Origin of the sequence: Pseudomonas sp. B21-012 (genome assembly GCF_024749305.1) — a bacterium.
GTDB lineage: Bacteria > Pseudomonadota > Gammaproteobacteria > Pseudomonadales > Pseudomonadaceae > Aquipseudomonas.
In genome coordinates this window covers 2929188-3151784 of record NZ_CP087197.1, presented here as the reverse complement: position 1 = coordinate 3151784, position 222597 = coordinate 2929188, and the positions used below count along the sequence as shown (strand labels likewise).

Genomic DNA, 222597 nt, shown 5'->3' with positions numbered 1-222597 from the left:
CAAGGGCGCCAAGTTCTACTTTCTGCGGCGCATTCCCCAGGACCCGCTGCTGGCCGCGCGCAAGGACGACGAGCAGGGCGGGTGGGGCCTGCGCGCCTACGACAGCCCGGCGCAGAGCCCGCGTGATGGTGAAGACGTTTTTGATGTGTACTCCCGGGCCCGCGGCAAGGGCCTCAACGGCATCGCCTACGGGCAGTGGTGAGCAGCATGAAATGCAACCAGGGCTTTACCTTGATCGAATTGCTGGTGGTGATGGCGATCATCGCCACGCTGATGACCATCGCCATGCCGCGCTACTTCAACAGCCTCGAGACCTCGCGCGAGGCCACCCTGCGCCAGAGCCTGGCGGTGATGCGCGAGGCGCTGGACCACTACTACGGCGACACCGGCCGCTACCCCGAGTCGCTGGAACAGTTGGTCGAGCAGCGCTACCTGCGCGGCGCGCCGCTGGACCCGATCACCGAACGCCGTGACGGCTGGCTGCTGGTGGCACCGCCTGAAGGCGTCGCCGGCGCCGTTGCCGACATCAAAAGCGGTTCAACCGGGAGGGCCCGTGATGGCAGCCTTTATGCCGAGTGGTAATGCCGGGCAGGCAGGCTTCACCTACCTGGGCGTGCTGTTGCTGATTGCCGTCACCGGCATGGCCCTGGCGGCCACCGTCACGCTGTGGTCGACCGTCGCCCAGCGCGAGCGCGAACGCGAGCTGCTGTGGGTCGGCGGCCAGTATGCCCAGGCCCTGCGCAGCTACTTTCGCGCCTCACCTGGCCTGGCCCAATACCCGCAGAGCCTTGAGGAGCTGCTGGAGGATAGCCGTTACCCCAACCCCAAGCGGCACCTGCGCAAGTTGTACCCGGACCCGATCACCGCCAGCGATGACTGGGGCCTGCTGCGCTCGATCGACGGGCGCATCACCGGCGTCTACAGCCGCTCCCAGGCCCTGCCGTTCAAACGCACCGGCTTTGCCGGGCAATGGTCGGAGTTCGACGGCCTTGAGCACTACAGCGACTGGCAGTTCGTCGCCGAAAAGGCCTTCAACGAAAGCGCCGCCGGCGCACGCAAGGGCCTGGCCCAGGGAGCCGGGCAATGAACCGCCGCCTCAGTGCCCTGGCCCTGGCCCTGGTGCTGCTGGCCGGCACCGCCCGGGGCGGCGCCGAGGACGAGATGATGGGCTTTATCGTCGACAACACCATCTCGCACATCGGCCACGACTTCTATTACAGCTTTGCCGAGCGGCTGCGTGCCACCAGCCGCCTGGATTTCAACCTGGTGGTACGTGAACGACCCGACCCGCGCTGGGGCAGCCTGGTGACGGTCGAGTACGAGCAACGCGTGCTGTACCGGCGTTTTCTGCCACCCAACACCACTGAGCTTAAGGACGCCGCCTACGAGGCTGCGGACCTGGTCAAGGCGCAGATCATCCAGCGCAAGCTGCAGATGCTGCTGCAGGACACCACTGATCTGGAGAGGGACGAGCTATGAACAACAACAAAACCTGCAGCCTGGCCTCGCTGGTATTGCTGGCGAGCCTCGCCAGTGCAGCCAGCGCCACGGAACTGGTCTACACCCCGGTCAACCCGGCGTTTGGCGGCAACCCGCTGAACGGCACCTGGCTGCTCAACAACGCCCAGGCGCAGAACGATCACGAAGACCCGGCCATCAAGGACCGCACCTCGGCCTTTGCCAGCACCTCGGCACTGGAGCGCTTCACCAGCCAGCTGGAGTCGCGCCTGCTCTCGCAACTGCTGACCAACATCAACAACGGCAACACCGGCAGCCTGCAGACCGACGCCTTCATCATCAACGTCATCGACGACTCGGGGGCCCTGAGCATTCAGGTGACCGACCGGGTGACCGGGGAAATCTCGGAAATTCAGGTCAACGGCCTGAACCCTTGAAGGGCCAGGACACGGGGAGAAACAGCGATGAAACGAATTCTGAGCACACTGCTGATCCTGGCCGCCTTGCAAGGCTGCAGCCTGCGCGAACCGATGCCGGCCGAACAGGACAGCGAAAGCCCGACCCTGACGCCACGGGCCTCGACCTACTACGACCTGCTCAACATGCCGCGGCCCAAGGGCCGGCTGATGGCGGTGGTGTATGGTTTTCGCGACCAGACCGGGCAATACAAGCCGACCCCGGCCAGCTCGTTTTCCACCAGCGTCACCCAGGGCGCGGCGAGCATGCTGATGGATGCCCTGCAGGCCAGCGGCTGGTTCGTGGTGCTTGAGCGCGAAGGGCTGCAAAACCTGCTGACCGAACGCAAGATCATTCGCGCCTCGCAGAAAAAGCCCGACACCCCGGTGAATATCCAGGGCGAGCTGCCGCCGCTGCAGGCGGCCAACCTGATGCTCGAAGGCGGCATCATCGCCTACGACACCAACGTGCGCAGCGGCGGCGAGGGCGCGCGCTACCTGGGTATCGACCTGTCGCGCGAGTACCGGGTCGACCAGGTCTCGGTCAACCTGCGGGCGGTGGACGTGCGCAGCGGCCAGGTGCTGGCCAACGTCATGACCAGCAAGACCATCTACTCGGTCGGGCGCAGCGCCGGGGTGTTCAAGTTCATCGAATTCAAGAAGCTCCTGGAAGCCGAGGTCGGCTACACCACCAACGAGCCGGCGCAGCTGTGCGTGCTGTCGGCGATCGAGGCGGCGGTGGGGCACTTGCTGGCCCAGGGCATTGAACGGCGCCTGTGGCAGGTGGCGGGGGATGGCAGTGGCGACAAGGCGGTACTGGACAAATACCTGAGCCAGTACCAGAGCCCTGAGTGAGTGTGTCAGTGGCTGGGGCAGCCCTGTTCCTTGACGATCCGCTGGGTCGAGGCCGGGTTGTTGACCAGCTTGGCCGCCGAGCGCGCCGGGCGTTTGACCAGCTCACCGCCGCAATTGGGGCACTGGCCCTTGAGCTGACGTTCGTTGCAGTCACGGCAAAAGGTGCATTCGAACGAGCAGATCAACGCATCCGCGCTATCGCCGGGCAGGTCGCTGCCACAGCATTCACAGTTGGGGCGCAATTCGAGCATGGTCAGGTCCTCACAGGCGGAACGGAATCGTCAGTGTATACGCTCAGGGCCGATACAGGTGGGCGTGGCCAGCGCGGTACAGCGCCGACTCGCTGAAGCTGTCGTTGCCCAGCACCCGGCCTACCAGAATCAGCGCGGTACGGCGAAAATCCTTGGCTGCCGCCAGCTCGACAATCGTATCCAGGGTGCCCAGCACCCAGTCCTGGTCCGGCCAGGTTGCGCGGTGCACCACGGCAATCGGGCAGTCGCCGCCATAGTGCGGGCGCAGCTCTTCGACGATTTTAGCCAGGTGCTTGACCCCCAGGTGCACTGCCAGGGTGGACTGGTGGCGGGCCAGGTCGGCCAGTTGCTCGCCAGCCGGCATGGGTGATTTGTCGGCGTAGCGGGTGAGGATCACACTTTGGGCGATGTCCGGCAGGGTCAGCTCGCAGCCGAGCAGGGCGGCGCTGGCGGCCACGGCGGTGACGCCGGGGACAATCTCGTAGGGGATGCCCAGCTCGCGCAGGTAGCGGATCTGCTCACCGATGGCGCCATACAGGCTGGGGTCGCCACTGTGCACCCGGGCGACGTCCTGGCCATTGTCGTGGGCGCTCTTGATGGCTTCGATAATCTGCGCCAGGTGCAGTTCGGCGCTGTTGATCAGGGTCTCGGCGCGGTGACCTTCCAGCACTGCGGCGGGCACCAGGGAGCCGGCGTAGATGATCACCGGGCAGCGCTGGATCAGGCGCTGGCCCTTGACGGTGATCAGCTGCGGATCGCCGGGGCCGGCGCCGATGAAATAGACGGTCATGGGGTGTCCTTGCGGGTAAAGGGCTGATTATCAGCGAAAACCGCTGGTGCAGGCCAATGCCAGGCTGGCGTCGGCCTGCAAGGTGCGAGTGACCAGCAGCCGGGCCGGGCCGCCAAGCTGCTCGGCCAGGGCCAGGGCGGCGCTCTCGGCCACGCCATAACAGCCGCTGTGCTGGAAGGCTACCGCAGAGCGATGGCTCAGCTGTGATTCGAAAGCGGCCAGCTGCGCCGCACTGTAGAACCGCAGCGGCACGCCCAGGCGCCGGGCCAGTTCATGCAGGCCGGGTTCGTCGTGCTTGAGGTCGATGCTGGCAAGGCCCATGACCGCGCCGGGCGGCAGGTCATGGGCGAGCAGGGTGCGGGTGAGCAGCTCGCTCAGGGCATCGGCCGGGCAGCCGCGACGGCAACCCAGGCCGAGGTACAACTGCATCCTCAGGCCTGACTCGAACGGCGGTACAGCCAGGCGCTGATCAGCCCCAGGGCCAGCCAGAACGCGGCGTTGGTCAGCAGCGAGGCGACCTTGAACTCGGCTTCCAGGGCTTCTGGGGCGAGCATCTGGTGCACTTCCGGCTGTGGCGCGCCAATCACATGCGGCACTACCAGCAAGACTGCGCCGACTATCTTCAGCAGCCAGTTGTGGGCAAACACGATCAAGGCCAGGCCCACGGCGGTGGCGGCAGCGGTGCCAACCCACCAGGTCTGGCGCTGGGCCAGATCGGCGGCAGCGGTGCCCGGCAGTTCCGGTGGCAGGCCCAGGGTCGGCGCCAGGCAGAACACGGCAAAGCCGCCCAGGCCCCAGAGCGCGCCGCTGATCACGGTTTTCGGTGCGCGCAGGGTGTAGAGCGCGGCGAGGATCAGGGCGAAACCGACCGCCACCACCAGATTGCCACCGGTGGTCGACAGCACACGCTGCCAGCCGTCTTGCGGCGACCAGGCTTCGCTGTCGTGATGATGCTCGGCGGTGCCGGCGGCATGTTCATGGGGCGCTTCGAGCGCAGGGGCGGCGCTTTCATAGGTTTCCGCCTGGAGAATCAGCGGCGCGACCCAGAAGCTTTGCAGCAGGGTCAGCAGCAGGGCGGCCAGCAGGCCGGTAAAGCCTGCGGTACTGGCAATACGCTTGATCATCGGGGCAGCACTCAGTGGCAAGGGAAGGCGGCGCTGTGGCGGGTATCGTGGGCAGCGTTGTGCACCGCTTCGATGTGCGAGAAACCGGCGAAGTACACCAGGCACAGGCCCAGCAGCGAGGCGCCGACAGCAACCAGTAGGCGCTGGCTGAGGCTTGACGGGGTAACGGCTTGGTTAATGGCGGTACTGGTACGCATGGCGCTTTCCTCTTGGTGTTGTCGGCAACAGGCAAGCGCAGCAAACCCCTGCGCGGCGTTCGCCCAGGGGTTGTAACAGCGCCCGCCCACCGCGGGTTTGTTCGGTCAAGCGTTGGGCCGGTCTCCGGGCTGGTGAGGGTTGGCCGCAGGCCACACCACAGGCGTCACCTTCCCATGCCAGACAGCGGGCACAGTGGCTCTGACGCTTTTCTCACTTACCGTTGCGGGGGCAGCACCGGACTTGCCATACACCCTATAAAGAGCGTACGACGCACCGGTTTCCCAGTTTCACCCTCAAGGGGCACCCAAACGAATGGCGTTAGCAAATCACGGGCGCGGGCAGGCGTCAATCGTGACAGCAGTTGACCGCTCACCGGGCACTGCGTAGCCTAGCCGCTTCGAGGTTCTTCGGCGCTGGCCGAAGCTAAGACGGGAACGCGGTTCAAGCCGCGGCTGCCCCCGCAACTGTAAGCATTGAAGGGTTCGACACAGCCACTGCAGCACGTGCGGGAAGGCGTCGTTCGACTGGCCACGGCGCCGGTGCAATGCAAGCCAGGAGACCTGCCTCGAACAGTTTCCGACATTCAACCGGGCGGGGTGATCCGGTGGCGAACAGGCCAGGTGCACAACACCTTTGGCGCTCGTCCCGCATGCCCGCCATCCTGCCAAGGGCATCGAAATGAAAACACTGGCCAAACTCCCCGTCACCATCGTTACCGGCTTCCTCGGCTCGGGCAAGACCACGCTGCTGCGGCACATGCTCGACAACGCCCAGGGGCGGCGCATCGCGGTGATCGTCAACGAGTTTGGCGAGCTGGGCATCGACGGCGAAATCCTCAAGCAATGCAGCATCGGCTGCACTGAAGAAGAGGCCAGCGGCCGCGTCTATGAGCTGGCCAACGGCTGCCTGTGCTGCACCGTGCAGGAAGAGTTCTTCCCGGTGATGCGCGAGCTGGTGGCGCGTCGCGGCGACCTCGACCATATCCTCATCGAAACCAGCGGCCTGGCCCTGCCCAAGCCCCTGGTACAAGCCTTCCAGTGGCCAGAAATCCGTAACGCCTGCACCGTTGATGCGGTGATCACCGTGGTCGACAGCCCGGCTGTTGCTGCCGGCACCTTTGCCGCCTACCCGGAGCAGGTCGATGCGCAGCGCAAGCTCGACCCCAACCTGGACCACGAATCGCCGCTGCACGAGCTGTTCGCCGACCAGCTGGCCAGCGCCGACCTGGTGGTGCTGAACAAGGCCGACCTGATCGCCGCCGACGACCTGGCCAAGGTTCGCGCTGAAGTCGAAGAAGAGCTGCCGCCGGCGGTCAAGGTGATCGAAGCCAGCAGCGGCCGCCTGCCGCTGGAGGTGTTGCTGGGCCTGGGCGCCGAATCCGAGGCGCACATCGATGGCCGCCGCACCCACCACGACTCGCACCACGACGGTGACGATCACGACGACCATGACCACGACGCCTTCGACTCGATCTCCATCGAGCTGCCGCAAGCCGACGAAAGCCTGCTGCTCGACGCCCTGACCCAACTGGTGGTGCAACACGGCATCCTGCGGGTCAAAGGTTTTGCGGCGATCCCGGGCAAGCCGATGCGCCTGCTGATCCAGGGCGTAGGCACCCGTTTCGACAAGCACTTCGACCGCGCCTGGCGCAGCGAAGAGCCGCGCACCACGCGCCTGGTGCTGATCGGCCAGGAGCTGGATGCGCCGCAGCTGCAAGCGAGCCTGCGCGCCGCCCTGGGCGCCTGACCCATGCACCTGCTGCGGACCCAGCCCGGTGGTTTTGTACCGGACGACAGCATTGCCGACCTCGGCCAGACCCCGGCCGAGCTGGTAATCCTCTGCAGCGGTGACTCGCACCTGGCGCTGCTGGCCGAAACCGCCCAGCAGCTGCCCGAGGATTTCCCCAGCCTGCGTCTGGCCAACCCGATGCAGGTACAGAATCATGCCTCGGTCGACCTGTATGTCGACCAGGTGCTGCGCCATGCCAAGGTCATCCTGGTGTCGCTGCACGGCGGTGTCGGCTACTGGCGCTATGGCGTGGAGCAACTGCTGGAACTGGCCGCCCGTGGCGTGCAGCTGATCCTGGTGCCCGGCGACGACCGCCCCGACCCGGAACTGACCGGCCTGAGCACGGTGCCGGCCGAGCAGGCCGAACGGCTCTGGCACTTTTTGCGCCAGGGCGGCAAGGCCAATGCCCTGAACCTGTTCAACTGCCTGGCCAGCCAGTACCTGCAGCGCGACTACCCGTGGAGCGCGCCGCAGCAACTGCCGCGCACCGCGGTGTACCACCCGCGCAAGGCCGCTGCGGTGCTGGAGGACTGGTTCGGCGAGTGGCAGGTCGAGCAGCCGGTGGTGCCGATCCTGTTCTACCGCTCGCACCTGCAGGCGGCCAACACGGCCTTTATCGACACCTTTTGCGAGCGTTTGCAGCTGGCCGGGCTCAACCCCTTGCCGATTGCCGTGGCCAGCCTCAAGGAGGCTGCATGCCTGCAGCAGGTCGAAGACTGGCTGGACCAGGTCGACGCTGCGCTGATCATCAACACCACAGGCTTTGCCCAGTCCAGCCCCGAGCAGCCGCACCTGCGCCCGTTTCGCCGCGACATCCCGGTGTTGCAGGCGATCTGCGCCCAGGACAACGAACCGGCCTGGCAGGCCAGCGAGCAGGGCCTGGGTGCCCGTGACCTGGCCATGCACATCGCCTTGCCGGAGCTGGACGGGCGCATCATCACCCGCCCGGTCAGCTTCAAGGACCTGGCCTGGCGCAGCGAGCGCAGCCAGTCCGACGTGGTCTGCTACCGCGCCCAGCCCGAGCGCATGGACTTTGTCGCCGAGCTGGCGCGGCGCTGGTGTGCGCTGGCGCAGATACCCAACGGCCAGAAGCGCGTAGCGCTGATTCTCGCCAACTACCCGACCCGCGATGGTCGCATCGGCAATGGCGTGGGCCTCGATACCCCGGCGGCGGCGCTGAACATCCTGCGCGCCTTGCAGGCCCAGGGCTATCCGCTGGCGCCCTTGCCCGACAGCGGCACGGCGCTGATCCAGGCCTTGCTCGGTGGCGTCAGCAATGACCTGGACAGCCTTGACCTGCGCCCGTGCATGCAGAGCATGGCCCTGGAGGACTACCTGGCGGCCTTTGCTACCTTGCCCGAGGCCAACCAGATCGCTGTGCGCGAGCGCTGGGGCGAACCGAGCCAGGACCCGATGTGGCGCAGCGGGCGGATGATGATCGCCGGCCTGCGCTACGGCCTGACTTTTGTCGGCATCCAGCCGGCCCGTGGCTACCAGTTGGACCAGAGCGCGGTCTATCACGACCCGGACCTGGTGCCGCCGCATGGCTACCTGGCGTTCTATTTCTGGCTGCGCCATGGCTTTGCCGCCGATGCGCTGATCCATGTCGGCAAGCATGGCAACCTGGAATGGCTGCCAGGCAAGGGCGTCGGGCTGTCCGATAGCTGCTGGCCGGACGCCTTGCTCGGGCCGCTGCCGAACATTTACCCGTTTATCGTCAACGATCCGGGCGAGGGCGCCCAGGCCAAGCGCCGCACCCAGGCGGTGATCATCGACCACCTGATGCCGCCGCTGACCCGCGCCGAAACCTACGGGCCGTTGCGCCACCTGGAGCTGCTGGCCGACGAGTACTACGAGGCGCAGCTGCTCGACCCGCGCCGGGCCCGCGAGCTGCAGCGCGACATCCTCGCCCTGGTGCGCGACAACCATATCGACCGCGAACTGCAGATCGAAGGCGCCCTGGACGATGCCGCGATCTGGCTGCCGCGCCTGGACACCTACCTGTGCGACCTCAAGGAATCGCAGATCCGCGATGGCCTGCACGTGTTCGGCGAGTCGCCGAGCGGGCGCCTGCGCATCGACACCTTGCTGGCCTTGTTGCGGGTGGAACGCGGCGATGGGCGCGGGGCCAATGGCAGTTTGTTGCGGGCCCTGGCCAAGGCGCTGAACCTGGGCTTCGACCCGCTCGATTGCGACCTCGGCCAGCCCTGGCAGGGCCCTCGGCCTACGCAGTTGGCGACGCTGGACGACGCATGGCGCACTGCCGGCGATACCCGCGAGCGCCTTGAGCTGTACGCCAGCCAACTGATCGAGCAGACCCTCGATGGCAGCGTGCAGCTGGTCGGCAGCCCTGAATGGGCGCAGGTGCAGGCGATTCTCGACGCGCTGGCGCAGCAGGTCGCGCCGCAACTGGACAGCTGCGGCCCGGCCGAAATGCACGGCTTGCTGGCCGCCCTCGACGGCCGCTTCGTGCCCGCCGGCCCCAGTGGCGCGCCAAGCCGCGGGCGCCTGGACGTACTGCCGACCGGGCGCAACTTCTATACCGTCGATGTGCGCAACCTGCCGACCACCACCGCCTGGCGCATCGGTTTTGCTTCGGCCAACCTGATCCTCGAACGCCATTTGCAAGACCATGGCGATCACCTGCGCCAGCTCGGCCTTTCAGTGTGGGGCACGGCGACCATGCGCACTGGCGGCGACGATATCGCCCAGGCCATGGCCCTGCTTGGCGTGCGGCCGGTGTGGGCCAGCGGCAGCCAGCGCGTCGACGACTTCGAAATCCTGCCCTTGAGCCTGCTCGACCGGCCACGGGTGGATGTCACCTTGCGCGTCTCGGGGTTCTTCCGCGATGCTTTTGGCAACCTGATCAAGCTGTTCGATGCGGCGGTGCAAGCGGTGGCGGCGCTGGATGAGCCGGATGAGCTCAATCCGCTGGCGGCCAAGGTCCGTAGCGAGCGCGCAGAACTGCTGGCCCAGGGCCTGGACGCCGAACAGGCCGCTCGCCAGGCCGGCTGGCGGGTGTTCGGGGCCAAACCGGGCGCTTATGGCGCCGGCGTGCAGAATGCCATCGACGGACGGCTGTGGAATGACCGTCAGGACCTCGCCGAGGTCTACTTGAATCACGGTGGCTATGCCTATGGCACCGCCGATGATGGCACGCCGGCGCGCGCCGATTTTGCCCGGCGCCTGAGCCAGGTGCAGGCGGTGGTGCAAAATCAGGACAACCACGAGCACGACCTGCTCGATTCCAATGACTACTACCAGTTCCAGGGCGGCATGCTTGCCGCCGTGGAGAGCCTGGGCGGCAGCAGTGTGGCCAGTTACCACGGCGACCACAGCCAGCCGGACCGGCCGCGCATCCGCACCCTGAAAGAAGAGCTGAACCGGGTGATTCGCGCCCGGGCGCTGAACCCCAAGTGGATCGACGGGGTCAAGCGTCACGGCTATAAAGGTGCCTTCGAGCTGGCCGCCACCGTCGATAACCTGTTCGCTTTCGATGCCACCACGCAGCTGATCGACGACCACCATTACCAGTCGCTGGCCGACGCCTATGTGCTCGACGATGCGACCCGCGACTTTATCCGCCAGCACAACCCCGAGGCCTTGCGCGACATCACCGAGCGCCTGCTCGAAGCCCAGCAGCGCGGGCTCTGGCAGGAGCCGGGCGACTACCGTGAAGCCCTGGAAGAACAGCTGCTGGACGGCGAAGAAGAGAATTGAGATGAGCGAACCTGCACATTTTCCCCTGGCTGCCGTGGTCGGCGCCGATGAGCTGAAACTAGCGCTGTGCCTGACCGCCATCGACCCGAAGATCGGCGGCGTGCTGATCGAAGGTCCGCGCGGCATGGCCAAGAGCACCCTGGCCCGGGGCCTGGCTGATTTGCTCGGCGAAGGGCCGTTCGTGACCCTGCCGCTGGGTGCCAGTGAAGAGCGCCTGGTCGGCACCCTCGACCTGGATGCGGCGCTGGGCCAGGGCAAGGCGCAGTTTTCCCCCGGGGTGCTGGCCAAGGCCGATGGCGGCGTGCTCTATGTGGATGAAGTCAATCTTCTGGCGGATCATCTGGTCGACCTGTTGCTGGACGTGGCTGCCAGTGGCACCAACCGGGTCGAGCGCGACGGAATTTCCCACCGCCATAGCGCCCGTTTCGTGTTGATTGGCACCATGAACCCGGAGGAAGGCGAGTTGCGCCCGCAGTTGCTCGATCGCTTCGGCCTCAATGTGGTGCTCGAAGGCCAGCCGCTACCTGAAGCCCGTGGCCAGATCATTCGCCGCCGGCTGGATTTCGACAGTGATCCCGAGGCCTTTTGCGCCCAATGGGCGCCTGCTCAGGCGGCCCTGCGCGAGCGTTGCCATGGTGCTCGCGAGCGCTTGGCGCAGATTGCCCTGGACGACCAGGCCCTGGCGCAGATTACCCAGCGCTGTTTTGCTGCGGGCGTTGATGGCTTGCGCGCCGACCTGGTCTGGCTGCGCGCCGCCCGCGCCCATGCAGCCTGGCGCGGTGCTCAGGTAATCGAGGCCGAGGATATCGATGCGGTGGCCGAGTTCGCCTTGCGCCATCGGCGTCGCGAAGTGCCAGCGCCACAACCACAAGCGCCAGATAACGGTGCCGCGTTGCCGCCTGCGGCCGGGCAGCAAGGCCAGGGCCAATGGGGCGAATTACCGCCGCAAGCCACACCGAGCGGCGCCCGGCGCGAGGTGCCGAGCTGGGCAAAAAAGCCCTGAGCATCCGCCGGCGCAGCAGCGCGGATGCCAGCCCCCGGCCCGGAGCACTTGCCGCAGGCCCGCGTGGGCGCAGCAAACAGGCGGCATCTGGCGCGGTGGCCTGGCCGGCCACCTTGCTCAAGGGCCGGCCGCGCACGCGTAACGCGCTGTGCTGGCAACAGCGCACGGCCAGCGCCCACGAGCTTTGGCTGGTGATTGTCGATGCGTCGGCGTCGACCCGCCGACACCAGGCGCTGGGCCGGGCCAAGGGCATGCTGGCGAGTTTCTTCGACCAGGCCTACCGCAACCGCGCGCGCTTGACCCTGCTCACCGCCAGCGGCAATGCACCACACTGGCAGCGACACGGGCTCAAGGCTTCGGCGAGCTTGCAGCCATGGCTTGAGGCGTTGGGGGCGGGGGGCGGAACGCCATTGCTGGCGGCACTGGCGCAGGCACGGGACTGGCTGCAGGAGCGTCAGCGGCGTTATCCGGCAGAACTGCAACGTTGCCTGATTGTCACCGATGGCCGGCTCAAGGCCTGGGAGGCGCTGCAGCCGCTGCCGTGCCAAGCGTTGCTGGTAGATATCGAAAGTTCGCCGGTAAAGCTCGGCAGGGCGCAGTTACTTGCACAACAACTGCACGCCGATTACCAGCATCTGGAAACGCTGGCAGTACTCGGCAAATAAACAGGCATCAATAAATACAACTGCGGCCAAGTGTCGCAGTTTATCCGGCGAATTATAACAACGTTACCAAAGACGGGCGCCTGGGCCGCGCCTTTGGTAATTAACCGGTCGTTACTTGGGCATCGACCAAGGCTGCAAGTCATAACCTTTTTCGCTCAGCTCGGCGCGCACTTGCTCGATCAGATCAGCCCACTGGGCGGGGTCGGAGTAGGTGCTGCTCGGCACCTGCTTGCTGCCAATGCGGGTACTGGTCCGGTCGATAACTGCCAGGCTTAGTTCACCGGTGCCATTGGGCGCATCCCAGGCAACACACTGGAAAGGTTCGAAGGCGTGGTCGGCAATCAGCAGTGCTTCGTTGACACGGAGCGGGGCGTTCATGGGTTCGGTCTCTCTGTGGGCCCAAACATCGAATATAACCGCATGCGTGTTTGCATAGCGGTAAGTTACTTGTACTGATGCCCCCGACCGGGGGACAAGTCACACTTCTTTTAAAAATAGTTGAATACCGTTCATCGGTTGATGCCGGGGTACCTGGCATTTTTGTCAGTAGCGGCCAGGTCAGGAGCGGCGTTGAATAGGGCCAGCCACAGCGCTTATGCGCCAATGACTGGAGGATGGAATGCGCCAAGGTGTATTAACCCAGCAACTTTTGCCGGCGCCTGTCGTACTTGAAGCCGTTGGCAACAACCTCGTCGATACCCTTGAGCGTGCGACGGTACAAATCCCGGTGTATGCGCAAATGGCCGCCAACCAGCTGGTGCGAATGATCTGGGATGGGCGGCGGGAAAACAATCAGCACTATTTGCATACCGAGGATCGGATCGTTGACGCCGACAGGGTGGGAGAGCCTATCGATTTCCTCGTGCTGGCCGAACATATCGCCCCGCTCAACAAGGGCCTATTGATGGTGCGGTATCGTGTATTTGATTTTGAAACCGACTGGCACGAATCTGACCAGCTGGTTCTGGAAGTCGGGCGCACAGACCTGGTGCTGCCTCCTCCTTTGGTAGACGAAGCCAAGGAGGGCAGGCTGGATCCAATCGGTCTGACAACCGCTACCGTGCGCGTGGTTGTCTACGATGGCATGTTAGTTGGACAAAGGGTTTATCTGGAGTGCCTTCGAACAGGTGGCGGGGGCAGCTATCTGAGGGACAAGGAGGTGACCGCCTTAACGGACCTGACCTTTGACCTGCCTGTCGAATTCATTATTCCGACCATCGGCCAAAATATCTTGTTCCGATACTGGGTGGTGGAGCCAGGTGTACGGACCCGGCACTCGCAGTTACTGTCGTTATGGATCAGGCTTGAGACCCTGGAACTACAGCAGCCCTGCGTTACTCAGGCCACGGCGGGACAGCTTGATCCTTTGCAAGCGTTATCCGGGGTAAACATCAAGGTTGGTTACCCGCACATGACCGTGCAGGAAAACATTACCTTGAACTGGACCGGCTCGGCCATTGGATCGACCATTAGCGAACCGCTCAGGGGAGATCCTCGCGGTGAAGTCGAATTTACCCTTGCCCCTGAGCTTGTGGGCGCAAACATAGGGCCCAGCTTGCGCACGGTACAGGTCCGCTATGACGTCGAGCGCGTGGGCGGCGGGGCACAGCGGTCGCCGCTGTTGAGTCTGGGCATACGGCCCCTGGCAGGGCTGGCGCAGCCCGCCGTCGCCGGTGTGATTGGAACGACACTGGACCTTGATCGAGTAACCGACAATCCCCTGGTATCGATAATGCGGTGGAATTTCGCCCACGCAGGGCAACGCGTGTGGCTGCGTTGTCATGGCACCAAGCTCAACGGTGATGCCGATGTCATCGAGTTGGGCAGCGCCGCCGAGGTGAATGAAGGCGAAGCCGCAAATGGCCTGAGCAGGGCGATCGCGCGCAACCGTCTGGTGCTTCTGCGGGATAACTCCGAACTACGGGTGGAATTCAAAGTCAGCTTCGCGCGCACGCAGCAAGAAGCCGACGCGGTTACCTTCCCCTTGCTCCGCCTGACGCTGCGTACGGGTCTTAGCATTGCCCCAGAGCTCCTGGTGTTGAACGGTCCGGCAGTCCGGGTGACGAAAAACTGGCAACAGACCAGGGACTTTTCTGGCAACACTTCGCAGCGCCAGCCTACGGGTGGCCAACCGCCGTATACCTATGTCGCCGGTAACCCCGAGATAGCCGCTGTGGATCAACAGGGGAAAGTCACCGGCATGGGCAACGGGACAACCACCATCACGGTTCGCGATGCTAACCAGCGCAGCGTTGCCTACACGGTGCAGGTGTCGAACATACGCTGGCTCAATGTCGACGAGCTCTCCACGTCCTATGCGACCGGCTTGCAATTGATGCAGAGTCGGGGCGGCAGCCCGGTGCAGGCGGGTGATGAAGCGTTGTTGCTGGGCCACTATGCGCAGCCGTTTCCATCGCTGATGCGGCGCTACTTCTTCATGTTTACCAACGGTCAATGCCCCGGAACCGAGCGCGTCTATGAAGTGGGCTCGGCTAATACCTTTCGCTGTAATTCCCGCTCTACCAATGCGGGCGGTTGGTTTCTGACAAGCACAAGGCCCGCTAACTGAATCGGGTATGGGACATTAAAACGATTCTCCACCAAGCAAAGAGGTGCATCATGTCATACCGTTCACGTTTTACCGCAAGTCGTACCTTGGGGCGTCTGGTAGTCGCATCAGCATTCACCTTGTTAGCAGGCTGCAGCTCATCCGGAGGCGTCAGCAACGAAGAGGTTCAGGTTAACTGTGCGGCGGTCGGGGCGGGTTATCATCCAGACCCCAGCGATTGCACGAGCTATTTCAAGTGTCAGCTAATAGGTGGGCAGTGGTATCGCTTTGCCTACAGCTGCCCGGCCGGCAGCTTCTATTCCCCGTCGGCCCAGCGATGTGTGACGGCCAGCAGTTGCCCGAGTGCCGCTCAACCCGCCACCGGCCAGCTCGATCCGGGCTTGCCCGAACGCCGCCAGCTGGTACGCTGAATACTGAGGATCCAGGCGTTCTAGCGTCAGCAAAATTTCAAGGTTGCCGCAGTGGTACCGACCCGGTATCCAGCTCGTTGCGGCGCCGCCTTTGACCGCAATTGCTCGACAAATACTCCCTTCCAGCAGACAGACGGTAGTGGGCGATTGACGCATCGTTGCTACTGTTAAAACGGGCCTGCCAACACACTGTTTCTATTTAAAATTCCAACTATTGGCGCCAAGGAATAGGTCATGCTAGAGCCTGCATCCAACCGCCGCCTGCTGATCGTCGATCCTTGCGATGACTGCCATCGTCTATTGCCTGGCTTGCGCAGTGTTGGCTGGGATGTGCACAGCTGCACCTTGAACTCGGCCCTGGAACATCCCTGCGACGTCGGGCTACTGCGTTTGCAGGCTTCGCACCTGCAGCACCCGGATGCGGTCAAGGATTTGATCAGCCGCAGCAATACCGAATGGATCGCCGTACTCAGTCCGCAGGAGCTGCGGGCGCAGAATGTCGGCGATTTTGTCTGCGAATGGTTTTTTGACTTTCATACCTTGCCCTTTGATGTCTCGCGGGTACAGGTCACCCTTGGCCGCGCGTTCGGCATGGCGCGCCTGCGCGGCAAGGGCTATGTGCATGTCGATGAACCGGAGCACGAACTGCTCGGTGACAGCCGGCCGATTCGCGAACTGCGCAAGCTGCTGAGCAAGCTGGCGCCCACCGAGTCGCCGGTGCTGATTCGCGGCGAGAGCGGCACCGGCAAGGAGCTGGTGGCGCGCACCTTGCATCGCCAGTCTCAGCGCCGTGACAAACCCTTCGTGCCGATCAACTGCGGCGCCATCCCCGAGCACCTGATCCAGTCCGAGCTGTTCGGCCACGAGAAAGGCGCCTTCACCGGCGCCCATCAACGCAAGATCGGCCGTATCGAAGCCGCCCACGGTGGCACGCTGTTTCTCGATGAAATTGGTGACCTGCCGCTGGAGCTGCAGGCCAATCTGCTGCGCTTTTTGCAGGAAAAACACATCGAGCGGGTCGGCGGCAGCCAGCCGATAGCCGTCGATGTGCGGGTACTGGCAGCGACCCACGTCGACCTGGAAAAAGCCATCGACAGCGGGCGCTTTCGCGAAGACCTGTATTACCGCCTGAATGTCCTGCAGGTGGTCACCGCGCCGCTGCGCGACCGCCATGGCGACCTGTCGATGCTGGCCAGTCATTTCTCGCACTTCTACAGCCTGGAAACCGGCCGCCGGCCCCGCTCCTTCAGTGAAGACGCCCTGGTGGCCATGGGCAAGCACGACTGGCCCGGCAACGTCCGTGAGCTGGCCAACCGCGTGCGCCGCGGCCTGGTTCTGGCCGAAGGCCGGCAGATCGAGGCACAAGATCTGGGCTTGCTGGGCCAGCACGAGTTCGCCCCGAGCATGGGCACCCTTGAAGACTACAAGCACCGGGCCGAGCGCCAGGCGTTGTGCGACGTGCTCAACCGCCACAGCGACAACCTGAGCATCGCAGCCAAGGTGCTGGGGGTTTCCCGGCCGACCTTTTACCGGCTGCTGCACAAGCACCAGATTCGTTGAGTCGTGACCAATGCGCACGAAAAAGCCCGCTGAAGCGGGCTTTTTCATGGCTGTGAACCTTAGAAGTAGTAAGGGAATTTCAGACTGAAGGAGAAATCCGGCGAGTCGTCGGTCAGGCCAATGGACAGGTTGGGGACGATGGTCAGGTTGTCGGTGGCGGCCAGGGTCATGCCGATGTTGAAGTTGGCCGCGTTGTAGTCGCTGCTGGGCACCGATTGCCAGTCACCGCCATCGGGTTTGATCTTGCTCTTGCTGGCAAACTGGTCAGTGAACGAGAACGACATACTCATCTTCTCGTTCAGGGCAAAGGCGATACCGGCGCCAATCTGCCAGGAGTCGCCCAGTTTCACGTCACCTGCGACCTTGGTGTTGATCGTCGGGCTGATGTCGCTGAACGAATCCTGCATGTTGTAGGTATACGACAGGCTGCCGAACAGCACCGCCGGGTCGAAGGTCTTGACCAGCGAGATACCCGGTGTAATCGCCCAGACGCCGTTGCCGGTGGGCAGGCTCTCAGGCACCGAGAGGTTGTCGTTGGTCGGGTCGTTGACCAGCTTGATGCCGTAGGGGTCTTTGCCGGTGGGGGCCTTGACCCGCAGGGTGGCGACCGCGTCGGGCCAGTTTTCCGACTCATCGAGGAACTTGTAGGCAATGCCGACGTTGACATCGCCAATGGTTGGATCGCGCCTGACGGTCGCATCGGAAGTAACCGGGCCGGCACCGCCGGCACCGCCGGAGGAATAGGTGGATTCACGGTAGATCACCGGGACGTTGATATCGAACTGCCAACGCTGATCGAGGTTGTAGCGGGCGGTCAGGTCCAGGGTCCAGTTGTCGGCCTTGATGCGGTCGAGGTTGATGTTGCCGAGGAAGATCGAGTCCAGCGCCAGAAAACCGTTGAGGACCAGGGCGCGGGTGTCGTAGTGGGTGTAGGTCAGGCCGGTTTCGACGCTGAACCTGCCGCCACCAAAAAAGCCACTGGCTTCGTCATACAGGTTGGAAACGCTTTGCGCCGGTTCCGAGTCGTCTTTGAGCGACTGCCCATAAGAGCTGCCGGTGGTTCCCGGCGCACCGGTGGCCACGGTCTGGCCGCCCTTGACGGTTTCGGCGGGGGATTTGGTCAGGCGTCTGGGCGCGGGTGCTGGCGGTGCTGTTTCGACCTGGCGAACGCGCTGTTCAAGGACCATCAACGCGTTCTGCTGGGCTTCGTAGCGTTGTTTCAACTCCATGAGTTCTTGTTTTAGTGCTTCGACCTGGGGGTCGGCTGCTGCGTAGAGCAATGTGGCCGGGGTCAGGCTACTCAAACAGACAATAGCTCTGAAGGTTAACGATCGGTGCATGGGTTAGCCGTCCCTTCTGACTACAAGTGATGAGACAGAGCGTAGATCAGAAACCGAGAGTGCGAAGGCCTTTGAGCTGGTCCAGGTTACCGTTCAGCGCCCCGGCGCTCGGCACGTTGTCACGCAGCACGACGTTCAGGGAGGTGAGGTTGCTGACCTTGTTGCCAGCGCCGAGCAAGGTGGTGTTCTGCATCAGCCCACCCTGGGCCAGGCGCTGCACGGTGCTGCCCTGGTTGTTGTTGGCGATGATGTTGAATTGCACGCCGCTGCCGGTCGAGGACACGCTCAACGACCCTGCGCCATTGGCGCCGACCAGGGTCGTGCCTGCGGCGAGGGCTTCGCCTTGTGGCTGCTGGGCTGCTGCGGGCGCCTGGTTGGCCTTGGTGACGTTGATATCGACGTTGTTGTAGGCGCTGTTGTTGTCGCCGGCGGCGCGCACCACCTGGGTCACGCCCTCGGTGCTGTTGAGGCCACTGCCACCGGTGACGCTACCGCTGCCGACACTCTGCGAGCGCGCCGCGCCGCTGCCTTTTTCGTCGATCATCGACACGTAGAACTGCGGCTTGATCGTCGTTTGCTGGATTTGCATCGAAGACCTGGCGCCAATCACTTCGCCATTGGCGTTTTGCCAGGTGCTGCTCATGACAATGCCAAAGCTGATGATCCGCCCGGGCATGACAAAGCGGCCGCGCAGGTTGGCCAGCTCCTGATCCTTCAGTTCAATGGGCTTGAGCGTCTGGGCCTGGGTTGGCAGGCTGGCGGCCAGGCAAAGCACGGCGAGCCAGATAGAAGTCTTCATGGGATGCTCCCGGAGCCTCATGCTCCCTTGTCATTAGAAGAAGTCGCTTTGGATGAAGCCGAAATCCATCAACTCAGCGTCTTGCACCGGGGTGAAGGTATTGATGCGGTTCTTGGCCGTGAGCGGCAGTGGTGGGTCGAGCAAGGCGTTGGCCTTGTCGTAGCCCCGGCCGATGACGGCGAAGAGAATGCCGTTCCAGCCTTTGACGAAGTCTTCGATCTTGTAGCGTTTATGGCCGAGCACCGGGTCGCCGATGTACACCCAGCCGTTGTGGACTTTCTGCATGACCACGAAGTGCTTGTAGCCGCGCACGTCCATCAGCACCACCACCGGAATGCGCACGCTCTGCAAGGCGTCCAGTTGTACCCGGTAACCGCGGGCGCGCATCCCGAGGCTTTCGACGTAGCGCTTCATGTCGAGCATGGAAAAGCCCTGGACCCGCACCACATCATGGTCGGAGTGGGCGAGCATGCCTTCGATGATCTGATCTTCGCTGACGTCCAGCCAGTAGGCCTGGCGCAAGATGGTCGCCAATGCCGCGGCGCCACAGCTGAAATCGGTTTTCTGTTGCACCAGGTCGGCGAATTTGCGTTCACGCACGCTCTGGATGGGCTTGAACACCACCGCACCACCCGGTAATACCGAAAGCGGCAATTGCGCCGCTTCGCTGATGCTGCTCAGGCAGAGCAAAAATGCCAAGGCGATAACGCGCATGTCCGACGCCCCCCTGATGGTGTTGAAAAAGGCCCCCCGAAGGGGGCCTCCAGATCACAGCATTTACATCGAGGTGTTGGAGATGGCCAGCGAGTTGCTTTGCTGGTTGCCCACACCGGCTGCTACGTTGACGCCCAGGTTGCCGCTGCCGCCGTTCACCGAACCGCTCAGGGTTGCAGTGTTGGTTACAGGGTTGGCCCAGCCGGTTGGAGTCAGCACTTGATAAGAGAAAGTATTGCTCAAATCATAAGAGCTGCTTTCACTGTAGCTTTTCGCTTTGTTGTACTCAGACTCGGAGGATTTGCTGCCCGATTTTTCGAACGAAGAATCGAAGGCTTTTTCGAACGAAGAGCTCTTGGACTTATCGTACGAAGAGCTGGACTCTTTGTTCCACGACTTGTCGATATCAACATCCAGCGAGGCAGTCAGCGAAGCATCGGCCGACTGCGAGCTGCTGCCGCTGTGATGACGGCCATAGTCATAGGACGAGTTTCTGCTGGCTTCAACCGATGCATCCAGCGAAGCGGTCAGAGAAGCACTGCTCGAGCCGCTGGCTTCATGGTTTTTAGAACCGCTAGCTTCGGAGTTGTGCGAGCCGCTGGCATTGAAGCTGTTGGCGCCGGCGAGCTCGAAGCTCGAAGAGTTGCTCTTGCTGCCGCTGGCTTCCATGGATTTATCGTAATTGGCGCTACCACTGGCGGTTTTGGTCACCGTCAGGGTATCGACACGATAGGTACGGTCAGCGTTGTTGTTGACGGTCAGGCCAGGGCCGCTTTGATCGGCAGAGGCGGTGGCGGTTGCGTTACCCAGTGCAGCGTTGGTATTGGCAATTGCCATGGTGTTTTTCTGTTGGTTCAGGTCGCCACCGGCAATGTTGATGCCCATGTTGCCGCTGCCGTTGTTGCCCGAACCGCCCATGACCGCCGAGTTGGTGCTGCCGTAGTTGTCGACCCGGTTGTTGTTGCTGTATTGCGAGACCTTGGCGGTCGCCGTTGCGTTGCCGAACACGAAGGTGTTGTCGATTTCCGAGTTGTCGGTGGCGGCGTTGGCGATGGCGGCGGCGTTGTCTTGCTGGTTGCCGGCACCGGCAGCCACGTTGACGCCGACGTTACCGCTGGTGCCGGTGGCCGAGCTGCTCATTTCGGCTTCGTTCACAGTGCCTTCGTTGCGGATGCGGTTGTTGGTGCTGCTTTGCTTGTCCCACGCGTTGGCGGTCGCGTTGATCGAGATTTTGGTGGGAGGAGGAGGGGTGTGGTGGCCATTGTTGTGATGACCGTTATGGCCATGGCCACGTGGTTCGTTCTGCCCAGCTTGTACAGCAACAGCCATGACCGCAGCAATTGCGAAAACCAGAGGCTTGAGTGCCATCGAAGGTTTCATGGTGATTCTCCGTACTTTATTTTAGGTTAAGTGTTGTTCCTAGCTGTTTGGGTCAGTCCGCGACCCGGATGCTCAGGGTGTTGGCCGTTCGGTTTCCCACCCCGGCACTCTGATTCAGCTGAATCACCCCACGGCTACCGGTGAAGGCCTGGTCACTGGTAGTGACCTGGCGAAAGCCGGGTGCGGAGTCAGCTGAGTCGGAGTTGTTGAGCAGCGCCACGTTCTGTTGCATGAGGACGCTGTCGTCGATACTTTGCGGACCGGAACTGATGCTGATCCGCATGGCGTTGGCTTGCTGGTTGCTGGCCCCGGCACTCTGGTTGACGCCCAGGGCGCCGCTGCCGTGGCTGAAAGAGTTGCCCTGGATGTTCGACTGGGCATCGATGCTTGGGTCTACCGTTGTGCGCAGGCGCTGGCGGAGCTGGGTGCTGGCGCTGGCGCCATGGCCCACCGCGATGGCCCGGGCGTTGGCCTGTTGCTGCTGATCGCCGGCAGCCTGGTTGACCGTGAGGTTGCCCTGGTACTGGGCACCGGAATTGTCGATGTTGGCGTTATTGACGACGGGGGGCTGGGCGAAGGCCGGTACACTGCAGAACATGGCCAGAATCAGCAACGAGTGCTTCATCTCACTTGCCTCCGGTGAGGATCTGCAGGGGCGCGAGGCCTTTCTGCACGCTGGAATTGACCATGTTGGAGATGCCGTTGCCGGAGTTGCCGGAACGTCCACCGGCCAGGTTCGGCAGTTGCGTCTGGTTATTGATGTTGCTGCCCAGGTTATTGGTCTGCTGGGTGACCATGGCGCCGATTCCCGAGCCGCTGGTGATCGAGGCAAAATCGCCGTCGCTCAGCTCGTTGGTTTGCTTGAGGATCTGCGCCGACGGGTTGGTGTTGACCGTGGTCGGGTAAGGGTCGGGCGCCAGCGGTGGGCGCATGGCGTTGCGCGGTTGTACATCGCGGGTGATGACGACGATGCCGTTTTCGGCCTGGGCCGGCAGGCTCAAGCTCAGGCTTGAACTCACTGCACAGGCAAGCAGCAGGAGGCGGTAGATGCCTTTATCAATCTTTCCCACGATGGCAATTCCTTCTTATGGTGCGCTGGCCCTGTTCAGCGTTGCGAAGAAGAGAGCAGAAGGTGTGCCGGTTTTTATTTATCAAGCGAAAACAATGGCTTGGTTTTATGCTTGGCCAGGGTCAAAAAAATGTTGTAATGCCGCTGAGACACCGGCGCTGTTCAGCGCCTGATACTGCGGGCGCCACGGCCCGGCAACAGGCGTGCGCGGGGATTGTTTCAGCGGCTTAACACTTTTCTCCGGGCACGGGCTGGCCGCTTTAGCTCGCGGCTTTGCGCAGGTGAGAGTGTTTCAGGAATGGACACTGTGCAGCGCGCAGTCGCTCAGGTCTTGAGCAACTGCGCAACTGCGGCAAAGGCTGCGCGCCGACGCTGCGTCCAGTCGCCTTGCACGACCTGGGACGCTTGCTGGTGCTGCGCCAGCCACTCGCCCGTGGCATTGAAAAACGCCATACGTTCGGCCAGCAGCGGCTGGCAACGCTGGCCATCGTCGTGCCAGGCAACGGCCTCGGGGCTGAGCAGCAAGTGCAGGTCGTAGTGACGGGCCAGCAGCGCCTGTTCCAGCCACGCCGGGCAATCGCCGAACAGCGTGCGGCTCCAGAGCATGTTGCTCAGCAGGTGGGTGTCGAGGATCAGCAGCGCCGGTTGCCGCGCTCGTGCGGCGTCTTCCCAGGCCAACTGCCCGCGGGCAATGGCCGGGATGTCGGCATAGCAGGTGTCACGCACCTGCTCGTCAATGAAGTGGCGCACGTACTCGCCCACCCGTTCGCCACCGAAGTGCGCCTGGATTTCGGAGCTGAGCCAGCTTTTACCGCTGGATTCAGGGCCGGTGAGGACCACTACCTTCATGCGTAGGTCAACGCCGGATCGCGTCGCCAATCGCGCCAGCCTTGTACCGCGATCAAGGTGAACAGGGCATAGAGCGCGGCGGTCAGGTACATAGCCTTGGACAGGAACAGGCCGACGAAAATAACATCAAGTACCACCCACAGCGGCCAGCACTGCAGGCGCTTTTGCGCCATCCACCATTGCGCCACCAGGCTGAAACCGGTCAGCGCAGCGTCCAGCCAGGGGTGGGCGGCGTCTGTCCAGGTGGCCATGGCCGCGCCCAGGCCGAGGCTGCCGAGCAAGCCAATGCCCAGGCCAAAGGCAACCGAATGCGCCGGCAACAGGCTGACCTGGCGAGCTTCGCGCGTGCTGCCCGGCCGTGTCCATTGCCACCAGCCATAAAGCTGCAGCACGGCATACACCAGTTGCAGGAGCATGTCCGAATACAACTTCACGTCATAGAAGACCCAGGTGTACAGCAACACCATCACCAGGCCGATCGGCCAGCACCAGGGGTTCTGTTTGGTCGTGAGCCACACGGCGATAACGCCGAGCACGGCGGCGAACAGTTCGAGGCCGGACATCGGCGTTCCTTGGTAGTTTGCGCAAGGGCGCGATTGTACCTGCTGGCGCTACTTCTGGCATACGCACAGGCATGAGGTTTGGACTGCCACCTAGCATTTTTGTCAGTTGTTGGCCTCGATAACGAGGTATTGAATAAGGGTCGACTTTACCCAGGTCGGCCCTTTTTCATGGCGGTATGCACGCAGGGCCGCAACGCGTTTCCCCTGCACCGAGGCATGTCTGCCATGAATGATTTGCAAAGCGATACCGTCGACGCAACCACCACCAGCGAACTGCCCGTCTTGTCCCTGTTCGCTGCGGTAGCACCGGTCAGCGGCCATGACGCGGGTGTCAACCTGCATACTCTGAGCATCGATCCGCGTGGCGTGCTGGCGACCGTGCCGCCGTTCGTTGATGTGGTCGCCGGTGATGAGTTGCGGGTGTACATGGATGCCGACAGCACGCCGGTCGTTGCGCCGCTGGTGCTTGAGGGATACGACCTCGGCCGGCCGTTGACCCTGTTCCTGCCGAGCGAGCGGTTTACCCCGGGTGCACATACAGTGCGCTATGCCTTCAGCCGCAACAATGTGGAGTATGGGCCCTCCCGCGATCTCGCGATCCTGGTCAAGCTGGACCGCCCGGGCGGTTCCGAGCCTGGGCACCAGGGCCTGGTGGCGGCGGATGTCGGTGTCAACCCGGTGACCGCCGAACACCTGGAAAACGGCGTTCAGGTGCAGGTCTACTTCTATGAGAACCGTGCGGTCGACGACGTGATCCGCCTGAGCTGGGGCGGGGTCATGCTGAGCTATACCCTGGTCGAGGCCGACCTCAACCAGCCGGTGGTGTTCACCGTGCCCGGCAGCGTCATCCTCCAGGCCGGTGATAGCCCCAACCTGGTGGTGACCTGGGAAGTGCACGATATTGTCCACAACACCAGCCAGACCTGGGCACCGCATGTCTCGGTGGTGGTCGACACCGGCCATGCGCAGTTGCCGGGCGTTTCGGTCACGGGGCTGGATCACGAGGGTTATCTCAACCTTGAGGTTCTGGGCAGCAATGATTTGCTGATTCATGTGCAGGCCAGCGCGCCGGCATTCGCCACCGGTGACACGGTCAAGCTGCGCTTTACCGGCTACATCGATTCGGGCGTGCCGACCGTAACCGAGCTGGACCAGACCATCCGCGGGACTTTGCCGCAGACGCTGACGTTCACCATCCCCAATGACAAAGTCTGGGCGCTGGCCAGTGGTTTGGCGGTGGTGGGCTACACGCTGGTGAATGCTGGGGGCCAGCAGCAGTCGCAGCGCCTGAGCATCGGTTTCAAAGGCCAGCCCAAGGCGCTGACTGTGCCTCGGGTCCATCAGGCGCCGGAGGGTGTGCTGCCCTATGATGTTGCCCGGGCCGCGGTAATGATCCCCAAGTACCAGGGGCGTACGCAAGGCCACCAGGTGACCGTGGTATGGCAGGGGACTCAAAGTGATGGCCGGCCGACGTTGTACCAGGTCAGCCGGGCAGTCTCCCATAACGAGGCGGCAGGTGACGATGAGATGGCGTTCAGTGTCGACAAGGCGCACATCAACCTGCTGGAGTCGGGCTCGGTCAGGGTGTTCTACCAGGTGCGCATGCTGAGCACGCGCAGCGTCGGTTTTCGCCAATCGGCGGTGCTGGAGCTGCGCATCAGTGCTGCCGGCTTGCTGCCGGCGCCGGAGCTGGACGACCCGGTCAATGAGCTCGACCCGTATTTTTACCCGTTCGGGGTGCAGGTGAACATCAACTACCCGAACAAGCGCGCCGGGGACAAGGTCACCTTTACCTGGCAAGGTGAGGATCCGGAGCATAGCTACAGCGAAGCCAAGCTTGTCGACAGCAGTGGCGCCGCACCCAGCTTTCGCGTGCCCCAGGCCATCGCCCAGGCCGGGGTGGGCAGCACGGTGATGATGAGCTACGTGGTCGAGCCGGCGCTGGGCGGGCGGCCGCTACCGTCCCAGGCGCGGGCGCTGGCGTTGCGCTCGGTGGCGCCGGTGCCTGAGCGTGCGCTGCTGATTGGCGCCCAGGACGGCAGTTACGACCCGATGCTCGGCCTGCATGGCGCCCAGGTGCTGGTCAGCTACCCGGGCATGCGTGAAAGCGATCGCATTCTCCTGCACTGGAAAGGATCGGCGGGCGCCGGCACTCCCACCCTCCCGGAGCGTGCGGGCAGTGACAGCGGCAGCATCACTATCAGCGTGCCAGCGGCGGCGGTGGCGGCGAATTTCAACGGCCCGGTGCAGTTCTATTATGAAGTGCTGCGCAACGAGCTGGCGGCGATCGAATCGCCCAGGCAGGCGGTGCAAATCGGCGTGCCGAATGATCACGACTTGCCGCACCCGAGGATCGATGAGGCGATCGGCAACGAGCTGGACCTGGACCTGTTCGAAGGCGATGCCCAGGTCAGCGTCAGAGCCTGGCCTTTTATGGCCGTGGGCCAGCGGGTGTGGCTGGAAGTGCGCAGCGCCACCGCCACGCTCGCGCTGTGGGAGGACAGCCCGGTCGAGCAGGTGGCGGAATTGAGCGTGGCGTTGCCGCGCGATTTTCTCGAACCGCTGGAGGATGGCAGCCCGTTGTCGCTGCACCTGAGCGTCAGCTACGGCGGCGCTGCGGCGCTAGAGTGTCCGGTGCGCAGCTACACCGTGCGCCAGGGGCAATTGCACATAGGCATCTCCGATGCCGGCCTGGCCAGCTCGGTCTTGCCGGCGGACTGGACGCTGCCAACCCAGACCTGCGCGGTGACCCTGGCCGGCCGGCCCGGCGCGCAAGGCAGTCTCAGCGTCAATGGCTCGGCGCAGTTCGACAACGACAGCCAGCAACTGGACTTCACTCTCGATGCCCAGGGCGAGTTTATCGCCTGGCTGGGTGATCCGTACGCCGAGACGGTGCTGGTCAGCGCGCAGATCGGCGGCGCACAAGCCCAGCACGTGCCGGTGAAATTCGTTGATGTGTTCCCGTACGCCCAGCAGCAAGATGAGCAGCGTGTGCGCGCCCGTGCGGCGAGCGGCGCGCTGGCCAACGGCCGGTCGGCCAATCGGGTGTGCTTCGATGCCGACGGCTTTGCCAGCGCCACCTATGTGCAGGTTGAGCTCAGCGGCAGTGCACGGATTGTCGGCCACCCTGGCCAGGTGGTTAGCCTGCCGCTGACGGCGCTGAGCGGTGATTGCCAGTTCGACGTGGTCGACAGCGTCGCCGAAGAAGTGACAGTGACGTTTCAACTGCCCCAGGGTGGTAGCTGGACCCGCTTCAGCCAGACCCTGTACTTCACCCGCCTGGCCTCGCGCTATGCGACCCGTGGCGTCGCCGCCGACGGTAGCCCCTGGTTCATGCGTGTCAACCAGATCACCAGCGTCGAAACCAGCCATGTGCGCATCCCGCAATGGAAAGAGTTCATCGATCATCCCGCAGGCCTTGATGGCGGCATTGGTGTACGGGCCCTGGAAGCTCATGCCGATGGGCTGCTGGTTCTGGTCGAGCCGTACCTGCAAATGGCCGCTGGCGATAAGGTTCATGTGCATTTTGGCGACGAACAGGTGCCGGCCACGCCGATTGCGGTGGTGATACTGCCTGAAGAGGTGAACGATCTAGTCACCCTATACGTTCCCGCTGCCCGCATTCCCAAAGGCGTCAGCGAGGTATGGTTCACGGTCGAGCCGCTGAGCGGCAATAAGCGCGCGTCGGCGCGTTTGCGGGTCAAGGTCAAGGTCACCTTGCCCGGCGGCCCCAATCCCATCCCCGGCAGCCCTCATAATGCCGCCCTGATGTCGCCAGATGTGCCCTTCGGCCTGATCGACTGGGAAATGGCCCAGGACGGCATCACGGTGTACGTCAACCGCTGGCACATCATGGAGGCGGGTGATGTCCTCAATTTGAGCTGGGGCGGGGCCAAGGTCACCCATGTTGTCCAGCAAGGCGAAGTGGGCAGGACCATACCGGTGTTCGTCGACTTTGCCACCATCGAGGCCGGGGGCGATGATGAACGCCTGCTGGTGCTGTACTGGCTCGAAGACGAGGTGGGCAACGAATCCGATGGCGCCTCGTTGCCCAGTTACGCCTTTGTCGAGGTCAGCCTGGTGTTGCTGCCACGGCCGGCGGTGGCCGGGCTCGACGAGGAAGGCTTCCTCGACCTGGGGGAACTGCAAGGGGCCGATGTGGGGGTCTCGGTGATTGCCGTCCGGCCCGACTTCCGGGTCGGCGACCAGGTGGTGTTCATCTTCCGTGGATTCACCGAAGAGGTGGTGGCGATCCCGCCGCATGAATCCCTCCCGTACCCGGTGGGGGTTATCCCGCCTCCGCGGCTCATTGTCCACGAGGTGCCCAACAGCATCGCCGAGTCGATCTCGGGGGGGCTGGCCTATGTCTCCTATAAGGTCACCCGCGAAGGCCAGGAGTTTGCTTCGCGAACCACTGCCGTAGGTGTGCGGGGCAAGGCGGCCGAGTTGCTGCCGCCGAGGGTGAACGATAGCCAGGAGGATTACCTCCCTGACACCCTGTCGCAGGCCGTGGTGATCGTTCCGCCGTGGGTGGGCATGTACCGCAACCAGCTGGCACGCCTGGTCTGGCAAGGCAAGCAGGCCAACGGTCACGCCTATTCTTATTTTCGCGATTGGCAGGTGACTGAACTTGGGGTGGGCAAAGAGGTGGCGCTTATCGTGCCGCCCGAGCATATCGTCGCGTTGTCGGGCGGGCACCTGGAGTTGTCCTACCGGGTGTTCTACGGCAGCAGCGAGCCGCGGGAGTCGCAAGTCCTGAAACTATGGGTCGGTGAAACCGCTCCCGATCTGGTCACCCCGAACGTGCCTGAGGCGGAGAACGATACCCTCGACCCGGTCGGCCTTGTGGTGGCTAACGTCGAGGCTCCGGTGTACGACGGCATGCTGAAAGACCAAAGGGTGACCATGGAGTGGTTGAGCCCGGTGGCCGGGGCGAACATCATCGATTTTTATGATGTGCAGTTTATTGGTGACATCGGCTTTCCCGTGTATGAGCGAGACATGGTACGCAGCCTGGGGCATGAGGTACGCATCCGCTACCACGTCAGCGAGGTGGGCCAACGTCGGCGCTATTCGGACTACCTGCGCCTGGGAATCGGCCCGGTGTTGAGCAACCCGCCGCGGCCGCGGATCGAGGAGGCCAGTGGCGATGTGCTCGATCTGCTGAGTTTTCCGGGCAATGCGCTGGCGACGGTGGCGAAATGGAACGGAATCAACGAGCGTCAGCGTTACTGGTTTCGCTGCCGTGGAGAGGATGCACAAGGTAATGCCAAATCCATCGTTCTAGGCGAAGGGCGACAGGTCTCGGCTGGCGAAGTCAACCTGGGTGTACGCGCTACGCTGACCAGGGCGGACTTACTGGAATTCGCCCATCAGAGCCGGATCACCCTGGAGATGGCGGTGGCGCTGCGTGAGGATGCCGAAGAGTCGCAGGCCATCAGGTTTCCGGTGCGTGAGTACCAGATTCTGCAGGTACCGGTCAGTTTATCCGCGCCGTACATACTTGAGGCGCGAGGTAATATATTGGAACTGGCAACCTTTGTCGGCAACGCCACGTTGCGTATTGAGCCTTGGCAGGGGATTGTTCGTGGTCAGGTGTTCTGGATCGACCTGCGTGGCATGCGCCCAGGAGGCGTGCCTTGGGAACTGCGGTTGGTTGATGCCGAGGCGGTAATCGCCGAGGAGGAGAGAAATGGAATTACTCGCCACATTCTACGAACAGCACTCGAGGCTTTGTCTGACGGGACAAGCTTGAGCCTTCACCTGCGGGTGGACGTAAGCGGGGCAGGTAATGAGAACGGTGCTATCGTGGCACCGCAAATCTCATATCAGATTTTGCACCAGTCGCAAATTTCGCTCACGGTAACGCAGAATGGACCTTCATTAGACTTTATTCCAAGCGATTGGGTGCACCGCAAAGACACCAACACTGTTACCGTACACGGTCGAATGGGAACAGTCGCTGAGCTTCGAGTGACGGGTGGGCAATTTCTTGACGGTAGGACAGTCAAGCCCATAGTGCTGGATCAATTCGGCGAATACCAAGATTTTGTTTTAGCTAGAAATTTAGCTGTTGTAACGGCTAGAGTTTCGACGCTGCCGAGCGTGACAGCCAGTATGTCATTTTTGCGCAGTTGGCATCCCGCAAAGAGTAGTGGGTATCAAAGTGTTTATGGGTTTGTGGCTACAGGAGCACCTGCTAATGGCAGAAGTGTCAATGTGGTTTGTTATGACACCTCAGTATTGAGGGCGGATTATGTGCGAGTATCAGTTACAGGTAGTGCCCGCATTGTTGGGTACTCAGGCCAAGTGGTTGATATACCATTGACCACCGGTAACTATCCTTATGGATATGATGCGATTTTCTATGTGACGAATACTGTTAGAGAGACAGTGACAGTCACCTTCTTCCTTCCTCAGCGAGGAAGTTGGTCTCAATTCTCAAGGCTCATGAACTTTACTTGATTTAAGCCATCGCTCGCCCGTGAAGGCCGTCCATTGGGGCGGCCTTTTTTGCCTGTAGCGAGTTGTCCGAAGTTGTAATAAGAACGCGACGAGGGGCATAACCCTTCACAGCAATACTGGTCGCACTTTGCCCCCTTCTCGGGTTGAACATATGTTTAGTATGGCTTCGATACAGCGCTTGCACAGCCTCGACTAACCGACCATCGCCGCACAGCCCAACTTTAGGGGAGCCCGTTAGGGCGCGCGCTGCAGGGCATTGCATTGGCCGCTGGACAGATTCTTAACGCTAACAGCATTCGTCGCACTGATTTCAAACTAGTATTTTGCTCAGTTTCGCAGGACGCCGTACTGGGCAAATTGACGTTTGCAACGGCTCGCCGTGGCTGGCAGTGCGGCTTCAACATGCGCAACCTGATGAGCAGCAAGGAGCGGGTGGACGCGTTTAAAAGATTCATGGGCGCCCGGCAGGTCATCAATACCCGCGAGTTCCAGACCCAGACGGAGTTCGGCCTGGGTAACCCGAAAGAGGATGAGCTGCCGATACTGGCCTTTTTCTACAGTGTGTCCCGTCCTAAATAAGGTATACACCTGTTCAGGACTAGACAATTGGCAAAAGTCTTACCTGATTTGCGCTAAACCCGGAACTGCCGCAGCAGTTGTTCAAGCTGCGTGCTCAGCCGCGCAAGTGCTTTGCCCGAGTCGCTGGAGTGCTGTGCTGCCAGGGCGGTTTGCTGCGACAGGTCTGCCGTTTCGGTCACGTTGCGGTTGATCTCTTCGACCACGTGCGCCTGCTGCAAGGTGGCACTGGCAATCGAGGCGTTGAGCGCCGTCAGGTTGTGCAGCGCCTGGCTGATGGCGTCCAGGCTGACTCCGGCTTCGCTGGCTTGTTCGACGGTCTGGCGCGAGGCTTCGCTGCTGGCGTCGATGGCCTTCACGGCCGCCTCGGACTGGCCTTGCAGGTGTTCGATCATGCTCTGAATTTCGGCGGTGGACTGTTGGGTGCGCTGGGCCAGCAGGCGCACTTCGTCGGCCACCACGGCAAAGCCGCGGCCCTGCTCGCCGGCACGCGCCGCTTCGATCGCGGCATTGAGGGCCAGCAGGTTGGTCTGTTCGGCAATCGAGCGGATCACTTCCAGTACGCTGCCGATGCGCGTGCTCTGACCGGCCAGGGCGCGGATTACCTGCACCGCTTCATCGATGGTCGTCGATAGTTGGTCGATGCGCTGCAGGCTGCCGTGGATGCTGTGTTGCCCCTGTTCGGCGCGCAACTGGGCGTCATGCATTTCGCTGGACGCCTGTTCGGCATTCTTCGCCACATCCTGCACGGCGTAGGTCACTTCGTTGATGGCCGTGGCCACCTGCTCCATTTGCTGGGACTGCTGTTCGCTGCGTTGCTGGGCCTGGCCGGCGTTGTTGCCCACATCGCTGGCCGATTGCGCCAGGGCATGCACCGCGCCCTGCAACTGGCTGATCACGCCCTGCAACTTACCGGTAAAGCTGTTGAAGTGGATACCCAGCTGGGTGACTTCATCGTTGCCGTGGGTATCCAGGCGCCGGGTCAGGTCGCTCTCGCCACTGGCAATGGTGGCCATGGCATCGACCGCTTCCTGCAGCGGCCGGGCGATACTGCGGGCAATCAGCACCACCAGCAGGGTCATGACCAGGGCGATGCCCAGGCCGAGGATCGAGGCATCGCGCAACTGGCGCAAAAACTCGTCCTGCATGTCATCGATGTAAACGCCCGAACCGATCACCCAGCCCCAGGGCTTGAACAGCTGCACGTAGGAGGTCTTTTTCACCGGCTCGCTGGCGCCGGGCTTGGGCCAGCGGTAGTCGATGCTGCCGGCGCCCTTGGCCTTGGCCAGGGCGGCCATTTCGTTGAACAGGGCAAAGCCGTCCGGGTCGCGGATTGCCGAAAGGTCCTGGCCGTCGAGCTTGGGGTTGGTCGGATGCATGATCATCTTCGGCCCCAGGTCGTTGATCCAGAAATAGTCATTCTGATCGTAACGCAGGCCGCGCACCGCGCTCAGGGCCTGTTGCTGGGCCGCGTCGCGGCTCAATGTGCCGGCTGCTTCCAGCCCTTGGTAATACGCCAGCACGCCAGCGGCGGTTTCTACCACATGGCGGGTTTTTTCCGCCTTGGCCTGGTACAGGTCGCCATGAATCTGGCGCAGCATCAGCAAACCGAGGGTTACCAGCATCACCACTGCCACTACCAGGATCAGCCACAAACGCCGGCTGATCGACATACTGCGAAGAGTCTTCATGGAATGCTTACCTCGAGTTCTTTTTTATTGTTGCCCACATCCAAGCATGCTTTGCCTCCCGCCACCTACTCGACCAAGGACTAAGTGCTTGATTCGTTGAGGTCTGTTGCGTCGTCCCAGCAGCGTTTATCCGAGAGGTCTGATAGGATTTCGGCCTCGACGGGATAAACCTGAAGGCCGCGTGAACTTTTCTGCTGGCTTTGCGACCAACTGTCGCTGTAAAACGGCCAGGCGCTGAACAGCCATTGGCAACTAAAAGACTATAAAGGGGCATGCCACAGGCATTGCCCCACGGGGGAAGCATGGATCTTTGGACCGGCCTGCAGGCTGTCATTCTAGGTATTGTCGAAGGCTTGACGGAGTTCTTGCCGATCTCCAGTACCGGCCACCAGATTGTCGTGGCCGACCTGATCAATTTCGGTGGTGAGCGGGCCATGGCCTTCAACATCATCATCCAGCTGGGCGCGATCCTGGCGGTGGTCTGGGAATTTCGCCGCAAGATCTTCGAGGTGGTGGTGGGGCTGCCGCGTCAGCGTGAGGCCCAGCGCTTTACCGTCAATCTGCTGATCGCCTTCATGCCGGCGGTGGTGCTGGGGGTGCTGTTTGCTGACCTGATCCATGAGTACCTGTTCAACCCCATCACCGTGGCCGCCGCCCTGGTGGTTGGTGGCGTGATCATGCTCTGGGCCGAGCGCCGCGAGCATGTGATCCGCGTTGACCAGGTCGACGACATGCGCTGGTCCGACGCCCTGAAGATTGGTTGCGCTCAGTGCCTGGCGATGATTCCGGGTACTTCGCGCTCCGGCTCGACCATCATTGGCGGCCTGCTGTTCGGCCTGTCGCGCAAAGCAGCCACCGAGTTCTCGTTCTTCCTGGCCATGCCGACCATGGTCGGTGCGGCGGTGTATTCGGGCTACAAGTACCGCGATCTGTTCCAGCCGGACGACTTCCCGGTGTTTGCCATCGGCTTTGTGGTCTCGTTCATCTTCGCCATGATCGCGGTACGCGGCCTGCTCAAGTTCATCGCCAACCACAGTTACGCGGCCTTTGCCTGGTACCGTATCGTGTTCGGTTTGATCATCCTCGGCACCTGGCTGTTCGGCTGGGTCGACTGGACCACGGCGCACGGTTGAGATGAGCCGTAGCCCAAGCCAGCCGCGCCGCGCAGCCCAAACCAGCGGCGCCCTGCAAAACCCCCGCAGCAAGTTGCTGGCCTTTGTCGGCTTGTGCCTGCTGCCGGTGGGCGGCGCTTTGCAGATGCTTTTGAGCGGGCAATCCTGGCTACCGGCCGTGGCCTACCCGTTGGCCAGCCTGGTGAGTTTCGTGCTGTATTGGCGCGACAAGCAGCAGGCCCGCAACCAGGCCTGGCGCACGCCAGAGAAAGTCCTTCACGCCAGTGAGCTGTGCGGCGGCTGGCCGGGCGCCTTGCTGGCCCAGCAACGCTTTCGGCACAAGACCCGCAAACTGTCGTTTCAGCTCAGTTTCTGGGCCATTGTCGGCGTGCATCAGTTGTTCTGGATCGACCACCTGCTGCTCGGCGGCCGCTGGCTTGGCGCTGCCCTGGGGCCAATCCTCAGATAAGCAAGCCTGGCTGCAGGCGCTTGGGCAGGCGCCGGACCACCAGTTGATGGGAGCGTTGCAGCAGTTCGGTCAGCTCGGTGCGGCCCATGGGGTAGGGCGGTGCCATGCTGACCCAGTGCGCCCGCGCAAGGTAAGGCGCCGGGCGCACGCCGGGGCGGTCGACGTAGCCGAGAAACAGCTCGCTATCGACCTTGAACGACAACCCGGCGCCGCCCAGGTCAAGCACGGCAAACATCTTGTTGCCGGCCACCGAGAACACCCGGATGCCGCCCCATTTGTAGTCTTCGCGCGCACCCGGTAGGTTCAGGCAGAAGGCTGCGACCTGTTCTTCGCTGATTTTCTTGTCAGACATAACGCTCCCCGCATTGGGCAAATTCCGCGACCAGGTGATCGATCCATACCCGCACCGCCGGCAGCAGCCCGCGCCGATGGGGGTAGACCGCCTGCAGATAACCGCCGGGCAGCGACCAGTCTGGCAGCAGGCGCACCAGCTCGCCACGTTCGAGTTCTTCTTCGCAGTGCATGAACGGCAGCGTGGTAAAGCCAAGGCCGGCGACAGCGGCGGCTTTGCGCACGACAAAGTCGTCGATCGCCAGGCGTGCCTCCAGGGCCAGTTCGTGCTTGTGGCCCTGGCCATCGAGCAGGCGCAGATGCACCAGGCGGTCGGCATCCACCGCACCGAGTACCGGCAGGCTGGCCAGGTCTTGCGGGTGGTCGAGCGCCTGCGCGGCGGCAAACTGCGGGGCGGCCACCAGCAGCATTTGCGCCTGACGCAGGCGCCGGGTGACCAGCGCCGGGTCTTCATCGCCCAGGTCGCGCACTCGCAGGGCTACGTCGACACCTTCGGTGATCAGGTCGACGCGGCGGTTGAGGAGGATCATGTCCAGTTGCACCTGCGGGTATTGCTGCAGGAAGCGGCTGATCACGTTCGGTAAAAATTCGTGGGCCAGGCCCACCGGGCACGACACCCGCAAGCGCCCGCGCGGTTCGCTGGTCATGCTCGCCACCGCTTCGTCGGCCATTTCCGCCTCCAGCAGCATGGCCTGGCAGTGGCGCAAATAACGTTCACCCACGGCCGTCAGCTTCAACTGGCGTGTGGTGCGTTGCAGCAGGCGTGTGCCCAGGCGCTCTTCGAGTTCGGCGATACGTCGCGACAGGCGTGACTTGGGAATCCCGAGCACACGGCCAGCGGCGGCAAAACCACCGGCTTCGACCACCCGGGCGAAGTAGAACAGATCATTGAGGTCTTGCATGTGCGTCACCATTGTCCTGCCAGTAGGACAAACTAACGCATTTTTACTGACTTATCAGCTATTCGCCACCCAAGTAGGATTCTCCCCATCGTGATCGCCCACTCGCGGTCTTCATTCAGGAGAGTCCCATGAAACTGTTGCATATCGATTCGAGCATCCTGGGCGATAATTCCGCCTCCCGTCAGCTGAGCCGCAGCGTGGTTGAAGCCTGGAAAGCCGCCGAGCCGTCGCTGCAAGTGACTTACCGTGACCTGGCCGGCGACGCCATCAGCCACTTCTCGGCCGCGACCCTGGTCGCCGCCGGCACCCCGGAAGAACTGCGCGACGCCGCCCAGCAGCATGAAGCCAAACTCAGCGCCGAAACCCTGCAGGAGTTTCTCGACGCCGACGCCGTGGTACTGGCCGCGCCGATGTACAACTTCACCGTGCCGACCCAGCTCAAGGCCTGGATTGACCGCGTCGCAGTGGCCGGCAAGACCTTTCGCTACACCGAAGCCGGCCCTGAAGGCCTGTGCGGTAACAAGAAGGTGATCCTGGTATCGACCGCAGGCGGCCTGCACGCCGGCCAGCCTACCGCGGTCGGCCATGAAGAGTTCCTCAAGGTGTTCCTTGGCTTTATCGGCATCACCGACCTGGAAATCGTCCGTGCCCACGGCCTGGCCTATGGCGATGAGCACCGGGCCAAGGCCCTGAACGCCGCGCAAGTGCAGATCAGCACCGACCTGTTCGTCGCCGCCTGATCTCTGGGCCAGTAATCAAACCGACTGCCGGCAGCGCCTGCAGTCGGTTTTTTCATTGAGGTTTCATCTGCGCCGGGCTGGCCCGTTCTATGCTGCGCACTATCAGCATTGATCGATCGCGTTGCTTAAGGTGCAAAACGATGCGGCGTCTTGGCGCATTACTCCTGTTAGTCCTGTTGGGCAGCCCGCTGATGGTGCAGGCCGAGCCGGCTGCGCACTGGAGTGTCGGCGTGCATCGCCTCAGTTTCGCCGACCCGCTCGATGCGCAGCCGGTGCAGGCCCTGGCGTTCTATCCTTCCAGTGCAGTTGAGCGCAGCAGCCGCATCGACGGCTACCGGGTCCAGGCTTGGGAAGGTGCGCCGATGGTTATCGGCCGTTATCCGCTGTTGATGTTGTCCCACGGCAATACCGGTACGCCGCTGGCCTTGCACGACCTGGCCACCGCCCTGGCGCGGCGCGGCTTTATCGTCGTCGCCGTCACCCACCCGGGCGATAATGCCCGCGACCACAGCCGCCTGGGCACCTTGAGCAACCTTTACGGGCGGCCGTTGCAGATCAGTGCAGCGATCACCGCCAGCCTCGGCGATAGCTTTCTGGCCCCGTACATCAATGGCCCGCAGGTGGGCGTGATCGGCTATTCGGCTGGCGGTGAGACCGCCTTGATTCTGTCCGGGGCGCAACCGGACCTGGAGCGTTTGCAGCGCTACTGCCAGGAGCGGCCGCTGGATGCCGACGCCTGCAAGACCAAGGGCGTGCTGATCGCCGACCGCGCCGACCTGCGTGCCGCGCCCGATCCGCGGGTCAAGGCGCTGATGTTGATGGCGCCGCTGAGCCTGATGTTCGGCCGTCACGCGTTGGCCGAGGTCAAGGTCCCGGCGTTGATCTACAGCGGCGACAAGGACCAGCTGCTGGCCATCGACAAGAATGCCCAGGCCCTGGCGCGCAAGCTGCCGGTCACGCCCAACTACAAGCTGTTGGCCGGTGCCGGGCACTTCGTGTTCATGGCGCCGTGCGACGACGAGCAGCGCCAGAAAATGGCCGCCTTGTGCAACGACCCGGACGGCGTCGACCGTGAGGACATTCACCTGACGCTACAGGCTGAGGCTGCGCGGTTTTTCAACCACACCCTGGCTGACCGCCATCAGGGCGGCCTGCACATGGCCGATCAGTAGTTGCCGGCGCGCCGTGACAGCAGGAGGGTGAGGCCGACGCCAAGCAGCGAAAGCAAAGCAGCCAGGCAAAAAATCCAGGCATAGCCCAGGTGCAGGGCCACCGCACCCATCAATGGCCCGGCAATCGCCAGGGCCAGGTCGAAGAACACTGCATAGGCGCCCAGGCCTGCACCGCGGCTGGAACTGGGCACCTGTTTGATCGCCTCGACACCCAACGCCGGATACACCAGCGACAGGCCGAAACCGGCAAAGCCTGCGCCAATCAATGCCAGCACCGGGCTGGGTGCCAGCCACAATAAGGCCAGGCCCAGGGCTTCGGTGGCCATGCAGGCCATCGCCACGGGATAGCCGCCAAAGCGGTTGACTGCGTTGACGAACAAGAGCCGTGAAAGGATGAAACACACGCCGAATGCGCTGAGGCACCAGGCTGCGCCGCTCCAGCCCTGCTCGAGGTAGAACAGGGTGACGAAAGTGGTCAGGGTGCCGTAGCCGATCGACGCCAGAGTCAGGCTGACCCCGCACGGCGCAACCCGGCCGAATGCGGCCCAGAACGGCAGGCGCTCGCCACGTACCACCGGCGTCGACGGTTTGTTGCGGATTACCAGCAGGGCCAGCACTGCCAGGACGCTCAAGGCCAGGCCCAGGGTGGCGAAATTGACTCGGTCGACCAGTGCCACGCCCAGCGGCGCACCGATGGCGATGGCCCCGTAGGAGGCAATGCCGTTCCAGGAAATCACCCGCGCGGTATGCTCGGCGCCCACCGCACCGATGCCCCAGCTCAAGGTGCCGACGCCGATCAGACCCTGGGCGATGCCCAGCAGCACGCGCCCGCCCAGCAGCGCCAGCAGGCTCAGCAACGGCACATCGACTGTCAGTGCTGAAGCAAAGGTCAGCACACCGCTGGCGGCAATACCGATCAAGCCGTAAATGATTGCCCGCTTGGTACCCAGGCTGTCTGCCGCGCGTCCGGCCAGGGGCCGGCTGAGCAGGGTGGCCAGGTATTGCAGGCCGATGGTGATACCGGCGATCACCGCACTGAAGCCCAACTGGTCATGCACATAGCTGGGCAACACCGCGATCGGCAAACCGATGCAGAGGAAGGCGATAAAGGTATAGAAGACAATCGAAAGGATTTGCCGGGTGATCGACCCGGTATCGACGGCGGCGGGTGCTTGCGCGGACATGAGCTCGTTCGCTGGCGGGCGGTGGGAGAGGGCCCATGATCGCCGGGTGCGAAGAGAAAAGGAAGCAGGCTAACGGATTTTCCAGCATCGCGGGGCAAGCCCGCTCCTACAGGATTATAGGAGCGGGCTTGCCCCGCGATCAGATCTGGATCAGATCACCACACCCTGGCTACGCAGGTAGTCATCGTAGGTGCCGCTGAAGTCCACCACACCGCTCGGGCTCAGCTCGATGATGCGGGTGGCCAGCGACGATACGAACTCACGGTCGTGGCTGACGAAGATCAGCGTGCCCGGGTAGTTCTCCAGCGCCAGGTTGAGCGCCTCGATCGATTCCATGTCCAGGTGGTTGGTCGGTTCGTCCATCACCAGTACGTTGGGCTTTTGCAGGATCAGCTTGCCGAACAGCATGCGGCCTTGCTCACCACCGGAGATCACCTTGACCGACTTGAGGATCTCGTCGTTGGAGAACAGCATGCGCCCCAGGGTGCCACGGATTACCTGCTCGCCTTGAGTCCACTGGCCCATCCAGTCGAACAGGCTCAGGTCCTCTTCGAAGTCGTGGGCGTGGTCCTGGGCGTAGTAGCCCAGTTCCGCGCTTTCGGTCCACTTTACCGCGCCGGCATCCGGGCTCAGTTCACCGACCAGGGTACGCAGCAGGGTAGTCTTGCCGATACCGTTGGGGCCGATGATCGCTACGCGCTCGCCGGCTTCGACGGTGAAGCTGAAGTTTTCGAACAGGGTCTTGCCGTCGAAGCCCTTGGACATCTTCTCGATGGTCACGGCCTGGCGGTGCAGCTTTTTGGTCTGCTCGAAGCGGATGAACGGGCTGACCCGGCTCGATGGCTTGACCTCGGCCAGCTGGATCTTGTCGATCTGCTTGGCGCGCGAGGTGGCCTGCTTGGCTTTCGAGGCGTTGGCCGAGAAGCGGCTGACGAAGGTCTGCAGTTCGGCGATCTGGGCCTTCTTCTTGGCGTTGTCCGACAGCAGCTGCTCGCGCGACTGGGTCGCGGCGGTCATGTACTCGTCGTAGTTGCCCGGGAACAGGCGCAGTTCGCCGTAGTCCAGGTCGGCCATGTGGGTGCAGACGCTGTTGAGGAAGTGGCGGTCGTGGGAAATGATGATCATGGTGCTGTTACGCGCCGTGAGAATGTTTTCCAGCCAGCGGATGGTGTTGATGTCCAGGTGGTTGGTTGGCTCGTCGAGCAGCAACACTTCCGGGTCCGAGAACAGCGCCTGGGCCAGCAATACACGCAGTTTCCAGCCTGGCGCGACTTCGGTCATCGGGCCGAAATGCTGTTCCAGCGGGATACCCAGGCCCAGCAGCAGCTCACCGGCGCGGGATTCGGCGGTGTAGCCGTCCATCTCGGCGAACTCGGTTTCCAGCTCGGCGACGGCCATGCCGTCTTCTTCGGTCATTTCCGGCAGCGAATAGATGCGATCGCGCTCGGCCTTGACCTTCCACAGCTCTTCATGGCCCATGATCACGGTGTCGATCACGGTGAACTCTTCGTAGGCGAACTGATCCTGGCGCAATTTACCCAGGCGCACGTTCGGCTCGAGCATGACCTGGCCGGCGGACGGCTCCAGATCGTTGCCGAGGATTTTCATGAAGGTCGACTTGCCGCAGCCGTTGGCGCCGATCAGGCCGTAGCGGTTGCCGTTGTTGAACTTGACCGAGACGTTCTCGAACAAGGGCTTGGCGCCGAACTGCATGGTGATGTTAGCGGTGGAGATCAAAGGGCTTACCTATCAATAGCTTACGTCGCTGGCATTGCGGCTGATACCGATTTGATACCAATTTGCAGCTTTTCCAGCTCGCTCCAGTCGGAGCTTGAGTTAATCCAACGCGCATACGTCGACAGCAGCATTTGCACGCTGTGGCCGAGCTGTTGGGAGATAAATGCGGGGTTGAGGCCAGACATTAAGCATATTGTCGCATAGGTGTGACGACAGTTGTATGGCGGACGGTAACGAATCCCCAGTTCTTTAAGCACCGGCCGCCACTGATGATGCAGATCGGAGGTCTGCCGGACGTACTCTGCGTTCTTCGATGGCGGGAAAATGAACGGTGACTCCGTGACCCGCCCCTTTCCTTTCCTGCGTCGCTCGGCGTACTCCCTGGCGAACTCGAGCGCATGCAAGGCCCTCTCGTTGAGTAGCACGAACCGATCTTTGCCGGTTTTGGTGCGCTCCACTACCTCGCCCAGCGCTACAGTGCGCTTCACATGGGCAACCTTCTTCTCCAGGTCGACAGCATCCCAGCGCAGCGCCAGGCCCTCCGACAGGCGTACGCCGCTGAAGAACACGAACTCGAAGAACGCCGCGTAGATCTGGCTTGGCCAGTGCGGGTGCTCGTAGAGCCTGGCGGTGATCTGGTTCGCCTCCTCTAAAGTGAACGGGTCGATCTCTTTCTTGGTGCGCTTGGGCAGTTGCAGAGCCTCGGCAGGGTTTCTGCTGATCAATCCGTCGATCACCGCTGAGCGCAGAATCGTTGACAGCTTCACCAGGGCGTTGCGCTTTACCCCCGGCGATCTCCAGGTGATTGAACTCACCACCTTGCGAACCAGGGTGGTGGTGATCAGGTCCACACGAGCCATCGCGAAGTGGAGCATCCAGTAATTGTTCAGCGCGCTTTTGTAGTTGTTGTAAGTGCCGGGCGTAATCTCCCGGCTGTCGAGCCAGAGCTGGGCGTACTCACCAAATGTCGGCTTGCTGCCCGCGACAGTTTGCGAGCCCGGGAAAAGCTCGGCGTACTTGTCCTGGTCCAGAAGGCCAAGCTTGTTAAAGCTAACTACCTGATCGCGAAGCTGGGATGCAGCCTTGATGCCTTTTTGTGTCGGGGGGTAAGGGAGCGTTTCGCATCGACGGATACCGTCCCATGTGAAACGAATCCGGAGGGAGTTGCGGAAGACTTCGACCCCTCGGGGTAAATCCATTGGCTTTCCAGCCATTCGTCATACCTCTTCTTGCTATAGATGATTCGGCCCTGGTGCTTAATCCAGACGCCCTCGGGGAATACTCCCCGCAGGCGCCGACCCTCCAGGGTTCGCTTTGTGCATCCCAATAGATCGGCCATGCGCTGTTCGGTGACCTTGTCGAAGTCACCATCTGTTTCGGTGGTCATGATTGTCTCCACGCCGCGCATGGCGGCAGAGGTGGGGATGGGTTAAGCGGTGGCTTTCTCGATTGCTGTTGCGAGGCGCACCTGGGTTCCGTTTCCATTTCCTGCGGGTTTGATTCGATCGATCACCCTCAAGGCTTCTTGCGCCGCGCTGAGCAAGGCATCCCGCTGTTCGCGTGCTTGGGCCAGCGCTTCCAACAGCTCTTCCTGCCGAGCGCCCTCGGCCCGGCCTATATCCCAAAACTCCTTGCACCAGTGGTCGGCAGGCGGTGGATTGTTGTTCTGTTTACCGAATGCCATGGCACCAATGATTGCGTCGCACAGATCGCGCTTGTAGGCGTTTTCGCCGTCAATGCTCAGGCCAGACCGGCGTAGGGTGCTGACCACTTCACCAAGGACAATGCCTTGGTCCTTCAGGACGATGTCCTTGCCGGGCTCGCCAGGCGTGTAGATGACCAGGGCGAGCCTGGCCTCGGGCCACAGGTTGTTGCTGATCTGCACCAGAGCGTCGTTGGCGGCTTCGTGAAAACGGGTTGTTGCGGACATAGCTCATCCTCGCCCGCCTACCGGCAGGCTTGAGTTGTTGTAGGGGGAGGGGTTACTCGCTGTACTGCTTGCGGATGCGGCGGGCGATGGCGCGGAGCTCGAAGTCCATCTCGAACATCTCGTTGTTGTCCTTGCGCGAGACGATTGGCGACCTTGCAACGTTGCGGCCACCCAGTATCCAGGCGGCCAGCAGGATCAACGCAGATTCCAGTTGGCGTCGGAGAAAACCCTTGCGTGGGATCATGGCTCCCAACTCTTGCCAACGCGGAACACCATCATCATGTTGTGATGGAGGGGCACCTTGAGGACGTTGTCGAAAAACTCGCCCTTTCCAGAGATGAATCCAGTAGGCACCTTGCTTCCTGCGATTCCGAATTCTCGCCAGCATTCTTCGCCGCCGTTCTTGTCCCAATAGGCGCGTCGCGTTTTGGAATCTCATCGTAGGTTTTCGTGAACACGGAGGAGTCCGGGATATCGCAGATCCGGCGCCATGCGGGATGGCGTTTGCACCAGTCGGCGGCATGCTGAGAAGCTTGCTCGACAGAGTAAAATTCTTTTGCGTCTTTCACAGCTCATACCTCTCTTCATTCCAGCGCACTGGCGCCTTTGCAGGGGTAGGGGTGTCTTGTTCGTGCGGGGAGAGCTGGCGCTCGTTGCCGGCCTGCAGCTGGCCTTGCAGCATCCAATCTGGAAGGCACGAAAGAGATACGTAGTTTCTGCTGCTCTGCCAGCAGGTCACGCCACGGGCATCATCGTGCAGCACGTCCAAGGCCTGCGGAGGCGTTTCCGGTCGCGTGTCGCAGCCGGCCAGGGTGGCCAGCAGCAGGAGGCAGAGGGCGAAGCGGGTCATGACTCGATCCTCTTGAACTCGACGACCCAGACCCAGGGGTTTGCATCCCAATTGCCACCGGTGGATTGCCAAAGACCCGCGAACCCGTGAATTGCCGCAGCCTTGCACTCAAAACGTGAAGGTGAAGTTTCCAGGTATTGGCGGCACATGTCGGCATCGACCCCTTCCGCGATCGCCTGCTCCAGGGTGATGTCCTGCAGTCGCTCGACGCGCACGGCGGTGATCTCCAGCAGGATGCGGCTGGCCCAGCGCGGCATATGGATGCTTGGCTTCCAAGTCGGCTGGTCTGCTTCGTATGGCTCAAGGCCGTCTGCAGCGTAAACCAGCGTTCCGTCGTCGCGAGCCTGCACTACATCGAGATCGTCCGGCTTGAGGTAAGGCCCGCGCATCACCTCGTAATGGTCGCAGAACCATGTTTCGCGCACCCAGAGGCGATCGCCTGGCTCGCCGAACGGGCAAGCGCCCAACTCACCCAGCTTGGCGGCGCATTCGTCCTCGGTTTTGCCTTGCACGACGAACCCGTAACGCGGGTGATGCTGGCCTACGGCAGCCCAAGGCTCCGGACTGTCCGGATAATCCAGGCGAGGGATCTGGCCGTCTTTTACCGGCCGGCGGGTGACCGTCTTACGTCCTTCCAGGATGGCTCGGACCATCGGTCCGCTGAATAAGATCGGGCGTTCCTTTGCTTGAGACATAGCTTCGCCTTGGCCGCCATATCGCGGCTGCTCAATAGAGGGGAGAGGGGTTAAGTGGGGTGGAGTACAAATGTACTCCAAACAGAAACCCTCACTGAAACAGAGGAAATAGTTTCTCTGGACTTACTCGGGAGGCCTCTAGATGGAAGAATTAGTCCAACTAACCAAATTGGCGGATGCGATTGTTCAACTCATCCTGCACATAGTTTCATTGGTGCAGGTGATCAAGCTGTTGCTGAATGCGCCGACCAATCCAGCGGACGACGAAGACGGCCTTGCTGTTGCCGATCGCCTTGTAGCGTGGGCCGTCTGGGCATTCGTCGGCGGGTTTGCCGCGATAGGGGATGCGGGTGTGGTCGCCGGGGAAGCCTTGGAGCCATTCGCACTCGCGCGGGGTCAGGCGGCGAACACCGCCCCCCCCCTGAACCATCGGCTGGCCACGGCCAGTGCCGTCCTCACTGGCGTCGAAGCCCTCAGCCTTCAGCGTGTGCGTGATCTCGCCAGTGATGCATACCGCGACCTGGCCGCCGGCGTTGGGGTGGCTGCCGCCATACCCCATGGCTCTAAGGGTTGGGGCGACTTGGCCAGCGTCTGCGCCATGGTCCTTGCAACCGAAGGCGATAGGCGCTTTGCTCGCCGCCGGCAGGGTATGGCAAAGACCAGGCTCAGGATTGCTGCGGTTTGCGGGGCTGGTGATCTGACTCGGATCGAAAACCGCGTTCTCTTGTCCGTTGTTCCGGCCCAAGGCGCGAGCCTGGTCCTTAAGGATGCAAGGGTCTTGGGTGCCGTGCACCACGAAACTCTCAACTTCGAAATCGCACTTCTGACCCTTTGCCACCAAGCACGCAGCTACATCAATCGCCCCGGCGCTCCGTCCGCCGCCATACGTCGTTAGCGGCACATCATCAGTTGAGTAGCCGCCGTTCTTTCTAGCGCCGCCTGCAATGGTCCCGGCAACGTTTTGCCTCTCACCTCGGCGCGGCGGAGTATCCCGGCGCACGCCTTCGCGCTCAAAAAGTACTTCGAGGGGATCGAACCCTGCTCGAGCACTTGCGACAACGAACACACGGCGGCGTCGTTGGGCCAAGCCGAAATATTGGGCATCCAGAATCCGCCATGCGACTGTTCGCGTGGGTCCATACACACAACCAGCGTCCTTCCATTTACCCCCTGGCGGTTGGAGCTCTTCGGATTCGCCCACCAGGGCGCCGAGGAAGCAGCCAAACGCGTTACCTTTGTCGGAGAGGACGCCTGGGACGTTTTCCCAGACGCAGACGGCCTCTGGCTCACCTCGCAGGGTTCGAACATGGTCAATTGCATCGAGGAGCTCCACGTATCTGATGGTGAGGGCGCCGCGGGGATCGGCAAGGCCTTCGCGCATGCCGGCCACACTGAAGGCCTGGCATGGGGTTCCGCCCACCAGAACGTCAGGCGCTGGGATCTTGCCGGACAGCACCATAGCGGCCAGGCGGGTCATGTCGCCGTGGTTTGGCGTGTCGGGGTAGTGGTGAGCCAGTACCGCGCAGGGGAATGGCTCGATCTCGGCGTACCAAGCGGCACGCCAGCCCAGCGGGTGCCAGGCCACGGTCGCAGCTTCAATGCCGCTGCAGACGCTTCCGTATGTAACGGTCATAGGTGGTCCTCGGCTACGCGACTTTCGGCGTCATCTCTGGCTGGTAGTCCACCCAGCCAACTCGAGGAGCCTTCGTTTTCTTGTTGATGATTGGTTGCCCCTCGGCGTCGGTGAGGGTGCATTTCGCCCTGACCCGAAGGTCTCGGCAGTTGCCAGTCTTGCGGGCCAGCTCGGCGAACTGCTCGGCGAACTGCGGCGCATCGAACGCCGGGCTGAGCTGGCGCATCTTCTTGCCGCGCATGATCTTGTCCACCTGCTTGTCGACGGCTTCATTCCATTCGGTGATCGTCATTTCCAAGGGGGGGCAGCCAGCTTTCCCGCTCGGCCTGGTCGTCTTGGTGATCTTCCTGGCCTCAGCCAGCGCTACGTCGGCGGTCATGCCGAAGACTGCGAATGTGCTCATGGTGTTCTCCAGGCGCTAGCTTCTGTGCCTGCGCTGCGTGGTTTATCGGGTTAAGCTACGAAAATGGAGCAAATCAAAGGAGGCTTTCCGTGGGGGACGTAACTAAGAAATTCAATCTCACCTGCTCAGAGAGTGAGCAGGATAAATTTCCTTGCAAGAAGTGTTGCCTGGAAACAAATCACAGAGTAATCGCCGACTATTCCGAAAGAGGATCGGAAGACTGTGGCGGTGGGAACTCTGTTGATTGGAAGGTTAGTAACCAACTGATTCAGTGTATGGGTTGTGAAGATGTTTCATTTCGTGTTGCCTCGTCTAACTCCGAGGACTACGACCATGACTATGCAACTGGAGAGATGATCTACAACGAAACCGTTACCTATTATCCTGGCAGAGTCTTGGGCTCAAGGGTGATTGATCACTGGATGTTGCCTGTGGGGATCGGCCAGATATACAAGGAGGCTCGCACCGCAGTAGAAAATGAACTATTTATCGTAGGCGGAATATCGATCCGTGCGCTAGTTGAGTCGATATGCTCTGACGTGAAGGCGAAAGGTAAAAATTTAGCCCTCAAGATCGATGATCTCCACGCAAGATCTTTGGTTACCAAAGAGGGCGTGGATACATTGCATAAAATTCGGGTTCTCGGTAATCGAGCAGCTCATGATGCGAAACATCACTCAAAGGACCAGCTTCTCTTAGCCCTTGAGGTTATTGAACATATTCTCATTGGGACCTACATAATTCCCGCCAGAGCTGAAATCGCTTTTAAAAATATTAAGATGCCAATACTTCCCGCTCCAGCCAAAGAGACTGTCGCCGATTCGAACGCAGAGGATTGATTGTGTGTAAGATTCGCCTCCCCTCACGGGGAAGGCATTCCAGTAACAACGGTCGTTCTGGCGGGTAGCGCGGGAAGGTCAGGCGGTCGACTGCTCGGCGATGAAGCGGTCCCAGGCGGCTTTATCTCCCTGTGCCACGTACCATTTCAGCTCCGTGCCATCCTCGGCTTCGCTGACCGAGCCTCCGTATTGTGCGCCGGGGAACATGAACTTCGCCCTGTTGCCGCACCACGGGTATCCGCCGGTGAATTCGGTGAAGGTGACACCAGGGCGGACAGCTACGACCCGCTCCTTGAATGCTTCAAACTTGGCATTGCGAGCCGCGACTTCGGCTTCATGCCCTTCCTTACAGCCCGCAGAGCAGTAGACGACGCGGCCGTCGAATACCAAGTCCAGCGAGATGTCGGAATCTGTCTCTTCGTCCCAGTAGCTGGCATCGCTGTCGCACCTGATGCCGCAGTGGTTGCAGCCGAACCACCAGCCGGCATCGATGTAGGCCTTGGCCGGAATGAACCGCTGATTGACGTACTGGTCGGCCCACCGAGCGCGGCGGCATGACACCGCCCCGAAGTCAGTGCCGATCTCATCCGCGCCCTGGCGCCGGGCTGCCGCGTTCGACGTGGCGAACTGAATCGTGGATTCTTCGGGATCGTTAGTTTCCACGGAGTAGGCCAGCACCTTTCGGGGCGCGGGGTCTGCGTTTGGATTTTTGCTCATGGCTTTCTCCATGCATGCGCCGCCCTCGCCGGGGTGGCTTATTTAAAAAAAAGAGTGGGGCCGCTAGTCAGCATCCACCGACTAGTGTTTTATGTGCTGGCAATCTAATGCCCAGGAGAAAAGCAGATGACGGATACCATTGATCACAAGTCAGGCCGAACAATCGACGCCGACGTTGTAGCGGCAGGCGCCGGTACCGCTACGCTGATAACTCTGGCGATTCAGAACAAAGAAGCAATTGCAGCAGCGGGCTCTGCCGTGATTGGAGTGGCTGTTGCCAACCCGAAGATCACAGCTTCTGTCGCTGCGGCCGCGACCGTGGGCTATGGGATTTACCGACTCACTCAGCCCGGTACCAAAATTGAGCTTGGCAAGTTCAAGTACGAGCGGAAGTAATTGAGGAGTTGAACTGACCTGTGGCGCTGGCGGGCAGCGCTGAGTGGTCTTTGCGACGCGGGCCGAGGTTTGCTATAAATCCCGGCCACTTCAACGGAATGAGCTCATGTCTCTGAAATCCCTCCTCTTTATTTCCCTCGTAGCAGCCTCTGCAGCCATTTCGGCTGGCTGCAAAGAAGACGCCGTCGACACCGCCGCCTACGAGCCGACTACCGAACACTGTCAGCCTGACTACCTGAAAACGCTCCCAGACAATAAGGCTCGCGAAGACCTGGTTGAGAAGTGCATGACCGGTGGCTCGTACAAGAAGTCAGAGCCGAAGACCTGGTAACGTCCGTTTCAGTCAGCGCCGCCTCATCAGGCGGCGTTTTCGTTTAAGGGCTGGCGGGCAGCGCGGGAGGGTCAGGCCAAATCAGTGAGACGCAGCAGCACCTGAGCTTGATCGACCGCGCCGGCAGGGCGAACGGAGTTGAAACCGGTCTCTACCGCCGCCAGGGCCGCTATCCAGTGGCTTTCCCGTTGAGTGATGTAGGCTGCCCGGTTTGTGCAATCATCCGGGTAAGCGATCACCTCGATAACGGAAAACTCCCAGTCGGTAATGTCGGAGCCGCCCAGGGCTGCGTGGAACTTGCAGCTGGTTGGTTTGCTCAGGTGCTGCCACCACCGCAGCGTGAATGGCTGTGTGGTCTGGCCGACGTAGACCCGACCGCTGGACTTCTGCCGCACCTGGTAAATCACTGGCGGCGACCGGCCTTCGGTGGCCAGGCGGAACTCCGAAAGGTCACGAAACTTAGCGGCCGCCTGGCACTTCTCGGTGCAGTAGGCATGGCTTTTCGTTTCGGTGTGCGGGTCGTTGTACTTGTCGATCAACTTGAAAACGGTACCGCACTCCTTGCACGGCCTGTTCTCGAAGCGCCCCATCAGGTAGCTGTCGTTCTCGTCGATCGGCTGGATGTGCAGCAAATACTCGTGCGCGTCCATGTCCTTGCGCAGCACGCGCGATGGGAACTGGCGTTCGTACTGATCCTCGACCACTGCCTTAGCCGACTTTCGGTCGGGCGCCTCGACCATTCCGCTGAACACTGGTGGCCAGGCCCACTCAGCCTCGCCGTATGCGCTTGTTGCCGGGCGGCGTCCCTTGATCTGGTAGTAGAACTTCGCCATGACTTTCTCCATGCATGCGCCACCCTCCGTGGCCGGATGCGGCATGGTTGTAAAAAGGCTTAGGACGAGCTATGAAAAGGTCGGCAGGTACAGCGAATGAGGGTTTAGCTATGACATTCGATAAAAAGTACGAAGGAGTTCATTACCGACTTTCAGCGACATCTCTTGGAAATGGGCCATGGCAGGGAGAAGCCCACATCCGGATCAAAAATGGCCAGGATTACGGTTCTCACTCCATACATACAGCGGAGGATTTCAATTCCGACGGGGAAGCCATGCAGGCGGCCGAGAGGCTACTCATAGCGCTTTGTTCAAGCGGCGACCTTCGTCGAGACGTTCCGGCAGCATATGAAACTACCGACTCGCAGGGAGCGAAAGATCAGTGATCCGCGCAGATGCGTAGCGATTCACGCTCTCGGAAACGCTCCAGCTTCCGCGCCACAGTCGGTGACACCGTGATTTCGTGGCGCGGAGGTGTCAGCAGTGGTAGGGCGACGTTCGGGCCCAGCCCATGCAGGTGATGAATCATCAGCGTCATCGCCTCGCCCTGTTCCTCGATACCGGCCCACTCCATCAGCTCCAGCAGGGCCTGCTTAGTCCCTGGTCGAACCTTCAAGCGCAGATCTTCTTCCTGCACCTTCGCGGACTTCTCGCGCCTGCGCCGGTCGCGCTCGGCCTGGTCCATCGCCATATGACGCCTCCTTTAATCCGCTGGGCGGCAAGTGAACATGCAGCTGCCGGCGGCGCTGCTGGGTGATCTTCTGGATGCGTCTCATGGGTGGCACACCTCGATTGGCTTCTTGTTCGTAGAGCCAGAGGGCATGACCACTAGTAGACGCTTGTTTCCGCGATACACGCCCCAGGGCCGACCAGTGGACGCGGCCATGGCCGCCGCGTACTTCACAGCGGGGATTGGCTGGGCGATTGTGGCGATCATGGCTACGCCCCGGCCAGGTGATGCAGCGGGGCGAAGGGGATGTCGTCGTCGAAGCTGTCGTAGTCGGGGCCCGGGGCGCCTTGCTGGTTCTGCGGCTGGGCCTGCGGGCGGCTCTGCTGGCGCTGCTGCTGGGGCCGAGGCTGTTGCTGCTGGCTTCCTTGCTGCGCCTGCTGCGGCGGGCTGCCGGCGAACTTGATGATGATCACGCGGCCGGTGAGCTTCACTCCCTGGGAGTGATCGGCCTTGGTGTAGGTCTCGACGTGGGCGTCGTCGATGGTGAAGTGCAGTTGCTGGCCCTTGAGCAGGTAGGGCGCCATGGCTTCGGCCTGCTTGCCCCAGAGCGTAGCGTCGACCCACTGAGTAGGGCGCTTGCCATCTTGGCCTTTGCGGCCATATTCGCAGGCCAGGGCCAGGTTGCAGACGGCATTCCCGTCAGGCGTGTAGCGCAGTTCAGCGTCGCGGCCCAGGCGGCCGATATCGGTAAGAGTAGGCATCGTGATTCCTTGGTTATGCGGCCAGGCCGAGCACCTTGTTCATGCGCTCGTCGAGGATTTCGTAGAAGGTCTTCACCCGTTCGGTGAGCTTGCGGATCATGGCTTCGTCGCGGTACACGCGCTTGACGAAGAGCGGCATGCCGGGCCAGTAGCTGATGAAGTCGATCCACTCGCGCTCCGACACCCATAGGCCGCCCTGGCACTGGGCTACGTGCTCTTTTGGAACATCGCCGGCCAAGATCACGCCAACCTGAAACTTTGGCAGCTTGGTCTTGATCTCGGTGAGGCCATCGTCGCCGACCAGGGCGTCAGGCGAGTAGCCGATGCCGTGGTTCAGGATGATCCCGACTGAGCGAGTCTTGAGGCTTTCGCGGTCCTCGTAGAGCCCGCGTGCGACACCCTCAAGCTCGTGGCCCCGGATTGTTGCCTTTGTCTGGAAAGGAATCTCGGCGGCCTCTTCAGTGATGCGCTCTCCGATCAGCTGGTCCATGTAGGTGAAAGCGGCCACGCCGAAGCCTGCTTCGCCCTTACCGCTTACCAGCAGGCAATCCAGCTCCGAGCAGGTGATGATGCCCAAGCGCAGGGCCAGCCACTCCGGCGTGCCTTGCTCGATGTCAGTGATGATCTGCATTTGAGGTCTCCTGGTCTGCGGCTGCATTCTGGTTGGCTGACTTGGTGAGCATGCCCAGCACCTGGTCGAACGCGGCTTTCTCAACCGCAGATGGGGTGCCATGGATGCTGGCGAACGCGGCCTTGGCTTTGTCGCTGCAGCGCTCCAGCAGCATGGCCAGCTGGCTGGCTTGCACCGAAGTTACCCGCGGCGTCACGACTGCACCGTTGCCGTCGTCGTCCTCGCCGGTGGTGGTGAAGTTGAGCAGGGCGCCGGCGGTGTACCGTTTGCCGTAGCTCACGCTGGAGGCCACGGCCTGTACGCCGTTCTTGCTGCCTGTGGTATCAGCCGGCAAAACCAGGGAGGTGGTTTCTCGATGCCCAGCGCGGTGGCTCAGTACACCCTCGACCTCGATTCCGCGCTCGTTGCGCGGTGTGCGGAAGGAGAGGGCAAAGCCGTGGCGGGCCAGCACCGGCTTGATCATCTCGTTGATGTCCTCCCAGAGCGCATAGGTGCTCTGGATGCGGCCGCTCTTGTCTTTGATCCCGCCGCGCTCGCCGATCACTGGCAGCTCTTCCTGCATGGCGGCCAGGGCCTCGTCGAACTGCTGCTTGGCCTGCAGGGCCTGGATGTTCTGGTGCATGACCATCAGGCGCTCCATCTTGTCGATGTCGGCGTTCGGGGACATGGCAACCTGCTGAATAATCTGCAGAACGGTGACCGACTCGGTGGCGATCACTGGGCTGTTGGTCTGTTCGACCCGGGCTACTTGGCTCATGGCGACCTCAGTAGGAAATGGAGACGTTGGGGATCTTGCGCTGCGCGATCAAGGTGACCGCTTGCTTGGCGCAGGCCTCAGGCATGCCACCAGCAATGAAGGCTTCCAGCGCTGCCCGGTTGATGCTCCGGCGATGGGCTTCGTCGCGTTCGCGGGCTTGCTGCTGGCGGAGTATCTCGGCGGCAGCGTCGTCTGCCCGGCGGCGTTCATCAATGCGAGCATGTTCAGCCGCCTGTTCGGCACGTTGTGCTGCGGCCTGGCGCTCCTGCTCGGCGCGCTGCTCTGTGGCGACTCGTTCGGCTTCGGCCTGGGCCCTTGCGCGCTCGGCTTGCTCGGCCTGCAGCTTCAGCTCCAGCTCGCGGCGGTCGGCGTTGGCTTTGGCTTCAAGTTCGCGGCGCTGGGTGGCTTCGCGCTCGGCCTGGGCCTTCTGTTCGGCTTCGACCCGGGCGCGCTCGGCGGCCTCTCGGGCGATGCGCTCTTCGCGCTCTTTCTGCTCGCGGGCTTCAGCCTCGGCGCGCAGGCGGGCCAGTTCAGCCTGCTCAGCTTCGTACTGCTGGCGGGCGGCGAGGGCGGCGCGCAGCACCTTCAGCGAATCGTCCTTGGCCCTGGCGGCTTCGGCTTCGAACTCTTCCCACTGTTCGCCCAGGGCGACGGCCTCAACCTTGGCGATGCGATCGGCCAGGTCTTCGGCAGTGATGCCTTCGAGCGTTTCGGCATACAGCTTCAGGTGGGCGATGGTGTTGTTGTGTCCATCTACCCGCGCATCTTCGGCTGCCTGCCACTCGTTCAGCGGCTTGCGCACCTGGTCGCGGAGGTTGTCCATCGCAGTCACGAACTCGCGCAGTTCGGCTTCGACGACCTTCGGCATTTCCTTCAGGCGGCGCAGGTAGTCGCGACCTGGCTTCTCGGCGGCGATCTTCGACTTGCTGACCTTGGCGGCCAGGCTGGCGATGCGCTCGCGGCCTTTGCGGGTGGTCAGGTCGGGCACTTCACCTTCGACCTCCAACTTTGCAATTTCGATGAACTGCCTCAGGCCGCCGGCGACGTAGATGGCCGGGGCGTTCTCTTCGCTGATGTCGTCGACGGTTGTCAGCTGCTGTTGTGCGGACATATGAGTCTCCCGCGCCATCCCTGCGGTGGGCGCTAATGAAAGGGTCACTGAGTGATGGCGCCGGCCAGCGAGCTGGCGAGCATGAAGGCGGTGCAGGCGAGAAGGGTGAGGGCAGACCCACGCCAGAAGGCGACGCGCTTGGCGCGCTGGTAGCAGGTCACGCCTTCACCTCATAGGCGACCGTCCACTCACCGCACAGGCAAGCGCGGCCGCTCCAGGCGTGCACGTTCGGGATGCCAGCGTCGTGGGCCAGGGAGAGAGCGCCCAGCCATTTCGGGTGGGTAAACGCCAGGATCATGCGGTCACTCGGCAGTTCTTCGATCTGCTCATCGATGAGCGATTTAACCGGTGCAGTGCTCATGCAACCTCCTTGCGCCGCTCGGCAACCCGGCGAACGCGCTCGCAGTAGTGTTTGAACTCGTCGGCGTCGATGCCGCCAGCAGAGAAGTGGCGGACGATCAGGGCTTCGGTGAGGGTTTCTTGCAGCCTCGACCCTGATTGCTCAAGGTCGTCCAGGGCGCGGTCTATGGCGATATGCGGGCTCATAACTCTGCGTCCTCTGCCTGGGCGATAAGCGCGTCGTCAGCCAGCGGCTCAAGGAACTCTACGGCCAGGTCAATCAGGTGCTGATCCGGCTTGTCGTCGCCCAGCAGGCTCGCTGCTGTGGTCCTGCAGGGTTCGCCAAAGGCCGCCTGAATGACGATCTCTGCCAGCCAGTCGCCTTTATCCTCGCCATCCTCCCAGCGCTTCAGCAAGAGCAGCTGAATGTGGGTCTTGAACTCGGCGAAGGTGACGATGCGCGGCGCGCGCAGGCGGCGCTGCACCTTGATGTCGCTGCCCCGGGCCAGTTGCTCGCCGGCTTCTTCAAGCCATGTTTGGCGGGCAGAGTCGCGGGCATCAACCACTGGAGGCGCCTGCCGGTTGTCGTACTCAAACTGTGCTGCTCGAAGTGCGCCCATGGTCGCCTCCAGGTGGTGGGTTACTCGTTGTCGCCCGCTTGGTAGGCGTACTCGGACGGATTGGGATGGTCGTGCTTCTCCTCGCCGCAAACCCGGCACTCGAGATAGCTGCAGTCGAAGGTGCCGCCGATCACTGCCAGATCGCCGCCCCAGTCGCTGATGTACTTCCAGTCGTGGTCTGACTCACCGTTGTCTCCCTTGCATTCCCAGCCGCTCATGGCTTCACCCGGGCGGCGAGCATGGCGTCGGCGTACTCGTAGGCCATGCTGGCGGTATGAGCCGGGTCACTGTTCGAGTGGTAGCTCCCACTGGAATCGTCACCAGCCCAGGACAACAAGCCCTGCAAAGCCTTGGTAGCGAAGTAGTCGCGGAGATCCATGCCGGACATCAGCCGCTTGGCCTCATCAACGCGGGATGGCTGAAAGGTGTCGTGGTCATACGAGACCGGGAATGCCGGTCCGCCTGTGTCTTTGTTCATCGCGTGAACCTCGGTAGGACCGCATTGGTCAGGAGCCAGGCGCGGGCCACCAAACCCAGCCGTGAGACTGGCCTGGCACCTGCCGATGCGGTCGATATGAAGGGAAGGGGATGCAGGCGCCCGGCGCTGCCCGGGAAGCATCTGGTCTGGCCGGGAAGGCCCCGGATTCGCCTGCGGTGATGCGATCTGCATCGGGGTGTGATCTGGCCGGTACTGATCTCCGGCTTGCGAACCATGCCGAGGTGAACGGCTTGCGCCTACCTCAATGCCAGTTATTACGAGCCGGTACCGCGCGGGCATATGAAACTACTTAGCCGGTATCGATCGTTCGCGGGAACTGTTTGCTTTCAAACCTGCGCATCAGCCTGCGCGTTCAGATCACACTCCGATACAGCCTGCGATGGGGAGCAGGGCATCGGGCAGTTAACGTCAGGCTGACGTGGCGCTGGTTGATCAGATAACCGCGGTCAGGATCTTGCTGCCGTCAGGCTTGGTTGTAGTCATGTGCATAACTGAGCCCAAACTGCCGGGGAGAGGGAGGCCGTTGCGGATGGTGTTCGCCGACTTGCTGAAGCGTGCGTCGAACTCATCGTCGCCATCAGGCAAGTGGGTGGTCACGGTCAGGCTGGTGGCATCCTCGCCGTTGGGGCCGCCGTCTTCATGGCCAATGGCAAAGCTCGCGATCATGGCGATACCGTTATCCCTCGCGATCTGAATCACTTGCTGCATCAGTGGGCTGACCTGGCCGTCGTAGATTTCTTCTTTGTTCACGTGAGTGCCCTCGGGTTGATTTCCCGGCAGCCACTCATGGGAATGGCTGCGAGTGAAATCACCAGGAGCGAGGTCGGTGCATCAGCTCAAGGATCAGAGCCTTCTCGTAGCCAGGTACGTCGCAGGTGGCGGTGTTGTTGATACGGTCGAGCTTCACGGCAACACGGGCCTTTCGGAATTGCTTGCGGTTCATGTCGTGTTCCTCCAGTGGCATTCCCAATGCCGCCTCATAGAAGCGGCATTAGTGAATCTCGTGGTGCGCCGCGACCCGCTACTGGCGTCGGTCGCTGGCTCATGTGCGCCTTGGTTACCACCTGGCCCTAGTCCAGTTCGCACTCGTGTTGTTCCTCCAGCCGCGGGCCTTTCGGCTTGTTCTCCCGCTGGATAACTGGTCTTGGCGATTTACGCTGCACGCCCGGGGCAGTTGCCACCCCTCTGGACTGTTGAGGCCTGTCCATCGCTGCCTTTGAATCTGGGCCGGTGTCGATCCGGCAAGGTGTGTCGCTAAAGAGCTGGGCCCTTTTGAGGGCCGGCCGGGATAAGCGGCGTTGATGCAAATATAAGCGTGCTTATCTTGATCGTCAATAAGCGTGCTTATATTTTTTCATGAAGACGTAAAAAAGCCCGCAGACGGCGGGCGCTTTACTTATTTCAGAAGGGTTTGGAGGGGAAGGTGCCTACATCAGCGCTTTGGTGCCCGGCGAACGGTGGACCACCAAAATACCCTGCCGAGCATCTTCACTTCGTCGTGAAACTGTTCGGCACTCATGATCTCGTCAGGGTACTCGTCGTCATTCTCGCTTCGAATACGTACGGCTCCAGCCGGGAGGCGATAGAGGTACTTTACGCGCAGCATCCCGCCATGGTTGAAGGCATAGATCTCGCCATCAATGATGTTTGTATCGTGTGTGTCAAAACCGATAGCTGCGCCATCCAGGATGAGGCGCTCCATGCTTTTACCTTTCAACCTGGCGCATGCAGCTCCACGACTATCAACACCAGCAGCGCGAAGGGTGGCGGTACTGAAGCGCAACCGCCGGTTCGCAACCTCTACTACTTCGGTCATTCCATTGCCGCCAGCGAACTCAACCTCGGCGTAGTAGGGCACTTCAATATCGTCATCTTCCAGCGGGTCTCCATCGTCCCAAGGTGCAAGCTCTCCGAGCAATTCGGCGTTTGACTCAACAGCAGTGGAACGGCCCGACTGGGTCTTGAGCATTTCGCCAGTGCCTTTGGCCAGCCACATAGGGTCGACCCCGCAGGTGCTGGCGATACCAAGAAGATGGTTACTCGTCTGGTTTTTCCCGGTCTCCAATTGAGAGATCACGGGCTGTTCAACACCGACCCGGCTGGCGAGCTCTCGTTGCGTCAGCTTGGCGTGTTTGCGTGCGGCTTTGATTCGTTCGGCAAGGGTCGTCATAGCAGTGAATTTATAAGTTGCCTTATGCGCTTGCAAATAAGCCTCCTTCTACATACGATATAAGCACGCTTATCAGGAGTTCTCGCCATGAGCCCGATTGAAAAGCTCGTCGAATTCTTTGGCGGGCAAGCAAAAACCGCCGCAGCCCTGAGTGTTACCCAGCCAGCAGTTTCCTATTGGCTTTCTGGGACCCACTCGATGAGTGCGGCAAAAGCATTCCTGGCTGAAGAGTTGACCAGCGGGCAAGTCACCGCTCGCGAGCTCTGCGCCACAACAACCCGTAAATCAGCTGCGTAAGGAGCAATCCCGATGTACATGGACCCCAGCCAAAAACGTGCGATCCCTGTGAAGGTTCGTTTCGAGCCGGTTCTTGACCGGATCTTGCGGAAAGCTGCGAGCAAGACGCGCATGCAGCATGCCACGTACCTCTACGAAATCATCGAGTGGGCAGTTGCCAACGGCGTTATCGAAGAGCTGATGCAGGACAAGCAAGAAGATATCGCGGGCTGAAGGCCCTTTGGAGGCCCAAATGACCGTACAGCTTGATCAGCTGCCGCCTGATACGCGGCAGCGAGTAGAGGGGCTGATGAGGGCCAATGGCTGGGATTTCAGCAAGGCAATGAACGAAATGTTCGAAGCAGCTGTAGCCGGTGGCGCTCTTTCAGTGGTTGGCCGAAGGAAGGCCAAAGTCCTGCAGTTGGTGACCCCAAAAAGGGCCTCTGCGGGGGACTCTTCAGGGTAGGGCGGAGGCCCTCTCTGATTTCCAGGCACAAAAAAGCCGACGGACGAGGTCGGCTCTTTCAACAGCGGTAAAGCAAGTGGAGCAAATCATGCACCATCAAACCGAAATCAGCAATACCTCACCCAGGGCCGCGCCACAAAACGCGAACTACGAAAACGTGGCGCGCACCATGTCCAGCGTTGAGCTGCGTGATTTGATCAACGAAGCACGATTAGCCGCCGGCGAGCCAAAGGTTCGCAACGACCAGTTCGTCGCTCGTGTTCGAGACGAGCTTGGCGATGAACTGGGGGTATGCAAAAAAATTGCACACCCCCAGAGCAGCGTTCGAATGGATAGTTACGACCTCACCCTCGACCAGTGCATGCTGGTGGGGATGCGTGAGTCGAAGGCGGTACGCCGTAGCGTCCTAGAAAAGCTGAAGACTCTCGAAGCTCCTCGCGTCATCGCAACCCTGCCAGACTTCTCCAGTCCAGCCGCCGCCGCCCGCGCCTGGGCTGAACAGTACGAGCTGCAGCAGGCCGCAAACCAGGCCCTGGCCATTGCTGCACCAAAGGTTGAGTTCGTCGACCGCTATGTCGAAGCCACAGGCCTGAAGGGCTTCCGCCAGACCGCCAAGCTCCTACGGGCTAATGAGGCCCGCTTCCGCGAGTTCCTGCTCGACAAGAAGATCATGTACCGCATGGGCGGGGAATGGCAGGCGTACCAGCAGCACATTGACGCCGGCCGGTTCGATATCAAGACCGGCACCACCGATGGCGGCCACGCATTCAACCAAACCAAATTTACCCCGAAGGGCGTCACCTGGGTGGCCGGCCTGTGGGCTCAGTACAACCTGGAGGCCCAATGATGGCCAGATCGAGAAACATTAAACCGGGCTTCTTCTCCAACGAAGACCTGGCAGACCTGGACTTCGCCGCGCGCCTCCTGTTCATCGGTATGTGGACCGAAGCCGACCGAGAAGGGCGCCTGGAAGATCGTCCAAAGCGCCTGAAGATGGCCCTCTTTCCGGCAGACAATGTCGATATCGATGGCATGCTTGATGCGCTGGAGCTTAAGGGCTTCATTCGCCGCTACGAAGCCTCAGGCGTCAAGGCAATCCAGGTGGTGAACTGGTCCAAGCACCAGAACCCCCACGTAAAAGAGGCGGCAAGCACCATTCCAGCAGAAGGCCAGCATCATCCTGTTCAGGGTGAGCATGGTGAAAGCACCGGACAAGCACCGGGCGAGAACAGTTCTTTCCCTGCTGATTCCCTCTCTCTTGATTCCCTTAACCTGATTCCTGATTCCCTCACTCCGTCGAGCGAATCGCCGGAGGACCTGTTCGATCGGTTCTGGAAGCTCTACCCGCGGAAGGTGGGTAAGGCGAATGCGCAGAAGGCCTGGGCCAAGCTGAAGGTCCACTCGGCGCTGTTCGACCGCATGGCCGCTGCGTTGGCTGCTTGGAGTGTGTCTGCTGATTGGACAAAGGATGGCGGCCAGTTCATTCCGCACCCGGCTACCTGGCTAAACGGCAAGCGCTGGGAGGATGAGTTGCCGGTGCCAGCGAATGTCCACCACCTGCCAACCAGTCGTCACCACGGTTTCGCTGAGCGTGACTACACCGCCGGGCTGATCCAGCGGGAGGATGGCACCTATGCGTTCTGAGAAGGTCGTTCACTTGGCTAGCATGGCCAGGCCCCAAGTCACCTCGATGGCCGTCTGCGAAGAGCATGGCGAGTACTCCGCCACCGTCACCCAAGTGCTGAGCCATACGTTCCGTACGCCATGCCCGCACTGCAAGGCTGCCCAGGTCGCGAAGGAGAAGGCGGAGGCTGTCGAGCGTCAGCGCCATGAACTGGCCTGGAAGCTCGGTGATGCGCTGGTGCCTAAGCGCTTCAAGGGTAAGACCTTCGACAGCTATCAGGCTGTGAACCCGGGCCAGGCCAAGGCCTTGATGAAGTGTCGACAGTACGTCGAGCAGTTCGAGCAGAACCTTGCGGCTGGGCGCTGCATGATTCTGGTCGGTCACCCCGGTACCGGGAAGACTCACCTCGGCGTTTCCATGGCCCAGGCCGTCATGTCCGCCACCGAGCACACCGCTGCCTACCGCACACTGGGCGGAATTCTGCACTCCATCCGCGCAACATTCGACGGCAGCTCAAGCCAGACCGAAGGCAGCATCCTCGACGCGCTTGTACGCCCGACTCTGCTGGTGCTGGACGAGGTCGGTGCAAGCAAGGAAGCCCCGAGCGACTTCGAGCTGAGCCGCCTGTTCTCGATCATCAACGGCCGCTACGAGCGGATGCTGCCGACCATCGTGATTTCCAACCTGGATGTTCGCGAGCTCCCAGCGGCGATGGGCGAGCGATCTGCCGACCGCCTCCGTGAGGGTGGTGTGATTGTGCTCCCGTTCAACTGGGAGTCTCAGCGCGGCAAGGAGGGGTTCTGATGAGCGTCGACAAAGCAAAGCTGCAGCCCCTGCTGTGGGCAGTGGTAGGCGCCTGGAAGGCCGGTGATCAGGATCTGCACCTGCACACCGACGCCCTGGACGAATTCCTCGGTGAGCGGACGATAGAGGAGGTCGCTTTGGGACTGCTTGAAGAGATCAGTCAGTTAACTGCCCGGGCGCGCGATGCCGAGAAGCAATTACAGGAGGTGGCCAATGCCTGACCTCAACTCGATGTCACAGGCTGCCCGTTCCGCTGCAATGCGTGGCGGCATGGATGGCTGGGGCCAGGTCGGCGGACAGCCGGGTCACATCCGCTACATGGAGGTCCGAAAGAGGCGCCCAGGCCGCCAGCCAAAATGCTGGTGCGGCTGCGGGGCCAACAAGACTCATCGCGGTCTGGCGAACGGCGTCTGCCTCATCTCAGGTTGCGAGATGGCGATCCGCCGCTGGGTGAAGGAGGCGAATCGTGGCTGACCTGATGCTCCGCACGGAGCAAGACCGCGCTCGGCTGATCGGCTACCTCACTGGCCTGGATCTGGCCAAGCCGCGCCGCCTGACCATAGTCGAGGTACGGAACAAGCGCAGCGACGCCCAGAACCGCCTGCTGTGGATGTGGAACGGCTTGATTCAGGAGCATCTCCGCGACTCCTACGGCCAGGTGGCCAGCAGCGAGGAGTGGCACGAGATCCTGGTCGCCAAACTGTGGCCGGCAGAGGTACACCCGGTGGAGCTGCCCGACGGCACCCGGTACCGCGTTGGCCGGGCCAAGACCCGAAAGTTCAATACCCAGCAGATGACTCAGTACCTGGAGCTGCTGGACGCCTACTGCGCCGAGATCCTGCAGTTGCTCCTCCCGCACCCAGAGGACCTGATGATGGCGATCTACGGTGAGCGCCGGGGGAGGGCTGCATGAAGACTGCGTACGGAGCGATCACCGCCTTGCTTGGTGGAGTGCTGGCGGCAGAGCTGGCCTCGATCGGGGTGTACATGAACAGCCCTGGTTTTTGGATGATCTTTGGCACAGCGCTCGCCATGGGCGGTGTGTTTTACAAGTGGGGCGACGAGATATGAGGACAGCTCTCAAGGAAGTGAAGCAGAAGACCTGCAAGGCCTGCGGCGGGAAGTTCCGGCCATCGTTGTCGACGCAGACGGCCTGCAGCGTGAAGTGCGCCCTGGCCATGGCGCCGGCGAATCACGACAAAGCCCGAAAGGCCATTGACCAGCGCAAGCGCCGCGAGATCAAGGTCCGCAAGGAGAAGCTCAAGAGCCGCGGCGACTACATGCGCGAGGCCCAGGCCGAGTTCAACACCTACATCCGCCTGCGCGACCAGCACCTGCCGTGCATCAGCTGCGACTCGCTGCCCAGCGATCACGACCTGATCACCGGCAGCCGCTGGGACGCCGGCCACTACCGCTCTGTTGGCGCTTGCCCTGAGCTGCGCTTCGAGCCGCTCAACGTCCATCGCCAGTGCGTGAAGTGCAATCGCAACCTTTCGGGCAATGCGGTCGAGTACCGCATCCGGTTGGTACAGCGCATCGGTGCTGACCGGGTGGCCTGGCTGGAAGGGCCTCATCAGGCCTGCAAGCACACCATCGAAGACCTTAAGGCCATCAGGGCCGAGTACCGGGCAAGGATCAAACAGCTGAAGGAGGCTGCAGCATGACCACAGCATGGGCGTTTTTCATTCTGGCCGCGATGCTTGTGGCATCCGGCGCTGTGCTTGCCTGGGGTGCCGCAGTCGCCCGCAAGCGCAGCTACGAAGAATTCATTTTGAGGAAATCCAAGTGGGCAGGGGGTGGGCAATGATCTATCGCGACGTTATCTCCGCAGTAATTCGTGCGCTGGCATCCGAGACGATCAATAGCGCCGGCGGCTGCGATTACACGCCAAAAATCCAGGCCAGCAAGCTCAAAGGCGAGATCGTGGGTAAAGAGGCGGCTTTTCTCACCGATTGTTGGGTGTTTGGCAGGCTTCACTCTTGCCTGGAGCCTAAGCACTGGATGGCCTTGAACGCTTGCTACTCAACGCACATGGCATCGAAGGTCGGCGCTATCGGGCGGATCGTCTCGCATGTGTCTTCGCCTGCCCCGCGCCTGTTCCTGACCAAGGCAGTTACAGCGTGGGCGTATCCGCAGCTGGGAGGCGCTGAGCGGGCGCCTGCGGAGAAAGTGACGCTTGAGGTGGATGATGATGCTCCGGCCTGGAGAAAGGCGGCTGTGGCGAAATCCCAGAAGGCTATCAACGCCAAGCTCAAGCAGCGCCAGGAGGCGCCATGTGAAGGCGTCATCATCCTGCCAGCCCATAACTACGACATGAACACCTGGGACGTCGACGGCACGCCGGAGCGCACCAGGCGTGACTGGCGCAGGAAGATATTCAGGGGGTTGGATACGCTGGTGAATCAGGCGCTACTTGAAGCTGGGGAGATCCTGACCAATGAGGGAGTTTTCTTCGATGAGCAGGATGTTGCATAGAGGGCCTTGACAGGGCCTGCCGGTTCGCCGAATATTCACCCATCCTGTCATTCCTGCGCGTTTAGGAGTGACCACAAAGAACCCGGCCAAGTGCCGGGTTTTTTGTTGCCCAAAGAGGGCCTCAAGAGGCCCGGCTACAACGTCGGGTTTTTGTGTCTGCTTACCTGCCAAGCTTTTCCATTGCCGCATCGGCGAGGAAAGACGAACGGCTTTTGACATTGTGATCGCGCACGTACCGATCGATCCGCTGGATGACAAAGCCAGGCAGGGTCACGTTGACCTTCTCGGTCTTGCCCAGGTACGGCGTAATGTCGATCTCAATCATGCCCCAGCCCATATCCGCGAAGTCTGGATTGCTCCGGTGCGTTGCGGCAGTGGTCGGCATGGGAATGGCCTGGCCATTCGAAGCGATCTCCTCGAGCATGATGTGCGCGACCTCGACTGCGGCGGTATAAGCCTCCTCGAAGGTGTCGCCTGCGGTTACAGCGCCTGGAATGTCCGGCACCTGGATGCCGATAGCGGTGTTCTCGTCGCCCCACTCGATACAGATTGGATATTGCATTGTCGTCTCCTGCGAAGGTGCAAAGGGTGAAGCCGGGTTACTTCAACCCGGCTCGTTCCTTGATGCTCTTTACCGTGCCTATCGGTAGATCTTTCTTTGGGTGAGGCACTGGTATCGAGTTTGGGTTGTTGGGGTGCTTGAAGATGTGGTGGCTTCCAGTGACTCGCTTTAGAACCCATCCAGCCGCTTCAAGCTCCTTTATCAACTGCCTGCTTTGCACCTCCGTCTCCTTGTGTGGTTGATGGGGTAATTATACCTCTAGGCGCATAACGTGTAAATGGTTTTGTGTGTCTGGGGTTATCTTTTTCTCGGCATTCGCCGGGGCTCTAATTCTGGAGTTCACTCATGACCGCTGAATCACGCTACCTGACTGCAGGCGAGCTCTCGAGCACCTCGGGGCAAGTAGATATCGACCTGAAGACGGGCTCGCTCATCCTCAAGGGGCCGGCCGGCGGCACGGTCATCGGCGATTTGGAGAAGGGTGACATTGTTGCCCGAATCGACGCCGAGCCTGCCGTCGAGCCACTGCGCCTTGGCGGCGTCACGCTGTACGGTGAGTTGGCCCGCAACCTACGCGAAGTGCAGTCGATGCTGGAAGCCCACGGCGCTGGTGAGTTGAAGGTGGTCAAATCCGGCGGCGAGTCCGGCAAGCACTTCTTCATCATCGACGGCCAGATGTTTATCAGCCAGGCCGAAGTCGACGCCGGCAAGCTCACGGCTGGGTACACCATCAGGACTGAAACCTTGAGCAACAGCCTTGAGGTTATGGCTGGCCTGATCAGTAAGTCCCAGCTGTACGAAGAGATGCGCAAGAACATCGAGAGCATCAGCGCGGATGACGGCCTGGCTCGCACCGTCCGCCAAGTCATCCGAGAAGAGCTGCGACCAGGCGGCATGCTGCACTCCCGCTAACCCTGCGCCACCTTGCCCGCCTCGAGCGGGCTTTCTTTTTACAGCTCCCCGTGAGGGAGGAATCGAGTATGTCCAACATGCCAGACAAACCAGACACCTGGGCGATTGCTCTTGCGTGGTTGAGCCAGCATTCGCCCCTCCTGTACGCGGCCGGTCTGTCCTGCGCCATGGCAGTCCTTCGGATCACCTATGGAGGTGGCACCCGTCGCCAGATGCTGGTTGAGGGTGCTATCTGCGGAGGGCTGACCCTAACGATGATCAGCGGCTTCGAGTTCTTCGGACTGCCTCAAAGCATGGCTGCCTTCGTCGGCGGCTGGGTTGGCCTGCTTGGGGTAGATAAGGTTCGGGCCATCGCTGACCGTGTGACCGACTTCAAGCTGCCGGCCCGTAAGGCGGACTGATCCGCGCCACAAATTCAAGGTGCGCCATTTCGTGGCGCGATACTGGAGCCTTCATGAGCATCAAGAAGACGCTGATTCACTTCAACGACATTACGCTGACGTTGTCTGCGGATGACCTGAAGGCTGCATTGGTCGCCAAGTATGGCAGTGCTGCGGTGGAGGTACTGGGTGAGGGGGTGATCCTCCAAGACGCCAGTTACTCCACCTATTACCCGGAAGAAGGTGTGAAGTTCACCTTTGCTCAGCCGCTGGAAGGGCACAACACATGACCACCATTGCCTACAAGGACGGCGTGATCGCCTACGACTCTCGCCAAACCCGGGGCGGAGTAATCGTCTCTGATGATTCCCCGAAGTGCCAGATCGTCGACGGCGCCAGCTTCTTCCTGTCGGGTGCTGTATGTGATGAGAAGGCATTGATCGCCGCCTACTTTGGTACGCCATCGGCAGCTCCTGTGGAGTGCTCAGGCTATGTTGTCGATGGCGGCAAGCTGTTGATGGTCGGCCATGACGACAAGACAGGCATCTGGCGGCAAGAGCTGGACCCGTCCAACCCGGACGCTATCGGAAGCGGCTCGGCCTATGCCTTGGCTGCAATGGACATGGGCGCAAGCGCAGAAGATGCGGTGCGCGCTGCCATGAAGCGAGACATCTACACCGGCGGGAAGATTAGAACGCTGAGGTTTTGAGTAAATAGGCGCACCTCAACTGAATGAGGCGCGCTATGCCTTTAAGGCTCCTACAGGTCTTCGATTCCACTCCAGGTGCGCTTGTGCTTCCGATTCAGGTCAATGAATCTGTCACATACCACGGGGCCGTGGAGCGATACATATTCTTCGGATTCCTGGCGGGTGAGCCCAGCAAAGATCTCCCTGCCAGACTCAATGATTATTCTTCCATTTTCCTCCAGTAGCAGCCTATTGAAGCCTGGAAGGTAGAGGATATCGACTCCGGAATTCAGGCGAGCGCAGGCGAAGCTTGCCTCGCGCTCATCTGAGTAAGGCCCGCCTACGTAGTCGTCTTCGAGCGAGTCTTCAATTTGATAACAGAATTGCTCCATTGGAGTGGCTGGTGCTTGGGTGCCAATTTCTATAGCGATGAGATCTACACGAGGCAAGTGTACGACGCTGTATCTATCGGGCATTAGGTTCATCCTTGTGATTTGACCCTTACCAATAACGGTATCCCGACACCATTTCAAGTCTCAGGAATTCTTCATGACAACCAAGCAACCCGACTGGGAGGCGATCGAACGAGCCTACCGGGCCGGGGCGCTCTCCATCAGAACCATCGCTGAGCGCCAGGGCGTGAGCGACACCGCAATCAGGAAAAAGGCCAAGGCCCTGAACTGGGCGCGGGACCTTTCCGACCAGGTGCGTAAAGAGGTTCGCAGCAAGCTGGTTCGCGGCGAGGTTCGCAACGATCAAGGCGCGAACCGCGAACTCGATACCGAAATCATCGAAGAGGCCGCAGAGGAGGGCGCGCAGGTAGTTCGCAGCCATCGCCGCGACATCCGCAAGGCCACCAACCTTGCGAACCTGCTGATGGATGATCTGCTGACCACCATCCAGCGCCGGGAGGAAATTGAGGAGGCAATCGACGAAGAGACCGCCGAGGACAGCAACGGCATGCGCCGCGCCTCGATGCTTGCCGCCGTCGCCCTCCCCAGTAACTCCAAGACCCTGTTCCAGCTGTCAGCTGCAATGAAGAACCTCCAGGTGCTCGAGCGCCAGGCATTCGGCCTGGACGAGAAGGAGAAGACAGACGAAGCGGACGAACTGTCCAAGCTGATGGATGAACTATCGAAGGAAGCCTGACCCATGAAGCCCGAGCACCTGAAGTTGCTCCGGGACCGGTTCTGGCGGCTGAACAACCTCTACTTCATCACCGACAAGCAGGGGAAGAAGGTCCGCTTCCGCATGACGCAGGAGCAGGTCGATTACTTCCAGGGGATGCACACCCGCAACATCATCCTCAAGGCGCGGCAACTCGGGTTCACTACCCTGGTGTGCATCGTCCAGCTGGATGCCGCGCTGTTCGAAGCGGCGAAGTGCGCCCTGATTGCCCACACGTTGAATGACGCCAAGCGGCTGTTCAGGGAGAAGGTGAAGTACGCCTACGACAGCCTGCCCAAGGAGATCAAGGCGGCAAACCCGGCACGCAACGACGCTGCGGGCGAGTTGGTGTTCAGCAAGGGCGGATCGCTCTATGTGTCCACATCCTTTCGGGGCGGGACTTTACGGTATCTGCACGTATCTGAGTTCGGGAAGATCTGTGCCAAGTTTCCTCACAAAGCCCGAGAGATCGTGACCGGTGCCTTTGAGGCTGTCGCCGCAGAGTGTTTCGTTACGATCGAGTCGACGGCGGAGGGGAGGGCGGGTTATTTCTTCGATTACTCGCAGAGCGCAGAGAAGCAGCAGCTCGCCGGCGTGCCCCTGGGCCTGTTGGACTGGAAGTTCTTCTTCTTCAGCTGGTGGCGGAACCCGCTGTACTGGCTTGACCCGACCGATGTCACCATCCCGGATCGGCTGACAAAGTATTTCGACGACCTGGCCGCCAAGCACGGCATCGTCACAAACCCGGGCCAGCGTGCCTGGTACAGCGCCAAGGAAAAGACCCTCGGCGATGACATGAAGCGTGAGTACCCGTCGATCCCTGCCGAAGCATTCCAGCAGACGATCGAGGGCGCCTATTACGCCAAGCAGTTCACCAAGCTCTACGCCGCCCAGCGCATCGGCAAGCTGCCCGACAATAGCCACCTGCCGGTGCACACATTTTGGGATATCGGCGTGGGCGACTCGACCGCAATCTGGTTTGTCCGGATCGTCGGCGAGGAATACCACGTCATCGACTTCTACCAGAACAGCGGCGAAGGCCTGCGGCACTACATGAAGGTGCTGAAGGATCGCGGCTACACCTACGGTGAGCATTGGGGCCCACACGACATCGACAACCGCGAGTTCGGCAGCGATGGCAAGACCCGCCGAGAGCTGGCCCGCGAGGGTTATGAGATCGACGGAGAAAAGTACCGGATGACATTCCTGGTCGTGCCCAAGCTCGGCATCGATGAAGGCATCGAGCAGGCCCGGGAGGTGTTGCCGAACTGCGCCTTCGACGAAGCCAAATGCGGCGAGGGCATTACCGCCCTTGAGAGCTACCGCAAAGAGTGGGACGACAAGCGTGGGTGCTGGAAGGATAAGCCGCTTCATGACTGGTCATCCCACCCGGCCGACGGCTTCCGCTATTTCGCCGTTGCCATGGCGCGACGTAAACGCACAGGCGGTGTCCGCCGCATCGGAGGTTTGGCGTAATGCCTGTTCAATCAACCAACCCAGACTACGACGCTCACATTGCTGAGTGGCGGATGATGGACGACGCCCTTGAGGGCGAGGGCGCTATCAAGCGCAGCCCGCGCAATCTGCCGAAGCCGAGCGGCATGGTGGAGGCCGAGAAGCTGGACGGCGCGGGTAACGCATACCTCTACCGTAATTACACCGACCGCGCCCAGTATGAGCACTGGGTGCGAGACTCGCTGCGCTCAATGATGGGCCTGGTCTCGCGACTGATCCCTGAGGTGAAACTGCCTGCCGGCCTGAAGAACCTCGAAGAGAATGCCACCGCCGACGGGTTTGGCTTGATTCAGTTGTTCCTGCGCATCGTGCGCCAGGCCATATCCCATGGCCGGGTACCGCTGGTGGTCAACGTCGACGACACGGGGCAGCCGTATTTCTCCACCTACGCAGTACGCAACGCCATCAACTGGGACACTGCCGATCAGGGTGGTCGCCAGGACCTGGTCCTATCGGTGTTTCGTGAGTTCCGGAAGAAGGATGCAGAGGACCGCTACAGCCATGAGTGCGTGACTGTTTTCCGAGAGTTCTACATGGAGGGTGAGGTCTGTTACACCGCTGTGCGCAACGAGGCCGGAGAGCTAATCGAGGTTGCGCACCCTTTGGGTACTGTCGGCGCCGACAACCAACTGGTGCGCGGTTTGGAGTACATCCCGGTCATCTATTGCGGATCGACTGACAACTCCCCTGACGTGGACGAGATCCCGCTCCTGACTATGGCACGGGCCGCACTGAAGTCCTACCAGCTCAGCGCCGACTACTTCACCGCGCTACACCAGACCAGCCACCCGCAACCGTGGGTATCTGGCCTGGATGAGAGCGTGGAGCTCAGCGTCACTGGGCCGTCCGCTGCTTGGGACCTCGGCCCAAGTGGCCAATGCGGCTACTTGGAGTTCCAGGGCGCCGGCATTCAGGCCGTTCGTACTGCCATGGAAGACCAGAAGAATGCCGCCCTAGAAGCTGGTGCCAAGGTGATGGATGTATCCGGCACCGAGTCGGGCGAGGCCCGCAAGACCCGCCAGAACGACCAGCACGCCACGCTGCACAGTATCGTCATTACTGCTGCAGCCGGCATCGAGCAGGCCCTGCGCTACGCCGCAGAGTGGACCGGCTACAACCCGGACGAAGTCGTCTTCACAGTTAAACCGGAGTTCGTAATTCCCGAGGTCGATGCCCAGGTGCTGGCCGAACTGCAGAAGAGCGTCATGGCCGGGACCATCAGCGCCGAAACCTACTGGCAGTACCTCACCACCGGCAAGCTGCCGGAGCGCCCCTACGACGAAGAGGCCGAGATGATCAGCGACGAGCGCGAATCGGCCGGCATCAACCTGGATAAAGACGATGGCGACGAAACCGGAGCAAACGGCGGACGAGAAGCTGCTGGAGCAGGTAAGCCGCCACTCGGTTCTGCTTGAGCGACTCAAGGCCGGCGAGGTCAAGAAGTTCGAGACCTACCTGCGCAGGGCTGATACCCACGTCCGCGACCAGCTCACCCGCAAGGAGCTGACGACCTACAGCCGCAGCAGGCTCGAGGAGTTTCTGGGGCGGGTCGGCGGAAAGCTGCTGGAGATCTACAAAGCCTTCAGCGACCGGATGCAATCCGACCTGGTGGACATCGCGCAGTACGAGGCTGCATTTGAGGGCCGCAGCCTGGCAAAGGCGTTGCTGATCGACGCGGTCATGCCGGCTGACTCTCTGATCCGGGCGGCGATCAACACGCAGCCGCTACAGGTGACAGGGATCGACGGCGGCACGCTGCTGAAGTCATTACTGAACGGCTGGACGCGCACCGAGTCAACCCGGGTGACGAACGCCATCCGACTTGGCGTCGTGCAGGGACACTCCAACGCCGAGATCACTCAAGCAGTTCGTGGCACCGCGGCACAGAACTTCACTGACGGCATCCTGGCTGTGAGTAATCGCAACGCCCGCTCCATCGTCCAGACCGCAGTCCAGCATGTGGCCACCACGGCGCGCATGGAGACGCTCAAGGCGAACTCCGATGTCATCCCAGGTTATCGCTGGGTGTCGACGCTCGATCGCAAGACCAGCACCCTGTGCAAGAGCCTGGACGGTAGAGTGTTCGAGGTAGGTAGGGGCCCGCTGCCGCCGGCGCATATCAACTGCCGGTCGACCACGGTACCGATAACCAGGCTATCGGCATTGTTCGCCGAAGGTGCATCACGGGCATCTGTGGGCGCAGGCGGTGGCGCGCAGGTGTCGGCAGGGCTCAGCTACTACCAGTGGCTGAAAACACAGCCAGCGGCGTTTCAGGATGCCGCCCTGGGGCCGGTCCGAGCAAAGCTTTTCCGCGATGGCGGCCTGACGGCCGAGCGGTTCGCCGCGCTACAGTTGGACAAGAACTTCAAGCCGCTGACGCTGGATCAGCTCAAAGAGATAGAGCCCCTAGCGTTCATGGCTGCTGGCTTGTAAGGTTGAAGTTTCGAGATCGCTCAGGGAGAGCAATTTGCTTACTAGTATGAGCTCGACGGAAAGAGGCATCGTAATGCAGCAACTTATGCTGATGTTCAATGGTGCGCTCACACCCAGGGTATCAAGGTCTATTCGAATGCAAGGGTTTCGTGGTCTGAGGCGTCACGCTAAAGCTACAAACTCTCCCCATTCGGCCGACGTAGCTTTCGTCCTCAAACACCTCCTGAAAGTTCGCTGGATTAAGCTGTTAGCAAGACGCCATGCAACTGCAGTCATGACTAATGGACGCCAATCTCAAGAAGGTAATGCTGGTTACCAAGCGTTGTTTGATCTTGTGGAGAATGTCCATGCATATGCCGGTACGAGCAGCGGCATGACCCTTTTAGAGATAATTTATTTTTAGCTTCTAACCATTAATCAACCCGCTTCGGCGGGTTTTTTTATGCCCGCAAGGCGGGTCAATCAATCCCAAGGGGATAGCCACATGCCTTTTGACTTCGACCCGGCCGCCCACGGCCTCACCCTCGACGAGAACCAAACCGCAGCCCTCAAGGCGGCGCTGGGCGGCGAGGTGCAGAAATTTCTGGACGGCGAGGTCTCGGGCCTCAAGTCCAAGAACCAGGAGCTGATCGGCTCTAACAAGACCATCAAGACCGAGCTGGATAAGTTGAAAGGCCAGTTCGACGGCCTGGATATCGAAGCGGTCAAGGGCCTGCTGGCCAAAGTTGGCCAGGACGAAGAGACCAAGCTGATCGCCGAGGGCAAGCTGGACGAGGTTATTAACCGTCGTACCGAGCGCCTACGCGGCGACTTGGACAAGCAGGTCAAGGCCGCCAACGAGCGTGCCGACAAGGCCGAAGCTTTCGCTGCCAAGTACAGCGACAAAGTGCTGGCCGACTCCATTCGCGCGGCCGCCATCAAAGCCGGCGCGCTGCCTGAGGCTGCCGAGGACATCATTCTTCGTGCCCGAGGCACCTTCAAACTGAGCGAAGACGGCGAACCAATCGCCACTGACCGTGCCGGCGAAGTCGTGTACGGGAAGGACGGCAAGACCCCGCTGTCTCCCCTCGAATGGGCGGAATCGCTGCGCGAAACCGCTACCCACCTGTGGCCAAGGGCTCAGGGTGCCGGGCAGACCGGTGACAACGGTGGCAAGGCCACGAAGAAGTGGGGCGAGTACACCGAGGCAGAGCGCGCTGCGATCGCCCGGGACAACCCTGAAGCATACAAAAAACTCCAAGCCACCCGAGGAACTTAAACCATGGCATCTACCCAACTGTCGGATATCTTCGTTTCCGACTACTACGGCACCCTGGAGCCGGTGAACTCCCCCGAGAAGACTGCCGTCTTCGAGTCGGGCATCGTGACCCGCTCGGCGACTCTCGACGACATCGCCAAGAACGGCCAGGGCACTTCCGAAATCAGCTACTGGCAGGACCTGGACGCCGACGAGGCGCCGAACATTTCCAACGACAACCCCGACGACCTGGGCGAGGTTGGCAAGGCGAAACAGGGCAGCATGCGGGCTCGGACCTTGTACCTCAACAAAGGGTACGGCGTTTCCGACCTCACCGCTGAACTTGCCAACTCCGAGCCACAGCAACACATCCGCAACCGCTTTGGCACCTACTGGACCCGCCAGTGGCAGCGTTACCTGCTGGGCTCTGCGCGTGGCGTGATCGCCTCCAACATCGCCAACAACGGCGGTGACATGGTCAAGGACTCCGGCGCATCGATCAGCGCCAATGCCTTCCAGGACGCCGCCTTTACCGCCGGCGACGCCGCCGATATGTTCGCTGCAATCGGCGTGCACTCGGTGGTGATGAACCAGATGGTCAAGCAGGACATGATCGAGTACCTGCGCGACTCCCAGGGCAAGATCATCCTGGCCACCTATCTGGGAAAACCAGTGTTCATGGATGACAGCCTGACCTACGCGCCAGGTCAGTTTCTGTCCGTCTTCTTCGGCCAGGGGGCATTCGGCTACGGTGAGGGCTCGCCGACTGTGCCGGTCGAGCTGGAGCGCAAGCCCGGCGGTGGTAACGGTGGTGGTGCCGAGGTCCTGTGGGAGCGCAAGACTTTCATTCTGCAGCCAGCCGGATTCAGCTGGAAGGGCAGCGAGAACTTGAACCTCAGTCCTTCTGCTGTCCAATACGCCAGTGCCGCCAACTGGCAGCGCGTGTTCGACCGCAAGCAGGTCCCGTTCGCCGCGGTAATCAGCGGCACTGCCACCCCTTGATCCCATGATGCGGGGCGCCGACCTGGTGCCCTGCGCAGGAGCTCACCATGAAAGTCATCTACACCAACTCCCCGGGCAGCGAGCTCGGCACCTGCTATCGCCGCCTGGATCAGTTCTTTGGCGTCATCGACGGCGCCACCTCGGTTTCTGTGCAGGGCGATGCCCCTCATATCAGCGAGGCGTACCAGCGCCAGGGAATCAGCGTCAGCGAGATCGAGGAAGGCCTGCGCCTGGATGGCCCGACCATCGCCCAGTGGGTAGCGGAGGGCTACAAGGCTTCTGCTTACCCGCCGGCTGGCTATGCCTCTGTGAGCAGCCAGGCCGAGATCGACAAAGCGATTGAGGTAGAGGGCGGCGACGACGAGACCGATCCGCACAAAATGAAGGTCCCGCAGCTGAAGGAGTGGCTGACGGCCCAGGGCATCACCTTCGACGCCGCCCTCAATAAGCCCGACCTGCAGGCCCTGATCCCGAAGGAATAAGCCATGACCGACTTCGTCACCGTCGCTGACGTCGACCAGAAGCTTGGGCCGGGTTGGGCGGGCTCCGGTGATGCGGTTCTTGCCGTAGCCATGGGCAATGCCTGGCTCACGGCCAAGATCAGGCGGACGGTGCCAGACCCGGTGCCAGACGCGATTGTGTCCGCTGGCGCGCAGGTGGCCAAGTTGGCTGCCGAGAAAAAGCTCTACAAGGACACTGGCAAGGAGGTGCTCAGCAAGACCGTGTCAGCTCAGGCTGGCACCTCAACCAGCAAGACCTACGCCGAGGGCTCAGTCGAGTTGTCCGCGGCTGAGAACTTCGCATTGGACCTGATTGCACCCTGGATGCGTCGTTCCGGGACCCTCATGCTCAAGAGGATTTGACCATGGGCATGCGCGAAGAGATTCAGGCGGAGCTGGCCGAGGCGTTTAGCGACCCCGACGGCCTGGCCGACGCAGTGAAGCCTGTAGCTGGCAGCCGCACCATTAAGGGTGGTTATGACCCGGCGATCGGCGGCACAGCGCCTGCCACGACCATTCGCTACACCGGTCGCGGGATGTTCGGCAGCTACTTGGCCAAGGAAATTGATGGATCACGTATCCAGACTGAGGACGTGAAGCTGCTGGTGCTCCAGAACGAGCTGTTTGAGGGGCAGGCTGTTGCCGTTACCGATGTCCCGGTGGCGCCCAAGATCGGCGACCAGGTTAGCGGATACCGGGTGCTAAACGTGTCTGAAGACCCCGCTCAAGCTACCTGGACCATTCAGTTGAGGAAGTGATCATGCCACGCGGTTCACACATGACGCAGCGATATGGCGGGCTGCAGGGCGGATTCGCTGAAGCCATTAGGGCTTTCGCAGAGCAGGCCGAGCAGGCGCTTGATGCCACGTTTCGAGAGATCGTTATTGAGATTGGTAGCAGTGTCATCCGCATGTCGCCAGTGGGCGATCCCGAGATTTGGAAGGCCAACGTAGCTCATCGAGCGGCTAACACTAGGGCTGCTGACAGCTACGACTTCAAGGTTGCGGTACGCAACACCCTTATCAACCTGAACCAGGACAACTTCACCAAGGCCGGCAAGCTGCGCAAGGGCGTCAGATACGCCAAGCCGCTCACCAAGGCAGAGCGCGATCAGAACTTCGCTGTGAACGGTCTTGTGGCGGGCCAGGGGTATGTCGGCGGGCGCTTTCGTGGCAACTGGCAATTCTCCATCGATGCGCCGGCAACTGGCGAGCTGGACCGGATCGATCGATCTGGTAACGAGACCATCGCCGAGCTGAAGGCGCAGGTCGCTGCGCTGACGATCGGCCAGACCGCCTACATCGTGAACAATCTGCCGTACGCGATCCCTCTCGAGTATGGCCATTCGACTCAAGCTCCCGGCGGAATGGTTCGCGTGACGCTGGCGCGCTTTAAGGCCATCGTCGACGAAGCCATCAGGAACAACCAAGTATGAGCCACGCACGCGCCCGTCAGGCAATTGAGATCAAGCTGGCGGCCTGGGCAGCTGCGCGCCCGATCCGGGTTGCGCACATGGAGGAGGACTTCGAGGCCTCTCCGGGCGAAACCTACCTCCGGGCCTTCTTACTGCCGGCCAGCACCACCACCCGCTACTTGGCTGCAGAAGCCTATGAGTACCGAGGTATCTACCAGATCAGCATCGTCTGCCCGGCAGGCCAGGCCCTGGCTACTGCTGAGACCCTTATCGACGAGCTGAGCACATTGTTCCGCGTCGACACCGAGCTCAGTCGGAACGGCTTCGAAGGCCTGATCGTCGAGCCGCTGGAGCAGGGGCCCACCATCACCGAGCCGGCGACCTACACGGTCCCGACCAGCTTCACCTACCAGGGTGTCGCAGACCAACCGCCCGCTGGGGCATAACCAACCGCCGCCCGGCGGGCATCAATGAGGAAATACACCATGGCCGCACGCTTCCCGCTGCCGAACGGAGCTACGCTCGAGATCGCCAGAGTCATTGGCGCCGCCGTAGCGTTCACGGCACTCACCAACGCAAAGCCGCCGGTGGCGACCGCTGCCGGTCACACTGTCCAGAACGGCGACGTTCTGCTGGTCAACTCCGGCTGGGCACTCATCAGCGACCGCGCCGTTAAGGCCTCAAACGTCGCCGATGACGCGTTCTCTCTGGCTGGTCTCGATACCAGCGACGCAGAAAAATTCACCGCAGGCGCGGGCGTGGGTTCCGTGTACCCGGTTTCCGACTGGGTTCAGATCTCGAAGGTCACGTCGTTCAACTCGGCCGGTGGTGAGCAGCAGTATGCGACCGTCGGCTATCTGGAAGATGACGACGACAAGCAGTTCCCTACCAACCGCAACCCGACCACCTTGTCGATCGTGGTGGAAGACCAGCCTACCGCGCCTTACGTGCAGGCTGTTGAGGGTTACGACACCTCCAAAGAGCTAGCGGTGATCCGTATGAAGCTGCGAAACGGTGACCAGATTCTGTACCCAGGCTACGTCAGCATCACCCCTGACCCGACCATGGAACGGAACAACGTCATGACCCGAACCATCAGCGTGGGTCTGTCTGCTCGTTCGCTTCGTTACCTGGCTGGCGCGTAAGGAGTTCCCATGGCAAAGATTAAAATCGCGCAGAACCCAACGTTCGGCGCAGCGGTGCAGCTTCCACGGGTGGGCTCCGATCCCGTGGAGGTTGGGTTCGAGTTTCGTTACTTGGACCGTATCGCGCTATCCGAAATGTTCGATCGCTGGAACAATGCGCGTGACGCCTGGGCGGAGAAGGCGAAGGAAGAGGGTATCAGCTGGAAGGACGCCACCACCGCCGAGATTGAGCTTCAGGCTGAGCAGCTGAAGGACATCGTGGTTGGCTGGGATCTCGACGACAAGTTCAGCGACGACGCCATCCTCGACCTGGTGCGAACCTGCACCGGTGCGCCAAAAGCTGTCATCGATGCCTTCCAGAACGCCTATAACCCGGCACGCCTGGGAAACTGAGGGCGGCGGCCCGCGCCTGCTATGAGCGTGGCCCATCCGCCGAGCAGCTAGCGGCCTTGGGGCTTACGCCAGACGACATCGATGAGGAAGAGGTAGAGGTCTGGCCGGACGCCTGGCCAGCCTTCCGCCTGCTCGAGGCAATGTCCACTCAGTGGCGGACGGGCATAGGCGGTGCTTCAGGCCTGGACTACTCGATCATTCCGCTCACCGCCTCGATGCTCGGCATCAAACGCCGCGACCTTCCCGACATTTTTCCCGATCTCCGTGTAATGGAGGCCGAGGCCTTGGCCGTCATGGCCGAATCCGTGGAGTAGATCATGACCACCATTGCCGAACTGGGCATCCGGGTTGATTCCGGCGATGCCGCGCACGCCGCGACGGACCTGGACAAACTGGTTGAGGCTGGTGGTCGTGCCGAGAAGGCTGCTGCTGGGGTCGAGCAGAGTGCGAAGAAGGCTGGCCAGGCCCTTCGAGGGCAGGCTGATGACCTTGGCCAACTGCTCGGCGAGATCGACCCGACGGTTAAAGCGCTGGGCCGCCTGGACGAACTGGAAAGTCGCCTGGCCAAGCAGAAGAAGTTCCTCGACCCCGAGATCTTCAGCGAATACCAGGGCAAGATTCATCAGTCCCGTGAGGCGCTGACCCGCTTCGATGACTCGCTGACTCGAACGGGAAACACCGCCAAGCAGAACGCCGCAGCGCTCCGTGGGGTGCCAGCGCAGTTCACTGACATCTTCGTTTCTCTGCAGGGCGGCCAGGCACCGCTGACTGTGCTGCTGCAGCAGGGCGGCCAGCTCAAGGATATGTTCGGCGGTATCGCGCCGGCGGCGAAGGCCGTGGGCGGCTATGTGCTTGGCCTGGTCAACCCGTTCACCGTGGCTGCAGCTGCAGCCGGTGCGCTGGCCTTGGCCTACTACAAGGGCAGCCAGGAGGCCGACGAGTACAACGAGGCGATCATCTTCACCGGCAACGCCGCGGGCACCAGCGCCGGGCAGTTGGCGGCTATGGCCCAGCAGGTGAGTGCCACTGTCGGCACAACTGGTGCAGCAGCTGAAGTGCTGGCCAAGCTCGCCGGTAACGGCAAGATCGCCAGTGGCAGCTTCGAAACGATCTCTGAAGCCGCATTGAACATGGAAAAGGCCGCAGACCGTTCCATTGATGCGACTGTTGCCGAGTTCGCCAAGATCGCCAAAGACCCGGTCGCTGCCGCCAAGGAGCTGAACGACCAGTACAACTTCCTGACGGCATCGGTCTATTCGCAGATCGTGGCCCTGAAGGAGCAGGGCGACACCATCGGCGCGGCTAAGCTGCTGACCGATACCTACGCCGACACCATCAGAACCAGGGCTGGCGAGGTCACGGAAAACCTCGGCCTGATCGAAAGCGCCTGGAAAGGAATCAAGAGTGCGGCTGCTGAGGCTCTCGATGCCACACTGAGTGTTGGCCGGGCTCAGACCTTGGAGCAGCAGGCGGAGGTGATTCGCCTGCGGCTGCAGACCAATCAGGGGCGCGGAGGGCGCGCCGCTGCCATGGGGATTGAGACCCGAGACACCGAGAACGACAAAAGGGAGCTTGCCTACCTCGAGATGCAGATTGAGGCAGAGCGGAGTCGTACCAAGTTTGTAGCAGATCGGGTACGGGTAGAGCGAGATGGTATCGATGCAGCCGCACGCCTCAAACAAATCAGCGATACCAACCTCACCAATGAAGAGAAGCGCAACAAGCTGATCAAAGAGTATCGGCGGGATGTCGAGGCGCTGAGGAAGGCCAACCCGAACGACCCGTTGGTGCAGGCTGATGTTGTCGCCAAGACCATCCAGAACATCAAGGACAAGAACAAGGACCCGGCGGTCCGAGCCACAGCGGTAAACCTGACTGGCTTCAATGACTCAAAGAACTCGCTCGCGGCGATTCTCGCTGAGTACAAGAACGCCGAGAAAGAGCTGGATGCTGCCCAGAAGGCCGGCATCATCTCCCAGGAGTCGTACGCGGCCCAGCGCGCGGCCATCATCGAGCAGCAGAAAGGCGAAGTGACCAACGCCTACCAGGCGGAGATCGCGGCGCTTGAAGCTGCCAAGGGCAAGGCCGGCACCTCGGCTGCTCAGCGGGTCCAGCTGGACCAGAAGATCGCCGATGCCCGGACCAACATGGTCAAGGCGCAGAAGGACGCTGATTCGGAGCTGGCCGTACTGGCCACGAACGAGGAGGGGCGGCTGCGCAAGCAGGCCCAGGCGGTGCAGACCTACACCAGCGCGCTGGATCAGCAGGTGAAGGCTCTGCGCTTGCAGGGCCAGCGATCTGCCGAAGGCCTCGGCCTGGGCGACCGGCAGCGCGGCCTGCAGGAACAGCAGAACGGAATCACCGACCGGATCAACCAGCAGAAGCTGGACCTGGCCAACCAGTACGGTGACGGCTCCCGCGGCATGAGCCTCGATGAGTACAACCAGAAGCTGGCGGCACTCGACAAGACCCAGCGCGACCTGCAGGAAACTGCGATCGCCAACTACAACGACATGACCACTGCCCAGGGCAGCTGGAGCGCCGGCGCCTCGTCGGCCTTCCAGAACTACCTGGAGTCGGCCCGGGATGTCACCGGGCAGACCAAAAGCCTGTTCACCAACGCCTTCAGCTCGATGGAAGACTCAGTCGTTAACTTCACCATCACTGGGAAAGGCTCGTTCGCCGACTTCACCAAGTCGATCCTGGCGGACATGGCACGGATTGCCACCCGGCAGGCTGCCTCAGGGCTGCTGTCGAGCATTGCCGGCAGTGCGCTGGGCGCCTGGTTCAGTGGCGGCAGCGCACCTTCCTCTGCAGGCTCAACCCAGGCCGGCTACAGCCCGGAGATCATGGACAACTTCGTCTCTGGTCGACGTGCCGCCGGCGGCCCGGTAGCGGCGAACTCGCTCTACCAGGTCAACGAACTGGGCCCGGAGTTGCTGAATCAGGGAGGGAAGACCTACCTGATGATGGGGGCCGAGGGCGGTACGATCACGCCGCTGGGGACTGGGCCGGTATCCGCTGCGGCAGCCGGAGGCGGGGGAGGATCCGTGATGCACGTAACGATCAACATCGATGGCGACGGTAACACCAGTTCAACCAGCGACACCGCTGGGCTTGAGCAGTTTGCCGCTGAAATTGGCCCTCTTATCGAGCAGAGGTACCACCAGATGATGGCCAAGGATCTTAGGCAGGGCGGCCGTATCAACAACGCATTGAAGGGGCGCTGATGGCTATCGAGACTTTTACCTGGCCTGTGCAAAACGGCGAGCAGGGCGAGGTGACGTTTGCCGTACGCACAAAGAAGTTCGGCGATGGCTACGAGCAATCGGTCGGCGAAAGCCTGAACAACCGCTCGCAGTCCTGGCCGATCACGTACACCGGCACCAAGGAGCGTGTGAAGGCCGTCCAGGCCTTCCTCGATCGCCACAAGGGCACCAAAGCCTTCTTGTGGACGCCTCCGCTTGGAGGGCTTGGCCTGTACAAGTGCGCCGGCTATCAACCGATTAACCGCGGCGGGCGGATCTACGCCCTGACTGCAACGTTTACGCAGACATTCCACCCATAAGGCCAACCCATGCCCCTGATCAGAGACATCCAAAGGCTGGAGCCAGGCGATGAGGTCATCCTTTTCGAGATCGACGGCTCCGAATACGGCGCTGATGTACTTCGATTTCACGGCCATGCCATTCCACACTCGCCGGAAGAGCTGGCTGCAGCCGGGGCTGATGCAGATCAGCTGCCGGCCAAGTCGATCTTCTGGCAGGGCAACGAGTATGCGGCCTGGCCCGTGCAGATCGAAGGTTTTGGGGCGGACAGCAACGGCTCTGCAACCCGGCCGACATTGTCAGCCGGCAACGTCAACGGCCGTATCACTGCGCTGTGCCTGGCGTTCGACGACCTGCTGAAGTTCCAGCTGACCGTGCGCGAGACCCTGGCCCAGTACCTGGATGCTGAGAACTTCCCGGGCGGCAATCCCGAAGCGGACCCGACCCAGGAAGCGCTCGAAATCTGGTACATCGACCAGAAGACCGGCGAAGACGGCGAGATGGTCGTGTGGGAGCTCTCTTCACCGGGCGAAATCGACGGCTTTGGTCTGCCGGGCCGGCAGATGACCACCTTCTGCCACTGGGCCATGACCAATGGCTATCGGGGCCCTGACTGCAACTACACCGGCGCCGCAATGTTCGACGACGAGGACAACCCCACGGACGACCCTTCGAAGGACCAGTGCAAGGGCTGCCTCAGCTCCTGCAAGTTGCGCTTCGGCGAAACCAACGAGCTCTCCTTCGGTGGCTTCCCGGCCGTATCCCTGATCGCACGGAGCTGACCATGCGCAAACACATCCTGGCCGCCGTGCAAGCGCACGCCGCGGCTGAGTACCCGCGCGAGTGTTGCGGACTGATCCTGGCCGTGGGCCGAAAGCAGATCTACGTGCCGTGCACCAACACTGCGAGTGATCCAGGCGAAGAGTTCCGGATCGCGCCGGAGGAATACGCTGCAGCGGAAGACCGGGGCGATGTGATCGGCATCGTGCACTCGCACCCCGACGCCACCAGCAGGCCGTCACCGCGTGACCTGGCCATGTGCGAAGCCACGGCACTGCCCTGGCACATCCTGTCCTGGCCTGAAGGCGATCTACGCACCATCACCCCAAGCGGCAGCACGCCGCTGCTGGGCCGACCATTCGTGCATGGCGCCTGGGACTGCTGGCAGGCCTGCGCGGACTGGTATCAGCGGGAGTGGGGGTTGGAGTTTCCGGCCTACGCCCGCGAGGACGGTTGGTGGGAGCAGGCCTCCGGGCCAAGCCTGTACGAGCAGGCCTACGAGGCGGCGGGCTTCTACCAGGTCGACCGACCACAGCGCGGCGACATGATCGTCATGGAAGTGGGGCGCACGGCGCACCCGAACCATGCCGGGATCTACTTGGGCGCAGACCCGCAATTGCCGGACGAGCAGGTCCAGGTGTTCGGGCAGGGGCCGTTCCTGCTGCACCACCTGTACGGCAGACCATCAGAAATCATCGTGTTCGGCGGGCCTTGGCTTGCCCGGACACGCCTTGTGTTGCGTCATCGAGACGCGAGCAGAAAAGTGAGGGTTGAAAATGATTCAACTGAGGATCGTTAAACTAGAAAGTGGCAAACGCGTCTTGGCGGGCTTGATATTTTGGCCCGGCAGCGGCTCAGGCGCTGCCGGTGAAAATGCTAAGAAAGTCGTTCTTGGACCATCGAAATAGTGTCCTCGTAATGCTGCTGCGAACCCCCTTCAATTTGAACGGCTTTAACGAGGTCCAGCTCGCGCAAGAGTGCATTCTTGTCGAAGCCTGGCTGGTCGTTTAATGCAGTTGCAATAGATAGGATGCTGTTTAAAAGCGCTGATGTCGTGGAAACTAGCACTCTCTCCAAGTCGGCGACACGCTGATCTAATGTTTGCATAACTAATCCTTTTGCTTAGCCCCAGTCCATGGGCTTTCCGGCAACGGACTGGGGCAGTTCGTTGGAGGCATAAAGCTACTACGCTGCCGAGCAGGAAAGGTACTGGCTTTCCATCCACACTGGATGCCCGGCCAGGAAGACGGTAGATTCAGCCTCTAAAGGATGACTCTCTTCCATGGAGTGGACTTTTGCGCAAACTGATTGTTGTGCTTATGCTTGGTTTTTCGTGCAGTTTTCCCGTGATCGCTGGTGATGGCAGGGCGGTCGACGTCTCGACTTTTGGAGCGATTGTTTCATCAAGTCTTGCTGTGACACTTTTCCCCGTTACGCTTACCGAAGACAGTCAAGAAAGTAGCCGGAATAGCTGTAAGAGAGGCGACCAAAAGATGCTCGCCGCTCGCAATGATGCTGCAGCTTTCGTTGCGAGTGATGGATTAATTCGAGGCGTGGGCCTGGAGGCAGCATTCGAGGTGTTGCGTTCTCAGAATGAAGTGGGCACAGTCAGCGACATTGAGCTAGCTCAAGCAGTTTTGATTTACGAAATTCGCTAGCATAAAAGCGTTTCGACCACTGGTAACGAGCCCAGCCCCGCGCTGGGCTTTTTGCATTTGGCTGCCCGGCCAGGTCCGCGCTACAGTCAGCCTTTTCTGGACCGCTCACATGCGAACTCTGATTGGGCTGGTGGTGTTCTTGGTACTGGCAGGATGCTCCAACACCGGGGCAATGAAAGTCGGCCCTGACACCTACATGATTTCGACCCGCGTAGCTTTCGGTGGCCCTGCTTCGGCTAAAGGTGAGGCACTGAGAGACGCGAGTATCTACTGCAGCTCTCTTCAGCGCGAAATCCTGGTCAATCGTATTCAGGCGAGCGAGTGCGCCTTACGGGGTGGCTGTGGCGAGGCGGAGGTTTTCTTCTACTGCTTGCCGGCTGGCGACCCACAACTGGCGCGCCCAAAGTACGTACCGGATCCTGACCTGAAGATTGAGATAAACAACCGGTGATCCGACGCTCGTCGCTAATGGCTGACTGGGGTTTGAGACTTGGGGAATGCAACAGTCACCCATTTCAACGGAGGGATCACATGCGAATTCTGATTGGGGCGGTGGCGGTGGCGTTGCCGTCATTCCGGAAATACCCGTTCGAATGGTAGAGTTTCCCGAATCTGAACAGGGATGCTCTCGATGTGAACCTCCTAGATGCCATTCAGCCGTACCTCTACGGCCCCGATGACACCATTAGTCACCAGTACGATCCGCTAGCGTATCGCCTCACTGTTGAGGATAAGCTCAGCCTAGAAAAGGCCATCTTGGTCCGTGGCGCAAAAGCAATTGAGAACGTAACCAAGGGCGGGGCAGTGCTCTACCAGCGTACGCCTCAACGCTTCTCTGGCGAGGATGAGGCCTATCTTCGAGGTTTGTTCGCTCCGGGAACCGAGACTGCGGCGCCGTGGAACGGACCTGATCACATCGTTGTCAGTCAACATGATTCAGACCCCAGTGGCGTCATCATGGTGGAAAGCTACTCACCTTTTGAGGATCGCTTCCTGTGCTTGCCGTACACGAAGAAGCTGGAAGGCGCTGACGGTATTGCTGCTTATCAGTTTTTCGCGACGATGCAGGCTCGAAACTCTCTTCGCGTGCTGCAACAGCACGGCCGCCTGGAGTCCCTGCCGCCTGGGAAACTACCCAAAATAGCTAGGCATGAATGGCAGGGGATATGGGTGCCAACAACCAAGCATAGGAGAGTTTTTGCACAGGGAGGGCAGATGGCGTCAGAGATTGGTCCTATCGCGGCAGACGGAGGCGACTACCTGAGGTTTCTCCTCATAGTGAAAACGGTCGGCAAGTTGAAGGTCCCCATATCAGAAAAGCGCAGGCTGCTATCTGAGGTTGAGCGCATGAGAGGGCAGGCAGGAACTGACTTCAGCGTCTTTATCAACAAGGCTTATATGAGCCTTGAAGATATGATGAAGCTTTGAAGAAATAGACGAGTTACTCCAAGAGGGGATGAGATGCGAATTCTGATAAGTATGTTGGGGCTGGTGCTGCTGGCGGGGTGTGTGTCCCCGAGCGAATTGAAGAAGAGCGGCCCTAGCCTCGAAGCCAAAACTGCAAAGTCCCCGCGTGACTATTCACGGTGCCTAACCCCGAAATGGCAAGACCTCAATTCGAGTGTAGCGGCAACCGAGACCGAGGACGGCTACAGCATCAAGCTCAACATTGATATGGTTGGAACGCCAGCCATGGCGGTTGTTGATGAGGCTGCAGGTGGCGCCTCAGTGCGAGTCTACGTTCGCAATGGCACCTGGAATAAGTGGGTAGATGTAGCGCGTACCTGTCTTTAGAGATGTCGAATTTTCGAAGCCGCCTTAGGGCGGTTTTTTTATGCCCGGAGAAAATGTATGTCTGCTATTTGCTACGAACCGATGACCATTGTCAGGCTGTACGGTTTGCTCAGAAAGTTCGGCCGAGAGTTTCGGCTTTCAGTGAAAACCCCGGCCGAGGCGATCAAGGCGCTCTGTGTCCAGATCCCAGGGTTCGAGAAATTTATTTCCAATGCAAGGTCGCGAGGGCTTGAATTCGCCATTTTCAGAGGGTCAAAGAATCTCCAGGAAAAGGAGTTGGGCTTCAGCGGAACTGGCGAAGTTCGAATTGCCCCTGTGGTGGTTGGTAGTAAGCGCGGAGGCAGTCTGCACACCATCATCGGAGCTGTCTTGGTCGCCGCAGCGTATGTCGTTTCCTTCACGCCATTTGCCGCTGCTTCGCCGTTCCTCTACCAGGCAGGCGCGGCTTTGATGATCGGCGGCGTCATCCAGATGCTCAGCCCCCAAGCCAAAGGCCTTAAGACCAGCGCTGCCCCTGAGAACACTCCGGGCTACGCCTTCGGCAGCGCCAAGAACACCACGGCCAGCGGCAACCCCGTACCGCTCTGCCTGGGGCGCCGGCGATGGGGTGGCGCGATCATCAGCGCCGCGATCTATGCCGAAGACCAGATGTAACCCGCACACAGAACACCGACCGCCGCCTGGCGGTTTTTTTACGCCTGGAGGAAAGCATGGGCACAGCACAGAAACTGGTTATCGTTGGCGCCAAGGGCGGCTCGGATAAGCCGAAACAGCCTACAGAGGCGCCGGACAGCCTGCGCTCGGTTGCCGTGGCAAAAATGCTGATCGCCGTGGGCGAGGGTGAGTTCGAAGGCACGCCAACCGCCCGCGACATCTATCTGGACAGCACGCCTCTAGCCGATCCGACCGGCAATCTGAACTTCCCGAACGTGAAGTGGGAATGGCGCACCGGCTCGGTGGAGCAGGGCCATATCCCAGGCATCCCGTCCATCGAGAACGAGATCAGCGAAAGCGTTGAGCTGCGTAGCGACAACGCCTACATCCGCGCTATCGACAGGTTGGAGCTGTCTGCGATCCGCCTGCGCTTTGCCTGGCCAATGCTCCAGTCGATTGACGAAGGCGGCAACGTCAACGGCTACCGGATCGAGTATGCCGTGGACCTGGCCACCGACGGCAGCGCCTATCAGCAGGTGCTGCTGGAGGCAGTCGACGGCAAGACCACCAGCACTTACGAGCGTACCCGGCGTATCGACCTGCCGAAGGCCACCAGTGGCTGGCTGCTGCGCGTCCGCCGCCTGACGCCCAACCAAAACAACAACAAGATTGCCGACACCATGCAGATCGTCGGGCGCACTGAGGTGATCGACGCCAAGGTCCGCTACCCGAACACCGCGCTGCTGTACATCGAGTTCTCGGCCGAGCAGTTCCGCAACATTCCGGCTGTCACCGTGGACTGTGACGCCCGCAGATTTCAGGTGCCCAGCAACTACGACCCGCGCACCAGGGTTTACACCGGGGTATGGGACGGCACCTTCAAAGAGGCCTGGACCGATAACCCGGCCTGGCACACCTACGGCATCACCGTGAACGACCGCTTTGGCCTGGGCCGGCGCATCAAGTCCTGGCAGGTCGACAAGTGGGAGCTTTACCGGATCGCCCAGTACTGCGACCAGTCGGTACCGAACGGGAAGGGCGGCCAGGAGCCGCGCTTCATCTGCAACCTGAACCTGCAGAGCAAAGCCGACGCCTGGAGCCTGCTGCGCGACATTTCGGCGATCTACCGGGGTATGACTTACTGGGCGCAGGGGCAGGTGTACAGCTTGGCTGACATGCCGCGCGACACCGACTTCGACTTCGCCTACACCCGGGCGAACGTCATCGACGGCAAGTTCACCTATTCGAGCGCCTCGGAGCGCACGCGCTACAGCCGCGCCTTGATCAGCTACGACAACCCGGCGAACAGCTACGACACTGATGTCACCTCGGTGACCGACCAGAAGCTGCAGCGCCGCTATGGCGATAATGTGCTGGAGATCAGCGCAATCGGCTGCACCCGCGAGTCGGAGGCCCAGCGCCGCGGCAAATGGGCGTTGCTGACGAACTCACGAGATCGAGGCATCACCTTCAAGGTCGGGCTCGATGGGCGCATCCCATTGCCGGGCTATGTGATCCCGGTCGCGGACGAGCTGCTGGCGGGCCGGCCAATTGGCGGGCGTATTGCTGCTGTGTCTGGCCGTACCATCGGCTTGGACCGCGATACCCAGGCCAAGGCCGGTGACCGCTTGATCCTCAACCTACCGGATGGCACCTGCCAGGCGCGCACCGTTCAATCGGTGAGTGGCCGGGCTGTAACGGTCACCACCGCCTACTCGGTGGCGCCTGAGCCCGAGCTGGTATGGGCGCTCGACGCCGACGACCTGGCGGTACCGCTGTACCGTGTGACCAGCGTGACCCGCCCAGAGCCGGGCGTGTTCGAGATCAGCGCGGTGCAGTACGACCCAAGCAAATTCGCGCACATCGACACCGGCGCCCGCCTGGAAGAGCGGCCGATCAGCGTGATCCCGATCACCGTCGTTCCGCCGCCGGCGAGCGTAGCCCTAACCTCGAGCTATGCCGTGGACCAGGGTATCGCGGTCAGCACCATGACCATCGCCTGGCCAGCCGTGAATGGCGCTGTGGCCTATGACGTGGAGTGGCGCAAGGACAACGGCAACTGGATCAAGCTGCAGCGCACTGGCGCGACCTCGGTCGACGTGACGGGCATCTACGCCGGCGCCTACCTGGCCCGGGTGCGGGCGGTGAGCGCCTTCGATATCTCGTCGATCTGGAAGAGCTCCAGCCTCACGCAGCTGACGGGTAAGGCCGGCCTGCCGCCGGCGGTGTCGTTCCTGAACACCACGCCGCTGGTCTACGGCATCAAGCTGGCCTGGGGCTTCCCTGTTGGCGCCGAGGACACCCAGCGGACGGAGATCTGGTACAGCAAGACCACCTCGCGGGACGACGCGATCAAGCTGGGCGACTTCGCTTATCCGCAGGCCGAGCACGAAATGCACGGCCTGGCTGCTGGCGTGTCGTTCTTCTTCTGGGCGCGCCTGATCGACCGCACCGGCAACATCGGCCCGTGGTTTCCGGCTGGCGTGGGCGTCAATGGCCAGTCCAGTTCCGACCAGAGCGAGTACGAGGAGTACTTCAAGGACAAGATCGGCAACGGCGCGCTGTACCCGGAGCTGCGCGAGGAGATCGCGCTGATCTCTGGCCCACCGACCCTGCCGGGATCGGTGAACAATCGCCTCAAGGAAATCAACGACCAACTGCAGGAGCAGATCGACGCCATAGGCGACGTGGTCGACGCGCTTGAGTACGACCCGGCCAAGGCCTACGCCCTGGGCGACAACGTGCGCCAGGGCCAGCGCTTGTATGTTGCGATCCAAGCTGTGCCGGCTGCCGCCGGCGGTAGCAACGCGCCTCCGAATCCAGCCTACTGGCTCGACATCGGCCAGGTGGCCAGGACGGAAAACGGCACCGCGGCGCGCGTGACCGTGGTGGAGACCAAGGTAACCGAACAGGACGGCAAGCTGACCGCCCAGGCCCAGCGCATCGATGGTGTTCAGTCGAGCCTTGACGGCAAGGCAGACGCCTCTACGGTGAATACGCTGGCCAACCGCGTGACCCAGACAGAGCAGGGGCTGACAAGCCAAGGCTCGGCCATCACCGGGCTCACCAATAGCTTGCAGACCACCAACAGCAACGTCACCGCTGCGCAGCAGGCCGCCCAGGCAGCCTCAGACAAGGCGGGGGCGAAGGGGGAGGTGATCTACGGCACGGCGGCGCCGGCGGCTGATAAGCGCCTGGCCCAGAACCTGTGGATCGACACCACCGGAAATGCCAACACACCGAAGCGTTGGAATGGCGCAGCCTGGGTGGCGGTTACGGACAAAGTGGCCACGGATGCAGCGGCAGCAGCCGCCAGTGCACTGACCCAGGTGGCCACTAAGGCCGAGGCCTCGACGGTCCAGGCGCTGAGCAATACAGTCAGCCAGCAGGGCAGCACCTTGACCAGTCAGGGGGCGGCGATCACACAAATCAAGTCGTCTATCGGCCAGCAGCCGGACAACCTGGTGCTCAAGGGCAACTTTGAGGACGGGATTGCCGCGCCGTGGGGTGCCGCGACAACGACAGTGGTTGCCACAACGGCGCACCCGTCAGCCGGAAAGGCTATTGCGTTCTACGAGGCCAGCTTCTGCGGCCAGGACCAGAACATCCTTACCGCAGCTGGCGAGCAGTTCGACCTGTCTGCCGACGTTTACCGCGCTGAGATGACTGCAGGGCAAACCGGTAGTTTCCAGCTGCGCTTCGCCGACAAGAATGGCGTGAACCTCGGCTATTTCGACGCCTTCACGTTCTCCGCGGGCGGTGGGTTCCAGACCTTCAAGGGACGGATCACCGCGCCTGCCGGGGCGGCGTCGGCTCGGTTTGTGTCTCGCCTGCAGCCAGCAGGGGGCAGGGCGCTGTGGTGCAACATCGTTGGCCGCCGGGTAACCGCGGCGGATTCAGCGAATGCGGAAGCGGTCTCGAGCCTGAGCTCGACGGTGACCCAGCAGGGCACAACGATCACCAGCCAGGGCCAGGCGATCACCAACCTCACCAGCAGGGTAACCAGTGCCGAAGGCGTCAACAGCGCCCAAGCCCAGGCAATCAGCCAGCTCGATACCAATGTCACTCAACAGGGCGACCAGATTACCGCGCAGGCTACTCGCCTGGACGGCCTGTATGTCCAAGTGAACCCAGAGCAAGCGGGGACCACCGAGGGTTTTGCTGGCAGCAGTTCCAGCTCGGTCGGGGTCTGGTCCGAGCAGTCGGCCCGGATCGAGGACGGCATAGCTACGGGGCAACGGATTGACACCGTGCAGGCGCAAGCCGGTGAGGCAAACGCCTCGGTCCAGATGCTGAGCGAGGTAGTGGCGGGTGTCGATGGAAAGGTTTCCGCTCAATCCACATGGAAGACCGAGACGAACTCAAACGGCAAAAAGGTTGCAACCGGTATCGTTCAGGGAAGCAATGGCGAGGTTGGGGAGATCCTGCTTTCTGCCCAACGTGTAGCCATCATCGATGGCATCAACGGCGTGGAAGGGAACCTGTTCGTTTTCCAGAACGGCCAGCTCTTCGTCAACCAGGCATTTATCAGCCAGGCGTTCATCAAGGAGATCGTGCTCGGCATGACATTGCGCTCTGCTGCGGTCAACTCGCAAGGGTTGCCGCTGTTGGAGATCAACGTGCCAGCTGGGACGCTGACATTGCGCGGACAGACGGCAGATGGTTCGGTGTTGCTCAACAACTACGGCCTGTATGTCTACGACCTGAACTACATCGAGCGCACAGGCGTGGGGAGGATGACCTGATGGCGTTGTACGGATTCAGGACCAGGGAGGCAGCGGGGGTGGTCACTTTCGACACTTCTGTTACACCTATCCGATCCCTGAAGATGATGACAGTCACCGGGGATGGCAGCTTCGACCAGTACATCTCGATTCCGGAGATTCAGGCGCAGTCATTCGTTGTCGTCGATACCTTGGCGGACCAAGGGGAATACACCTATTCCCCTGCAGCCTGGTACTCGGCCGGCACTCTGCAGCTGCGACAGCCGCTCACCAATACCTGGCAAGTGATGATCCTGTCTCAGGGCGGGGAGCCGTTCACCGCGACCGGCTCGTACGGTATCAGGAGCAGGAACGACAACATCCGCATGCAGATCGATGCGGTGAATCGAGTGCTCAGTGTTCGTCACAGTGGCAGCTTCCAGTTTGGCCAGCAGGTGATTCCGGGCCAGCAGGCGCAGTTTATCCAGTGGGCGGACATCAACTTCCCGGCGCCGATCACCACGTCCGAGAGGCCGTTGGTATTTTTGAATGCGGTCGACTACATGATGGTCGGCAACTTTTCGATCAAGGGCAGCCCTGGGAACTGGACCGGGTTTAGGTTGAAGGCCTGGCCACACCCATTGCATGGGAGCGCCTGGCAGCAGTTCATGACAATCAAGTGGTTCTGCTCGAGCTACATGGCTGACAGTTCGCCCGTCGGCCAGTACGGGATTTCAGTGCGGGACGCCAATGGCGTCCGCCTGTTTTCCACATCAACAAACATCACCTCCCTCAACAGTCAGCCGGCGAACAACTCGTTCGTTCAGGCAGGCGACCCGATCAGCGGCTCCGGCAGTTACTCGCCGAGCCAGCAGATGCCATGGACCGGCAGCTATGACGACTACGTGCTGGCCAATGCCCTGTTTACTTGCACGAACGTCGTGCAAACGACCCAGCCAATACGGGCGAACTTCGGGGGCTTCTGGCCTGGCAATAGGGGAATGCTCCAGATGTATGTCGATAACGGCTCAGGCATCAACCCACTTACCGCCAATGGCCGGACGCTGTTTGCAGCGCGGCCTATGAAACCGATTTGAGGAGTCTTTAATGGCCAAACAAGCAATCAACCTTGGAGCTGTTTCCTCTGGAGTCGGTGGTGATACGCCGCGTGCAGCCTGGACCAAAGCCATTGCGAACTTCGATGAGCTGTACACGCAGTTGGGAGGCAACACTCTCCCGGCGGCTATTCCAGTGGCCAAGGGCGGCACCGGCGGCACCACTCAGGCGACTGCCCGGACGGGTCTTGGTCTTGGGACTGCCGCCACGTCGAACAAGCAGGCCAGCGCGACCGATGCAACTGCTGGCGCCTTGCTAGCCGTCGGAGGCTTTGGCCTCGGCGCATCAGGTGGCGGGCCTGCAGCAACCCCGAACTCGGCCTACCTGGTAGGGTTCTACAAGTTCGGCGCTGGCGCTGCTGGAAGTCCATTCGGCGACACTGGCGGTTCGCTCCTGGTCAACAGTCTCGGCGGAAACTACATCCAGCAGATCGCGATGACGGCGACCGCGGGCAACCTTCCTTTCATCACCGCGCGCCATTTTTCCAGCGAGGGTAATCCAGGGGCCTGGGTAACGCTCTACCACACGGGCAACACAATCCGTGCCGCTGACGGCACTTTGAAGGCGATCTGAACATGAGCAGAGCGGCAATCAACATCCTTGGCAGTACCGGGGAAATTATCGATATCGCCTCATTGGGCAAGGCTGAAATCACCTGCGAGCACGCTGGCCCTGGCCATTACCTGGTGCACGGAACGCAGGGTTTGGTCCCTGCACCTGAAGGCTGGGGCTATGCCCTCAACACTGTCGACAGGGATGCGTCGATTGCGATCGCATTTGATGACGATGTCCTGGCCGTGACTGCAATGGTGGGCGGGCAGCCTGCGGATCTGCAGCACAGCATCACTCTGCATGTCGCGGTCGAGGCTCTGCCTGCGATTCAACCGCCGCCCCCTGCAAAGCCCGAGCCTAGCGACCCGCTGCTCCTGGCCCAGCAAGCCCAGGCACGGCTGCGAGAGATTGCCGACTATCACATTGCCCCACTGCAGGATGCGGTAGATCTGGAGGAGGCGACAGAGGAGGAGGCGGCAGCGCTCAAGGCCTGGAAGAAGTACCGCATAGCGCTGAGCCGCGTTCACGACCAAGAGAGTTATCCAACTTCCATCGATTGGCCTCAGCAGCCCGCCTGACATCAAGCTGTCCCCATCGCACCCGCCATCGAGCGGGTTTATTTTTGCCTGGAGAAACACATGCCTTTCATCGTCATCAACACCAGTAACCATTTCGATCCAGCCAATCAGGTTGAGCACGCGACTGAGGAAGCTGCGGACCAAGCCGCGCGCGAACTGCTGGCGGCTCAGCCAACGGCAGTTGTCCGTACAGCCAAGGTGCTTCAGCGCTACAGCTCCACGGTCACGGTAGCCGCCGAGGCAGCCGATAGCGAAGGAGGCGCCTGATGCCCCCGTTGACCGAGCAGCAGTTGCTGCAGATCCTCCCGAACGCCCGCCCAGTCGCGGGCATTTTTTTGCCTGCGCTGAACCGGGCCATGGCGCGCTACAAGATCGACAGCCCGGTGCGCGTTGCGGCGTTTCTGGCTCAGGTCGGCCATGAGTCGGGCCAGCTGCGCAACCTGGTGGAGAACCTGAACTACAGCGCCGAGGCGCTGGTGCGCACTTGGCCCAGCCGCTTTACCGCGGCCTCAGCGGCCGCCTGTGCGCGGCAGCCGGAGAAGATCGCCAACAACGTCTACAGCGGTCGCATGGGCAACACTCGCCCCGGGGACGGCTGGCGGTACCGTGGGCGTGGCCTGATCCAGCTCACGGGCCGGTCGAACTATGTCGCTGCCGGCGCCGGCTTGGCCCTGCCGCTGGAGGACAACCCCGAGCTGCTCGAGCAGCCTGAGCACGCCGCCATGTCCGCCGCCTGGTGGTGGTCGACCCACGGCCTGAATGAGCTGGCCGACGCCGGCCGCTTCCAGGATATCGGCAGCGTGATCAACACCGGCAAGCCCGGCCGGGTGCCGCATGGCGCCGCTGAGCGGAAAGCGCTGTATGACCGCGCGCTGAAGGTGCTGGCGTGAGCGCCTGGGCGCTGCGGGTTGCCGGCGCCGGCCTGCTGATCCTGTTGGGTATTGCAGTCGGCACCTGGGCAACCACCAGTCACTTCCGTCCGCTGCTCGATGCGGAGCAGGATCAAGCAACTCAGTGCAAGACTGGCCTCGACAACCTTGCTGGGCTGGCGCAGGAGCAGGGCAAGGCCCTGGGAGACCTGGTGCTGGCGGCGAGTGCTCGGGAGTCCGCTGCTGAGCAGGCCGTGAGCGAAGCCAAGGCCAGTGCCGATCTCGACTACGCCGCGGCGATCCGGCTGCAGCAGGAGCGCACCGGCGGCGACCAGTGCGCTGCCGCGACCTCGATTATCGATAAGGAGCTTGGTCTATGAGCCTGCTGATCCACGACACCCTCTGTGGGGGCGGAAATGGCCTTGTGCGAACCTCAGCTCCCCTGTTTACTGGCTTTTTTCGTAGGCGCGGACTGCTGATCTTGCTGGCCTTGGGCGGCTGTGTTGGGCAGCCACAACCGGAGGCCCGCTTCGTGCGCGTCGAAGTGCCGGTTCAGGTGCCTTGCCGCACGCCAGATGTCGCGGCGCCGGCGTGGGCGGCTGCAGGCCTGCATAAGTCGGACAGCCTGGAGGTAAAGGTGCGCGCACTGTTGGCGGAGCGTCGACAGCGAGTTGGTTATGAGACACAATTGCTAGCTTCGATAAATAGTTGCCAATAGAGTAGTTGTGATGCAAAAAATTGATATTTATCTCTCTAGGATTTCGCAGCTTGTCCAAGTTGGGCTGTTTATCACGACCCTGCTTACAATTTATTACACTGTGATACCTCTGTATAAGAGTGCTCAGCTTGAAGAGTCATTGGCTCGAAAGGAGGCTGAGTACGAGTCACTGAGTGTGAAAGCAAAGGATATTCTTTACAAGGTTAATGGCTGGGAGTACCAGCAGTTTGTGCGTATAGCATCTGAGTGCAGTGGTGTACCGGAAGTTTTCCTTAAAGATGAAAAACCCAGCATTGGTAATCGTCCAGCAGTCGAAGTTGATGCATGTTTGCATACAGTGCTTGCTAAATTTAAATTTACCGATTTGAGCAGTGAAAAAAATACGGAAATTCATGCTCGGGTCGCAAGTGTCCGGCCGGTGCTTTTTTCTATTTATAAAGATTACTCGAATCGGTTTGATGAGTATCCTTCAAAAATTGATCAGGATATGAAGAATGGGAAAACGCCTAGGTCGAGTATTGATCAACTAGATCAGCTAGTAGGTGATCTAGGGTACAGGATAAGCGATAATCAAAAGCGGGATAGTTATGTTAACTCAGGCAGACTTGAAATTACGTACGGATATTTCAGCGCGGTTAGTGACGCTATAAGGGCTACTCTTGGTGAGAAGTTATAAATTCTTACCCTGCTCAGGTCCGTATAGGCGCAGACCCAAAAGGTGGAACAGTAGAGTGAAGAAAACCCTGACGGGAGTGATTGAGGCTGGCGAGCCGCTGATTCAGCAGGCCATCGATGCGCAGCGGCGGTACCAAGCTGCCCAGGACGCCGGTGGGCCAGCGGCAGAAATCGAACGCCTGCACCTGGAGGCCGAATCACTCTATCAAGCTGTCACCGAGTATCAGTTGCGCGCATTGGGCGGCGAAGGCGCGACACGTCACTGAACAGGCCTGATCAGTTCGGGCCCCTGGTGGCGTACATTCCCAACTGCTGTGCTTACTCGAAACCATTCGAACATATCTGGCGGCTCGCCCAGGTTCAGAGCCATTTGCTCCGCTTGCTCTTTCGGCGTTGCCGGGTCGAGCCACTCCGGAGCAAGCTCCGGCGCCAGGACTACCGGCCGCCGATCGTGCACATCGACCATGCCGCCCGCGCTGTCGGCAGTGATGATGACGAACCCGTCATGCTCGTTCGTCTCTTCGCCAGGTTGTCCGGTACTTTGGCTGAACTGTCCAATGCTGGCGCAAAAGGACGGGCGGCCATCTCTACGCCGGATCAGGTAGGGCTGCTTTTTCGGCCCGCCCTCATCGACCCACTCGAACCAGTTGTCGATCGGCACAATGGCTCGATGCGGCCAGATCGCGCGGAAAAAGGGGCCGTGGGCCACCTTCTCGACCCGGGCATTGATCGGCGCGGCGCGGTCCTTGGCCCAGTGCGGCCGCCAACCCCAGCGCACCAGGTCCGCATGCAACACTTCATCCTGAATTCGTAGCAGAGCGACCCTAGTGGTTGGGGCGACGTTGAACCGCTCAAGCGGATGATCACCGACACTGTTGGCAAGCGGGTAGGGCATGCTCAGGGCGTCGACGAAGTCGTGGATGCCGTGGTACTGGCTCAATCTTCCGCACATCGAGATTCCCGCCTGTCAGAAAATTCTCACGTAGAAATTGACCGCAAGGCTTTCTGAAAGTTAACTGTATATTCGTACAGTATCGGAAGTCGTGCGTCATGAGCTACTCAATCATAGGCCCCATTGCTGAAGGCGGCCTGGAACTCCCGTTGTGCTCCTCTCAGGTTCCTGCCGGATTTCCCTCGCCGGCGGCAGACCATATCGAGGCGCACATCTCCCTGGATGAGGTATTGAACATCAGGGCTCCGCACGTCTATCTGGTGTCGATCACCGGCGAGAGCATGCAGGGGGCCGGGATCTTCGAGGGTGATCTGGCGATCGTCGACCGCTCGCTGGAGCCGGCTCACGGCCACATCGTCGTAGCGCTGCTGAACAACGACCCCGTATGCAAGCGGCTGTGCATCCGCGGCAAGGACGTGATCCTGCTGTCCGAGAACCCGAAGTACCCGCCGCGTTACGTGCTGGAGGGCGATGAGCTGTCGATTTGGGGTGTGGTCACCAGCAGCGTGCGCAGCCATGTCTAACCCACCGGTCTTCGCGCTGATCGATTGCAACTCGTTTTACGCATCCTGCGAGCGGGTCTTCCGCCCGGACCTGGCCAAGGTGCCGATTGTGGTGCTGTCGAACAACGATGGTTGCGTCATCGCTCGAAGCTACGACGCCAAGCCATTTGTGAAAATGGGCGAACCGTATTTCCAGATCAAGCAGAAGCTGAAGCAGCACGGCATTGTGGCGTTCTCCTCAAACTACGCCCTTTACGGCGACATGAGCGAGCGGGTAATGAGCCTGATTGAATCCATGGTCCCCGGCGTCGAGGTCTACAGCATCGACGAAGCCTTCGCCGATCTGACCGGCATAACCGGCATAACCGGCTTGGACGCGCTGGGGCGCCGAATTCGGGGGCAGGTGCTGCGCTGTACAGGCATCCCGGTCGGCGTCGGCATAGCCGGTACCAAGACCCTGGCCAAGCTGGCGAACCATACCGCGAAGCGACTGCAGGCGCAGACTGGCGGCGTGGTAAACATCTGCGACCCTTTCAAGCGCGACTGGGTGCTGCGCAACACTGCGGTATCCGAGGTGTGGGGCGTTGGCCGGCGCATGAGCGCGCACTTTGAAGGCATGGGCATCAAGACGGCAATGGACCTGGCCAGAGCTGACCCCTGGACGCTTCGGAAGAAGTTCAGCGTGGTGGTCGAGAAGACCGCCCGGGAGCTGGCCGGCACGCCCTGCCTGGAACTGGATGAGCCGAACCCGCCGAAGCAGGAGATCTGCTGTAGCCGGATGTTTGGCAAGCGGCTCAAGGAACTACCCCCGATTAAGGAAGCGGTAGCCACCTACATGATGCGGGCGTCGGAAAAGCTGCGGGCCCAGGGTTCTGTCTGCAAGAAGCTGCGCGTCAGCATCCGCACCGGTATGTTCAATCCCGATGAGGCCAAGTACGCCAATGGCGTGGTCGTCGATTTGCCATATCCCACCGATGACGTGCGACTGCTCACAAAGGCTGCGGTCGACGCGCTTGATCGAGTGTTCCGACCAGGCTTCAACTACAGCAAGGCCGAGGTGATGCTCCTGAATCTCTGCCAGCGCGGTGAGTACACCGACGACTTGTTCGCGGCGGCGCAGCCGGCCGAGGCGACCAGGGTGATGGCGGTGCTCGACCAGATCAATGAGCGATGGGGCAGGGGAACACTGAGGGCGGCGAGCGTACCAGTGAACCCCGATTGGGGGATGCGCCGGGACATGATGAGCGCCAGTTACACCACAAGGCTCGATCAACTATGGAAAGTATCGTGCAGTTGAGGTGCAATTCCAGCCACTTTCACCACCGGCTTGGTTTACGGAGTCGCGCGAGGTGAACTTGACCCAGCAGCGGCTCAACGAATTGTTGCCATTACAGATGCCGGCGACCAATGATCGGTTGCCCTGAAGGCCTGTCAGGATTACGTGCAATCAATAAACCCTTTAGAGAATAGGTAACGACACGCGGAAAACTGTACCTTGCTCAAGCGTCGACCCTACTTCTATTTGTCCGTCGTGCCCCGCAACAATCTCCGCAGCGATAAATAATCCTAGGCCCAGGCCAACAGTTTCACCCCGATTGTCGTTTGAGTATCTCGAACAACGTCCTTCGGGGCTGAAAAGAATGGGTATCGCGTCGGGGGGAATAGGTTCGCCGAAATTTAAAACATCAAAGAAAGCTGAATTTTCATTAGCTTTTAAAGTTATTTTAATTGGTTGTTTTAAGTCCCCATGACGTACGGCATTGCCGATCAAGTTAGAGAAGACCTGCGCAATACGCGCTGGATCGAACTGACCAACGACTCTCTCAATGTCGTTGAATATTAGCTGCGCTTGGGGATGACCTGCCCGGAGTTCATTTACGATGGATTGGCATATGGGATGCAAGTCAGTGACTTCTCGCTTAATCGGCAGTCCCACCCCTAGGTTGCAACGAGCAAGATCAAGGAGGTCGCTGACCAGCTGATTGGCGTTGCGAACACTAATAGCAATCTGGGCAGCGATTGTCTTTTCCCGGTCAGGGATTTTTTTCGATCTGCGTAATAGATCAGCCCCCATAGTCACTGCGCTCAGAGGTGTTCGGAGGTCATGACCCAGTACACCCAAGACCATTTTTCTATTTGTCTCTACCGCTTTTCCATAGGACCCGATCGACTCGACCAATGCTTGGTCGATTGCTTCGTTGAAACGAACCATGTCTTCGACGTCCTGGGCTTCCCCAGTGTACTTCTGGGCCAACCATAATCGCAGAACACTCGATCTAAGGGCGCGATACTCCGAAACCATTTGATCTAAAGTGAAACCAGCCATCAAGCGGGTTATTGCATGGGTTTGCGCAGCTGTCTCATCTACGCTGATAGGCCCGTGACCTTGGGACTTGGCGATCTGCTGCTGCTGGGATTGGGAGCTACGCATGTCGAGTACTACCGTTTTCAAAATGTACTCGGCATGGTTTCTGAGGCCTCGATCGTCCAGATGAGGCATCTGGGTATCCACCGACCTGGCGAATTCTTCCCACGCTTTGAGAATTTCCTCCATGTTGGCGATGATGAAATCTGACAATTGCATGTCTGTCTCAGCGTGCGTCTGCTTTCTACTAATATTATCAGCCTAACGGGAGGCGGGCGGGCAGTGTGTTGAGCGGAGCGCACCGTTCGTCATTTCGTCTCAAGCGGCCACAATGCGCTTTTTTACATGCAGAGGGAGCAGTAGCGTGAAGAAGACCTTGGCAGGTGTTGTGGAGGCCGGCGAGCCGCTTATTAGGCAGGCTATCGATGCGCAGCGACGCTACCACGCAGCCCAGGACGCTGGTCAGACAGCAGAGGAAGTCGAGCGCCTGCGCCTCGAGGCCGAATCACTCTACCAGGCTGTCACTGAGTATCAGCTGCGGTCGCTTGGCGGACCTGCACGCACGCTGCACTAAGCGCTAACCCTGCGGCGGCATTGCACCCCAGGTGGCAGGGCAGCGTGGGTGATACAGGAACCTTCGAACTCAGTCGAGAAACTGGACAAGCTGTTCTCGATTTACGCAGAGACCTCATCGTCGACAAAGCAGCCTTGAGGGCGGCGCAGACGTATATCAGGGAGTTTGCCAGCGACCCTAGGAAGCTCGGGTTTCGCTTTGTCTTTTTGCGGCCAGCTCTTTTTGACGGTTCCTCTTATCCAATCGGTAACCCCACCAGAGTGTGGCAATACCGAAAACGACCAGCAGTGCTATTTGATATATAGGCACTATTTTCTCCTTTAAAAATTAGACACGCAGAAGGATTTGGCAGCGTCGTACAGAATTTTTCCGAAGCGCTCAAGTGCGTGACGAGTGGGCGGCGATTTGATGGGGCTATCGAAAAGAGCTGCGAGCAGGCCTGTGGTGGCCTGCTGCAATATCGCTCAGGAGTGGCGAGAGTAATAGTGGTTTTCCTGGTTGTTCTTATAGGTTTTTAGGTTACTACTCTCTTGGGGTCGCTGTATTATTATTCAGATGCGTCTCGGCAGCTCCCGCAGCGCCATCCTTTATAAAGCTCTGACCTCTCAAGGGCTGTAACCAATTCACGACCGCCTATAGTATTTTGGCAGTTGTTATGTTTTTCATTTGGTTTTTTCGTCCCCTCGCATTTTTTTTGCAGGAAGGGGCTTACCACTGCCTGTTGCTTTGACGAAAGCGCTCTAAACCCCTTGTCGACGGCTAGCTGGGCGTAGCTTTGTACGCTTGGCTTTTCACCTTGTAATGCGTTCTGCGCGATAAGGGCCGAGAAAATCTCTCGCTCGATAGTCATTCGTTAATCCTTTATTCAACCAACAAGTTTGCTCGTGCTACTTCTTGTTCTGAGCAATGCGAAAGCATACGTTACCATTGGGTGGGGTTTTAATGAACTGGGTTTCCATCCAGCTATAGAAGGCAAGGCTTCTCATTCTTCGTCAATAAATGTTGGTTTCTTGGTGTTTAGAGTATTTCAAGAGGTCTTTGTTACAATTTATTTCTTGTTCGCTAAAAGGGAGAAATTTTAATTTCTGCTTTAATGGGGATAGTGTGGCGAGCGAAATCGCCTGTGTTTCTCGATAGATTTAAGGGTGACGATATTTTTTATGAGCTTCTATTTTTTATAAGAGATGCACTGTGGTAATAGTAAGGGCCGCTATTTTTCTCTTGCGGGCTGGCAACCAAATTCGCACGAAGGAGCTTAGTCTATAGCCCCTGGTCTACGACACTTCTTGTGGGGGCGGGAATGGCCTTGTCCGAACCGCAGCCCCGTATTTACTGGCGCTTTTCGTAGGTGCGGACTGCTGATCTTGCTGGCTCTGGGCGGCTGTGTTGCGCAGGCTCAACCGGAGGCCCGCCTCGTGCGCGTCGAAGTGCCGGTTCAGGTGCCTTGCCACGCGCCAGATGACGGGGTGCCGACGTGGGCAGTTGCAGGGCTGCGCAAGAACGCCAGAGGAGGGGTGATGCTGATACCAATTTTGATACCAATGGGTGCGCTTGGGTGGGTGCTGATGGGGGATTTCGCCCAATGAAATCAACGCATTGGCACCCGCTAACACCCATGCAGGACTGCATGGTGATGTTAGCGGTGGAGATCAAAGGGCTTACCTATCAATAGCTTATGTGACGTCTTCGCAGCTGCGGACCCATTTCGGACCAATCTGGAGCTTTTCCAGCGCCTGCCAGTCATTGGACGAGTTTATCCAGCGTGCATACGTCGATAAGAGCATCTGCACGCTATGCCCGAGCTGTTGGGCGATAAATGCGGGGTTGAGGCCAGACATTAAGCATATTGTCGCATAGGTGTGACGGCAGTTGTATGGCCGCCGGTAGCCGATCCCCAATTCCTTGAGGATTGGCCGCCATGGGTGATGCAGATCGGAGGTTTGCTGCACACATTCTGCGTTTTTTGACGGCGCAAAGATGTACAGCGGCTCCTGTCAGATTTTCGGTTTTACGTTCTTCGCTTGCTCATCAGACAGTTTCTTGCTTCGATCGGCTTCGGCGTTAGCATCACGCGCAGCCAGCTCGTCAAACATCGATTTGACGTCGATGATGGACACTGTGTAGTGAGGCACCATTTCGTCTGGTTGTTCCGAAGCGCCAACCTGGATGATTTTCCCGCAGGTCGGGCTAAACGATTGCGGCGCCGGAAACGACACACCGGGAATGTTGCTGCTGGCGCTGCGCACGCCCTTGCATGGACCCTCTGAGCTGGGGCCAAAGTACTGTTTCCCGTCGCGGTCGTACTGCCAGACAAGGCCGAGCGACATCATCTGGGTAATGTTCGACGGTTTACCGAACTTTTCAGTCAAGGCAGCTTTAAGTGCCTCTGTCTTGATGCGCGACCCGTCTTCGAAGCGTTGAACACGCGCAATGAACCAGACTTTCCCAGCATCATTCTGAAGCGCTGCAAACTCGTCAGAAGGCCCCCCCGCATTGCTGAGGCCGGTTCCTTTGAGTCGGTCTGCTGTAACTGCTGTAACGCCGGCTTCCTTGCCGTCACGCAGCATCAATGGCGAAAGCTTGAAGTTTGGGTTTGCCTCTGCAATGGCTTCTTTGGCGACAGCCAACGAGGATCCAAGGGCGACGCCGGAAATGTCATCTGCGGCCAGAACAGCCGTGCAGGTTAACGTGGCGAGAAGGGCGGCGATGCCCGAACGTTGAAAACGCATGAGAAATAGTCCTTATCAAAAATCAGCATACCTACAAGGTATGCATGCTGCTCCTGTTGCGCAGTGCGGCGTGGCCGCGCCGAATATTAACATCAACCTGCCGTAACAGTGTCAATGCTGGCGCGCATGCAGGGGGCAAGACATCGGCTTCGATGCGTATCAGGTGAAGGCGATTCGGGCGAATCGATCTGGCGGGATAAATCCGAAATTCAAAGCACGCCAGGGCGGGGCCAGGAACAGGAATAAAGGCAAAGGGTGAGGCTAGCGTTGGTCACCGCGCACAGTGACCCTGATGCCCGTGGCCACAATCTCGTACTCCGTCTCGGAAATCTTCTTCACCTCACCGCCGAATTGCATCTCGAAATGCTTGCGGCCCTCATGGCGAACCATGCCGTGAGATGAGCGTTCAACGGTCTCGTCCTGATAAATGTTGATCACGTACTGCACGTTGTCCGTGCCAACACCCATGAGCTTTCCAACATATTTATCGGCCATGTTCGAACTCCTTGCGTGAAGCCTCAAGGTAGCGGGTACTAGCAGATCTATCCACTGCCTTGAACGGTGCGGGTCACCCTGCTGGTGTTTTGTGGCCTGGGCAGTGCTAGGCTTTGGGCGAACCATACCATCCAGGGAACAGGAAATGAGCTTCGACTGGCACGCAGGGCCGATTACCCGCAGCACGCCGCTGGACAAGAATTATCGCAATACCCAGGAGGTCCGGCGGTTTCTGATTGGCCAGTGTGGGGCAGCATTCAAGTTCGATCGGGCCTTCATGGCCTGGGTTAAAACGGCAGAACCCCTGACGATGGGCGACGTGGCGGATGAGTGGATGCGGACTCACCGTTGATCTGATGCTGGCGTTTGCCGATACGGGCCACGGTATGGACAATGGCGCGGCGCATCAACTCACACTCGTCGTCCGAGTCGATATCCGAGCCTTCAGTCCAGTCGTCCGGGTTCTTTCCGTAAAGGTCTCTGGGCATCGCGCAGAGAAATGCGCAATCGATGTGAATACCCAGCTGCACCGCCAGGCGCAGGGCGTCGCCATCATCCAGTAGCGGGTTCCACAGCATGTGCCGTGCGTCGACGCGCAGCAGAAAACCCGCTTCGCCGTCCCTCGGGTGCCCCGTATGGCCTTGCCATGCATCCGTCCATTCGATGAGTTCATAGCCGGCAGCCTGGGCTGCCAGTTCCAGTAATTCCCGGTCAGTCATGCCGTATACCCATCTTCAAGTGCCCGGCTTAGCCGTGCTATCCGTATTTTCGCGTCCCTGCGTTTACGCATGACGAAGCGCCTCATCATAACGGCCTTCACAGGTCATTTCCAAAAGGGCGGGACGCTGGCGAAGGGGAAACTACACCTCCATTTCCAGTGCCATGAGCTCCTGTATGGTCTGTCGGCGCCTGATCATCCGCAAAGCACCGTCTTCGATCAGCAACTCAGGTAGCAACGGGCGGCTGTTGTAATTCGAAGACATGGATGCACCGTAGGCGCCTGTGTCGTGGATCACCAGAAGATCACCGACTTGAGCCTGTGGCAGGTGCTGAGGGGCCAGCGCCAGTTCGTCCTGGGTAAACACATCACCTGACTCGCACAGCGGCCCGGCCACCAGGCTGGGCTGCAGCGGGCGATCTACCGGCATCCCCTGGGCGTCGAGCAGGGTCATGCGGTGATAGGCGCCGTACAGCGCCGGGCGCATCAAGTCGTTGAAGCCGGCATCGACCAGGATGAAGAGATTACGGCCCACCTGTTTCACTGCACGGACTTCGGTCACCAGGCAGCCTGCTTGCGCCACCAGAAACCGCCCTGGCTCGATTTCCATGCGCACCCCATGACCGAGTATTGCCTCAATCTCCAGCCGGGCCGCTGCCCAGGTGCGGGCGTAACACTCAAGGTCGACCGGCTTGTCGCCGCGTTGGTAGGGCGTGGACAGCCCTCCACCGATCGAAAAGGCTTCGATGTCCATACCCAGCCGGCCAACCAGATCGACCATCGAGCGGGCAACCTGCTGCAGATGCTGGTAGTCCACGCCCGAGCCGATATGCATGTGCACGCCTACCAGGTGCAGGCCATGGGACCTCACGCAGTCGAGCGCTTCGAGCAATTGCGCGTGCCAGATGCCGTGCTTGCTGTGCTCACCGCCAGTGTTGGTCTTGCGACTGTGACCGTGGCCGAACCCCGGGTTGATCCGGATCCACACGCGGTGCCCGGGGGAGTGCTGGCCCAGTTGGCGAAGCATGTCGATCGAGCCGGCATTCACTTCGATCTTCGATTCGATGACCCGCGCCAGGGTGGGCTGATCCAGCACGTCGCAGGTCAGTACCACCCCGGCAGGATCTCCCGCCACCGACGCACCCGCCGCGAAGGCCCGTTCCATTTCACCCAGCGATACGGCGTCGAGCACCAGGCCGCGCTCGCGCATCAGGCGCAGAATATGCAGGTTCGGATTGGCTTTCTGCGCGTAGCGGACCGTGTCGAAGCCTTGCAGTTGCTCGATCCGCTCACCGATGGTGTTGGCATCGTAGATCCACAGCGGCGAACCGTGGCGGCGCACGGCGTCGGCCAGTAATGTTAAGGGAGCGGTCATGATGGCGTTACTCATAGGCAGGGAAGCCCCGAGGATGAGTCATTCAGGTGATCCAGAAAAATAGCTAGTTTTCTCAAGGCTATTCATATCTGATATGTCAATCACCTCCCGTTGAGTGTTGTCGTGAAGCTGACCGTTCGCCATATCGAAGTATTTCGCGCCATCATGAACGCGGGCAGCGTTACCGGTGCGGCTCGCCTGCTGTTTACCTCGCAGCCGACCGTCAGCCGGGAACTGGCGCGCCTGGAGCACCTTAGCGGTTTGCGCCTGTTCGAGCGTGAAGGTGGGCGCCTGGTGGCGACGGCCCAGGCGCTGCTGCTGATAGAGGAGGTCGAGCGTGCCTATGTCGGGCTTGAGCGTATCGATCGCTTTGCTCAGGCCATACGCAACTTCGAGCAGGGCCGATTGGCCATCACCTGCCTGCCGCTGTTCTCCCAGACCTTGCTGCCCAAGGCCTGCCAGCGATTCCACCAGCAGCACCGCGGCGTCAGCGTGAGCATCACGGCGCAAGAATCGCCGTTACTGGAAGAGTCGCTGGTCGCCCAGCAACACGATCTCGGCCTGACCGAAGTCGAGCAGATTCCGCGAGGTGCCTACGGGGAGTTGATTTTCAGTGCCAGCATGGTCTGCGTATTGCCCGACCAGCATCCGTTACTGGCGAAGTCCGAACTTGCGCTGAGCGATTTTCATGAGGTGGACTTTATCAACCTGGCAAGTCTGGATACCTACCGGCAGCAGTTGGACCAGCATTTCAGAGCGATTGCAGTCAATCGGCGCACGATCATCGAGACCACCAGTGCAGCATCGGTGTGCGCCATGGTCAGGCAAGGCCTGGGGGTGGCGATCATCAACCCGTTGAGTGGGCTGGAGGCGGCGCAAAGTGGGCTGCCGATTCGCCGCCTGAGTGTTTCTGTGCCGTATAAGGTGATGTTGATACGCCCGGATTATCGGCCGGCCTCAACCGTGGTGGAGCGATTTTGCGAGGTACTGAGGCTGCAGGCGCAGGACATGGCTGCAGTATTGGCAAGGGGCTTCTGACACGACGCCAGGGCGCTGCCACTCTGCCGTGAGTATCAGCCTTTCAGAATCGTCTGATACAGGCCGGGCCTGGGCCACGCCATCATCGGCGGATGAAATTCGAACGCAGCGTCTCGCCAGTACCCCGCAGGTTTATCGCCTCAATTGGTTTCCTCCTGGCCTTGGCCTGCGCCTGCGCACGGGCCGACATTACCTTCGACGGCTTTACCCGGTTCGTTTTCGAGGGCACGCAGAAGCAGTTGCCGCTGATTATCGTCAATCAGGGCAATGAGCCGGCGCTGGTGCAGGTCAAGCTCGGCTGGGGCGACAAGCAGGACAGCCGCGAGTTGCCCATGGCCGTGTCGAAACCCTTGTTGCTGATACCCGCCAACAGCAAGGCATCGACCGACATTCTCTATCAAGGGCAGGGCCTGCCTGATGACCGCGAGTCGTTGCTGATGCTGAAAGTGCTGCAGATTCCGAAAAAGACTGCCGACAGCAACGCCATGGCGATTGCCCTGCAGCACAACCTCAAGCTGTTCTACCGGCCGCGATTGCCTGGCTCGGTCAAGGAGGCTGTGGAGCAGCTGCGCTGGTCTGCAAGCGCAGCCGGCAGCTATGAAGCGCGCAACGATTCGCCCTATTACCTGACCCTGACCGAAGTCGGTTTGCTTGACCATTCAGGCGCCGCCTGCGGCAAGGTCATTGATCATCTGATGATTGCGCCGTTTTCGACCTATTCATTGCCCGTAAGCGACTGCGACCGGCCCGTCGACCAGGTGGCCTACGCCTATATCAGCGACGCCGGGCTGGCCCATGCGCGTCGCAGCGAGCTGCAGTTGTGATTACTCCGGAAGGCGTTGCCATGTTGAGCAGACAGTTACTTTTTATTGGTGTTTTGTTTTTTCTGAGCATTCCTGACAGCTATGCGTTGAAATGCCAGAAGAGCGCTTCGGCGCTAATCAATGATACGACCACCATTACCGATACCACCGCCATTCCCAACTCGTTGCCTGCCGGCACCATTCTCTGGCGACAACCCACGCAATCCATCAGGGTTGAGTGTTGGGTGGACTTTGCGGGCAGCCCTAGTGAAAATATTTACTTTTACATGAACCCGAACAGGGTCGATCTTGGCAAGGACATAGAAATCGGCGTCACTTACCAAGGCAAAGACTATTTGTATTCATCCTTAACCGGTGGAAAGCTGGACATCGGTTGGACTGTGGCCGGCTGTCCAAAAGGCGATACGTGCGGCTGGCAAAAAGAAAGCAAAGCCATGACCTACTCGTTGTTCTTCGTCAAGAAGTCGCCAGCAGGCGATAACAAGGAAGGACCGATCACTTCACTTGCCAACTACCGGGCGTTCCAGTTCGACGGGGTTGGCGGTGTGCGGCCCGGCGAGAGCTACAACGTCACCGTCAACGGCTTGAACAAATTTCGCTACCTGCCTTGCGAGTCGTCGATCAACATTCAGCCGAGTGTCATCAATTTCGGTGCGATCCGTACCTCAGGGGCCAAGGTCGGAGCAACGATCAAGGAGGTGCCGTTCACCATCACCGAACAGCGCACCTGCAATGCCGCCTATGGCCTGGGCGGATATCTGGAGCCGTTGACCGCGACGTTGAACACGGCCCAGGACACGCTGGTCCCGACCGACAACAAATCGGTGGGCATCAGCCTGATCAACGAAGACGATCAACGCGCGTTGTTTTTCAAGAAAGAGTTCTTGCTCACCCCCAAGACCACTTCGACCACCAACACCCATAACTTCCTGGCACGCCTTAAATGGATGACCGCAACGCCGACTTTTGGTGAGTTCAATGCCGGCGCGACCCTGGATATTTTCTACAAGTAGGCCGCAGCGCTGTTGTAGACTCGGCGCTTTGCCAGGGAGGCGCAGCGGTGTTTCGCTATCTTAGCTGGAGTGCACTTGCACTAATGACCGGCTGCAGCACGCAGCAGGCGCCGGTCATCGACGCGTCGTTGCTACCGGTGTATAGCCCGCAATTGCACACCAATACCTACGCACGCTGGGGTGAAGAGGGCGTGCAACGCATCAGCCGCGCCCAGCGCCAGGCGCTATACGCTATCGCCCGCCAGCCGGCCTGTGACCAGGTCACGTTTCTGGCCCTCACCGAGACCATGAGCCAGCCACCGGCAACCATCGTGACCTTCGTTGAATGCCGCAACCGCTGGCGCTTTTATATCGACCAGGATGCCCGTGTGCTCAGCAGCGAGCACCGTGGTTAGCTTTTCTTCCCTTTATGGATATGCCGATGTTCAAGATGAACGCACTGGTGCCGGAACTGATTGTCAGCGACCTGCAGCGCAGCCTTGGGTTTTACTGCGAGGTTGGCGGCTTTGCGCTGGAGTACCAACGCCCCGAGGACAAGTTCGCCTTCCTGTCGCTGGGCAACAGCCAGATCATGCTCGAGCAGGACTGGCACAGCGAATCGCCCTGGCGCGTCGGCCCGCTTGAGGCGCCTTTTGGCCGAGGCCTGAACCTGCAGATCCGCTGTGAAGATGCCACGGTACTGGCCGGCGCATTCGAGGCCGGCGGTTACCCGCTGCGGCGGGCGGTGGAAGATCATTGGTACCGCAGTGATGAGCGTGAGGCCGGCCAGCGCAATTTCCTTATTCAGGACCCGGATGGCTATTTGCTGCGCTTCTTCCAGGACCTCGGCTTTCGCCCCTGCCCATAAGGAAACACGCCGATGAACAAGCCCATCAAAGCCTGTGCGGTTCCGGGTAATGCACGCATCCACCTGCAACTGGCCGGCGCCGATTTCGTCGATGCGCAGCGGGCGCAGGTGGCAAACGCCGAGCGCACGGCGCTGGGCCATTTCTTGCGGTTGATGAGCAGCATGCCGGGCTGGATCGACAACCTGATGGTGCTGCGCAATCGCCTGGTTCGCCTGTGTGGCCTGAAAGACCTGGGGCGCTTGTCGAGGATCGACCTTGATCGCGAAGAAGGGTCTTACCGGGTCGATGAGCGCATTGGTATCTTCACCCTGGTCAGCAATAGCCCGGATGAAGTGCTGCTGGTCGATCGCGACAAGCACCTGGACGTTTACATCTCGTTGCTGCGCCTGCCCCTGGGCGCCGACAAGCGCCGCGAGATCGTGGTGTCCACCGTGGTGCACACGCACAATCGTCTCGGCCGCCTGTACATGTTGCCGGTCGCGCCGTTTCACCGCTTTATCGCACCCATTGCCCTCAGGCGCCTGGTCAACGCCAGCTAAGCGCTTGCGCTCAGACAAAACCCTGATCGGCAAAGCCGCGGGGCAAGCGCTGGCGACCGGGCAGGGCGCTCAGGCGCTCGACCCAGGCACTGCGCCAGTCGCTGGCGGCGTGCTGGGTGCTGGCCCTGCGTGCGCGTCGGGCGGCATTGCGCTGGTCTTTGCGTGCGGTCTTGAACGCATCGGTGTTGCGGCAGCTACGGCATTTGACCTGATTGAGTTCGCTGCTGGCGACCAGGTTTTTACCGTGGTGTCCGCAGGCCAGGTGGCCGGCGGTCTTGAAGTGAGTGACCATGGGGATCCTCCTCGGCACTGTTGCTCAACAACAGGCTCTAAGGGTTGGACCGCTTGGTCAGGGTCAGGTTCGGCGCCGCTAGAGGGTGACGATGGCCAGGGCCAGTTGCATGTCGCTCATCGGCCGTGGGCCGCTGCCGGCCCGGTATTCCTGCACCGCCCGTTCGAAGGCGACGCCACGTATGGCGCCGTCGGAGCCGACGAACGCGGTGGCGTCATCCTTGGCCGACTTGAACAGCGCCGGCGCACCGGTGGTGGTGATAAACGGGCTGGCCACGACGACGCTGACGCCAATTGCCACCACCATGGTGCTGCGTTCGATCGGGTTCTCGATCGGTTCACCGGCCCAGGCCGGCGTTGCCAGCCCCAGCACCACCAGCAGTGCTGCAATCTTGCCCACGTCCATGTTAATGCCGCTCCGTTACTTGAGAGGGGTGTTGCGTGAAACTGTGTGACGGTTGTATGACGGATAGCGGCGCATTTTCGTCACCGCCCAGCCCAGCAGCAGGCCGGCGATCAGCAAGGCGCCGGCAAACCACAGGTTGAACAACAGGGCCCGGTGGAATTCTTCTGGCTGCAGGTCGGCGTAGTAGGTGATGTAGCCGGAGCCCGTGCGACCACCCCGGGGCATGCGGACCCAGCCGCGTTCCTGGTCTATCCAGTACGACAGGGTCAGCCATAAGGCGCCAGTCAGCGCGGCGATGGCCAGGGCCAGCACTCCCAGGTCGTTGCTATCCCACGGGCGAGAGCGTTTGCGCATAAGCGTCCTTGCTTGCGGGCCGTCCTCTGACGGCTGGAAAACCGCCAGCATAACAGCTGATGGCTAAAAGCCCGAGGTCTGGTGCTGCACGCTGAACTGCTTGCGAAACCACTCCTGGAGCATGGCCTTTTCGGCATACAGGCGGTCGCTGTCGGCGCGCCGGCCCGGGCGCTGCAGGTAGAACTTGTCGCTCACATGGGCATCGGCCTGGCTGACAACCTGGCCGGGTTGCGACAGGGCATAGTGCAGGTCGATACTGGGCCAGGTGACGTCACGCATGATCCGCACTGAATAGGCATTGGCCCGCCACGGTTCGTACTGGCCCGCCAGGTCGATATCGCGGATGTCGATGCGCAGGCTCTGGCCGGGCGCCAGGTAACGCTGGCCGAGCTTGACCAGGTAGGCGCTCAGTTCCTTCATCACATAGGCATCGGCGCCGCGTGGGTAGCCGTTGCTGTCGAGGCTGGCGTCGCGAAAGTGTTCGGGTTTGTCGAAGGTGACTTCGACGTTGGGCGCGGCCGCCGGTTGCGCCAGGCTGTTGCAGGCCAAAAGGCTCAAGGTGGCCAGGGTCAGGGCAGGGCGCATGATTCACCTCCAGGTGCAGCCTTGCACAGTGTGCTGCACAGGCTTCATTGTACGCCTGTACGGATTGAAAACAGAGGAGTCGGCAGTGCGCAGGATCGAGCGGTTTACAGCCAACAGGCGCGGGCGGGACGTGGCCGTGGGCGATATCCATGGGCATTTTTCACGCCTGCAGGAGCGGCTGGCAGCTATTGGCTTCGATCCGGCGGTAGACCGCCTGTTCAGCGTTGGCGACCTGGTCGACCGCGGCCCGGAGTGCCCGCAGGCCCTGGAGTGGCTGGCCAAGCCGTGGTTCCACGCGGTGCAGGGCAACCATGAAGCCTTGGCGATCACCCACGTTGATGGCGGCACCCTCGACTACAGCCAGTACCGCGCCGCCGGCGGCGGCTGGTTCCTGGCCCTGGACAGCGATGAACAGGCGCGCTTTGCCGAGCGCTTTCGGCGCCTGCCGCTGGCCCTTGAGGTGGAAACCGCAGACGGGCTGATCGCCCTGCTGCATGCCGATTGCCCGTTCCGCCACTGGTCGCAATTACGCGAGCTGCTGGTGAGCACGCCACCGAGCGAGGTCCAGGAAGTTTGCCAATGGTCGCGCAAGCGCCTGGCTGCTGGCGATGAGACGCCCGTTGAGGGGCTGCGGGCGCTGGTGGTCGGGCACACCCCGCAGCGTGAGGTGCGGGTGCTGGGTAATATCTGGCATATCGACACCGGCGGCTGGGCCAGCGGCCAGTTCAGCCTGCTCGACCTCGCCAGCCTTACGGTGCTCACCGCCAGGCCAGGTGAATGATCACCCCCAGCGCCATCAGCATCAGCACCACCCCCGACACCCGCTCAAGCCAGGGCAGCAGCCGGGCAAAGCGCCGGCGTACCCGCAGGTTGCCAATGGCCGCGGCCACCAGCACATCCCACAGCAACACCGCGCTGAACATCCACAGGCCATACAGCCATTTCCAGCCAGCACTGGCCTGGCTGGCCGCGACCATGCTGGCCAGGCTGACATAGAACAGCGCGTTCTTCGGGTTGAGAATCCCCGACACCAAGCCCATCACCAGGCCCTGGAACCACGGGTTCTTTAGCCGTACAAGGTCATCGCCCACCGGGGTCAGGGCGCTGGCACCGGCATGGCGCAGGAACAGCACGCCCAGGTACAGCAAATAGGCGCAACCGGCCAACTGGACGAGGACAAACAGCGTGCTGTCCGGGCGCAGCGCCGACACTCCGGCAAAGGCTGCGACAATAAACACGCCATTGGCCATGGCAATGCCCAGGCAGGCGCCGGTTGCCTTCAGCCAGCCGGCGCTCATGGAGGTGCGCGCGACCAGGAAAAAATCCGGGCCGGGTGACAGCAAGGCAAGAAAGTGCGCGGCGGCAATGAGTAAAAACTGCTCCATCGGTTTCGGACTTCTTCAGCAAGAGGGTTGCTGATTGTCCGTAGCGGCTGCAGCGCCTGTATTGAAGAAAATTGCGCGCTCAGCTGCGGTACAGGCCGGGCGTCACCCCGGTATGGGCCTTGAACACCCGCTGGAAGTGGCTCTGGTCGGCAAAACCCAGGCGGTAGGCAATGTCGGCCATGTCCTGGCCCTTGCGCAGCCACTGGCGGGCACGGTTGATGCGCAGGTTCAACTGCCAGGCATGGGGAGTGAGGCCGGTGGCGGCGCGAAACGCCCGGATCAGTTGGTAACGGCCCATGCCGGCGCTGCTCGCCAGTTCGCCCAGCGACAGGTTGCTGGCGTCTTCCTGGGCAAGGCGCTCGAGCAAGGGTTGCAGGCGGTGTTCAAGCGCCTGAGCTGTGGTGGCTGGCGCCTGGTCATCATGATCACCGATGAACTCGATCAGCGCGGCCTCTTTCACACCGGCGCAGGCCTCGGAGAACAGCAAGTCGTTGAGCCGGGTAAAGCGCTCATAGGTAGAAGGGTTGCGGGTGATCCGCGCAGGCCTTGCCTGAACCTGCGGGGCCAGGGCCGACTCCAGGCGCAGGGCTTGCAGCCAGCCGGCGTCGAGGTGGAGCATCTGGTAGCTCCAGCTCAGCCCGGGCTCGGGGTTGCAGGCATGCACGCAGTGCGCCGGGACGAACACCAGGGTGCCGGGCAACAGGCGCATTTGCGCTTTACCCGCGCCGGTGAACACACTGCAGCCCTGATCGACCGCGCCAATCGAGAACGTGGGGTGGCTGTGCGCCTTGTAGCAGGCACGGCTGTCGCAGGCGCGGCGGCTCTCGACAAAGGGCAGGGCCGGGTCACGCCAGAACAGGGTAGGGTTTTTGCCGGTGGCCCGCAGCATCACGACAGCCTCAAGGGGGCGAAGCCTGCAGCTTATCCGCAATCCACCGGCTAAAACAAACGCCCCTCACGTTGCCGGGAGGGGCGTTTGCGCAAGCTCAGGCGAAATTACATGGACTGCAAGGCGATGCTGGCCGATTGCGAATCTTGCGCACTATCGGCATCCATCCACACCCATTGGCTGCCATCGCCCTGCAGGGTATTGGTGATGCTCTGCAAGCTGGTTGGCAGGATGGTCACCACGCCAGCGGTCTTGGCGGTTGGCCCGATGGAAGTGATCTGGCCCGACAACAAGCCGTTCGAGGTTTCATTGATCACGTAGACGACGGCCTTTTCCTCGCGGAACTGACAGGAGACGAACTGGGTGATCTTGCTGGCAATCGTCAGGCTCATCCATTTTGAAGGTGGCACTGCGTAGTAGCGGCTGTACTTGCTGAACGGGTAGAGCTCGCCATTGGCCTGCAACGCCTGGTTGTTCAAGCCGGCGGTGTTGATCGGCATGCTGACGCTACCGAGCCAGATATCCACCTGGGCCAGGCCGCTGTTGGGGGCAATCGACACCGAGACTGTCTGGGTATCCGTACCCGAGACAAACCCTATTGAGGCAAGGCCGGCATTGGCGGTGGTGCCAGGCACGGTGATCGGGCAAGGCGGCTGGCTGTTGCTCCAGTTCACATTGACCGTGGCGCTGGTCTGGTTCTGCGCCGAGTTGTAGATGAAGATCCCGTACAACTGCCCCGGGCTCAGGGTAGTGCAGGTGGCGGTATCGCCGGCATTGAGGGTAAGACGTTGGCCACCGTTCCAGTTGGTCTGGGTGGCGAGTACACCGATGCTTTCCATGGAAATGTCCTTTTCCTAGCGTTGACAGGGCAGGTGACGGTGCGCTGCTTTCCTGTGTGCAGCCTCCGTGCACCCGGGCACGTATGTGCCAGAGGGAGGTATAGCCAAGCCCAAGGTGAGCGCTGATATTGTTTTGCTATCACTGGTGCGGCACGTTCAAGCGAATCGCTTTAGCCGCAAGCCAAGTGCTTGTTGGCAAAGGGGCAGGGTGTATTGCCAGGCACACAGTTTTTTCCCTCAGCTGTACCTTGACCCGGCAACGCTGCGCGCAGGAACCTTGTCGCTCCTGTCACCGGAGAGCCCCCAATGGACCTGTCCACCCTCGCGCTGTTCATCCCGGCCTGCTTTGCCCTGAACATGGCCCCTGGCCCTAACAACCTGTTGTCGCTGAACAATGCCAGCCGCTACGGCCTGCGCATTGCCTGTGTGGCAGGTATTGGCCGGCTGCTGGCCTTTGCCGGGATGATCGTGCTGGCGGCCATGGGCCTGGCAGTGGTGCTGCACACCAGCGAATACCTGTTCCTGGTGGTCAAGGTGCTGGGCGCAGCCTATCTGTTCTACATCGCCTGGCAGCTGTGGCGGGCGCCGGTGGGCGAGGCGCTGGCGGCTGACGGGCAACGCCGCGGTGCCTTGCGCCTGGCGCGCCAGGAGTTCTGGGTGGCGGCGGGCAACCCCAAGGCGATTCTGATTTTCACCGCCTTCCTGCCGCAGTTTGTCAGCGTCGCCAGCCCGGTGCCGGTGGCCGAACAGTTCGCCTGGCTGGGCGGGCTGTTCCTGCTGCTGGAGTGGCTGGCCATCGCGATTTATGCCTGGCTGGGCGCCTACCTGCAGCGCTGGTTCAGCCAGCCCGGGCCACGCCGATTATTCAACCGGGTCAGCGCTACGCTGCTCGGCTGCGCCGGGGTCGGCTTGCTGGCAGCGCGGCGCGCCTAGTAGCTAAGGCGTAAACCGAGGTTGGCGCCGACTCGCTCCTGTTGGTTGGCGTCGAGGTTGGTGGCGTAGTCGATGCCGACATGCACGCTGAAGTTCTGGTTGACCTGAGCGACCAGGCCGGTACCGATGTCCATGGAGGTGTAACGGTAGTCGGTCTTGACCTTGTCGAGGTTGTCGAAGGTCAGGGTGTCGCGGCCACCATCGCCGTGCCAGATATTGGCCTGCAAGTAGGGTTGCAAGGGCATGGCAGCGGGTTTGAAGTTGCCTTCCAGGCGCACGCCCAGGCGCCCGGTGAGCTCGGTCTGGGCGTCGAAACTGACGTGGGCGACACTGTCGTTGGCGCTGTCGAGCGAGACTTTCTGGGCGATGAGCTGCGCTTGTGGCTCGATAGTCCAGCGGGGCGACAGGGGGAACGGGTAGCCGGCCTCCAATGAAGCTGTCCAGGCGTGGCCGTTGAGGTCGAGCTTGTCGCCGCGATCGGATTTGGCCCGGCCGTCGAGGTCGGAATACTGCACCACGGCATCGACATACCATGGCTGCGCGCCGATCAGGGTCCAGTAGGCGCCAACGCTGTCGCTGTCGAGTTTCAGGTCGCCAACCTTGTTGTCTTCAAAGCCCAGGGCGAAGCCCTTTACATCGCCGCTCAGGCGACTGTGACCGACATACATGCCGACGTGCTGGCGCATGCCATCGTCGTTGAGCCAGGCATAGAGGTCCTGGCCAACCTTGAAGCCGTACAGGCTACCATCCAGGCTTGGGCTGACAGTGCCCGACCAGCTCTGGTGGAAATTGTCGCCATAAGCCTGGCCCCAGCTGGCCGATAACGCGCCATCCTGGTTCAGCAGGCTCTGGTCGCCCTGACGTTGGTGAAAGGTGCCCAGCGCCGAGCGTGCAATCAATGCCGCAGCCCGGGGCGCAGCGGCATAGACGGCAACTTCCGGGCGGTACAGCGGGATGCTCACGCCGGGCGCCGGCGGTGGCGGCAAGTCAGGCTGGCCGGGAGCAGGGCCAGGGATTGGCGGCGGCACCACCACAACCGGTGTGCCGGGTTCGACTGGCGTACCAGGATCAACCGGTGTTCCGGGGTCAACCGGCGTACCGGGTTCAACAGGTGTAACTGGCTCCGGCAACGGGGTGGGCACGACGACGGTGGAACGCAGGTACCAGCTGTTCACGCTATCAGCAGTCACCCCGCCTTTGAACAGGCGATAGTCAAACGCCCCGGCCGACAACACCTGTGTCTGGACGAAGGCGGTGTTGCTGCTGGTGGCGCCGTTGATGGCTTCGACCACCTGGATACCGTTCTGGCTGGTTACCGCACCGGCGCCGCGCAAGTTGCTGATCTGCAGGTTGGTGCTACCGGAGATCCTCCCGCCGCTGACCACCAGCCGATCAGATGGCGCGCCATCGCCGGCCAGTACGCTGTTGAGCTTGAGGGTGCCGCCGTTGCCGGTGTAGTTGCCATTGATGGTCAACCGCCCTTGGGCATCGCCGCCGCTGCTCAGGTCGATAAGCCCGCTGTTGTTGACCGTCAGTTGCTGGCCGGCGGTGAAGGGGCTGATCACCCCGGTACGCGAGACCAGCGAACTGCTGGCGTCGATGTCAAGGCGGGTGGGCGCGGCAACGGCACTGGCATCGCCCAGGGTCAGGGTGTTATCCAGTTTGAACAGGCTGGCGTTGATCAGGCTGACTGACTCCCAATTGATATAACGGTCGCCCCCCACCGGCTGGCTGTTGTTGAAGGTCAGGCTGTCGATGCCGGCCCCACCGTTGACGGTGATGTTCAGCAGCGTGCTGCCCAGGCCTTCGAGGGCTGCCACATCATCGTTGCCGCCCATGTCGACGCTGCCGCGAATGATGCCGCCTTGCCATTTGAGCGAGTCATTGCCAAAGCTCGCCAGCAGGTTGCCCTGCAGCGTGCCGCCGGTAATCACGAAGACATCGGTGCCGCCACTGGTGCTGATGTTGCCGCCGATGAACCCGGCGTTGAGGAAGATCTGGTCATTGCCAAAGCCGGTGACCAGGTTGCCGACGATGGTGCCGCCGGACATGCTGAAAATGTTGTTGTCCAGCTTCATGTCGACCCGGCCGATGCGGCCGCCAGAGAAGAATGCGATGTCGCCGTCTTCGAAGGCACCGATGATCTGCCCCAGTGACATGTTGAAGGTATCGCGGCCATCGCCCTGGGCAAGGGATTGCAGGGTGCCACCGGTCATCAGGAAGTCATCGACCAAGGGTGTCTGCACGACCACACCGAGGGTATCGCCGGGCCTGACCACCAGGTTCTGGGCCAGGGCCGCAAGGGGTAGGGCGCTGAGTACCGCGATAAGCGAAATTCGCATCAGGCAGGCTCCATATCTTCCAGGCATTGGCCCACTGGCTGTCCAGCCACCTTGTTAGTACCGGACGGGTCTTGCTTTGCAGGTATAGAGCAATCCGCAATATCGGCAACTGACAAAAATGCTAGGTGGCGAATGGCCGCTACCGTCCGCCGGTCGGTAAAAGCGCCAGGTGCTTATAGTGAAAGGGTCTGATTCGCCTGGGAAATATGGCCTAGTCTTGGGGCTGGACCGGGCAACACGGAACCGCTGTCCGCCACCTGCCAAGGAGATGTACCGATGCTCTCGACCCTGGAGTTGCGCAACATCATAGAAAGCAGTTTTTTACCCACCCGCTGCCAATGCACCCTGGCTGCCGACCGCTCGCTGACCGTGCGGGTGTTCGACCGCAGCTGTGAGCGGGTCGACTTGCTGGTGACCGGCATCAGTGCCGAGCAACTGACCAGCAGCCGGGCGATTTCCAACCTGATCGTCGGCCTGCGCAATGACCTTGAAGACCAGCGCAGTCAACGCTTGCAACGGCGTCGCGACAGCCTTTAATCGCGGTAGAACACCTGCACCAGGTGATAGCCGAACTTGCTCTTGATCGGGCCGTGCACGGTGCGCAGTGGCTTTTTGAAAATCACCTGGTCGATGGCGCCGACCATCTGCCCGGGGCGCACTTCGCCCAGGTCGCCACCGCGCTTGCCGGACGGGCAGGTGGAGTACTTCTTGGCCAGCACATCGAACGCCTCGCCCTTGGCGATGCGTTGCTTGAGCTGTTCGGCCTCTTCAGCGGTCTTGACCAGAATGTGCCGGGCCTGTGCTTTCATCTGAACCTACCTTCGCAACGGGTAAAAACCGCGCATTATGCCTGATCGCGAAGCGCTTGGCGGTCACGAAATTGCTCAAGGGCTTCGGGGTTGGCCAGGGCGTCGGTGCCGGCGAAAGGCATACAGTACCTGTTTGCACCGCACCGCCGCTCCCACAGGGCTGTTATTCAAGCAGCAGCGCTTTATTCCACTGTCGCTTTTTTCACTTTGCTCGAAGCCGACCACACGCGGTAGCGCACTTCAACACCTTCCGGCACATACACCACCACCGGCAGCTTGCTGTTGTAGCGCAGCAGGAAACCGTCGCCAACCACCGGCACGAACGCCTGTTTCTTCTTGCCGTCCGGGCAGGCCATCAGGGTCGAGGCCGGGCCCGAGACTTTTTCCAGGCGGTAGTAGTTGTAGCCCCAGCCTTGCAGGGTTTGTTCTTCGAGGTTGCCGCCCAGGTGCTGGCGGTTGCAGTCGACTTCCAGCTGTTTGCCAGCCAGCACTTCGAGTTTGTAGGCCGACTCGTCAGCCTGTTTTGGCAGGTGGATCACCTGGCGGCTAAAGCCTTTTTCGGCCTCGGGGTAGGGCGCTACATCCTTGAGGCTGGCAGCTTGTACCGAAGTAGCGGCCGCCAGGGTCAGGGTGAACAACGCGGTGAGGGAGCGTGGGCGCATAAGGCCTCCTTGCAGATAAAAAAACACGATGCCGCAGCCAGGGTGCAAGGCTGCCCGTCATTGGGCCAGCCAGCCGCCATCGATGTTCCAGGCAGCGCCACGAACCTGACTGCCAGCCTCGCTACAGAGGAACAATACCAGCTCACCCAGGTGTTCGGGAGTGACAAAGGCCAACGACGGCTGCTTCTCGGCCAGCAAGTCGTGCTGGGCCTGCTGAGGATCGACTCCGCTGGCGGTGCGATCATCGATCTGTTTCTGCACCAGCGGCGTCAGTACCCAGCCGGGGCAAATGGCGTTGCAGGTGATGTTGCTGGTGGCGGTTTCCAGCCCGACCACCTTGGTCAGGCCGACCACCCCGTGCTTGGCGGCGACATAAGCGGCCTTGCCGGTGGAGCCGACCTGGCCGTGCACCGAGGCGATGTTGACGATCCGTCCCCAGTTGCGCGCACGCATGCCCGGCAGCACCAGGCGGGTGCCATGGAACACTGCCGAGAGGTTGACGGCGATGATCGAATCCCAGCGCCCCACCGGGAAGTCTTCGACCGCTGCCACATGCTGGATGCCGGCATTGTTGACGAGGATATCGACGCCGCCGAACTCGCGTTCCGCATAGGCGAACAGGTCTTCGATCTGCGCCACATCGCTAAGGTCGGCCGGGTGATGGCCGACCCGGGTGCCGTGGCGGGCGACTTCGGCAATCGCCGCGCGGGCATCGCCAAAGCCATTGAGGATCAAATTGGCCCCGGCCTTGGCCAGTACCTGGGCGATGCCCAGGCCGATGCCGCTGGTGGAGCCGGTGACGACTGCTGTCTTGCCATTGAGACTCATGAGGTGCTCCTTAGACGATACCGGTGGCATAGAACGTAGCAATCACCACGAACACTGCCAGGGTCTTGATCAGGGTAATGCCGAAAATATCCTTGTAGGCCTCGCGGTGGGTCAGGCCGGTGACCGCCAGCAGGGTAATCACCGCGCCGTTGTGCGGCAGGGTGTCCATGCCGCCGCTGGCCATGGCCGCGACCCGGTGCAGCACTTCAAGGGGGATGTTGGCCGCATTGGCGGCGGCGATGAAGCTGTCGGACATCGCTGCCAGGGCGATGCTCATACCACCGGACGCGGAGCCGGTGATACCGGCCAGCAAGGTCACGGTAATCGCTTCATTGACCAGCGGATTGGGGATCGCCTTGAGCGCGTCGGCCAGCACCAGAAAGCCCGGCAGCGAGGCAATCACCGCACCAAAGCCATATTCGGACGCGGTGTTCATCGCCGCCAGCAAGGCGCCGCTGACCGCGCTTTTGCTGCCCTCGGCCAGGCGGCTCTTGATCGCGCCAAAGCCTGCCACCAGCACCAGCAGGATGCCCAGCAGCAAGGCCGCTTCCACCGCCCAGATCGCCGTGAGTTTGGCGATGTCGGTCTGTACCGGCGCGCTCATGCCTGGCAAATTGAGGCTATGGGTCTTGCCGTACCAGGCCGGAATCCAGTGGGTGAACAGCAGGTTCATCACCCCTACCAGCAGCAGTGGCGACAGTGCCAGCAGCGGGTTGGGCAGCTTGAGGTCGGCGGCGGTTTCCGGCTCGTTGCGCAGCTCGCTGCCGTAGCCTTCGCCGGCGCGCTGGGCCTTGTTGCGCTGGCGCTGCAGGTAAAGCATGCCGGTGCAGAACACGAACAGCGTACCGATCAGGCCCAGCCAGGGCGCGGCCCAGGCGGTGGTGTTGAAGAAGGTACTGGGGATGATGTTCTGGATCTGCGGGGTGCCGGGCAGCGCATCCATGGTGAACGAAAACGCGCCCAGGGCAATGGTTGCCGGGATCAGGCGCTTGGGGATGTTGCTCTGGCGGAACATCTCGGCGGCAAACGGGTACACCGCAAACACCACCACAAACAGCGACACGCCGCCGTAGGTGAGCAGGGCGCAGACCAGCACGATCACCAGCATGGCCTGGCGGGTGCCAAGCAGGCGGATGGCGGCGGCGACGATCGAGCGCGAAAAACCCGACAGCTCGATCAGCTTGCCGAACACCGCGCCGAGCAAGAACACCGGAAAGTACAGCTTGATAAAGCCGACCATTTTTTCCATGAACACCCCGGTAAAGGCCGGGGCGACTGCCGAAGGGTCGGTCAACAGCACCGCGCCGAGGGCGGCGATGGGGGCGAAGAGGATAACGCTATAACCACGGTAGGCAGCCAGCATCAGCAGCGCCAGGGCTGCCAGGGCGATGATCACACTCATCGAGTGTCTCCTTGGGTGCATCTTGTTTTTGTTGGTCAGGAGGCGATAGCGGGAATCGTGCCAACTCTTTAAGCTGTTGATTTATATAGATATAGTTTGTTTTTTTGAGATGAAAGTCTCTGAATTGAGATTGAACGGTTCGCGGGGCAAGCCCGCTCCTGCCGTCGGACATCTTCCCGGTGGGAGCGGGCTTGCCCCGCGATAACAATCTCAAAAAAGAAACACATATCTCTTTATTGAGACTTGATCCCCAGCGCCACCAGTTTCTTGTACAGCGTCGAGCGTCCCAACCCCAGCTGCCGCGCCGCTTGCGGTACATTCCCGGCACAGCGCGCCAGGGTGTTTTCGAGTAACTGCCGCTCAAAATCGGCACAGGCCTGTTTATAGCTCAACGTGGCGGCTTCAACCGGCAGCGGCGCCAGGTCGCCCAGCGCCGCCTGAACATCGCCCAGCCCCAGGCGCGCTTGATCGGCCAGCAAGGTCGCCCGTTCCAGTACATTGCGCAGCTCGCGGATATTGCCCGGCCAGGCATGCCGGGCCAGCAGCGCCTGGGCGCCATCGTCCAGCTCGTGCTGGCTGCCCAGCTCTTCAAGAATCGCCTCGCTCAACGCTGGCAAATCCTCCAGGCGTTCACGCAGCGGCGGCACCTGGATCGGCAGCACGTTCAAGCGGTAGTACAGGTCGGCACGAAACTCGCCACGGGCCATGGCCGCCTGCAGGTCGGTGGAGGTGGCGGCAATGATCCGCACATCGCTGTGGATCATCTGGTTGGAGCCGACCGGCTCGTATTCCTTCTCCTGCAAGACGCGCAGCAGCTTGCTTTGCAGCGGCAAGGGCATGTCACCGATTTCATCGAGAAACAGCGTGCCACCCTCGGCAATCTGCAGTTTGCCCGGGCGGCCCTTGCGCTCGGCGCCGGTAAAGGCGCCCGGGGCGGTGCCGAAGAACTCGGCTTCGAGCAGCGTCTCCGGGATTGCGGCGCTGTTGATGCTGACAAACGCCTTGTGCGCCCGCGGCGAAGCGGCATGAATGGCATGGGCCAGTAGCTCTTTGCCGGTGCCGGTTTCACCCAGCAGCAACACCGGTGAGTCACTGCTGGCGCCACGCCGGGCGCGGCGCTTGACTTCAAGGCTGGCGGCGCTGGTGCCGATGAACTGAGCGAAGCTGTACTTGGCCTGGCGGGCGCGCAGCAACGAACGGGTCGAGGCCAGTTCCTGCTGCATGCTGGCGTAGCGCTTGAGCAGCGGCGAGAGGCTGCGCAGCTCGTCGAACAGGGCAAAACCGATAGCGCCGATCAGCGTGCCGGCGGCGTCGTGCACCGGCAGGCGCATGACCACCAGCGGCTCCTTGGGGGTGTCGAGCATGTCAAGCAGGATCGGCCGGCCATTGCTCAGCACCTCGCGCATCAGGCTGCCGGGGATGACACTTTCGCACGGCTGGCCGATGGCGCTGCTGGCGTCTTCAAGGCCAAAGCGCCGGGCATAGCGCTGGTTCATCCAGACAATGCGCGCATCGCGGTCGACGATGATCGTGCCTTCGCTGGACTGCTCGATGATCTCGAACAGCGAACGAATCGCCAGCAGGCGCACCTGCTGATAGTCCTTGAGGCTGTCACTGTCCTGCATGGGCCGCTCCGCCGGGGTAAAGGCTGCGATTATGCCCGTGGATCGAAGGCTTCGCGCAAGGCATCGCCAATGAACACCAACAGCGACAATATCAATGCCAGGGCAAAGAACGCGGTAAAGCCCAGCCACGGTGCCTGCAAATGCTGCTTGCCCTGGGTCACCAACTCGCCCAGCGAAGCGCTGCCGGCGGGCATGCCGAAGCCGAGAAAATCCAGGGCGGTGAGGGTGGTGATGGCGCCGGTGAGAATAAACGGCAGGTAGGTCAGGGTGGCGTTCATGGCATTGGGCAAAATGTGCCGCAGGATCACCCAACGGTCAGGCAGGCCCAGGGCACGGGCGGCCAGCACGTACTCGAGGTTGCGCCCACGCAGGAACTCGGCGCGCACCACGTCCACCAGCGCCAGCCAGGAAAACAGCGCCATGATCCCCAGCAGCCACCAGAAGTTTGGCTCGACAAAGCCGCTGAGGATGATCAGCAGGTACAACACCGGCAGCCCCGACCAGACCTCCAGCAAGCGCTGGCCGATCAGGTCGACCCAACCACCGTGGTAGCCCTGCAAGGCGCCGGCGGCGATGCCGATCAGGGTGCTGATCAGGGTCAGCGCCAGGGCAAACAGAATCGACACCCGAGTGCCATACAGCACCCGCGCCAGTACATCGCGGGCCTGGTCGTCGGTACCCAGCCAGTTGACCGCCGACGGCGGGCTGGGGGCGGGCACCAGCAAATCGTAGTTCGGTGTATCGGCGCTGAACGGCACCGGTGCAAACAGCATCCAGCCGCCCTGGCCTTCGATCAGCTGGCGTACGTACTGGCTGCGGTAGTCCGGCTGGAATGGCAGCTGGCCGCCGAACTGCTGCTCGCTGTAACGTTTGAACGCCGGGTAATACAGCTGGTCTTGATAGCTCAACAGCAATGGCTTGTCGTTGGCCACCAGCTCCGCCCCCAGGCTCACCAGCAGCAACAAGGCAAACAGCCACAGCGACACCCAGCCACGACGGTTGCGCCGAAAGCGCTGCAGGCGCCTGCGCGATACCGGCGACAGGCTGAACATCAGTGCGCCCTCGTGGCAAAGTCGATGCGCGGGTCGACCAGGGTGTAGCACAGGTCGCCGATCAGGCGCACCAGCAGGCCGAACAGGGTAAAGATGAACAGCGAGCCGAACACCACCGGATAATCCCGCGCCACCGCCGCCTCGTAGCTCATGCGCCCCAGGCCGTCGAGGGAGAAGATCACCTCGATCAGCAGGGAACCTGCAAAGAACACGCTGATCAACGCCTGGGGAATGCCGGCCACCACCAGCAGGATGGCGTTGCGAAACACATGCCCGTACAGCACCCGTTGCTCGCTCAGGCCTTTGGCCCGGGCGGTGATCACGTACTGGCGGGTGATCTCGTTGAGAAAGGCGTTCTTGGTCAGCAGGGTCAGGGTGGCAAAGCCGCCAATTACCAGCGCGCCCACCGGCAGCACCAGGTGCCAGAAGTAATCAGCGATCTTGCCCAACAGGCTGAGCTGGTCGAAATCTTCCGACACCAGCCCGCGCACCGGAAACCAGTTCAGCGAGGTGCCGCCGGCAAACAGCACGATCAGCAGCAGGGCGAACAGGAACGAGGGCAGGGCGTAGCCAATGACGATCAGGCTGCTGCTCCAGGCATCGAACGCGGTGCCGTGGCGCACCGCCTTGCGGATCCCCAACGGGATCGACACCAGGTAGGTGATCAGTGTGGCCCAGAAACCCAGCGACAGGGTCACCGGCATCTTCTCAAGGATCAGGTCGGTGACCTTGGCGCCGCGAAAAAAGCTTGAGCCGAAGTCCAGCCGGGCGTACTGGCTGAGCATCAGCCACAGGCGCTCGGGCGCCGACTTGTCGAAACCGTACTGGCGCTTGATGTCTTCCAGCAGCTTGGGGTCCAGGCCACGGCTGGCCCTGGAGCTTGCGTGCAGGGTTTCGCTGCTGGCACCCGGCGCACCGCCGCCGATCCCCTGCAGGCGCGCTACCGCTTGTTCCACCGGGCCGCCGGGGGCAGCCTGGACGATGACGAAATTGACCAGCAGGATAATCAGCAAGGTCGGGATGATCAGCAGCAGACGGCGCAGGATGTAGCCGATCATGGCCGGCTCCCCAGGCGCTCGGCCATCTGCACGTTGGTCAGCGGCGTCGGGCTGACTTGCCACCAGCTGTCCAGGCCTTCGTCGTTGCTCGGCTGCACCTTGGGCAGGCCGAAGCGGTTCCACCAGACAGTGGATGAGCCGGGTGGGTAATAGTTGGGAATCCAGTAGTAGTTCCAGCTCAGCACACGGTCCAGGGCATGGGCATGACGGAGCATGTCGGCCTTGGTTTCGGCCTTGACCAGGCCGTCGAGCAAGCGGTCCACGGCCGGGTCCTGGAGCACCATGTAGTTGTTCGAGCCGGGGTCGCTGGCCGCCGCCGAACCAAAATAGTTGTACAGCTCAAGCCCGGGCGACGGCGACACCGGGTAGCCGGTGACGATCAGGTCGTAGTCGCGGGCCATCAGCCGGTTGACGTATTGCGAGGCGTCGATGCGGCGGATCTCCAGGGTGATGCCGATCTGCGCCAGGTTGCGCTTCCACGGCAGCAGCAAGCGTTCGAAACCGGCCTGGCCGTTGAGGAAGGTAAAGCTCAGCGGTTCACCCTGGGCATTGACCAGTTGATCACCGCGCGGCTGCCAGCCTGCCGCTTCGAGCAGTTCGAGGGCTTGTAGCTGCTGGTCGCGGATCAGCCCCGAGCCGTCGCTGCGCGGCGCTTCGAACACCTGGCTGAAGACCTCGTCGGGTATCTGCCCGCGCAACGGCTCCAGCAGCTTGAGCTCCTGGGCGTCGGGCAGGTTGCGCGCGGCCAGTTCGGTATTGGCGAAAAAGCTCTGCTGGCGAATGTACAGGTTGCGCATCATCTGCCGGTTGCTCCACTCGAAGTCCCACAGCAGGCCCAGCGCCTGGCGCACCCGGCGGTCCTTGAACACCGGGCGTTGCAGGTTGAAGACAAAGCCCTGGGCGGTTTGCGGGGCGTCCTTGGCCAGGTGCGCGCGCTGCAGGCGGCCATCGTCCAGCGCCGGGCTGGCGTAGCCGAGGGTATAGGCGGTGGCCGAGAACTCGCGGTTGTAGTCGAAGCCGCCGCCGCGCAGCACCTGGCGCGCCACTTCGGTGTCGCCAAAGTACTCGATGCGCACCTGGTCGAAGTTGTAACGGCCACGGTTGACCGGCAGGTCGCGCGCCCACCAGCTCTTGTTACGCTCGAAGGTGATGCTGCGGCCGTTGTCGACCCGCCCGACGCTGTACGGGCCGCTGCCCAGCGGCGCCTCGAAGCCTGCGCCATTGGCGAAATCGCGGTCTTTCCACCAGTGTTCGGGCAGCACCGGCAGGGTCGCCAGGTCCAGAGGCAAGGTGCGGTTCTGGTTGTTCTTGAAGTAAAAGATGATCTGGCGCGGGTTCTCGACCTTTACCTCAGAGACATCGGCGAACTGGGTGCGGTACTTGAGACTGCCGGCGCGCATCAACAGCGAGAAGGTGTAGCGCACATCCTCGGCGCGGATCGGCTGGCCATCGGCAAAGCGCGCACGCGGGTCAAGATAGAAGCGCAGCCACAGCCCTTGCGGATCACGCTCAAGCTTTTGCGCCACCAGCCCGTACACGGTGTAGGGCTCATCCTGGGAGCGCACCGCCAGCGGCGAATACAGCCAGCCATCGACCTCGGCAACGCCGATGCCCTTGTCGATGTAGGGAATGATGTGGTCGAACTGGCCGATTTCGATGGCCGAGCGGCGCAGGCTGCCGCCTTTGGGCGCATCGGGGTTGGCGTAGCGCAAGTGCTGGAAGCTGGACGGATAGCGCGGTGCTTCGCCGTATACCGTCAGGGCGTGGACCGGCGCTGGCGTGGCAGCGCATGACCAGGTAAGGGCCAGGCCGAAGACGAACAACAAGAAGGGGAAGGGAGCAATTCGCAAGCGCCTGACCACCTGAACCACGACTGTGGCTGAAGCTTAGCAGGTCACTTGCGCGAGCAAACCGGCCCTGGAGGCCGGTTTGCAGAGTAGTGATCAGTCCTGACGGCTGGTCACTTCCAGCAGGTGATAACCGAACTGGGTCTTCACCGGGCCTTGCACGGTGTTGACCGGCGCGCTGAACACCACGGTGTCGAACTCCTTGACCATCTGGCCCGGGCCGAACGAGCCCAGGTCGCCGCCCTGGCGGCTCGATGGGCAGGTGGAGTTGGCTTTGGCGATTTCGGCGAAATCGGCGCCGGCTTCGATCTGGGCTTTGAGTTCGTTGCACTTGTCTTCGGTGGCAACCAGGATGTGACGGGCAGTGGCTTTGGCCATGGGAGTGGCTCCTTGGGGTAAAACGTAAAGCCTAACGTAAATGCGGGTTGGCTGATAGTTGTCGCGGGGCAAGTGGGAGCTTCGCTGCGGCGCCCGGCTTGCCCCGTGATACGGCTCACAAGCGCGCAGCCGCCTCACGCAGCAAGCGCTCGGTCGAATCCCAGCCCAGGCAACCGTCGGTGATCGACACGCCGTATTTGAGCGGCTGCGTGCCCAGTGTCTGGCAACCGTCGAACAGGTGGCCCTCGATCATCATGCCGATCAGCGAGGTATCGCCCTGCAGGCGCTGTTCGAGCACCTCGTTGAACACCGCCGGCTGGCGCAGGGGGTCCTTGGCGCTGTTGGCGTGGCTGCAATCGACCATGATCCGTGCCGCGACGCCGGCTTTGGCCAGGCCCTGGCGGGCCAGGGCGATGCTCTGGCGGTCGTAGTTCGGGCCCTTGCTGCCGCCGCGCAGCACCAGGTGGGTGTCGGCGTTGCCCAGGGTCTCGACAATCGCCGGGTAGCCTTGCACGTCCATGCCGAAGTGCCGGTGGCCGTGGGCGGCGCTGCGGATCGCGTCGCAGGCAATGCCAACACCGCCGTCGGTGCCGTTCTTGAAGCCTACCGGCAAACCCAGGCCGCTGACCATTTCACGGTGAATCTGCGACTCGGTGGTGCGCGCGCCAATCGCCGCCCAGCTCAGCAGGTCATCGAAGTAGCCGGCCGCCATCGGTTGCAGCAGCTCGGTGGCCACCGGCAGGCCGCATTCGAGCATGGCCAGCATCAGCCCGCGCGACAGCGCGATGCCGCCGTGCATGTCGTCGCTGCCATCCAGGTGCGGATCGTAGGCCAGGCCTTTCCAGCCGACGGTGGTGCGCGGCTTTTCGACGTAGGCGCGCATCACCAGGAGCATCTTGTCGCTGACCTCCGAGGCCAGGCGGGCCAGGCGTTGGGCGTATTCGCGGGCCGAGCGCGGGTCGTGCAGCGAGCACGGGCCGACGATCAGCAGCAGGCGCTGGTCGTGGCCATCGAGGATGGCGCGTACGGCCTGGCGATGGGCTTCGACCTGGGCGGCGAGGGTGGGGGAAAGCGGCATTTGCTGCTTGAGCAACATCGGGCTCGGCAGGCGTTGGCTGACGGCGCTGTTGGCAGCGCTGGGTTCGGACAGTGGCAGAGCGAGGGTGGACGATTGCATGGTGTGAATTCCCTGGGCGGCTGGCGGGGTCTGGCCCGCGCGCTCGGCCCTATCGAGGTGTTCGACAGTTGGCCGGATTGGCGTCATGTGTATGTGTGCCACCAACAAGTGACCGATCGGAGGCGGCAGGCTGGCCCGAACGGGATTGGCTAAATCGCCAGAAGTTGAAGCTTTGGTAACGGTAAGTGGCGTAGTTCATGTTCTGTTCCTCAATGTGATTCGTTGATTGCCGGGGCCTTGAAACGCAAAACCCCCGGTCGGGGGGCCGACCGGGGGTTGAGTATTCTCGTGTTCGGCGGCCCCTTGAAAGTGGGCGCCGGTGAGGGTATCAGCGGCGCCTGTGGCTAAACCAATACCCAAAATAAAACGCTGCCGGGGAGACAGTCGCGCACTCGGCAGCGGCCACGGGGCGCGACAGGCGACCAGTGCTGCAAGCGTGAGTGAGGGTGGTGTGCGACATGTGACTCTCCAGTTGATGTGCCCGAGCTTACTTCAGGCCTTGCCCAGGTTTCAATGGCTAATTTGCATGATTGTCATGGAGCGTGACTATCGCCGCAGGTAAGCGGTGAAGTCGATGTCGCCGGCACTGAGGATCGCCTGCACGCGGTTGTGCACGTTGAGCTTGCGCAAAATCGCCGAGACGTGAGCCTTGACCGTGGTTTCGGCGATGTCGAGGTTGTAGGCGATCTGCTTGTTCGATTCGCCCTTGGTCATGCGTTCGAGCACCAGCAACTGCTTGCGGGTCAGGGCTTGCAGCAGCTCGGGGGCAAAGCCCTGATGGTCACCCTGGTTGCGCCGGCTGCTGCTCTTTTGCGTGCGGATGATGTCCGGCGGCAAGTAGACATTGCCGTTGAGAATCTGCTCGATGGCCTCGGTCATCTGTGAGCGTGGCGAGGATTTGGTGATAAAGCCGACGGCGCCGTAGGTAATGGCCTGCAGCACCACCTGCTTGTCCTGTTCGGCCGAGACGATCACCACCGGGATGGTCGGCGCCTCGTTGCGCAGGTTGATCAAACCGCCCAGGCCGTGCATACCGGGCATGTTCAGGTCGAGCAGGATCAGGTCGAGGTCGTCATGATCGCCAGTGATCGCCAGGGCGCTGTCGAGGTCGGCGGTTTCCATCACCTCGCTGCCGGGAAAGCCGTCGCTGATGACATTGTGGATGGCCTCGCGAAACAACGGATGGTCGTCGGCGATCAGAATCTTGTACATGGCTTTGCACCTTATTGTTGTGGTTGTGCTGCACCCCTTCATTACAGGCCAGGTGCAACGCTTTGGGAATGCGACCATCGACAAGCAAAACAGTACCAAAGTAGTAGGCGGGCGCCCAGGCGTGCGTTCTAGCATGGGGCAAACCTGCGGGAGCTGCGAAGATGGCGATATTGCTGGTGGATGATCACCCGATGCTGCGCCTGGGCCTGGTCGCGGCGCTGCAACAGGGCCTGGAGGGCATGGCGGTGATCGAGGCGGCCAGTGGCGAAGAGGCGCTGGCCAAGGTCGGCGAGCAGTTGCCGGGGCTGGTGATCATGGACGTTGACTTGCCGGGTATCAGCGGCGTGGAAACCACCCGACGCCTGCGCCAGCGCCTGCCGCAACTGCGCGTGCTGTTTTTCAGCGAGCACACCGACCTTGGCCTGGTGCGCCAGGCCATGGCGGCCGGCGCCTGTGGTTACCTGTCCAAGGCGGCGGAGCCTGCCGTGCTGCTTGAAGCGGTGCGCCGGGTGCTTTGCGGGCATGCCTACATCGAACAGGCACTGGCCACCGAGCTTGTCTGTCAGCCAGGCGATACTGGCATTCACGGCCTGACCCAACGTGAAACGGAAATCTTTCTGATGCTGGCCAAGGGCACGCCGACCCGGCTGATCGCCGAGCAGTTGTGCATCAGCAGCAAGACCGTGAGCAACTACTTGACCCTGCTCAAAAGCAAATTGCAGGTGGCCTCCCAGGCGCAGATGGTGCGCCTGGCGATCGAGGCCGGCTTGCTGCGGGTGGTTACCTAGTCCCAGGAGGTCGGGCAGCCCTGGCAGCCTTGCATGTTGCTGTCCTGGAAGTTGGCGTAATGCTGGCGGCTGCCGCGCAGGTCGGCCTGCTCCAGGTTGCTTTCGCCGAACTTGGCTTCTTGCAGATTGGCATCGGCAAGGTTGGCGCCCTTGAGGTCGGCCTTGCTCAACCAGGTCATTTCCAGGTCGGCGGCCTGCAGTTTGCTGTTGTGCAGTTTGGCCCCGGACAGGCGGGCGAACTCCAGGTAGGCGGCGCTCAAATCGGCGTTCTCGAAGTTGGCGCCCTGGGCGAACATGCCCCAGGCCTGTACCGCAATCAGCCTGGCATCGCGCAGGTCGGCCAGGCGCAGGTTGCTTTGCTGCAGGCTGGCGCGGGTGAGGTTGGCGCCTTGCAGTCGGGCTTTTTCCAGGTTGGCCAGGTCCAGGCGCGCGTGGCGCAAATTCGCCCCGCGCAGGTCGGCACCGGCCAGGTTCATTTTGCGCAGGTCCTGGTTGCTGAGGTCGGCGTTGCGCAGGTTGGCGTTGGGGCACTGGCTCTCCTGGGCGATGGTGCAGCCGTTGATGGTCAATGGCGCGTCGTCGTCGGCGAGGGCGGCGGTGCAGGCGAGGGTAAGCAAGAGCGGGAGGTATTTCATGGGGATCTCCTGGGCTGTGAGAGGGCTATCGCGGGGCAAGCCCGCTCCAACACGGAGCGGGCTTGGCCGGCGATGGGCTTAGCGCTGGGCCGTTTTGGTATCCCAGGCCGGGATCTTGAACACCCAGAACGAGCCACCCTGGGCCACCGGCTTGGTCAGCTCGGCCATGTCGCCGCCCCACAGCGGCACCGCGCCGCCGTAGCCGACGGTCACGCCGATGTACTGCTCACCGTCCTGTTCCCAAGTGATCGGCGGCGAGACGATGCCGCTGCCAGTCTGGAATTTCCACAGCTCCTCGCCGGTCTTGGCGTTGAAGGCCTTGAAGTAGCCATCACCGGTACCGGTGAACACCAGGTTGCCCTTGGTCGCCAGCACCCCGGCCCACAGCGGCAGGCGCTCCTTGTGCTCCCAGACCATCTTGCCGGTGGTCGGGTCCATGGCCCGCAGCGAACCGACGTGGTCCTCGTACATGCGCTTGATCCTGAAACCCATGCCCAGGTAGGCCGAGCCTTTCTTGTAGTTGACTTCCTCGGTCCAGTACTCCTCTTTCCACTGGTTAGACGGCACATAGAACAGGCCGGTGTCCTGGCTGTAGGCCATCGGGTTCCAGTTCTTGCCGCCCAAAAACGGTGGCGAGACTTCTACCGGCTTGCCCTTGGTTTGCCCAGGTTCGGGCTTGGCCGGACGCTGGCCGGGGTTTTCCACCGGGCGGCCGGTCTTGAGGTCGATGTGGCTGGCCCAGGTGATGTTGTCGGCGAACGGGAAGGCGTTCTTGAGTTTGCCGTTGGTGCGGTCGACCACGTAGAAGAAGCCGTTGCGGTCGGCATGGGCGGTGGCCTTGTACTGCTTGCCGTCCTTGTCCTTGTAGTCGAACAGCACCAGTTCGTTGTTGCCGGAAAAGTCCCAGGCGTCGTTAGGCGTGTGCTGGTAGAACCACTTCACTTCGCCGGTCGAGGGGTCGACACCGACCTGGCCCGAGGTGTAGAGGCTGTCGAAGTCGTGCGGGTTGCCATCCTTGGAGGTACGCGCCCAGGTGTTCCACGGCCCCGGGTTGCCGGCGCCGACGATGATGGTATTGGTCTGGGCATCGAAGCTTGCGCTCTGCCACGGCGCGCCGCCGCCATGGCTCCAGGCTTCGACTTTGCCGGTCTCGGTGTTCGGATCATCCGGCCAGGACGGCGCCTTGACGTCACCGGTGGGGGTGCTGTCCTTGCCGTTCAGGCGGCCCATGTGGCCCTCGACGAAGGGCCGCATCCACACCTCGTCGCCGGTTTCCGGGTCGCGGGCATACAGCTGGCCGACCACGCCGAATTCATCGCCGGAGCTGCCGTGAATCAGCAACACCTTGCCGCTCTTCTGGTCCTTGATCAGGGTCGGGGCGCCGGTCATGGTGTAGCCGGCGCTGTGGTCGCCGAACTTTTTCTTCCACACCACCTTGCCGGTGTCCTTGTTCAGGGCGATGACCTGGGCGTCGAGGGTGCCGAAGTAGATCTTGTCGCCATAGATGGCGGCGCCGCGGTTGACCACGTCGCAGCACGGGCGAATGTTGTCCGGCAGGCGATGGTTGTAGGTCCACAGGCGCTTGCCGGTCTTGGCATCGAGGGCAAACACCCGCGAGTACGAGCCGGTGACGTAGATCACGCCGTCGTTGACGATGGCCTGGGACTCCTGGCCGCGCTGCTTCTCGTCACCAAAAGAGTACGACCAGGCCGGGGTCAGCTTGAACACGTTGTGGTCGTTGACCTGGGCCAGCGGGCTCCAGCGCTGAGCATTGGTGCCCATGCCGTACTGCAGCACGTTGCCGGTGCTCTTGTGGTCGTCGGCGATGTCTTCCCAGCTCACAGGTTTCGCCAGGGCATGCGGGGCCAGGGCCAGGCTGCCCAGCAGGAGGACGGTATGCACGGCAGCAGTCAGCGGGGAAAGTGCGGCGGGTAACGATCTTATTGTCATGGTTGGAGTTCCCAATGAAGGTTTTGGCCTGCATAGCCTGGAACGCCAAGGGCGCGATCGATACGGAAAATCTCCCGGTCTTTGCGGGAAAATTTCCCAGGCCGGGCATGATTTGGCACTGCCCCACAAGCGCTACTACCAAGGGAGGAGGTTGCGGCCACCAAAGCAGCATGGGGCCCTCGCCAGCACGTTTCTAAGATGCCGGCACAACCTTTCAGCCGAGAGGTTTTTGCGTGCAAACAGCAGTCGAGGGCAGAACAATGAAAACAGCAAAAAACGCCTGGTTGAGCCTGATCGTCAGCGCCAGCCTGATGAGCAGCGCCGGGGCTTTTGCCCATGGCAACGTGACGCCGACCGCGGTCAACACCGGCAACCTGGAAAAGCTCGGCGAGCAGTGGCGCGCAGAAAACCCCTACCGCAACAGCAAGGACCACGACGAGGCGGTGTCCATCGGTGCTTCGGCCTACAACCAGAACTGCGCTGCTTGCCACGGCCTTGAAGCCAAGTCCGGCGGCATCGCCCCGGACCTGCGCTTGCTCGACGAAGGCGCTGCCGGTGATGAATGGTTTGTCGAGCGGGTGCGCAATGGCGCGGTACGCGATGGCCGGGTGTACATGCCGAAGATGGCTGACTACCTCAGCCAGGAAGCCTTATGGGCGGTGCGCAGTTACCTCGACAGCGTGCATGTCGAGGAGTGACTGTAGGAGCGGGCTTGCCCCGCGATAGCGATTCAACAGTGAAATCGCATCGCGGGGCAAGCCCGCTCCTACAGTAGGCCGTGTTTACAAGGTGTAGTGCTTCAACTCCCGGGCAATCAGCATGCGCTGGATTTCGCTGGAGCCTTCGTAGATCTGGGTAATGCGCGCATCGCGGTAGTAACGCTCGACCGGGTAATCTTCCAGATAGCCATACCCGCCATGCACCTGGATCGCCTTGGAGCACACCCGCTCGGCCATTTCCGAGGCGAACAGCTTGGCCTGTGAGGCTTCGCTCAGGCACGGCTTGCCGGCGCTGCGCAGGCGTGCGGCGTGGAGAATCAACAGCCGTGCGGCGTTGATCTGCACCTGCATGTCGGCCAGCAGGTTGGCGATGCTCTGGTGCTCGTTGATCGGCTTGCCGAACTGAATACGGTCACGCGAATACACCAGCGCCGCCTCGAATGCCGCGCGGGCAATGCCCAGGGCCTGGGCGGCGATGCCGATACGCCCGCCTTCGAGGTTGGACAGGGCAATGGCCAGGCCCTTGCCGCGCTCGCCGAGCATGTTGGCTGCCGGGATACGGCAGTTGTTGAGGGTTACCGCGCAGGTGTCGGAGGCGCGGATGCCCATCTTGTGCTCGCTGCGATCGACCACGAAGCCTTCGTTGTCGGTGGGCACCAGGAACGCCGAAATACCTTTTTTGCCCAGCTCCGGGTCAGTGACCGCGAAGACGATCGCCAGCCCTGCACGGCGGGCATTGCTGACGAACTGCTTGGCGCCATTGATCACCCAGTGATCGCCCTTAAGCTCGGCGCGGGTGCGCAGGTTGTGGGCCTCGGAGCCCGCTTGCGGCTCGGTCAGGCAGAAGCAGCCGATCACCTGGCCGCTGGCCAGGCGCTCAAGCCAGGTCTGTTGCTGTTCGGCGCTGCCGTAGGCGAGCAGCGGGCCGCAGCCCACCGAATTGTGAATGCTCATCAGCGCACCGGTGGCACCATCGCCGGCGGCGATCTCTTCGACCGCCAGGGCGTAGGCGACATAGTCGGTGTAACTGCCGCCCCATTGCTCGGGCACGACCATGCCCAGCAGGCCCAGCTCGCCCATCTTCTGCACCACGCCATCGTCGATCCAGCCGGCCTTTTCCCAGGCCTGGGCATGGGGGGCGATCTCGCCACGGGCGAAGTCCCGGGCCATGTCGCGGATCATGATCTGTTCTTCAGTCAGTTCCAGGTCTTGCATCTGCGTACTCCAGGCCTCAGAGGCCTTCGAAGAATTGATCCACGCGCTGGCGGTCGAGGCCGGCGAGGGTGGCGGGGTTCCAGCGTGGCTGCTTGTCCTTGTCGATGATCAGTGCGCGTACGCCTTCGATCAGGTCGCCATGCTCGAACCACTGGCGGTCCAGGTGCAGCTCCATCTTGAAGCAGTCTTCAAGACTCAGGTGACGGCCGCGACGAAGCATCTCCAGGGTCACGGCCATGGCCAGCGGCGAGCGGCTGTCGAGCAGATCGGCGGTTTTCAGTGCCCATTCATGGCTGTCGGCCACGGTCACGGCGCGCAGTTGCTCGACGATACTGGCAACGTCGGGCAGGGCGAAGAAGTGATCGATGGCCGGGCGCAACCTGGCCAGCGGTGCGTCTTCAAGCACCTGGGTGCCGAGTTTGGCCAGCACCCCTTGCAGGTCCTTGAGCGGGTGTTCGCCAAAGCTCAGGGTGTCGAGGCGCTCATCGAGGCTGGCCAGTTTGCTGCTGTCCAGGTACCAGTCGGCCAGGCCGCAGTACAGCGCATCGGCCGCCTGCACTTGCACGCCGCTGACCCCCAGGTAGATGCCCAGCTCGCCGGGAATGCGCGAGAGGAAGTAGCTGCCGCCAACATCCGGGAAATAACCGATGGCGGTTTCCGGCATGGCCAGGCGGCTGCGCTCGGTGACCACCCGCAGGTCGGCGCCCTGGGCCAGGCCCATGCCGCCGCCGAGGGTGAAGCCGTCCATCAGTGCCAGCACCGGCTTGGGGTAATGGTGGATGCACAGGTCGAGGGCGTACTCCTCGACGAAAAAATCCCGGTGCAGGCTGTCACCGGCCTTGTAGCTGTCGTACAGCGAGCGGATGTCGCCGCCGGCGCAGAAACCTTTCGGGCCTTCGCCGCGCAGGGTCACGGCATGCACCTGTGAGTCCGTGGCCCAGGCGTCAAGTTGGCGCTGCAGGCGGCGGACCATGTCCAGGGTCAGGGCGTTGAGGCCGGTGGGGCGGTTGAGGGTCAAGTGACCGATATGGTTGCGAACCTCGGCCAGTACATGGACGTCGGTTGGCGCTTGAGCGTGCGCGGTCATCGCTTTCTCCCTGCTTTGTTATTGATTTTCCACGTGTTTTAACACGGTCTGGATAGGCGCTAGAGGATCGAAGGATCGTATCAGTGCAAATTTGCCCAATACAATCCGTAAATCTGCAGGCTCAGTCTGCATTTTTGCATGGGTGGGCGCGCCTAACGCACCGGGTCTTGCCACTTTAGCCTTGTGACACTGACGGGCAAGGGATTAGTTCCGCCTGCGGGCAGCCGGGCCGGTTGCGCCAAAGCAGCACGGGAGCGCCGCCAAGGCAGGGTATGGCCGCTTGCCTGGCCTTTCGATAATCGCCTCCGACATCTGTCCCCCCGTTTTGCGGAGAGCGCCATGCACAACAATAACAATGCCAATCGCCGTTTCCTGCCGTTGCTGACCAGCCTTGCCGCCCTGGGCCTGAGCCCGCTGGCCGGCGCCGAGATCATGCTCTACGACAAGGAGCAGACGACCTTTTCCACCGACGGCTACATCAACGCCTTCTACGTCAACAGCGACGTCGACCGCGCCGGGGAGCAATACGACCGTCGCCAGTCGCGGGTGAAGATGGGCTTTCTGCCCAATTACCTGGGCTTCAACATGACCCGCCAGGTCGATGACCTCAAGCTCGGCGGCCGGGCCTCGTTCTGGGTGACCATCAACGACAGCGAAACCAACGGCACCGACACCGCCATCGACGTGCGCCAGTTCTACGGCACCGTGGCCAACCCCGAATGGGGCGAGGTGTTGATCGGCAAGGACTTCGGCCTGTTCGCCCGCTCCAACATCCTCCTCGACGAGTTGCTCGCCGGCTACGGCCAGGTCAGCGACACCCTGGGCCTGGTCGATGGCGGCGGGGTGTCGTTCGGCAACATCGGCAGCGGCTACCCGTACCCGTTCCCGACCTCGCAGATCACCTACCGCACGCCGGTGTTGGACGGCTTGCGCATTGCCGTGGGGATCCTCGACCCGGTGGACACCAACGACGACAGCGCAGTGGGCAAGGCCTACCAGGAAAACCCGCGCACCGAGAGCGAGATCACCTACCAGTTCGACCTCGGCGGCGCGCAGATTTATAGCTGGCTCAACGGCACCTACCAGACCTCGGACAACACCGACAGCAGCGTCGATTCGGTGACTTCCAAGGGCCTGGGCTATGGCGTGCAGGCGAAGATCGGCGGGTTGTCGCTGACCGGCTCAGGTTTTACCGCCAAGGGCATCAACCCGTTCTTCACCAACAACGCCGGCGAGGCGACCTTGCGTGAGGTCGACAGCAAGGGTTATCTGTTTCAGGGCTCGTACAAGCTCGGCAAAAACCGCCTGGCGCTGTCGTATGGCAAGACCAGGGATGACGGCAATGGCGCGGTGAACACCGGCGCCGACTATGAAACCCGTGGCATAGCGCTGTTTCATGACATCAACGACAACCTCAAGCTGGTCGCCGAGTACAACCAGTTCGAGATCGACGGCCATGAAGGCGATGCGCAGAACGAAGACACCGATACCTTTGCTGTGGGCGCGGTGCTGACCTGGTAAACGCGTTGACCGGTAGGAGCGGGCTTGCCCCGCGATGAGGCCACCCGCTCTACAACCAATGCCACCCATACCCAGTACCCAAGTAGCATTCGGCACGCTACCGCGCCTGCCTAAACTGCCTGCATCGATCAATGCCCACCCAGGAGGCACCCATGCAGCAGTTCCCGGCCGAGGGCGTGATCAGTGCCGTGTCGCGGGCCAGCGCCGCTGAGCTTGCCGCCCAGGAACTGGCCAGCCAGCTGCTGCACCCGCACCTGGGTTTCGTGTTGTTCTTCTGCTCCGCCGAGTACGACCTGCCGGCCCTGGCCCAGGCCCTGCAACAGAGTTTCGGCGGCATTCGCCTGGCCGGTTGCACCAGTGCCGGCGAACTGACCCCCGACGGTTACGGCCGTGGCTGCATCACCGCCCTGGGTTTTGATCACCGGCAGTTTTCCATCGCCGCCGAACTGATCGACGCCATGCCGGCGTTCAGCCTGATCCAGGCCCAGGCCACGGTCGAGCGCCTGGTGGGCGAGTGTCGTAGCAATACCCTGGCGCCGATCAAGGGCCACAGCTTTGCCCTGACCCTGCTCGACGGCCTGTCCAGCCGTGAAGAAACCGTGCTGGCGGCACTCAGTGCGGCGTTGGGCGATATCCCGCATTTCGGTGGCTCGGCCGGTGACGACAATCACCTGCACCACACCCATGTGTACTTCGACGGCGCCTTTCGCAGTGGCGCTGCGGTGGTGCTGCTGGTCAACACCGGGCTTGAGTTCGAGGTGTTCACCACCCATCACATCGAGCCGCGCAGTGAAAAACTGGTCATCACCCGCGCCGATCGCCAGTTGCGCCGGGTCTACGAGCTCAACGCCGAACCGGCAGCGCTTGAATACGCGCAGTTGATCGGCGTGCCGGTCAGCCAGATCAATCACCGCACCTTCGCCGCCAACCCGCTGGCGGTGCGCATCAACGAGCGTTATTACGTGCGCGCCATCCAGCAGGTGCACGAGGACCTGAGCCTGAGTTTCTACTGCGCGGTGGAGAACGGCATCGTCCTCACCGCCATGCGTCCGGGGCCGCTGTTGCCGAATCTGCAGCACCTGTTTAGCGGCCTGCAACAACGCCTCGGGCCCTTGCTGCTGACCATCGGTTGCGATTGCTTCCTGCGCCGCCTGGAGCTCGAAGGCAGCGACAGCCTGGCCGAGGTCGGCCGTTTTCTGCGCAGCCAACGGGTGCTGGGTTTCAACTCCTACGGGGAACAGTTCAATGGCATGCACATCAACCAGACCTTCACCGGCGTTGCCATCGGCCGGCCCCGAGGCCAGCGTGAACAGTGACCCGCGCCTGGCCGAGCTGCAACGGGCCAACCACAAGCTGCTGCGCATCAACGCTGCGCTGATCGAGCGCCTGGAGTCGGGGGCGGCGCGCCCGGACGATTCCTATGCGGCGTTCCAGCATTCGGTGGTGCTGGCCGAACAGGTGCGCGAGCGCACCGATGCCCTGAACCAGACCCTGGTCGAGCTCAAGGCCAGCAACCACCTGCTCAGCGAGGCCCGGCTGCGCGCGGAAACCGCCCACCAGCACCTGGTCGATGCCATCGAAAGCATCTCCGACGCCTTTGTGCTGTTCGACCCGGACTTGCGCATCGTCCTCTTCAACAGCCGTTTCAAAGCCTTCTGGGCCGGCAGCCGCTTGCGCATCATCAGCGGCATGCGCCTGGCCGAGGTCAAGCGCCTGATGCACAGCAGCGGCCTGTTGCGCGAAGAACTGCGCGGTGTCAGCGACGAACACCTGCTGTACCGTCTGCACAACGGGCGCTGGCTGCAGGTCAGCGAGCGGCCAACCCAGGACGGCGGGCGGGTGATGCTGTTCACCGACATCACCGAGGTCAAGCACAGCGAAACCCGGCGCCGCGAGCAGGCGGTGGCGCAAAAGTCCTACTTGCTGCAACGGGCGGTCGACAACCTGTCCCAGGGCGTGGCCATGGTCAATGCCGACGGCGTGCTGGAACTGTGGAACCGGCGTTTTCTCGAACTCAGCGGCCTGGCGCCGATCGCCGCCCACCGATCCTTTACCGAAGTGATCGCCGACAGCGAACTGGCCTTGCTGACCCCGGCCAGCCGCGACGGCAATGGCCGCTGTGTGCATGAACTGGAACAGCGCCTGTTCGACGGACGCATGCTGGAAATCCGTACCCATCCGTTGCCCACCGGCGGTTTCGTCAACACTTTCACCGACATCACCGAACGCTACCAGCACGCGCAAGCCCTGAGCGAAAGCGAGCGCTGGATTCGGCTGATCACCGACCATGTGCCGGCGCTGATTGCCTACCTCAATGCCGAGCTGGTCTACGAGTTCACCAACAAGGTCTACGAGCAGTGGTACTGCTGGCCGCCGGGGGTGATGCTCGGGCAGAACCTGCGCGAGGTACACAGCCCCGGCCACTACCAGCGCCTGGAGGGCTACATCGAGCGGGCGCTGGCCGGCGAGAGCGTGACGTTCGAATGCGCCGAGACCCACGTCAACGGCCAGGAACGCTACATGCTGCGTTCCTACGTGCCCAACCGCCTGGCCAGTGGCGAGGTGGTTGGGATTTTCGTGCTGATTCGCGACATCACCGAACGCCGGCGCAGCGCCGAGGCCCTGCACCAGGCCTACCAGAACCTCGAAGTGCGGGTACGTGAACGCACCGCCGAACTGAGCAAGGCCAAGCAGCAAGCCGAGCAGGCCAACCTGTCGAAGACCAAGTTCCTCGCCGCCGTCAGCCATGACCTGCTGCAACCCTTGAACGCGGCGCGGCTGTTCACCAGTGCCTTGCTCGAACAGAGCAGCGCTAACCCGGCGCTGGTGCGCAATGTCAGCAACTCGCTGGATGACGTCGAGAACCTGCTCGGCACCCTGGTGGATATCTCCAAGCTCGACGCCGGGGTGATCAAGGCCGACCTTGCCAGCTTCGCCGTCAGCGACCTGCTCGACAACCTCGCCGCCGAATTTGCTCATGCCGCCGCCAGCGCGGGCTTGCGCATGGCCTATGTACCCTGTGGGATGAGCGTGCACAGCGATATCCAGTTGCTGGCGCGGATACTGCGCAACCTGCTCAGCAATGCCATCCGCTACACCCCGCGCGGCCGCGTGCTGCTCGGCTGCCGGCGGCGCGCCAAGGCGTTGTCGATCGAGGTCTGGGACACCGGCATCGGCATTGCCCAAGAGCGCCGCGAAGAGGTGTTTGAGGAGTTTCGTCGTGGTGATGCGCAGCGCCCGGACCAGGATCGCGGCCTGGGCCTGGGCTTGGCCATCGTCGACAAGATCGCCGGGATTCTCGGCCACCGCCTGCAATTGCGTTCAGTGCCGGGCAAGGGCTCGGTGTTTACCGTCGAAGTACCCTGCAGCCTCCAGGCACCCAGGCGGCTGGCCGAACCCGACCTCAGCGAGCCGCTGCGCGAACGCCTGGAAGGCGCGCGTATCTGGGTGCTGGATAACGACGCGGCGATCTGCGCCGGCATGCGCACCTTGCTCGAGCAGTGGGGCTGCGAGGTGGTGACGGCCTTGAGCGAGCAGGACCTGGCGCGCCAGGTGGCCTGCAACCGCGCCGAAGCCGACCTGCTGATCGCCGATTACCACCTGGACAACGGCCGCAACGGCGTCGATGCGGTGGCGGCGATCAATGCCCAGCGGCCTGTACCGCTGGCGGCCTTGATGATCACCGCCAATTACAGCAACGAGCTAAAACAACAGGTGCGCGAGCGCGGCCATACGTTGATGCACAAGCCGGTGCGGCCGATGAAGCTCAAGGCCGCCATCAGCCACCTGCTCGGCGCCGAACTCAGCGCGCCACGCGACCGCTGACGTAGTGCGCGCTGTCGTTGTAGCCGTGAGTCGAGGCGTGGCCCGGGGTTACCAGTGAATCGATGAAGGCTTCGTCTTCAGCGCTGATCTGCACCTCCAGCGCGCCGCTGTAGGTGTCCCACTGGGCTTCGGTGCGCGGGCCGACGATCGCCGAGCTGACCGCGCGGTTGTTGAGCACCCAGGCGATGGCGAACTCGACCATGCCGATGCCCCTGGGCTGCAGGTAGGCGTGGATCTGCTGGGCGATCTGCAGCGATTCTGGGCGCCATTCGGTTTCCAGGATGCGCTTGTCCTGGCGTCCGGCGCGGCTGTTGGCGTCGGGGCTGGCATTGGGCGCGTACTTGCCGCTGAGCACGCCGCGCGCCAGCGGGCTGTAGGGCACGATGCCCAGGCCGTGATGGGCGGCGGCGCTGAACTGCTCGGGTTCGGCCTGGCGGTTGACGATGTTGTACAGCGGCTGGCTGGCCACCGGCTTGGGCACGCCCAGGCGCTCGGCCAGGTTGCACAGCTCGGCGATGCGCCAGCCGCGGAAGTTGGACACCCCCCAGTGGCGAATCTTGCCCTGGCGCAGCAGGTCGCCGATGGCGCTGACGGTGACCTCAAGCGGGGTGTTGTGGTCTTCGCGGTGCAGGTAGTAGATGTCCAGGTAATCGGTGCCCAGGCGGGTCAGGCTGGCTTCGATGGCATTGAAGATGTGCTTGCGGCTTAAGCCGCTACGGTTGGGCAGGCCCTCGGCAGGGCCGAAGCCGACCTTGGAGGCGAGGATCCAGTCGTGGCGGTGGCGGGCGATGGCCTCGCCGACGATTTCCTCGCTGCGCCCGGCGTTGTAGACGTCGGCGGTGTCGATGAAATTGATGCCCTGGTCCCAGGCCTTGGCGATGATGCGCAGCGAGTCTTCGGTGCTGGTCGGCTCGCCGAACATCATGCTGCCCAGGGTCAGTGCCGACACCTGCAGGCCGCTTTGGCCCAGTGGACGGTAAATCATGATCGAAAGGCCTTTGGCGATTGGAGTTCGATCTGTTTTACACAGTTCCATCTCTGATTTAAAGCATCGCGGGGCACGCCCGCTCCTACATTATGTAGGAGCGGGCTTGCCTCAGTTCGCCGGTTCGGCGGCCGCCCCGGCAGCCCGCACCCGCGAAACCCGCAACGCCACCAGGCTGCCAAACACAATCAAGCCCGCCAGCGAATACAGCGCGGCATCGGTCGAGCCGGTCTGGTCCTTGATGAAACCGACCAGGTAGGGGCTGAGAAAGCCGGCCATCTGCCCGACCGAGTTGATGATCGCCAGGCCCGCCACTGCCGTACCGGCGCTGAGCAACGCGGTGGGCATTGGCCAGAACATCGGCAGGCCGGTGAGGGCGCCCATGGTGGCAATGCTCAAACCGATAATCGCGATCACCGGGCTGTGGCCGAAGTTCACCGCGATCAGCAGGCCCAGGGCACCCATCAGCATCGGCACCACCAGATGCCAGCGGCGCTCGTTGCGCAGGTCTGCCGAGCGCCCGACCAGCAGCATGAACACCCCGGCCAGCAGGTAGGGGATGGCGCTCAGCCAACCGATCAGCAGGGCGTCGCTGAAACCCAGGTTCTTGATGATCGACGGCAGCCAGAAGTTGATCGCATAGACCCCGCTCTGGATGCAGAAGTAGACGAAACCGAAGGTCCAGATCAGCGGGTTGGCAAACACCGACAGCAGGCTGTCGCTGCTGGTCACCGGCTTGCTGGCGGCATCGGCCTTGAGGTCGGTTTCGATGATCTGGCGTTCGGCCGGGCTTAGCCATTTGGCCTTGGCGTAACCGTCACTGAGCAGGAAGATCGCCAGAAAGCCCAGCAGCACGGTCGGCAGGCCCTGGATCAGGAACATCCACTGCCAGCCGGCCAGGCCATGCTGGCCGGCGGCGAAATGATTGAGAATCCAGCCCGAGAACGGCCCGCCGAGCAAGCCCGACACCGGGATCGCCGACATGAACAGGGCCATGATCCGCCCGCGACGGGTGGCCGGGAACCAGCGCGAAAGGTACAGCACGATGCCGGGGAAGAAGCCCGCTTCGGCGGCGCCGGTGAACAGGCGCAGGACGTAGAACTCCATGGGCGTGGTGACGAACAGCAGGCAGGTCGACAGCGTGCCCCAGGCGATCATCATCAGCGCGATCCAGCGTCGCGGGCCGAAGCGGTTGAGTGCCAGGTTGCTGGGCAGCCCGCACAGCACATAGCCGATGAAGAAAATCCCGGCACCCAGGCCGTAGATGGTTTCGCTGAACTTGAGCGCATCGAGCATCTGCAACTTGGCAAAGCCGACGTTGACCCGGTCCAGGTAGTTGAACAGGTAGCAGATGAAGATGAACGGAATCAGCCGCAAGGTTATGCGCCGATACAGCGCATTGCGGGTGACGTCTTGGCCTTGGTCAGGGGCAGGGCTGTATGACATGATTCTCTCTCTGTTGTTATGTTTATCGCCGCAGCCTGCATCGAGGCGGCTGCTGCGACGAGTCTCGGTGAGCGGGCCGTGGCTGTCTTTGTGCTTTTGCACAGCAATTCGTGCGGCCTGCTGTGCCCCGGACCAATCATTGCGACAACAAGGATCCTCCCATGTTCGAACTGGACCATGACCTGGCGCAAGACATCGTCGAGCGGGCGATGGCGATTCTGCCGTGCAACGTCAACGTCATGGACAGCCAGGGCCTGATCCTCGGCAGTGGCGAGCCCGAGCGCATCAACACCCGTCACGAAGGTGCGCAGCTGGTGCTGGCCAACGGTCGAATCGTCGAGCTCGACGTCGAAGCGGCCAAGTGCCTCAAGGGTGTGCAGCCCGGGGTCAACCTGCCGCTGCTGCTCGACGGGCGCTTGATCGGCGTGCTGGGCCTGACCGGCGATCCGCAGCAGTTGCGTACCTATGGCGAGCTGGTACGGATGACCGCCGAAATGCTTTTGGCCCAGCGTCACCTGCAGGTCGAGCAGCAGTGGCGGCGCCAGCGCTGCGACGACCTGCTGGCATTGCTGCTGGGCGGCTCTGGCGATTCGCCGCGGCTGGTCGATGAGGCTCGCCAGCTGGGCCTCAAGCCGCAACTGCCGCGCATTCCCTGCCTGTTTGAGCTGGATGCCGGGCCTGCGGCCGAGGCGTTGGCCAGCTGGTTGATGAGCCGCTACCCGGACAGCTGGTGCGTAAGCCCCGCGCGTCAATCGCTGCTCTGGTGCCGGCCCGCCACCGTGGTGCTGGATGAGCCGAAACTGCTGGAGCGTTTGCAACGCCATGGCTGGCAGGTGCAGCGCCTGGCCGCAGGTTCGCCGGCGCAAAGCCTGGAGCAACTGCGCCGGGGTTATCGGCGGGTGCGCGACTTGCTGGCCTATGGCCGCGAAGTGCTGCCGGCCGAGCGCCTGCTGACCTTGAGCCGCTACCGGCTGCCAGCGTTGCTGTGGCGCCATCGCAATGATGACGCCCTCGACGAGCTGCTCGAACCGCTGCAGCGCATTCGTGCCAAGGACAACAGCGGCCAGCTGCTGGCGACCCTGCGCGCCTGGTGTGCCCACGATGGCCAGAGCCAGGCCTGCGCCGATGCCCTGGGCATTCACCGCAACAGCCTGCGCTATCGCCTGGAGCGCATCGCCGAACTGAGCGAAGTCGACCCGTTGCGCCTGGAAGGGATGCTCAGCCTGTACCTGGGCTTACAGTTGCTGCCAGCCGCCAACTGAGGCGGTTTTGGCCAAGTGCCAAACAAGCGCGGGCGGTTTTTGTGCATCCGACCGACGCACTCTTGCAGCCCAACTGTCAGCATGCAGGCATCTGGATCAGGAGAATCCCCATGAAAATCGTCATCGCCCCCGACTCGTTCAAGGACAGCCTCAGCGCCGAAGGCGTCGCCGACGCCATTGCTGCCGGTATTGCCCTGGTGTTGCCGCAGGCGCAACGGGTCAAGTGCCCGATGGCCGACGGCGGCGAAGGTACCATGGCGGCCATCGTCGCTGCCTGTGCCGGCGAGCTGCGCAGCCTGCGCGTGCGCGGACCGCTGGGTGAGCCGGTCGACGCCGGTTGGGGCTGGCTGGCCGACAGCCACACGGCGATCATCGAAATGGCCACCGCCAGTGGCCTGCAACTGCTCACCCTGGCGCAGCGCGATGCCTGTCGCAGCAGCACCTTTGGCACCGGCCAACTGATTGCTGCGGCGCTGGATGCCGGCGCCCGGCGGATTATCCTGGCCATCGGCGGCAGTGCCACCAATGATGCCGGCAGCGGCATGTTGCGGGCGCTGGGCCTGCAATTGTTCGACGCCGACAATCAGCCGCTGGCTGAAGGCGGCCTGGCCCTGGCCCAGCTTGCCCGCATCGATGCCAGCGCGTTGGACCGGCGTTTGCGCGAGGTGCAGCTGGAAGTTGCCGCGGATGTCGACAACCCGCTGTGCGGCAGCAATGGCGCTTCAGCGATCTTTGGCCCGCAAAAGGGCGCAAGCCCCGAGCAGGTCCGGGCCCTGGACCAGGCCTTGGGACACTTTGCCGACCACTGCGGGCAACTGCTGGGCACTGATGTGCGTGACTTTCCTGGCAGCGGCGCCGCTGGCGGCATGGGCTTTGCCGCCAAGGCCTTCATGCAGGCGGCCTTTCGCCCGGGGATCGAAGTGGTGGCCGAGCTTGCCGGGCTTGAAGCGGCGGTGCAGGGGGCAGACCTGGTGATTACCGGCGAGGGCCGTTTTGATGCGCAGACCCTGCGCGGCAAGACGCCGTTCGGCGTGGCCCGGGTAGCACAGCGCCATGGGGTGCCGGTGGTGGTGATTGCTGGCACCTTGGGCGAGGGTTACCAACAGCTGTATGCCCATGGCATCGACGCCGCGTTTGCCCTGACCAGCGGGCCGATGACCCTGGAGGCGGCCTGTGCCAATGCGCCAGCCTTGCTCCAGGCCCGCGCCGGCGACATCGCCCGCCTGTGGTGCCGCGCCCGGGCGTTGCCCGCCGGCTGACGGGCCGGCGTCATCGCCGCTAGCCCCCCGTCATGTTCATGAAACGCAAAATCTGCACCTCGCCATTGATATCGAAAGTATGGCTGTAGGGCTTGAGGGTCATGGCCTGGCGGATGGCCTTGTCCAGGCGTTCGCTGTCACCCGGGTGGGCACGCAGCACCTGCTTGAGATCGGCGGCGTGCTCATTGCCCAGGCACAGCAGCAGACGGCCTTCGACGGTCAGCCGCACGCGGTTGCAGCTGGCGCAAAAGTTGTGGCTGTGCGGCGAGATGAAGCCGATGCGGATATCCGGCGCCTCAGCCAGACGCCAGTAACGCGAGGGGCCCTGGGTTGATTCGGCCGACTCGATCAGGCTGAAGTGCTCGGCGATACGCGCGCGCACTTCGTCACTTGAACAATAGGACTCGCTGCGCTGGTGCTCGCTGATCACCCCCAGGGGCATTTCTTCAATAAAGGAAATATCCAGCTGGCGATCGATGGCAAAGCGCACCAGATCGACCACTTCATCATCGTTGCGGCCCTTGAGCACCACGCAGTTGAGCTTGGTGCGGCGAAAGCCGGCGGCTTGGGCGGCGTCGATGCCGGCAACCACCTGGGCCAGGTCGCCGGTGCGGGTCAAAGCCTTGAAACGCTCGGCATCGAGGCTGTCGAGGCTGATGTTCAGGCGCGAAAGGCCGGCATCGAACAGCGGCTGGGCCAGGCGGGTGAGTTGCGAGCCGTTGCTGGTCATGCACAGTTCGCGCAGGCCGGGCAGGGCGGCGATGCGTGCGCACAGCTCGACGATGCCGGCGCGCACCAGCGGCTCGCCACCGGTCAGGCGGATCTTGCGGGTGCCCATGGCGACGAAACGCTCGGCCAGCTGGTACAGCTCCTCGAGGGTGAGGATGCGCTGGCGCGGCAGGAACTGCATGTCTTCGGCCATGCAATAGACGCAGCGAAAGTCGCAGCGATCGGTGACCGACATGCGCAGGTAATCGATTTTACGACTGTAGCCGTCGACCAGTTGTTTGCCGTTTGCACTCATGCTGGGCAGGGCCTCTTATCGCGCGTCTGGGATGCGTTTGCGCACTAGTTCTTTGATGATGGTCGAGGCTATTTAAATCGTCCATGTCGGTCAAATCACTAATAATGACCAACTGATAAGGCTCATCTATCGGTAGCTTGCAGCCCCCGTATTACGAGGGTTTCAGCGGCGTGATAGAGGGTCTTGATCGGTTCGCCATTTGTTTTGATTAGACGCCTGAGTCCACGCTCAATAGCCTGAAAGGGTAGAAAACGAAGTTCGCCATTAATCAACCTGTCAATAACAAGTTGTTAATCGGTGAAACGTTAAAGATGCCCTGCGAGCCAAGCGAGGAAGCCGCGATGAGCCAAGATGAACATATAAAAAACTATGACGCCCCCGCCGCCGGTTGGGGTGCGCTGAAAAGCGTGACCAAGAGCTGGCTGGGCAGCGAAAACGCCTTCAAGAACCTGCGCGTTATGCTCAAGACCAACCAGAACGGCGGTTTCGACTGCCCCGGTTGCGCCTGGGGCGAGTCGCCGGAAAGCGGCATGGTCAAGTTCTGCGAGAACGGCGCCAAGGCGGTCAACTGGGAGTCCACCGGGCGCCTGGTCGATGCGGATTTCTTCGCCCGCTACAGCGTCACCGAGCTAGCCCGCCAGAGCGACTACTGGCTTGAATATCAGGGCCGCCTGACCCATCCGATGCGCTATGACGCCGCCACCGACCACTACGTCGAAACCAGCTGGGAGGACGCCTTTGCGCTGATCGCCCAGCACCTCAACAGCCTCGAGTCTCCTGACCAGGCCGAGTTCTACACCTCCGGCCGGGCCAGCAACGAGGCGGCGTTCCTTTACCAGCTGTTCGTGCGCGCCTACGGCACCAACAACTTCCCTGATTGCTCGAACATGTGCCATGAGGCCAGCGGTGTCGGCATGTCGGAAACCCTAGGGGTCGGCAAGGGCACGGTGGTGTTCGACGACCTGGAGCACGCCGACGCAATCTTCGTTATCGGCCAGAACCCCGGCACCAACCACCCGCGCATGCTCGAACCGCTGCGCGAGGCAGTCAAGCGCGGGGCTCAGGTGATCTGCCTGAACCCGCTCAAGGAGCGTGGCCTGGAGCGTTTCCAGCATCCGCAGCACCCGTTCGAGATGCTCAGCAACGGCTCCGAGCCGACCAACACCGCGTACTTTCGTCCGGCCCTGGGCGGCGACATGGCGGTGATGCGCGGCATTGCCAAGTTTTTGCTGCAATGGGAACGCGAGGCCCAGGCCAAGGGCGAGCCGGCAGTGTTCGACCACGTCTTTATCGCCGAGCACACCTCGGGGCTCGACGCTTATCTGGCCGAAGTCGATGCCACCCGCTGGGCGCATATTGTCGAGCAGTCGGGCCTGAGCCTGGCCGAGCTTGAGCTGGCTGCCCGCATGTACCGGCGCGCCGAGCGGGTGATCATGTGCTGGGCCATGGGCGTGACCCAGCACCGCCACTCGGTGCCGACCGTGCAGGAAATCATCAACCTGCAGCTGCTGCGCGGCAACGTCGGCAAGCCTGGCGCCGGGCTGTCGCCGGTACGCGGCCACAGTAACGTGCAAGGCGACCGCACCATGGGCATCGACGAGCAGCCACCGGCGCGCCTGCTCGATGCCCTGGAAGCGCGCTTCGCCTTCAAGGCCCCGCGCCTGCACGGGCACAACGCGGTGCTGGCGATCCAGGCCATGGAAGAGCAGCGCGCCAAGGTGTTCATCGCCCTGGGCGGCAACTTCGCCCAGGCCACCCCCGATACCCCGCGCACCCACGATGCCTTGCGCAACTGCGCGCTGACCGCGCACATCGCCACCAAGCTCAACCGCTCGCACCTGGTCACCGGCCGTGACGCCCTGATCCTGCCGTGCCTGGGCCGTACCGAAATCGACCTGCAGGCCGAAGGGCCGCAAGGCATCACCGTCGAAGACACCTTCAGCATGGTGCATATCTCCCACGGCCAGCTCAAACCCTGCTCGCCGCTGCTGCGCTCGGAGCCTGCGATCGTCGCCGGCATCGCCAAGGCCACCCTCGGTGACCGGCCGATCGACTGGCAGTGGACGGTTGCCCACTACAGCCGCATTCGCGACCTGATTGCCGACGTCATCCCGGGTTTCGAGGACTTCAATGCGCGCCTGCAGCACCCAGGCGGCTTCCACCTGGGCAATACCGCGGCGCAGCGCGATTGGCACACCGAAAGCGGCAAGGCGCAGTTCACTGCCAGCGTGCTGCCGGCGCAGCTGGTCAACGAAGAAGTTCTGGCCCGTGGCGACACCCCGGACCTGATCCTGCAGACCCTGCGCTCCCACGACCAGTACAACACCACCCTGTACGGCCTCGACGATCGCTACCGCGGCGTATTCGGCCTGCGTGAGGTGGTCTTCGCCAACGAGCAGGACATCCGCCGCCTGGGTTTCAAGCCCAACGACAAGGTCGATATGGTTTCGCTGTGGGAAGACGGCCGCGAGCGCCGGGTCAGCGGCTTTACCCTGGTCGCCTACGACATTCCGCCAGGACAGGCCGCAGCCTACTACCCGGAGACCAACCCGCTGGTGCCGCTGGAAAGCTACGGCGAGCGCACCTTCACACCGACCTCGAAATTCATCGCCATCAAGCTCGAGAAAGCCAGCGCCGACAACCTGATTCCATCAGCGCACCTCTGACGCTGTACTCGAGTCGCCGAGGCAATCGCGCCCACCATCGCACTTTTTCCGATTTGTCGGCTCTATTCATGGCCAGGCGACGCTGACTCCCAGCGTCGCCGCTGATTACCGACCGGTGCCGATGGTTGATCCGTTTCTCGTTTTCCTGCGACACCTGCGCCTGCCGGTGATGGCGGGCGCCTTGCTTGCCAGCCTCAGCGCCTGCAGCCAGCAACAAGGCCGCGACATCGTCAGCCAGTTCAGCCAAGGCCGCCCTCAGGAGCTGTTGCAGACCAGCGTCGACCGCATGGCCACGCTGTCGATGCGCGACAACCTGCGCAGCCTTTACCTGCTGATGAACAAGCTGTACCAGCGCAACCCCAACCAGTGGCGCCAGTCCGGCTATGTCGATGCCAGCACCGCCGAGCGGCAGATCCGCCAGGCCATCGAGCAACGCCAGCCGTTGGCGCAACTGGGCGAGCGCCGCGACCTGGCTGCGCTCAGCTATGCGCTTAGCCCGGAGTTTCGCGGCGATCGGGTCGGCGCCTTCATCTATGCCATCGGCAGCATGCTGGTCACCGCCCATGGCGGGCGCACGGAATTTTTCATGACCGACACCATCGACCCGCAGTTCGTCAGCAATGCCGCGCGCAACATCGAAAAGGCCACCTGGCTGCTCAGCCAGCGCCAGGACGCCAATGGCGTGCTGCTGCTGTTTTCCAATGAAATATCGGAGGAGGGCAGCAACCTGAGCTTTGCCGTGGAGTTCGGCAAGATCGTCGCGCGCCTGGACCTGCTGGCGCAGATGCTCGACGAGCGCTATCGGCGTATTGGCCTTAACTACGCGCAAAGCCTGCTGCTGATGAACTTTCTGCCGGTGCAATAGGCCGGGGAACTCAAGGTACTTACGGCAATCCTAGTTGATGTAGGTACTCTTTATCCGGAGGCATCACCATGCGCCGTTTACTGCTCGTTTCCTCGCTTGTGCTCTGTCTGCCCTTCGGCTCGGCCCTGGCCAAAGTCGACGCCGGTGATGTTGCCACCTCGGCCGGGGTATCCGCTTCGCTGTACTCGACCTTCAAGGACGACAAACGCATCATCCCCGCCCGTGACGACGCCTCGTCGTTCATCGCCAGTGACGGTGCGATCCGCGGCGTGTACCTGGAGTCGATGCTTCAGAGCATCCGCGCGCAGAACCCCGACCTCAAAGCCAGTGATGAAGAACTGGCGCGGGCGATCCTGCTGAAAGATCAATTCGGCGCCGGGCAATAATCACCAGCGGGAGCCGGCCAGGTCGGCGATGAGGCCGCTACAGGTCCACCTCAAAGCGCCTCGATCGCCTGCCGGTAACGCTGCCCCGCCAGGCTCATGCTGTTGTTATGGGTAGCCCCCGGCACCAGCAGCAGGTTTTTCGGCGGCTGCGCCGCAGCGAACAGTTGCTCGCTGAAACGCGGCGGCACAAAGCGGTCGTCCAGGCCGTGAACCACCAGCAGCGGCATGCCGATGGCGGCAATCTTGTCGATTGAATCGAACTTCTGCGACAGCAGCCAGCGCACTGGCAGCGAGGTCTTGGCCACTGCCGTGGCGGCATCGCCCAGGGAGGTGAAGGTCGATTCGATGATCAAGCCGCGCGCCGGCACCGGACGCTGGTCCTTGTGCGCTTGCTGGCCCAACTGCGCGGCCAGCTCGACCGCCACCGCACCGCCCAGCGAGTGCCCGTAGATCAGCCGTTTGCGCGGGTCGGGCTGCAACGCCTGCAAGCGTTCCCAGGCCACCTGCGCGTCCTCGTAGACGCTCGCCTCGGAGGGCAGGCCGCCACGGCTCTGGCCAAAACCGCGGTAGTCGATCGCCAGCACCGAATAGCCAAGGTTATGCAGTTGCTGGATGCGAAACAGCTGGCCGGTGAGGTTCCAGCGCACCCCATGCAGGTAGAGGATGGCCGGTGCATCCGGCCTTTTTGCCGGCCACCACCAGGCATGGATGTTCTGCCCGGCCTTGAAGGTCTCGGGCCGCAACTCAAGCTCCTGCACGCCTGCAGGCATGCCCCGGTACCAGCTGGCATTGCCCGGCTCGATGCGAAACAGCAACTCGCGCTCCTTGTGCTCAAGCACCGCGCAGCCCACCGGCAGGCCGACCACTACGCAGGTCAGGGCCAGCCCGTAGAGCCAGCGGCGCGGGCGATTGAGCGAGAAAAAGGCCATGGCAATTCGTTCGTCTGAATACAAAGACGCGTTTTAACAGAAGCGCCGCCCAAGCTGTAGGGGAACTTGCCAGGCGACGAACTGCACCTCGCGAAATGCAACGCATTACTAGACTATCTGCAGCCCGTTCATGGCGCGCCCGCAGGGCTTGGACGCAGCGCCGGACCGAGTTGATCGATCGATCACATTGCACACCCGTACCAGAGGCGCACCGGGTTCCAGCAAGGCAGTCGGCATCTCGTGCACGTGGCGTGGCAAACGCCGGTAACGTGAGACGGAGCAAGGCCTTATGAAGCGCAACAACAAGTGGCTGTCGACGCTGGCGCTTGCCGCGTCGGCGACCTTCGGCGCGGCGGCTGCCGCTGCCGCAGACAAACCGAACATCCTGGTAATCTTCGGCGACGATATCGGCCAGACCAACATCAGCGCCTACGCCATGGGTGTGGTCGGCTATGAGACGCCGAACATCGACCGCATCGCCAAGGAGGGCATGATCTTCACCGACTACTATGCCGAAAACAGCTGCACCGCCGGCCGCTCATCATTCATTACCGGCCAGTCGCCGCTGCGCACCGGTTTGTCCAAAGTCGGCATGCCGGGGGTGGCGGTGGGCCTGCAGGCCCGCGATGTAACCATAGCTCAGGCGCTCAAGGCCCAGGGCTACGCCACCGGCCAGTTCGGCAAGAACCACCTGGGCGACCGCGACGAATACCTGCCGACCAACCACGGTTTCGACGAGTTCTTCGGCAACCTTTATCACCTCAACGCCGAAGAAGAGCCCGAGCGCCCGTACTGGCCCAAGGATGACCAGGAGTTCCTCAAGGCTGCTTCGCCTCGCGGGGTGATCAAGGCCAGCGCCGACGGCAAGATCGAGGACACTGGGGCGCTGACCAGCAAGCGTATGGAAACCATCGACGACGAAACCACCCAGGCGGCCATCAGCTTCATCGAGAAACAGGCCAAGGCCGACAAGCCATTTTTCGTCTGGATGAACACCACCCGCATGCACGCCTTCACCCACGTGCGTGACGCCATGAAGGGTCAGAGCGGCATGCCCGGCAATGACTACGCAGACGGCATGCTCGAGCACGACGGCGATGTCGGCAAGCTGCTCAAATCGCTGGATGACCTGAAGATCACCGATAACACCATCGTCATCTACACCACGGACAACGGCCCCAACCAGTGGTCCTGGCCGGATGCGGCGACCACGCCGTTCCGTAACGAGAAAAACTCCAACTGGGAAGGCGCCTACCGGGTACCGGCGATGATCCGCTGGCCGGGCAAGGTCGAGGCCGGCAAGGTCTCGCGGCAGATGTTCTCGGGCCTGGACTGGTTCCCGACCTTGCTCGCGGCAGCCGGCGACAGCGGTATCAAGGACCGCCTGCTCAAGGGCGCCGATGTCGATGGCAAGAACTTCAAGGTGCACCTGGATGGCTTCAACCAGCTCGACTACCTGACCGGCAAGGCGGCGAAAAGCGCGCGCGACGAGTTCTACTATTTCAACGACGACGGTGAACTGGTGTCGATGCGCTTCGGCGACTGGAAGCTGATGTTTTGCGAGCAGCGCGCCCCGGGCGGACTGACGGTGTGGAGCGAGCCCTTCACCTGCCTGCGGGTGCCGAAGCTGTTCAACCTGCGCATGGACCCCTATGAGCGCGCCGACGTGGTCTCTGACCAGTATTACGACTGGCTGACCAAGAACGACTACCTGTTGTTCCAGGGCACGCGCAAGGCTGCGGCATTCCTCAAGACCTTCGTCGAATACCCGCCCAGCCAGCGCCCGGCGAGCTTCAGCATCGATCAGATTCGCGAAGAGGTCGACAAGGAAATCGAAGCGAAGATGAAGTAACGCCGCACCTTGTGAGCGGGACGTACTGTCGCACTCAGTCGGCCAGGGTCAATTCGCCAAACCAGCGCTGCCGGGCGAGTTCGAGCCTGGCTTGAGTGACGCTGGCAAGCCGCGCCTGATCACTGACGGCCATGCCTTCGAGGTAGACGAAGTGCACATTCTGCAGGCCCAACGTGCCGAGCACGTGGCGCAGGTAAGCGCTGAGAAAGTCCGGCTGGCGGGCCCGTGCCCCGCGGTGGTAGCCGCCTGAACTGACGATCAGGTACACCGGCCGGTCTTTGAGCAGGCCGACCTTGCCTTCAGGGCCGGCAATGAAGGTGCGGTGGATGCGCAACACATGGTCGATCCAGAGCTTGAGCGCTGCCGGCACGGTGAAGTTGTGCATGGGCGTGGCAATCAGCAGCAGGTCACAGCCTTCGAGCTCGCTGATCAGTGCCTCGGAGCTTGCAAATACCGGGTCGTGCGGCGGTACAAAGCCGGTCAGCGCTGTCGCGTAGCCGGCACTCAACGGCGCCAGTGGCGTGGCCGCCAGGTCCCGCAGGGTCACCTTGAGGTGTGGGTACTGGTGGCGGATGCAAGCGACCATTTCGTCGGCCAGGCGCAAGCCGATCGAGGCGCTGCCGCGCATGCTGGCATTGACCAGGAGCAGGTTATCCATGGCGCTGTGCCTCGGCGGCGGGCAGTGCCTGAACAAAATGCATGCCTTTGGCCAAAAGTCCTTCGCGGTAATAGAAGCGCTGGGCCAATGGCATATGCAGCCCGGTATCGAGCACCAGGTAGGCATGGCCGTTGCGCAGGCCATCGGCGCGCGCGGCATCGAGCAATGCGGCGCCGACCCGCAGGCCGCGCATGGCCGGGGACACCACCAGGTCGTCGACGTAGGTAAAGCGTCCATAGAGCAAGTTTTCGCTGCTCCTTACCCCTGCCAGCCCCAGCAGTTGCTTGCCGTAGAAAGCCCCGAGCAAGCGGTAGCCCTGCAGCGCCTGGCGCCTGACTTGCTGCGCGAACGCGTCGGCATCCACCAGGTGCGGCCGAAGTTCGCGCATTAGCTCGAAGGCGTCGCGTTGCTCGGTGCCTTCTTGCAGGTAGCGGATGGTTGCCTGTTCGCCCACGGGTTTCTCCCAGATCAATTTGAGCCGTTACTTTACGGCGGCAACGGACTACCTTATAGGTCCAAAAAATGCACAAATGACTAGGACATGCCAGCCTCCAGCCCACCGACGATGACGCCCCTCTATCGACAGATCTACCTGCGTTTTCGCGACGCCATCAGTACCGGGCGCCTGCAGCCGGGTGAGCGCCTGCCTTCGGTGCGGGCCCTGGCGGCGGAACTCAACCTGGCGCGCGGCACGGTCGAGGCGGCTTACCAGATGCTCGGCGGTGAAGGCTATGTGCAGTCCAGGGGCCCGGCAGGCACGGTGGTCGCCCCGTCGCTCAGTACCAGGGCAGTAGATGTCGATGTGCCGGGGCCCGCGCTGGCCCCGGGGCCGCAGACGTATTTGCCAATGCCCTTGCAGATCGGCTTGCCGGCGCTGGACGCCTTTCCGCGCAAGCTGTGGACGCGCCTGGTGGGGCGTACCTTGCGCCAAAGCGGGGTGGAGGGCCTGGCGTACCCGGACCCTCAAGGGCAGCTTGCCCTGCGCCATGCATTGGCGGGTTACCTGGCGGTGTCGCGGGGCATCAGCTGTACTGCGCAACAGGTTTTCATCTGCGCAGGCTACCGTGCCTGTCTCGACCTGATCTGCTCCAGCCTGCTGGAGGGCGGTGACCGCTGCTGGTTCGAAGACCCAGGCTACTTCCAGGCCAGGCGTTTTCTTGAGCGAGCCCGGGTGCAGTTGGTGCCGGTGCCGGTGGATGGCGACGGCCTTGATGTCGACGCCGCTATCGCTCGGGCTGCTGATGCGCGCTTTGCCCTGGTCACGCCCCATCACCAGAGCCCTCTTGGCGTCACGCTGTCGCTGCCGCGGCGCCAGCGCCTGCTGGACTGGGCCAGTAGCCAGGGCAGCTGGATCATCGAGGACGACTACGACAGCGAGTACCGTTACCGCGGCCGGCCGGTGCCGGCACTCAAGAGCCTCGACAGCGAGGGGCGGGTGCTGTACTGCGCGACCTTCAGCAAAGTACTGGCGCCGGGCATACGCCTGGCCTATCTGGTGGTTCCCCAGGCCCAGGTAGAGCGCTTCGCCAGCGTGGCCCGGGACATGCACAACCACTGCCCGCAGTTGTTGCAGGCGACGGTGAGCGCATTTATCGAAGAAGGCCATTTTGCCCGGCACTTGCGCAAGATGCGCAGCCTCTATGCCCAGCGGCGCCAGCAACTGGTCGAGGCCTTGCAGGCCGAACTCGGTGAGTATCTGCAACTGGACAATCAGGCAGGCGGCATGCACCTGGTGGTAGATGTGCGCGGCGGCCTCGACGATTGTGCGATTGCCCGCCGCGCGCGGGCGCTTGGCCTGGCGATCGAGCCGCTTTCAGGCTGGTACCGACAACCCGGGCAACGGCGCGGGTTGTTGATCGGCTTTACCAATGTCACCAGCCGCGAACAAGCCGTTGCGCTGGCCAGGCAGTTACGCCTGGCGATGGGCCGTTAGCCGTGGCGGCTGTCAGTTGCGGTCAACCCACACGGTCTGCGCATTGCAGAACTCGCGTACGCCGAAGTGCGACAATTCACGGCCAAAGCCGCTTTTCTTGACGCCGCCGAAGGTCACCCGCGGGTCGCTGGCGCAGTAGCCGTTGATGAACACGCCGCCGGTGTCCAGTTCGTCGGCCAGTTGCTCGGCCAGTGCAGCATTGGCGGTGTAGATGGTCGAGGCCAGGCCAAACTCGCTGTCGTTGGCCAGTTGCAGGGCATGGCGGGCATCGCGCACGGTGATGATCGAGGCCACCGGGCCGAACAACTCCTGCTTGAACGAAGTCATCTGGTCGGTGACGTCGGCCAGCACGGTGGGCGGGTAGTAGTTGCCGTTGCCTTGCACCTTGCCACCGCCAAGCAGCAGGGTCGCGCCCTCGGCCAGGGTTGCCTGGACTTGCTGGTCGAGCTCATCGCGCAGGTCGAAGCGGGCCATCGGGCCGATGTAGGTGTCGCTGGCATGCGGATCGCCCATGACCAGGGCCTGGGTGGCCTCGACGAATTTGCGGGTGAAGGCCTCGACCACGCCTTGCTCGACGATCAGGCGCTTGGCTGCGGCGCAGACCTGGCCGGTGTTCTGGTAACGGCCGATGACGGCGGCTTTGACCGCTTCATCAAGGTCGGCATCGTTGAGGACGATGAACGGGTCGGAGCCGCCCAGCTCCAGCACGCACTTTTTCAGCGCGGCGCCGGCCTGGGCGCCGATGGCGGTACCGGCACGTACGCTGCCGGTCAAGGTCACGGCGGCGATGCGCGGGTCGGCGATGGCCTTGGACACGCCCTCTGGGGTGACGTTGATCACCTCGAACACGCCCTCGGGGAAACCTGCGCGCTGGAACGCCTCGAGCAGCAGGTAGGCGCTGCCCATCACGTTCGGCGCGTGCTTGAGTACATAGGTATTGCCGGCCAGCAACGCCGGCACCGCGCCGCGCAGCACCTGCCAGATCGGGAAGTTCCACGGCATCACTGCCAGCAGCGGGCCGAGTGGACGGTATTCGATGCGCGCCTTGCCGACGGGCACCGGGGCCGCTTCAGCCTCGAGCATGGCCGGGCCGTTGGCCGCGTACCACTCGCAGAGCTGCGCGCATTTCTCGATTTCGCCCCTGGCCTGGGCCACCGGCTTGCCCATTTCGTCGGTGATCATCCGCGCCATGGCCTCGGCGTTGTTGCGCAGGGCGCCGGCCAGGGCCAGCAGCAATGCGGTGCGTGCCGCTACCGGCGTGCGGCGCCAGGCAGCATAGCCCTTGGCGGCGCGACTCAGGGCGGCGTCGAGGACAGCGTCGCTTTCGTAGGCATAGTGGCCGATCTGCTCGCCATTGGCGGGGTTGATCGACAAGGCGTGGGTGTGCAAGTTGATCGCGGTCATCACGGCGGTCCTGAGGGGAGGGGAACGGTTTCAGACTACTGCGTTGTGCCTTTGCCTTAAACTGAATAATACTGAGCAAAACATTCACGCAGAGAGAATGACTATGGATCTGGTGCAACTGGAGATGTTCAAGGCGGTGGCCGAGCAGGGCAGCATCAGTGCCGCGGCCCAGCACATCCATCGGGTGCCGTCGAACCTGACCACGCGGATCAAGCAGCTGGAGCAGGAGCTGGGTGCCGAGCTGTTCATCCGCGAAAAAAGCCGTTTGCGCCTGTCGCCGGCGGGCTGGAATTTTCTCGACTATGCCCGGCGTATTCTCGACCTGGTGGCCGAGGCGCGGCTGACCGTGGCCGGTGACGAGCCGCAAGGCGCCTTCGCCCTCGGCTCGCTGGAAAGCACCGCCGCGGTGCGCATTCCGACGCTGCTGGCGGCTTACAACCAGGCCTATGCCAAGGTCGAACTGGACCTCACCACCGGGCCGTCCGGGGCGATGATCGACGGCGTGCTGGCCGGGCGCCTGAGCGCCGCCTTCGTCGACGGCCCGGTGTTGCACCCGGCGCTCGAGGGGGTGCCGGTGTTCGTCGAAGAGATGGTGCTGATCGCACCGCTCAACCACACGCCGATCACCCGCGCTGGCGAGGTCAACGGCATGACCATCTACGCCTTTCGCGCCAACTGCTCATACCGTCATCACTTCGAGAACTGGTTTGCCCAGGACCAGGCGGTGCCGGGCAAGATCATTGAGATGGAGTCGTACCACGGCATGCTTGCCTGCGTCAGCGCCGGCGCCGGCCTGGCGCTGATGCCGCGCAGCATGCTCGAAAGCATGCCCGGCTGCAGCACGGTCAGTGTCTGGCCGCTGTCCCAGCGCTTTCGCTACCTGCGCACCTGGCTGGTGTGGCGGCGCGGCACGGTATCGCGCAGCTTGAGGACCTTCGTGCAACTGCTGGAAGAGCGCGGCGAGGTACTCAAGGTCGAGGAACCGGTGTGACCTGATGTGCTGGCCTCATCGCTGGCAAGCCAGCGTCTACTGGCCAGCTACACTGTTGCTACTGTCCGATCCCGGAGTCCATCATGAACAGGTTGTCCTCCATTGGCCTGTGCTTGGCGTTATCGACTGTATGTGCGCAGGGCTGGGCCGAAACCGTGGTGCCGCTCAAGGGCCAGAGCGCCCAGCAGGTGCAGGTCGATATCAACGATTGCCATAACGTCGCCGCGAGTTCCGCCAGCAGCGATGCCCATGTCGGTGGCCGGGTACGCGGAGCTGCCGTGGGTGCGGCCGCCGGCGCCGCGGGCGCCGAGGTACGGGGACGCCAGCATGATGAGGTGTATGAGCGCGTCGATGATGACGTCAAACAGCAATACCGGCAGAACCGTGCCGGTGAAACCGCCGCTGCCGGCGCGGTTGTCGGTGGTGCCCGCCAGCGCCAGGAGCGTCGGCAGGACCGGCGCAGCAATGAGGCTACCAGCGCTTCGGCCTATACCAGCTGCCTGCAGAACAAGGGTTACCAGGTCACGCCATAGCCGCTGCCGATCTGCTAGGCTGCAGGCTTTGACCCGTGTGCAGGCAGCCATGAACAACGATATTCCCGAACCCCAGGCGGTGGGCAGTCCGATCACCAGCAGCGCGATTTTCATGGTCGCCACCCTGGCCCCAGGCAGTGAGGCACTGCAAACCGTGCGTGAGTGGTGCGCCGATATCGCCGGCCTGACCCGCTCAGTGGGCAAGCGCGTGCCGGCTGGCAACCTGTCGTGCGTCTGCGGCTTTGCCTCCAGTGCCTGGGACCAGCTGTTCGGCGGGCCACGGCCACAGGCCTTGCACCCGTTCCGCGAGTTTGGCGTCGAAGGGCGCCGCGCGCCGGCAACCCCCGGCGATATCCTCTTGCACATCCGCGCCGAGCAGATGGACCTGTGCTTCGAACTGGCCACCCAACTGATCACGGCCCTGGGCGATGCAGTCAAGGTGGTGGACGAAGTGCAGGGTTTTCGGTACTTCGACATGCGCAGCATCATCGGCTTCGTCGATGGTACCGAGAACCCGGTCGGCCGCCAGGTGCCCAAATTCACCCTGGTCGGCGACGAAGACCCGGGCTTCAGCGGCGGCAGCTACGTGCTGGTGCAAAAGTACCTGCACAACATGAGCGCCTGGAACGCGCTGCCGGTCGAGGCGCAGGAGCGGGTGATCGGCCGCACCAAGCTGTCGGACATCGAGCTGGGTGACGAAGCCAAACCCAGCAACTCCCACAGCGCACTGACCACCATCACCGACGCGAACGGCGAAGAGCTGAAGATCCTGCGCGACAACATGCCGTTCGGCCGCCCCGGCGCCGGTGAGTTCGGCACTTACTTCATTGGTTATGCGCGCTCGCCGGCGCCGATCGAGCAGATGCTCGAGAACATGTTCGTCGGTCGCCCGGCAGGCAATTACGACCGCTTGCTGGACTTCAGCAACGCGGTCACCGGCGGCCTGTTCTTCGTGCCGTCGGCCGAGCTGCTCGAAGACCTGGCCGAGCGCACCCCGGGCTAGTGCTCATGCCGGTTTCAATTCACTGTCGAGCAGTGATCGAACTTCGGCAAAACACTTCTCGGCGATGGCCGAACGCGGCTCGGTACGCCGCAGCAGCAAGCCGATCGGTGCATGCACGCTGGCAGCACTGATCGGCACGATACGCAGGTGCTCGCTGAGGCCTTCGAGGCCGTAATCGAGCGGCATGATCGCGCAGCACATCCCGGCGCAAACGGCCTGGATCAACTGGTAGCTGGAGTCGCTTTCGAGCACCGCATGGGGCTGCAGGCCGCGGCTGCGAAAGCTCAGGTCGACCGACTGGCGATAGTGCATGCCCTTGCTCAACAGCCCCAGCGGCACGGCGCTGACCGCTTCCCAGGGCAGTTCAGCCTGCTCGAACTGAAAATGGCGCACGTCATACAGCAGGCCCATGCGCGTGGTGCCCAGTTCGATCACTTCGAAATAGGCGCTGTTGATCTGGTCCAGGTAGCAGATACCCAGGTCCAGCTGGTTACGGCTCAGGCCATCGGTGATCTGTTCGGAGCTCAAGGACGACAGCTGGAACTGCAGCTCCGGATAGCGCTGGGCCAGGGGCTGGAGAAACTGCATGGGGTTGAAGCTCGACAGCGGCACCATGCCCAGGCGCAGGCTGCCGACGATCTGCCCGCGGCAACTGGCGGCTTCAGCCTGCAGGCCGTCATAGGCGGCCAGCAGGGTGCGAGCCCAGGCCAGGATGCGCTCGCCGGCCTCGGTAAAGCCTTCGAAACGCTGGCCACGGGTTACCAGCACCAGGTTCAGTTCGTCCTCAAGGTTACGCAGGCGCATCGACAGGGTCGGCTGGGTGATATGGCACAGCGCGGCGGCCTGGCCGAAGTGGCGGGTCTGGTCCAGGGCGAGCAGAAACTTCAGTTGTTTGATATCCATGGCGCAGCCTGGCAAGTCAGTAGGGCGGGTGGCAAAACGGTAAAGCAATGCCCCCGGGCCGTCCAATGGGCATTAGTGACCGGCTGATAGAGGCGCTTGATCAATAGACGATAGACCACCTCGATAAGCCGGTCGGATCTATCGATTGGACGCTAATGGTGTTTGCCTCTAGCGTTGGCCGCAACTTCCTGACTGCTGCCAAGGGGCTGTGCATGAGTATCAAACTGGACGCGGTGTTCGTGCCGCTGAACATCGCCGTGCTGACTGTCAGCGACACCCGCAGCTTCGACACCGACACCTCCGGCGAGCTGCTGGCCAGCCGCGCGGTGGAGATGGGCCACCGCCTGGTCGAGCGGGTGCTGCTCAAGGATGACCTGTACAAGATTCGCGCCCAGGTCGCCGGCTGGATTGCCGAGGACGACGTGCAGGTGGTGCTGATCACCGGCGGCACCGGCTTTACCGGGCGCGACAGCACCCCGGAAGCTGTGGCCTGCCTGTTCGACAAGCACATCGATGGCTTTGGCGAGTTGTTCCGCGCCTTGTCGATCCTCGATATCGGCACTTCCACCGTGCAGACCCGTGCCCTGGCCGGCCTTGCCAATGGCACCCTGGTCTGCTGCCTGCCGGGCTCTACCGGCGCCTGCCGCACTGCCTGGGAAGGTATCCTCGCCGAGCAACTGGATGCCCGCCATCGCCCGTGCAACTTCGTTGCCCACCTCAAGCCTGGCACACTGTGCAAGACGCGTAACTGATACGCCAGGCAGTCCACATAAAAGCAGGGAGCGGGTAGATGAGCGCGATTGTACTTCGCCAGGCCAGGGCCGCCGATGCGCAGGCCATTTTCAACGTGCACAAGGACTCGGTCGAGTCCCAGTGTGGTGAGCATTACAGCGTCGAGCAGATCCACATGTGGCTGGATGGCCGCTCACCGGCGACTTATCTGCCGGCCATCGAGCAGGGCAACCTGTGGGTCGCGCAAGCCGAAAGCATTCTCGGCTTCGTCGAGATCGACGGCTTTGAACTCAGCAAGCTGTTTGTCTGCGGTGCGGGTGCCGGGCAGGGCATTGGTGGGCGGCTGCTGAACCTGGCGATCGAGCGTATCCGCGCGACGAAGGCCAGCAGCGTTTACCTGGAAGCCACGCGCAACGCTCAGGGCTTTTATCAAGCCAACGGCTTTGTGCCTATCGGCAACGGCACCTTCAGCCGCGGCAACAGTCGCGCAGTGATCGAGATCGTCAAGATGCAGCGCCCGCTTCAGGACTGATCCGTCAGTTGCCCCGGGGCGCTGGCGTCGAGCAGCGCCAGCTCGCCAAACGACACCGACGCATCGATATAGCGCAGCGCCGACTTGGCGTCTTTCCAGCCGACATGGCTCATCAACGCCTTGAGCTCCCAGCCATTGCTGGTGGCCCAGGTGGCAAAGCCGCGGCGCAGCGAGTGCCCGGTATATAACGCTGCCGGTACGCCTGCGCGTTCGAGGATGCGCCGCAACAAGCCGATCAGGCTGTTGCTGTTGAGCGGCTGTTCGCCGAGGTTGCCCCAGCGGTCGAGTTTGCGAAACACCGGGCCGCGGGCAATGCCTGCCACTTCAAGCCATTGCAGGTAGGCCTGGACCGGGCACAACACTTTAAGGGCCGGCGCCCGATGGCGCACGCCCAGTGCCTGGCGGTCGCCCTTGCTGCGCGGCAAGTAGATCGACAGGCCGATACCCGCCTGGGCCTGGATATGCTCGACCTGCAGGCGCGCCAGTTCATCGCCGCGAAACCCGCGCCAGAACCCGATCAACAGCAAGGCCTTGTCGCGGCTGGCGCGCAACAGTGCCGGCAAATTGTGCCCGGCGCGGGCCTGGGCGGCTTCTTGCTCAAGTACGCCAACCGCTGTTTGCAGGTGCTGGATCAACAGCGGTGCCGCCTGTTTTGGTTCGGCCGGGTGCAGGGTGCGGATGCCCTTGAGCAACTGGCGCACCATCGGTGCCTTGGTCGGGTCGGGAAAGCCCTGGCTGACATGCCATTGCCCTAGCGCTGCCAGGCGCTGCTTGAGGGTGCTGATCGAGTGGCTGTGCGCATGCTCGGCCAGGTAGCGGGCGATGCTGTCGGCGGTGGCCGGCAGAAAGCCTCCCCAGCTCACTTCGAAGTGCTCGACCGCAGCCTGGTAACTGCGCCGGGTGTTATCGCGCACTGCGGCCTGCAGGTAGCGCTCGATCGTGTTCATTGCCTCGTTCCCGCCAGGTGTACCGCTCTGGGCACATTTACCTGCCATTCTAGCGCTTCACATGCGATAAGCCGTGATTATTTTATCTCAGGACTTGATTGTTTGAGCGTGAGGAAGATCAATAGGATAGTATGTAAATACATGGTACGTATCACAGTACGAAATAGTAGGAGCTGACATGGCCCGTGGCGGTATCAACAAGGCATTAGTGCAGAAGGCGCGGCAGGCGCTGCTGGCCCGGGGCGAGCATCCGAGTATCGATGCCGTACGTATCGAGCTGGGTAATACCGGCTCGAAAACCACCATTCATCGTTACCTCAAAGAGCTGGAAAGCCTGCAGCCGACGGCACCCGCCAGCACGGCAAACCTCAGCGATGCGCTGGCGGCAGTGGTCGAGCAACTGGCCGCGCAACTGCAGGAGGAGGCTGAGGCGCGTATCGACCTTGCCCGTAGTGCCTTTGAACAAGAGCGCCAGACCCTGCTGGCGCAGGTGCAGATCAGCCAGCAGGCGCTGGCCGCCTTGCAACAGCAACATGAAATCCAGACGGCGGCGCTGGCCAGCGAGTCAGAGGCCCTGGCCACCGCCCGCACCAGCTTGCAAAGCGAGCAGACCCGCAACGCCACCCTCAACCAGGCGGTGGGCGAACTGAACCTGCGCCTGGCCGATAAGGACGAGCAGGTCCGCTCGCTGGAAGACAAGCACCAGCACGCCCGCGATGCCCTTGAGCATTACCGCAACGCCAGCCGCGAACAGCGCGACCAGGATCAACGCCGGCACGAGGCGCAGGTACAGTTGCTGCAGGTGGAAGTGCGCCAGTTGCAGCAGAGCCTGATCGTCAAGCAAGACGAACTGACCCGCCTTAACCGCGACAACGAAGGCCTGCTGGTGCAGGTTCGCACCCTCAAGGAAGCGCAGCGCGGCCTCAAGACCCAGGGCGATCGCCAGCAGGCGAAAATTCACGGCCTGGAGGTCAAGCTTGCGCAGCTCAGCGGTTCACGCGATGAGCTGGAGAAGCAGAACCAGGACCTGGCCTTGAGCCTGGCCGAACGGGTGTCGGAATTGCGCCGCCAGCTGCAGCTGATCGGCAAGCAGGAAGCACAGTTGCGCCAGGCCGAGCGTGCCCGCGAACAGGTTCAGGACAACGGCTGAAGTTTCATGCGCATGGCGCAGCGGCCGATCAGTCCCTGCAGTTGTTCGCGGTTCAACTGTTGGCGCAAAGCCTGGCTCAGTTGCTGTTCAGCGAGTGTCTCGAAGCCCAGGCGGGCATAGAAGGGCGCGTTCCAGGGAACGCAGGCAAAGGTGGTCAGGCTCAGGGCTTCGAAGCCGTGTTCGCGGGCCCAGTCAGCGGCGGCGCCGATCAACCGGCGGCCATGGCCCTGACCTTGCGCAGATTGCGCAACCGAGAGTTCATGAATGAACAGGTCGCGGCCTGCGGGTTGCGCGCAGAGGAACCCCTGCGGCACGTCGTCGGCGTCGGCCAGCACCCACTCATGGCCCTGGTCGATGAACTGGCGGTGCTCGTCGCTGCTCATCACCGGCCCCGTGGCAATCCACTCAAGACCTGGCTGATCGGCAAAAACCCGGGCGGCAGAACGTTCGACGGCGGGTAGCAGTTGCGCGTCTTCGACGCGGGCAAGGCGCAGGGTAACTGACATGGCGAAGGCTATTGAAGGTGGCTTTGCAGTGTCGTCAATTGCCGTTTTTTTCGCAACTGCAAGGGCGCTGCAAGCCTTTTGGACTAACGCCAAAAACGTTTAAGTGCGCTTAGGTATTAAGCCTAAAGCCAGAATCGTTTTTTTTCCCAGAACTGCTATTTCTTCAGGCAGCAGTGTGACCCCTTCGGTCATCTATGGGCAAAAGGACTGTCTAGCATGTCGATCCAGGCGCAGGTTTCCCCCCTCAATCAAAATGTCTCGTCCGCCGCTGTCACTGAAATCCCTACCAACGGCATCCTGAAACTTACCGAAAGCAGCGAAATCGCCCTCGACATCGATCCCGAGGCGGTTGCCAGCTATTCGAAAAGCGATGCCGACCTGGTGGTGCAGCTCAAGAACGGCGAGAGCGTCCGTATTGCCAATTTCTATGCCGAAGGCCAGCCACCCAGTGAGCTGTTCCTGGTCCATGAAGGCAAGCTGGTGGCGGTTAGCCTGCCGCCGGTTGCCGCAGAGGGCATCCTGGCGGCCACCTATGTCGCCCAGGAAAGCGCTGCAGGCTTTGACTCGCTGACCGCTGCCGGGGGCGCCGGTGCCGGTGCGACCGCAGGCGGCCTGGGGGTAGGGGGGATGCTGCTGGCGGGCGCGGCGGTGATTGGTGCGGGCGTTGCGGTGTCGAACAGTGGCGGCGGCGGCGGTGGTGGCGGCGGCAGTGAAACCCCACCGGTGGATACCACCGCGCCGGGTGCAGCGACGGGGTTGCAGGTGGCCACCGACGGCAGTTCGGTGAGCGGCAAGGCCGAGCCGGGCGCTACCGTCGGCATCGACACTAACGGCGACGGCAAGCCTGATGCAACCGTGGTGGTCGGCGCCGATGGCAGCTTCCAGGTACCGTTGAACCCGCCACTGACCAACGGTGAGACGGTGACCGTGGTGGTCACCGACCCGTCCGGCAACAGCAGCCCGCCGACCCAGATCACCGCACCGGACACCACCGCACCGGCGCCGGCAAGCGATCTGCAAGTCTCCCCCGATGGCACCCTGGTCAGTGGCAAGGGTGAGCCGGGAGCCACGGCGGGCATCGACACCGATGGCGACGGCCATCCCGACATCACGGTGATCATCGGCCCTGACGGCAGCTTCCAGGTGCCGCTTAACCCACCGCTGACCAATGGCCAGACGGTGACCGTGGTGATCACCGACCCGGCCGGCAACAGCAGCCCGCCAGCCCAGGCCAGCGCACCGGACACCACCGCCCCGGCGGCGCCCACGGATGTCGAAGTGGCGCCCGACGGCAGCAGCGTCAGCGGCAATGGCGAGCCCGGTGCCAGCGTTGGTGTCGACACCAATGGTGATGGCCAGCCGGATGTCACGGCGGTGATCGGCAGCGATGGCAGCTTCCAGGTGCCGCTTGATCCACCGCTGACCGATGGCCAGACCGTCACCGTGGTGGTCACTGACCCTGCCGGCAACAGCAGCCCGGGCGTCAGCGTCCAGGCCCCCGATTACCCGGATGCACCCCAGGTCAATGCCAGCAATGGCAGCGAGCTGTCGGGTACTGCCGAGCCCGGCGTAACCCTGGTGATCACCGACGGTAATGGCAACCCGATCGGCCAGACGGTCGCCGACGGCAATGGCAACTGGAGCTTTACGCCAGGCACGGCGCTGGCCGATGGCACCGTGGTCACTGTGGTGGCCCAGGATGCCAGCGGCCACAGCAGCCCGCCGGCGTCGATCACCGTCGACGGCGTGGCGCCGGCAGCGCCGCAGATCAACCCGAGCAACGGTAGCGAGATCAGCGGTAGCGCCGAAGCCGGGGCGACCATCACCCTGACCGACGGCAGCGGCAACCCGATCGGCCAGGCCACTGCCGATGCCAACGGCAACTGGAGTTTTACCCCGGCCACGCCGTTGCCCGATGGCACCGTGATCAATGCCGTGGCCCAGGACGCCGCCGGCAACATCAGTGGCCCGGGCAGCGTCACCGTCGATGGCGTAGCGCCTGGCGCACCGACGGTCAACCCGAGCAATGGCAGCGAGCTTAGCGGCAGCGCCGAGCCAGGCAGTACGGTGATCATCACCGACGGCAACGGCAATCCCATCGGCCAGACCAGCGCCGATGGCAGTGGCAACTGGAGCTACACCCCCAGCACGCCAATTGCCGATGGCACCGTGGTCAGTGTGGTCAGTCAGGATGCGGCGGGCAACAGCAGCGCGCCGGCAACGGTCAGCGTCGACGCAGTAGCGCCCGCGGCGCCAGTGGTCAACCCGAGCAATGGCGGTGTCATCAGCGGTACTGCCGAACCCGGTTCGACCGTCACCCTGACCGACGGCAGTGGCAACCCGATTGGTCAAACCAGCGCCGATGGCAGCGGCAACTGGAGTTTCACCCCGGGTAGCCCGTTACCCAACGGCACCGTGGTCAACGTCACCGCCACCGACGCCAGCGGCAACACCAGCGTCCCCGGCGGTACTGTCGTCGATGCCCAGGCGCCGGCCGCACCGCAGGTCAATCCGAGCAATGGCGCGGTCATCAGCGGTACTGCCGAAGCCGGTGCCAAGGTCATTCTCAGCGACGGCAGTGGTAACCCCATTGGTGAAACCACTGCCGACGGCAGCGGCAACTGGAGCTTTACTCCGGGCGCCGCGTTGCCTGATGGCAGCGTGATCAATGCCGTGGCCCAGGACGCCGCCGGCAACAGCAGCGGCCCGGCCGCCGTCACTGTCGATGCCGTCGCGCCACTGGCGCCGACCATCAATCCGAGCAATGGCAGCAGCCTCAGTGGCACCGCCGAAGCCAACAGCAAGGTGATCGTCAGCGATGGCAACGGCAACCCGATTGCCGAGGTGACCGCCGATGGCAGCGGTAACTGGAGTTACACCCCGGGCACGCCAATCGCCGATGGCACGGTAATCAATGTGCTCGCCCAGGACGCGGCAGGTAACAGTAGCCCGCCGGCGAGCGTAAGCGTCGACAGCTCGGCACCTGCGGCTCCGGTACTCAACCCGAGCAATGGTAGCGTCATCAGCGGCACCGCCGAAGCCGGCGCCACGGTGCTGCTCAAGGATGGCAGCGGCAACCCGATCGGCCAGGTCACGGCCGACGGCAGCGGCAACTGGAGCTTCACCCCGGGCAGCCCGTTGCCCAACGGTACGGTAGTGGTGGCCACGGCCACCGACCCGACCGGCAACACCGGTGCTCCAGCGGCCACCACGGTAGACAGCGTCGCTCCGGGCGCGCCGCTACTCAACCCGAGCAATGGCAGCGTCATCAGTGGTACCGCCGAAGCCGGCGCCACCGTCACCCTGAGCGATGGCAGCGGCAACCCGATTGGACAGGTGACCGCCGACGGCAGCGGCAACTGGAGCTTTACCCCGGGCAGCCCGCTGCCCAACGGCACCGTGGTCAATGCGGTGGCCAGCGACCCGGCCGGCAACACCGGCGCACCGGCTTCTGCCGTAGTGGATGCCGTCGCGCCGCCGGCCCCGACGGTCAACCTGAGCAACGGCAACAGCCTGAGCGGCACCGCCGAAGCCAACAGCAAAGTCATTCTCACCGACGGCAGCGGCAACCCGATCGCCGAAGTCTTTGCCGACGGCAGCGGCAACTGGACCTACACCCCGGGTTCGGCGCTGGCCGATGGCACCGTGGTCAACGTTGTCGCCCAGGATGCTGCCGGCAATGTCAGCGCACCGGCCAGCGTTACTGTCGACAGCTCGGCGCCTGCGGCCCCGGTCATCAACCCGAGCAATGGCGCCACCATCAGCGGCACTGCCGAAGCCGGTGCCACGGTTGTCCTCAAGGATGGCAGCGGCAACCCGATTGGCCAGGTGACCGCCGATGGCAGCGGCAACTGGAGCTTCACCCCGGGCAGCCCGCTGGCCAACGGCACCGTGGTGATTGCCACCGCCACCGATCCGACTGGCAACACGGGCCTGCAGGCCGCCACCACCGTGGACAGCGTTGCCCCGGGCGCACCGGTCATCAATCCGAGCAATGGCAGCACCATCAGCGGCACTGCCGAAGCGGGGGCCAGGATCATCATCACCGATGGTGGTGGCAATCCGATCGGCCAGACCACCGCCGACGGTAGCGGCAACTGGACGTTCACGCCTGCTGCGCCATTGGTCAACGGCGTAGTGGTCAATGCCGTGGCCCAGGACCCGGCCGGCAATAGCAGCGGCCCGGGCACCACCACGGTGGATGCCGTGCCGCCGCCAGCGCCGGTGGTCAACCCAAGCAACGGTAATACCCTCAACGGCACCGCCGAGGCCAACAGCACCGTTACCCTGACCGACGCCAGCGGCAACCCGATCGGCCAGACCACCGCCGATGGCAGCGGCAACTGGACGTTCACCCCCGGTGCGCAACTGCCCAACGGCACCGTGGTCAATGTCACCGCCACCGACGCGGCCGGCAACACCGGCGCGCCCGCTAGCACTATCGTAGATACCTCTTTGCCGTCGATCCCGCAGATCGACCCCAGCAACGGTTCGGTCATCAGCGGCAGCGCCGATGCCGGCAACACCCTCATCATCACCGACGGCAACGGCAACCCGATCGGCCAGGTGACGGCCGACGGCAGTGGCAACTGGAGCTTCACCCCCGGTGTGCCGCTGCCGGACGGCACCGTGATCAATGTCGTGGCGCGCAACCCCGGCGGGGTCGACAGTGCGGCGGCGGTTGCCACGATTGATGGCGTTGCGCCCGCGGCGCCGCTGGTCGAGCCGAGCAACGGCGCCGAGATCAGCGGTACCGCCGAAGCCGGCGCGACCATCCTGCTCACCGATGGCGGCGGCAACCCGATTGGCCAGACCAGCGCCGATGGCAGTGGCAACTGGAGCTTCACCCCGGCCAGCCCGTTGCCCAACGGCACGGTGATCAACGCCGTGGCCCAGGATGCTGCCGGCAACAGCAGTGGCCCGGGCAGCACCACGGTGGATGCCGTGGCGCCTGCCGCGCCGGTGATCAACCCGAGCAATGGCGCGGTCATCAGCGGTACCGCCGAGATGGGTGCCAAGGTCATCCTTACCGATGGCAGCGGCAACCCGATTGGCCAGGTCACGGCCGACGGCAGCGGCAACTGGACGTTCACCCCAGGCAGCCCCTTGCCCAATGGCACGGTAATCAATGCCGTGGCCCAGGACGCGGCCGGCAACACCAGCAGCCCGGTCAGCACCACTATTGACGCGGTGGCCCCGGCTGCGCCGGTGATCGACCCGAGTAACGGCGCGGTCATCGTCGGCACTGCTGAAGCCGGTGCCAAGGTTATCCTCACCGACGGCAGCGGCAACCCGATTGGCCAGGTGACGGCCGATGGCAGCGGCAACTGGAGCTACACCCCGGGCTCGCCACTTGCCAACGGCACCGTGGTCAATGCCGTAGCCCAGGACGCTGCCGGCAACACCAGCCTGCAAGGCAGCACCACGGTCGACGCCGTGGCCCCCGGCGCACCGGTGGTCAACCCGAGCAATGGTGCAGTCATCAGCGGCACCGCCGAAGCGGGTGCCAAGGTCATCCTTACTGACGGCAGCGGCAACCCGATTGGTCAAACCACTGCTGATGGCAGCGGCAACTGGAGCTTCACCCCGGCCAGCCCGTTGCCCAACGGCACGGTGATCAACGCCGTGGCCCAGGATGCTGCCGGCAACAGCAGTGGCCCGGGCAGCACCACGGTGGATGCCGTGGCGCCTGCGGTGCCGGTGGTCAACGTCAGTAACGGCGTGGTCATCAGCGGCAGCGCCGAAATCGGCGCCAAGGTCGTTCTGACCGATGGCAGTGGCAACCCGATTGGTGAAACCACCGCCGATGGCAGCGGTAACTGGAGCTTCGTGCCAGGCACGCCGCTGCCCGATGGCACCGTGGTCAACGCCGTGGCCGAGGACGCCGCAGGCAACAGCAGCGGCCCGGCCAGCACCACGGTGGATGCCGTGGCACCGGCAACACCGGTGATCAATGCCAGCAACGGGGCAGTTGTTGTCGGTACTGCCGAAGCCAATGCCACGGTGATCCTCACCGATGGCAGCGGCAACCCGATCGGTCAGACCAGCGCCGATGGCAGCGGCAACTGGAGCTACACACCGCTGCCGCCGTTGGCCAACGGCACGGTGGTCAATGCCGTAGCCCAGGACGCCGCCGGCAACAACAGCGGCCCGGCCAGTACGGTGGTTGATGCCGTGGCGCCCGGCGCGCCGGTGGTCGATCCGAGCAATGGCACAGCGATCAGCGGCACCGCCGAAGCGGGTGCCAAGGTCATCCTTACCGACGGCAGCGGCAGCCCGATTGGTCAAACCACTGCCGATGGCAGTGGTAACTGGAGCTTCACCCCGGCCAGCCCGTTGCCCAATGGCACCGTCGTCAATGCCGTGGCCCAGGACGCTGCCGGCAACAGCAGCGGCCCGGCCAGCACCACGGTGGATGCCGTGGCGCCTGCAACACCTGTGATCAACCCGAGCAATGGTGCGGTGATCACCGGCACCGCGGAAATCGGCGCCAAGGTCATTCTTACCGATGGCAGCGGCAATCCGATTGGTCAAACCACCGCTGATGGCAGCGGCAACTGGAGCTTTGTTCCGGGTTCGCCATTGGCCAATGGCACGCTGATCAATGCCGTGGCCCAGGATGCTGCCGGCAACAATAGCGGCCCGGTCAGTACCACGGTTGACGCCGTGGCGCCGGCCGCACCGGTAATCGAGCCGAGCAACGGCGCGATCATTGTCGGTACCGCCGAAGCCGGCGCCAAGGTCATTCTCACCGACGGCAGCGGCAACCCGATCGGTCAAACCACTGCTGATGGCAGCGGCAATTGGAGCTTTACCCCAGGCGTGCCACTTGCCAACGGCACCGTGATCAATGCGCTGGCCCAGGATGCCGCTGGCAACAGCAGCGGGCCGGTCAGCACTACCATTGACGCGGTGGCGCCTGGCGCACCGGTGATCAACCCGAGCAATGGCGCGATCATCAGCGGTACCGCCGAGATCGGTGCCAAGGTCATCCTTACCGACGGCAGCGGCAACCCGATCGGTCAAACCACTGCTGATGGCAGCGGCAACTGGAGCTTCACCCCCGGCGCGCCACTTGCCAACGGCACGGTGGTCAATGCCGTGACCCAGGACGCCGCCGGCAACAACAGCGGCCCGGCTAGCACCACAGTGGATTCCGTGGCGCCGGCCGCACCGGTGATCAACCCGAGCAACGGCGCAGTCATCAGCGGTACTGCCGAAATCGGCGCCAAGGTCACGCTCACCGATGGCAGCGGCAACCCGATTGGCCAGACCACCGCCGATGGCAGCGGCAACTGGAGCTTCACCCCGGCCAGCCCGCTGCCCAACGGCACCGTGGTCAATGCCGTGGCCGAGGACGCCGCCGGCAATGACAGCGGGCCGGCAACCACTACGGTCGACAGCGTGGCACCGGGTGCACCGGTGCTGAGCATCAGTGCCGACGGCGCGTTACTCACCGGTACCGCCGAGGCCAACAGCCAGGTGCGCATCGTGGTCAACGGCGACAGCGCCAACCCGATCACGGTCAACGTCGATGGCAGCGGCACCTTCAGCCTGCCGTTCGCACCACCACTGATTACCGGCGAGCTGCTGTCGGCGGTGGCGGTGGATGCGGCCGGCAACGTCAGCGGCCCGGGCAGCGTCATTGCCCCGGACCTGGCGCCGCCAACCATCAGCGTGCCGGAAGCCGCCGATACCTGGATCAACGCCGCCGAAATCAGCGATGGCATCCAGGTCAACGTGAGCGTGCGGCCGACCATGCAGGCCGGCCAGGTGGTCACCGTCAAGTTCGCCGGCCAGAACGGCTATGAAGCCGAGGTCAGCCATACCCTGACGGCCGGTGATATCAGCGCTGGCAGCGTGACCCTGACCCTGACCCCGCCAGGCGGGCAGGGGCCGTTCCCGCAGGGCGCCTCGACCGTCACGGCCGACATCAACGGCGGCGCCGCCTCGACGCCGGCACCGTTCACCATCGACACCGTGCCACCGGCCACCCCGGTGCTGTCGCTGGTCGGCAACCTGCTGACCATCTCTGCCGAACCTGGCACTGAGCTGACCGTCAACCTGACCGTCGGCGGGGTAGTCGCTACGGTAACGGTAACCGCCGACAACAGCGGGCTGGCGTCGCTGAACCTGCTCACTGACCTGGACATCGACTTCAGCTGGGACCAACTGCTCAGTGCCCAGGTCTCGGTGGTCGGCCGCGACCCGGCCGGCAACCCGAGCAACGTCGCCAGCATCGGCATTGGCGCCAGCATCGAGCAGCCGGTGACCATCGGCGGCTTCGGGGTTGATGTCAGCCTCAACCCGTTGAACCCCAGGTTTGGCTTCAGCGGTACCACCGAGGCCGGTTCCAGCCTGGTGATTCGCGTCATCACCCCGGTGTTGAACGTCGAATTGCTGCCAATCAACGCCGATGGCACTGGGCACTTTGCCCTGAACCTGCTGAGCCCGAGCGTCCTCACCCAGTTGGGGCTGAACATTACCGACATCCTCAACCTTGGCTCGCAGATCTCCTTCAACGTTGTCTCAACCGATGGTCAGGGCAACGACAGCGCCGCCTATGGCATCACCCTGGTACCCAACGGCCTGTCGCTGAACATTGGCCAGATCGACGTCAACGGCACCGCTGGCGACGACGTGATGGCGGGGGCCAACGGCAGCTCCGAGCATATCAATGGCGGGGCCGGCAGCGACCTGATCTTCAACCTCGGCACCGGCGATCATGTGGTGGCGGGTGACGGCAACGACACCATCCAGATCACCGCCACCAACTTTGTCAGCATCGACGGCGGGGCGGGCTTCGATACCCTGTTGTTCGCCAACGGCATCGACCTGGACTACAACTCGGTGGGGGTCGGCACGCTGAGCAATATCGAGCGTATCGACCTGGGCAAGGGCGATTCGGGCAGCGTGCTGACCCTGACCGCAGCGGAGGTCAACGCCATTACCGATGCCAACAACACCCTGCAGATCACCGGTGAAAGCAACGACACCCTGAACGTGGTCGGGGCGGTGAACACCGGGACCAGCCAGGCGATCAACGGCGTCAACTACGACGTCTACACCTTTGGCGCCAACATCTTGCTGGTCGAGGACAATACGGTTCAGGTTGTCGTGTGATGGCAGCGCGCATGCAGTACGCGCGCAAGGGACGGCGGCAAGCGCAAGTGGCCCTGTGGCTGCTGGCGCTGGGCCTGCCGATGGTTGCGCCAGCCATGCCACTGGACCAGGCGGTCCGGGCAGGGCTGGCGATTCACCCTGAGGTGCGCTCGGCGATGGCCGAAGCCGATCGCGCCGGAACAGAAGTGGAGATTGCCAAAGGCGGCTACTACCCGTCGGTGTCGGTGTCTGGCGGGCCGCAGGAGTTCGATTTTGGCGACGTGGTCTACGACCTGACCGCCTCGCAGATGCTCTATGACTGGGGCCGGGTCAACAGCAAGGTCGACAGCGCCAGCGCCACCCAGCGCAAACTGTCGCAGGCACTGCTGGTGGCCCGCGACGATGCCGCGCTGGATATCGTCGAGACCTACCTGGATGTACTGGCGGCCGAGCGCCGGGTCGAGGCGGTGCGCGAGCACCTGCAGCGCCTCGGTGGCATCCGCCAGATGACCGAGGACCGTGGCGGCGACGGCTATGCCGACCGCAGCGAGCTGGACCGCGCCAACCTTGAACTGGCACGGGCCCAGGAGCAACTGGCGCTGGAGAAGGGCAACCTGCAGGATGCCCGCAACCAGTACGCCCTCCTGGTTGGCCAGGAACCCGATGCCCTCAGCGACCCCGAGCCGCTGTCGCTCAAGCGCTACCTGGCCTCAAGCGACCTGACCCGGGTGATCCACGACGCGCCCTTGCAACGCAAGGCCCTGGAAGACGCCAACGTTGCCGAAGCCCAGGTCCGCGAAGCCAAGGCGTCGTTGTTGCCGCAACTGAATATTGAAGCCACAGCCTTGCGCCGGGAAGTCGGCGGGCATCCGGAAAGCGACTCGGTGGTGGCCCTGCGCTTGCGCATGGACACCTTCCAGGGCCTGTCCAACTTCCGCCGCCCGACCGCCGCGCAGCAACGCCTGGAGTCGGCGCGCTTTACCGCCGATGCCATGCAGCGCGACATCCGCCGCCAATTGCAGACCTTGTTCGACAACAGTGAAACCCTGGGTTGGCGGGAGAAGTCGCTGCAGCAGCAGGTCACCGAGTCGGCGCAGGTCAGCGAGCTGTACCGCGAGCAGTTCGAGGTGGGCCGGCGCGATGTGATCGACCTGCTCAACGTCCAGCGCGAACGCTTCGAGGCCGAGCGGCAACTGATCAACCTGCACATCGAACGCAAACGCATCGAGTACCGGGCGGCCGCACAGGTCGGCTTGTTGGGCCCACTGGTGGAGAATCGCTTGAATGGAAGCTGACAACAGGATTGCCGACAACGTCGTGGTGCTCAACCACGACCCTCTCAACGATCCGCTGCGCGAGGGCTTGCTGTTGCTGTGCCGGCAATTGGGGCGGCCGCTGGGCGATGCCGAGCTGGTCGACGGCTTGCCGTTGGAGCACGGCCGCCTGCCGCTGCGCATGGTCGCCCGGGCTTTGCGCCGCGCCGATATCACCGCGCGGGTCGATCAACTACCGCTGGCGCAGATGGACAACTACCTGCTGCCCGCGCTGTTGCTGCTTAACGACGGGCGCAGCCTGGTGCTGGTCAAGCTCGACGCTGAGCACGCTCAGGTGCTGGTACCGCAGAGCGATGGCGGCGGCGAGCGTTTGCCCCTGGCTGAACTGGCGGCGCTGTACAGCGGCACGGCGGTGTTCGCCAAGTGCCGGTTTCGCGCCGACGAGCGGGTAGGGGATTACGCCAGGGCGGTGCCCGAGCACTGGTTTTTCGGCCCGCTGAAAAAGCTCTGGCGTTCTTACGCCGAAGTGGCCGCCGCCGCCCTGGTGGCCAACGTCCTGGCGATTGCCTCGGCGCTGTTCGCCATGCAGGTATATGACCGCGTGGTGCCCAACGCCGCCTTCGACACCCTGTGGATTCTGGCCAGCGGCGTGGCCCTGGCGATTGTCCTCGACGGCGTGCTGCGGATCATGCGCGGGCATTTGCTTAACGTGCTGGGCAAGCGCCTCGACCTGCAGCTCTCCAGCCTGTTGTTTTCGCGGGTGCTGAGCACGCGGATCGCCGCCAAGCCGGCGTCCATGGGCGCCTTCAGCACCCAGGTGCGCGAGTTCGAATCGGTACGCGAGTTCTTTACCTCATCCAGCGCTGCGCTGATCAGCGATTTGCCGTTCGTGCTGATCTTTTTGTTGATCATTGCCCTGATCGGTGGCCAGGTGGTCTGGGTTCCGATCGTCGCCTGTGTGCTGATGGTACTGCCGGGGCTGCTGACCCAGCGCCTGCTGGGTAATCTGTCGCGGCAGAACCTGCGCGAAGGGGCGATGAAAAACGGCGTGCTGCTGGAAGCCTTCGAGCACCTGGAAACGGTCAAGGCCACCCGCGCCGAAGGCCGTTGCCTGCAGCAGTGGGAAACCCTGACCGGCGAGCTTTCAAGCACGGCAATGAAAACCCACGCCCTGGCCTCGAGCCTGAGCTACGCCTCGAGCATCGTCCAGCAATTGTGCTACGTCGGCGTGGTGGTGTTCGGTGTCTACCGCATCAGCGAAGGGGCGATGACCGTCGGGGCCCTGGTGGCCTGTTCGATCCTCGCCTCGCGAGCCATCGCGCCGCTGTCCCAGGCGGCTGGCATTCTCGGGCGCTGGCAGCACACCAAGGTGGCCATGGAAGGCCTCGACCAGCTGATGGCCGCCGAGCAGGAGCGGCCCAAGGGCAAGCGCTTCGTGCACAAGCCGCACCTGCACGGGCACTTTCGCCTTGAAGGCGTGCGCCTGAGCCACGGTGACAGCCCGCCGGTGGTGGACATTCAGGCACTGACCATCCAGGCCGGCGAGCGGGTGGCGCTGCTGGGCGGCAACGGCGCCGGCAAGTCGACCCTGCTGCGCCTGCTCAGCGGCTTGCTCGATGCCCAGGCCGGGCGCCTGCTGCTCGATGACGTCGCCCTCAGCCAGATCGACCCGGCCGACCGCCAGCGCGGTATTGGCTACCTGCCCCAGGAGGTGGCGTTGTTCCAGGGCAGCCTGCGCGACAACCTCAACCTCGAAAGCGCCGCCCTGAGCGATGACGAACTGCTGGAAACCCTCGACGGCGTCGGCCTCGGCGCTTTCGTGCGCAGCCATTCGCTGGGCCTGGACATGCCGCTGCAGGGCAACGCCAGTTTGTCTGGCGGCCAGCGCCAGGCCGTGGGCCTGGCCCGGGTACTGCTGCAGGACCCGCCAATACTGCTGCTCGACGAACCCACTGCAGCCTTCGACCAGACCAGCGAAAAACAGGTGATCGACTACCTGCAGCAATGGCTGGGCAAGCGCACCCTGATCATCACCACGCACAAAAAAAGCATGCTTGCCCTGGTCGAGCGCGCGGTGGTGCTGCGCCAGGGCCGGGTGATCATGGATGGCCCGCTGGACCAGGTGGTGCAGGGCAGTCAGGTACAGGCCCCACAGGCCGCAGGAGGTGCACATGGACTCTGAGCGCAAGGCGGCGAAACTGCGCCGCGAGCTGGCCGACCCGCTGCTGGCGGTGACCCACCCGGTGTACCGGCCGCTGTTGTGGCTGTTGCTGGCCTGCATCCTCATCGCTATCGCCTGGGCGGCCTGGGCCGAGCTTGACGAGGTCACCCGTGGCGATGGTCGGGTGGTGCCGTACAGCCGCATCCAGAAGATCCAGAGCCTGGAAGGCGGCATCCTCGACCGCCTGCTGGTCAAGGAGGGCGACCTGGTGGAGGTTGGCCAGCCGCTGGTGCGCCTGGATGAAACGCGCTTTCTGACCAACGTCCAGGAGTCGACCAACCAGGCCGACGGCCTGCGCGCGGCGATTGCCCGCCTGGATGCCGAGGTGCTGGGCAAGGAACGCATCGAGTTCGGCCCCGGGGTCGACCCCGACAGCCCGTTGGCGCGCTCCGAGCGCGAGCTGTTCAAGTCGCGGCGCGGCAAGTTGCTGGAAAACACCCGCTCGATCCAGGCGCAGATCCGCCTGGCCCAGAGCCAGCTCGACCTGGTGCGCCCGCTGGTGGCCAAGCGCGCGGTCAGCCAGATGGAGGCATTGAAACTCAGCCAGGACATCGCCACCCTCAACGGCAAGCTCACCGAGCTGAAGAACACCTATTTCCAGGACGCCTACACCGAGCGCTCGCAGCGCAAGGCCGACCTCAGCGCCCTGGAGCCGATCATCCAGCAGCGCCAGGACCAGTTGCGCCGCACCGAGATCCTGTCGCCGGTGCGCGGACGGGTCAACACTGTGCTGATCAACACCCGCGGCGGGGTGATCCAGCCGGGCGAGGCGATCATGGAGGTGATCCCGGTAGAAGAGCGCCTGCTGGTCGAGGCGCGAATCAAGCCGCGGGACGTGGCCTTCCTGGTGCCGGGCATGCCGGCCAAGGTCAAGATCACCGCCTACGACTTCTCCATCTATGGCGACCTCAAGGGCACCCTGGAGCAAATCAGCGCCGACACCATCGAGGAAGACACCCCGCGCGGCAAGGAGTCGTACTACCAGGTGCTGATCAAAACCGACGGCAGCCAGCTGAAGAAGGGCGATGAGGTGCTGCCGATCATCCCCGGCATGGTTGCCGAGGTGGATATCCTCAGCGGCAAGCGCACGGTGCTCAATTATCTGATCAGGCCGCTGGTCAAGGCGCGCCTGTACTAGCGAGTCCCTGTGGGAACCGGCCTTGCCGGTGAAGGGCTGCGCAGCAGCCCTTAGTTTTTTACTCTCCAACAACCACAAAAATCATAATTTCGCCTTTCTTCGCGCTCTCCCAGAATGCGACCTACACCCTCCCACGGCCACCCGCGTGGGACAACTCAGTAGGGCGCAGACATGACAACCAATAAAACCAAGATCGATACGCTCGTAGTGGGCGCCGGGCAAGCCGGCGTGGCCATGAGTGAACACCTGAGCCGCCTGGGCGTGCCGCACCTGGTGCTGGAGCGCAACCGTATCGCCGAAGCCTGGCGCACCGGTCGCTGGGATTCGCTGGTGGCCAATGGGCCGGCCTGGCACGACCGCTTCCCGGGCCTGGAGTTCGACGGCCTCGACCCGGACGCCTTCGCTGGTAAAGACCAGGTGGCCGATTACTTCGAAGCCTACGCGCGCAAATTCAACGCACCGATCCGCACTGGCGTCGAAGTTACCCAGGTGCTGCGCAACAGCGATCGTCCGGGGTTCACCGTGCACACCAGCGATGGCGTGATCGAGGCCCAGCAGGTGGTGGTTGCCACCGGCCCGTTCCAGCGCCCGGTGATCCCGCCGATTGCGCCGAAGCAGTCGAACGTATTGCAGATGCACTCGGCCGCCTACCGCAACCCGCAGCAGTTGCCTGAAGGCGCGGTGCTGGTGGTTGGCGCCGGCTCATCGGGGGTGCAGATCGCCGATGAACTGCAGCGTGCCGGCAAGCAGGTGTACCTCTCGGTCGGCGCCCACGACCGGCCGCCACGGGCCTACCGCAACCGTGACTTCTGTTGGTGGCTGGGGGTGCTCGGCGAGTGGGATGCCGAGACCATGCAGCCGGGCAAGGAGCACGTGACCATCGCCGTCAGCGGTGCCCGCGGCGGCCACACCGTGGATTTTCGCCGCCTGGCCCAACAAGGCATGACCCTGGTCGGCCTGACCAAGGGCTTTGATAACGGCGTGGTCAGCTTTGAAGCCAACCTGGCCGAGAACATCGCCCGCGGCGACGAGAACTACCTGGCGCTGCTCGATGCCGCCGACGCCTACATTGCCCGCAATGGCCTGGACCTGCCGCAAGAGCCGCAAGCGCGGGAAATTCTGCCTGATCCGCAGTGCCTGACCCAGCCCATCCTCGAACTCGACCTGGCCAAGGCCGGGGTCGGCACCATCATCTGGGCCACCGGCTATTCGGTGGACTACAGCTGGCTGCAGGTCGACGCCTTCAAGGACAACGGCAAGCCCCGGCACCAGCGCGGCGTGTCCAGCGAGCCGGGGGTGTACTTCGTCGGCCTGCCTTGGCTGTCGCGGCGCGGCTCGGCGTTTATCTGGGGGGTGTGGCACGACGCCAAGCACATCGCCGATCACATCGCCAAACAGCGCACCTACCTCAATTACCGCGACGCTTCGCAGCGCCAGGCCGAACAGCAAGCGTCCAGCCAACCAGCCAGCCTCATGGGAGCCCGTTGATGCCTACTCATACCCGTATTCGCATGTTCAACACCAAAGACACCTACCCCAACCAGACCCTGGACAACGACCTGTGCCAGGCCGTGCGTGCCGGCAACACCGTGTATGTGCGCGGCCAGGTGGGTACCGACTTCAATGGCCAGCTGGTCGGCCTGGGTGACCCGCGGGCGCAAGCCGAGCAGGCCATGCGCAACGTCAAGCAACTGCTGGAGGAGGCCGGCAGCGACCTCAGCCATATCGTCAAGACCACCACCTACCTGATCGACCCGCGCTATCGCGAGCCGGTGTACCAGGAAGTCGGTAAATGGCTCAAGGGCGTGTTCCCGATCTCCACCGGCCTGGTGGTCAGCGCCCTCGGCCAGCCGCAGTGGCTGATGGAAATCGACGTGATCGCGGTCATCCCCGAATAAGGAGCGTGCCATGACCTTCTCCATTGTTGGCCGCTGCGCCGAAACCGGCCAGCTGGGCATTGCCATCAGCTCTTCAAGCATCGCCGTCGGTGCTCGCTGCCCGTGGCTGCGCACGGGTGTCGGTGCGGTGTCGAGCCAGAACATCACCTTGCCGGCCCTCGGCCCGCAGATCCTCGATGGCCTGGACGAAGGCCTGGCGCCGCACCAGGCCCTGGACCGCGCCTTGACCCGCAACGGCTACAGCCAGTACCGCCAGGTGGCAGTGGTCGATGCCCAGGGCCGCACTGCGGTGTTCAGCGGCAATCATGCGCTGGGCATCAACCATGCCGTGGCCGGCGAACAATGCGTGGCCGCCGGCAACCTGCTGGCCAACAGCGCGGTGATCGAGCGCATGGTCGAGGCCTTCGAGCGCAGCGAAGGCTGCCTGGCCGCGCGTTTGCTGACCGCCCTTGAGGCCGGCCAGGACGCCGGCGGCGAAGCCGGGGCGGTGCATTCGGCGGCGCTGTCGGTGGTCGGCGAGCTGGTCTGGCCGATCGTTGACCTGCGCGTCGACTGGGCTGAGGACAACCCCATCGGCGAATTGGGCAAGCTCTGGAACGCCTATGAGCCGCAGTTGCAGGACTACCTGACCCGCGCCCTCAACCCGACCCTGGCGCCAAGCTACGGAGTGCCGGGCGATGAGTGAGCTGCGCAGCCGTGCATTGTTGGCCAGCCTGATCGGCTTTGCCACGGTCAGCCGCGATTCGAACCTGGCCCTGATCGAGTTCGTCCGCGACTACCTGCACGGCCTGGGCGTGAGCTGCGAGCTGATCTACAACACGCAGCGGACCAAGGCCAACCTGCTGGCCAGCATTGGCCCGGCAGTGGCGGGCGGTGTGGTGCTGTCGGGCCATACCGATGTGGTGCCGGTGGACGGCCAGGCGTGGACAGTCGAGCCGTTCAGCCTCACCGAGCGCGACGGCAAGCTGTACGGCCGCGGCGCCGCCGACATGAAAGGCTACCTGGCTTCGGTACTGGCAGCGGTGCCGGTGTTTCTTAAAAGCCCGCTGCGCCGGCCGGTGCACCTGGCGTTCTCGTATGACGAGGAAGTCGGCTGCCTGGGCGTACGCAGCCTGCTCGAGGTACTGCCCCAGCGCATCGCGCAACCGGCCTTGTGCCTGATTGGCGAGCCGACCGAGCTCAAACCGGTGCTTGGCCACAAGGGCAAGCTGGCCATGCGTTGCCATGTACACGGCGCGCCGTGCCATTCAGCCTATGCGCCGTATGGCGTCAACGCCATCGAACAGGCGGCGCGGCTGATCGCTCGCCTGGGCGAGATCGGCCAGCGCCTGGCCGCGCCGCAGCATCACGATCAACGCTTTGACCCGGCGTTTTCCACCGTGCAGGTCGGGGTGATCCAGGGCGGTACGGCGCTGAACATCGTCCCGGCCGATTGCCGCTTCGACTTTGAGGTGCGTGCCTTGCCGGCGTTCGAACCGCAGGCGGTGGTGGACGAGCTGCACACCTACGCGCAGCACACCCTGCTGCCGGCCATGCAGGCGATCAAGGCTGATACGGCGATCCGCTTCGAAGCACTCTCGGCCTACCCGGGCCTGGCCACCGCACCTGAGAGCGGCGCAGCGCAACTGGTCTCTCAGCTGTGTGGCAGCGATGCCTTCAGCACCGTGGCCTTTGGCACCGAAGGCGGCCTGTTCGATGAGGCCGGAATCCCGGCGGTGGTGTGCGGGCCGGGCAGCATGGAGCAGGGTCACAAGCCGGATGAATTTGTCAGCGTCGAGCAGATGGCGGCCTGTGACCGCCTGATGGATCGCCTGGCCGAATACCTCTCCAACAACGGATAACAACAAGGAGTCTGCAGTGAACGATTTCAACCAGTGGACCAGCCTGGCGCAACAGCAGCGCCTGATCGACAGCGCATTTATTCAAGGCGAGGCCTGTCAGGCCGCAAGCGGCGCACGATTCGAGGTGATCAACCCGGCCACCGGCACATTGCTGGCCCAGGTCGCCGCTTGCGGCCAGGCCGAGGTTGACCTGGCCGTGCGCAGCGCCCGCCAGGCCTTCGAACAAGGCCCTTGGGCAAAGATGGCGCCCGGCGAGCGTAAGGCCGTGCTGTTGCGCCTGGCGCAGTTGATGCTCGAGCACCGCGCCGAACTGGCCTTGCTCGACTCGCTGAGCATGGGCAAGCCGGTGATGGATGCCTGGAACATCGACGTGCCGGGCGCGGCCCAGGTGTTCACCTGGTACGGCGAAAGCCTCGACAAGCTCTACGACCAGGTGGCGCCGACCGCCAGCAATGCCCTGGCGACCATCACCCGCGTGCCGCTGGGGGTGATCGGGGCGGTGGTGCCGTGGAATTTCCCGCTGGACATGGCCGCCTGGAAACTCGCCCCGGCGTTGGCCGCCGGTAACAGCGTGGTGCTCAAGCCCGCCGAGCAGTCGCCGTTCTCGGCGCTGCGCCTGGCAGAGCTTGCGATTGAAGCGGGCCTGCCCAAGGGCGTGCTCAACGTGGTGCCGGGGCTGGGCGAGGAGGCCGGTCGCGCCCTGGGCCTGCACATGGACGTCGATGCCCTGGTGTTTACCGGCTCCACCGAAGTCGGCAAGTACTTCATGCAATACGCCGCGCAGTCGAACCTCAAGCAGGTGTGGCTGGAATGCGGCGGCAAGAGCCCGAACCTGGTGTTCGCCGATTGCCAGGACCTGGACCTGGCGGCCGAGAAAGCCGCGTTCGGCATCTTCTTCAACCAGGGCGAAGTCTGCTCGGCCAACTCGCGCCTGCTGGTACAGCGCTCGATCGCCGACGCGTTCATCGAGCGGCTGATCGTCAAGGCGCGCCAGTGGCTGCCGGGCAACCCGCTGAACCCGGCAAGCCGCGCCGGGGCCATTGTCGACAGCCGCCAGGCGCAGCGGATCATGCACTACATCGAGCAGGCCCAGGCTGAAGGCGCGCAACTGGTGTGTGGTGGTCGACAGCTGAGTTTCGACGGTTCGAGCAACTTCATCGAGCCGACGATTTTTACCGGCGTCACCGCCGACATGACCCTGGCCCGCGAAGAAGTGTTCGGCCCGGTGCTGGCGGTCAGCGTGTTCGATGACGAAGACCAGGCGGTGGCCATGGCCAACGATCACATCTATGGCCTGGCGGCGTCGCTGTGGACCGACGACCTCAACCGCGCCCACCGCGTCGCCCGGCGGCTGAATGCCGGCACGGTGTCGGTCAATACCGTCGATGCCCTGGACGTCTGCGTGCCCTTTGGCGGCGGCAAGCAGTCGGGCTTTGGCCGCGACCTGTCGTTGCATTCGTTCGACAAGTACACGCAGTTGAAAACGACCTGGATTCAGCTGCGCGGCTGATGGCCTGTGGGAGCGGGCTTGACCCGCGATGAGGCCAGCACAGGCAACACCTAATAACAACAATTCGGAGCACCCGATGAACAGCAATGCAAGCGTGCAAACCGGCGCCCTGGCGCCGCCAGCAAGTCGCAAGAAACTCGGCCTTACCGCGCTGCTGGCGGTGGCCATCGGCCTGGTGGTGTCCCAGGGCGTCATGGTGCTGATGCTGCAAGGCGTCGGCATCGCCGGCCTGGGCTTTATCGTGCCGCTGGGCCTGGCTTACCTGCTGGCCCTGAGTTACGCCTGTTCGTTCTCGGAACTGGCGCTGATGATCCCCCGCGCCGGCAGCCTGAGCAGCTACACCGAAGTCGCCATCGGCCAGTTCCCGGCGATCCTCGCGACCTTTTCCGGCTATATCGTGGTGGCGATGTTCGCGCTGTCGGCCGAGCTGTTGCTGATGGAGTTCATCATCGACAAGGTCTACCCACACTCGATGCCACCGCTTACCGTGGCCCTGGGTGTACTGGCGCTGTTCACTGTGCTCAACCTGTTCAACATCGACATCTTCGCCCGCCTGCAAACCGTGCTGGCGGTGGTGATGACCGTGGTGCTGCTGGTGATGGGCCTGAGCGCGATGAACAGCGACATCGTCGCGCCCAACCCGGCGCTGTTCGACAGCGCCCACTGGAACCCGTTGGGCCTGGGGGTGATCGCCCTGACCGCGATGGCGGTGTGGGGCTTTGTCGGCGCCGAGTTCGTCTGCCCGCTGGTAGAAGAAACCCGCCGCCCGGAGCGCAACATCCCGGGCTCGATGATGCTCGGCCTGACCATCATCTTCGTGATCATCTGCCTGTACGGCCTGGGCGCCTTGCTCACCGTGCCGCAGGCGGAGCTGGCCAGCAACGGCCTGCCGCATTACCTGTTCGCCACCACGGTGTTCGGGGAAGCCGGCAAAGTGTTTTTGGTTACCGCCGCGATCACCGCCACCTGCAGCACCCTCAACAGTTCGCTGGCGGCGATCCCGCGCATGCTTTATGGCATGGCCCGCAACGGCCAGGCCTTCGGCGTGTTCAAGCGCCAGGGCAAGCGCACCGGCGCGCCCTGGGTGGCGGTGCTGTTCATTGCCGCGGTCACCGGCCTGCCATTGCTGCTGATGCACGACCATGCCGATGCCATCAATCAGCTGCTGTTGTCGGCCGCCCTGGCCTGGCTGCTGGCCTACATCATCACCCACGTCAACGTCATTGCCCTGCGCCGGCGCTACCCGCAGGTGGCGCGGCCGTTCCGCACGCCGTTCTACCCGCTGCCGCAGCTGTTTGGCATCGCCGGCATGCTGTTTGCGATCTGGAACGTCTCGCCCAGCCCGGACATGACCTTTTCGATTTTTGCCTACGCAGGCCTGGTGCTGCTGATCGTCTCGATCATCGCCGTGCTGTGGATCAAGGGCGTGATGGGCAAGCCACTGTTCAAGCCCGAGCCGCTGGCAAGCGTGCTGGGCACTCAAACCGATAAAGACCCGCAAGGAGATTCGCAATGACCGCTCACGTCAAACCTGCCCGTAGCACCGGCGATTACCAGGCAGCGGATGCCGCGCACCACATTCATGCCTTTCTCGACCAGAAGGCGCTGAACGCTGAAGGCCCGCGGGTGATCGTCCGTGGCGAAGGCCTGGCATTGTGGGACAACGACGGCAAGCGCTACCTGGACGGCATGTCGGGGCTGTGGTGTACCAACCTCGGCTATGGCCGCAAGGACCTGGCCGCAGCCGCCAGCCAGCAGCTGGAGCAGCTGCCGTACTACAACATGTTCTTCCACACCACCCACCCGGCGGTGGTCGAGCTCTCGGAGCTGTTGTTCAGCCTGCTGCCGGCGCACTACAGCCACGCGATCTACACCAACTCCGGCTCCGAAGCCAACGAGGTGCTGATCCGTACCGTGCGCCGCTACTGGCAGATCCTCGGCAAGGCGCAGAAGAAGATCATGATCGGCCGCTGGAACGGCTACCACGGCTCGACCCTGGGCGCCACAGCGCTGGGCGGGATGAAGTTCATGCATGACATGGGCGGGGTGATCCCCGATGTTGCGCACATTGACGAGCCGTACTGGTTTGCCCACGAGGGCGACCTGACCCCGGCCGAATTCGGCCTGCGCGCGGCGCGCCAACTGGAAGAGAAGATCCTCGAACTTGGCGCCGACAACGTCGCCGCGTTTGTTGCCGAACCCTTCCAGGGCGCCGGCGGCATGATCTTCCCGCCAGAAAGCTACTGGCCAGAAATTCAGCGCATCTGCCGGCAGTACGACGTGCTGCTGTGCGCCGATGAAGTCATCGGCGGCTTTGGCCGTACCGGCGAGTGGTTCGCCCACCAGCATTTTGGTTTCGAGCCCGACACCCTGTCGATCGCCAAGGGCCTGACCAGCGGCTACATCCCCATGGGCGGCCTGATCCTGTCCAAACGCATGGCCGAGGTGCTGGTGGAGCAGGGCGGGGTATTCGCCCACGGCCTGACCTATTCCGGTCACCCGGTGGCGGCAGCGGTAGCAATTGCCAACCTCAAGGCGCTGCGCGACGAAGGCATCGTCAGCCGCGTCAAGCACGAGACCGGCCCCTACCTGCAGCGTTGCCTGCGCGAAGTGTTCGGCAACCACCCGCTGATTGGCGAGGTGCAGGGCGCAGGCCTGGTTGCGGCCTTGCAGTTCGCCGAAGACAAGGCCAGCCGCAAGCGCTTTGCCAACGAAAACGACATGGCCTGGCGTTGCCGCACCCTCGGTTTTGAAGAGGGCCTGATCATTCGCTCGACCCTGGGCCGGATGATCATGGCCCCGGCCCTGGTGGCCAGCCACGCCGACATCGATGAACTGGTCGACAAGACCCGTACCGCTGTAGACCGTACCGCCCGCGAATTCGGTCGCCTGTAAACCCAAAAGTGGCCGGCGCGCGCGGGCGTGCCGGCCTATTAGAGGAACCGCTTCATGTCCAGATCCTTGCGTTGCTGTGTTCCCTTTGCCCTGGTTGTGCTGTGCAGCGCGGTGTCGGCTGCGCCGCAGAACCTCACCGTCATCTCCTTTGGCGGCGCCACCAAGCAGGCCCAGGACAAGGCCTACTTCCAACCTTTCAACGCCAGCGGCGCAGGACGCGTGGTTGCCGGCGAGTACAACGGTGAGCTGTCGAAAATCAAGGCCATGGTCGATGTCGGCCATACCAGCTGGGACGTGGTCGAGGTCGAGAGCCCGGAGCTGTTGCGCGGCTGTGACGAAGGCCTGTTCGAGCGTCTCGATCCGGCGCGCTTCGGCGACCCGGCGCAGTTCGTCCCGGGTACCCTGAGCGAATGCGGGGTGGCCACCTACGTCTGGTCGATGGTCATGGCCTACGACAACGGCAAGCTGGCCAAGGCGCCGAGTTCCTGGGCCGACTTCTGGAACGTTGCCGACTTCCCCGGCAAGCGCGGCTTGCGCAAGGGTGCCAAGTACACCCTGGAGATCGCCTTGCTCGCCGACGGGGTCAAGCCCGAGCAGCTGTATGAAGTGCTCGGTACGCCGCAAGGGGTGAGCCGCGCCTTTGCCAAACTGGACCAGATCAAGGGCAATATCCAGTGGTGGGAAGCCGGCGCGCAACCGGCGCAGTGGCTGATTGCCGGTGACGTGGTCATGAGCGCGGCCTACAACGGCCGGATCGCCTCGGCACAGAAGGAGGGCATGAAGCTCAGTATCGTCTGGCCGCAAAGCCTGTACGACCCGGAATACTGGGCGGTGGTCAAGGGCACGCCGAACAAGGCCCTGGCCGAGGACTTCATTGCCTTTGCCAGCCAGCCACAGACCCAGAAGGTGTTTTCCGAGGAGATTCCCTACGGGCCGGTGCACCGCGAGGCGCTGAAGCTGCTGCCGGCGAATGTCCAGCAACAGTTGCCGACCGCCGAGGCCAACCTGGCCGGGGCGCGGGCGGTGGATGCCGGGTTCTGGGTGGACCATGGCGAGGAGCTGGAGCAGCGCTTCAACGCCTGGGCTGCGCGCTGAATTCATCGCGGGTCAAGCCCGCTCCCACAGATAATGTGGGAGCGGCGGTGCGACGCCTCGACTTGACCCGCGATGCTGTAGAACCCTAAGCCAGCCAGGCAGCAAACTGCTCCTTGCAGTAATCGACAAACAACTGCGCAGGCTTGGTCAGCTGCGCACGCTTGAGCCAGCCGGCCACCAGCGCGGAGCCGGTGACATCCTCGGCAATCTCCACACAGACCACTTCCTGGCCATCATAGGTGCTGTGGCCATGGGGCTTGGTCACCAGCAGGGCAAAGCCAAAGCCCTGGCCGACCATGCCGCGGACCATCTCGATCGACGGTGAGCTGAAGACGATGTTCGGGCTCAGCTGCAGTTCTTCGAAAATACTCACGAAGTAAGTGCGGCTGGGCTGCACGTCGAGGAGGATCATCGGCTCCAGCGCCAGGTCCCTGATCGAGACCTGCTTCTGCCCGGCAAAGCGATGGCCCGCCGGCACTAGCGCATAGGGGCGCTGGGGCGCGGTCAGGGCTTCGGTTTCAATGGTGCTGTCCAGGTCATGTTCGTAGAAGATCGCCAGGTCGAAGCGCCCGCCGGTCAGGCCTTGCACCAATTCCTGCTGCTCGCCGTCCTGCAGGCGGATCTCCACCCCCGGAAAACGCTGGCGAAAGCCTGCGATCAAACGCGGCAGGTAGAGCGGGGCGACGGTCTCGAAGCAGCCGATGTCGATCTGGCCACAGACCACGTCGTTGTCGGCCAGGGCGTTCTGCTCGAACTCGCGGGCCATACGCAGCAGTTCCTGGGCCTTGCGGTAGAAGCGTGCGCCACCGGGGGTCAGCGACACGCCCTGGGCGTGATGGCGGATGAACAGCTGCACGCCGAAGCTGTCTTCCAGGCCCTTGACCGCCGTCGAAATCGACGGCTGGGCGATGTACAGCTTGCGCGACGCCTCGGCGACGCTGCCGCATTCAACGGTGGTGACGAAATACTTCAGTTGACGCAAGGTATAGGACGCCACAGTGCACCTCTGGCTGATTATTTTGCTACACGATACCCCCAGGACGGCCCGGTGCTGCAGCGGATTTTGCTGGCCATTGAGCATATTTACCCGGGCCTGCCGTTGATCGCCTGGGTGGCACTGCGGACCCGCGCACAGCCTCGAACCTGTACGGCGCGCATTTCTTGCGCCGCTCTTGCGAGGTAACTGCCATGAGCCAGCCACGTCCCGACGATGAACCCCTGTGGAAAGATCCGCTGAACAACCCGCAACGCGAGCACGATCCGCTCAGCGACCCGAATGTCTCTGACCCGCAGCGGCGCGACCAGCCCGAGGACGTCGAGCGGGTGCCCGACGACCAGCCCCTGGACGATCGCCTGCCCGAACCCGACCAGCCGACCCCGCTGTCGGACGAACGCCGCTAATCGGCGCTCAGCTCGTGCACTTGCCAGCGCACCGAGCTGACGCCTTTCTCCAGGCTCACCCGGCTGACCAGGCGTTCCAGCTGGGTGGGCGCATCGGGGCTGCCCATCAGCTCGGCGCGTACTTCCAGCTTGGCCGGGTTGGCCAGGTCTTCACTGTGCAGCGACTGCAGGCGCAGGCCGCCGTTGCCGAAGCTGTGCAGCATCAGGCTGCGCACCTGGATTTCATCCTCGGCGCGGCAGGTGATGCGCACCTCGAAGCGCTGCTCGGCCTCGTTGGCCGGCAGCACGTCCTGATGATTCAGACGCTGGGCGATGTCGCGCAGCAGGATATTGGCGCAGAGCACCACGCAGCTGCCCAGCGCCGCCTCCAGCAACAGCCCCAGGCTGCACAGCACGCCAATGGCGGCGGTGCACCAGAGCGTCGCAGCGGTGTTCAGCCCGCGTACGTTGAGGCCGTCGCGCATGATCACACCACCGCCCAGAAAGCCGATGCCCGAGACCACATAGGCGGCAACCCGTGAAGCGTCGGTGGCGGCCATGCCCGGCACCGCCTGGGTCATCAGCACGAACAGGCAGGCGCCGGTGCTGACCAGGGCATTGGTGCGCAGGCCGGTCAGGCGCTGACGCAGTTGACGTTCGGCGCCAATCAGCGCCCCGAGTACCAGCGCGACGGTGACGCGCAGCAGAAATACTTTCCAATCCATAGCAAACCTCGAATCCACGGCAATACGCCGCGTTGTCATCGCCAGTGGGCGATGTACGTGAACAAAGAGAATGCGCAGGGCCACGGGCCTTCAACACCGGTGAAGGTGCAAGGTGTGCGGGAAGGAGAATGAGGATTTGTCATCCACAAGGGATGCGAATCGCCACTGACCGCCATGTTCGGCGTGCCAGTGACAGGGGGAACCTGCTGTACTAGCGCGCCGTGTGGACCTGTCGCAATCGACTAGGGCTACTGTCCAATGCAGGACTCCTGTGTAGGCATGCAAAAATGCGGGCGAGAAACTAACCCTCGGGCAGCGCAGGGTCAAGGGTAAAAACATGACAAATAGTGCATCGACAGCGGCTCGTTCCATATCAGCGGCTATTTCGAGGAAACCAAGCTGCCGCGCATCCACCCGGGCAGCAAGGTCGACATCGCCCTGATGAGCGGCGAACGCTTCCAGGGCACGGTGCAGAGCATCGCCTACGCCATCACCGACCGCGAAAACGCCCCTGGCAACCGCCTGCTGGCCAACATCAACCCCAGCTACACCTGGGTGAAGCTGGCCCAGCGGGTGCCGGTGCGCATCGACATCGACCCAGGCTTTGCCGGCAAAGCCGACCTGCGGGCCGGTACCACGGCGACGGTGACGGTGCGCGAATAGGGTCGAGGTGGTAGGCTTTGCGGCGTTTCTGCCCAGCCACGCGAAGCTCGACGCATGATCCTCAACCTCGCTGTATTTCTCTGCACCCTGACGGCCATGGAGGGCATCGGCTACCTGGCGCATCGCTACATCATGCACGGCTGGGGCTGGTTCCTGCATCGCTCGCACCATGAGCCGCACCTGGGGGCGCTGGAAACCAACGACGTCTATCTGCTGGCCCTGGCCCTGATCGCCTTGGCCCTGGTGGCCATCGGCCGCGCCGGGCATGCGCCGTTGCAGTGGGTGGGGGCGGGCGTGGCGGCGTTCGGGGTGATCTACGTGATCGTCCATGACGGCATCGTCCACCGCCACTGGCCGTTTGCGCCACGGCCGCGCAACCGTTACCTCAAGCGCTTGTACCGCGCGCACCTGCTCCACCACGCGCTCAAGGGGCGGGACAACAATGTCTCGTTCGGCTTTTTGTATGCGCCGCCGCTGCGTCGCTTGAAGCAGCAACTGCGGGCGCGCTCCCGCAGGTAGAGTGCATAGGCTCTGCGCGCAATTTCATACAAGATTCCGACAACCCAGTAGCAGTAGGCTGGCCAGGTTCCCACCTCAAGGCCACCTGCCATGCCCGTATCCCCTTATCAGCGCCTCGAACAACTGGGCATCACCCTGACGCCGCCCAGCCCGCCGGCTGCCGCTTATCTGCCGTGGGTGCAGAGCGGTAACCTGTTGTTCATTTCCGGGCATATCGCCAAGCAGGGCGGGGCCCCCTGGGTCGGCCAGCTTGGCCGCGAACTGGACACCGCCACCGGGCAAAAAGCCGCGCGAATGGTCGGCCTCGACCTGCTCGGCACCTTGCTCGCCGCCACCGGCGACTTGAACCGCATCCACAAAGTGGTCAAGCTGCTGTGCCTGGTCAACAGCAGCAGTGAGTACAGCGAACAGCACCTGGTCGCCAATGGCTGCTCGCAGCTGTTCGAAGAAGTCTTCGGCGAGCGCGGCAAGCATGCCCGCAGCGCCTTCGGTGCCAGCCAGATCCCGCTGGGCGCCTGTGTCGAAATAGAACTGATCGTTGAATTGACCAGTGGAGAAACCTTATGAGCCTGCACATCGAAACCCCGCTGGTGGCTTCCCGGCCGTTGAGCCTGGCCAGTGGCCTGGAGGTCTGGCTGAAGCTCGACGCGCTGCAGCCCTCCGGCTCGTTCAAGCTGCGCGGCATCGGCGCTGCCTGTGAAGCCTATGCCCAGCAGGGCAAGCGCCGCTTCGTGTCGTCTTCGGGCGGCAATGCCGGTATCGCCGTGGCCGTGGCCGGGCGCATTCTCGGCCTGGCGGTGACCGTGGTGGTGCCGGAGACCACCACCGAGCGGGCCAAGCAACTGATTCGTCAGGAGCAGGCCGAGGTGATCGTGCATGGCAAGGCCTGGCACGAGGCCAATGCCCTGGCGCTGTCGCTGATGGGCGAGGATGACGCCTATATCCACCCCTTCGACGACCCGCTGCTGTGGCAAGGCCACGCGAGCATGATCGACGAGGTCGCCGCTACCCGCTTCAAGCCCGATGCGGTAGTGGTCGCGGTCGGCGGCGGTGGTTTGTTGTCGGGGGTCTGTGAGGGCCTGGCGCGCAACGGCTGGGGCCAGGTGCCGGTGTTTGCCGTAGAAACCAGCGGCGCCGCATCGCTGGCCGCGGCCATGGCGCAAAAGCAGCTGGTGGCGCTGGACGGGGTCAACACCGTGGCCACTTCGCTGGCGGCCAAGCAAGTGTGCCAGCGCGCCTTCGAGTGGAGCCAGGAGCGGCCGGTGGTCAGCCATGTGGTCAGTGACCAGGCGGCGCTGGAGGCCTGCGAGCAGTTCCTGCTCGACCAGCGCATCCTGGTCGAGCCCGCCTGCGGTGCAGCCCTGGCCCTGGCGTACGCGCCCACGGCCGAGCTCAAGCAGCACCAGAAGGTGCTGGTGATCGTGTGTGGCGGCGTCACCGCAACCCTCGACCAGATCCGCCAATGGCGCGCGGCCTGCTAGTTGGATAGCGTCGTCCATCAGGCTCCCGGGCATCCAGGCGTACGCCTGATCGATGCCCGTTACCAGCAATTTGCCTTTCCCCGGCATTTTCACCTGGAGTACCACATCGGCCTGATCGTCACCGGCCAGCAGCGTTACGCCGCCGGCGGCACACGCCAGCTGGCCGGGGCCGGGGACATCCTGCTGATGGCCCCGGAGCACGTGCACGACGGCGCCAGTGCCGATGACCAGGGCTACGGCATCCGTATCCTGACCCTCGATCCTGGCTGGCTGGCCGAGGTCAGCCGTGACCTGAGCGACGGCCGCCAGGGCCTGCCCAACCTCAATGCCTTGCAACTGCGCCACCCGCAGTTGCAGCAGCTGCTTAATGGTTTGCACCAGCAGCACGACCCGCTGGCGTTTGCAAGTCACCTGTGGGAAACCCTGGCGCTGCTGTTCGGGCTGGGTTCCACCCTCAAAGTGAACGAGCACAGCAACGGTTTTGATCCACAGCGTTGGCGGCAGTTGCGTGAATGGCTGGAGTCGCGCCTGGATCAGCCGCCGAGCCTGGAAGAAATGGCTGCATTCGTTGATTTGAGCCCTTGGCAGCTATTGCGCCGCTTTCGCAATCACTGCGGCTTGCCGCCCCAGCAATGGTTGACCCACCTGCGTCTGGAGCGGGCCTTGCCGCGGGTGCTGGCCGGGCAGCCCTTGAGTGAAATTGCCCTGGACCTGGGCTTCTACGACCAGGCCCATTTCAGCCGCCTGTTTCGCCGCACTTACGGCGCGCCACCGCGGGGCCTGAAGGTGCTTAAGCGCTAACCCGGGCGTATTCTCAGCGCCTGGGCACATCACCGGCAACCGTGGTCCGGAACATCTCGCGGCGCATGCCATGGTAGTCAGCGATCGGCAGGTGCCAGGTGCTGCGGTTGTCCCAGATCGCCAGGGTTCCCTGACGCCAGCGCATGCGGCAGGTAAAAGCGGGTGCGCTGGCCAGGTTGAACAGGTAGTCGAGCAGCGGCCTGGCTTCTTCGCTGCGCAAACCCTGGATGCCAACGGTGTAGGCAGGGTTGATGAACAGCACCTTCTCGCCGGTTTGCGGATGACGGGTCACCAGCGGGTGGCTGCGCATGTCCTGCGAGGTGTCGCTGCCATAGTGGATGGCCATGTTTTCCAGCAGGGCGTTGTGGTTGGCGCCGACCCCGTAGGCCCGCTCGGGGCTGTGCAGTGCATCGAGAGTGTCCAGCAGCGCCTGCATGCCCGCTGACAGCCATTGATAGGCCAGTGCCAGGTTGGCGTAGCAGGTATCGCCACCGTAAGGCGGGATGTCGTGGCCGTAGAGCAGGGTGTAGGCCGGCGGGCGCTGCTGGAAGGTCCAGTCGCTGTGCCAGGCGCCACCGAACACGAAGGGCGCCTTCTCGTCGGCCTCCTTGACCACGTGCACCACGTGCGGATGGTCAACCATGGTAGTCACGTAGGGCTCGCGGCCGAATTCGCCGAACTGTCGGGTGACCCGTTCAAGGTCGGCAATGCGCAGGTTCTGCTCGCGAATGAACAATACCTTGTGCGCCAGCAGCGCCTGGCGCAGTTCTACCCAGCCTGCGTCCTCCAGGCGGTTCAGGTCGAGGCCCTCGACGTCGGCACCGAGGGCGCCGGTGCTGGGCAAGACGCGCAAGTGGCGGTAATCGGCTGCGCGGTTGTGGTCGGGATGGCAGTAGATGAATTCGCTCATGACGGACACTCGTGTGGGCCTGCTGTCATCGGGATTGCAGTTCATCGCGCACCGCGGCTGCAACCGGGTCGGGGTCATGTCCACGGCTCACCCACCAGCCAAAGCCTGCCGCCGTAAAGAACATGATCAAGCTGTAGATTGCCGCCGGTATGGCCATGGTCGAGTTGTTCAGCAGGGTCGGGCTCAGCGCCAGGGCAATGGCCAGGGTGCCGTTGTGGATGCCGATCTCCATGCCGATGGCAATCGCCTGGCGCTTGGGGATTTTCAGCAGCCGTGGCAGCCAGTAGCCGACGCCCAGGCTCAGCAGGTTGAACAGCAGCGCCGCGCCGCCTACCACCGGGGCATAGTCGACGACGGTCTGCCAGTCCTTGACCATTGCCAGGACAATCGTGAATACCAGAAACAGCGCGGCGATGATCTTCATCGGCCGCTCCATGCGCATGGCAAAGCCCGGCGCCAGGCGGCGGATCAGCATGCCGATGGCCACCGGCACCAGGACAATGGCAAACACCTGCAGCACCTTGGCAAACTGCAGCGGGATGGCCTGGTCGGCGGCCATGAAGTAGGCCAGCGACAGGTTGACCAGCAGCGGCATGGTCAGGATCGCAATCAGCGAGTTGACCGCCGTCAGGGTCACGTTCAAGGCTACGTCACCATGGGCCAGGTGGCTGAACAGGTTGGCGGTGGTGCCGCCAGGGGATGCGGCCAGCAGCATCAGACCGACCGCCAAAGCAGGGGCCAGGCCAAAGCCCTTGGCGATCAGAAAGCAAATGAACGGCAGCAGCAGGATCTGGCAGGCCAGGCCGATCAGCACCGGCCGGGGGAACTTCACCACCCGGGCAAAATCGGCCAGGGTCAGGGTCAGCCCCAGGCCGAGCATGATGAAACCCAGGGCGATGGGCAGGAAGGCACTGAGCAAGGGCGATGCAGTCATGGCGCGGACTCACAAGAAGGCGGTGTCCGCCAGTGTAGGCAAGGATTTCGATATCCATTACAGATGTTGCGGTTTATGCCCGGCAAACAGTAGCATCGCCGCTTTTGCCCCAGGACCCGATACCCGATGCAGTTTCAGCCAGGCATTCTCGCCGCCCCCGTTCCCGCCCAGGCCCGCCACCTGTTCTTCACCTTGCACTCGCCCGCTGCATTGCCGGGCGTGCTCGATGCGCTGCTGCAGCAGGTTGATGGCAGCCGTGTGGTAGCCGGTTTCGGCGCGCCGCTGGTGCAGGCCCTGGGTGGCAGCATCGACGGCCTGCGCGGGTTTCCGCAGCTGACCGCGGCAGTCGACAACCCCTGCACCCAGCACGACCTGTGGCTGTGGCTGCGCGGTGACGACCGTGGCGAGCTGTGGCTGCACAGCCAGGCGCTTGAGCAACTGCTGGCCCCGGCCTTGAAACGGGTCGAGGCCACCGATGCCTTCCGCCACAAGAGCGGCCACGACCTGACCGGCTATGAAGACGGCACCGAGAACCCGGTGGAAGACGCCGCCGTCGAAGCGGCGATCCTTGCCAGCGAGGTACCAGGCTTGAACGGTTCGAGCTTTGCCGCGTTCCAGCTGTGGCGCCATGACCTCAATTGTTTCAAAGCTTTGCCGCAAGCCGAACAGGACGACATCATCGGCCGGCGCAAGGCCGACAACGAAGAGCTCGACGACGCGCCGGAGTCGGCCCACGTCAAGCGCACCGCCCAGGAAAGCTTCGCCCCCGAGGCCTTTATCGTCCGCCGCTCGATGCCCTGGGCAGACGAGCGTGGTGCCGGCCTGGCGTTCCTGGCCTTCGGTCACTCGTTTGATGCGTTCGAAGTGCAGCTGCGGCGCATGAGCGGCCTGGAAGATGGCGTGGTCGATGCCCTGTACCGCTTCAGCCGGCCGCTGACTGGCGGCTACTACTGGTGCCCGCCGCTGGGCGAGCATGGGTTGGATTTGAGCGCTGTGCTCGGGCGGTAGATCGATCGCGGGTCAAGTCGATGCAGACCTGTAGGAGCGGGCTTGACCCGCGATGAGGCCCGTACAAGTGTAAGAAAATTTTACGGACTTTTTACGAAGGTGCGTCAAGCACAAAGCCATACTGCCGGCGCATTTCTTCGAGACGTCTGACCGTGAGCCAAGCCGCAACTTCCGCAAGCGCCCATTCCCCCGTAAAAACTTCGTCACTGAGCCTGTTGATCGCCGCCGCCGGCGTGGTCTATGGCGATATCGGCACCAGCCCGCTGTACACCCTCAAAGAGGTCTTCGCCGGTCACTACGGCGTGCAGGCCAACCATGACGGTGTGCTCGGCATCCTCTCGCTGGTGTTCTGGTCGCTTATCTGGGTGGTGACCATCAAGTACGTGCTGTTCGTGCTGCGTGCCGACAACCAGGGCGAAGGCGGGATCATGGCCCTGACCGCCCTGGCGCGGCGGGCGGCGGCGCCGTACCCGCGCTTGAGCCGGGTGTTGGTGCTGCTCGGGCTGTTTGGCGCGGCCTTGTTTTACGGCGACAGCATGATCACTCCGGCGATTTCCGTGCTGTCGGCGGTGGAGGGGCTGCAACTGGCCTTTGACGGCATCGACCATTGGGTCGTGCCCTTGGCGGTGGTGGTGCTGGTGGCGCTGTTTCTGATCCAGAAGCATGGCACCGCACGCATCGGGATCATTTTCGGCCCGGTCATGGTGCTGTGGTTCAGCGTGCTTGGCGCGCTGGGCATCTATGGCATCGTCCAGCGCCCGGAAGTGCTGCTGGCGATGAACCCGGCCTGGGCGGTGAACTTCTTTATCGTCCACCCGGGCATGGGCGTGGCGATTCTTGGCGCGGTGGTTCTGGCCCTGACCGGCGCCGAGGCGCTGTATGCCGACATGGGCCATTTCGGCCGCAAGCCGATTGCCCGCGCCTGGATCCTGCTGGTGCTGCCGGGGCTGGTACTCAACTATTTCGGTCAGGGCGCGCTGATCCTCGGCAACCCCGAGGCGGTCCGCAACCCGTTCTACCTGCTGGCCCCGGACTGGGCGCTGCTGCCGATGATCGCCCTGGCCACCCTGGCGACCATCATTGCCTCCCAGGCGGTGATTTCCGGCGCCTTCTCGCTGACGCGCCAGGCGATTCAGCTGGGCTACGTGCCGCGCATGTTCATCCAGCACACCTCAAGCCAGGAGCAGGGTCAGATCTACATCGGCACGGTGAACTGGGCGCTGATGGTCGGCGTGGTGCTGCTGGTGATCGGCTTCGAGTCGTCCGGCGCCCTGGCGGCAGCCTATGGCGTGGCGGTCACTGGCACCATGTTGATCACCACCTTGCTGTCTTCGGCGGTGGTACTGCTGTTGTGGAAGGCTCCGCGCTGGCTGGCGCTGCCGTTGCTGTTGGGCTTTTTGCTGGTCGACAGCCTGTACTTTGCCGCCAACGCGCCGAAGATCTTCCAGGGCGGCGCCTTCCCGGTAATCGCCGGTATCGCCTTGTTCATTCTGATGACCACCTGGAAACGCGGACGCAAGATCATCGTCGAGCGCCTCGACGAATCGGCCTTGCCGCTGCCGCTGTTCATCAGCAGCCTGGCTGCGCAACCGCCGCACCGGGTGCAGGGCACTGCGGTGTTCCTCACCGCCCGCGCCGACGCCGTGCCCCACGCGCTGCTGCATAATCTGCTGCACAACCAGGTGTTGCACGAGCGGGTGGTGCTGCTCACCGTGGTGTCCCAGGACCGGCCGCGGGTGCCGGTGGCCCAGCGTTTTGAAGTACAGGCCTTTGGCGAGGGCTTCTATCGGGTCAACCTCAACTTCGGTTTTATCGAAGAACCCGACGTACCGGCGGCGCTGCAACTGTGCCACCTCAAGGAGCTGGATTTCAGCCCGATGGTGACTACCTACTTCCTCAGCCGCGAGACGGTGATCCCGACCAGGCGCATCGGCATGGCGCGTTGGCGCGAGGCGCTGTTCGCGTTCTTGCTGAAGAACGCCAACAGCAACCTCAAGTACTTCAACCTGCCGCTGAACCGGGTGATCGAGCTGGGCACCCAGGTCGAGATGTAGCCCAGGCCCTAGGCGGTGGCCGCTGTGGCCAGCGGCGCCGCCTTGCGCACCAGGCGCTGCAGGCGGCTGGCGATGGCAAAGCCGATCAACGCCAGCAGCATCATGGCGACGAACACATAGTTGTAGCCTTGCTGGCCGGGGAAGTGGTCAAGGAGCGCGCCGTAGCCGACGTAGGCGAACATCCCCGGCGCATAGCCGATCAGGCAGCCGATGCCAAAGGCGGAACCGGTGATGTGCGGGGCGATCCCGACTTCACCCATCGGCGCCCAGAACACCCCGCGCATGGAAAACACGATGAAGGCGAACGACAGCGTCGCGGCCATGCCGGCATAGATGAAGCCCGGGCTCTTGGGCACCAGAAGGATGATCGCCATCATCGGCAGCAGCGCCAGGAACGCCCACTTCAGGTAGCGGCTGGGGCTCTTGAAGTGCTTGTCGGCGATAAACCCGCCCGCCGGCCCACCGAGGATCTTCAGCATGTACTGGTTGATGATGCCGTAGGCGCCGACCAGTGCCACCGGCAGGCCGTAGACTTCCTTCAGGTAGGGGATGAAGTAGGTCAGGCCGCAGTAGACGATGTAGACCATGAACACGTTGAAGCTGACCAGCCAGATCGCCGGCACCTTGATTGCCTCCATAAGGTTGGCCAGCGGGTTCTTGGCGCTGGTCTGGGCCTGGGCCTGATTGCCTTTGAGCAAAAACCAGGTCAGCACCCCGGCGGCGATGTCGATCAGCGCGTAGAACAGGATCGCCGCTTTCAGGCCGTGTTCGCCGCTGCCCAGGGCAACGAACACGCCCAGCGCACTAAACGCCACCAGGGTGTCGACCACCCCGCGGCCGCCTTCGAGCAGGCCGAACATGCGCCCTTGTTCCTGGTCGTTGCCCAGGCCGCGAATGGCCTTGAGCAGCGCCGGCCAGTAGATGCAGTCGGCGCACACCGCCAGCAGGCAGAACACCAGCATCAGGCTGCTGAACGGCGGGAAGGTGGCCAGGTACAGGCCCAGGGCGCCGGTACCGATCAGGCCCAGGGGGATCAGCTTGCGGGTATCAAAACGGTCAGCGAGCATGCCGCCGACCACGAACAGGCCAGTGGCGATGATGGCGTTGGCGCTGAGCAGCAAGCCGATCTGGGTGTGCGAGAGGCCCATGAACTCCTGCATGGGTACGTAGAACGCATCCTTGAGGTTGGCCAGTTTGTAGACGGTGCCGCCACCGAGGATCAGTATCAGGAACTTGAACCATTTGGCCTTGTTTTGCGCAGTCATTGTTATTCTCCAGGCGTAGTGGGGTAGGGGCTCAAAGGCTGGCAGGGCTGGCCAGGGTCAACTCGGCGAGGGTGCGCAACTCGGCCAGCAAGGTTTTCACGTAGCTGACCTGGTTGTTGGCCCAGCGCTGTTCGCCGGCCAGCATCTGCTCGAGGGTCAGGCCGGCGGGCAGCGGCGTGTCGCTCATTTCCCGGTAGGCAATGAACGGGTCGGCCGGCTCGTTGCGCTGGCGGAAGGCCGGGGCGAGGTAGTGGTTTTCCTGTTCGAGGATGAAGGCGATCACTTGCGGCTGCTGTTCACCGAGCATCAGCAGCTCGAACAGCATGCGCGCGCCGGGCAGCTCGTCCTCGGCGCTGCCCTGCAGTACCCCGCAGTGGCCAAAACCCTGGTCTTCGGCCACCACCCGCACGCCCTTGAGGTGGCTCTGGCGGATATGCGGGGCGAGGTTGTGCAGGGCCTGCAGCGGTTGCTCGCAGGCATTGATCATGTTGCCGAAATCGAACAGGGCATTGAGCCGCGGATGATTGACCTGGCGCAGCAACTGGGCGATCTCGTCGCTCTTGAGCTCTTCATGCTGCTCGAAATCAAAATGCAGGTCGTGGGCATCGGCCAGCCGGGCCAGGTACAGCAGGTCGCCACCGATCTGGTCCATGACCTGCGAGAGCAGGCCTTCATAACGCGAGTACACGCGAATATTGCGGCTGCCGATGACCTTGGCCACGGCCACCACCGCATCGACGTCGGCCTTGCGCGTGCTGCTGATTTCCAGGTGCACGTCCAGTTGCAATGCGCGGGCTTTTTCGGCGAAGGCACACAACTGCCCGGCGTTCATCTGCGACAGGCTGTTGTGCTCGCCATCGAGCATGTGCAGGCTCAGCCCGGCCAGTTCATGGCGATAGGCGAAGTCGAGCAGGTCAAACGGCGTGACGCGGCCGTGGGTGAGGTTGGTCAGCAGCGGATAGGCGTGGGCAAACAGCCGCGCCTGGTCGAGGCGTTCAAGCACGCGGCTGGCCAGCTCGCGGGTCAGCAGCGGCGCCTGGGCACCTTGCGCATTGTGGTTCAGTAACGTAGCGAAGCGTTCTTGTAGTGTGTTCATTCGAGTCGTTCCTGGTGCGGGCACCGGTTCTACCGGCGCCGTCTTTATCGCGCCGGCAAGGAACACTCGATAGATCCATTACGGATCATTTGATAAGGCCACTTTCAGACCTGGTGGCCAATCGCCCGCAGCGCCTGGACCAGCGCCTCGACCTTGGCCTCGGCCTGGTCCTGTGGCGTGCCGGCAAAGCCGAGCAACAGTGCCGGCGGCAAGTAGCGGTTCAGGCAGTAGTCGCTCAGGGCGTAGGTGTGCACGCCATGCTCGGCCAGTTGCCGGGCCAGGGCCTGGTCATCGAGCTGCGGCGCAAGCCAGGCGATCAGGTGCATGCCGGCCTCGACCGGGGCCACCTGGAAAAAGCCGCCCAGGCGCCGCTGCAGCACCTCGAGCAGGCACTGCTGGCGGGCCTGGTACAGCGCCCGCATGCGGCGGATATGGCCAATGAAGTGGCCTTCGCTCATGAAATCGGCGGTCACCGCCTGCAGCAGGGTCGGCGGGCTGCGGTCGAGCACTGCGCGCAAGGTGCAGAACGGCTCGACCAGGGCCTGGGGCAGAATCACATAGCCCAGGCGCAAGGAGGGGAACAGCACCTTGCTGAAGGTGCCGACATAGATCACCCGTTCGCTCTGGTCCATGGCATACAGCGCCGGCAACTGCCGACCGGCGTAGCGCAGCTCGCTGTCGCAATCGTCTTCAATGATCCAGCTGCCGCTGGCAGCCGCCCAGGCAATCAGCGCCAGGCGCCGGTTGTGGCTGAGGGTCATGCCCAGCGGGTGCTGGCGCGACGGGGTGGTGAAGGCCAGGCGCGCTTCGGGGCAATCACGAATACCCTGTTGCACGTCGATACCCTGGTCATCGACGCGCACCGGTACCACCCGGCAGCCGTGGGCCTGAAAGGCGATGCGCGCGGCGATATGCCCCGGGTCTTCCATCCACAGCGGCTCGTCGGGGTTGAGCAGCAGCATCGCCAGCAGGTTGAAGGCCTGCTGGGCGCCGGAGACGATCACCACCTGCCCGGCGCTGCAATCGATACCGCGGGCGTCGAAGACGTACTCGGCAATGGCCTGGCGCAGCGTCTGCAGGCCTTGCAACTCGCCATAACCGAGCAGGGCCTTGCTCGGCTTGTGGCCGTGGCGGTTGAGCAGGCGTTTCCACAATGCCTGGGGAAAGGCCTCGAAAGCGCCATGGCTGGGCAGGAACGAGATCGGCGCCTGATCGCCGCAATGGGCGTAGGACACCCCGCGAAAATGATCGCTGCGCAGCGACAGCATCGTCTGGGTCAGGTCCGACAGTTTGGGCGGCGCAGGTGCTGACGGCTCGGCATCGGTACTGCGCTGCCACTCATCACCGACATAGGTGCCAGCGCCGGTGCGCGAGACCAGGAAACCCTCGGCAATCAGCTGGTCGAAGGCATTGAGCAGGGTGATGCGCGAAACCTGCAATTCCTGGCTCAAGGTGCGCGTCGACGGTAGGCGAATGCCCCCTTGCAGACGGCCGGTGAGGATCTGCTTGCGGATCTGCAGGTACAGCTGGCGATAAAGCGGGGTGGCGCTGTCGCGATCGAGGTCGATACCTGCAAACAGCAAACCGGCGGGGGACTTCATCGAGCTCTCGCAGACACTAGGAAGGGCCTGGACATGCTACGAGAAAGCCCGCCAGGCGGCCAGCCCAGGGCGCTTGTCATCAAATGAAAACAGCTTGTCGTCCGATGCGAAGCACCTGCCTGGCGTAGGGCATAGAGTCCAGTCAACAAGAATTGACGCACGGCGTCAGGATGACTGGAGTGACATGCATGGCCAAAGTCGTACGCTTCTATGAAACCGGTGGCCCCGAGGTCCTGCGCTACGAGGACGCCGAGGTCGGCGAGCCGGGCCCGGGCCAGGTGCGCCTGCGCCAGGTGGCGGTGGGGCTGAACTACGCCGACACCTACTTTCGCAACGGCACCTACCCGATCCCGCTGCCCAGCGGCATGGGCGTCGAGGCCTCGGGGGTGGTGCAGGCGGTGGGCGAGGGCGTGACCCAGGTGGCGGTGGGCGACCGGGTAACCTACACCGGCTTTCTCAACACCCTGGGCGCCTATTGCACCGAGCGGCTGATTCCGGCGGCAGCCTTGATCAAGCTACCGGAAACCATCGCCTTCGAAACCGCCGCGGCAATGACCATGCGCGGCCTGACCTCGGCCTACCTGATGCGCCGCCTGTATGACTTCAAGCCGGGTGACAGCGTGCTGCTGCACGCCGCCGCCGGCGGTGTCGGCCTGATTGTCTCGCAGTGGGCGCGCCTGCTCGGGCTGACGGTGATCGGCACGGTGTCCACCGACGCCAAAGCCGAAGTGGCCCGCGCCCATGGCTGCAGCCACACCATCAACTACAGCCATGAAGACGTCGCCAAGCGCGTGCGCGAGCTGACTGACGGGGTTGGCGTCAACGTGGTGTTCGACAGCGTTGGCAAGAGCACCTTCATGGCCTCGCTCGATTCGCTCAAGCGCCGCGGGCTGATGGTCTGCGTCGGCACCGCCTCCGGGACCATCCCGCCGTTCGACCCGCAGATCCTGGCGATCAAGGGCTCGCTGCACCTGACCCGCCCGGCCCTGGCCGACTACATCGCCGACCCGGCGGAGAAGGCGGACCTGGCCGGCGAGCTGTTCGAGCATGTCAGCAGCGGGCGGATCAAGATCGAGATCAACCAGCACTACGCCTTGCAGGATGCGGTTCAGGCCCACCGTGACCTGGAAGCGCGCAAAACCACCGGCTCGTCAATCTTCGTCATCTGAAGAGGGCAACAGCATGCACATCGAACAACTGACCTGCGCCATCGGTGCTGAAATCACCGGGGTCAATCTGGCAGATGCAATTGATGACGACGACCTGTTCGAGCAGCTGCGTGCGCAGTTGCTCAAGCACCGGGTGCTGTTCTTGCGCGATCAGACCTTCAGCCGCGCCGAGCATGTGGCCTTTGCCCAGCGCTTCGGCGAGCTGGAAAACCACCCGGTGGCCGGCAGCGACCCCGAACACCCGGGCCTGGTGCAGATCTACAAGCGCCCGGACCAGCCCGCCGATCGCTACGAGAACGCCTGGCACACCGACGCCACCTGGCGCGAGGCGCCGCCCATGGGTTGCGTGCTGCGCTGTGTGGAGTGCCCGCCGGTGGGCGGCGACACCATGTGGGCGAACATGGCGCTGGCCTACCAGAACCTGCCGGATGACGTGAAGGCGCGGATCGAGGGCCTGCGCGCCCGGCACAGCATCGAGGCCAGTTTTGGCGCGGCGATGGCGCTGGAAAAACGCCTGGCGCTCAAGGCGCAGTTCCCCGACGCCGAACACCCGGTGGTGCGCACCCACCCGGACACCGGCGAGCCGGTGTTGTTCGTCAACGCCTTCACCACCCACTTCAGCAACTACCACACCCCGCAGCGGGTGCGTTTCGGCCAGGACGCCAACCCCGGTGCCAGTGACCTGCTGCGCTACCTGATCAGCCAGGCCTACCTGCCCGAGTACCAGGTGCGCTGGCGCTGGAAACCCAACAGCGTGGCGATCTGGGACAACCGCAGCACCCAGCATTACGCGGTGATGGACTACCCAGCGTGCCACCGCAAGATGGACCGCGCCGGCATCAAGGGCGAGCGCACCTTCTAAAGGCCAGCAACACCCCAGGACAATAACAAGACCGAGGACTACAGCATGCAATTCTTCGACGATTCGTTGCACCCGGAAAACATGGAAAAGGTTGTGATCACCGTGGCCCCCTATGGCCCGGAGTGGATGCCCGAGGACTTTCCCGAAGACATCCCGCTGACCATGGACGAGCAGGTGCAAAAGGCAGTCGACTGCTATGAAGCCGGCGCCACGGTGCTGCACCTGCACGTGCGCGAGCTGGACGGCAAGGGCTCCAAGCGCCTGTCGAAGTTCAACGAACTGATTGCCGGCGTGCGCGAAGCGGTGCCGGAGATGATCATCCAGGTCGGTGGCTCGATCTCGTTCGCCCCGGAAAGCGACGGCGAGGCGGCCAAGTGGTTGTCCGATGACACCCGGCACATGCTCGCCGAGCTTACGCCCAAGCCCGACCAGGTCACCGTGGCGATCAACACCACGCAGATGAACATCATGGAGCTGCTGTACCCGGAGTACCTGGAGGGCACCTCCCTGGCCCATCCGGCGATCCACGCCGCTTACAGCGAAATGACCGTGCCGGCCGGCCCGGCCTGGGTGCGCGAACACCTGCGCCGCCTGCAGGCCAGCAACATCCAGCCGCACTTCCAGTTGACCGGCATGCACGCCCTGGAAACCCTAGAACGCATCGTGCGCAAGGGCGACTACATGGGCCCGCTGAACCTGACCTGGATCGGCATTGGTGGCGGCTTCGACGGCCCCAACCCGTTCAACTTCTTCAACTTCATTCACCGTGCGCCCAACGGCTGCACGCTGACCGCCGAATCGCTGCTGAAAAACGTGCTGCCGTTCAACACCATGGCCCTGGCCATGGGGCTGCACCCGCGTTGCGGCAACGAAGACACCATCATCGACCAGCACGGCAAGCGCTTCGGTTCGGTGCAGCAGATCCAGCAGACCGTACGCGTGGCCCATGAACTGGGCCGTGAGATCGCCAACGGCAAGGAAGCGCGGGCCATCTACCGCATCGGTGAGCAGTACAGCAGCATCGAGCAGACCCTCAAGGCCAACGGCATGGCGCCTAACCGCCAGCCGGGCCAGAAGGGTGTGCCGCAGCGCGCCTGATTGGCCTGGTCCGGCACGTGGTTACGTGCCGGGCCGGCGATCCACAGCGCTGACCGTCGGGCTTTTCAGCTTTTCAATAAAAACAATAAGTAAGTCTCATGCCAGACAACCCCAAGGAGGCAGCATGGCCGCCTATCTCGCCAGCGCCACAGACGATGGCGCCGACACTTCACGAGGCATTTCCCGGCGATATGCCTGGATTGTCTTTGCCCTGACCTTTGGCCTGCTGATTTCCGACTACATGTCGCGGCAGGTACTCAACGCAGTCTTCCCGTTGCTCAAGGCCGAATGGGCCCTGAGCGACAGCCAGCTGGGCCTGCTCAGCGGCATTGTCGCGCTGATGGTCGGGCTGCTGACCTTCCCCTTGTCACTGTTGGCCGACCGCTTCGGGCGCATCCGCAGCCTGGTGCTGATGGCCGTACTCTGGAGCCTGGCCACCCTCGGCTGCGCCCTGGCCGACAACTACCCGCAGATGTTTGCCGCGCGCTTTCTGGTCGGTGTCGGCGAGGCCGCCTATGGCAGCGTCGGCATTGCCGTGGTGGTCGCGGTGTTCCCCCGTGACATGCGCGCGACCCTGGCCGGGGCCTTCATGGCCGGCGGCATGTTCGGCTCGGTGCTGGGCATGGCCCTGGGCGGCTTGATGGCCCAGCACTTTGGCTGGCGCTGGGCGTTCGCCGCGATGGCCCTGTTCGGCCTGTTGCTGGCATTGCTGTACCCGCTGATCGTCAAGGAGGCGAAGATCGCTCCGCAGCGGGTCAATGCCGCCGCCTGCAAGATCGCCCGGCCACTGCACACCTTGTACGGCAGCCGCTCGGTGATCGCCGCTTACGTGGGCAGTGGCCTGCAGCTGTTCGTCGGCGGCACGGTGATTGTCTGGATGCCCAGCTACCTCAATCGCTACTACGCCATGGGCACCGACCAGGCCGGCGTGGTCGCCGCCATCATCGTGCTGTGCAGCGGCATCGGCATGATCCTCTGCGCCATGCTTTGCGATCGCCTCGGCCGGCAGCGCCCGGACCGCAAGATCAGCCTGGCCATCGGTTACTGCCTGGGCAGTTGCCTGTTGCTGTCGCTGGCCTTCGCGCTGCCCTCGGGCACCGCGCAACTGGTGCTGATCTGCCTGGGGATGATGGTTGCCGCCGGCACCAACGGCCCGTCCAGTGCCATGGTCGCCAACCTGACCCATTACTCGGTGCACGGCACCGCGTTTGCCACCCTGACCCTGGCCAACAACCTGCTCGGGCTTGCGACCGGGCCGTTGATTACCGGCCGCGTCTCCGACCTGATCGGCCTGCAGGCCGCCTTCCAGCTGGTGCCGCTGATCAGCATCGCGGCGGCGGCAGTGTTTTTTATTGCCAAGCGTCATTACCACCGTGACATGGCCCGCCTGGAGTTGAATCCGTGAAGCACGTTTTGTCGATCGAAGTGTTCTTCGACTTTATCTGCCCCTGGTGCCTGATTGGCCAGGCGCATCTGCAGCGGGCGCTGGAACAACTGCGCCGCGAGCGGCCCGAGGTCGAGGTCAAGCTGCTCTTGCGCGGCGTGCAGTTGCTGCCGCAGATGGCCAGGACCGGCCAGCCGTTCGAGGCCTTTTACCGCAAGCGCCTGGGCAGCGATGAGGCGGTACGCCTGCGCCAGGCGCAGGTGCGCAGCGCCGCCAAAGCCGCAGGGGTGGAGATCGATTTCAGCCGCATCAGCCGCATGCCCAACACCGCCGACGCCCATCGCCTGCTGCAGCGCGCGGGGGCGCTGGGTTCACCGCAGCAAGCCGAAGCACTGCTGGCCAGGCTGTTTGCCGGCTACTTCCAGCAGGGCAAGGATTTGGGTGACCCGGTGACCTTGATGCACATCGCCAGCGCCTGTGGCCTGGAGCCTGGGCGGGTTGCCGATTGCCTGCGCGGCGATGCCAGCCCGTTCATCGGCGCCAACGACCAGGCTGCCGACGGCGTGCCGTGCTTTCGCTTCAACCAGCGCCTGCGGGTCTCGGGGGCACAGCCGGTCGAGGTGTTGCTGCAGGCCATGGCCCAAGCCCTGGAACACGAGGTGGCGGCATGAGCGGGGTGTATCCGGTACCGGCCGACAAAGTCCCGCCCCGTGGCGGGCGGGTGTTGCTGGAATGGGCGGACAGGAGCGTGGCGCTGTTCAACGTTGCCGACAGCTTCTACGCCATCGACGACAGTTGCCCGCACCAGGGCGCCTCGCTGTGCGGCGGGCGCCTGGACGGACGGGTGATCCAGTGCTGCGCCCACGGCCTGCGTTTTGATCTGGCCAGCGGTTATCTGCTCAACTCGACGCAGCTCAAGGTTGCCAGCTACCCGGTCGAGCAACGGGATGGGCAACTGTTCATCGTGCTGGCGAGCAAGGAGGCGGGCCAATGAGCGTGGTCGCAATCGCCGCCGCCAACCACCGCGCCCGGGAACTGGCGCCGGGCTTTATCGTCAGCCTGATTGCCGCAGCGGCGGCGAGTTTTCTCAGTGAGCATTACGATGCCCCGGTGATGTTGTTTGCCTTGTTGCTGGGCATGGCCCTGAACTTTCTGGCCAGCGATGGCCGTTGCAAAGCCGGGATCGAATTCACCGCACGCACGGTATTGCGCCTGGGCGTGGCGCTGCTGGGCATGCGCATTACCCTGGGCCAGATCGCCAGCCTTGGCTGGAAGCCGGTAGCGCTGGTGGTGATGCTGGTGGTGGTGACCATCCTGGTCTCGGTGGTGGCGGCGCGGGCCCTGGGTTTTCAGCGCTTGTTCGGCATGCTCACCGGTGGTGCCACGGCGATTTGCGGGGCCTCGGCGGCGCTGGCCCTGGCCGCGGCCTTGCCGCATCACCCGCAAAAAGAGCGCGCCACCCTGTTTACCGTGATTGGCGTGTCGGCGTTGTCGACCCTGGCGATGATCGTCTATCCGATGATTGCCAGCTGGCTGCAGCTGTCGCCACAACAGGCCGGGGTGTTTCTCGGCGCAACCATTCATGATGTCGCGCAGGTGGTGGGCGCGGGGTACAGCATGTCCACCGAGACCGGCGACATTGCCACGGTGGTCAAGCTGATGCGCGTGGCCATGTTGCTGCCGGTGATTGTCTGCGCGGCGATGATCACCCGCCGCGCCGGCGGTGATGCCGGTGGGCAGCGGCCACCGTTACTGCCGTGGTTTGCGGTGGGTTTTGTCCTGCTGGCGTGCATCAACAGCACCGGCTGGGTATCGGCGGCGGTGCAGGGCGGGGTCAACGACCTGTCGCGCTGGTGCCTGGTGGTGGCGATCAGCGCCCTGGGCATGAAGACTCAGTTAAAAGAGCTGGCCGCGGTGGGCTTCAAGCCGATTGCGTTGATGGTCGGGGAGACGGTGTTCCTGGTGCTGCTGGTATTGGCATTGATGCACTGGGGGTTGTAGACGGTTGCCCCAGTAGTGGACTGGCATGCACCGAACCCAAGCGCGCAGCACTCGTGTTTGACAGCGCCGGCTAGTCTTGCCGGCGCTCATGCTGCGCCCGCCAACTGGCCGGCGGCATGCCGAACTGGGCGATGAACCAGCGGGTAAAGGAGCTGGGCATCGAGTAGCCGAGCATGTCGGCAATGCGCCCCATTGTATAGCTGGGGTTTTCCAGGTAGCGGATCACCAGGTCGCGGCGCACGCCGTTGATCAAATCGCTGAAGGTCACCCCGCATTCCTCCAGGCGCCGCTGCAAGGTGCGCACGTTCATGCCCTGGGTTTGCGCCACCTGCTCGATGGTCGCCCGACCCATGGGCAATAGCAGGTAGATGGTCTTGCGCATTTCCAGTTCCAGCGACAGCTTGCCACTGGCCTGCAGGGTGTCCAGGTAACGCTGCGCCAGGCGCGCCATGGCCTGGTTGGCCAGCGGGTTGGCGGTGTCGAGGTCGGCGGCCGGGCAGACGATACCGTTGAACTCGCTGCCAAACACCAGCTTGCAGCCAAAAATCCGCCGGTGAATGGCCAGGTCCGCCGGCGCCGCATGGGTGAAGTTGGCGCTGATCGGGTGCCAGTGGGCGCCAAGCAGGGCCGCGCACAGGCGCAACATCACGCCAATCGCCAGCTCTGTGGCCTGGCGCCCGCGCTGGGGCTGGTCGGTGACCACTTCTTCACGAATGATCACGGTCTTGCCGGCTTCTTCGATATGAATGGCCAGGGCGTCGTTGAGCAAATGCCGGTACTGGACGATCACCTGCAGGGCGTCGCGCAGGGTGCGCTGGTGGCTGAGCAGCAGGCTGATCTCGCCAAAATCCGACAACTGGCGCAGCTCGGCCATGCGCAGGCCGAAGGTTTCGCAGCCACTGACCCGCGCCGACTCCTCCAGCAGGGTCACCACGCTGGACACCGCAATACGCTGGTTGGGGTCGTCGAGCAGGCTGGCGCTGAGGCCGACCTGAGCCAGCAGGGCATGCGGGTTGAGCCCCAGGTGCCGGGACACCTCAAGGTAGTTGGTCAGGCTTGCAGCACGTACGAGGGCGGTCATTTTATTGTTTTCCACGCATTCATCAGGCGCCCCGCTTCTATGGCGGGTAGTTCGATTCGTTATAGCGTGGGTGTCGCCAAATGAGAAGCCGTTTTCGGCGGCTGAAAAAAGCCCGATGACCTGCACCCCCGGGCCACTCGGACATACGCCACAAACCCTGTCATCAAATGAAAAGTCGCTGACGCGCAATGTAAAGCGCCAGCGGGGAGGGCTGATTACTGTGGCTGTGCAAGCGCTCGAGATCACCTGCGAGCGGACTGTCCTGAGCCTAGGTGCCGACGTGGAAAAACTGCATACCACCGCTACTGTCCTGATCGTCCCCGGCCTGCGCGAGCATGTGCCCGAGCATTGGCAGACCCGGCTGGCCGAACGCCTGGCCAAGGTCCATACGCTGGCGCCGCTGCAGGTCGATGGCCTGGACTGCAACGCCCGGGTCGACGCCATCCAGCGTGCGCTTGAACAGATTGAAGGCGAGGTGTTGCTGGTGGCGCACAGCGCCGGGGTGCTGATGGTTGCCCACTGGGCGGCGCGTTACCAGCGGCCGATCAAGGGCGCGCTGCTGGCGGCGCCACCGGACCTTGCGGCCAGCTGGCCGGCGCACTACCCAAGCCCGCAAACCCTGCGCGCCAAAGGCTGGAGCCCGCTGCCGATGACGCCGTTGCCGTTCCCGAGCATCGTCGCCGCCAGCAGCGACGACCACCTGGCCAGTCTCGACGCGGTCAGGGCCATGGCCCGCAACTGGGGCAGCCAGTTGCTGGAACTGGGCGCTGTCGGCCACCTCAACCCGGCCGCAGGCTTTGGCCCCTGGCCACGGGCCGAACAACTGGTCCAGGCCCTGGACCGGCAATAACGCACGGACGCTTGAACCACGCCCGCATTCGACGGGCGGCGATAACAACAATAACAATAAGTGGAGCCATCGCGATGTCCAACCCTCGCATTCACCGTGCTGTGAAGCCACAGCGCTGCCTGCTCGCCTGCGCCATCGGCTTGCTGGCGCTGCCTGGCGCCCAGGCGTTCGAACTCGATACCGGCAGTGAAGACTGGGCCGTGCGCCTGGATAACACGGTCAAGTACAACTACGGCGTACGCACCGAAAGCGCTGACAAACGCCTGCTGGCAACCCCCAACAACAACGACGGCGACTACAACTTCCGCAAGGCCGGGACCACGGTCACCAACCGTATCGACCTGCTCAGCGAGCTGGACGTGATCTACCAGGGCAACATGGGCTTTCGCGTCAGCGCCGCCAGCTGGTACGACAAGGCCTACGACAACACCGGCTCCAACGCCAACCCGTTCGTCAACGGCAACGGCGGCCAGTCGGGCATCAACCCCAGCCTCAACGGCTTGCCCGGCACCGGCGTGCCGCTGGGCAGCCCGCACCTGAGCAACTATGCCCAGCGCTACTACAGCGGCCCGTCCGGTGAGGTACTGGATGCCTTCGTGTTCATGCGTCGCGAAGTGGGCGAGGCCTCGCAGATCAGCGCCAAGCTCGGCCAGCACAACCTGTTCTGGGGCGAAACCCTGCTCAACCCGGTGCATTCGCTGAGCTACGGCCAGTCTGGCCTGGACCTGGCCAAGCTGGCCGCCTCACCCGGCACCGAAGCCAAGGAGCTGTTCGTGCCGCGCAACCAGCTGTCGGCGGCGTTGCTGGTCAACCCCGAGCTGACCATCGGCGCGCAGTACTTCCTTGACTGGGATGCCGCGCGACTGCCGGAAGCCGGCACCTATTACGGCGGTTCGGACCTGGTGGGCGAGGGCGCACAGAGCTTTCTGCTCGGCCACACCGGCACGCCCGGGCTGATCCCGGTGCGCGGCGCGCTGACCAACATCCGCCGCGGCCACGACCTGACCCCGGACAAACGCGGCGACTGGGGCGTCATGGCCAAGTGGTCGCCCGAATGGCTGGGCGGCACCCTGGGCGTGTATTACCGCAAGACTTCGGAGATACTGCCCCAGGCCTGGCTCGACGCCCGCGGCCTGACCGTCGCCAACGGCCCGTTCGGCAGCCCGCCGGGCAGTGCCCAGGGCGCGGTCGGCAACCTCTACAACTCGCTGCAAAGCGCCACCTACCAGTTCGCCTACGCCGACAACATCGACATCTACGGCCTGAGCCTGTCCAAGGATGTCGGCGGTATCAGCGTCGGCAGCGACCTGAACATCCGCCACAACATGCCCCTGGCGAGCATTCCGGCGATCCTCAGTGCGCCGGGCCAGGCCGGCCTGGGTGGCGGCTTCGGCCTGCTGCCGGCGCGTTTGCCCAGCAGTGGCGTGGTCTATGAAGCGCCGTCCGACGGCGACAGCATGAGCGCCACCGGCGACACCCTGCACTGGACCCTCAACGGCCTGATGACCATTGCCGATACGCCGTTGTTCGACTCGGCGACCCTGCTCGGCGAGCTGTTCTACAGCAACCTGCTCAAGCTCGATAACCACAACGCGGCCTTGTACAAGGGTAAAAGCAGCTACCGCGGCATCGACCAGCCGACCCGCGATAACTGGGGCATCGCGGTCAACTTCACCCCGACCTGGTACCAGGTGTTGCCGGGCATGGACCTGAGCATGCCGCTGTCGATCAACGTCGGCCTGGACGGCGTATCGCCGGTGCAGGGCGGCGGCGCCGAGAACACCGGCAACTACGCCGTGGGCCTGAGCGCGGCGATCTACAACCAGTACTTCGTCGACCTCAAGTACGTCGATGGCTTCGGCAAGACCCAGTCCTGCAACAACGGCCAGACCGACGGCAGCACCCCCAACGCCCTGGACGGCGAGCAGGACTACACCTGCTACGGCGGCGGTTACGCCGCGTTCTCTGGCGGCGCCGCCACCACCGAGGACCGTGGCGCGCTGTACCTGACCCTGAAAACCACCTTCTGAGTCACACAGGAAAACAACAACATGAACTACGTGCACACCCTGTTGGCCACGTGCCTGTCGCTGGCTGCCCTGAACCCGGCCCATGCCGCCGTCTCCAACGACCAGGCCGCGCGCCTGGGCACCAGCCTGACGCCGATAGGCGCAGAAAAGGCCGCCAACGCCGACGGCTCGATTCCCGCCTACCAGGGCGGCCTGCTGACCCCGCCAGCGGCATACCAGAGCGGTGCGAGCATGCGCCCGGACCCGTTCGCCGCCGAGCAACCGCTGCTGGTCATCGATGGCAAGAATGCCGAACAGTACAAGGCTCAACTGACCGCCACCACCCAGGAACTGCTCAAGCGCTTCCCCAGTTTTCGCGTCGATGTCTATCCCACTCATCGCACCGTGGCGCTGCCGCAGCCGGTGCTCGACAACACCCTGAAGAACGCCGTAGGTGCGCGCAGCCAGGAGGGCGGTAGCGCGGTCGACAATGTGCTGCCGGGCATTCCCTTCCCGATTCCGCAGAGCGGTGCCGAGGCCATGTGGAACTTCCTGTTGCGCTACCAGGGCGTGAGCATGACCGCCAAGTACGACTCGTGGAACGTCGATGCCGCCGGCAACGCCACCCTGAGCACCACCGGCCAGGCCAACATCAGCTACCCGATCTACGAGGACATGAGCAAGCCGATCGGCGCCAAGGACACCTACTACCAGATGAAACTCACCTACACCGCGCCGGCCCGCCGCGCCGGTGAAGCGATGATGCTGCGCGATGCCGCCAACCCGCTAGTGCAACCACGCAGCGCCTGGCAGTACCTGCCGGGCCAGCGCCGGGTCAAGCTGGCGCCGAACCTGGCCTACGACACGCCGAACCCGGGCACCTCGGGTTCGGGCACCTACGATGATGTGTTCGTCTTCAACGGCGCCCTCGACCGCTACGACTGGACCCTGGTCGGCAAGCAGGAGATGTACGTGCCGTACAACACCTACCGGCTGACCTACAACACCGACGTCAAGCAACTGACCACCGCCAACCACCTCGCGCCGCAATTCGTGCGCTGGGAAAAGCACCGGGTCTGGGTGGTCGAAGGCAAACTCAAGGACGGCGCCCGGCACATCTACCACAAGCGCCGCTTCTACCTCGACGAGGACAGCTGGATCGCCCTGGCCTCAGACCAGTATGACGCCCGTGGCCAGCTGTACCGCGGCAGCTTTGCCTTCCTCAGCCAGAGCTACGACAAACAGACCCCGGATGCCACGCCGTTCATGATCTACGACCTGATCGGCGGCACCTACAACCTCAATGGCGTAGTCGGGGCCTACGGCGGCATTCGCTACATCGAGCCGCTGTCGCGCACCCAGTGGTCGCCCGAGTCCCTGGCCGGGGCCGGCATTCGCTGAGCCTGTCGAGCACGCACCGAGGAGGATCAGGGATGGCTTTTTTCAAACGCTGCAGCGTGATGCTGCTGGCCTGGGCCGCGCTGCAGGGCGCGGCCCGGGCCGAGCCTTACGTCGACGTGCTCGACCTGCCGGCGCAGCCCAGCGCCCTGGCCGCCACCAGCGCCTTGCGCGATGTCAGCGTCGCCGGCACGCGCCTGGTGGCGGTGGGGCCACGGGGGCACATCCTCTACTCGGATGACCAGGGCAGCCACTGGCAACAGGCGCAGGTGCCGGTCAGCGCCGACCTCAATGCGGTGAGCTTCGCCACCGCGCAGCTGGGCTGGGCGGTGGGCAACGACGGGGTGATATTGCACAGCCGCGATGGCGGCCAGCGCTGGGAAAAACAGCTGGACGGGCGGGTGCTCGGCGAGCAGGTGCTGGCTTATTACCAGGCACGGGCGCAAGCGGGCGGCGATCAATGGGCACGCTGGGTGGGCGAGGGTGAGCGCCTGGTCGCGGAGGGCGCCGACAAGCCGTTGCTCGACGTCTGGTTCAGCGACCCGCTGCACGGTTTTGCGGTGGGCGTGTTCAACCTGCTGCTGCACACCGTTGACGGCGGCCAGCACTGGACGCCGTGGCTGGAACGCAGCGACAACCCGCAAGGCTTGCACCTGACCGGCCTGGCCAGCGTCGACGGCGCGCTGTACATCAGCGGCGAGCAGGGCCTGCTGCTCAAGCTGAGCGCTGCTGGCGACCATTTCGAGCGCCTGAGCACCCCCTATGCTGGCAGTTATTTCGGCGTCATTGGCAAACCTGGGGCGCTGCTGGCCTACGGGTTGCGCGGCCACGTACTGCGCAGCACCGATGGCGGTGCCGGCTGGCAAGTGATCAAGACCGACCTGAACACCAGCATCACCGCCGCCAGCCTCGACGCCCGCGGGCGGTTCTGGCTGGCCAGCCAGGCCGGCGACCTGCTGGTCAGTAACGATGACGGCGCAAGCTTCAGCCCGCTGGCGCAAACCCAGCGCGCGCCGGTCAGCGGCGCAGCCTTTGATAGCGGCGCCGCGCTGGTGCTGGTAGGTGAGCGCGGCATCCGCACCCTGGCCCCCGACCAACCGCAGCAGCCATAACAAGAGAAAACCCTGATGGCCGACATCCAACAAGACACCTTGCCGGTGATCCGCAACCTCGGCGACTTCGATGCACGCTCCGGCAATCGCCTCGAACGCCTGGTGTTCAACCACCGGCTGGCGTTCATGCTGTGCATGCTGCTGGTTACCCTGGTGCTGGGCTACATGGCCATGACCCGCCTGGAGCTGCGGCCCAGCTTCGAGAAGATGATCCCGCAGAGTCATCCCTACATCCGCAACTACCTGGACAACCGCCAGGCGCTGCGCGGCCTGGGCAATTCCCTGCGGGTGGTGGTCGAGAACACCCGTGGCGATATCTTCGACCCGGCCTACCTGCAGACCCTGCGCCAGATCAATGACGAGCTGTTCCTGAGCCAAGGTGTCGACCGCGCCTGGATGAAGTCGCTGTGGAGCCCGGCGGTGCGCTGGACCGAAGTCACCGAAGAGGGCTTCCAGGGCGGCCCGGTGATGCCCGATGCCTACCAGGGCTCGGCCGCCGATATCCAGCAACTGCGCCAGAACATCGAACGGGCCAATATTGTCGGCAGCCTGGTCGCTCGCGACTTCACCTCGAGCATGCTTATTGTGCCGCTGCTCGACCAGGCCTCGGCGACCGGTGCCGGCATCGACTACCACGGGTTCTCCGTCAAGCTCGAGCAATTGCGCGCGCACTACGAAGCGGGTGGCGTTTATAAGCTGCATGTGATCGGCTTTGCCAAGCTGATGGGCGACCTGATCGACGGCCTGCTGCAGGTGATGCTGTTCTTCGCCCTGGCGGTGCTGACCACGCTGCTGATCATCTACCTCTATACCCGCTGCGTGCGCAGCACCTTGCTGGTGGTGCTGTGCTCGTTGACGGCGGTGGTCTGGCAACTGGGGATCGTCGCCTGGCTGGGGTATGCCATCGATCCGTATTCGATCCTGGTGCCTTTTTTGATCTTCGCCATCGGCGTGTCCCATGCGGCGCAGAAGATGAACGGCATCATGCAGGACATCGGCCTCGGCACCCACCGCCAGATCGCTGCGCGCTACACCTTCAGGCGTTTGTTCGTCGCCGGGGTCACCGCCTTGCTGGCCGATGCGGTGGGCTTTGCCGTACTGATGCTGATCGACATCCCGGTAATCAAGGACCTGGCGATTACCGCCAGTATTGGCGTGGCGGTGCTGATCTTCACCTCGCTGCTGCTGATGCCGGTGGCGTTGTCGTATGTCGGCGTCGGGCGCAAGGCCGCTGAACGGGCCTTGCGTATCGACCTGCGCGCCGCCGAGCATCGCGGCTTTGGCAAACTCTGGGACCTGCTCGATCGCTTCACCGAACGCAAGTGGGCAACCGGCGCCGTGCTGGTGGCCGCCTTGCTTGGTGCCGGCGGTTTCTGGCTGAGCCTGCAACTGAAAATCGGCGACCTCGACAGCGGCGCCCCGGAGCTGCACGCCGACTCGCGCTACAACCGCGACAACGCCTACATCACCGGCCATTACGCGCTGTCCAGCGACACCTTTGCGGTAATGATCAAGACCGCCCCGGAAGGCTGCCTGCGCTACCAGACCCTGGTGCTCGCCGACCGCCTGGCCTGGGCCCTGCAACAGAACCCGCAGGTGCAGACCACCTTGTCGCTGACCAACGCGGTACGCCAGATAACCGCCGGCACCTACGAGGGCAACCCCAAGCTGAGCAGCATCCAGCGCAACCAGGACGTGCTCAACTACGCCGCCCAGCAGGCCTCGGTGAACGCCCCGGAGCTGTTTAACAACGACTGCTCGCTGATGCCGGTGATCGCCTACCTCAAGGACCACAAGGCCGACACCCTCGACCAGGTGGTGGCGATTGCCGAGCGCTTTGCCCAGGCCAACAGCAGCGAGGACCGCCAGTTCCTGCTGGCGGCCGGCAGCGCCGGGATCGAGGCGGCGACCAACATCGTGGTGCGCGAGGCCAACCGCAGCATGCTGTTGCTGGTGTACCTGGCGGTGACGCTGTTCTGCCTGATCACCTTTCGCAGCTGGCGCGCAACCCTGGTGGCGGTACTGCCATTGATGCTCACCTCGATACTCTGCGAGGCGCTGATGGTGATGATGGGCATCGGCGTCAAGGTCGCCACCTTGCCGGTAATCGCCCTGGGCGTGGGCATTGGCGTCGATTACGCGCTGTACCTGCTCAGCGTGCAGCTGCATTACCAGCGCCAGGGCCTGTCGCTGGCGCAATCCTACAAGAACGCCGTGGCCTTTACCGGGCGGGTGGTCGGCCTGGTCGGCATCACCCTGGCCGCCGGCGTGGTTGGCTGGGCCTGGTCGCCGATCAAGTTCCAGGCCGACATGGGCATCCTGCTGACCTTCATGTTCCTCTGGAACATGCTCGGCGCGCTGGTGCTGATCCCGGCGCTGTCGCACTTCCTCTTGCCCGCCAGCCAGGCGCGGGCGCCTTCACCCAGCCCCGGCAGTGTCGAGGGGCTGAACCTTAACAGCCAAAAAGCCGAGTGTTCATCGCATGTCTGATTACCTACCGCCGTTGCGTGACATGGATTTTCTGTTCAACGAAGTGTTCGACATTCCTGGCCAGTGGGCGCGCATTCCGGCCCTGGCCGAGCAGGTCGATGCCGACACCGCGCGGGCCATCCTCGAGCAGGCCGGCAAGCTCATCGCCCGGCAGGTGGCACCGCTCAACCGCAGTGGCGACGAGCAGGGTTGCCAGTGGCATGAGGGCCGGGTGAGCACCCCGGATGGTTTTGCCCAGGCTTATCGCAACTATGCCGACGACGGCTGGGTCGGCGTTGCCGGGGCTTGTGAATATGGCGGCATGGGCATGCCCAAGGTGATTGCCGCCCAGGTCGAGGAGATGCTCAACGCCGCCAACCTGTCGTTCGCCCTGTACCCGATGCTGACCGCCGGCGCCTGCCTGTCGCTGCTCAACCATGCCAGCGAGGCGCTCAAGGCGCGCTACCTGCCGCCCATGTACGAAGGGCGCTGGTCGGGGTCGATGTGCCTGACCGAACCCCATGCCGGTACCGACCTGGGCCTGATCCGTACCCGAGCCGAACCCCGGGCTGATGGCAGCTACCGGGTCACGGGCACGAAGATCTTCATCACCGGCGGCGAGCAGGACCTGACCGAGAACATCATCCACCTGGTGCTGGCCAAGCTGCCGGACGCACCGGCTGGCGCCAAGGGCATCTCGCTGTTCCTGGTGCCCAAGCTGCTGGTGGAGGAGGACGGCGCACTGGGCGAGGCCAACGCGGTGAGCTGTGGCTCGATCGAACACAAGATGGGCATCAAGGCCTCGGCCACCTGCGTGATGAACTTCGACGGCGCCGTCGGCTACCTGGTGGGCGAGGCCAACAAGGGCCTGAATGCCATGTTCACCATGATGAACTACGAGCGCCTGGGCGTCGGTATCCAGGGCCTGGCGCTGGGCGAGCGCTCGTACCAGAACGCCGTGGCCTACGCCCGCGAACGCTTGCAAAGCCGCGCTGCCACTGGCCCGGTAAACGCGCAGCAGGCGGCCGACCCGATTATCGAGCACGCCGATGTGCGGCGCATGCTGTTGACCATGAAGGCGTTGAACGAAGGCGGGCGGGCGTTCTCCACCTATGTGGCGCTGCAACTGGACCTGGCCAAGTACAGCGAAAATGCCGATGAGCGCAGCCAGGCGCAAGCGCGGGTAGCGCTGCTGACGCCGGTGGCCAAGGCGTTCTTGACCGACATGGGCCTGGAAACCACCGTGCACGGCCAGCAGGTGTTCGGCGGCCATGGTTATATTCGCGAATGGGGCCAGGAACAGCTGATTCGCGATTGCCGCATCACCCAGATCTACGAAGGCACCAACGGCATCCAGGCCCTGGACCTGCTCGGGCGCAAGCTGGTCGCCGACGGTGGCCGCAGCTACGCGGCGCTTGCGCAGGAGATCAAGGCCTACGCCCAGACCCTGGCGGCCTCGCGCGCCGAGTTCAAGACCCCGCTGTTGCTGGCGCTGGCCAATCTCGACGACCTCACCGCCTGGGTGCTCGACCGCGCCCAGGGCAACCCTGAGGAGATCGGCGCGGCGGCGGTGGAGTACCTGCAGGTGTTCGGCTACACCCTGTATGCCTATTTGTGGACGCGCATGGCCGATGTCGCTATGCAGCACCACGGCGCCTTCTACCAGAGCAAGCTGGGCACCGCACGCTTCTATTTCGCCCGCCTGCTGCCGCGCATCGATTCGCTCAGCGCCAGTGTCAAGGCCGGCAGCCACAGCCTGTTCCTGCTCAAGGCCGAGCAACTGTGAAGGACACGCCCATGACCCGCACCCGCATCATCGAACCTGCGCCCGGCGCCTACAGCTACCCGTTGCTGATCAAGCGCCTGCTGTTGTCGGGCGTGCGCTACCAGCCCGGCCAGGAGATCGTCTACGCCGACAAGCTGCGCTACAGCTACAGCACCTTGCTTGAACGCATCCAGCGCCTGGCCAATGTGCTGAGCGCTGCCGGGGTCAAGCCTGGCGACACCGTGGCCTTGCTCGACTGGGACAGCCACCGCGCGCTGGAGTGCTTTTTTGCCGTGCCGATGCTCGGCGCCGTGCTGCACACCGTCAACGTACGGCTGTCGCCCGAGCAGGTGCGCTACACCATGAACCACGCCGAGGATCACCTGGTGCTGGTGCATGACGACTTCATGCCGCTGATGACCCAGTTGCGCGAGCAATTACCGACGGTCAAGGGTTACCTGCGCCTGAGTGACGGCGCTGAAGTGCACACGGAACTGCCGCTGCTGGGCGAATACGAAGCGCTGCTGGCCGATGCCGACAGCCACTTCGACTTTGCCGATTTCGACGAGAACTCGGTGGCCACGCTGTTCTACACCACCGGCATCACCGGCAACCCCAAGGGCGTGTACTTCAGCCATCGGCAACTGGTGCTGCACACCCTCAACGAACTCGGCACCTTCGCCGCCTGCGGCGGTGAGCCGCTGTTGCGTTCGGGCGATGTGTACATGCCGATCACGCCGATGTTCCATGTGCATGCCTGGGGCGTGCCCTACGTGGCCACGGCCCTGGGCATCAAGCAGGTGTACCCCGGCCGCTACGAGCCCAACCAGCTGGTGCGGCTGATGTGCGAAGAGCAGGTGAGCTTCTCGCACTGCGTGCCGACCCTGTTGCAGATGATGCTCGATTGCGACGAAGGCCAGCGCACCGACTTCAGCGGCTGGAAGATGCTGCTCGGCGGCAGCGCGCTGACCCAGGGCCTGGCCGCGCGGGCCAGCGCCAGGGGCATTCGCGTGCACTGCGGCTATGGCATGTCCGAGACCTGCCCGCTGCTGTGCGTGACCAGCCTTGGCGCCGCTGACCTGGCGTTGCCGATGCAGGCGCAACTGCCGTTGCGGATCAACGCCGGGGTGCCGATCCCGCTGGTGGACCTGCGCATCGTCGACGAACAGGGCAAAGACGTGGCCCACGACGGCGCAAGCCTCGGTGAAATCGTCGTGCGCGCGCCATGGCTGACCCAGGGTTACCTCAAGGAGCCGGAGCAGGGCGCCGCACTGTGGGCCGGCGGCTGGCTGCACACCGGCGACATGGCCTGCATCGATGAGCGCGGCGCGGTGCAGATTCGCGACCGGATCAAGGACGTGATCAAGACCGGCGGTGAGTGGATCAGCTCGGTGGAGCTGGAAAGCCTGATCAGCCAGCACAGCGGGGTCGATTCGGTGGCGGTGGTGGGGGTGGCGGATGCGCAGTGGGGCGAGCAGCCGCTGGCCCTGGTGGTCTGCGTTGCCGGCGTCGAGCTGGATCAGCCAGCGCTGGCCCGGCACCTGCAGCCGTTTGTCGACAGCGGGCGCCTGAACAAATGGGCGATTCCGCGCCTGGTGCGCTTTGTCAGCGAAATTCCCAAGACCAGCGTCGGCAAGATCAACAAGAAGCTGATTCGCCAGAGCCATTGTGGCGTCTGAGTAAAGCAAGTGGGCATTCGACTTGCGCCGCGATGGGCTTGACCGGCCTCATCGCGGGGCAAGCCCGCTGCTACCTGTCAGACTTCAGTGAGGTCCGAGGTGGGCGGGGTGGGGGTGTTGACGCTGTCCAGTTGCTGGTCGGCAAGATCCTGGGCCAGGGCAACCATGGTCATGGTCGGGTTCCACGAACCACTGGCCGGCCACAGCGCACCGCCGGTGACGTAGACGTTCTCCACGCCATGGGGACGGTAGTCCAGGCCAACCACGCCTTCGTCCTTGTCGCCGATCCACAGGGTCGAGCCCTCGTGCACCAGCCCGGCCACACGCCGTTCAGGGATGCTTGGCCGTTCGCCGGTCCAGTGGCCCAGGTTCGGGTCGCCGTGCCAGTACTCGACCTTGCCTTCAGGGGCGAACACCCGCTCCATCATCTGGAAAGTGCCTTCGTCCATGGTGTCCCAGGTTTGCTGGTCGGTCTTGCTGGCCAGCACCTGCAGGTTGACGTTGGTGGTCGGGTCGGCCTGGTCGTTGAGGTGGAAGTGGTTGTCGGGGTTTCGGAAGTCGATCTCGCCAAGCACGGCGCAAACGAACACCAGATGGTCCTTCGACGATTCCAGCTGCGCCATCGACGCCGTGGCGACCACGTCCGGCATATAGCGTGCGGCTTTCTGCGCGTTCTTTGCAGGTTTGCGGTCTGACAGCACCGACAACTGCACGTGGTACTGCATGCCGCTTTGCTTGTTCTTGCCGGCCAGGTAAATGGCCGCGAGCTCAAGCTCGGCCAGTTTGTCGGCGAACGGGTAGTCCTTGCGCGGCACCCGTGCCACCACCGAGGTGATGAAGTGGGCGGTGAAGCGATCGCCGGCACGTTTGATTTGCGGGAACGAGTTCATCAGCAAGGTCGCCGGCGGCAGGGTGCCCATGGCCAGGATCAGCTTGGCGTTGCCGATGTTGATCACCCCGCGCGAGGTTTGTAGCGCCGTGGCCGCGCCATCCTGCTGGTGGATGCGCTCGACGATGCACTCGGTGATGATCCGCAGCGGGCTGCCAGTACCGGCAGCGGCGCGGTCGGCCTGTTTGCCGGCCAGCTCCATGATTGCCGCCGGGGTCGAGAACTTGGCAAAGTCCACGCCACCGGCGCGATCGGCCGCGGCGGCCAGGGGCGCCGACAACCAGCGGGTGGCCGAGTCGATCTTGCCGATGTTGTGCTCGAGCATGTTTTGCAGCTCAAGCTGCAGGGTGCCGTAGACCGGGCGTTGCTCGGTGACATGGGCGCGCACCTGCGGGTCGAGCTGGGTGTCGATCTTGTCGGCCGGGATGACGTTGAGCAGCTTTTCGGCCGACTCGAAGCGGGCCTCGGCGGCGGCGATGGTCTGCTCGGGCCAGTAGGCCATTTCCTCCTTGGTCGGCCGAGGGCACCAGGCGCTCCACATGATGCTGCGGCCACCGAAGAACGGCACCATGCCGTGCTGCCAGCCGATGTTGCCCGGTGGCTGGCTGGCGGTACGCGCCGAGAGGGTCCAGGGGAAGGTTTCGGAGAAACCGCCAAGGGTTTTCTGGTAAGGGATCGGCAGGTTCTGGAAGTGCTCGGGGAGGAAGAACGGCCCGCGCTCGACCATCAGTATCCGCGCCTTGGGCTGGCTTTCGAGGATGCGTTCGGCGAAGGCCAGGGAACAGAAACCGGTGCCGATGATGATGAAATCGAACTGTTCTTCTTCGCGGACCTGCTTCCAGGCCGACTCGGAGAGAAAGAACACGTGGTCCAGCACCTTCTGGGCGTTGGGTGTTTGCGGACCGGGGGTAGGGTAGCCGTGACCGAAGTTGGTCGAACTGGTGACTGCGCTCATTGTTGCCTCCAATCATTGTTGGCAGAGGGTCTATCGTCCTTGTGCAGCGTGCAGCCGGGGGGCTGCGCTGCTAACGCTAGCAGAGCGAAGTGGCAATTCAAGATCACTTGGTCGGGGGAGCCGCGGGCCTCAGGCAACCCCGGAGTACTTCACCGCTGCCGCCGCCCGCGACGGCACATTGAGGGTGCGCAGCAACGACGACACATGAATGCGCACGGTAAACGGCGAGATGTCCAGCGCACGGGCGATTTCCTTGTTGGTCTTGCCCTGGGCGATCAGGCGCAACACCTCTTGCTGGCGTGCGGTCAGGGTTGTGGCGACGGCGCTGCTGTCCAGCGGCAGGAGCCCGGAGGGGGCAAAACGCACCAGCACTTCACCTTCACGAATGGCCAGGATCGCCTGGCCGATCTCGTCCGGGGCGATGTTCTTGCCAATGAAGCCGTCAATGCCGGCGGCCATGACCTCGCCGATCAGTTCCTCGTCATCGACCATCGATACCACGATCAAGGTGGTGCGCCGTAATTGCTGACGCAGCTCGACCAGCTGGCTGATGCAGGTCAGCCCCGGGAAGCGCAGGTCGAGGATCAGGGTGTCTGGTTCCGGGCCGTTGGCGACCAGCTTGAGCACCGTGTCGAAATCACCGGCCTCTTCGCTCCGGGCATCGGGCAGCAGGCGCTGGACCGTACGCAGCATCGCTTCGCGAAACAGCGGATGGTCGTCGGCTATGATGATCCGGCATGCCATGGTGAGTGCCTCCCTGGGCCTGGCGTTCCTTTCGGACGTGCTACTTTACCACCGGGTACGGGCACCGCCCGGTGTTCATGCTGGATATGACGACTGTCGCACAAGGATGTTCCGATGAAGTTCGAGAAAAACTCCGAGCTCGACCAGGCTAACCTGCGCATCATTGTCGCCTGTATTGCCGTGGTTTATATCAGCGTGCTGGGCTTTCTGCCCGGGCAGCATTTTGAAACCTACCGGCCGATCGTAATCTACATCATCCTGTTCCTGCTGCTGTCGGTGGTTATACGCCAGGTTATCGTGCGCTGGCCGGGGGTGTACCCGGCGCGGCGCATTTTCAGCATGGTCCAGGACTACACCGGTACCTGTTTCGGCCTGGTGGTGGGCGGCGAGGCGGCATTGCCGCTGTACGCGGTGATGGTCTGGGTCAACCTGGGCAATGGCATGCGCTTCGGCTCGCGCTACCTGGCGATCGCCACCGCCCTGGCGCTGCTGGCGCTGCTGTGCGTCTACCGCCTGACGCCGTACTGGCAGGCGCAACCGTTCATGGTGCTGATGCTGATGATCACCAGCACGGTCATCCCCATGTACGCGCACCTGTTGCTTGAACGTACGCGCAAGGCTTCGGAGGAGGCCACCGCCGCCAACCTGGAAAAATCGCGCTTTCTGGCCCAGGCCAGCCACGACCTGCGCCAGCCCATTCATTCCATCGGCCTGTTCACTGCCTGCCTGCGCGAGGCGCGCCTGGGCGATGAAGAACGCCGGCTGGTCGACAACATCGACCGCTCGTTGCTCAACGTCTCGCAGCTGTTTCGCTCGATCCTCGACCTCTACACCCTCGACAACGGCCGCCTGCAGCCGCGCCTGCAGCCTGTGCAACTGGGCGAGTTTGTTCACGACCTGCTGCGCCAGAACGCCGAGGCGGCGCGCTGGGCAGGCGTCGAGCTGCGCTTGCGTGCCTGCGCGCACTGGGTGCAGATTGACCCGGCGCTGCTGGCGACCATGGTCCAGAACGTGCTGTCCAACTGCTTCAAGTACGCGCCGCAGCGCCCGCTGCTGATCGGCGTGCGCAAGCGTGGCGAGGGCCTGGCCATTGTCATTTATGACCAGGGCAGCGGCATCGAGGCGCAGGAACTGCCGAAGGTTTTCGAAGAGTTCTACCGCGTGCGCCAGTTGCGCGACAAGGACG

231 protein-coding genes, 6 pseudogenes and 2 riboswitches (2 of these 239 running past the window's edge) are annotated in these 222597 nt (G+C 62.8%); of the genes and pseudogenes, 140 read left to right on the top strand and 97 right to left on the bottom strand.

Annotated elements, in window-relative coordinates; genetic code table 11:
* The 6 genes in view from LOY37_RS14485 to LOY37_RS14460 are tightly spaced (at most 27 nt apart) and all read left to right on the top strand, a layout consistent with a single transcriptional unit that may run on beyond the window.
* A protein-coding gene (locus LOY37_RS14485) for a prepilin-type N-terminal cleavage/methylation domain-containing protein (protein ID WP_045198311.1) crosses the window boundary here: on the top strand, positions 1-202 show its end. 275 nt of this gene lie to the left of the window's left edge; only the last 202 of its 477 coding nucleotides appear in the window; the start codon falls outside the window, past its left edge; the stop codon is at positions 200-202.
* Between the two features lie 5 nt (positions 203-207).
* On the top strand, positions 208-582 hold the full coding sequence (locus LOY37_RS14480; RefSeq protein WP_258715060.1) for a type II secretion system protein: 375 nt from the start codon (positions 208-210) through the stop codon (positions 580-582).
* Positions 557-1087 carry a type II secretion system protein gene (locus LOY37_RS14475; RefSeq protein WP_258715059.1) on the top strand — a complete coding sequence of 177 codons (531 nt, stop codon included), beginning with the start codon at positions 557-559 and terminating at the stop codon, positions 1085-1087. The genes LOY37_RS14480 and LOY37_RS14475 overlap by 26 nt, the downstream gene beginning before the upstream one ends.
* On the top strand, positions 1084-1479 hold the full coding sequence (csgE, locus tag LOY37_RS14470) for a curli production assembly/transport protein CsgE (RefSeq protein ID WP_045198315.1): 396 nt from the start codon (positions 1084-1086) through the stop codon (positions 1477-1479). Before LOY37_RS14475 ends, csgE begins: the two co-directional genes overlap by 4 nt.
* The gene (locus LOY37_RS14465; protein ID WP_045198317.1) at positions 1476-1895 is read left to right on the top strand and encodes a curli assembly protein CsgF; all 420 of its coding nucleotides are present in this window, start codon (positions 1476-1478) and stop codon (positions 1893-1895) included. The genes csgE and LOY37_RS14465 overlap by 4 nt, the downstream gene beginning before the upstream one ends.
* Before the next feature lie 27 nt (positions 1896-1922).
* Positions 1923-2768, top strand: coding sequence for a CsgG/HfaB family protein (locus LOY37_RS14460; RefSeq protein WP_123566619.1), 846 nt, complete (start codon positions 1923-1925; stop codon positions 2766-2768).
* A 5-nt stretch (positions 2769-2773) separates the two neighbouring features.
* On the opposite strand, the gene LOY37_RS14455 is transcribed toward LOY37_RS14460, so the two are convergent.
* Genes LOY37_RS14455 through LOY37_RS14435 form a run of 5 tightly spaced genes read right to left on the bottom strand, consistent with a single transcriptional unit; the run spans position 2774 to position 5130 of the window.
* A complete protein-coding gene (locus LOY37_RS14455; RefSeq protein WP_045198320.1) occupies positions 2774-3019 on the bottom strand; it encodes a DUF1272 domain-containing protein in 246 nt (81 codons plus the stop codon).
* Between the two features lie 43 nt (positions 3020-3062).
* Positions 3063-3809 carry a precorrin-4 C(11)-methyltransferase gene (gene cobM, locus LOY37_RS14450; protein ID WP_258715058.1) on the bottom strand — a complete coding sequence of 249 codons (747 nt, stop codon included), beginning with the start codon at positions 3807-3809 and terminating at the stop codon, positions 3063-3065.
* Between the two features lie 30 nt (positions 3810-3839).
* Complete coding sequence (locus LOY37_RS14445) at positions 3840-4238, bottom strand: cobalamin biosynthesis protein (RefSeq protein WP_258715057.1); 399 nt, start codon at positions 4236-4238, stop codon at positions 3840-3842.
* A 2-nt stretch (positions 4239-4240) separates the two neighbouring features.
* Complete coding sequence (locus LOY37_RS14440; protein ID WP_258715056.1) at positions 4241-4933, bottom strand: CbtA family protein; 693 nt, start codon at positions 4931-4933, stop codon at positions 4241-4243.
* Between the two features lie 11 nt (positions 4934-4944).
* Positions 4945-5130: a CbtB domain-containing protein gene (locus tag LOY37_RS14435; RefSeq protein WP_036995824.1), complete on the bottom strand. Its 186-nt coding sequence runs from the start codon at positions 5128-5130 to the stop codon at positions 4945-4947.
* 97 nt (positions 5131-5227) lie between these two features.
* Positions 5228-5454: riboswitch (cobalamin riboswitch) on the bottom strand.
* Positions 5455-5514: 60 nt separating this feature from the next.
* Positions 5515-5714: riboswitch (cobalamin riboswitch) on the top strand.
* 95 nt (positions 5715-5809) lie between these two features.
* On the opposite strand from LOY37_RS14435, the gene cobW reads away from it, so the two are divergent.
* From cobW to LOY37_RS14415, 4 genes are read left to right on the top strand one after another with little or no spacing between them, the layout of a single operon-like run.
* Entirely contained in the window at positions 5810-6877 is a 1068-nt protein-coding gene (cobW, locus tag LOY37_RS14430; RefSeq protein WP_045198466.1) for a cobalamin biosynthesis protein CobW, read from the top strand.
* A 3-nt stretch (positions 6878-6880) separates the two neighbouring features.
* Complete coding sequence (cobN, locus tag LOY37_RS14425) at positions 6881-10639, top strand: cobaltochelatase subunit CobN (protein WP_258715055.1); 3759 nt, start codon at positions 6881-6883, stop codon at positions 10637-10639.
* Between the two features lies 1 nt (position 10640).
* The gene (locus LOY37_RS14420) at positions 10641-11642 is read left to right on the top strand and encodes an ATP-binding protein (RefSeq protein WP_258715054.1); all 1002 of its coding nucleotides are present in this window, start codon (positions 10641-10643) and stop codon (positions 11640-11642) included.
* Positions 11567-12307, top strand: coding sequence for a VWA domain-containing protein (locus tag LOY37_RS14415; RefSeq protein WP_258715053.1), 741 nt, complete (start codon positions 11567-11569; stop codon positions 12305-12307). The genes LOY37_RS14420 and LOY37_RS14415 overlap by 76 nt, the downstream gene beginning before the upstream one ends.
* A 111-nt stretch (positions 12308-12418) precedes the next feature.
* Here LOY37_RS14415 and LOY37_RS14410 read toward each other — a convergent pair whose 3' ends face one another.
* Positions 12419-12685 (bottom strand): hypothetical protein, encoded by a 267-nt coding sequence (locus LOY37_RS14410; protein WP_258606876.1) that lies wholly within the window; start codon positions 12683-12685, stop codon positions 12419-12421.
* A 241-nt stretch (positions 12686-12926) separates the two neighbouring features.
* Here LOY37_RS14410 and LOY37_RS14405 point away from each other — a divergent pair, with 241 nt between their 5' ends.
* From LOY37_RS14405 to LOY37_RS14400, 3 genes are all read left to right on the top strand, one after another.
* Positions 12927-14876, top strand: coding sequence for a pilus assembly protein N-terminal domain-containing protein (locus LOY37_RS14405; RefSeq protein ID WP_258715052.1), 1950 nt, complete (start codon positions 12927-12929; stop codon positions 14874-14876).
* Between the two features lie 50 nt (positions 14877-14926).
* A complete protein-coding gene (locus LOY37_RS27590; protein WP_408980656.1) occupies positions 14927-15286 on the top strand; it encodes a carbohydrate-binding module family 14 protein in 360 nt (119 codons plus the stop codon).
* Positions 15287-15520: 234 nt separating this feature from the next.
* Complete coding sequence (locus LOY37_RS14400) at positions 15521-16846, top strand: sigma-54 dependent transcriptional regulator (protein ID WP_045198338.1); 1326 nt, start codon at positions 15521-15523, stop codon at positions 16844-16846.
* A 59-nt stretch (positions 16847-16905) separates the two neighbouring features.
* Here the strand turns inward: LOY37_RS14400 and LOY37_RS14395 are convergent, their stop codons facing one another.
* The 6 genes from LOY37_RS14395 to LOY37_RS14370 all read right to left on the bottom strand — a co-directional run bounded on the left by LOY37_RS14395 (position 16906) and on the right by LOY37_RS14370 (position 22149).
* Complete coding sequence (locus LOY37_RS14395; protein ID WP_258715051.1) at positions 16906-18186, bottom strand: hypothetical protein; 1281 nt, start codon at positions 18184-18186, stop codon at positions 16906-16908.
* A 46-nt stretch (positions 18187-18232) separates the two neighbouring features.
* Positions 18233-18985 carry a hypothetical protein gene (locus LOY37_RS14390; protein WP_258715050.1) on the bottom strand — a complete coding sequence of 251 codons (753 nt, stop codon included), beginning with the start codon at positions 18983-18985 and terminating at the stop codon, positions 18233-18235.
* Between the two features lie 33 nt (positions 18986-19018).
* A complete protein-coding gene (locus LOY37_RS14385) occupies positions 19019-19699 on the bottom strand; it encodes a C39 family peptidase (RefSeq protein ID WP_258715049.1) in 681 nt (226 codons plus the stop codon).
* Positions 19700-19762: 63 nt separating this feature from the next.
* Positions 19763-21079, bottom strand: coding sequence for a heme utilization protein (locus LOY37_RS14380; RefSeq protein ID WP_195884234.1), 1317 nt, complete (start codon positions 21077-21079; stop codon positions 19763-19765).
* A 52-nt stretch (positions 21080-21131) separates the two neighbouring features.
* Positions 21132-21704: an adhesin gene (locus tag LOY37_RS14375; RefSeq protein ID WP_258715048.1), complete on the bottom strand. Its 573-nt coding sequence runs from the start codon at positions 21702-21704 to the stop codon at positions 21132-21134.
* Between the two features lies 1 nt (position 21705).
* Positions 21706-22149: a hypothetical protein gene (locus LOY37_RS14370; protein ID WP_093382321.1), complete on the bottom strand. Its 444-nt coding sequence runs from the start codon at positions 22147-22149 to the stop codon at positions 21706-21708.
* Here LOY37_RS14370 and LOY37_RS14365 point away from each other — a divergent pair.
* Positions 22127-22321 carry a hypothetical protein gene (locus tag LOY37_RS14365; protein WP_156160209.1) on the top strand — a complete coding sequence of 65 codons (195 nt, stop codon included), beginning with the start codon at positions 22127-22129 and terminating at the stop codon, positions 22319-22321. The two genes, LOY37_RS14370 and LOY37_RS14365, sit on opposite strands and share 23 nt — an antisense overlap.
* Before the next feature lie 151 nt (positions 22322-22472).
* Here the strand turns inward: LOY37_RS14365 and LOY37_RS14360 are convergent, their stop codons facing one another.
* Both LOY37_RS14360 and pnuC read right to left on the bottom strand, forming a co-directional pair.
* On the bottom strand, positions 22473-22997 hold the full coding sequence (locus LOY37_RS14360) for an AAA family ATPase (RefSeq protein WP_258715047.1): 525 nt from the start codon (positions 22995-22997) through the stop codon (positions 22473-22475).
* Positions 22994-23560, bottom strand: a complete 567-nt coding sequence (pnuC, locus tag LOY37_RS14355) for a nicotinamide riboside transporter PnuC (RefSeq protein ID WP_045198353.1) — start codon at positions 23558-23560, stop codon at positions 22994-22996. Before pnuC ends, LOY37_RS14360 begins: the two co-directional genes overlap by 4 nt.
* Positions 23561-23785: 225 nt before the next feature.
* On the opposite strand from pnuC, the gene LOY37_RS14350 reads away from it, so the two are divergent.
* Together LOY37_RS14350 and LOY37_RS14345 are read left to right on the top strand one after the other, a co-directional pair.
* Positions 23786-30025 carry a hypothetical protein gene (locus tag LOY37_RS14350; protein WP_258715046.1) on the top strand — a complete coding sequence of 2080 codons (6240 nt, stop codon included), beginning with the start codon at positions 23786-23788 and terminating at the stop codon, positions 30023-30025.
* Positions 30026-30412: 387 nt separating this feature from the next.
* Positions 30413-30595 (top strand): annotated as a pseudogene (locus LOY37_RS14345) (DUF2599 domain-containing protein); the annotation flags it as partial.
* Positions 30596-30657: 62 nt separating this feature from the next.
* Here LOY37_RS14345 and LOY37_RS27585 read toward each other — a convergent pair.
* The gene (locus LOY37_RS27585) at positions 30658-31392 is read right to left on the bottom strand and encodes a methyl-accepting chemotaxis protein (RefSeq protein WP_408980730.1); all 735 of its coding nucleotides are present in this window, start codon (positions 31390-31392) and stop codon (positions 30658-30660) included.
* A 123-nt stretch (positions 31393-31515) separates the two neighbouring features.
* A pseudogene (locus LOY37_RS27580) lies at positions 31516-32202 on the bottom strand (cache domain-containing protein); the annotation flags it as partial.
* A 392-nt stretch (positions 32203-32594) separates the two neighbouring features.
* Between LOY37_RS27580 and LOY37_RS14335 the strand changes: the two are divergent.
* Both LOY37_RS14335 and LOY37_RS14330 read left to right on the top strand, forming a co-directional pair.
* On the top strand, positions 32595-33425 hold the full coding sequence (locus tag LOY37_RS14335) for an undecaprenyl-diphosphate phosphatase (protein ID WP_093382336.1): 831 nt from the start codon (positions 32595-32597) through the stop codon (positions 33423-33425).
* Position 33426: 1 nt separating this feature from the next.
* A complete protein-coding gene (locus LOY37_RS14330) occupies positions 33427-33873 on the top strand; it encodes a DUF1294 domain-containing protein (RefSeq protein ID WP_258715044.1) in 447 nt (148 codons plus the stop codon).
* Here LOY37_RS14330 and LOY37_RS14325 read toward each other — a convergent pair.
* Both LOY37_RS14325 and LOY37_RS14320 read right to left on the bottom strand, forming a co-directional pair.
* Positions 33866-34225, bottom strand: coding sequence for an MmcQ/YjbR family DNA-binding protein (locus LOY37_RS14325; RefSeq protein ID WP_258715043.1), 360 nt, complete (start codon positions 34223-34225; stop codon positions 33866-33868). The genes LOY37_RS14330 and LOY37_RS14325 overlap by 8 nt on opposite strands.
* Entirely contained in the window at positions 34218-35126 is a 909-nt protein-coding gene (locus LOY37_RS14320) for a LysR substrate-binding domain-containing protein (RefSeq protein ID WP_258715042.1), read from the bottom strand. The genes LOY37_RS14325 and LOY37_RS14320 overlap by 8 nt, the downstream gene beginning before the upstream one ends.
* A gap of 128 nt (positions 35127-35254) precedes the next feature.
* On the opposite strand from LOY37_RS14320, the gene LOY37_RS14315 reads away from it, so the two are divergent.
* Positions 35255-35866: an FMN-dependent NADH-azoreductase gene (locus LOY37_RS14315; RefSeq protein ID WP_093382354.1), complete on the top strand. Its 612-nt coding sequence runs from the start codon at positions 35255-35257 to the stop codon at positions 35864-35866.
* A 140-nt stretch (positions 35867-36006) separates the two neighbouring features.
* Positions 36007-37038, top strand: a complete 1032-nt coding sequence (locus tag LOY37_RS14310) for a dienelactone hydrolase (RefSeq protein WP_258606862.1) — start codon at positions 36007-36009, stop codon at positions 37036-37038.
* Here the strand turns inward: LOY37_RS14310 and LOY37_RS14305 are convergent.
* The 9 genes from LOY37_RS14305 to LOY37_RS14265 all read right to left on the bottom strand — a co-directional run bounded on the left by LOY37_RS14305 (position 37032) and on the right by LOY37_RS14265 (position 45470).
* The gene (locus LOY37_RS14305) at positions 37032-38222 is read right to left on the bottom strand and encodes an MFS transporter (protein WP_258715041.1); all 1191 of its coding nucleotides are present in this window, start codon (positions 38220-38222) and stop codon (positions 37032-37034) included. The genes LOY37_RS14310 and LOY37_RS14305 overlap by 7 nt on opposite strands.
* Before the next feature lie 150 nt (positions 38223-38372).
* On the bottom strand, positions 38373-39959 hold the full coding sequence (locus LOY37_RS14300; protein ID WP_010226270.1) for an ABC-F family ATPase: 1587 nt from the start codon (positions 39957-39959) through the stop codon (positions 38373-38375).
* Between the two features lie 20 nt (positions 39960-39979).
* Positions 39980-41173, bottom strand: coding sequence for a tyrosine-type recombinase/integrase (locus tag LOY37_RS14295; protein ID WP_258715040.1), 1194 nt, complete (start codon positions 41171-41173; stop codon positions 39980-39982).
* Positions 41174-41388: 215 nt separating this feature from the next.
* Complete coding sequence (locus tag LOY37_RS14290) at positions 41389-41889, bottom strand: hypothetical protein (protein WP_258715039.1); 501 nt, start codon at positions 41887-41889, stop codon at positions 41389-41391.
* Positions 41890-41941: 52 nt separating this feature from the next.
* A complete protein-coding gene (locus LOY37_RS14285; protein ID WP_258715038.1) occupies positions 41942-42133 on the bottom strand; it encodes a hypothetical protein in 192 nt (63 codons plus the stop codon).
* 321 nt (positions 42134-42454) lie between these two features.
* Positions 42455-42739, bottom strand: coding sequence for a hypothetical protein (locus LOY37_RS14280; protein ID WP_258715037.1), 285 nt, complete (start codon positions 42737-42739; stop codon positions 42455-42457).
* Positions 42736-43434, bottom strand: coding sequence for a hypothetical protein (locus LOY37_RS14275; protein ID WP_258715036.1), 699 nt, complete (start codon positions 43432-43434; stop codon positions 42736-42738). The genes LOY37_RS14280 and LOY37_RS14275 overlap by 4 nt, the downstream gene beginning before the upstream one ends.
* Positions 43435-43642: 208 nt before the next feature.
* On the bottom strand, positions 43643-45067 hold the full coding sequence (locus tag LOY37_RS14270; RefSeq protein ID WP_258715035.1) for a DNA cytosine methyltransferase: 1425 nt from the start codon (positions 45065-45067) through the stop codon (positions 43643-43645).
* 13 nt (positions 45068-45080) lie between these two features.
* Positions 45081-45470 (bottom strand): hypothetical protein, encoded by a 390-nt coding sequence (locus tag LOY37_RS14265; RefSeq protein ID WP_258715034.1) that lies wholly within the window; start codon positions 45468-45470, stop codon positions 45081-45083.
* An 89-nt stretch (positions 45471-45559) separates the two neighbouring features.
* On the opposite strand from LOY37_RS14265, the gene LOY37_RS14260 reads away from it, so the two are divergent.
* On the top strand, positions 45560-46309 hold the full coding sequence (locus LOY37_RS14260; protein ID WP_258715033.1) for a DUF4145 domain-containing protein: 750 nt from the start codon (positions 45560-45562) through the stop codon (positions 46307-46309).
* Positions 46310-46387: 78 nt separating this feature from the next.
* On the opposite strand, the gene LOY37_RS14255 is transcribed toward LOY37_RS14260, so the two are convergent.
* Positions 46388-47026: a hypothetical protein gene (locus LOY37_RS14255; protein WP_258715032.1), complete on the bottom strand. Its 639-nt coding sequence runs from the start codon at positions 47024-47026 to the stop codon at positions 46388-46390.
* 126 nt (positions 47027-47152) lie between these two features.
* Here LOY37_RS14255 and LOY37_RS14250 point away from each other — a divergent pair, with 126 nt between their 5' ends.
* Both LOY37_RS14250 and trbK read left to right on the top strand, forming a co-directional pair.
* Positions 47153-47422: a hypothetical protein gene (locus LOY37_RS14250; protein ID WP_258593606.1), complete on the top strand. Its 270-nt coding sequence runs from the start codon at positions 47153-47155 to the stop codon at positions 47420-47422.
* Positions 47423-47528: 106 nt separating this feature from the next.
* Positions 47529-47753, top strand: a complete 225-nt coding sequence (gene trbK, locus LOY37_RS14245) for an entry exclusion lipoprotein TrbK (RefSeq protein ID WP_038995136.1) — start codon at positions 47529-47531, stop codon at positions 47751-47753.
* Positions 47754-47824: 71 nt separating this feature from the next.
* Here the strand turns inward: trbK and LOY37_RS14240 are convergent, their stop codons facing one another.
* The 14 genes from LOY37_RS14240 to LOY37_RS14175 form a co-directional block, all read right to left on the bottom strand.
* Positions 47825-48586 (bottom strand): GIY-YIG nuclease family protein, encoded by a 762-nt coding sequence (locus tag LOY37_RS14240; protein ID WP_258715031.1) that lies wholly within the window; start codon positions 48584-48586, stop codon positions 47825-47827.
* A 379-nt stretch (positions 48587-48965) separates the two neighbouring features.
* Complete coding sequence (locus tag LOY37_RS14235; protein WP_258715030.1) at positions 48966-49277, bottom strand: hypothetical protein; 312 nt, start codon at positions 49275-49277, stop codon at positions 48966-48968.
* 248 nt (positions 49278-49525) lie between these two features.
* Positions 49526-50017 carry a single-stranded DNA-binding protein gene (ssb, locus tag LOY37_RS14230; RefSeq protein WP_258715029.1) on the bottom strand — a complete coding sequence of 164 codons (492 nt, stop codon included), beginning with the start codon at positions 50015-50017 and terminating at the stop codon, positions 49526-49528.
* 13 nt (positions 50018-50030) lie between these two features.
* Complete coding sequence (locus LOY37_RS14225; RefSeq protein ID WP_045194502.1) at positions 50031-50648, bottom strand: lambda exonuclease family protein; 618 nt, start codon at positions 50646-50648, stop codon at positions 50031-50033.
* Positions 50632-51405 carry an ERF family protein gene (locus LOY37_RS14220; RefSeq protein ID WP_258715028.1) on the bottom strand — a complete coding sequence of 258 codons (774 nt, stop codon included), beginning with the start codon at positions 51403-51405 and terminating at the stop codon, positions 50632-50634. Before LOY37_RS14220 ends, LOY37_RS14225 begins: the two co-directional genes overlap by 17 nt.
* Before the next feature lie 7 nt (positions 51406-51412).
* Positions 51413-52516: a hypothetical protein gene (locus LOY37_RS14215; RefSeq protein ID WP_258715027.1), complete on the bottom strand. Its 1104-nt coding sequence runs from the start codon at positions 52514-52516 to the stop codon at positions 51413-51415.
* A gap of 157 nt (positions 52517-52673) precedes the next feature.
* Complete coding sequence (locus LOY37_RS14210) at positions 52674-52877, bottom strand: hypothetical protein (RefSeq protein WP_045194498.1); 204 nt, start codon at positions 52875-52877, stop codon at positions 52674-52676.
* A complete protein-coding gene (locus LOY37_RS14205; RefSeq protein WP_258715026.1) occupies positions 52874-53062 on the bottom strand; it encodes a hypothetical protein in 189 nt (62 codons plus the stop codon). Before LOY37_RS14205 ends, LOY37_RS14210 begins: the two co-directional genes overlap by 4 nt.
* On the bottom strand, positions 53059-53475 hold the full coding sequence (locus tag LOY37_RS14200; RefSeq protein WP_258715025.1) for a hypothetical protein: 417 nt from the start codon (positions 53473-53475) through the stop codon (positions 53059-53061). Before LOY37_RS14200 ends, LOY37_RS14205 begins: the two co-directional genes overlap by 4 nt.
* A 20-nt stretch (positions 53476-53495) precedes the next feature.
* On the bottom strand, positions 53496-53693 hold the full coding sequence (locus LOY37_RS14195) for a hypothetical protein (RefSeq protein ID WP_258715024.1): 198 nt from the start codon (positions 53691-53693) through the stop codon (positions 53496-53498).
* Positions 53690-53953 carry a hypothetical protein gene (locus LOY37_RS14190; RefSeq protein ID WP_258715023.1) on the bottom strand — a complete coding sequence of 88 codons (264 nt, stop codon included), beginning with the start codon at positions 53951-53953 and terminating at the stop codon, positions 53690-53692. Before LOY37_RS14190 ends, LOY37_RS14195 begins: the two co-directional genes overlap by 4 nt.
* Positions 53954-54406: 453 nt before the next feature.
* Positions 54407-54724: a hypothetical protein gene (locus tag LOY37_RS14185; protein WP_258715022.1), complete on the bottom strand. Its 318-nt coding sequence runs from the start codon at positions 54722-54724 to the stop codon at positions 54407-54409.
* Between the two features lie 58 nt (positions 54725-54782).
* Entirely contained in the window at positions 54783-54917 is a 135-nt protein-coding gene (locus tag LOY37_RS14180) for a hypothetical protein (protein ID WP_258715021.1), read from the bottom strand.
* Between the two features lie 489 nt (positions 54918-55406).
* Positions 55407-56180: a helix-turn-helix transcriptional regulator gene (locus tag LOY37_RS14175; RefSeq protein WP_258715020.1), complete on the bottom strand. Its 774-nt coding sequence runs from the start codon at positions 56178-56180 to the stop codon at positions 55407-55409.
* A 51-nt stretch (positions 56181-56231) separates the two neighbouring features.
* On the opposite strand from LOY37_RS14175, the gene LOY37_RS14170 reads away from it, so the two are divergent.
* The 12 genes from LOY37_RS14170 to LOY37_RS14115 all read left to right on the top strand — a co-directional run bounded on the left by LOY37_RS14170 (position 56232) and on the right by LOY37_RS14115 (position 61789).
* A complete protein-coding gene (locus LOY37_RS14170; RefSeq protein ID WP_258715019.1) occupies positions 56232-56441 on the top strand; it encodes a helix-turn-helix domain-containing protein in 210 nt (69 codons plus the stop codon).
* A 12-nt stretch (positions 56442-56453) separates the two neighbouring features.
* Positions 56454-56654, top strand: coding sequence for a hypothetical protein (locus tag LOY37_RS14165; protein ID WP_054064745.1), 201 nt, complete (start codon positions 56454-56456; stop codon positions 56652-56654).
* 317 nt (positions 56655-56971) lie between these two features.
* Positions 56972-57733: a phage antirepressor KilAC domain-containing protein gene (locus LOY37_RS14160; protein WP_408980729.1), complete on the top strand. Its 762-nt coding sequence runs from the start codon at positions 56972-56974 to the stop codon at positions 57731-57733.
* Positions 57733-58530, top strand: a complete 798-nt coding sequence (locus tag LOY37_RS14155; protein ID WP_258717193.1) for a hypothetical protein — start codon at positions 57733-57735, stop codon at positions 58528-58530. The genes LOY37_RS14160 and LOY37_RS14155 overlap by 1 nt, the downstream gene beginning before the upstream one ends.
* Positions 58520-59314 carry an ATP-binding protein gene (locus tag LOY37_RS14150; protein WP_258715017.1) on the top strand — a complete coding sequence of 265 codons (795 nt, stop codon included), beginning with the start codon at positions 58520-58522 and terminating at the stop codon, positions 59312-59314. Before LOY37_RS14155 ends, LOY37_RS14150 begins: the two co-directional genes overlap by 11 nt.
* The gene (locus LOY37_RS14145; protein ID WP_258715016.1) at positions 59314-59535 is read left to right on the top strand and encodes a hypothetical protein; all 222 of its coding nucleotides are present in this window, start codon (positions 59314-59316) and stop codon (positions 59533-59535) included. Before LOY37_RS14150 ends, LOY37_RS14145 begins: the two co-directional genes overlap by 1 nt.
* Positions 59528-59788, top strand: a complete 261-nt coding sequence (locus LOY37_RS14140; RefSeq protein ID WP_258715015.1) for a hypothetical protein — start codon at positions 59528-59530, stop codon at positions 59786-59788. The genes LOY37_RS14145 and LOY37_RS14140 overlap by 8 nt, the downstream gene beginning before the upstream one ends.
* Positions 59781-60227 (top strand): recombination protein NinB, encoded by a 447-nt coding sequence (locus LOY37_RS14135; RefSeq protein WP_258715014.1) that lies wholly within the window; start codon positions 59781-59783, stop codon positions 60225-60227. Before LOY37_RS14140 ends, LOY37_RS14135 begins: the two co-directional genes overlap by 8 nt.
* A complete protein-coding gene (locus LOY37_RS14130) occupies positions 60224-60385 on the top strand; it encodes a hypothetical protein (RefSeq protein ID WP_258715013.1) in 162 nt (53 codons plus the stop codon). Before LOY37_RS14135 ends, LOY37_RS14130 begins: the two co-directional genes overlap by 4 nt.
* Positions 60382-60978, top strand: coding sequence for a recombination protein NinG (locus tag LOY37_RS14125; RefSeq protein ID WP_258715012.1), 597 nt, complete (start codon positions 60382-60384; stop codon positions 60976-60978). Before LOY37_RS14130 ends, LOY37_RS14125 begins: the two co-directional genes overlap by 4 nt.
* On the top strand, positions 60975-61121 hold the full coding sequence (locus tag LOY37_RS14120) for a hypothetical protein (RefSeq protein WP_258715011.1): 147 nt from the start codon (positions 60975-60977) through the stop codon (positions 61119-61121). Before LOY37_RS14125 ends, LOY37_RS14120 begins: the two co-directional genes overlap by 4 nt.
* A complete protein-coding gene (locus tag LOY37_RS14115; RefSeq protein ID WP_258715010.1) occupies positions 61118-61789 on the top strand; it encodes a hypothetical protein in 672 nt (223 codons plus the stop codon). Before LOY37_RS14120 ends, LOY37_RS14115 begins: the two co-directional genes overlap by 4 nt.
* A 160-nt stretch (positions 61790-61949) precedes the next feature.
* On the opposite strand, the gene LOY37_RS14110 is transcribed toward LOY37_RS14115, so the two are convergent.
* Together LOY37_RS14110 and LOY37_RS14105 are read right to left on the bottom strand one after the other, a co-directional pair.
* Positions 61950-62351 (bottom strand): type II toxin-antitoxin system HicB family antitoxin, encoded by a 402-nt coding sequence (locus LOY37_RS14110; RefSeq protein ID WP_045194468.1) that lies wholly within the window; start codon positions 62349-62351, stop codon positions 61950-61952.
* A 37-nt stretch (positions 62352-62388) separates the two neighbouring features.
* Positions 62389-62571 (bottom strand): type II toxin-antitoxin system HicA family toxin, encoded by a 183-nt coding sequence (locus LOY37_RS14105; RefSeq protein ID WP_016715573.1) that lies wholly within the window; start codon positions 62569-62571, stop codon positions 62389-62391.
* 125 nt (positions 62572-62696) lie between these two features.
* Here LOY37_RS14105 and LOY37_RS14100 point away from each other — a divergent pair, with 125 nt between their 5' ends.
* From LOY37_RS14100 to LOY37_RS14085, 4 genes are all read left to right on the top strand, one after another.
* On the top strand, positions 62697-63263 hold the full coding sequence (locus LOY37_RS14100; RefSeq protein WP_258715009.1) for a hypothetical protein: 567 nt from the start codon (positions 62697-62699) through the stop codon (positions 63261-63263).
* A 68-nt stretch (positions 63264-63331) separates the two neighbouring features.
* The gene (locus LOY37_RS14095) at positions 63332-63664 is read left to right on the top strand and encodes a phage holin, lambda family (RefSeq protein WP_045194464.1); all 333 of its coding nucleotides are present in this window, start codon (positions 63332-63334) and stop codon (positions 63662-63664) included.
* Positions 63665-63717: 53 nt separating this feature from the next.
* On the top strand, positions 63718-63933 hold the full coding sequence (locus LOY37_RS14090; RefSeq protein WP_258715008.1) for a hypothetical protein: 216 nt from the start codon (positions 63718-63720) through the stop codon (positions 63931-63933).
* Positions 63930-64352 (top strand): proteasome subunit beta, encoded by a 423-nt coding sequence (locus LOY37_RS14085; RefSeq protein ID WP_258715007.1) that lies wholly within the window; start codon positions 63930-63932, stop codon positions 64350-64352. Before LOY37_RS14090 ends, LOY37_RS14085 begins: the two co-directional genes overlap by 4 nt.
* Before the next feature lie 50 nt (positions 64353-64402).
* Here LOY37_RS14085 and LOY37_RS14080 read toward each other — a convergent pair whose 3' ends face one another.
* Positions 64403-64807, bottom strand: coding sequence for a hypothetical protein (locus tag LOY37_RS14080; protein WP_258715006.1), 405 nt, complete (start codon positions 64805-64807; stop codon positions 64403-64405).
* 73 nt (positions 64808-64880) lie between these two features.
* On the opposite strand from LOY37_RS14080, the gene LOY37_RS14075 reads away from it, so the two are divergent.
* The 19 genes from LOY37_RS14075 to LOY37_RS13985 all read left to right on the top strand — a co-directional run bounded on the left by LOY37_RS14075 (position 64881) and on the right by LOY37_RS13985 (position 80264).
* Complete coding sequence (locus tag LOY37_RS14075; RefSeq protein WP_045194460.1) at positions 64881-65480, top strand: hypothetical protein; 600 nt, start codon at positions 64881-64883, stop codon at positions 65478-65480.
* Positions 65481-65483: 3 nt separating this feature from the next.
* Complete coding sequence (locus tag LOY37_RS14070) at positions 65484-66974, top strand: terminase (protein WP_258715005.1); 1491 nt, start codon at positions 65484-65486, stop codon at positions 66972-66974.
* Positions 66974-68428, top strand: coding sequence for a DUF4055 domain-containing protein (locus LOY37_RS14065; RefSeq protein WP_258715004.1), 1455 nt, complete (start codon positions 66974-66976; stop codon positions 68426-68428). Before LOY37_RS14070 ends, LOY37_RS14065 begins: the two co-directional genes overlap by 1 nt.
* Positions 68355-69446, top strand: coding sequence for a minor capsid protein (locus LOY37_RS14060; RefSeq protein ID WP_258715003.1), 1092 nt, complete (start codon positions 68355-68357; stop codon positions 69444-69446). Before LOY37_RS14065 ends, LOY37_RS14060 begins: the two co-directional genes overlap by 74 nt.
* A gap of 73 nt (positions 69447-69519) precedes the next feature.
* Positions 69520-69849 (top strand): hypothetical protein, encoded by a 330-nt coding sequence (locus LOY37_RS14055; RefSeq protein ID WP_258715002.1) that lies wholly within the window; start codon positions 69520-69522, stop codon positions 69847-69849.
* A gap of 81 nt (positions 69850-69930) precedes the next feature.
* Positions 69931-70704 (top strand): hypothetical protein, encoded by a 774-nt coding sequence (locus LOY37_RS14050; RefSeq protein WP_258715001.1) that lies wholly within the window; start codon positions 69931-69933, stop codon positions 70702-70704.
* 3 nt (positions 70705-70707) lie between these two features.
* Entirely contained in the window at positions 70708-71685 is a 978-nt protein-coding gene (locus LOY37_RS14045) for a phage coat protein (RefSeq protein ID WP_258715000.1), read from the top strand.
* Between the two features lie 47 nt (positions 71686-71732).
* Entirely contained in the window at positions 71733-72167 is a 435-nt protein-coding gene (locus LOY37_RS14040) for a HeH/LEM domain-containing protein (protein WP_258714999.1), read from the top strand.
* A 3-nt stretch (positions 72168-72170) separates the two neighbouring features.
* Positions 72171-72548 carry a hypothetical protein gene (locus LOY37_RS14035; protein WP_258714998.1) on the top strand — a complete coding sequence of 126 codons (378 nt, stop codon included), beginning with the start codon at positions 72171-72173 and terminating at the stop codon, positions 72546-72548.
* Between the two features lie 2 nt (positions 72549-72550).
* Positions 72551-72943, top strand: coding sequence for a hypothetical protein (locus tag LOY37_RS14030; RefSeq protein WP_258714997.1), 393 nt, complete (start codon positions 72551-72553; stop codon positions 72941-72943).
* A gap of 2 nt (positions 72944-72945) precedes the next feature.
* Positions 72946-73620: a hypothetical protein gene (locus LOY37_RS14025; protein ID WP_258714996.1), complete on the top strand. Its 675-nt coding sequence runs from the start codon at positions 72946-72948 to the stop codon at positions 73618-73620.
* Positions 73617-74045 carry a DUF4128 domain-containing protein gene (locus LOY37_RS14020; protein WP_258714995.1) on the top strand — a complete coding sequence of 143 codons (429 nt, stop codon included), beginning with the start codon at positions 73617-73619 and terminating at the stop codon, positions 74043-74045. The genes LOY37_RS14025 and LOY37_RS14020 overlap by 4 nt, the downstream gene beginning before the upstream one ends.
* 39 nt (positions 74046-74084) lie before the next feature.
* Positions 74085-74744: a phage tail protein gene (locus LOY37_RS14015; protein ID WP_258714994.1), complete on the top strand. Its 660-nt coding sequence runs from the start codon at positions 74085-74087 to the stop codon at positions 74742-74744.
* Between the two features lie 9 nt (positions 74745-74753).
* Positions 74754-75137, top strand: coding sequence for a phage tail assembly chaperone (locus tag LOY37_RS14010; protein ID WP_258714993.1), 384 nt, complete (start codon positions 74754-74756; stop codon positions 75135-75137).
* Between the two features lie 56 nt (positions 75138-75193).
* The gene (locus LOY37_RS14005; RefSeq protein ID WP_254284378.1) at positions 75194-75451 is read left to right on the top strand and encodes a DUF1799 domain-containing protein; all 258 of its coding nucleotides are present in this window, start codon (positions 75194-75196) and stop codon (positions 75449-75451) included.
* A 3-nt stretch (positions 75452-75454) separates the two neighbouring features.
* On the top strand, positions 75455-78367 hold the full coding sequence (locus LOY37_RS14000; RefSeq protein ID WP_258714992.1) for a phage tail tape measure protein: 2913 nt from the start codon (positions 75455-75457) through the stop codon (positions 78365-78367).
* Positions 78367-78705, top strand: coding sequence for a phage tail protein (locus tag LOY37_RS13995; protein ID WP_258714991.1), 339 nt, complete (start codon positions 78367-78369; stop codon positions 78703-78705). Before LOY37_RS14000 ends, LOY37_RS13995 begins: the two co-directional genes overlap by 1 nt.
* A 9-nt stretch (positions 78706-78714) precedes the next feature.
* Positions 78715-79467, top strand: a complete 753-nt coding sequence (locus LOY37_RS13990) for a phage minor tail protein L (protein ID WP_258714990.1) — start codon at positions 78715-78717, stop codon at positions 79465-79467.
* Between the two features lie 2 nt (positions 79468-79469).
* Positions 79470-80264 carry a C40 family peptidase gene (locus LOY37_RS13985; protein ID WP_258714989.1) on the top strand — a complete coding sequence of 265 codons (795 nt, stop codon included), beginning with the start codon at positions 79470-79472 and terminating at the stop codon, positions 80262-80264.
* A gap of 77 nt (positions 80265-80341) precedes the next feature.
* On the opposite strand, the gene LOY37_RS13980 is transcribed toward LOY37_RS13985, so the two are convergent.
* Complete coding sequence (locus tag LOY37_RS13980) at positions 80342-80572, bottom strand: hypothetical protein (RefSeq protein WP_258714988.1); 231 nt, start codon at positions 80570-80572, stop codon at positions 80342-80344.
* A 188-nt stretch (positions 80573-80760) separates the two neighbouring features.
* Between LOY37_RS13980 and LOY37_RS13975 the strand changes: the two genes are divergently transcribed.
* The 15 genes and pseudogenes from LOY37_RS13975 (at position 80761) to LOY37_RS13905 (ending at position 93048) form a co-directional block, all read left to right on the top strand.
* Positions 80761-81123 carry a DUF2388 domain-containing protein gene (locus tag LOY37_RS13975; protein ID WP_258714987.1) on the top strand — a complete coding sequence of 121 codons (363 nt, stop codon included), beginning with the start codon at positions 80761-80763 and terminating at the stop codon, positions 81121-81123.
* Between the two features lie 109 nt (positions 81124-81232).
* The gene (locus tag LOY37_RS13970) at positions 81233-81574 is read left to right on the top strand and encodes a hypothetical protein (RefSeq protein WP_258714986.1); all 342 of its coding nucleotides are present in this window, start codon (positions 81233-81235) and stop codon (positions 81572-81574) included.
* Positions 81575-81756: 182 nt separating this feature from the next.
* Entirely contained in the window at positions 81757-82551 is a 795-nt protein-coding gene (locus LOY37_RS13965) for a hypothetical protein (protein WP_258714985.1), read from the top strand.
* 423 nt (positions 82552-82974) lie between these two features.
* Positions 82975-83571: a tail assembly protein gene (locus LOY37_RS13960; protein ID WP_258714984.1), complete on the top strand. Its 597-nt coding sequence runs from the start codon at positions 82975-82977 to the stop codon at positions 83569-83571.
* A gap of 56 nt (positions 83572-83627) precedes the next feature.
* Positions 83628-86088 (top strand): annotated as a pseudogene (locus LOY37_RS13955) (host specificity protein J); the annotation flags it as partial.
* 1145 nt (positions 86089-87233) lie between these two features.
* Positions 87234-88316, top strand: a complete 1083-nt coding sequence (locus tag LOY37_RS27405) for a DUF1983 domain-containing protein (protein WP_309475552.1) — start codon at positions 87234-87236, stop codon at positions 88314-88316.
* Positions 88316-89371: a hypothetical protein gene (locus LOY37_RS13945; RefSeq protein WP_258714983.1), complete on the top strand. Its 1056-nt coding sequence runs from the start codon at positions 88316-88318 to the stop codon at positions 89369-89371. The genes LOY37_RS27405 and LOY37_RS13945 overlap by 1 nt, the downstream gene beginning before the upstream one ends.
* Positions 89372-89381: 10 nt before the next feature.
* The gene (locus tag LOY37_RS13940) at positions 89382-89963 is read left to right on the top strand and encodes a hypothetical protein (protein ID WP_258714982.1); all 582 of its coding nucleotides are present in this window, start codon (positions 89382-89384) and stop codon (positions 89961-89963) included.
* Positions 89964-89965: 2 nt separating this feature from the next.
* Positions 89966-90520 (top strand): tail fiber assembly protein, encoded by a 555-nt coding sequence (locus LOY37_RS13935; RefSeq protein ID WP_258714981.1) that lies wholly within the window; start codon positions 89966-89968, stop codon positions 90518-90520.
* A 60-nt stretch (positions 90521-90580) separates the two neighbouring features.
* Positions 90581-90787 carry a hypothetical protein gene (locus LOY37_RS13930; protein WP_258714980.1) on the top strand — a complete coding sequence of 69 codons (207 nt, stop codon included), beginning with the start codon at positions 90581-90583 and terminating at the stop codon, positions 90785-90787.
* Entirely contained in the window at positions 90787-91410 is a 624-nt protein-coding gene (locus LOY37_RS13925; protein WP_258714979.1) for a glycoside hydrolase family 19 protein, read from the top strand. The genes LOY37_RS13930 and LOY37_RS13925 overlap by 1 nt, the downstream gene beginning before the upstream one ends.
* Positions 91407-91769, top strand: coding sequence for a hypothetical protein (locus LOY37_RS13920; RefSeq protein WP_258714978.1), 363 nt, complete (start codon positions 91407-91409; stop codon positions 91767-91769). Before LOY37_RS13925 ends, LOY37_RS13920 begins: the two co-directional genes overlap by 4 nt.
* Before the next feature lie 62 nt (positions 91770-91831).
* Positions 91832-92107, top strand: a complete 276-nt coding sequence (locus LOY37_RS13915; RefSeq protein ID WP_408980728.1) for a hypothetical protein — start codon at positions 91832-91834, stop codon at positions 92105-92107.
* Between the two features lie 10 nt (positions 92108-92117).
* On the top strand, positions 92118-92783 hold the full coding sequence (locus LOY37_RS13910; RefSeq protein WP_258714976.1) for a hypothetical protein: 666 nt from the start codon (positions 92118-92120) through the stop codon (positions 92781-92783).
* 55 nt (positions 92784-92838) lie between these two features.
* Entirely contained in the window at positions 92839-93048 is a 210-nt protein-coding gene (locus LOY37_RS13905) for a hypothetical protein (RefSeq protein ID WP_258714975.1), read from the top strand.
* Here LOY37_RS13905 and LOY37_RS13900 read toward each other — a convergent pair.
* Positions 93042-93734: an SOS response-associated peptidase gene (locus LOY37_RS13900; protein ID WP_258714974.1), complete on the bottom strand. Its 693-nt coding sequence runs from the start codon at positions 93732-93734 to the stop codon at positions 93042-93044. The genes LOY37_RS13905 and LOY37_RS13900 overlap by 7 nt on opposite strands.
* 98 nt (positions 93735-93832) lie before the next feature.
* Here LOY37_RS13900 and LOY37_RS13895 point away from each other — a divergent pair, with 98 nt between their 5' ends.
* From LOY37_RS13895 to LOY37_RS27400, 3 genes and pseudogenes are all read left to right on the top strand, one after another.
* On the top strand, positions 93833-94258 hold the full coding sequence (locus tag LOY37_RS13895) for a LexA family transcriptional regulator (protein ID WP_258714973.1): 426 nt from the start codon (positions 93833-93835) through the stop codon (positions 94256-94258).
* Positions 94251-95534, top strand: coding sequence for a translesion error-prone DNA polymerase V subunit UmuC (gene umuC / locus LOY37_RS13890; RefSeq protein WP_258714972.1), 1284 nt, complete (start codon positions 94251-94253; stop codon positions 95532-95534). Before LOY37_RS13895 ends, umuC begins: the two co-directional genes overlap by 8 nt.
* Positions 95535-95540: 6 nt before the next feature.
* A pseudogene (locus LOY37_RS27400) lies at positions 95541-95648 on the top strand (lysis protein); the annotation flags it as partial.
* A gap of 48 nt (positions 95649-95696) precedes the next feature.
* Here LOY37_RS27400 and LOY37_RS13885 read toward each other — a convergent pair.
* Entirely contained in the window at positions 95697-96821 is a 1125-nt protein-coding gene (locus LOY37_RS13885; RefSeq protein ID WP_258714971.1) for a sensor histidine kinase KdpD, read from the bottom strand.
* Positions 96822-96966: 145 nt separating this feature from the next.
* Between LOY37_RS13885 and LOY37_RS13880 the strand changes: the two genes are divergently transcribed.
* Entirely contained in the window at positions 96967-97176 is a 210-nt protein-coding gene (locus LOY37_RS13880) for a hypothetical protein (RefSeq protein ID WP_258714970.1), read from the top strand.
* 547 nt (positions 97177-97723) lie between these two features.
* Here the strand turns inward: LOY37_RS13880 and LOY37_RS13875 are convergent.
* The 4 genes and pseudogenes from LOY37_RS13875 to LOY37_RS13860 form a co-directional block, all read right to left on the bottom strand.
* A complete protein-coding gene (locus tag LOY37_RS13875; RefSeq protein WP_258714969.1) occupies positions 97724-98026 on the bottom strand; it encodes a hypothetical protein in 303 nt (100 codons plus the stop codon).
* An 823-nt stretch (positions 98027-98849) separates the two neighbouring features.
* Positions 98850-99167: pseudogene (locus LOY37_RS13870) on the bottom strand (site-specific integrase); the annotation flags it as partial.
* A gap of 3 nt (positions 99168-99170) precedes the next feature.
* Positions 99171-99905 carry a hypothetical protein gene (locus tag LOY37_RS13865; RefSeq protein WP_258717232.1) on the bottom strand — a complete coding sequence of 245 codons (735 nt, stop codon included), beginning with the start codon at positions 99903-99905 and terminating at the stop codon, positions 99171-99173.
* A gap of 261 nt (positions 99906-100166) precedes the next feature.
* Positions 100167-100400 (bottom strand): hypothetical protein, encoded by a 234-nt coding sequence (locus tag LOY37_RS13860; RefSeq protein WP_093382641.1) that lies wholly within the window; start codon positions 100398-100400, stop codon positions 100167-100169.
* Positions 100401-100545: 145 nt separating this feature from the next.
* Here LOY37_RS13860 and LOY37_RS13855 point away from each other — a divergent pair, with 145 nt between their 5' ends.
* The gene (locus LOY37_RS13855) at positions 100546-100752 is read left to right on the top strand and encodes a DUF6434 domain-containing protein (RefSeq protein WP_258714968.1); all 207 of its coding nucleotides are present in this window, start codon (positions 100546-100548) and stop codon (positions 100750-100752) included.
* Here the strand turns inward: LOY37_RS13855 and LOY37_RS13850 are convergent.
* Both LOY37_RS13850 and lysA read right to left on the bottom strand, forming a co-directional pair.
* Positions 100688-101119, bottom strand: a complete 432-nt coding sequence (locus LOY37_RS13850) for a hypothetical protein (protein WP_258714967.1) — start codon at positions 101117-101119, stop codon at positions 100688-100690. The genes LOY37_RS13855 and LOY37_RS13850 overlap by 65 nt on opposite strands.
* 141 nt (positions 101120-101260) lie before the next feature.
* Positions 101261-102493 (bottom strand): diaminopimelate decarboxylase, encoded by a 1233-nt coding sequence (lysA, locus tag LOY37_RS13845; protein WP_258714966.1) that lies wholly within the window; start codon positions 102491-102493, stop codon positions 101261-101263.
* A gap of 123 nt (positions 102494-102616) precedes the next feature.
* Here lysA and LOY37_RS13840 point away from each other — a divergent pair, with 123 nt between their 5' ends.
* The 6 genes from LOY37_RS13840 to LOY37_RS13815 all read left to right on the top strand — a co-directional run bounded on the left by LOY37_RS13840 (position 102617) and on the right by LOY37_RS13815 (position 106755).
* Complete coding sequence (locus tag LOY37_RS13840; RefSeq protein WP_258593490.1) at positions 102617-103531, top strand: LysR family transcriptional regulator; 915 nt, start codon at positions 102617-102619, stop codon at positions 103529-103531.
* A gap of 92 nt (positions 103532-103623) precedes the next feature.
* Positions 103624-104355, top strand: a complete 732-nt coding sequence (locus tag LOY37_RS13835) for a molecular chaperone (protein ID WP_093382653.1) — start codon at positions 103624-103626, stop codon at positions 104353-104355.
* Between the two features lie 20 nt (positions 104356-104375).
* Positions 104376-105368 carry a fimbrial protein gene (locus LOY37_RS13830; RefSeq protein WP_093382656.1) on the top strand — a complete coding sequence of 331 codons (993 nt, stop codon included), beginning with the start codon at positions 104376-104378 and terminating at the stop codon, positions 105366-105368.
* An 83-nt stretch (positions 105369-105451) separates the two neighbouring features.
* Positions 105452-105763 carry a hypothetical protein gene (locus LOY37_RS13825; RefSeq protein ID WP_093382659.1) on the top strand — a complete coding sequence of 104 codons (312 nt, stop codon included), beginning with the start codon at positions 105452-105454 and terminating at the stop codon, positions 105761-105763.
* A gap of 26 nt (positions 105764-105789) precedes the next feature.
* Positions 105790-106215, top strand: a complete 426-nt coding sequence (locus LOY37_RS13820) for a VOC family protein (RefSeq protein ID WP_093382662.1) — start codon at positions 105790-105792, stop codon at positions 106213-106215.
* Between the two features lie 12 nt (positions 106216-106227).
* Complete coding sequence (locus LOY37_RS13815) at positions 106228-106755, top strand: DUF2867 domain-containing protein (protein ID WP_093382665.1); 528 nt, start codon at positions 106228-106230, stop codon at positions 106753-106755.
* Positions 106756-106765: 10 nt separating this feature from the next.
* Here the strand turns inward: LOY37_RS13815 and LOY37_RS13810 are convergent, their stop codons facing one another.
* From LOY37_RS13810 to LOY37_RS13795, 4 genes are all read right to left on the bottom strand, one after another.
* On the bottom strand, positions 106766-107047 hold the full coding sequence (locus tag LOY37_RS13810) for a hypothetical protein (RefSeq protein ID WP_258714965.1): 282 nt from the start codon (positions 107045-107047) through the stop codon (positions 106766-106768).
* Between the two features lie 78 nt (positions 107048-107125).
* On the bottom strand, positions 107126-107452 hold the full coding sequence (locus tag LOY37_RS13805) for a DUF2388 domain-containing protein (protein WP_045201922.1): 327 nt from the start codon (positions 107450-107452) through the stop codon (positions 107126-107128).
* Positions 107453-107467: 15 nt separating this feature from the next.
* Positions 107468-107806 (bottom strand): hypothetical protein, encoded by a 339-nt coding sequence (locus LOY37_RS13800; RefSeq protein ID WP_258714964.1) that lies wholly within the window; start codon positions 107804-107806, stop codon positions 107468-107470.
* Between the two features lie 63 nt (positions 107807-107869).
* Positions 107870-108391 carry a DUF3016 domain-containing protein gene (locus LOY37_RS13795; protein ID WP_258714963.1) on the bottom strand — a complete coding sequence of 174 codons (522 nt, stop codon included), beginning with the start codon at positions 108389-108391 and terminating at the stop codon, positions 107870-107872.
* 85 nt (positions 108392-108476) lie between these two features.
* On the opposite strand from LOY37_RS13795, the gene LOY37_RS13790 reads away from it, so the two are divergent.
* Positions 108477-109172, top strand: coding sequence for a metallophosphoesterase (locus tag LOY37_RS13790; RefSeq protein ID WP_258714962.1), 696 nt, complete (start codon positions 108477-108479; stop codon positions 109170-109172).
* Here the strand turns inward: LOY37_RS13790 and LOY37_RS13785 are convergent.
* From LOY37_RS13785 to LOY37_RS13775, 3 genes are all read right to left on the bottom strand, one after another.
* Positions 109150-109776 (bottom strand): LysE family translocator, encoded by a 627-nt coding sequence (locus tag LOY37_RS13785; protein WP_258714961.1) that lies wholly within the window; start codon positions 109774-109776, stop codon positions 109150-109152. The two genes, LOY37_RS13790 and LOY37_RS13785, sit on opposite strands and share 23 nt — an antisense overlap.
* Before the next feature lie 79 nt (positions 109777-109855).
* Complete coding sequence (locus LOY37_RS13780) at positions 109856-110665, bottom strand: AraC family transcriptional regulator (RefSeq protein WP_258714960.1); 810 nt, start codon at positions 110663-110665, stop codon at positions 109856-109858.
* A gap of 107 nt (positions 110666-110772) precedes the next feature.
* Positions 110773-111504, bottom strand: coding sequence for a hypothetical protein (locus LOY37_RS13775; protein WP_045201935.1), 732 nt, complete (start codon positions 111502-111504; stop codon positions 110773-110775).
* A 306-nt stretch (positions 111505-111810) separates the two neighbouring features.
* On the opposite strand from LOY37_RS13775, the gene LOY37_RS13770 reads away from it, so the two are divergent.
* Positions 111811-112437 (top strand): LysE family translocator, encoded by a 627-nt coding sequence (locus tag LOY37_RS13770; protein WP_258714959.1) that lies wholly within the window; start codon positions 111811-111813, stop codon positions 112435-112437.
* On the opposite strand, the gene LOY37_RS13765 is transcribed toward LOY37_RS13770, so the two are convergent.
* Complete coding sequence (locus LOY37_RS13765; RefSeq protein ID WP_258714958.1) at positions 112434-114779, bottom strand: autotransporter outer membrane beta-barrel domain-containing protein; 2346 nt, start codon at positions 114777-114779, stop codon at positions 112434-112436. The genes LOY37_RS13770 and LOY37_RS13765 overlap by 4 nt on opposite strands.
* Before the next feature lie 276 nt (positions 114780-115055).
* On the opposite strand from LOY37_RS13765, the gene LOY37_RS13760 reads away from it, so the two are divergent.
* Positions 115056-115316, top strand: coding sequence for a DUF1652 domain-containing protein (locus LOY37_RS13760; protein WP_045201943.1), 261 nt, complete (start codon positions 115056-115058; stop codon positions 115314-115316).
* On the opposite strand, the gene LOY37_RS13755 is transcribed toward LOY37_RS13760, so the two are convergent.
* The 11 genes from LOY37_RS13755 to LOY37_RS13705 all read right to left on the bottom strand — a co-directional run bounded on the left by LOY37_RS13755 (position 115313) and on the right by LOY37_RS13705 (position 126829).
* Positions 115313-115588, bottom strand: a complete 276-nt coding sequence (locus LOY37_RS13755) for a peptidylprolyl isomerase (protein ID WP_007932676.1) — start codon at positions 115586-115588, stop codon at positions 115313-115315. The two genes, LOY37_RS13760 and LOY37_RS13755, sit on opposite strands and share 4 nt — an antisense overlap.
* Before the next feature lie 182 nt (positions 115589-115770).
* Positions 115771-116250, bottom strand: coding sequence for a serine protease inhibitor ecotin (eco, locus tag LOY37_RS13750; RefSeq protein ID WP_258714957.1), 480 nt, complete (start codon positions 116248-116250; stop codon positions 115771-115773).
* 57 nt (positions 116251-116307) lie between these two features.
* Positions 116308-117078 carry a 3-hydroxybutyrate dehydrogenase gene (hbdH, locus tag LOY37_RS13745; RefSeq protein ID WP_258714956.1) on the bottom strand — a complete coding sequence of 257 codons (771 nt, stop codon included), beginning with the start codon at positions 117076-117078 and terminating at the stop codon, positions 116308-116310.
* Positions 117079-117088: 10 nt separating this feature from the next.
* Positions 117089-118480: a GntP family permease gene (locus LOY37_RS13740; protein ID WP_258714955.1), complete on the bottom strand. Its 1392-nt coding sequence runs from the start codon at positions 118478-118480 to the stop codon at positions 117089-117091.
* A gap of 233 nt (positions 118481-118713) precedes the next feature.
* Positions 118714-120105: a sigma-54-dependent Fis family transcriptional regulator gene (locus LOY37_RS13735; RefSeq protein ID WP_258714954.1), complete on the bottom strand. Its 1392-nt coding sequence runs from the start codon at positions 120103-120105 to the stop codon at positions 118714-118716.
* A 29-nt stretch (positions 120106-120134) separates the two neighbouring features.
* The gene (locus LOY37_RS13730; RefSeq protein WP_093382701.1) at positions 120135-121157 is read right to left on the bottom strand and encodes an ABC transporter permease; all 1023 of its coding nucleotides are present in this window, start codon (positions 121155-121157) and stop codon (positions 120135-120137) included.
* A complete protein-coding gene (locus LOY37_RS13725) occupies positions 121157-122215 on the bottom strand; it encodes a microcin C ABC transporter permease YejB (RefSeq protein WP_213601185.1) in 1059 nt (352 codons plus the stop codon). The genes LOY37_RS13730 and LOY37_RS13725 overlap by 1 nt, the downstream gene beginning before the upstream one ends.
* Positions 122212-124065, bottom strand: coding sequence for an extracellular solute-binding protein (locus LOY37_RS13720; RefSeq protein ID WP_408980655.1), 1854 nt, complete (start codon positions 124063-124065; stop codon positions 122212-122214). The genes LOY37_RS13725 and LOY37_RS13720 overlap by 4 nt, the downstream gene beginning before the upstream one ends.
* A 93-nt stretch (positions 124066-124158) precedes the next feature.
* Positions 124159-124440: a peptidylprolyl isomerase gene (locus LOY37_RS13715; protein WP_010226518.1), complete on the bottom strand. Its 282-nt coding sequence runs from the start codon at positions 124438-124440 to the stop codon at positions 124159-124161.
* Between the two features lie 115 nt (positions 124441-124555).
* The gene (locus LOY37_RS13710; protein ID WP_258714953.1) at positions 124556-125617 is read right to left on the bottom strand and encodes a 3-deoxy-7-phosphoheptulonate synthase; all 1062 of its coding nucleotides are present in this window, start codon (positions 125615-125617) and stop codon (positions 124556-124558) included.
* 546 nt (positions 125618-126163) lie between these two features.
* Positions 126164-126829, bottom strand: a complete 666-nt coding sequence (locus tag LOY37_RS13705) for a response regulator transcription factor (protein ID WP_045201960.1) — start codon at positions 126827-126829, stop codon at positions 126164-126166.
* Between the two features lie 161 nt (positions 126830-126990).
* On the opposite strand from LOY37_RS13705, the gene LOY37_RS13700 reads away from it, so the two are divergent.
* On the top strand, positions 126991-127617 hold the full coding sequence (locus LOY37_RS13700; protein WP_258714952.1) for a response regulator transcription factor: 627 nt from the start codon (positions 126991-126993) through the stop codon (positions 127615-127617).
* Here LOY37_RS13700 and LOY37_RS13695 read toward each other — a convergent pair.
* Together LOY37_RS13695 and exaA are read right to left on the bottom strand one after the other, a co-directional pair.
* Complete coding sequence (locus LOY37_RS13695; protein WP_258714951.1) at positions 127614-128252, bottom strand: pentapeptide repeat-containing protein; 639 nt, start codon at positions 128250-128252, stop codon at positions 127614-127616. The two genes, LOY37_RS13700 and LOY37_RS13695, sit on opposite strands and share 4 nt — an antisense overlap.
* Positions 128253-128330: 78 nt before the next feature.
* Positions 128331-130202, bottom strand: a complete 1872-nt coding sequence (gene exaA, locus LOY37_RS13690) for a quinoprotein ethanol dehydrogenase (RefSeq protein ID WP_213601192.1) — start codon at positions 130200-130202, stop codon at positions 128331-128333.
* Positions 130203-130462: 260 nt separating this feature from the next.
* On the opposite strand from exaA, the gene pedF reads away from it, so the two are divergent.
* Entirely contained in the window at positions 130463-130900 is a 438-nt protein-coding gene (gene pedF, locus LOY37_RS13685) for a cytochrome c-550 PedF (RefSeq protein WP_045201967.1), read from the top strand.
* An 84-nt stretch (positions 130901-130984) separates the two neighbouring features.
* On the opposite strand, the gene LOY37_RS13680 is transcribed toward pedF, so the two are convergent.
* Both LOY37_RS13680 and LOY37_RS13675 read right to left on the bottom strand, forming a co-directional pair.
* Positions 130985-132136: an acyl-CoA dehydrogenase family protein gene (locus LOY37_RS13680; RefSeq protein WP_213601194.1), complete on the bottom strand. Its 1152-nt coding sequence runs from the start codon at positions 132134-132136 to the stop codon at positions 130985-130987.
* Positions 132137-132152: 16 nt separating this feature from the next.
* Positions 132153-133223 (bottom strand): enoyl-CoA hydratase/isomerase family protein, encoded by a 1071-nt coding sequence (locus tag LOY37_RS13675; RefSeq protein ID WP_045201970.1) that lies wholly within the window; start codon positions 133221-133223, stop codon positions 132153-132155.
* Positions 133224-133562: 339 nt separating this feature from the next.
* Here LOY37_RS13675 and LOY37_RS13670 point away from each other — a divergent pair, with 339 nt between their 5' ends.
* The 3 genes from LOY37_RS13670 to LOY37_RS13660 all read left to right on the top strand — a co-directional run bounded on the left by LOY37_RS13670 (position 133563) and on the right by LOY37_RS13660 (position 138569).
* Positions 133563-134744: a porin gene (locus tag LOY37_RS13670; RefSeq protein ID WP_258714950.1), complete on the top strand. Its 1182-nt coding sequence runs from the start codon at positions 133563-133565 to the stop codon at positions 134742-134744.
* A gap of 152 nt (positions 134745-134896) precedes the next feature.
* Positions 134897-136060, top strand: coding sequence for a nitric oxide-sensing protein NosP (gene nosP / locus LOY37_RS13665; RefSeq protein ID WP_258714949.1), 1164 nt, complete (start codon positions 134897-134899; stop codon positions 136058-136060).
* Complete coding sequence (locus LOY37_RS13660; RefSeq protein ID WP_258714948.1) at positions 135990-138569, top strand: PAS domain-containing hybrid sensor histidine kinase/response regulator; 2580 nt, start codon at positions 135990-135992, stop codon at positions 138567-138569. Before nosP ends, LOY37_RS13660 begins: the two co-directional genes overlap by 71 nt.
* Here LOY37_RS13660 and LOY37_RS13655 read toward each other — a convergent pair.
* Both LOY37_RS13655 and LOY37_RS13650 read right to left on the bottom strand, forming a co-directional pair.
* Complete coding sequence (locus tag LOY37_RS13655) at positions 138547-139554, bottom strand: aldo/keto reductase (RefSeq protein WP_258714947.1); 1008 nt, start codon at positions 139552-139554, stop codon at positions 138547-138549. The genes LOY37_RS13660 and LOY37_RS13655 overlap by 23 nt on opposite strands.
* Before the next feature lie 111 nt (positions 139555-139665).
* Positions 139666-141000, bottom strand: a complete 1335-nt coding sequence (locus LOY37_RS13650) for an MFS transporter (RefSeq protein WP_093382740.1) — start codon at positions 140998-141000, stop codon at positions 139666-139668.
* A 161-nt stretch (positions 141001-141161) separates the two neighbouring features.
* Here LOY37_RS13650 and LOY37_RS13645 point away from each other — a divergent pair, with 161 nt between their 5' ends.
* Complete coding sequence (locus LOY37_RS13645) at positions 141162-142262, top strand: sugar diacid recognition domain-containing protein (protein WP_258606739.1); 1101 nt, start codon at positions 141162-141164, stop codon at positions 142260-142262.
* A 110-nt stretch (positions 142263-142372) separates the two neighbouring features.
* Positions 142373-143521 carry a glycerate kinase gene (locus LOY37_RS13640; RefSeq protein ID WP_195884115.1) on the top strand — a complete coding sequence of 383 codons (1149 nt, stop codon included), beginning with the start codon at positions 142373-142375 and terminating at the stop codon, positions 143519-143521.
* 19 nt (positions 143522-143540) lie between these two features.
* Here LOY37_RS13640 and moaA read toward each other — a convergent pair whose 3' ends face one another.
* Complete coding sequence (gene moaA, locus LOY37_RS13635) at positions 143541-144545, bottom strand: GTP 3',8-cyclase MoaA (protein ID WP_258714946.1); 1005 nt, start codon at positions 144543-144545, stop codon at positions 143541-143543.
* Positions 144546-144886: 341 nt separating this feature from the next.
* On the opposite strand from moaA, the gene LOY37_RS13630 reads away from it, so the two are divergent.
* The 3 genes from LOY37_RS13630 (at position 144887) to LOY37_RS13620 (ending at position 148462) form a co-directional block, all read left to right on the top strand.
* A complete protein-coding gene (locus tag LOY37_RS13630; protein ID WP_258714945.1) occupies positions 144887-147211 on the top strand; it encodes an FdhF/YdeP family oxidoreductase in 2325 nt (774 codons plus the stop codon).
* Positions 147212-147332: 121 nt separating this feature from the next.
* A complete protein-coding gene (locus LOY37_RS13625) occupies positions 147333-148076 on the top strand; it encodes a hypothetical protein (RefSeq protein WP_045201988.1) in 744 nt (247 codons plus the stop codon).
* Positions 148077-148144: 68 nt separating this feature from the next.
* Entirely contained in the window at positions 148145-148462 is a 318-nt protein-coding gene (locus tag LOY37_RS13620) for a DUF2388 domain-containing protein (protein ID WP_195884112.1), read from the top strand.
* Positions 148463-148512: 50 nt separating this feature from the next.
* Here LOY37_RS13620 and LOY37_RS13615 read toward each other — a convergent pair whose 3' ends face one another.
* Positions 148513-149391 carry an alpha/beta hydrolase gene (locus tag LOY37_RS13615; RefSeq protein WP_258714944.1) on the bottom strand — a complete coding sequence of 293 codons (879 nt, stop codon included), beginning with the start codon at positions 149389-149391 and terminating at the stop codon, positions 148513-148515.
* A gap of 289 nt (positions 149392-149680) precedes the next feature.
* Here LOY37_RS13615 and LOY37_RS13610 point away from each other — a divergent pair, with 289 nt between their 5' ends.
* Positions 149681-151243: an arylsulfatase gene (locus tag LOY37_RS13610; protein ID WP_258714943.1), complete on the top strand. Its 1563-nt coding sequence runs from the start codon at positions 149681-149683 to the stop codon at positions 151241-151243.
* Positions 151244-151277: 34 nt separating this feature from the next.
* On the opposite strand, the gene LOY37_RS13605 is transcribed toward LOY37_RS13610, so the two are convergent.
* Both LOY37_RS13605 and LOY37_RS13600 read right to left on the bottom strand, forming a co-directional pair.
* On the bottom strand, positions 151278-151901 hold the full coding sequence (locus tag LOY37_RS13605) for an FMN-dependent NADH-azoreductase (protein WP_093382769.1): 624 nt from the start codon (positions 151899-151901) through the stop codon (positions 151278-151280).
* Complete coding sequence (locus LOY37_RS13600) at positions 151894-152355, bottom strand: GNAT family N-acetyltransferase (protein ID WP_045202028.1); 462 nt, start codon at positions 152353-152355, stop codon at positions 151894-151896. Before LOY37_RS13600 ends, LOY37_RS13605 begins: the two co-directional genes overlap by 8 nt.
* Positions 152356-152442: 87 nt before the next feature.
* Between LOY37_RS13600 and LOY37_RS13595 the strand changes: the two genes are divergently transcribed.
* Positions 152443-153834 carry a PLP-dependent aminotransferase family protein gene (locus LOY37_RS13595; RefSeq protein ID WP_258714942.1) on the top strand — a complete coding sequence of 464 codons (1392 nt, stop codon included), beginning with the start codon at positions 152443-152445 and terminating at the stop codon, positions 153832-153834.
* Between the two features lie 12 nt (positions 153835-153846).
* On the opposite strand, the gene LOY37_RS13590 is transcribed toward LOY37_RS13595, so the two are convergent.
* Positions 153847-155238 (bottom strand): aldehyde dehydrogenase family protein, encoded by a 1392-nt coding sequence (locus LOY37_RS13590; RefSeq protein ID WP_258714941.1) that lies wholly within the window; start codon positions 155236-155238, stop codon positions 153847-153849.
* A 103-nt stretch (positions 155239-155341) separates the two neighbouring features.
* Here LOY37_RS13590 and ptrR point away from each other — a divergent pair, with 103 nt between their 5' ends.
* From ptrR to LOY37_RS13575, 3 genes are all read left to right on the top strand, one after another.
* Complete coding sequence (gene ptrR, locus LOY37_RS13585) at positions 155342-156229, top strand: putrescine utilization regulator PtrR (RefSeq protein ID WP_093382780.1); 888 nt, start codon at positions 155342-155344, stop codon at positions 156227-156229.
* Between the two features lie 83 nt (positions 156230-156312).
* Positions 156313-156762 carry a YMGG-like glycine zipper-containing protein gene (locus tag LOY37_RS13580; RefSeq protein ID WP_258714940.1) on the top strand — a complete coding sequence of 150 codons (450 nt, stop codon included), beginning with the start codon at positions 156313-156315 and terminating at the stop codon, positions 156760-156762.
* A gap of 49 nt (positions 156763-156811) precedes the next feature.
* Positions 156812-157765: a Dyp-type peroxidase gene (locus LOY37_RS13575; protein WP_258714939.1), complete on the top strand. Its 954-nt coding sequence runs from the start codon at positions 156812-156814 to the stop codon at positions 157763-157765.
* A gap of 3 nt (positions 157766-157768) precedes the next feature.
* On the opposite strand, the gene LOY37_RS13570 is transcribed toward LOY37_RS13575, so the two are convergent.
* Positions 157769-158668: a LysR family transcriptional regulator gene (locus LOY37_RS13570; RefSeq protein ID WP_093382790.1), complete on the bottom strand. Its 900-nt coding sequence runs from the start codon at positions 158666-158668 to the stop codon at positions 157769-157771.
* 212 nt (positions 158669-158880) lie between these two features.
* Between LOY37_RS13570 and moaB the strand changes: the two genes are divergently transcribed.
* Entirely contained in the window at positions 158881-159420 is a 540-nt protein-coding gene (gene moaB, locus LOY37_RS13565; RefSeq protein WP_093387543.1) for a molybdenum cofactor biosynthesis protein B, read from the top strand.
* Between the two features lie 38 nt (positions 159421-159458).
* Entirely contained in the window at positions 159459-159932 is a 474-nt protein-coding gene (locus LOY37_RS13560; protein ID WP_045202006.1) for a GNAT family N-acetyltransferase, read from the top strand.
* Here the strand turns inward: LOY37_RS13560 and LOY37_RS13555 are convergent.
* The gene (locus LOY37_RS13555) at positions 159923-160879 is read right to left on the bottom strand and encodes a site-specific integrase (RefSeq protein WP_258714938.1); all 957 of its coding nucleotides are present in this window, start codon (positions 160877-160879) and stop codon (positions 159923-159925) included. The genes LOY37_RS13560 and LOY37_RS13555 overlap by 10 nt on opposite strands.
* A gap of 178 nt (positions 160880-161057) precedes the next feature.
* On the opposite strand from LOY37_RS13555, the gene LOY37_RS13550 reads away from it, so the two are divergent.
* Positions 161058-162029, top strand: coding sequence for a DNA-binding protein (locus tag LOY37_RS13550; RefSeq protein ID WP_258714937.1), 972 nt, complete (start codon positions 161058-161060; stop codon positions 162027-162029).
* On the opposite strand, the gene LOY37_RS13545 is transcribed toward LOY37_RS13550, so the two are convergent.
* Positions 162014-162535 (bottom strand): GNAT family N-acetyltransferase, encoded by a 522-nt coding sequence (locus LOY37_RS13545; protein ID WP_093382802.1) that lies wholly within the window; start codon positions 162533-162535, stop codon positions 162014-162016. The genes LOY37_RS13550 and LOY37_RS13545 overlap by 16 nt on opposite strands.
* Before the next feature lie 216 nt (positions 162536-162751).
* On the opposite strand from LOY37_RS13545, the gene LOY37_RS13540 reads away from it, so the two are divergent.
* The 12 genes from LOY37_RS13540 (at position 162752) to LOY37_RS13485 (ending at position 185509) form a co-directional block, all read left to right on the top strand.
* Complete coding sequence (locus tag LOY37_RS13540) at positions 162752-171658, top strand: Ig-like domain-containing protein (protein WP_258714936.1); 8907 nt, start codon at positions 162752-162754, stop codon at positions 171656-171658.
* Positions 171658-172932: a TolC family protein gene (locus LOY37_RS13535; protein ID WP_195884101.1), complete on the top strand. Its 1275-nt coding sequence runs from the start codon at positions 171658-171660 to the stop codon at positions 172930-172932. Before LOY37_RS13540 ends, LOY37_RS13535 begins: the two co-directional genes overlap by 1 nt.
* Positions 172922-175093, top strand: coding sequence for a type I secretion system permease/ATPase (locus tag LOY37_RS13530; protein WP_258714935.1), 2172 nt, complete (start codon positions 172922-172924; stop codon positions 175091-175093). The genes LOY37_RS13535 and LOY37_RS13530 overlap by 11 nt, the downstream gene beginning before the upstream one ends.
* Entirely contained in the window at positions 175083-176270 is a 1188-nt protein-coding gene (locus LOY37_RS13525; protein ID WP_093382819.1) for an HlyD family efflux transporter periplasmic adaptor subunit, read from the top strand. The genes LOY37_RS13530 and LOY37_RS13525 overlap by 11 nt, the downstream gene beginning before the upstream one ends.
* A gap of 171 nt (positions 176271-176441) precedes the next feature.
* Positions 176442-177758, top strand: coding sequence for an NAD(P)/FAD-dependent oxidoreductase (locus LOY37_RS13520; protein WP_258597760.1), 1317 nt, complete (start codon positions 176442-176444; stop codon positions 177756-177758).
* Entirely contained in the window at positions 177758-178168 is a 411-nt protein-coding gene (locus LOY37_RS13515; protein WP_003201555.1) for a RidA family protein, read from the top strand. Before LOY37_RS13520 ends, LOY37_RS13515 begins: the two co-directional genes overlap by 1 nt.
* 10 nt (positions 178169-178178) lie before the next feature.
* A complete protein-coding gene (locus LOY37_RS13510) occupies positions 178179-178853 on the top strand; it encodes a DUF1028 domain-containing protein (protein WP_093382838.1) in 675 nt (224 codons plus the stop codon).
* A complete protein-coding gene (argE, locus tag LOY37_RS13505; protein WP_258714934.1) occupies positions 178846-180009 on the top strand; it encodes an acetylornithine deacetylase in 1164 nt (387 codons plus the stop codon). Before LOY37_RS13510 ends, argE begins: the two co-directional genes overlap by 8 nt.
* 16 nt (positions 180010-180025) lie before the next feature.
* The gene (locus LOY37_RS13500) at positions 180026-181519 is read left to right on the top strand and encodes an aldehyde dehydrogenase (protein WP_408980654.1); all 1494 of its coding nucleotides are present in this window, start codon (positions 180026-180028) and stop codon (positions 181517-181519) included.
* 76 nt (positions 181520-181595) lie between these two features.
* A complete protein-coding gene (locus LOY37_RS13495; RefSeq protein WP_195884096.1) occupies positions 181596-183035 on the top strand; it encodes an APC family permease in 1440 nt (479 codons plus the stop codon).
* On the top strand, positions 183032-184414 hold the full coding sequence (locus LOY37_RS13490; RefSeq protein WP_093382857.1) for an aspartate aminotransferase family protein: 1383 nt from the start codon (positions 183032-183034) through the stop codon (positions 184412-184414). Before LOY37_RS13495 ends, LOY37_RS13490 begins: the two co-directional genes overlap by 4 nt.
* Before the next feature lie 54 nt (positions 184415-184468).
* Positions 184469-185509, top strand: coding sequence for an ABC transporter substrate-binding protein (locus LOY37_RS13485; protein WP_045200927.1), 1041 nt, complete (start codon positions 184469-184471; stop codon positions 185507-185509).
* Between the two features lie 85 nt (positions 185510-185594).
* Here the strand turns inward: LOY37_RS13485 and LOY37_RS13480 are convergent, their stop codons facing one another.
* Positions 185595-186506, bottom strand: coding sequence for a LysR substrate-binding domain-containing protein (locus LOY37_RS13480; RefSeq protein ID WP_045200925.1), 912 nt, complete (start codon positions 186504-186506; stop codon positions 185595-185597).
* 191 nt (positions 186507-186697) lie between these two features.
* On the opposite strand from LOY37_RS13480, the gene LOY37_RS13475 reads away from it, so the two are divergent.
* On the top strand, positions 186698-186910 hold the full coding sequence (locus tag LOY37_RS13475) for a hypothetical protein (RefSeq protein ID WP_093382866.1): 213 nt from the start codon (positions 186698-186700) through the stop codon (positions 186908-186910).
* Here the strand turns inward: LOY37_RS13475 and LOY37_RS13470 are convergent.
* A complete protein-coding gene (locus LOY37_RS13470; protein ID WP_045200921.1) occupies positions 186907-187614 on the bottom strand; it encodes an MgtC/SapB family protein in 708 nt (235 codons plus the stop codon). The two genes, LOY37_RS13475 and LOY37_RS13470, sit on opposite strands and share 4 nt — an antisense overlap.
* Positions 187615-187965: 351 nt before the next feature.
* Here LOY37_RS13470 and LOY37_RS13465 point away from each other — a divergent pair.
* The 5 genes and pseudogenes from LOY37_RS13465 to LOY37_RS13445 all read left to right on the top strand — a co-directional run.
* Positions 187966-188277 (top strand): annotated as a pseudogene (locus tag LOY37_RS13465) (HlyD family secretion protein); the annotation flags it as partial.
* 54 nt (positions 188278-188331) lie between these two features.
* Positions 188332-188796, top strand: coding sequence for a sterol desaturase family protein (locus LOY37_RS13460; RefSeq protein WP_258717163.1), 465 nt, complete (start codon positions 188332-188334; stop codon positions 188794-188796).
* Between the two features lie 90 nt (positions 188797-188886).
* Positions 188887-189363: a RidA family protein gene (locus LOY37_RS13455; RefSeq protein ID WP_258717162.1), complete on the top strand. Its 477-nt coding sequence runs from the start codon at positions 188887-188889 to the stop codon at positions 189361-189363.
* The gene (locus tag LOY37_RS13450; protein WP_258717161.1) at positions 189360-190277 is read left to right on the top strand and encodes a pyridoxal-phosphate dependent enzyme; all 918 of its coding nucleotides are present in this window, start codon (positions 189360-189362) and stop codon (positions 190275-190277) included. Before LOY37_RS13455 ends, LOY37_RS13450 begins: the two co-directional genes overlap by 4 nt.
* Positions 190278-191078, top strand: a complete 801-nt coding sequence (locus LOY37_RS13445; RefSeq protein ID WP_258717160.1) for an AraC family transcriptional regulator — start codon at positions 190278-190280, stop codon at positions 191076-191078. It abuts the gene before it with no gap.
* A 13-nt stretch (positions 191079-191091) separates the two neighbouring features.
* On the opposite strand, the gene LOY37_RS13440 is transcribed toward LOY37_RS13445, so the two are convergent.
* Entirely contained in the window at positions 191092-191988 is an 897-nt protein-coding gene (locus LOY37_RS13440) for a TauD/TfdA family dioxygenase (RefSeq protein WP_258717159.1), read from the bottom strand.
* Positions 191989-192013: 25 nt separating this feature from the next.
* The gene (locus LOY37_RS13435; RefSeq protein WP_258597751.1) at positions 192014-192922 is read right to left on the bottom strand and encodes a bile acid:sodium symporter family protein; all 909 of its coding nucleotides are present in this window, start codon (positions 192920-192922) and stop codon (positions 192014-192016) included.
* A 126-nt stretch (positions 192923-193048) separates the two neighbouring features.
* Here LOY37_RS13435 and LOY37_RS13430 point away from each other — a divergent pair, with 126 nt between their 5' ends.
* Positions 193049-193930, top strand: coding sequence for a Dyp-type peroxidase (locus LOY37_RS13430; RefSeq protein WP_258717158.1), 882 nt, complete (start codon positions 193049-193051; stop codon positions 193928-193930).
* Positions 193931-194082: 152 nt separating this feature from the next.
* Positions 194083-195984 (top strand): potassium transporter Kup, encoded by a 1902-nt coding sequence (locus LOY37_RS13425; protein ID WP_258717157.1) that lies wholly within the window; start codon positions 194083-194085, stop codon positions 195982-195984.
* Between the two features lie 8 nt (positions 195985-195992).
* On the opposite strand, the gene LOY37_RS13420 is transcribed toward LOY37_RS13425, so the two are convergent.
* The 3 genes from LOY37_RS13420 to LOY37_RS13410 all read right to left on the bottom strand — a co-directional run bounded on the left by LOY37_RS13420 (position 195993) and on the right by LOY37_RS13410 (position 199946).
* Positions 195993-197249: an MFS transporter gene (locus LOY37_RS13420; protein WP_123566718.1), complete on the bottom strand. Its 1257-nt coding sequence runs from the start codon at positions 197247-197249 to the stop codon at positions 195993-195995.
* Positions 197250-197280: 31 nt separating this feature from the next.
* Entirely contained in the window at positions 197281-198345 is a 1065-nt protein-coding gene (locus LOY37_RS13415) for a sugar phosphate isomerase/epimerase (protein WP_258717156.1), read from the bottom strand.
* Positions 198346-198449: 104 nt separating this feature from the next.
* A complete protein-coding gene (locus LOY37_RS13410; protein WP_258717155.1) occupies positions 198450-199946 on the bottom strand; it encodes a PLP-dependent aminotransferase family protein in 1497 nt (498 codons plus the stop codon).
* A 188-nt stretch (positions 199947-200134) separates the two neighbouring features.
* Between LOY37_RS13410 and LOY37_RS13405 the strand changes: the two genes are divergently transcribed.
* The 7 genes from LOY37_RS13405 to LOY37_RS13375 all read left to right on the top strand — a co-directional run bounded on the left by LOY37_RS13405 (position 200135) and on the right by LOY37_RS13375 (position 206460).
* Positions 200135-201115: a quinone oxidoreductase gene (locus LOY37_RS13405; RefSeq protein WP_045200893.1), complete on the top strand. Its 981-nt coding sequence runs from the start codon at positions 200135-200137 to the stop codon at positions 201113-201115.
* 13 nt (positions 201116-201128) lie between these two features.
* A complete protein-coding gene (locus tag LOY37_RS13400; RefSeq protein WP_258717154.1) occupies positions 201129-201977 on the top strand; it encodes a TauD/TfdA family dioxygenase in 849 nt (282 codons plus the stop codon).
* 45 nt (positions 201978-202022) lie between these two features.
* The gene (locus LOY37_RS13395) at positions 202023-203075 is read left to right on the top strand and encodes a 3-keto-5-aminohexanoate cleavage protein (RefSeq protein WP_045200889.1); all 1053 of its coding nucleotides are present in this window, start codon (positions 202023-202025) and stop codon (positions 203073-203075) included.
* Between the two features lie 124 nt (positions 203076-203199).
* Positions 203200-204480: an MFS transporter gene (locus LOY37_RS13390; RefSeq protein WP_045200886.1), complete on the top strand. Its 1281-nt coding sequence runs from the start codon at positions 203200-203202 to the stop codon at positions 204478-204480.
* On the top strand, positions 204477-205130 hold the full coding sequence (locus LOY37_RS13385) for a DsbA family oxidoreductase (protein WP_258597737.1): 654 nt from the start codon (positions 204477-204479) through the stop codon (positions 205128-205130). Before LOY37_RS13390 ends, LOY37_RS13385 begins: the two co-directional genes overlap by 4 nt.
* Positions 205127-205453: a Rieske 2Fe-2S domain-containing protein gene (locus LOY37_RS13380; RefSeq protein WP_045200882.1), complete on the top strand. Its 327-nt coding sequence runs from the start codon at positions 205127-205129 to the stop codon at positions 205451-205453. Before LOY37_RS13385 ends, LOY37_RS13380 begins: the two co-directional genes overlap by 4 nt.
* A complete protein-coding gene (locus LOY37_RS13375) occupies positions 205450-206460 on the top strand; it encodes a YeiH family protein (RefSeq protein ID WP_258717153.1) in 1011 nt (336 codons plus the stop codon). Before LOY37_RS13380 ends, LOY37_RS13375 begins: the two co-directional genes overlap by 4 nt.
* A 70-nt stretch (positions 206461-206530) precedes the next feature.
* Here the strand turns inward: LOY37_RS13375 and LOY37_RS13370 are convergent, their stop codons facing one another.
* Entirely contained in the window at positions 206531-207541 is a 1011-nt protein-coding gene (locus LOY37_RS13370) for an AraC family transcriptional regulator (RefSeq protein ID WP_045200878.1), read from the bottom strand.
* A gap of 280 nt (positions 207542-207821) precedes the next feature.
* Here LOY37_RS13370 and LOY37_RS13365 point away from each other — a divergent pair, with 280 nt between their 5' ends.
* From LOY37_RS13365 to LOY37_RS13335, 7 genes are all read left to right on the top strand, one after another.
* The gene (locus tag LOY37_RS13365; protein WP_258717152.1) at positions 207822-208391 is read left to right on the top strand and encodes an alpha/beta hydrolase; all 570 of its coding nucleotides are present in this window, start codon (positions 207822-207824) and stop codon (positions 208389-208391) included.
* Positions 208392-208465: 74 nt separating this feature from the next.
* A complete protein-coding gene (locus LOY37_RS13360; protein ID WP_195884075.1) occupies positions 208466-210421 on the top strand; it encodes a DUF1302 domain-containing protein in 1956 nt (651 codons plus the stop codon).
* A 21-nt stretch (positions 210422-210442) separates the two neighbouring features.
* On the top strand, positions 210443-211801 hold the full coding sequence (locus tag LOY37_RS13355; RefSeq protein WP_195884074.1) for a DUF1329 domain-containing protein: 1359 nt from the start codon (positions 210443-210445) through the stop codon (positions 211799-211801).
* A 32-nt stretch (positions 211802-211833) separates the two neighbouring features.
* Positions 211834-212910, top strand: a complete 1077-nt coding sequence (locus LOY37_RS13350; RefSeq protein ID WP_258597731.1) for a YCF48-related protein — start codon at positions 211834-211836, stop codon at positions 212908-212910.
* Positions 212911-212925: 15 nt separating this feature from the next.
* Complete coding sequence (locus LOY37_RS13345) at positions 212926-215400, top strand: RND family transporter (protein WP_258717151.1); 2475 nt, start codon at positions 212926-212928, stop codon at positions 215398-215400.
* Complete coding sequence (locus LOY37_RS13340) at positions 215393-217165, top strand: acyl-CoA dehydrogenase C-terminal domain-containing protein (protein WP_045200868.1); 1773 nt, start codon at positions 215393-215395, stop codon at positions 217163-217165. Before LOY37_RS13345 ends, LOY37_RS13340 begins: the two co-directional genes overlap by 8 nt.
* Positions 217166-217176: 11 nt before the next feature.
* Positions 217177-218823 carry a fatty acid--CoA ligase gene (locus LOY37_RS13335; RefSeq protein WP_258717150.1) on the top strand — a complete coding sequence of 549 codons (1647 nt, stop codon included), beginning with the start codon at positions 217177-217179 and terminating at the stop codon, positions 218821-218823.
* Positions 218824-218900: 77 nt separating this feature from the next.
* On the opposite strand, the gene LOY37_RS13330 is transcribed toward LOY37_RS13335, so the two are convergent.
* Positions 218901-220667, bottom strand: a complete 1767-nt coding sequence (locus tag LOY37_RS13330) for a GMC oxidoreductase (protein WP_045200864.1) — start codon at positions 220665-220667, stop codon at positions 218901-218903.
* A 129-nt stretch (positions 220668-220796) separates the two neighbouring features.
* Positions 220797-221411: a response regulator transcription factor gene (locus LOY37_RS13325; protein ID WP_045200862.1), complete on the bottom strand. Its 615-nt coding sequence runs from the start codon at positions 221409-221411 to the stop codon at positions 220797-220799.
* A gap of 114 nt (positions 221412-221525) precedes the next feature.
* Here LOY37_RS13325 and LOY37_RS13320 point away from each other — a divergent pair, with 114 nt between their 5' ends.
* Positions 221526-222597 carry the 5' portion of a hybrid sensor histidine kinase/response regulator gene (locus LOY37_RS13320; protein WP_258717149.1) on the top strand. 545 nt of this gene lie beyond the right edge of the window, so the window shows 1072 of its 1617 coding nt (coding positions 1-1072); its start codon is at positions 221526-221528; the stop codon falls past the right edge of the window.

Bases quoted from the DNA above. Each gene is read 5' to 3' on its own strand.
- LOY37_RS14480 (WP_258715060.1), top strand. From the start codon at position 208: ATGAAATGCAACCAGGGCTTTACCTTGATCGAATTGCTGGTGGTGATG.
- LOY37_RS14475 (WP_258715059.1), top strand. From the start codon at position 557: ATGGCAGCCTTTATGCCGAGTGGTAATGCCGGGCAGGCAGGCTTCACC.
- csgE (WP_045198315.1), top strand. From the start codon at position 1,084: ATGAACCGCCGCCTCAGTGCCCTGGCCCTGGCCCTGGTGCTGCTGGCC.
- LOY37_RS14465 (WP_045198317.1), top strand. From the start codon at position 1,476: ATGAACAACAACAAAACCTGCAGCCTGGCCTCGCTGGTATTGCTGGCG.
- LOY37_RS14460 (WP_123566619.1), top strand. From the start codon at position 1,923: ATGAAACGAATTCTGAGCACACTGCTGATCCTGGCCGCCTTGCAAGGC.
- LOY37_RS14455 (WP_045198320.1), bottom strand. From the start codon at position 3,019: ATGCTCGAATTGCGCCCCAACTGTGAATGCTGTGGCAGCGACCTGCCC.
- cobM (WP_258715058.1), bottom strand. From the start codon at position 3,809: ATGACCGTCTATTTCATCGGCGCCGGCCCCGGCGATCCGCAGCTGATC.
- LOY37_RS14445 (WP_258715057.1), bottom strand. From the start codon at position 4,238: ATGCAGTTGTACCTCGGCCTGGGTTGCCGTCGCGGCTGCCCGGCCGAT.
- LOY37_RS14440 (WP_258715056.1), bottom strand. From the start codon at position 4,933: ATGATCAAGCGTATTGCCAGTACCGCAGGCTTTACCGGCCTGCTGGCC.
- LOY37_RS14435 (WP_036995824.1), bottom strand. From the start codon at position 5,130: ATGCGTACCAGTACCGCCATTAACCAAGCCGTTACCCCGTCAAGCCTC.
- cobW (WP_045198466.1), top strand. From the start codon at position 5,810: ATGAAAACACTGGCCAAACTCCCCGTCACCATCGTTACCGGCTTCCTC.
- cobN (WP_258715055.1), top strand. From the start codon at position 6,881: ATGCACCTGCTGCGGACCCAGCCCGGTGGTTTTGTACCGGACGACAGC.
- LOY37_RS14420 (WP_258715054.1), top strand. From the start codon at position 10,641: ATGAGCGAACCTGCACATTTTCCCCTGGCTGCCGTGGTCGGCGCCGAT.
- LOY37_RS14415 (WP_258715053.1), top strand. From the start codon at position 11,567: ATGGGGCGAATTACCGCCGCAAGCCACACCGAGCGGCGCCCGGCGCGA.
- LOY37_RS14410 (WP_258606876.1), bottom strand. From the start codon at position 12,685: ATGAACGCCCCGCTCCGTGTCAACGAAGCACTGCTGATTGCCGACCAC.
- LOY37_RS14405 (WP_258715052.1), top strand. From the start codon at position 12,927: ATGCGCCAAGGTGTATTAACCCAGCAACTTTTGCCGGCGCCTGTCGTA.
- LOY37_RS27590 (WP_408980656.1), top strand. From the start codon at position 14,927: ATGTCATACCGTTCACGTTTTACCGCAAGTCGTACCTTGGGGCGTCTG.
- LOY37_RS14400 (WP_045198338.1), top strand. From the start codon at position 15,521: ATGCTAGAGCCTGCATCCAACCGCCGCCTGCTGATCGTCGATCCTTGC.
- LOY37_RS14395 (WP_258715051.1), bottom strand. From the start codon at position 18,186: ATGCACCGATCGTTAACCTTCAGAGCTATTGTCTGTTTGAGTAGCCTG.
- LOY37_RS14390 (WP_258715050.1), bottom strand. From the start codon at position 18,985: ATGAAGACTTCTATCTGGCTCGCCGTGCTTTGCCTGGCCGCCAGCCTG.
- LOY37_RS14385 (WP_258715049.1), bottom strand. From the start codon at position 19,699: ATGCGCGTTATCGCCTTGGCATTTTTGCTCTGCCTGAGCAGCATCAGC.
- LOY37_RS14380 (WP_195884234.1), bottom strand. From the start codon at position 21,079: ATGAAACCTTCGATGGCACTCAAGCCTCTGGTTTTCGCAATTGCTGCG.
- LOY37_RS14375 (WP_258715048.1), bottom strand. From the start codon at position 21,704: ATGAAGCACTCGTTGCTGATTCTGGCCATGTTCTGCAGTGTACCGGCC.
- LOY37_RS14365 (WP_156160209.1), top strand. From the start codon at position 22,127: ATGCCTTTATCAATCTTTCCCACGATGGCAATTCCTTCTTATGGTGCG.
- LOY37_RS14360 (WP_258715047.1), bottom strand. From the start codon at position 22,997: ATGAAGGTAGTGGTCCTCACCGGCCCTGAATCCAGCGGTAAAAGCTGG.
- pnuC (WP_045198353.1), bottom strand. From the start codon at position 23,560: ATGTCCGGCCTCGAACTGTTCGCCGCCGTGCTCGGCGTTATCGCCGTG.
- LOY37_RS14350 (WP_258715046.1), top strand. From the start codon at position 23,786: ATGAATGATTTGCAAAGCGATACCGTCGACGCAACCACCACCAGCGAA.
- LOY37_RS27585 (WP_408980730.1), bottom strand. From the start codon at position 31,392: ATGGAGCAGGTGGCCACGGCCATCAACGAAGTGACCTACGCCGTGCAG.
- LOY37_RS14335 (WP_093382336.1), top strand. From the start codon at position 32,595: ATGGATCTTTGGACCGGCCTGCAGGCTGTCATTCTAGGTATTGTCGAA.
- LOY37_RS14330 (WP_258715044.1), top strand. From the start codon at position 33,427: ATGAGCCGTAGCCCAAGCCAGCCGCGCCGCGCAGCCCAAACCAGCGGC.
- LOY37_RS14325 (WP_258715043.1), bottom strand. From the start codon at position 34,225: ATGTCTGACAAGAAAATCAGCGAAGAACAGGTCGCAGCCTTCTGCCTG.
- LOY37_RS14320 (WP_258715042.1), bottom strand. From the start codon at position 35,126: ATGCAAGACCTCAATGATCTGTTCTACTTCGCCCGGGTGGTCGAAGCC.
- LOY37_RS14315 (WP_093382354.1), top strand. From the start codon at position 35,255: ATGAAACTGTTGCATATCGATTCGAGCATCCTGGGCGATAATTCCGCC.
- LOY37_RS14310 (WP_258606862.1), top strand. From the start codon at position 36,007: ATGCGGCGTCTTGGCGCATTACTCCTGTTAGTCCTGTTGGGCAGCCCG.
- LOY37_RS14305 (WP_258715041.1), bottom strand. From the start codon at position 38,222: ATGTCCGCGCAAGCACCCGCCGCCGTCGATACCGGGTCGATCACCCGG.
- LOY37_RS14295 (WP_258715040.1), bottom strand. From the start codon at position 41,173: ATGGCTGGAAAGCCAATGGATTTACCCCGAGGGGTCGAAGTCTTCCGC.
- LOY37_RS14290 (WP_258715039.1), bottom strand. From the start codon at position 41,889: ATGTCCGCAACAACCCGTTTTCACGAAGCCGCCAACGACGCTCTGGTG.
- LOY37_RS14285 (WP_258715038.1), bottom strand. From the start codon at position 42,133: ATGATCCCACGCAAGGGTTTTCTCCGACGCCAACTGGAATCTGCGTTG.
- LOY37_RS14280 (WP_258715037.1), bottom strand. From the start codon at position 42,739: ATGACCCGCTTCGCCCTCTGCCTCCTGCTGCTGGCCACCCTGGCCGGC.
- LOY37_RS14275 (WP_258715036.1), bottom strand. From the start codon at position 43,434: ATGTCTCAAGCAAAGGAACGCCCGATCTTATTCAGCGGACCGATGGTC.
- LOY37_RS14270 (WP_258715035.1), bottom strand. From the start codon at position 45,067: ATGACCGTTACATACGGAAGCGTCTGCAGCGGCATTGAAGCTGCGACC.
- LOY37_RS14265 (WP_258715034.1), bottom strand. From the start codon at position 45,470: ATGAGCACATTCGCAGTCTTCGGCATGACCGCCGACGTAGCGCTGGCT.
- LOY37_RS14255 (WP_258715032.1), bottom strand. From the start codon at position 47,026: ATGAGCAAAAATCCAAACGCAGACCCCGCGCCCCGAAAGGTGCTGGCC.
- LOY37_RS14250 (WP_258593606.1), top strand. From the start codon at position 47,153: ATGACGGATACCATTGATCACAAGTCAGGCCGAACAATCGACGCCGAC.
- trbK (WP_038995136.1), top strand. From the start codon at position 47,529: ATGTCTCTGAAATCCCTCCTCTTTATTTCCCTCGTAGCAGCCTCTGCA.
- LOY37_RS14240 (WP_258715031.1), bottom strand. From the start codon at position 48,586: ATGGCGAAGTTCTACTACCAGATCAAGGGACGCCGCCCGGCAACAAGC.
- LOY37_RS14235 (WP_258715030.1), bottom strand. From the start codon at position 49,277: ATGGCGATGGACCAGGCCGAGCGCGACCGGCGCAGGCGCGAGAAGTCC.
- ssb (WP_258715029.1), bottom strand. From the start codon at position 50,017: ATGCCTACTCTTACCGATATCGGCCGCCTGGGCCGCGACGCTGAACTG.
- LOY37_RS14225 (WP_045194502.1), bottom strand. From the start codon at position 50,648: ATGCAGATCATCACTGACATCGAGCAAGGCACGCCGGAGTGGCTGGCC.
- LOY37_RS14220 (WP_258715028.1), bottom strand. From the start codon at position 51,405: ATGAGCCAAGTAGCCCGGGTCGAACAGACCAACAGCCCAGTGATCGCC.
- LOY37_RS14215 (WP_258715027.1), bottom strand. From the start codon at position 52,516: ATGTCCGCACAACAGCAGCTGACAACCGTCGACGACATCAGCGAAGAG.
- LOY37_RS14210 (WP_045194498.1), bottom strand. From the start codon at position 52,877: ATGAGCACTGCACCGGTTAAATCGCTCATCGATGAGCAGATCGAAGAA.
- LOY37_RS14205 (WP_258715026.1), bottom strand. From the start codon at position 53,062: ATGAGCCCGCATATCGCCATAGACCGCGCCCTGGACGACCTTGAGCAA.
- LOY37_RS14200 (WP_258715025.1), bottom strand. From the start codon at position 53,475: ATGGGCGCACTTCGAGCAGCACAGTTTGAGTACGACAACCGGCAGGCG.
- LOY37_RS14195 (WP_258715024.1), bottom strand. From the start codon at position 53,693: ATGAGCGGCTGGGAATGCAAGGGAGACAACGGTGAGTCAGACCACGAC.
- LOY37_RS14190 (WP_258715023.1), bottom strand. From the start codon at position 53,953: ATGAACAAAGACACAGGCGGACCGGCATTCCCGGTCTCGTATGACCAC.
- LOY37_RS14180 (WP_258715021.1), bottom strand. From the start codon at position 54,917: ATGAACCGCAAGCAATTCCGAAAGGCCCGTGTTGCCGTGAAGCTCGAC.
- LOY37_RS14170 (WP_258715019.1), top strand. From the start codon at position 56,232: ATGAGCCCGATTGAAAAGCTCGTCGAATTCTTTGGCGGGCAAGCAAAA.
- LOY37_RS14165 (WP_054064745.1), top strand. From the start codon at position 56,454: ATGTACATGGACCCCAGCCAAAAACGTGCGATCCCTGTGAAGGTTCGT.
- LOY37_RS14155 (WP_258717193.1), top strand. From the start codon at position 57,733: ATGGCCAGATCGAGAAACATTAAACCGGGCTTCTTCTCCAACGAAGAC.
- LOY37_RS14150 (WP_258715017.1), top strand. From the start codon at position 58,520: ATGCGTTCTGAGAAGGTCGTTCACTTGGCTAGCATGGCCAGGCCCCAA.
- LOY37_RS14145 (WP_258715016.1), top strand. From the start codon at position 59,314: ATGAGCGTCGACAAAGCAAAGCTGCAGCCCCTGCTGTGGGCAGTGGTA.
- LOY37_RS14140 (WP_258715015.1), top strand. From the start codon at position 59,528: ATGCCTGACCTCAACTCGATGTCACAGGCTGCCCGTTCCGCTGCAATG.
- LOY37_RS14130 (WP_258715013.1), top strand. From the start codon at position 60,224: ATGAAGACTGCGTACGGAGCGATCACCGCCTTGCTTGGTGGAGTGCTG.
- LOY37_RS14125 (WP_258715012.1), top strand. From the start codon at position 60,382: ATGAGGACAGCTCTCAAGGAAGTGAAGCAGAAGACCTGCAAGGCCTGC.
- LOY37_RS14120 (WP_258715011.1), top strand. From the start codon at position 60,975: ATGACCACAGCATGGGCGTTTTTCATTCTGGCCGCGATGCTTGTGGCA.
- LOY37_RS14115 (WP_258715010.1), top strand. From the start codon at position 61,118: ATGATCTATCGCGACGTTATCTCCGCAGTAATTCGTGCGCTGGCATCC.
- LOY37_RS14110 (WP_045194468.1), bottom strand. From the start codon at position 62,351: ATGCAATATCCAATCTGTATCGAGTGGGGCGACGAGAACACCGCTATC.
- LOY37_RS14100 (WP_258715009.1), top strand. From the start codon at position 62,697: ATGACCGCTGAATCACGCTACCTGACTGCAGGCGAGCTCTCGAGCACC.
- LOY37_RS14095 (WP_045194464.1), top strand. From the start codon at position 63,332: ATGTCCAACATGCCAGACAAACCAGACACCTGGGCGATTGCTCTTGCG.
- LOY37_RS14090 (WP_258715008.1), top strand. From the start codon at position 63,718: ATGAGCATCAAGAAGACGCTGATTCACTTCAACGACATTACGCTGACG.
- LOY37_RS14085 (WP_258715007.1), top strand. From the start codon at position 63,930: ATGACCACCATTGCCTACAAGGACGGCGTGATCGCCTACGACTCTCGC.
- LOY37_RS14080 (WP_258715006.1), bottom strand. From the start codon at position 64,807: ATGCCCGATAGATACAGCGTCGTACACTTGCCTCGTGTAGATCTCATC.
- LOY37_RS14075 (WP_045194460.1), top strand. From the start codon at position 64,881: ATGACAACCAAGCAACCCGACTGGGAGGCGATCGAACGAGCCTACCGG.
- LOY37_RS14070 (WP_258715005.1), top strand. From the start codon at position 65,484: ATGAAGCCCGAGCACCTGAAGTTGCTCCGGGACCGGTTCTGGCGGCTG.
- LOY37_RS14065 (WP_258715004.1), top strand. From the start codon at position 66,974: ATGCCTGTTCAATCAACCAACCCAGACTACGACGCTCACATTGCTGAG.
- LOY37_RS14060 (WP_258715003.1), top strand. From the start codon at position 68,355: ATGGCGACGAAACCGGAGCAAACGGCGGACGAGAAGCTGCTGGAGCAG.
- LOY37_RS14055 (WP_258715002.1), top strand. From the start codon at position 69,520: ATGCAGCAACTTATGCTGATGTTCAATGGTGCGCTCACACCCAGGGTA.
- LOY37_RS14050 (WP_258715001.1), top strand. From the start codon at position 69,931: ATGCCTTTTGACTTCGACCCGGCCGCCCACGGCCTCACCCTCGACGAG.
- LOY37_RS14045 (WP_258715000.1), top strand. From the start codon at position 70,708: ATGGCATCTACCCAACTGTCGGATATCTTCGTTTCCGACTACTACGGC.
- LOY37_RS14040 (WP_258714999.1), top strand. From the start codon at position 71,733: ATGAAAGTCATCTACACCAACTCCCCGGGCAGCGAGCTCGGCACCTGC.
- LOY37_RS14035 (WP_258714998.1), top strand. From the start codon at position 72,171: ATGACCGACTTCGTCACCGTCGCTGACGTCGACCAGAAGCTTGGGCCG.
- LOY37_RS14030 (WP_258714997.1), top strand. From the start codon at position 72,551: ATGGGCATGCGCGAAGAGATTCAGGCGGAGCTGGCCGAGGCGTTTAGC.
- LOY37_RS14025 (WP_258714996.1), top strand. From the start codon at position 72,946: ATGCCACGCGGTTCACACATGACGCAGCGATATGGCGGGCTGCAGGGC.
- LOY37_RS14020 (WP_258714995.1), top strand. From the start codon at position 73,617: ATGAGCCACGCACGCGCCCGTCAGGCAATTGAGATCAAGCTGGCGGCC.
- LOY37_RS14015 (WP_258714994.1), top strand. From the start codon at position 74,085: ATGGCCGCACGCTTCCCGCTGCCGAACGGAGCTACGCTCGAGATCGCC.
- LOY37_RS14010 (WP_258714993.1), top strand. From the start codon at position 74,754: ATGGCAAAGATTAAAATCGCGCAGAACCCAACGTTCGGCGCAGCGGTG.
- LOY37_RS14000 (WP_258714992.1), top strand. From the start codon at position 75,455: ATGACCACCATTGCCGAACTGGGCATCCGGGTTGATTCCGGCGATGCC.
- LOY37_RS13995 (WP_258714991.1), top strand. From the start codon at position 78,367: ATGGCTATCGAGACTTTTACCTGGCCTGTGCAAAACGGCGAGCAGGGC.
- LOY37_RS13990 (WP_258714990.1), top strand. From the start codon at position 78,715: ATGCCCCTGATCAGAGACATCCAAAGGCTGGAGCCAGGCGATGAGGTC.
- LOY37_RS13985 (WP_258714989.1), top strand. From the start codon at position 79,470: ATGCGCAAACACATCCTGGCCGCCGTGCAAGCGCACGCCGCGGCTGAG.
- LOY37_RS13980 (WP_258714988.1), bottom strand. From the start codon at position 80,572: ATGCAAACATTAGATCAGCGTGTCGCCGACTTGGAGAGAGTGCTAGTT.
- LOY37_RS13970 (WP_258714986.1), top strand. From the start codon at position 81,233: ATGCGAACTCTGATTGGGCTGGTGGTGTTCTTGGTACTGGCAGGATGC.
- LOY37_RS13960 (WP_258714984.1), top strand. From the start codon at position 82,975: ATGTCTGCTATTTGCTACGAACCGATGACCATTGTCAGGCTGTACGGT.
- LOY37_RS27405 (WP_309475552.1), top strand. From the start codon at position 87,234: ATGACTGCAGGGCAAACCGGTAGTTTCCAGCTGCGCTTCGCCGACAAG.
- LOY37_RS13945 (WP_258714983.1), top strand. From the start codon at position 88,316: ATGGCGTTGTACGGATTCAGGACCAGGGAGGCAGCGGGGGTGGTCACT.
- LOY37_RS13940 (WP_258714982.1), top strand. From the start codon at position 89,382: ATGGCCAAACAAGCAATCAACCTTGGAGCTGTTTCCTCTGGAGTCGGT.
- LOY37_RS13935 (WP_258714981.1), top strand. From the start codon at position 89,966: ATGAGCAGAGCGGCAATCAACATCCTTGGCAGTACCGGGGAAATTATC.
- LOY37_RS13930 (WP_258714980.1), top strand. From the start codon at position 90,581: ATGCCTTTCATCGTCATCAACACCAGTAACCATTTCGATCCAGCCAAT.
- LOY37_RS13925 (WP_258714979.1), top strand. From the start codon at position 90,787: ATGCCCCCGTTGACCGAGCAGCAGTTGCTGCAGATCCTCCCGAACGCC.
- LOY37_RS13910 (WP_258714976.1), top strand. From the start codon at position 92,118: ATGCAAAAAATTGATATTTATCTCTCTAGGATTTCGCAGCTTGTCCAA.
- LOY37_RS13900 (WP_258714974.1), bottom strand. From the start codon at position 93,734: ATGTGCGGAAGATTGAGCCAGTACCACGGCATCCACGACTTCGTCGAC.
- LOY37_RS13895 (WP_258714973.1), top strand. From the start codon at position 93,833: ATGAGCTACTCAATCATAGGCCCCATTGCTGAAGGCGGCCTGGAACTC.
- umuC (WP_258714972.1), top strand. From the start codon at position 94,251: ATGTCTAACCCACCGGTCTTCGCGCTGATCGATTGCAACTCGTTTTAC.
- LOY37_RS13885 (WP_258714971.1), bottom strand. From the start codon at position 96,821: ATGCAATTGTCAGATTTCATCATCGCCAACATGGAGGAAATTCTCAAA.
- LOY37_RS13875 (WP_258714969.1), bottom strand. From the start codon at position 98,026: ATGACTATCGAGCGAGAGATTTTCTCGGCCCTTATCGCGCAGAACGCA.
- LOY37_RS13865 (WP_258717232.1), bottom strand. From the start codon at position 99,905: ATGCGTTTTCAACGTTCGGGCATCGCCGCCCTTCTCGCCACGTTAACC.
- LOY37_RS13860 (WP_093382641.1), bottom strand. From the start codon at position 100,400: ATGGCCGATAAATATGTTGGAAAGCTCATGGGTGTTGGCACGGACAAC.
- LOY37_RS13855 (WP_258714968.1), top strand. From the start codon at position 100,546: ATGAGCTTCGACTGGCACGCAGGGCCGATTACCCGCAGCACGCCGCTG.
- LOY37_RS13850 (WP_258714967.1), bottom strand. From the start codon at position 101,119: ATGACTGACCGGGAATTACTGGAACTGGCAGCCCAGGCTGCCGGCTAT.
- lysA (WP_258714966.1), bottom strand. From the start codon at position 102,493: ATGACCGCTCCCTTAACATTACTGGCCGACGCCGTGCGCCGCCACGGT.
- LOY37_RS13835 (WP_093382653.1), top strand. From the start codon at position 103,624: ATGAAATTCGAACGCAGCGTCTCGCCAGTACCCCGCAGGTTTATCGCC.
- LOY37_RS13830 (WP_093382656.1), top strand. From the start codon at position 104,376: ATGTTGAGCAGACAGTTACTTTTTATTGGTGTTTTGTTTTTTCTGAGC.
- LOY37_RS13825 (WP_093382659.1), top strand. From the start codon at position 105,452: ATGACCGGCTGCAGCACGCAGCAGGCGCCGGTCATCGACGCGTCGTTG.
- LOY37_RS13820 (WP_093382662.1), top strand. From the start codon at position 105,790: ATGTTCAAGATGAACGCACTGGTGCCGGAACTGATTGTCAGCGACCTG.
- LOY37_RS13815 (WP_093382665.1), top strand. From the start codon at position 106,228: ATGAACAAGCCCATCAAAGCCTGTGCGGTTCCGGGTAATGCACGCATC.
- LOY37_RS13810 (WP_258714965.1), bottom strand. From the start codon at position 107,047: ATGGTCACTCACTTCAAGACCGCCGGCCACCTGGCCTGCGGACACCAC.
- LOY37_RS13805 (WP_045201922.1), bottom strand. From the start codon at position 107,452: ATGGACGTGGGCAAGATTGCAGCACTGCTGGTGGTGCTGGGGCTGGCA.
- LOY37_RS13800 (WP_258714964.1), bottom strand. From the start codon at position 107,806: ATGCGCAAACGCTCTCGCCCGTGGGATAGCAACGACCTGGGAGTGCTG.
- LOY37_RS13795 (WP_258714963.1), bottom strand. From the start codon at position 108,391: ATGCGCCCTGCCCTGACCCTGGCCACCTTGAGCCTTTTGGCCTGCAAC.
- LOY37_RS13785 (WP_258714961.1), bottom strand. From the start codon at position 109,776: ATGGAGCAGTTTTTACTCATTGCCGCCGCGCACTTTCTTGCCTTGCTG.
- LOY37_RS13780 (WP_258714960.1), bottom strand. From the start codon at position 110,665: ATGCTGCGGGCCACCGGCAAAAACCCTACCCTGTTCTGGCGTGACCCG.
- LOY37_RS13775 (WP_045201935.1), bottom strand. From the start codon at position 111,504: ATGGAAAGCATCGGTGTACTCGCCACCCAGACCAACTGGAACGGTGGC.
- LOY37_RS13770 (WP_258714959.1), top strand. From the start codon at position 111,811: ATGGACCTGTCCACCCTCGCGCTGTTCATCCCGGCCTGCTTTGCCCTG.
- LOY37_RS13765 (WP_258714958.1), bottom strand. From the start codon at position 114,779: ATGCGAATTTCGCTTATCGCGGTACTCAGCGCCCTACCCCTTGCGGCC.
- LOY37_RS13760 (WP_045201943.1), top strand. From the start codon at position 115,056: ATGCTCTCGACCCTGGAGTTGCGCAACATCATAGAAAGCAGTTTTTTA.
- LOY37_RS13755 (WP_007932676.1), bottom strand. From the start codon at position 115,588: ATGAAAGCACAGGCCCGGCACATTCTGGTCAAGACCGCTGAAGAGGCC.
- eco (WP_258714957.1), bottom strand. From the start codon at position 116,250: ATGCGCCCACGCTCCCTCACCGCGTTGTTCACCCTGACCCTGGCGGCC.
- hbdH (WP_258714956.1), bottom strand. From the start codon at position 117,078: ATGAGTCTCAATGGCAAGACAGCAGTCGTCACCGGCTCCACCAGCGGC.
- LOY37_RS13740 (WP_258714955.1), bottom strand. From the start codon at position 118,480: ATGAGTGTGATCATCGCCCTGGCAGCCCTGGCGCTGCTGATGCTGGCT.
- LOY37_RS13735 (WP_258714954.1), bottom strand. From the start codon at position 120,105: ATGCAGGACAGTGACAGCCTCAAGGACTATCAGCAGGTGCGCCTGCTG.
- LOY37_RS13730 (WP_093382701.1), bottom strand. From the start codon at position 121,157: ATGTTCAGCCTGTCGCCGGTATCGCGCAGGCGCCTGCAGCGCTTTCGG.
- LOY37_RS13725 (WP_213601185.1), bottom strand. From the start codon at position 122,215: ATGATCGGCTACATCCTGCGCCGTCTGCTGCTGATCATCCCGACCTTG.
- LOY37_RS13715 (WP_010226518.1), bottom strand. From the start codon at position 124,440: ATGGCCAAAGCCACTGCCCGTCACATCCTGGTTGCCACCGAAGACAAG.
- LOY37_RS13710 (WP_258714953.1), bottom strand. From the start codon at position 125,617: ATGCAATCGTCCACCCTCGCTCTGCCACTGTCCGAACCCAGCGCTGCC.
- LOY37_RS13705 (WP_045201960.1), bottom strand. From the start codon at position 126,829: ATGTACAAGATTCTGATCGCCGACGACCATCCGTTGTTTCGCGAGGCC.
- LOY37_RS13700 (WP_258714952.1), top strand. From the start codon at position 126,991: ATGGCGATATTGCTGGTGGATGATCACCCGATGCTGCGCCTGGGCCTG.
- LOY37_RS13695 (WP_258714951.1), bottom strand. From the start codon at position 128,252: ATGAAATACCTCCCGCTCTTGCTTACCCTCGCCTGCACCGCCGCCCTC.
- exaA (WP_213601192.1), bottom strand. From the start codon at position 130,202: ATGACAATAAGATCGTTACCCGCCGCACTTTCCCCGCTGACTGCTGCC.
- pedF (WP_045201967.1), top strand. From the start codon at position 130,463: ATGAAAACAGCAAAAAACGCCTGGTTGAGCCTGATCGTCAGCGCCAGC.
- LOY37_RS13680 (WP_213601194.1), bottom strand. From the start codon at position 132,136: ATGCAAGACCTGGAACTGACTGAAGAACAGATCATGATCCGCGACATG.
- LOY37_RS13675 (WP_045201970.1), bottom strand. From the start codon at position 133,223: ATGACCGCGCACGCTCAAGCGCCAACCGACGTCCATGTACTGGCCGAG.
- LOY37_RS13670 (WP_258714950.1), top strand. From the start codon at position 133,563: ATGCACAACAATAACAATGCCAATCGCCGTTTCCTGCCGTTGCTGACC.
- nosP (WP_258714949.1), top strand. From the start codon at position 134,897: ATGCAGCAGTTCCCGGCCGAGGGCGTGATCAGTGCCGTGTCGCGGGCC.
- LOY37_RS13660 (WP_258714948.1), top strand. From the start codon at position 135,990: ATGGCATGCACATCAACCAGACCTTCACCGGCGTTGCCATCGGCCGGC.
- LOY37_RS13655 (WP_258714947.1), bottom strand. From the start codon at position 139,554: ATGATTTACCGTCCACTGGGCCAAAGCGGCCTGCAGGTGTCGGCACTG.
- LOY37_RS13650 (WP_093382740.1), bottom strand. From the start codon at position 141,000: ATGTCATACAGCCCTGCCCCTGACCAAGGCCAAGACGTCACCCGCAAT.
- LOY37_RS13645 (WP_258606739.1), top strand. From the start codon at position 141,162: ATGTTCGAACTGGACCATGACCTGGCGCAAGACATCGTCGAGCGGGCG.
- LOY37_RS13640 (WP_195884115.1), top strand. From the start codon at position 142,373: ATGAAAATCGTCATCGCCCCCGACTCGTTCAAGGACAGCCTCAGCGCC.
- moaA (WP_258714946.1), bottom strand. From the start codon at position 144,545: ATGAGTGCAAACGGCAAACAACTGGTCGACGGCTACAGTCGTAAAATC.
- LOY37_RS13630 (WP_258714945.1), top strand. From the start codon at position 144,887: ATGAGCCAAGATGAACATATAAAAAACTATGACGCCCCCGCCGCCGGT.
- LOY37_RS13625 (WP_045201988.1), top strand. From the start codon at position 147,333: ATGGTTGATCCGTTTCTCGTTTTCCTGCGACACCTGCGCCTGCCGGTG.
- LOY37_RS13620 (WP_195884112.1), top strand. From the start codon at position 148,145: ATGCGCCGTTTACTGCTCGTTTCCTCGCTTGTGCTCTGTCTGCCCTTC.
- LOY37_RS13615 (WP_258714944.1), bottom strand. From the start codon at position 149,391: ATGGCCTTTTTCTCGCTCAATCGCCCGCGCCGCTGGCTCTACGGGCTG.
- LOY37_RS13610 (WP_258714943.1), top strand. From the start codon at position 149,681: ATGAAGCGCAACAACAAGTGGCTGTCGACGCTGGCGCTTGCCGCGTCG.
- LOY37_RS13605 (WP_093382769.1), bottom strand. From the start codon at position 151,901: ATGGATAACCTGCTCCTGGTCAATGCCAGCATGCGCGGCAGCGCCTCG.
- LOY37_RS13595 (WP_258714942.1), top strand. From the start codon at position 152,443: ATGCCAGCCTCCAGCCCACCGACGATGACGCCCCTCTATCGACAGATC.
- LOY37_RS13590 (WP_258714941.1), bottom strand. From the start codon at position 155,238: ATGACCGCGATCAACTTGCACACCCACGCCTTGTCGATCAACCCCGCC.
- ptrR (WP_093382780.1), top strand. From the start codon at position 155,342: ATGGATCTGGTGCAACTGGAGATGTTCAAGGCGGTGGCCGAGCAGGGC.
- LOY37_RS13580 (WP_258714940.1), top strand. From the start codon at position 156,313: ATGAACAGGTTGTCCTCCATTGGCCTGTGCTTGGCGTTATCGACTGTA.
- LOY37_RS13575 (WP_258714939.1), top strand. From the start codon at position 156,812: ATGAACAACGATATTCCCGAACCCCAGGCGGTGGGCAGTCCGATCACC.
- LOY37_RS13570 (WP_093382790.1), bottom strand. From the start codon at position 158,668: ATGGATATCAAACAACTGAAGTTTCTGCTCGCCCTGGACCAGACCCGC.
- moaB (WP_093387543.1), top strand. From the start codon at position 158,881: ATGAGTATCAAACTGGACGCGGTGTTCGTGCCGCTGAACATCGCCGTG.
- LOY37_RS13560 (WP_045202006.1), top strand. From the start codon at position 159,459: ATGAGCGCGATTGTACTTCGCCAGGCCAGGGCCGCCGATGCGCAGGCC.
- LOY37_RS13555 (WP_258714938.1), bottom strand. From the start codon at position 160,879: ATGAACACGATCGAGCGCTACCTGCAGGCCGCAGTGCGCGATAACACC.
- LOY37_RS13550 (WP_258714937.1), top strand. From the start codon at position 161,058: ATGGCCCGTGGCGGTATCAACAAGGCATTAGTGCAGAAGGCGCGGCAG.
- LOY37_RS13545 (WP_093382802.1), bottom strand. From the start codon at position 162,535: ATGTCAGTTACCCTGCGCCTTGCCCGCGTCGAAGACGCGCAACTGCTA.
- LOY37_RS13540 (WP_258714936.1), top strand. From the start codon at position 162,752: ATGTCGATCCAGGCGCAGGTTTCCCCCCTCAATCAAAATGTCTCGTCC.
- LOY37_RS13535 (WP_195884101.1), top strand. From the start codon at position 171,658: ATGGCAGCGCGCATGCAGTACGCGCGCAAGGGACGGCGGCAAGCGCAA.
- LOY37_RS13530 (WP_258714935.1), top strand. From the start codon at position 172,922: ATGGAAGCTGACAACAGGATTGCCGACAACGTCGTGGTGCTCAACCAC.
- LOY37_RS13525 (WP_093382819.1), top strand. From the start codon at position 175,083: ATGGACTCTGAGCGCAAGGCGGCGAAACTGCGCCGCGAGCTGGCCGAC.
- LOY37_RS13520 (WP_258597760.1), top strand. From the start codon at position 176,442: ATGACAACCAATAAAACCAAGATCGATACGCTCGTAGTGGGCGCCGGG.
- LOY37_RS13515 (WP_003201555.1), top strand. From the start codon at position 177,758: ATGCCTACTCATACCCGTATTCGCATGTTCAACACCAAAGACACCTAC.
- LOY37_RS13510 (WP_093382838.1), top strand. From the start codon at position 178,179: ATGACCTTCTCCATTGTTGGCCGCTGCGCCGAAACCGGCCAGCTGGGC.
- argE (WP_258714934.1), top strand. From the start codon at position 178,846: ATGAGTGAGCTGCGCAGCCGTGCATTGTTGGCCAGCCTGATCGGCTTT.
- LOY37_RS13495 (WP_195884096.1), top strand. From the start codon at position 181,596: ATGAACAGCAATGCAAGCGTGCAAACCGGCGCCCTGGCGCCGCCAGCA.
- LOY37_RS13490 (WP_093382857.1), top strand. From the start codon at position 183,032: ATGACCGCTCACGTCAAACCTGCCCGTAGCACCGGCGATTACCAGGCA.
- LOY37_RS13485 (WP_045200927.1), top strand. From the start codon at position 184,469: ATGTCCAGATCCTTGCGTTGCTGTGTTCCCTTTGCCCTGGTTGTGCTG.
- LOY37_RS13475 (WP_093382866.1), top strand. From the start codon at position 186,698: ATGAGCCAGCCACGTCCCGACGATGAACCCCTGTGGAAAGATCCGCTG.
- LOY37_RS13470 (WP_045200921.1), bottom strand. From the start codon at position 187,614: ATGGATTGGAAAGTATTTCTGCTGCGCGTCACCGTCGCGCTGGTACTC.
- LOY37_RS13460 (WP_258717163.1), top strand. From the start codon at position 188,332: ATGATCCTCAACCTCGCTGTATTTCTCTGCACCCTGACGGCCATGGAG.
- LOY37_RS13455 (WP_258717162.1), top strand. From the start codon at position 188,887: ATGCCCGTATCCCCTTATCAGCGCCTCGAACAACTGGGCATCACCCTG.
- LOY37_RS13450 (WP_258717161.1), top strand. From the start codon at position 189,360: ATGAGCCTGCACATCGAAACCCCGCTGGTGGCTTCCCGGCCGTTGAGC.
- LOY37_RS13440 (WP_258717159.1), bottom strand. From the start codon at position 191,988: ATGAGCGAATTCATCTACTGCCATCCCGACCACAACCGCGCAGCCGAT.
- LOY37_RS13435 (WP_258597751.1), bottom strand. From the start codon at position 192,922: ATGACTGCATCGCCCTTGCTCAGTGCCTTCCTGCCCATCGCCCTGGGT.
- LOY37_RS13430 (WP_258717158.1), top strand. From the start codon at position 193,049: ATGCAGTTTCAGCCAGGCATTCTCGCCGCCCCCGTTCCCGCCCAGGCC.
- LOY37_RS13420 (WP_123566718.1), bottom strand. From the start codon at position 197,249: ATGACTGCGCAAAACAAGGCCAAATGGTTCAAGTTCCTGATACTGATC.
- LOY37_RS13415 (WP_258717156.1), bottom strand. From the start codon at position 198,345: ATGAACACACTACAAGAACGCTTCGCTACGTTACTGAACCACAATGCG.
- LOY37_RS13410 (WP_258717155.1), bottom strand. From the start codon at position 199,946: ATGAAGTCCCCCGCCGGTTTGCTGTTTGCAGGTATCGACCTCGATCGC.
- LOY37_RS13405 (WP_045200893.1), top strand. From the start codon at position 200,135: ATGGCCAAAGTCGTACGCTTCTATGAAACCGGTGGCCCCGAGGTCCTG.
- LOY37_RS13400 (WP_258717154.1), top strand. From the start codon at position 201,129: ATGCACATCGAACAACTGACCTGCGCCATCGGTGCTGAAATCACCGGG.
- LOY37_RS13395 (WP_045200889.1), top strand. From the start codon at position 202,023: ATGCAATTCTTCGACGATTCGTTGCACCCGGAAAACATGGAAAAGGTT.
- LOY37_RS13390 (WP_045200886.1), top strand. From the start codon at position 203,200: ATGGCCGCCTATCTCGCCAGCGCCACAGACGATGGCGCCGACACTTCA.
- LOY37_RS13380 (WP_045200882.1), top strand. From the start codon at position 205,127: ATGAGCGGGGTGTATCCGGTACCGGCCGACAAAGTCCCGCCCCGTGGC.
- LOY37_RS13375 (WP_258717153.1), top strand. From the start codon at position 205,450: ATGAGCGTGGTCGCAATCGCCGCCGCCAACCACCGCGCCCGGGAACTG.
- LOY37_RS13370 (WP_045200878.1), bottom strand. From the start codon at position 207,541: ATGACCGCCCTCGTACGTGCTGCAAGCCTGACCAACTACCTTGAGGTG.
- LOY37_RS13360 (WP_195884075.1), top strand. From the start codon at position 208,466: ATGTCCAACCCTCGCATTCACCGTGCTGTGAAGCCACAGCGCTGCCTG.
- LOY37_RS13355 (WP_195884074.1), top strand. From the start codon at position 210,443: ATGAACTACGTGCACACCCTGTTGGCCACGTGCCTGTCGCTGGCTGCC.
- LOY37_RS13350 (WP_258597731.1), top strand. From the start codon at position 211,834: ATGGCTTTTTTCAAACGCTGCAGCGTGATGCTGCTGGCCTGGGCCGCG.
- LOY37_RS13345 (WP_258717151.1), top strand. From the start codon at position 212,926: ATGGCCGACATCCAACAAGACACCTTGCCGGTGATCCGCAACCTCGGC.
- LOY37_RS13340 (WP_045200868.1), top strand. From the start codon at position 215,393: ATGTCTGATTACCTACCGCCGTTGCGTGACATGGATTTTCTGTTCAAC.
- LOY37_RS13335 (WP_258717150.1), top strand. From the start codon at position 217,177: ATGACCCGCACCCGCATCATCGAACCTGCGCCCGGCGCCTACAGCTAC.
- LOY37_RS13330 (WP_045200864.1), bottom strand. From the start codon at position 220,667: ATGAGCGCAGTCACCAGTTCGACCAACTTCGGTCACGGCTACCCTACC.
- LOY37_RS13325 (WP_045200862.1), bottom strand. From the start codon at position 221,411: ATGGCATGCCGGATCATCATAGCCGACGACCATCCGCTGTTTCGCGAA.